This window comes from Pseudomonas sp. Q2-TVG4-2 (genome assembly GCF_013620795.1).
GTDB lineage: Bacteria > Pseudomonadota > Gammaproteobacteria > Pseudomonadales > Pseudomonadaceae > Stutzerimonas.
The window spans coordinates 735015-965023 of the sequence record NZ_LGLW01000001.1; the positions used below are offsets into that span (position 1 = coordinate 735015).

203 protein-coding genes, 2 tRNA genes, 1 other RNA gene and 4 pseudogenes (2 of these 210 cut by a window edge) are annotated in these 230009 nt (G+C 61.1%); 92 read left to right on the top strand and 118 right to left on the bottom strand.

The window, feature by feature from the left end:
* Together mqo and H3028_RS03640 are read right to left on the bottom strand one after the other, a co-directional pair.
* A protein-coding gene (mqo, locus tag H3028_RS03635) for a malate dehydrogenase (quinone) (RefSeq protein WP_258237701.1) crosses the window boundary here: on the bottom strand, positions 1–968 show its 5' portion. Its footprint begins 538 nt before the window's first position; the window shows 968 of its 1506 coding nt (coding positions 1–968); the start codon lies at positions 966–968; the stop codon falls past the left edge of the window.
* A 311-nt stretch (positions 969–1279) separates the two neighbouring features.
* Entirely contained in the window at positions 1280–1567 is a 288-nt protein-coding gene (locus H3028_RS03640; protein WP_181295706.1) for a PA4642 family protein, read from the bottom strand.
* Positions 1568–1760: 193 nt separating this feature from the next.
* Here H3028_RS03640 and dauA point away from each other — a divergent pair, with 193 nt between their 5' ends.
* Positions 1761–3494, top strand: coding sequence for a C4-dicarboxylic acid transporter DauA (gene dauA, locus H3028_RS03645; RefSeq protein WP_181295707.1), 1734 nt, complete (start codon positions 1761–1763; stop codon positions 3492–3494).
* Between the two features lie 67 nt (positions 3495–3561).
* Here the strand turns inward: dauA and H3028_RS03650 are convergent, their stop codons facing one another.
* Entirely contained in the window at positions 3562–4473 is a 912-nt protein-coding gene (locus H3028_RS03650; RefSeq protein WP_181295708.1) for an SDR family oxidoreductase, read from the bottom strand.
* Positions 4474–5214: 741 nt separating this feature from the next.
* On the opposite strand from H3028_RS03650, the gene H3028_RS03655 reads away from it, so the two are divergent.
* The 6 genes from H3028_RS03655 (at position 5215) to H3028_RS03680 (ending at position 10490) form a co-directional block, all read left to right on the top strand.
* The gene (locus H3028_RS03655; protein WP_181295709.1) at positions 5215–5796 is read left to right on the top strand and encodes a TIGR00730 family Rossman fold protein; all 582 of its coding nucleotides are present in this window, start codon (positions 5215–5217) and stop codon (positions 5794–5796) included.
* Positions 5797–6268: 472 nt separating this feature from the next.
* On the top strand, positions 6269–6754 hold the full coding sequence (locus H3028_RS03660) for a DUF2726 domain-containing protein (protein WP_309109516.1): 486 nt from the start codon (positions 6269–6271) through the stop codon (positions 6752–6754).
* A 224-nt stretch (positions 6755–6978) separates the two neighbouring features.
* A complete protein-coding gene (locus H3028_RS03665) occupies positions 6979–7485 on the top strand; it encodes a thioesterase family protein (RefSeq protein ID WP_181295710.1) in 507 nt (168 codons plus the stop codon).
* A gap of 36 nt (positions 7486–7521) precedes the next feature.
* Positions 7522–8544, top strand: coding sequence for a DUF5924 family protein (locus H3028_RS03670; protein ID WP_181295711.1), 1023 nt, complete (start codon positions 7522–7524; stop codon positions 8542–8544).
* A gap of 65 nt (positions 8545–8609) precedes the next feature.
* The gene (locus tag H3028_RS03675; RefSeq protein WP_181295712.1) at positions 8610–9137 is read left to right on the top strand and encodes an MgtC/SapB family protein; all 528 of its coding nucleotides are present in this window, start codon (positions 8610–8612) and stop codon (positions 9135–9137) included.
* 42 nt (positions 9138–9179) lie between these two features.
* Positions 9180–10490 (top strand): sorbosone dehydrogenase family protein, encoded by a 1311-nt coding sequence (locus tag H3028_RS03680; RefSeq protein WP_181295713.1) that lies wholly within the window; start codon positions 9180–9182, stop codon positions 10488–10490.
* Positions 10491–10539: 49 nt separating this feature from the next.
* Here the strand turns inward: H3028_RS03680 and sfsA are convergent, their stop codons facing one another.
* Together sfsA and H3028_RS03690 are read right to left on the bottom strand one after the other, a co-directional pair.
* A complete protein-coding gene (sfsA, locus tag H3028_RS03685; protein WP_181295714.1) occupies positions 10540–11247 on the bottom strand; it encodes a DNA/RNA nuclease SfsA in 708 nt (235 codons plus the stop codon).
* Complete coding sequence (locus H3028_RS03690; protein ID WP_181295715.1) at positions 11247–12419, bottom strand: pyridoxal phosphate-dependent aminotransferase; 1173 nt, start codon at positions 12417–12419, stop codon at positions 11247–11249. Before H3028_RS03690 ends, sfsA begins: the two co-directional genes overlap by 1 nt.
* 193 nt (positions 12420–12612) lie before the next feature.
* Here H3028_RS03690 and dksA point away from each other — a divergent pair, with 193 nt between their 5' ends.
* The 17 genes and pseudogenes from dksA (at position 12613) to H3028_RS03775 (ending at position 32893) form a co-directional block, all read left to right on the top strand.
* Positions 12613–13056, top strand: coding sequence for an RNA polymerase-binding protein DksA (dksA, locus tag H3028_RS03695; RefSeq protein WP_168423492.1), 444 nt, complete (start codon positions 12613–12615; stop codon positions 13054–13056).
* Positions 13057–13150: 94 nt separating this feature from the next.
* Entirely contained in the window at positions 13151–14050 is a 900-nt protein-coding gene (gluQRS, locus tag H3028_RS03700) for a tRNA glutamyl-Q(34) synthetase GluQRS (protein WP_181295716.1), read from the top strand.
* 113 nt (positions 14051–14163) lie between these two features.
* On the top strand, positions 14164–14340 hold the full coding sequence (locus H3028_RS03705; protein WP_003095129.1) for a hypothetical protein: 177 nt from the start codon (positions 14164–14166) through the stop codon (positions 14338–14340).
* Positions 14324–17278 (top strand): sensor histidine kinase, encoded by a 2955-nt coding sequence (locus H3028_RS03710; protein WP_181295717.1) that lies wholly within the window; start codon positions 14324–14326, stop codon positions 17276–17278. The genes H3028_RS03705 and H3028_RS03710 overlap by 17 nt, the downstream gene beginning before the upstream one ends.
* A 209-nt stretch (positions 17279–17487) precedes the next feature.
* Positions 17488–18915, top strand: a complete 1428-nt coding sequence (locus H3028_RS03715; protein WP_181295718.1) for a sigma-54 dependent transcriptional regulator — start codon at positions 17488–17490, stop codon at positions 18913–18915.
* Positions 18916–19573: 658 nt separating this feature from the next.
* On the top strand, positions 19574–20971 hold the full coding sequence (locus H3028_RS03720; RefSeq protein ID WP_181295719.1) for a polynucleotide adenylyltransferase PcnB: 1398 nt from the start codon (positions 19574–19576) through the stop codon (positions 20969–20971).
* 8 nt (positions 20972–20979) lie between these two features.
* Positions 20980–21474 carry a 2-amino-4-hydroxy-6-hydroxymethyldihydropteridine diphosphokinase gene (gene folK / locus H3028_RS03725; protein WP_181295720.1) on the top strand — a complete coding sequence of 165 codons (495 nt, stop codon included), beginning with the start codon at positions 20980–20982 and terminating at the stop codon, positions 21472–21474.
* A gap of 172 nt (positions 21475–21646) precedes the next feature.
* A complete protein-coding gene (panB, locus tag H3028_RS03730) occupies positions 21647–22447 on the top strand; it encodes a 3-methyl-2-oxobutanoate hydroxymethyltransferase (protein WP_168423486.1) in 801 nt (266 codons plus the stop codon).
* On the top strand, positions 22444–23307 hold the full coding sequence (panC, locus tag H3028_RS03735) for a pantoate--beta-alanine ligase (RefSeq protein WP_181295721.1): 864 nt from the start codon (positions 22444–22446) through the stop codon (positions 23305–23307). The genes panB and panC overlap by 4 nt, the downstream gene beginning before the upstream one ends.
* Positions 23308–23405: 98 nt before the next feature.
* The gene (gene panD, locus H3028_RS03740; RefSeq protein ID WP_168423484.1) at positions 23406–23786 is read left to right on the top strand and encodes an aspartate 1-decarboxylase; all 381 of its coding nucleotides are present in this window, start codon (positions 23406–23408) and stop codon (positions 23784–23786) included.
* 368 nt (positions 23787–24154) lie between these two features.
* Positions 24155–25819, top strand: coding sequence for a glucose-6-phosphate isomerase (gene pgi, locus H3028_RS03745; RefSeq protein WP_181295722.1), 1665 nt, complete (start codon positions 24155–24157; stop codon positions 25817–25819).
* A 155-nt stretch (positions 25820–25974) separates the two neighbouring features.
* On the top strand, positions 25975–26850 hold the full coding sequence (locus tag H3028_RS03750; protein WP_181295723.1) for an oxygenase MpaB family protein: 876 nt from the start codon (positions 25975–25977) through the stop codon (positions 26848–26850).
* Between the two features lie 48 nt (positions 26851–26898).
* Positions 26899–28088 (top strand): annotated as a pseudogene (locus tag H3028_RS03755) (acetyl-CoA C-acetyltransferase).
* A 127-nt stretch (positions 28089–28215) separates the two neighbouring features.
* Positions 28216–29232, top strand: coding sequence for a class I SAM-dependent rRNA methyltransferase (locus H3028_RS03760; protein ID WP_181295724.1), 1017 nt, complete (start codon positions 28216–28218; stop codon positions 29230–29232).
* Positions 29233–29317: 85 nt separating this feature from the next.
* Positions 29318–32266, top strand: coding sequence for a DUF748 domain-containing protein (locus tag H3028_RS03765; RefSeq protein ID WP_181295725.1), 2949 nt, complete (start codon positions 29318–29320; stop codon positions 32264–32266).
* A complete protein-coding gene (locus tag H3028_RS03770) occupies positions 32266–32565 on the top strand; it encodes a DUF2845 domain-containing protein (RefSeq protein WP_181295726.1) in 300 nt (99 codons plus the stop codon). Before H3028_RS03765 ends, H3028_RS03770 begins: the two co-directional genes overlap by 1 nt.
* A 19-nt stretch (positions 32566–32584) precedes the next feature.
* Positions 32585–32893: a DUF2845 domain-containing protein gene (locus H3028_RS03775; RefSeq protein ID WP_181295727.1), complete on the top strand. Its 309-nt coding sequence runs from the start codon at positions 32585–32587 to the stop codon at positions 32891–32893.
* Between the two features lie 64 nt (positions 32894–32957).
* Here the strand turns inward: H3028_RS03775 and H3028_RS03780 are convergent, their stop codons facing one another.
* The 16 genes from H3028_RS03780 to rlmE all read right to left on the bottom strand — a co-directional run bounded on the left by H3028_RS03780 (position 32958) and on the right by rlmE (position 48838).
* Positions 32958–33335 carry a BON domain-containing protein gene (locus H3028_RS03780; protein ID WP_181295728.1) on the bottom strand — a complete coding sequence of 126 codons (378 nt, stop codon included), beginning with the start codon at positions 33333–33335 and terminating at the stop codon, positions 32958–32960.
* Between the two features lie 301 nt (positions 33336–33636).
* The gene (pnp, locus tag H3028_RS03785) at positions 33637–35742 is read right to left on the bottom strand and encodes a polyribonucleotide nucleotidyltransferase (RefSeq protein WP_181295729.1); all 2106 of its coding nucleotides are present in this window, start codon (positions 35740–35742) and stop codon (positions 33637–33639) included.
* 205 nt (positions 35743–35947) lie between these two features.
* Positions 35948–36217 carry a 30S ribosomal protein S15 gene (rpsO, locus tag H3028_RS03790; RefSeq protein ID WP_003280896.1) on the bottom strand — a complete coding sequence of 90 codons (270 nt, stop codon included), beginning with the start codon at positions 36215–36217 and terminating at the stop codon, positions 35948–35950.
* Between the two features lie 117 nt (positions 36218–36334).
* The gene (gene truB, locus H3028_RS03795) at positions 36335–37252 is read right to left on the bottom strand and encodes a tRNA pseudouridine(55) synthase TruB (protein ID WP_181295730.1); all 918 of its coding nucleotides are present in this window, start codon (positions 37250–37252) and stop codon (positions 36335–36337) included.
* A 2-nt stretch (positions 37253–37254) separates the two neighbouring features.
* On the bottom strand, positions 37255–37644 hold the full coding sequence (gene rbfA / locus H3028_RS03800) for a 30S ribosome-binding factor RbfA (RefSeq protein ID WP_181295731.1): 390 nt from the start codon (positions 37642–37644) through the stop codon (positions 37255–37257).
* Positions 37645–37759: 115 nt separating this feature from the next.
* Positions 37760–40255 (bottom strand): translation initiation factor IF-2, encoded by a 2496-nt coding sequence (infB, locus tag H3028_RS03805; protein WP_181295732.1) that lies wholly within the window; start codon positions 40253–40255, stop codon positions 37760–37762.
* Positions 40256–40283: 28 nt separating this feature from the next.
* A complete protein-coding gene (gene nusA / locus H3028_RS03810) occupies positions 40284–41765 on the bottom strand; it encodes a transcription termination factor NusA (RefSeq protein WP_181295733.1) in 1482 nt (493 codons plus the stop codon).
* 48 nt (positions 41766–41813) lie between these two features.
* A complete protein-coding gene (gene rimP / locus H3028_RS03815) occupies positions 41814–42272 on the bottom strand; it encodes a ribosome maturation factor RimP (RefSeq protein ID WP_181295734.1) in 459 nt (152 codons plus the stop codon).
* A gap of 128 nt (positions 42273–42400) precedes the next feature.
* Positions 42401–42477: transfer RNA gene (locus tag H3028_RS03820), tRNA-Met, on the bottom strand.
* Between the two features lie 92 nt (positions 42478–42569).
* A tRNA-Leu gene (locus H3028_RS03825) sits at positions 42570–42655 on the bottom strand.
* Positions 42656–42665: 10 nt separating this feature from the next.
* Positions 42666–43049: a preprotein translocase subunit SecG gene (gene secG, locus H3028_RS03830; RefSeq protein WP_181295735.1), complete on the bottom strand. Its 384-nt coding sequence runs from the start codon at positions 43047–43049 to the stop codon at positions 42666–42668.
* Between the two features lie 4 nt (positions 43050–43053).
* The gene (gene tpiA / locus H3028_RS03835) at positions 43054–43809 is read right to left on the bottom strand and encodes a triose-phosphate isomerase (RefSeq protein WP_181295736.1); all 756 of its coding nucleotides are present in this window, start codon (positions 43807–43809) and stop codon (positions 43054–43056) included.
* 66 nt (positions 43810–43875) lie between these two features.
* Positions 43876–45213, bottom strand: coding sequence for a phosphoglucosamine mutase (gene glmM, locus H3028_RS03840; RefSeq protein WP_181295737.1), 1338 nt, complete (start codon positions 45211–45213; stop codon positions 43876–43878).
* 9 nt (positions 45214–45222) lie between these two features.
* Entirely contained in the window at positions 45223–46074 is an 852-nt protein-coding gene (folP, locus tag H3028_RS03845; protein WP_181295738.1) for a dihydropteroate synthase, read from the bottom strand.
* A gap of 18 nt (positions 46075–46092) precedes the next feature.
* Entirely contained in the window at positions 46093–48006 is a 1914-nt protein-coding gene (gene ftsH / locus H3028_RS03850) for an ATP-dependent zinc metalloprotease FtsH (RefSeq protein WP_181295739.1), read from the bottom strand.
* 181 nt (positions 48007–48187) lie between these two features.
* Positions 48188–48838 carry a 23S rRNA (uridine(2552)-2'-O)-methyltransferase RlmE gene (gene rlmE, locus H3028_RS03855; protein WP_181295740.1) on the bottom strand — a complete coding sequence of 217 codons (651 nt, stop codon included), beginning with the start codon at positions 48836–48838 and terminating at the stop codon, positions 48188–48190.
* A gap of 81 nt (positions 48839–48919) precedes the next feature.
* Here rlmE and H3028_RS03860 point away from each other — a divergent pair, with 81 nt between their 5' ends.
* Positions 48920–49231: a YhbY family RNA-binding protein gene (locus H3028_RS03860; protein ID WP_181295741.1), complete on the top strand. Its 312-nt coding sequence runs from the start codon at positions 48920–48922 to the stop codon at positions 49229–49231.
* A 27-nt stretch (positions 49232–49258) separates the two neighbouring features.
* On the opposite strand, the gene H3028_RS03865 is transcribed toward H3028_RS03860, so the two are convergent.
* The 8 genes from H3028_RS03865 to grpE form a co-directional block, all read right to left on the bottom strand.
* Positions 49259–49657 carry a DUF4149 domain-containing protein gene (locus H3028_RS03865; RefSeq protein ID WP_181295742.1) on the bottom strand — a complete coding sequence of 133 codons (399 nt, stop codon included), beginning with the start codon at positions 49655–49657 and terminating at the stop codon, positions 49259–49261.
* A 10-nt stretch (positions 49658–49667) separates the two neighbouring features.
* Positions 49668–50144 (bottom strand): transcription elongation factor GreA, encoded by a 477-nt coding sequence (greA, locus tag H3028_RS03870; RefSeq protein ID WP_181295743.1) that lies wholly within the window; start codon positions 50142–50144, stop codon positions 49668–49670.
* Positions 50141–53362, bottom strand: a complete 3222-nt coding sequence (gene carB, locus H3028_RS03875; protein ID WP_181295744.1) for a carbamoyl-phosphate synthase large subunit — start codon at positions 53360–53362, stop codon at positions 50141–50143. The genes greA and carB overlap by 4 nt, the downstream gene beginning before the upstream one ends.
* Before the next feature lie 30 nt (positions 53363–53392).
* Positions 53393–54541: a glutamine-hydrolyzing carbamoyl-phosphate synthase small subunit gene (carA, locus tag H3028_RS03880; RefSeq protein WP_181295745.1), complete on the bottom strand. Its 1149-nt coding sequence runs from the start codon at positions 54539–54541 to the stop codon at positions 53393–53395.
* 192 nt (positions 54542–54733) lie between these two features.
* Entirely contained in the window at positions 54734–55540 is an 807-nt protein-coding gene (gene dapB / locus H3028_RS03885) for a 4-hydroxy-tetrahydrodipicolinate reductase (RefSeq protein ID WP_181295746.1), read from the bottom strand.
* A gap of 76 nt (positions 55541–55616) precedes the next feature.
* Entirely contained in the window at positions 55617–56744 is a 1128-nt protein-coding gene (dnaJ, locus tag H3028_RS03890; protein WP_181295747.1) for a molecular chaperone DnaJ, read from the bottom strand.
* A 169-nt stretch (positions 56745–56913) separates the two neighbouring features.
* Positions 56914–58827 carry a molecular chaperone DnaK gene (dnaK, locus tag H3028_RS03895; protein ID WP_168423458.1) on the bottom strand — a complete coding sequence of 638 codons (1914 nt, stop codon included), beginning with the start codon at positions 58825–58827 and terminating at the stop codon, positions 56914–56916.
* Between the two features lie 96 nt (positions 58828–58923).
* Positions 58924–59493, bottom strand: coding sequence for a nucleotide exchange factor GrpE (gene grpE, locus H3028_RS03900; protein ID WP_181295748.1), 570 nt, complete (start codon positions 59491–59493; stop codon positions 58924–58926).
* A 218-nt stretch (positions 59494–59711) separates the two neighbouring features.
* Between grpE and recN the strand changes: the two genes are divergently transcribed.
* Positions 59712–61385, top strand: coding sequence for a DNA repair protein RecN (gene recN / locus H3028_RS03905; RefSeq protein WP_181295749.1), 1674 nt, complete (start codon positions 59712–59714; stop codon positions 61383–61385).
* Between the two features lie 54 nt (positions 61386–61439).
* Here the strand turns inward: recN and fur are convergent, their stop codons facing one another.
* On the bottom strand, positions 61440–61847 hold the full coding sequence (fur, locus tag H3028_RS03910; RefSeq protein WP_158189797.1) for a ferric iron uptake transcriptional regulator: 408 nt from the start codon (positions 61845–61847) through the stop codon (positions 61440–61442).
* Between the two features lie 93 nt (positions 61848–61940).
* Here fur and H3028_RS03915 point away from each other — a divergent pair, with 93 nt between their 5' ends.
* On the top strand, positions 61941–62444 hold the full coding sequence (locus tag H3028_RS03915) for an outer membrane protein assembly factor BamE (protein ID WP_181295750.1): 504 nt from the start codon (positions 61941–61943) through the stop codon (positions 62442–62444).
* 39 nt (positions 62445–62483) lie between these two features.
* Here H3028_RS03915 and H3028_RS03920 read toward each other — a convergent pair whose 3' ends face one another.
* Both H3028_RS03920 and H3028_RS03925 read right to left on the bottom strand, forming a co-directional pair.
* Positions 62484–62810, bottom strand: a complete 327-nt coding sequence (locus tag H3028_RS03920; protein WP_181295751.1) for an RnfH family protein — start codon at positions 62808–62810, stop codon at positions 62484–62486.
* Positions 62803–63237, bottom strand: a complete 435-nt coding sequence (locus tag H3028_RS03925; protein WP_181295752.1) for a type II toxin-antitoxin system RatA family toxin — start codon at positions 63235–63237, stop codon at positions 62803–62805. Before H3028_RS03925 ends, H3028_RS03920 begins: the two co-directional genes overlap by 8 nt.
* A gap of 227 nt (positions 63238–63464) precedes the next feature.
* Between H3028_RS03925 and smpB the strand changes: the two genes are divergently transcribed.
* On the top strand, positions 63465–63947 hold the full coding sequence (gene smpB / locus H3028_RS03930) for an SsrA-binding protein SmpB (protein ID WP_019340344.1): 483 nt from the start codon (positions 63465–63467) through the stop codon (positions 63945–63947).
* Positions 63948–64030: 83 nt separating this feature from the next.
* Here smpB and H3028_RS03935 read toward each other — a convergent pair whose 3' ends face one another.
* Positions 64031–64819, bottom strand: coding sequence for a GntR family transcriptional regulator (locus H3028_RS03935; RefSeq protein WP_181295975.1), 789 nt, complete (start codon positions 64817–64819; stop codon positions 64031–64033).
* A gap of 287 nt (positions 64820–65106) precedes the next feature.
* Here H3028_RS03935 and H3028_RS03940 point away from each other — a divergent pair, with 287 nt between their 5' ends.
* The 6 genes from H3028_RS03940 (at position 65107) to H3028_RS03965 (ending at position 73488) form a co-directional block, all read left to right on the top strand.
* Positions 65107–66801 (top strand): L-lactate permease, encoded by a 1695-nt coding sequence (locus tag H3028_RS03940; RefSeq protein WP_181295753.1) that lies wholly within the window; start codon positions 65107–65109, stop codon positions 66799–66801.
* Positions 66802–66976: 175 nt separating this feature from the next.
* Entirely contained in the window at positions 66977–68146 is a 1170-nt protein-coding gene (gene lldD, locus H3028_RS03945) for an FMN-dependent L-lactate dehydrogenase LldD (protein WP_181295754.1), read from the top strand.
* Positions 68147–68200: 54 nt separating this feature from the next.
* On the top strand, positions 68201–71038 hold the full coding sequence (locus tag H3028_RS03950) for an FAD-binding and (Fe-S)-binding domain-containing protein (protein ID WP_181295755.1): 2838 nt from the start codon (positions 68201–68203) through the stop codon (positions 71036–71038).
* A 165-nt stretch (positions 71039–71203) separates the two neighbouring features.
* Entirely contained in the window at positions 71204–71515 is a 312-nt protein-coding gene (locus H3028_RS03955) for a hypothetical protein (protein ID WP_181295756.1), read from the top strand.
* 154 nt (positions 71516–71669) lie between these two features.
* Positions 71670–72048, top strand: a transfer-messenger RNA (tmRNA) gene (gene ssrA, locus H3028_RS03960).
* Between the two features lie 183 nt (positions 72049–72231).
* Positions 72232–73488 carry an integrase domain-containing protein gene (locus tag H3028_RS03965; RefSeq protein ID WP_181295757.1) on the top strand — a complete coding sequence of 419 codons (1257 nt, stop codon included), beginning with the start codon at positions 72232–72234 and terminating at the stop codon, positions 73486–73488.
* A gap of 67 nt (positions 73489–73555) precedes the next feature.
* On the opposite strand, the pseudogene H3028_RS03970 reads toward H3028_RS03965, so the two are convergent.
* From H3028_RS03970 to H3028_RS03990, 5 genes and pseudogenes are all read right to left on the bottom strand, one after another.
* A pseudogene (locus tag H3028_RS03970) lies at positions 73556–73921 on the bottom strand (hypothetical protein); the annotation flags it as partial.
* Positions 73922–73989: 68 nt separating this feature from the next.
* On the bottom strand, positions 73990–74268 hold the full coding sequence (locus tag H3028_RS03975) for a hypothetical protein (protein ID WP_309109524.1): 279 nt from the start codon (positions 74266–74268) through the stop codon (positions 73990–73992).
* 108 nt (positions 74269–74376) lie between these two features.
* On the bottom strand, positions 74377–74766 hold the full coding sequence (locus H3028_RS03980) for a hypothetical protein (protein ID WP_181295759.1): 390 nt from the start codon (positions 74764–74766) through the stop codon (positions 74377–74379).
* Positions 74759–74974, bottom strand: coding sequence for a hypothetical protein (locus H3028_RS03985; protein ID WP_102851765.1), 216 nt, complete (start codon positions 74972–74974; stop codon positions 74759–74761). Before H3028_RS03985 ends, H3028_RS03980 begins: the two co-directional genes overlap by 8 nt.
* Positions 74971–75192 (bottom strand): DNA-binding protein, encoded by a 222-nt coding sequence (locus H3028_RS03990; protein ID WP_239610988.1) that lies wholly within the window; start codon positions 75190–75192, stop codon positions 74971–74973. The genes H3028_RS03985 and H3028_RS03990 overlap by 4 nt, the downstream gene beginning before the upstream one ends.
* 502 nt (positions 75193–75694) lie before the next feature.
* Between H3028_RS03990 and H3028_RS03995 the strand changes: the two genes are divergently transcribed.
* Positions 75695–76981 (top strand): PIN domain-containing protein, encoded by a 1287-nt coding sequence (locus H3028_RS03995; protein ID WP_181295760.1) that lies wholly within the window; start codon positions 75695–75697, stop codon positions 76979–76981.
* A gap of 916 nt (positions 76982–77897) precedes the next feature.
* Here H3028_RS03995 and H3028_RS04000 read toward each other — a convergent pair.
* Positions 77898–78290 (bottom strand): GFA family protein, encoded by a 393-nt coding sequence (locus tag H3028_RS04000; protein WP_181295761.1) that lies wholly within the window; start codon positions 78288–78290, stop codon positions 77898–77900.
* 535 nt (positions 78291–78825) lie between these two features.
* Positions 78826–79083, bottom strand: coding sequence for a hypothetical protein (locus H3028_RS04005; RefSeq protein WP_181295762.1), 258 nt, complete (start codon positions 79081–79083; stop codon positions 78826–78828).
* A 435-nt stretch (positions 79084–79518) separates the two neighbouring features.
* Here H3028_RS04005 and H3028_RS04010 point away from each other — a divergent pair, with 435 nt between their 5' ends.
* On the top strand, positions 79519–79731 hold the full coding sequence (locus H3028_RS04010; RefSeq protein ID WP_181295763.1) for a hypothetical protein: 213 nt from the start codon (positions 79519–79521) through the stop codon (positions 79729–79731).
* Positions 79732–79743: 12 nt separating this feature from the next.
* Here the strand turns inward: H3028_RS04010 and mdtD are convergent, their stop codons facing one another.
* Positions 79744–81156 (bottom strand): multidrug transporter subunit MdtD, encoded by a 1413-nt coding sequence (mdtD, locus tag H3028_RS04015; RefSeq protein ID WP_181295764.1) that lies wholly within the window; start codon positions 81154–81156, stop codon positions 79744–79746.
* Between the two features lie 317 nt (positions 81157–81473).
* Here mdtD and H3028_RS04020 point away from each other — a divergent pair, with 317 nt between their 5' ends.
* From H3028_RS04020 to H3028_RS04035, 4 genes are read left to right on the top strand one after another with little or no spacing between them, the layout of a single operon-like run.
* Positions 81474–82007 carry an iron transporter gene (locus H3028_RS04020; RefSeq protein WP_181295765.1) on the top strand — a complete coding sequence of 178 codons (534 nt, stop codon included), beginning with the start codon at positions 81474–81476 and terminating at the stop codon, positions 82005–82007.
* 13 nt (positions 82008–82020) lie between these two features.
* A complete protein-coding gene (locus tag H3028_RS04025) occupies positions 82021–82353 on the top strand; it encodes a cupredoxin domain-containing protein (protein WP_181295766.1) in 333 nt (110 codons plus the stop codon).
* 21 nt (positions 82354–82374) lie between these two features.
* Entirely contained in the window at positions 82375–83232 is an 858-nt protein-coding gene (locus tag H3028_RS04030) for an FTR1 family protein (protein WP_181295767.1), read from the top strand.
* Positions 83229–84605 carry a 4Fe-4S binding protein gene (locus tag H3028_RS04035; protein ID WP_181295768.1) on the top strand — a complete coding sequence of 459 codons (1377 nt, stop codon included), beginning with the start codon at positions 83229–83231 and terminating at the stop codon, positions 84603–84605. Before H3028_RS04030 ends, H3028_RS04035 begins: the two co-directional genes overlap by 4 nt.
* Before the next feature lie 213 nt (positions 84606–84818).
* Here H3028_RS04035 and H3028_RS04040 read toward each other — a convergent pair whose 3' ends face one another.
* The gene (locus H3028_RS04040) at positions 84819–85028 is read right to left on the bottom strand and encodes a hypothetical protein (protein WP_181295769.1); all 210 of its coding nucleotides are present in this window, start codon (positions 85026–85028) and stop codon (positions 84819–84821) included.
* Between the two features lie 705 nt (positions 85029–85733).
* Between H3028_RS04040 and H3028_RS04045 the strand changes: the two genes are divergently transcribed.
* Entirely contained in the window at positions 85734–86048 is a 315-nt protein-coding gene (locus tag H3028_RS04045) for a c-type cytochrome (protein ID WP_181295770.1), read from the top strand.
* A 370-nt stretch (positions 86049–86418) separates the two neighbouring features.
* Positions 86419–87279, top strand: a complete 861-nt coding sequence (locus H3028_RS04050) for a LysR family transcriptional regulator (RefSeq protein ID WP_181295977.1) — start codon at positions 86419–86421, stop codon at positions 87277–87279.
* Between the two features lie 82 nt (positions 87280–87361).
* Here the strand turns inward: H3028_RS04050 and H3028_RS04055 are convergent, their stop codons facing one another.
* Both H3028_RS04055 and tatA read right to left on the bottom strand, forming a co-directional pair.
* Positions 87362–88501 (bottom strand): HPP family protein, encoded by a 1140-nt coding sequence (locus H3028_RS04055; protein WP_181295771.1) that lies wholly within the window; start codon positions 88499–88501, stop codon positions 87362–87364.
* Positions 88502–88838: 337 nt separating this feature from the next.
* A complete protein-coding gene (gene tatA / locus H3028_RS04060; RefSeq protein WP_375154391.1) occupies positions 88839–89018 on the bottom strand; it encodes a twin-arginine translocase TatA/TatE family subunit in 180 nt (59 codons plus the stop codon).
* Positions 89019–89602: 584 nt separating this feature from the next.
* On the opposite strand from tatA, the gene H3028_RS04065 reads away from it, so the two are divergent.
* Complete coding sequence (locus H3028_RS04065) at positions 89603–90004, top strand: DUF488 domain-containing protein (RefSeq protein WP_181295773.1); 402 nt, start codon at positions 89603–89605, stop codon at positions 90002–90004.
* A gap of 4 nt (positions 90005–90008) precedes the next feature.
* On the opposite strand, the gene H3028_RS04070 is transcribed toward H3028_RS04065, so the two are convergent.
* Positions 90009–90194, bottom strand: a complete 186-nt coding sequence (locus H3028_RS04070; RefSeq protein WP_181295774.1) for a hypothetical protein — start codon at positions 90192–90194, stop codon at positions 90009–90011.
* 31 nt (positions 90195–90225) lie between these two features.
* Between H3028_RS04070 and H3028_RS04075 the strand changes: the two genes are divergently transcribed.
* Complete coding sequence (locus tag H3028_RS04075) at positions 90226–92118, top strand: DUF294 nucleotidyltransferase-like domain-containing protein (RefSeq protein WP_181295775.1); 1893 nt, start codon at positions 90226–90228, stop codon at positions 92116–92118.
* A complete protein-coding gene (locus H3028_RS04080) occupies positions 92115–92837 on the top strand; it encodes a 3'-5' exonuclease (protein WP_181295776.1) in 723 nt (240 codons plus the stop codon). Before H3028_RS04075 ends, H3028_RS04080 begins: the two co-directional genes overlap by 4 nt.
* A gap of 108 nt (positions 92838–92945) precedes the next feature.
* On the opposite strand, the gene H3028_RS04085 is transcribed toward H3028_RS04080, so the two are convergent.
* The gene (locus H3028_RS04085; RefSeq protein WP_181295777.1) at positions 92946–94586 is read right to left on the bottom strand and encodes a BCCT family transporter; all 1641 of its coding nucleotides are present in this window, start codon (positions 94584–94586) and stop codon (positions 92946–92948) included.
* A 403-nt stretch (positions 94587–94989) separates the two neighbouring features.
* Here H3028_RS04085 and H3028_RS21205 point away from each other — a divergent pair.
* Positions 94990–95118: pseudogene (locus H3028_RS21205) on the top strand (DUF488 domain-containing protein); the annotation flags it as partial.
* 6 nt (positions 95119–95124) lie between these two features.
* Here H3028_RS21205 and H3028_RS04090 read toward each other — a convergent pair.
* A complete protein-coding gene (locus H3028_RS04090; protein WP_181295778.1) occupies positions 95125–96123 on the bottom strand; it encodes a TRAP transporter substrate-binding protein in 999 nt (332 codons plus the stop codon).
* A 356-nt stretch (positions 96124–96479) separates the two neighbouring features.
* On the opposite strand from H3028_RS04090, the gene H3028_RS04095 reads away from it, so the two are divergent.
* The 3 genes from H3028_RS04095 (at position 96480) to H3028_RS04105 (ending at position 103339) form a co-directional block, all read left to right on the top strand.
* The gene (locus tag H3028_RS04095; protein ID WP_181295779.1) at positions 96480–97418 is read left to right on the top strand and encodes an NAD(P)/FAD-dependent oxidoreductase; all 939 of its coding nucleotides are present in this window, start codon (positions 96480–96482) and stop codon (positions 97416–97418) included.
* Positions 97419–97638: 220 nt separating this feature from the next.
* Complete coding sequence (locus H3028_RS04100; RefSeq protein WP_181295780.1) at positions 97639–99015, top strand: L-serine ammonia-lyase; 1377 nt, start codon at positions 97639–97641, stop codon at positions 99013–99015.
* Between the two features lie 166 nt (positions 99016–99181).
* Positions 99182–103339, top strand: a complete 4158-nt coding sequence (locus tag H3028_RS04105) for a CheR family methyltransferase (protein WP_181295781.1) — start codon at positions 99182–99184, stop codon at positions 103337–103339.
* Positions 103340–103421: 82 nt separating this feature from the next.
* Here the strand turns inward: H3028_RS04105 and H3028_RS04110 are convergent, their stop codons facing one another.
* The gene (locus H3028_RS04110) at positions 103422–104978 is read right to left on the bottom strand and encodes a sigma-54-dependent transcriptional regulator (RefSeq protein ID WP_181295782.1); all 1557 of its coding nucleotides are present in this window, start codon (positions 104976–104978) and stop codon (positions 103422–103424) included.
* Positions 104979–105244: 266 nt separating this feature from the next.
* Here H3028_RS04110 and phhA point away from each other — a divergent pair, with 266 nt between their 5' ends.
* From phhA to H3028_RS04130, 4 genes are all read left to right on the top strand, one after another.
* Entirely contained in the window at positions 105245–106030 is a 786-nt protein-coding gene (gene phhA, locus H3028_RS04115) for a phenylalanine 4-monooxygenase (protein ID WP_181295783.1), read from the top strand.
* A gap of 162 nt (positions 106031–106192) precedes the next feature.
* Positions 106193–106549: a 4a-hydroxytetrahydrobiopterin dehydratase gene (locus H3028_RS04120; protein WP_045430164.1), complete on the top strand. Its 357-nt coding sequence runs from the start codon at positions 106193–106195 to the stop codon at positions 106547–106549.
* Entirely contained in the window at positions 106546–107742 is a 1197-nt protein-coding gene (locus tag H3028_RS04125) for an amino acid aminotransferase (RefSeq protein WP_181295784.1), read from the top strand. Before H3028_RS04120 ends, H3028_RS04125 begins: the two co-directional genes overlap by 4 nt.
* Before the next feature lie 440 nt (positions 107743–108182).
* On the top strand, positions 108183–109007 hold the full coding sequence (locus tag H3028_RS04130) for an EAL domain-containing protein (RefSeq protein WP_181295785.1): 825 nt from the start codon (positions 108183–108185) through the stop codon (positions 109005–109007).
* A gap of 7 nt (positions 109008–109014) precedes the next feature.
* Here H3028_RS04130 and H3028_RS04135 read toward each other — a convergent pair whose 3' ends face one another.
* The 9 genes and pseudogenes from H3028_RS04135 to H3028_RS04170 all read right to left on the bottom strand — a co-directional run bounded on the left by H3028_RS04135 (position 109015) and on the right by H3028_RS04170 (position 122686).
* On the bottom strand, positions 109015–109698 hold the full coding sequence (locus H3028_RS04135; protein WP_181295786.1) for a type 1 glutamine amidotransferase domain-containing protein: 684 nt from the start codon (positions 109696–109698) through the stop codon (positions 109015–109017).
* A gap of 553 nt (positions 109699–110251) precedes the next feature.
* Positions 110252–111130, bottom strand: coding sequence for a methyl-accepting chemotaxis protein (locus H3028_RS21530; protein ID WP_375154392.1), 879 nt, complete (start codon positions 111128–111130; stop codon positions 110252–110254).
* Positions 111110–112141 (bottom strand): annotated as a pseudogene (locus H3028_RS21535) (cache domain-containing protein); the annotation flags it as partial. The gene H3028_RS21530 and the pseudogene H3028_RS21535, both read right to left, overlap by 21 nt.
* Before the next feature lie 278 nt (positions 112142–112419).
* Complete coding sequence (locus tag H3028_RS04145) at positions 112420–113880, bottom strand: sodium-dependent transporter (RefSeq protein WP_181295788.1); 1461 nt, start codon at positions 113878–113880, stop codon at positions 112420–112422.
* Between the two features lie 82 nt (positions 113881–113962).
* Positions 113963–114643: a maleylacetoacetate isomerase gene (gene maiA, locus H3028_RS04150; protein ID WP_258237678.1), complete on the bottom strand. Its 681-nt coding sequence runs from the start codon at positions 114641–114643 to the stop codon at positions 113963–113965.
* A 205-nt stretch (positions 114644–114848) separates the two neighbouring features.
* The gene (gene hppD, locus H3028_RS04155) at positions 114849–115946 is read right to left on the bottom strand and encodes a 4-hydroxyphenylpyruvate dioxygenase (protein WP_181295789.1); all 1098 of its coding nucleotides are present in this window, start codon (positions 115944–115946) and stop codon (positions 114849–114851) included.
* Positions 115947–116326: 380 nt separating this feature from the next.
* On the bottom strand, positions 116327–117736 hold the full coding sequence (locus H3028_RS04160) for a sodium-dependent transporter (protein ID WP_181295790.1): 1410 nt from the start codon (positions 117734–117736) through the stop codon (positions 116327–116329).
* A 222-nt stretch (positions 117737–117958) separates the two neighbouring features.
* Positions 117959–119053: a Glu/Leu/Phe/Val dehydrogenase gene (locus tag H3028_RS04165; RefSeq protein ID WP_181295791.1), complete on the bottom strand. Its 1095-nt coding sequence runs from the start codon at positions 119051–119053 to the stop codon at positions 117959–117961.
* A gap of 162 nt (positions 119054–119215) precedes the next feature.
* The gene (locus H3028_RS04170) at positions 119216–122686 is read right to left on the bottom strand and encodes an indolepyruvate ferredoxin oxidoreductase family protein (protein WP_181295792.1); all 3471 of its coding nucleotides are present in this window, start codon (positions 122684–122686) and stop codon (positions 119216–119218) included.
* Positions 122687–123067: 381 nt separating this feature from the next.
* Here H3028_RS04170 and H3028_RS04175 point away from each other — a divergent pair, with 381 nt between their 5' ends.
* Positions 123068–123535 carry an Lrp/AsnC family transcriptional regulator gene (locus H3028_RS04175; RefSeq protein ID WP_181295793.1) on the top strand — a complete coding sequence of 156 codons (468 nt, stop codon included), beginning with the start codon at positions 123068–123070 and terminating at the stop codon, positions 123533–123535.
* 11 nt (positions 123536–123546) lie between these two features.
* Here the strand turns inward: H3028_RS04175 and H3028_RS04180 are convergent, their stop codons facing one another.
* The 16 genes from H3028_RS04180 to H3028_RS04255 all read right to left on the bottom strand — a co-directional run bounded on the left by H3028_RS04180 (position 123547) and on the right by H3028_RS04255 (position 137135).
* Positions 123547–124797 (bottom strand): nitrate/nitrite transporter, encoded by a 1251-nt coding sequence (locus H3028_RS04180; protein ID WP_181295794.1) that lies wholly within the window; start codon positions 124795–124797, stop codon positions 123547–123549.
* A 49-nt stretch (positions 124798–124846) separates the two neighbouring features.
* Positions 124847–125593, bottom strand: coding sequence for a phosphonate metabolism protein PhnP (gene phnP, locus H3028_RS04185; protein WP_181295795.1), 747 nt, complete (start codon positions 125591–125593; stop codon positions 124847–124849).
* The gene (gene phnN, locus H3028_RS04190) at positions 125584–126144 is read right to left on the bottom strand and encodes a phosphonate metabolism protein/1,5-bisphosphokinase (PRPP-forming) PhnN (protein WP_181295796.1); all 561 of its coding nucleotides are present in this window, start codon (positions 126142–126144) and stop codon (positions 125584–125586) included. Before phnN ends, phnP begins: the two co-directional genes overlap by 10 nt.
* Positions 126144–127289 (bottom strand): alpha-D-ribose 1-methylphosphonate 5-triphosphate diphosphatase, encoded by a 1146-nt coding sequence (locus H3028_RS04195; RefSeq protein ID WP_181295797.1) that lies wholly within the window; start codon positions 127287–127289, stop codon positions 126144–126146. Before H3028_RS04195 ends, phnN begins: the two co-directional genes overlap by 1 nt.
* The gene (gene phnL / locus H3028_RS04200) at positions 127279–127980 is read right to left on the bottom strand and encodes a phosphonate C-P lyase system protein PhnL (protein ID WP_181295798.1); all 702 of its coding nucleotides are present in this window, start codon (positions 127978–127980) and stop codon (positions 127279–127281) included. Before phnL ends, H3028_RS04195 begins: the two co-directional genes overlap by 11 nt.
* Before the next feature lie 358 nt (positions 127981–128338).
* On the bottom strand, positions 128339–129151 hold the full coding sequence (phnK, locus tag H3028_RS04205; RefSeq protein WP_181295799.1) for a phosphonate C-P lyase system protein PhnK: 813 nt from the start codon (positions 129149–129151) through the stop codon (positions 128339–128341).
* A complete protein-coding gene (locus H3028_RS04210; RefSeq protein ID WP_181295800.1) occupies positions 129148–130032 on the bottom strand; it encodes an alpha-D-ribose 1-methylphosphonate 5-phosphate C-P-lyase PhnJ in 885 nt (294 codons plus the stop codon). The genes phnK and H3028_RS04210 overlap by 4 nt, the downstream gene beginning before the upstream one ends.
* Positions 130029–131135, bottom strand: coding sequence for a carbon-phosphorus lyase complex subunit PhnI (locus tag H3028_RS04215; protein WP_181295801.1), 1107 nt, complete (start codon positions 131133–131135; stop codon positions 130029–130031). Before H3028_RS04215 ends, H3028_RS04210 begins: the two co-directional genes overlap by 4 nt.
* The gene (gene phnH, locus H3028_RS04220) at positions 131135–131734 is read right to left on the bottom strand and encodes a phosphonate C-P lyase system protein PhnH (RefSeq protein WP_181295802.1); all 600 of its coding nucleotides are present in this window, start codon (positions 131732–131734) and stop codon (positions 131135–131137) included. Before phnH ends, H3028_RS04215 begins: the two co-directional genes overlap by 1 nt.
* Entirely contained in the window at positions 131734–132174 is a 441-nt protein-coding gene (gene phnG / locus H3028_RS04225) for a phosphonate C-P lyase system protein PhnG (protein ID WP_375154387.1), read from the bottom strand. Before phnG ends, phnH begins: the two co-directional genes overlap by 1 nt.
* 11 nt (positions 132175–132185) lie before the next feature.
* Positions 132186–132890: a phosphonate metabolism transcriptional regulator PhnF gene (phnF, locus tag H3028_RS04230; RefSeq protein ID WP_181295804.1), complete on the bottom strand. Its 705-nt coding sequence runs from the start codon at positions 132888–132890 to the stop codon at positions 132186–132188.
* 35 nt (positions 132891–132925) lie between these two features.
* Positions 132926–133720: a phosphonate ABC transporter, permease protein PhnE gene (gene phnE, locus H3028_RS04235; RefSeq protein WP_181295805.1), complete on the bottom strand. Its 795-nt coding sequence runs from the start codon at positions 133718–133720 to the stop codon at positions 132926–132928.
* A gap of 54 nt (positions 133721–133774) precedes the next feature.
* On the bottom strand, positions 133775–134785 hold the full coding sequence (phnD, locus tag H3028_RS04240; RefSeq protein WP_181295806.1) for a phosphonate ABC transporter substrate-binding protein: 1011 nt from the start codon (positions 134783–134785) through the stop codon (positions 133775–133777).
* 46 nt (positions 134786–134831) lie between these two features.
* Complete coding sequence (gene phnC / locus H3028_RS04245) at positions 134832–135680, bottom strand: phosphonate ABC transporter ATP-binding protein (RefSeq protein WP_181295807.1); 849 nt, start codon at positions 135678–135680, stop codon at positions 134832–134834.
* 200 nt (positions 135681–135880) lie between these two features.
* Positions 135881–136303, bottom strand: coding sequence for a DUF192 domain-containing protein (locus H3028_RS04250; protein WP_181295808.1), 423 nt, complete (start codon positions 136301–136303; stop codon positions 135881–135883).
* 55 nt (positions 136304–136358) lie between these two features.
* A complete protein-coding gene (locus tag H3028_RS04255; RefSeq protein WP_181295809.1) occupies positions 136359–137135 on the bottom strand; it encodes a DNA-formamidopyrimidine glycosylase family protein in 777 nt (258 codons plus the stop codon).
* A 291-nt stretch (positions 137136–137426) separates the two neighbouring features.
* Here H3028_RS04255 and H3028_RS04260 point away from each other — a divergent pair, with 291 nt between their 5' ends.
* Positions 137427–138620 (top strand): PilT/PilU family type 4a pilus ATPase, encoded by a 1194-nt coding sequence (locus H3028_RS04260; protein ID WP_181295810.1) that lies wholly within the window; start codon positions 137427–137429, stop codon positions 138618–138620.
* A 61-nt stretch (positions 138621–138681) separates the two neighbouring features.
* Here the strand turns inward: H3028_RS04260 and H3028_RS04265 are convergent, their stop codons facing one another.
* The gene (locus H3028_RS04265) at positions 138682–139569 is read right to left on the bottom strand and encodes a pseudouridine synthase (RefSeq protein ID WP_181295811.1); all 888 of its coding nucleotides are present in this window, start codon (positions 139567–139569) and stop codon (positions 138682–138684) included.
* 187 nt (positions 139570–139756) lie between these two features.
* Here H3028_RS04265 and H3028_RS04270 point away from each other — a divergent pair, with 187 nt between their 5' ends.
* The 6 genes from H3028_RS04270 (at position 139757) to H3028_RS04295 (ending at position 146931) form a co-directional block, all read left to right on the top strand.
* On the top strand, positions 139757–140533 hold the full coding sequence (locus tag H3028_RS04270) for a thioredoxin family protein (protein WP_181295812.1): 777 nt from the start codon (positions 139757–139759) through the stop codon (positions 140531–140533).
* 201 nt (positions 140534–140734) lie between these two features.
* A complete protein-coding gene (locus tag H3028_RS04275) occupies positions 140735–142534 on the top strand; it encodes a thiamine pyrophosphate-requiring protein (protein ID WP_181295813.1) in 1800 nt (599 codons plus the stop codon).
* A complete protein-coding gene (locus H3028_RS04280; protein ID WP_181295814.1) occupies positions 142531–143640 on the top strand; it encodes an enolase C-terminal domain-like protein in 1110 nt (369 codons plus the stop codon). The genes H3028_RS04275 and H3028_RS04280 overlap by 4 nt, the downstream gene beginning before the upstream one ends.
* Before the next feature lie 30 nt (positions 143641–143670).
* On the top strand, positions 143671–144645 hold the full coding sequence (locus H3028_RS04285; protein WP_181295815.1) for a hypothetical protein: 975 nt from the start codon (positions 143671–143673) through the stop codon (positions 144643–144645).
* A complete protein-coding gene (locus H3028_RS04290; RefSeq protein ID WP_181295816.1) occupies positions 144642–145283 on the top strand; it encodes a gluconate 2-dehydrogenase subunit 3 family protein in 642 nt (213 codons plus the stop codon). Before H3028_RS04285 ends, H3028_RS04290 begins: the two co-directional genes overlap by 4 nt.
* A gap of 7 nt (positions 145284–145290) precedes the next feature.
* Positions 145291–146931: a GMC family oxidoreductase gene (locus tag H3028_RS04295; protein ID WP_219919817.1), complete on the top strand. Its 1641-nt coding sequence runs from the start codon at positions 145291–145293 to the stop codon at positions 146929–146931.
* A gap of 13 nt (positions 146932–146944) precedes the next feature.
* On the opposite strand, the gene H3028_RS04300 is transcribed toward H3028_RS04295, so the two are convergent.
* Both H3028_RS04300 and H3028_RS04305 read right to left on the bottom strand, forming a co-directional pair.
* Positions 146945–147211, bottom strand: coding sequence for a PepSY domain-containing protein (locus tag H3028_RS04300; protein WP_181295817.1), 267 nt, complete (start codon positions 147209–147211; stop codon positions 146945–146947).
* Between the two features lie 113 nt (positions 147212–147324).
* Positions 147325–147687 carry a copper-binding protein gene (locus H3028_RS04305; protein WP_181295818.1) on the bottom strand — a complete coding sequence of 121 codons (363 nt, stop codon included), beginning with the start codon at positions 147685–147687 and terminating at the stop codon, positions 147325–147327.
* A gap of 160 nt (positions 147688–147847) precedes the next feature.
* Here H3028_RS04305 and H3028_RS04310 point away from each other — a divergent pair, with 160 nt between their 5' ends.
* The 4 genes from H3028_RS04310 to H3028_RS04325 are packed head-to-tail and all read left to right on the top strand — an operon-like array spanning position 147848 to position 150451.
* Complete coding sequence (locus tag H3028_RS04310; RefSeq protein WP_181295819.1) at positions 147848–148156, top strand: PepSY domain-containing protein; 309 nt, start codon at positions 147848–147850, stop codon at positions 148154–148156.
* Entirely contained in the window at positions 148156–148461 is a 306-nt protein-coding gene (locus H3028_RS04315; RefSeq protein WP_181295820.1) for a PepSY domain-containing protein, read from the top strand. Before H3028_RS04310 ends, H3028_RS04315 begins: the two co-directional genes overlap by 1 nt.
* The gene (locus H3028_RS04320; protein ID WP_181295821.1) at positions 148461–149126 is read left to right on the top strand and encodes a response regulator transcription factor; all 666 of its coding nucleotides are present in this window, start codon (positions 148461–148463) and stop codon (positions 149124–149126) included. The genes H3028_RS04315 and H3028_RS04320 overlap by 1 nt, the downstream gene beginning before the upstream one ends.
* Positions 149123–150451 carry a sensor histidine kinase gene (locus H3028_RS04325; RefSeq protein ID WP_181295822.1) on the top strand — a complete coding sequence of 443 codons (1329 nt, stop codon included), beginning with the start codon at positions 149123–149125 and terminating at the stop codon, positions 150449–150451. Before H3028_RS04320 ends, H3028_RS04325 begins: the two co-directional genes overlap by 4 nt.
* Positions 150452–150481: 30 nt before the next feature.
* Here H3028_RS04325 and H3028_RS04330 read toward each other — a convergent pair whose 3' ends face one another.
* Positions 150482–150697: a hypothetical protein gene (locus H3028_RS04330; protein ID WP_181295823.1), complete on the bottom strand. Its 216-nt coding sequence runs from the start codon at positions 150695–150697 to the stop codon at positions 150482–150484.
* A gap of 331 nt (positions 150698–151028) precedes the next feature.
* Here H3028_RS04330 and H3028_RS04335 point away from each other — a divergent pair, with 331 nt between their 5' ends.
* The 3 genes from H3028_RS04335 (at position 151029) to H3028_RS04345 (ending at position 157604) form a co-directional block, all read left to right on the top strand.
* Complete coding sequence (locus tag H3028_RS04335; RefSeq protein ID WP_181295824.1) at positions 151029–151898, top strand: WYL domain-containing protein; 870 nt, start codon at positions 151029–151031, stop codon at positions 151896–151898.
* Positions 151899–152718: 820 nt separating this feature from the next.
* A complete protein-coding gene (locus tag H3028_RS04340) occupies positions 152719–153954 on the top strand; it encodes an exonuclease SbcCD subunit D C-terminal domain-containing protein (RefSeq protein ID WP_181295825.1) in 1236 nt (411 codons plus the stop codon).
* Positions 153951–157604, top strand: a complete 3654-nt coding sequence (locus tag H3028_RS04345) for an AAA family ATPase (RefSeq protein ID WP_181295826.1) — start codon at positions 153951–153953, stop codon at positions 157602–157604. Before H3028_RS04340 ends, H3028_RS04345 begins: the two co-directional genes overlap by 4 nt.
* Positions 157605–157656: 52 nt before the next feature.
* Here H3028_RS04345 and H3028_RS04350 read toward each other — a convergent pair whose 3' ends face one another.
* The gene (locus H3028_RS04350; protein ID WP_181295827.1) at positions 157657–157890 is read right to left on the bottom strand and encodes a cytochrome b/b6 domain-containing protein; all 234 of its coding nucleotides are present in this window, start codon (positions 157888–157890) and stop codon (positions 157657–157659) included.
* A 234-nt stretch (positions 157891–158124) separates the two neighbouring features.
* Here H3028_RS04350 and H3028_RS04355 point away from each other — a divergent pair, with 234 nt between their 5' ends.
* Both H3028_RS04355 and cynS read left to right on the top strand, forming a co-directional pair.
* Positions 158125–158886: a phytanoyl-CoA dioxygenase family protein gene (locus H3028_RS04355; RefSeq protein ID WP_181295828.1), complete on the top strand. Its 762-nt coding sequence runs from the start codon at positions 158125–158127 to the stop codon at positions 158884–158886.
* A gap of 238 nt (positions 158887–159124) precedes the next feature.
* Positions 159125–159574 (top strand): cyanase, encoded by a 450-nt coding sequence (gene cynS, locus H3028_RS04360; RefSeq protein WP_181295829.1) that lies wholly within the window; start codon positions 159125–159127, stop codon positions 159572–159574.
* Here cynS and H3028_RS04365 read toward each other — a convergent pair whose 3' ends face one another.
* The 3 genes from H3028_RS04365 to H3028_RS04375 form a co-directional block, all read right to left on the bottom strand.
* A complete protein-coding gene (locus H3028_RS04365) occupies positions 159575–160126 on the bottom strand; it encodes an ankyrin repeat domain-containing protein (RefSeq protein WP_181295830.1) in 552 nt (183 codons plus the stop codon).
* Between the two features lie 80 nt (positions 160127–160206).
* Positions 160207–161751 (bottom strand): catalase, encoded by a 1545-nt coding sequence (locus tag H3028_RS04370; protein WP_181295831.1) that lies wholly within the window; start codon positions 161749–161751, stop codon positions 160207–160209.
* Between the two features lie 205 nt (positions 161752–161956).
* On the bottom strand, positions 161957–162115 hold the full coding sequence (locus H3028_RS04375; RefSeq protein WP_181295832.1) for a hypothetical protein: 159 nt from the start codon (positions 162113–162115) through the stop codon (positions 161957–161959).
* 364 nt (positions 162116–162479) lie between these two features.
* Here H3028_RS04375 and H3028_RS04380 point away from each other — a divergent pair, with 364 nt between their 5' ends.
* Together H3028_RS04380 and H3028_RS04385 are read left to right on the top strand one after the other, a co-directional pair.
* Positions 162480–162962, top strand: coding sequence for an acyl-CoA thioesterase (locus H3028_RS04380; RefSeq protein ID WP_168423327.1), 483 nt, complete (start codon positions 162480–162482; stop codon positions 162960–162962).
* 179 nt (positions 162963–163141) lie between these two features.
* Positions 163142–163483, top strand: a complete 342-nt coding sequence (locus tag H3028_RS04385; protein ID WP_181295833.1) for a zinc ribbon domain-containing protein YjdM — start codon at positions 163142–163144, stop codon at positions 163481–163483.
* Between the two features lie 178 nt (positions 163484–163661).
* Here the strand turns inward: H3028_RS04385 and speA are convergent, their stop codons facing one another.
* From speA to H3028_RS04430, 9 genes are all read right to left on the bottom strand, one after another.
* The gene (gene speA, locus H3028_RS04390; protein WP_181295834.1) at positions 163662–165575 is read right to left on the bottom strand and encodes an arginine decarboxylase; all 1914 of its coding nucleotides are present in this window, start codon (positions 165573–165575) and stop codon (positions 163662–163664) included.
* 113 nt (positions 165576–165688) lie between these two features.
* Positions 165689–166060, bottom strand: coding sequence for a translation initiation factor Sui1 (locus tag H3028_RS04395; RefSeq protein WP_181295835.1), 372 nt, complete (start codon positions 166058–166060; stop codon positions 165689–165691).
* Between the two features lie 244 nt (positions 166061–166304).
* The gene (gene thiO, locus H3028_RS04400; protein WP_181295836.1) at positions 166305–167393 is read right to left on the bottom strand and encodes a glycine oxidase ThiO; all 1089 of its coding nucleotides are present in this window, start codon (positions 167391–167393) and stop codon (positions 166305–166307) included.
* Between the two features lie 51 nt (positions 167394–167444).
* Positions 167445–167864: a type IV pilin protein gene (locus H3028_RS04405; RefSeq protein ID WP_181295837.1), complete on the bottom strand. Its 420-nt coding sequence runs from the start codon at positions 167862–167864 to the stop codon at positions 167445–167447.
* Entirely contained in the window at positions 167861–171109 is a 3249-nt protein-coding gene (locus H3028_RS04410; protein WP_219919819.1) for a pilus assembly protein, read from the bottom strand. Before H3028_RS04410 ends, H3028_RS04405 begins: the two co-directional genes overlap by 4 nt.
* A 7-nt stretch (positions 171110–171116) precedes the next feature.
* Positions 171117–171605, bottom strand: a complete 489-nt coding sequence (locus H3028_RS04415; protein ID WP_181295838.1) for a PilX N-terminal domain-containing pilus assembly protein — start codon at positions 171603–171605, stop codon at positions 171117–171119.
* Positions 171606–171614: 9 nt separating this feature from the next.
* Positions 171615–172637 carry a PilW family protein gene (locus H3028_RS04420; protein WP_181295839.1) on the bottom strand — a complete coding sequence of 341 codons (1023 nt, stop codon included), beginning with the start codon at positions 172635–172637 and terminating at the stop codon, positions 171615–171617.
* Positions 172634–173071 carry a type IV pilus modification protein PilV gene (gene pilV / locus H3028_RS04425; protein ID WP_181295840.1) on the bottom strand — a complete coding sequence of 146 codons (438 nt, stop codon included), beginning with the start codon at positions 173069–173071 and terminating at the stop codon, positions 172634–172636. The genes H3028_RS04420 and pilV overlap by 4 nt, the downstream gene beginning before the upstream one ends.
* Positions 173071–173568, bottom strand: a complete 498-nt coding sequence (locus tag H3028_RS04430) for a GspH/FimT family pseudopilin (RefSeq protein WP_181295841.1) — start codon at positions 173566–173568, stop codon at positions 173071–173073. The genes pilV and H3028_RS04430 overlap by 1 nt, the downstream gene beginning before the upstream one ends.
* Before the next feature lie 132 nt (positions 173569–173700).
* Between H3028_RS04430 and H3028_RS21540 the strand changes: the two genes are divergently transcribed.
* Entirely contained in the window at positions 173701–174213 is a 513-nt protein-coding gene (locus H3028_RS21540; protein WP_181295842.1) for a GspH/FimT family pseudopilin, read from the top strand.
* Positions 174214–174324: 111 nt separating this feature from the next.
* Here H3028_RS21540 and ispH read toward each other — a convergent pair whose 3' ends face one another.
* The 6 genes from ispH to murJ form a co-directional block, all read right to left on the bottom strand.
* The gene (gene ispH, locus H3028_RS04440; RefSeq protein ID WP_181295843.1) at positions 174325–175269 is read right to left on the bottom strand and encodes a 4-hydroxy-3-methylbut-2-enyl diphosphate reductase; all 945 of its coding nucleotides are present in this window, start codon (positions 175267–175269) and stop codon (positions 174325–174327) included.
* Between the two features lie 170 nt (positions 175270–175439).
* Positions 175440–175892: a peptidylprolyl isomerase gene (locus H3028_RS04445; RefSeq protein ID WP_181295844.1), complete on the bottom strand. Its 453-nt coding sequence runs from the start codon at positions 175890–175892 to the stop codon at positions 175440–175442.
* On the bottom strand, positions 175885–176388 hold the full coding sequence (gene lspA, locus H3028_RS04450) for a signal peptidase II (protein WP_181295845.1): 504 nt from the start codon (positions 176386–176388) through the stop codon (positions 175885–175887). The genes H3028_RS04445 and lspA overlap by 8 nt, the downstream gene beginning before the upstream one ends.
* Before the next feature lie 195 nt (positions 176389–176583).
* On the bottom strand, positions 176584–179415 hold the full coding sequence (gene ileS, locus H3028_RS04455; RefSeq protein WP_181295846.1) for an isoleucine--tRNA ligase: 2832 nt from the start codon (positions 179413–179415) through the stop codon (positions 176584–176586).
* 1 nt (position 179416) lies between these two features.
* The gene (gene ribF, locus H3028_RS04460; RefSeq protein WP_181295847.1) at positions 179417–180367 is read right to left on the bottom strand and encodes a bifunctional riboflavin kinase/FAD synthetase; all 951 of its coding nucleotides are present in this window, start codon (positions 180365–180367) and stop codon (positions 179417–179419) included.
* A gap of 83 nt (positions 180368–180450) precedes the next feature.
* Positions 180451–181998, bottom strand: coding sequence for a murein biosynthesis integral membrane protein MurJ (murJ, locus tag H3028_RS04465; RefSeq protein ID WP_181295848.1), 1548 nt, complete (start codon positions 181996–181998; stop codon positions 180451–180453).
* A 217-nt stretch (positions 181999–182215) separates the two neighbouring features.
* Between murJ and rpsT the strand changes: the two genes are divergently transcribed.
* The gene (gene rpsT, locus H3028_RS04470) at positions 182216–182494 is read left to right on the top strand and encodes a 30S ribosomal protein S20 (RefSeq protein WP_014854146.1); all 279 of its coding nucleotides are present in this window, start codon (positions 182216–182218) and stop codon (positions 182492–182494) included.
* Between the two features lie 109 nt (positions 182495–182603).
* Here the strand turns inward: rpsT and H3028_RS04475 are convergent, their stop codons facing one another.
* From H3028_RS04475 to rplU, 5 genes are all read right to left on the bottom strand, one after another.
* Positions 182604–183059, bottom strand: a complete 456-nt coding sequence (locus H3028_RS04475) for a CreA family protein (protein ID WP_181295849.1) — start codon at positions 183057–183059, stop codon at positions 182604–182606.
* 8 nt (positions 183060–183067) lie between these two features.
* Positions 183068–184186 carry a glutamate 5-kinase gene (proB, locus tag H3028_RS04480; RefSeq protein WP_168423343.1) on the bottom strand — a complete coding sequence of 373 codons (1119 nt, stop codon included), beginning with the start codon at positions 184184–184186 and terminating at the stop codon, positions 183068–183070.
* Between the two features lie 106 nt (positions 184187–184292).
* Positions 184293–185510: an Obg family GTPase CgtA gene (cgtA, locus tag H3028_RS04485; protein WP_181295850.1), complete on the bottom strand. Its 1218-nt coding sequence runs from the start codon at positions 185508–185510 to the stop codon at positions 184293–184295.
* Between the two features lie 163 nt (positions 185511–185673).
* Positions 185674–185931 carry a 50S ribosomal protein L27 gene (gene rpmA / locus H3028_RS04490; RefSeq protein ID WP_025240448.1) on the bottom strand — a complete coding sequence of 86 codons (258 nt, stop codon included), beginning with the start codon at positions 185929–185931 and terminating at the stop codon, positions 185674–185676.
* A gap of 35 nt (positions 185932–185966) precedes the next feature.
* Entirely contained in the window at positions 185967–186278 is a 312-nt protein-coding gene (rplU, locus tag H3028_RS04495; protein WP_021209788.1) for a 50S ribosomal protein L21, read from the bottom strand.
* A gap of 248 nt (positions 186279–186526) precedes the next feature.
* On the opposite strand from rplU, the gene H3028_RS04500 reads away from it, so the two are divergent.
* A complete protein-coding gene (locus tag H3028_RS04500; RefSeq protein ID WP_181295851.1) occupies positions 186527–187495 on the top strand; it encodes a polyprenyl synthetase family protein in 969 nt (322 codons plus the stop codon).
* A 168-nt stretch (positions 187496–187663) separates the two neighbouring features.
* Positions 187664–187891: a hypothetical protein gene (locus H3028_RS04505; protein ID WP_181295852.1), complete on the top strand. Its 228-nt coding sequence runs from the start codon at positions 187664–187666 to the stop codon at positions 187889–187891.
* A 9-nt stretch (positions 187892–187900) separates the two neighbouring features.
* Here the strand turns inward: H3028_RS04505 and H3028_RS04510 are convergent, their stop codons facing one another.
* The 5 genes from H3028_RS04510 to mscL all read right to left on the bottom strand — a co-directional run bounded on the left by H3028_RS04510 (position 187901) and on the right by mscL (position 193123).
* Positions 187901–188518 carry an FKBP-type peptidyl-prolyl cis-trans isomerase gene (locus tag H3028_RS04510; RefSeq protein ID WP_181295853.1) on the bottom strand — a complete coding sequence of 206 codons (618 nt, stop codon included), beginning with the start codon at positions 188516–188518 and terminating at the stop codon, positions 187901–187903.
* 152 nt (positions 188519–188670) lie between these two features.
* The gene (locus tag H3028_RS04515) at positions 188671–189159 is read right to left on the bottom strand and encodes a TIGR00645 family protein (protein WP_181295854.1); all 489 of its coding nucleotides are present in this window, start codon (positions 189157–189159) and stop codon (positions 188671–188673) included.
* 164 nt (positions 189160–189323) lie between these two features.
* Positions 189324–189659, bottom strand: coding sequence for a hypothetical protein (locus H3028_RS04520; RefSeq protein WP_181295855.1), 336 nt, complete (start codon positions 189657–189659; stop codon positions 189324–189326).
* Positions 189660–189833: 174 nt separating this feature from the next.
* Positions 189834–192284, bottom strand: a complete 2451-nt coding sequence (locus H3028_RS04525) for a Lon protease family protein (protein ID WP_181295856.1) — start codon at positions 192282–192284, stop codon at positions 189834–189836.
* Positions 192285–192712: 428 nt separating this feature from the next.
* The gene (gene mscL, locus H3028_RS04530) at positions 192713–193123 is read right to left on the bottom strand and encodes a large-conductance mechanosensitive channel protein MscL (protein ID WP_181295857.1); all 411 of its coding nucleotides are present in this window, start codon (positions 193121–193123) and stop codon (positions 192713–192715) included.
* A 385-nt stretch (positions 193124–193508) separates the two neighbouring features.
* Between mscL and radA the strand changes: the two genes are divergently transcribed.
* The gene (gene radA / locus H3028_RS04535) at positions 193509–194870 is read left to right on the top strand and encodes a DNA repair protein RadA (RefSeq protein ID WP_181295858.1); all 1362 of its coding nucleotides are present in this window, start codon (positions 193509–193511) and stop codon (positions 194868–194870) included.
* A gap of 158 nt (positions 194871–195028) precedes the next feature.
* Here the strand turns inward: radA and H3028_RS04540 are convergent, their stop codons facing one another.
* From H3028_RS04540 to H3028_RS04565, 6 genes are all read right to left on the bottom strand, one after another.
* The gene (locus H3028_RS04540) at positions 195029–195409 is read right to left on the bottom strand and encodes a PilZ domain-containing protein (protein ID WP_181295859.1); all 381 of its coding nucleotides are present in this window, start codon (positions 195407–195409) and stop codon (positions 195029–195031) included.
* A gap of 59 nt (positions 195410–195468) precedes the next feature.
* Positions 195469–195930, bottom strand: coding sequence for an isoprenylcysteine carboxylmethyltransferase family protein (locus tag H3028_RS04545; RefSeq protein ID WP_181295860.1), 462 nt, complete (start codon positions 195928–195930; stop codon positions 195469–195471).
* Positions 195931–196048: 118 nt separating this feature from the next.
* A complete protein-coding gene (locus H3028_RS04550; RefSeq protein WP_181295861.1) occupies positions 196049–196687 on the bottom strand; it encodes a response regulator transcription factor in 639 nt (212 codons plus the stop codon).
* Positions 196688–196724: 37 nt separating this feature from the next.
* The gene (locus tag H3028_RS04555; protein ID WP_181295862.1) at positions 196725–198074 is read right to left on the bottom strand and encodes a cache domain-containing protein; all 1350 of its coding nucleotides are present in this window, start codon (positions 198072–198074) and stop codon (positions 196725–196727) included.
* A gap of 166 nt (positions 198075–198240) precedes the next feature.
* Positions 198241–199494, bottom strand: coding sequence for a serine hydroxymethyltransferase (gene glyA / locus H3028_RS04560; RefSeq protein ID WP_181295863.1), 1254 nt, complete (start codon positions 199492–199494; stop codon positions 198241–198243).
* A gap of 129 nt (positions 199495–199623) precedes the next feature.
* A complete protein-coding gene (locus H3028_RS04565; protein ID WP_181295864.1) occupies positions 199624–202494 on the bottom strand; it encodes an EAL domain-containing protein in 2871 nt (956 codons plus the stop codon).
* Positions 202495–202809: 315 nt separating this feature from the next.
* Between H3028_RS04565 and ettA the strand changes: the two genes are divergently transcribed.
* On the top strand, positions 202810–204477 hold the full coding sequence (gene ettA / locus H3028_RS04570; protein ID WP_181295865.1) for an energy-dependent translational throttle protein EttA: 1668 nt from the start codon (positions 202810–202812) through the stop codon (positions 204475–204477).
* 295 nt (positions 204478–204772) lie between these two features.
* On the opposite strand, the gene H3028_RS04575 is transcribed toward ettA, so the two are convergent.
* Positions 204773–205399: a gluconokinase gene (locus H3028_RS04575; protein ID WP_219919821.1), complete on the bottom strand. Its 627-nt coding sequence runs from the start codon at positions 205397–205399 to the stop codon at positions 204773–204775.
* 156 nt (positions 205400–205555) lie between these two features.
* Positions 205556–206845 (bottom strand): glycine-betaine demethylase subunit GbcA, encoded by a 1290-nt coding sequence (gbcA, locus tag H3028_RS04580; protein WP_181295866.1) that lies wholly within the window; start codon positions 206843–206845, stop codon positions 205556–205558.
* A 398-nt stretch (positions 206846–207243) separates the two neighbouring features.
* Between gbcA and gbcB the strand changes: the two genes are divergently transcribed.
* From gbcB to fdhA, 8 genes are all read left to right on the top strand, one after another.
* Positions 207244–208344, top strand: a complete 1101-nt coding sequence (gene gbcB, locus H3028_RS04585; RefSeq protein ID WP_181295867.1) for a glycine-betaine demethylase subunit GbcB — start codon at positions 207244–207246, stop codon at positions 208342–208344.
* A gap of 558 nt (positions 208345–208902) precedes the next feature.
* Positions 208903–210156, top strand: a complete 1254-nt coding sequence (glyA, locus tag H3028_RS04590; protein WP_181295868.1) for a serine hydroxymethyltransferase — start codon at positions 208903–208905, stop codon at positions 210154–210156.
* A 122-nt stretch (positions 210157–210278) separates the two neighbouring features.
* Positions 210279–211529 carry a sarcosine oxidase subunit beta gene (locus H3028_RS04595; RefSeq protein ID WP_181295869.1) on the top strand — a complete coding sequence of 417 codons (1251 nt, stop codon included), beginning with the start codon at positions 210279–210281 and terminating at the stop codon, positions 211527–211529.
* Between the two features lie 55 nt (positions 211530–211584).
* The gene (locus H3028_RS04600; RefSeq protein ID WP_181295870.1) at positions 211585–211911 is read left to right on the top strand and encodes a sarcosine oxidase subunit delta; all 327 of its coding nucleotides are present in this window, start codon (positions 211585–211587) and stop codon (positions 211909–211911) included.
* Positions 211908–214940, top strand: coding sequence for a sarcosine oxidase subunit alpha (locus H3028_RS04605; protein ID WP_181295871.1), 3033 nt, complete (start codon positions 211908–211910; stop codon positions 214938–214940). Before H3028_RS04600 ends, H3028_RS04605 begins: the two co-directional genes overlap by 4 nt.
* An 84-nt stretch (positions 214941–215024) precedes the next feature.
* A complete protein-coding gene (locus H3028_RS04610; RefSeq protein WP_181295872.1) occupies positions 215025–215654 on the top strand; it encodes a sarcosine oxidase subunit gamma in 630 nt (209 codons plus the stop codon).
* Between the two features lie 108 nt (positions 215655–215762).
* Positions 215763–216620, top strand: a complete 858-nt coding sequence (locus H3028_RS04615) for a formyltetrahydrofolate deformylase (RefSeq protein WP_181295873.1) — start codon at positions 215763–215765, stop codon at positions 216618–216620.
* Positions 216621–216839: 219 nt separating this feature from the next.
* Positions 216840–218039 carry a formaldehyde dehydrogenase, glutathione-independent gene (gene fdhA / locus H3028_RS04620; protein ID WP_181295874.1) on the top strand — a complete coding sequence of 400 codons (1200 nt, stop codon included), beginning with the start codon at positions 216840–216842 and terminating at the stop codon, positions 218037–218039.
* Positions 218040–218395: 356 nt separating this feature from the next.
* Here the strand turns inward: fdhA and H3028_RS04625 are convergent, their stop codons facing one another.
* The 4 genes from H3028_RS04625 to choX all read right to left on the bottom strand — a co-directional run bounded on the left by H3028_RS04625 (position 218396) and on the right by choX (position 221889).
* Positions 218396–218860: a thioesterase family protein gene (locus H3028_RS04625; RefSeq protein ID WP_181295875.1), complete on the bottom strand. Its 465-nt coding sequence runs from the start codon at positions 218858–218860 to the stop codon at positions 218396–218398.
* An 89-nt stretch (positions 218861–218949) separates the two neighbouring features.
* Positions 218950–219915: an L-carnitine dehydrogenase gene (locus H3028_RS04630; RefSeq protein WP_181295876.1), complete on the bottom strand. Its 966-nt coding sequence runs from the start codon at positions 219913–219915 to the stop codon at positions 218950–218952.
* Positions 219916–220018: 103 nt separating this feature from the next.
* Complete coding sequence (locus H3028_RS04635) at positions 220019–220906, bottom strand: 3-keto-5-aminohexanoate cleavage protein (protein WP_181295877.1); 888 nt, start codon at positions 220904–220906, stop codon at positions 220019–220021.
* An 89-nt stretch (positions 220907–220995) separates the two neighbouring features.
* Positions 220996–221889 (bottom strand): choline ABC transporter substrate-binding protein, encoded by an 894-nt coding sequence (gene choX, locus H3028_RS04640; protein WP_375154388.1) that lies wholly within the window; start codon positions 221887–221889, stop codon positions 220996–220998.
* A gap of 529 nt (positions 221890–222418) precedes the next feature.
* Between choX and H3028_RS04645 the strand changes: the two genes are divergently transcribed.
* The 6 genes from H3028_RS04645 to H3028_RS04670 form a co-directional block, all read left to right on the top strand.
* Positions 222419–223372 (top strand): GlxA family transcriptional regulator, encoded by a 954-nt coding sequence (locus tag H3028_RS04645; protein ID WP_181295878.1) that lies wholly within the window; start codon positions 222419–222421, stop codon positions 223370–223372.
* 261 nt (positions 223373–223633) lie between these two features.
* Positions 223634–224611 carry a dipeptidase gene (locus H3028_RS04650; RefSeq protein WP_181295879.1) on the top strand — a complete coding sequence of 326 codons (978 nt, stop codon included), beginning with the start codon at positions 223634–223636 and terminating at the stop codon, positions 224609–224611.
* A gap of 121 nt (positions 224612–224732) precedes the next feature.
* Positions 224733–225263 (top strand): 4-vinyl reductase, encoded by a 531-nt coding sequence (locus tag H3028_RS04655; RefSeq protein WP_181295880.1) that lies wholly within the window; start codon positions 224733–224735, stop codon positions 225261–225263.
* A gap of 153 nt (positions 225264–225416) precedes the next feature.
* Positions 225417–227489: a dimethylglycine demethylation protein DgcA gene (dgcA, locus tag H3028_RS04660; protein ID WP_181295881.1), complete on the top strand. Its 2073-nt coding sequence runs from the start codon at positions 225417–225419 to the stop codon at positions 227487–227489.
* A 164-nt stretch (positions 227490–227653) separates the two neighbouring features.
* Positions 227654–229642, top strand: coding sequence for a dimethylglycine demethylation protein DgcB (dgcB, locus tag H3028_RS04665; RefSeq protein ID WP_181295882.1), 1989 nt, complete (start codon positions 227654–227656; stop codon positions 229640–229642).
* A 130-nt stretch (positions 229643–229772) separates the two neighbouring features.
* Positions 229773–230009, top strand: partial view of an electron transfer flavoprotein subunit alpha/FixB family protein gene (locus tag H3028_RS04670; RefSeq protein ID WP_181295883.1) — the 5' end (the start) only. It continues 987 nt past the right edge of the window; only the first 237 of its 1224 coding nucleotides appear in the window; the start codon lies at positions 229773–229775; its stop codon lies off the right edge, out of view.

The window sequence follows — 230009 nt, forward strand, 5'->3', positions numbered from 1 at the left end:
CCGAACAGGAGCGATTTCTTACCGTCCACGACGCGCGTGTCCAGATGAGGAACGGACATCGGCGGTGCGCCTACGGCGGCCAGACTGTAGACCTTGGCCTGATGCTGCTTGACGATCTCAGGATTATCGCAGCGCAGCCACTGGCCGCTGACAGGGAAACCGCCGTAGCCCTTGCCTTCTTCGATATCCGACATCTGCAGCAGCGGCAAGGCTGCACCGCCCGCGCCGAGGAAGACGAAGCCGGCATCGAGCTCGCGACTGCTGCCGTCACGCGTGTTCTTGATTTCCAAGCGCCAGCCTTTGCCGTTGCGTTCAAGGCCTGTGACCTTCTGGAAATAGGACATCTTCACGCCCGGCTTGGCCTCGAGATACACCAGCAACTGCCGAGTCAGCTCACCGAAGTTGACGTCTGTACCGTTCAACGCGCGGGTAGCGGCGATCGGCTCGTCCACCGGGCGGCCCGGCATCATCAACGGCATCCATTCTTCCATCGTGGCGCGGTCTTCGGTGTAGACCATGTCTTCGAAGGCGTGATGAGTCTTGAGCGCATCGAAGCGGCGCTTGAGATAGTCGATGTTCTTGGCACCGCGAACGAAGCTCAGGTGCGGCACGACGTTAAGGAAATCACGAGGGCTGCCGAAGCCTTCGCGGCCCGTCAGGTAGGCCCAGAACTGCTTGGAAACCTCGAACTGGGTATTGATGGTGACGGCTTTCTTGATGTCGATCGAACCGTCTTTGGTGTCCGGGGTGTAGTTCAGCTCACACAGCCCGGCGTGGCCGGTGCCAGCATTGTTCCAGGGGTTCGAGCTTTCCACGGCCCCGGATTCTTGTAGTTCAACAATCTCCAGCTTGATGTTGGGATCGAGTTCCTTGAGCAGTACCGCCAGAGTCGCACTCATGATGCCGGCTCCCACCAGCACCAAATCCACGGCTTCGCTATCGTGTTGCGTCATTAACGCGTTCTCCAGAATCACAGCATTAAACTGTCACGACCGCAGTACGCAATCGCGTAGAACCACCAGCCAGGCGGCTAGAAACGGAGGAGGTCTCTATACCGCTGCTCGGGCTTGTGCCCGAAGGCAGGCATCTCAGGATGCCGGCCCGCTGTCGGGAGAACGGCTTTTGGCCTTCTCCCTCTCGCTCCGATGTATCCCGGAGCTGGGCGACAGGCCGGGGCTCTACGGGACACGTGCAGCGAGAAAATCGATTGTGGCTATCGGTTGCTCAGCCAGTACATCAGCGATGCGTGCCTCGGCGGCCTTCCTCCGAGGGCAATGAATCAGCCGCGGGCGGCCTTGATCAGCTCGATGTAGGGCTCTGCCTGGCGCTGGTCGGCAATCAGGGCAACGAAATCCTGTCCCTTGGCATCCTTCGCGTTCAGATCGAATCCGGCTTCGACAAAGAATCCGAGAAAACGCTCGAAATCATCGACCCGTAAACCTCGATAGGCCTTGATCAGCTTGTGCAGCGATGGCGGTGTCTCGTCAGCCGGTTCCGGCTCGAGAAACAACTTGATCGATTCATCACTGACTTCTTCGCCGATCACCTTCTTCTTGTCTTTGCGCATGGTTTCTCCGGTCCGACGGGCCTTACGGGGGCGGCAGTTTACTCCGCGAGGCGAGCGCACTCAACGCGCCAGAAGCGCTTGCGACCAAGGTCGTACGCGAAAAACCATAATTTGGCGGCGATAGTGAGCTCGGGGAAAGCTCGCCGCGGGGCCTGTGCTTATACTTGCGCTTCGCATACAAGGAGCGGTCTGCATGAATCTTCCACCGCTGTTCGCCGCCTGGCGTCAAACCCTGCGATCAGGGTACGGGGGCCTCGAACTACGCGGTGATATCGCTGCAGGGATAACAGTTGGAATAATCGCCATTCCACTGGCCATGGCACTGGCAATTGCGGTGGGTGTTGCGCCACAGCATGGCCTGTATACGGTGCTGATCGCCGCGCCGCTGATCGCCCTGACCGGTGGCTCCAGATTCAACGTGTCCGGGCCCACAGCCGCGTTCGTGGTGATTCTGCTACCGATAACCCAGCAGTTCGGCATCGGTGGCCTACTTCTATGCACGATGCTCGCAGGACTGATCCTGATAGCGCTCGGGCTGCTGCGCGCCGGCAAGCTGATCGCCTTCGTGCCTTATCCGGTCACCCTGGGCTTCACCGCAGGGATCGGCATCGTCATCGCGACCCTGCAATTAAAGGATGTGCTCGGACTGACCCTCACCGAGCAACCTCAACATTATGTAGAACAGCTGGGCCTGCTAGTTCACGCATTGCCCAGCGCCCAGCCCGGCGACGCTCTTGTCGCCGCGCTTTGCCTGGCGACGTTGATCGTCTGGCCGCGCCTGGTGCCCAGGGTGCCTGGCCACCTTGTGGCTCTCATCGTCGGCGCGCTGGCCGGAATGGCGCTGGAATCCTCTGGCCTGGCCGTGGCCACGCTGGGCGAGCGCTTCAGCTACAGCGTGGACGGCGTGACGCATCCGGGCATTCCGCCATTTCTGCCGGACTTTGCCTGGCCTTGGTTGTTGTCAGGCCCTGACGGACAGCCGTTGGTGCTGAGCTTCGAGTTGCTCCACCAGCTACTGGCCCCCGCTTGCGCCATCGCCATGCTGGCGGCCATCGAGTCGCTGCTCTGCGCCGTGATCGCCGATGGCATGACCGGTAGCAATCACGATCCGAATGCCGAGCTTCTGGGCCAAGGCATCGGCAACCTGGTCGCTCCTCTGTTCGGTGGCATCACCGCCACCGCGGCCATCGCCCGCAGCGCCACCAACGTGCGCGCTGGCGCCTTCTCACCACTGGCGGCGATCATTCATGCCGGTGTCGTGCTGGTGGCGATCCTGTGGCTGGCGCCGCTGTTCAGTTATCTGCCGATGGCCGCCCTGGCGGCGCTACTGCTTATGGTGGCCTGGAACATGAGCGAAGCGCCACATGTGCTCAAGACACTGCGCATCGCGCCCCGCAGCGATGTGCTGGTTTTGCTGACCTGCCTGACCCTGACGGTGTTGTTCGATATGGTTCTGGCAGTTGGGGTCGGCCTATTGCTGGCTGCTGGGCTGTTCATAAAGCGCATGAGTGAACTGACCGATACCACGAGCCTGCGCTCCGGCCAGAGCCAGCTACTACAGGATCTACCCGAGCACGTCGCTGCCTACGCGATTCGGGGCCCCCTGTTCTTCGGCGCCGCCGAGAAGGCGCTGGGCGTGCTGCGGCGCTTCAATCCTGTGGTGAAGGTCGTCATCGTCGATATCAGTAATGTGCCGATGCTGGACATGACCGCGCTCGCGGCGCTGGAAAACGTTCTGCTGGATTACCGAAAGCAGGGTATCGCGCTGATCCTTTGCGGCAGCAGTGCACAAGTGAGGCTCAAGCTGCGTCGCGCCGGTATTCATCTGCTTGAAGGGCAACTGCATTACGTACGCGATCTTGCCCAGGCGCGGGCAAAAGCCTTGCGCCTCCTGCCAGCAGATGCGGTGGCCGCAGCCGCCGGCTGATGCGCTCCGGCCGGACGAGGGGCGAGGGCCCGGCTCCCGCGCCCTCGGTCTGGCCGGCCAAACGATGTTAGCCGGCGTGCTTCTGCAGGTTGGCCATCATTTCCTTCAGCGCTTCCATATTGTCAGCCGGATGCGCGGCATTTTCGAAATTGCAGATCTGCTGCCAGTTGGCCGCGACGTCTTCGGCCTCGAAGCCTGCCCTTGGGTCGAAACCGGCACCCAGGCTGCGCTCCCAGCGCACCTTGCCCATCCAGCCGCCACCCACTTCGAACAGCCCAGATGTCTCCTGGCATTGCTCGCTCGCCAGATACACCACCAGCGGGCTTACCAGCTCAGGCTTGAGTTGTTCGAAGACCTGCGGAGGGATAAGACCTTCGGTCATCCGCGTGCCGCCGGTAGGCGCGATGGCATTTACCAGGATGTTATTTTTGCGGCCTTCCAGGGCCAAGGTGCGGGTCAGCCCGTAGAGGCCAAGCTTGGCCATGCCGTAGTTGGACTGGCCAAAGTTGCCGTAGATACCGGAGGTGGACGCGGTGAAGATCACCCGGCCATAACCCTGCTCGCGCATGTGCGGCCAGGCCGCGCGGGTAACCTTGTAGGCGCCTTCGACGTGAACCTTGTACACCAGGTCCCAGTCGGCATCGTCCATCTTGTGAAACGTCTTGTCGCGCAGGATGCCGGCGTTGTTCACCACGACGTCGATGCGGCCGAAGGCATCGAGCGCATGCTGCACGATCTTCTCACCGTCGGTAACCGAGTCGTGGTTGGCCACCGCCGTACCGCCGGCCTGGCGAATCTCTTCCACCACCCGATCGGCCGCCGAACTGTTGGCACCTTCGCCCTGAGCGCTACCGCCGAGATCGTTGACTATCACTTTAGCGCCATGACGAGCGAATAGCAGCGCGTGGGCGCGACCGAGTCCGCCACCGGCGCCGGTCACGATTACCACCTTGTCTTCGAAGCGGATGGCTTCACTCATTCGGCATTCCTCCAGCAGATTGTTATTGGATGACGTTGCATGTGCGCGCGAGTGTCGACGAGGCCAACCCGGCTCACAATCAAACGCCCGCGAATGAATGCCCCGGCATAACGCTGCGGGATGATGGCGGGCCACGACCGAAGCAGGCAGTGATCGATGGGAATCCTGCCCCTGCCTGCTGCCGCTGACGCAAAGGTCTGGCTATTTTTCGCCCGACCATCCACAGCCCACGCGCCCCGGGTGTTTCGCACTTATCTCCCCACGTTATCCACAGAACACCCCACAGCTATTCTGGATAACTTAAACCGCTTCACCCCCTGCTCAGCCAAAAATAAATCTCCAAAATCTCTTTATTTCAACGGTTTACTAACTTCGCTCTCGATTTGATCGAGATCGCACAATTGACGCAATGCGGCAGGCGGTGCGCCTTTGAGAAACCCCGCCAGAGGTTATCCACAGAGAGGTGCACAGCGATAGGCGATAACCGAACTGGAACGCTATCGAAGCGATGCCCAGAAACTAAGAGCAGCCTGACGAACAGAGCGACAGCCTTTCGCCCGTCAAGAACAGCGCCGGAGGCCATCATGTCCAGTTTCGATTTTTTTCAGACGTTATTCGCCAACTACGCACTAGCTGTCAGTGGCGGCTGCCGCGAGGGATGCCTTGGATGCTGATTCGACCCCGTGACCTTCACCTGGCGTCGGGGTTAATCTGCTGGCCACTTGAATGACGGAGTGACCGATGTCCCTGCAATCGATCTGCATATTCTGTGGTGCCAGTACGGGTACTAATCCCATTTATCGAGAAGCAGCCATCGCGATGGGCCAGACCCTGGCGGCGAACGGCATCAGGCTGATCTACGGCGGAGGTGCGGTTGGGTTGATGGGCGTGGTGGCCGATGCCGCCATGACCGCCGGTGGCGAAGTGATCGGCATTATTCCGCGGAGTCTGAAAGAGTCGGAAATCGGCCATACAGGCCTGACGCGATTGGAAGTGGTCGACGGCATGCACGCACGCAAAGCACGCATGGCCGAACTCTCCGATGCCTTCATAGCGCTGCCGGGCGGCCTCGGCACCCTGGAAGAATTGTTCGAAGTCTGGACCTGGGGCCAACTGGGCTATCACAGCAAGCCGCTCGGGCTGCTAGATACCAACCAGTTCTATAGCAAGCTGAGCCACTTCTTGGACCATCTCGTCGAGGAGGGCTTTGTGAAGGTGAAGTACCGCGCCATGCTGCAGCGCAGCGACTCCCCTCGGGATCTTCTGCAACTGCTTAACGCTTGGCAGCCCAGCATTCATAGCCGCTGGGAGAATTCCCAGTGACGTGGACAAGCCCCCCGGTGCCGTGGGCGGAAAGCTGTATGAAAATTGAACAACTTTTCGCAACCCGGAGGCCATGGCGCTCTCAATGACTTTACCGGTGGTTATCCACAGCTCTCTCCACAGCAAACGGGGATAAGTGGTTATGAACAATCTAACCTAGCAAAAAAACCGTTGCGGAACAGTCGCTAACGCCTTGTGCGGAGCGTGCCAATGTGCGTACCAGCACCGCTTCTGAGCGTTGATCAAAGCGTGATCAGCCAACGCTAACGCTAGTGCCGCACGGCTCGGGACGGTCAGCCCAGAGGTTATCCACAGATCGTTGCACAGATACCTTGGATAACTCAGTTCTGTTCGGAACGAACTCCCCTGCATCTGTCGGTTCAAACAAATCATGCAAACCTGTCGGGAGCAGCCCTATGCGTATCTTGCCTCCTCCGGAAACCCCACCGCTTCCACATAAGGCAGGCTCCCAGTGACGTCCTTTCTCGGGTTGGTGCTGGTGGCTTTCGTCTGCTTTGCCCTGGTCTTTCTTATCAAGCAGCGGCAGTTCAACCATCCCGCCTTACGGATGCCATATCAGCTGAAGCGTCCATTCTTTCAACCGAGCGAAGGCGAGCTGTTGGCATTGCTGCAGCAAGCGGCCGGTGATGACCATTTGATCCTGAGCAAGGTGCGAGTCGCTGATGTGGTCGAAGTGACAGCGATTCCCCGGCGAGCCCCCTGGTACCAGGCGGTTAACCGGATATCCGCGGCACGCTTCGATTTTCTTCTTTGTGACCGGGCCACGCTGGAGCCTCGTTGCGCCATCGAAATGGAGCAGGCATCTGATGCGAATGCCTTTCTCGATGAGCTTTGCCAAACGATCGGCCTGCCCCTGGTACGCCTGGCCCCGGAAACGGCACGCTCATACGGAGATGTACGCACCGCGATCGATAAGGCCACCGCAACGGCTGCCTGACCGCATCGCGTCGAGCCATTCGGCCGAGCCACTTGATGTGCATAGCAAAGCACCGCCCCCGAAACGACACTCGAAGCAAAAGCCAGCAGCGCTGCAGCTGACCGAAGCGACAGGCTACAAGGGAACAGGACGTCACGGTGCTGCTCGAGTCGATTGATATTGAGCAGCGGCATAACCCTGACTCTGAGCACCGCTGAGGCTTCTCTGGACCAAGGAATCCGATAATGGGTGGTTTGCTGCGCAACGTACTGACTCTGTTTCTGGCGCTGCTGCGCCGCGAGCGTAAGGCGCCCGACCAGACGCTATCCGCTCGCTTTCTGGTGACCCCTCTGGATGTTGGCGTCATCAAGCTCAAGAGTGACCGCTATCTACGTCTGACCGAGGCTGCGCAGATCGACTTTCTCGTGCGCACCGGCCTGTTTGGCACGCTGGTGCGCCGGCGTTATGCCTTCGTCAACGCCTCGGTGCTGATTCGCTTCACCGCTCCGATCAAGCTCTTCAGTTGGTTGACGATTGAATCGCGAGTGCTCTATCACGACGCCCGTGCTACCTACCTCGAGCATGTTTTCCTCAGCGGAGCCGTTCGTTGCGCCTGTGTGCTGGTAAAGATGAAATTCAAACACGGCCGACAGACGATCGCCCCGCCAGCGCTTCTTGGCAGCGCCGGCTGCACAGACAAGCCAGATTATTTGCAGGCTTGGGACGACACCCTCGCGCAAAACTGGCCATGATCCCCAACCAGAGACGATCCTTAACGTGAAATCTACATGCCATTGAAATCCCGCCTTGCCGCGCTGTTCGAACAGGGCTCACGGTTGATTCGCCGCTATCCGGGCACAGTGGCGCTATTTGGCTTCTGCTCGGGTATCGCCAGTTTTGTACTGGTGGAGCGCCATGCCGGTTTGGCGAAGGTGATCGCGGCGACCATGCTGGCCAGCTGGCTCTGGCTGATGCTGGAAAACAGCCTGCGCCGCGGCCTGGAACGCCATTTCGGCTGGAAAGTGCCACGTCCCGTGCTGCGCTACGTCACGCAGATGGTGCATCAGGAAAGCCTGTTCTTCATCATTCCGTTCTTCTTCATTACCACCACCTGGAACAGCGGCCAGGCGGTGTTCACGGTGATATTGGGCGTCGCGGCATTGGTCTCATTGGTCGACCCGCTTTACTACAAGTGGCTGGCACCGCGCCGCTGGGTCTACCTGGCATTCCATGCCCTGACGCTGTTCGCGGTTCTGCTGACTGCGCTACCCATCATCTTTCACCTGTCCACTCCGCAGAGTTACCTCTGTTCGTTGATCATCGCTGTGTTGCTGGCGCTACCCAGCCTCAGGGGGTTGTTCCCCGAATGGAACTGGAAAAGCATGATTGCGGTTCCGCTACTGGCGGCGATCGTCGGTCTTGCCGGCTGGGTGGGCCGCACCTGGGTACCGCCGGCTACGCTCTGGCTCAACGATGTCGCGGTGACCATGAGCATGGACGACGCATCACGAGAGCCCGGCAACCGCCTGCGTCAGCTATCCAGCCGCGAGCTTCACGGCAATGGCCTCTACGCCTTTACCGCGATCAACGCACCGCGGGGGTTGAAGGAGCGCATCTTCCATGTATGGGAGCACAACGGCCGGCGTGTCGATCGTATACCGCTGGACATCAGCGGAGGACGCGATGCGGGCTACCGCGCCTGGACCCATAAGCGCAATTTCCCGAACAAGGCGCAAGGCCGTTGGCGCGTACGGGTCATGACCGAAGCTGGACAAATGATCGGCATGCTGCGTTTCGAGGTCACCGAATGAACCGCCATGCGCGGCATGACTCGAATTCTAGATACACGCGATCGCCGAGCTAGCCGGGGGAAGTCATGGAATGGTGGGAGATACTGGGCCGCACCGTTGCGTCGGAATTTTCCGACATTCCCGATCTAGAACATGGCATTCGCGTATCCATACGGCTGCTCTTGGCCGCAGCGCTCGGCGGTGTGCTGGGCTATGAACGAGAGTACAAGGGCAAGGCGGCCGGGCTGCGAACCCATATGCTGGTGGCCCTGGGTGCGGCGCTGTTCGTGCTGGTACCGCTGGAAGCTGGTATGCCGCTCCAGGACCTGTCGCGAGTGATGCAGGGCATCATTACCGGGATCGGCTTTCTCGGCGCTGGCACTATCCTTAAGGGTAGTTCGCAGCGGGACGTCAAAGGCCTGACCACAGCAGCCGGAATCTGGCTGACCGCCGCCATTGGCGTCGCCACCGGGCTGGGCCATGAGGCCACCGCAGTGCTCACGACGGGCTTCGCACTGGTAATTTTTCTGCTGATGCCGAAACTGGAGCAGCATGCCGCCAGAACTGCCCGACATGACGGCAAACAGGGCCGCGACCGCGAGCAAGGCCCTTGATCCAGCACGTTGCGCCACTCAGCGACACACTAGGAGCCGCCCATGCAACGCCATTACGCCTGTCTGTTGGCCGCCTCCCTGATGCTCATTCTCACCGGCTGCGGCGACACCGCCAATCTGCCGGTGCAGTCGGGCTATGGGCCAGACCCCGCGCTCCCGGAACCTAACAAGTCGCTGATCCCGACGGTCAATATCGCCAAGGCAACGGGCTGGCCGGCGGGAGCGAAGCCACAAGCAGCTCCAGGCTTTCGCGTCGAAGCGTTCGCTCGCAATCTCGACCATCCACGCTGGCTGCATGTACTACCCAACGGCGACGTGCTGGTGGCTGAAAGCGATGCCCCGCCCAAGCCAGAGAGTGGAGGTATTCGCGGTTGGATCATGAAGAAAGTCATGGCACGCGCCGGCTCGGGCGGCGATAGCGCCAACCGCATCACCCTGCTGCGCGACAAGGACGGTGATGGCACACCGGAGCAGCGCACGGTTTTCCTCGAAGGGCTGAACTCACCCTTCGGCATGGCGCTGGTGGGTGATCAGCTCTATGTCGCCAACACCGACGCTCTGGTGCGTTTTACCTACGAAGAAGGCGCCACCCGCATCGAGGGTGCGGGAGAAAAAGTCGTCGGTCTACCGGCCGGCCCGATCAACCATCACTGGACCAAGAATGTGGTCGCCAACCAGGACGGATCGCGTTTGTATGTGACCAGCGGCTCGAATAGCAACATCGCCGAGAATGGCATGGAAGCCGAAAAGAACCGCGCAGCCATCCTCGAAGTCAACCCACAGAACAAGACCCTGCGTCTGTTCGCCTCCGGCTTTCGTAACCCCAACGGGCTGGCCTGGCAGCCGGACAGCGGCGAGCTATGGACGACAGTCAACGAGCGCGACCTGATCGGCAGCGATCTGGTCCCGGACTACATGACTTCGGTGCAGGATGGCGGCTTCTATGGCTGGCCTTACAGTTATTTCGGCCAGCATGTTGACCCGCGGGTGAAGCCACCGCGACCGGATATGGTGGCGAAGGCACTGGTGCCAGATTATGCCCTCGGCGCCCATACCGCCTCGCTGGGCCTGGTGTTCTATGAAGGCTCGCTGTTACCGAAGCGTTACCTCCACGGCGCCTTCATCGGCCAACACGGCTCGTGGAACCGCAAACCCCGCAGTGGCTACAAAGTGGTCTTCGTGCCGTTCAAGCAGGGACGGCCTAGCGGCGAAACCGAGGACATTCTCACGGGCTTCGTCAACGACAGCGAAGAGGCCATGGGCCGGCCGGTGGGCGTCGCGGTCGACATAACCGGCGCAGTACTGGTTGCCGATGATGTTGGCGACACCGTCTGGCGCGTGACCGGAGATTAGCCACAGTACGCGGTTGGCGGACTTGCTGGCCGCATCGACCCGCCCGCCATCACAGGATCACGGGGAGCCTGCGCACCAGCCGAATCTCATCGTGCGAAAGCTCGACACCATACGCCAGCACTTCCACACCCGCCGCCTGCGCTTCACGCAGCGCCGCCGCATAGTGCGGATCGATTTCGCTTGCCGGACGCACCGCCTCAATCTCGGTCAGGTTCACACAGTACAGAAGCACCGCACGGACTCCGTCGCGCGCCAGCGCCGCCAATTCGCGCAAGTGACGTGCGCCACGCGTCGTCACCGCATCCGGAAAGGCCGCCACGGCGGTGCCGCCGAAGCCGAGGGTCACGCTTTTCACCTCGACGAATGCCGGGCCATCGGAGAAATCCAGCCGGAAGTCCACCCGGCTGTTCTCGACGCCATAGGCCACCTCACGCTTGAGCGCAGTGAAGCCGTTCAGCTCCTCGACAACCCCGGCCAGCAGCGCCTCTTCGACCAGACGATTGGCACGGGCGGTGTTGATGCAGGCCAGGCGCCCTTGCGGCGTTTCCACCAACTCCCAGGTGCCCGGCAGCCTGCGCTTGGGATCACTGTTGCGCTGAAACCAAACGCGCGCGCCCTCGCCCATGCAGTTAAGCATCGAGCCGGTATTCGGGCAGTGGATGCACAAATGCTCGCCGGCATCGGTAACGATATCGGCAAGAAAGCGCTTGTAGCGTCGGATCAGCCGACCCTGCTCGAGAGGCGTGGCAAAACGCATCAGCCTTGCCAACTCTGCAGGCCGCGGGCGATGCGCTCTACCGCCTGCTCCAGCTGCGGCAAATCCTGGGTATAGGCGAAACGCACGTGGTGCCCAGCCTGATGGCGACCGAAATCGAGTCCCGGCGTGATGGCCACGAACTCGGTTTCCAGCATGTGCTGGCAGAAGGCATAGGCGTCACCACCGAACGCACTGATATCGGCATAGAGATAAAAAGCGCCCTCGGGTTCGACGACGATGCCGAATCCCAGTTCGCGCAGGGCTGGCAGCAGGAAATCGCGGCGACGGCCGAATTCGGCCCGGCGTGCCTCGAGAATTTGCAGGGTAGCCGGCTCGAAGCAGGCCAGCGCCGCATGTTGAGCCATGGTTGGCGCGCTGATATAGAGGTTCTGCGCCAGTTTTTCCAACTCCGGGACCGCCTCCGGTGGCGCAATCAGCCAGCCAAGACGCCAACCGGTCATGCCGAAGTACTTGGAAAAACTGTTGAGCACAAAGGCCTCGTCATCCACCTCAAGCACGCTGGCGGCGTCGGTGCCGTAAGTCAGTCCGTGGTAGATCTCATCCACTACCAGATGCCCGCCGCGCCCTTTCAATGCAGCGGACAGGTCTGCCAGTTCATTCCGTGTCAGCAAAGTACCGGTGGGATTGGCCGGCGAGGCGACCAGCGCACCCACGCTGTCCTTGTCCCAGTAGCGCTCGACCAGATCGGACGTCAGCTGGTAGCGGACATCGGCCCCCACCGGGACCAGCTGTGCGGCGCCTTCGATCAGGCGAAGGAAATGCCGGTTGCATGGGTAACCGGGGTCCGCCAGCAGCCAGTGCTTGCCTGGGTCGACCAGAAGGCTGCTGGCGAGCAACAGCGCACCAGATCCGCCGGGAGTAATCAGCACGCGTTCGGGGTCAATAGACAGTTGATAGCGCTGAGCGTAAAAATCGGCAATCGCCTCGCGCAGCTGCGGCAGCCCTCGGGCGGCGGTATAGCGTGTGTGGCCCGCCGCCAAGGCAGCCTGGCCGGCCGCGACGATGGGCGCCGCAGTGGTGAAGTCCGGCTCGCCGATTTCTAAGTGAATGACATCACGGCCCAGCGCCTGTAATTCGTTGGCTCGCGCCAGCAGTGCCATGACATGAAAGGGTTCGATTGCACGACTACGCGCGCTATATGACGAGGTCATCTGACCTTCCTGATGAGTACAAAACGTGAATTCTACCGAAGGTCCCTCTGACACCGCAGCCACCGTGATATTCGGGAGTAGCGCACCCCGATACGATCTGGTAAGTTCGCCCGCTTGCAGCCGCAGGGCCGGCACGGGCCGGCAGAGGGATTTCACTATCCTGCGCAATGGACATAGCGAGAGGCGTTCATCCATGCCCATTACCAAAACGACACCGAATAACCAATTGATTCGCGCCTTCGTGCCCTACAAGGAAGCCAAGGGCGAGGAGTACATGAGCGACAACATGCGCGCTCATTTCACCGGCATCCTGAACAAGTGGAAGCTGGAGCTGATGGAAGAAGTCGATCGTACCGTGCATCACATGCAGGACGAAGCGGCCAACTTCCCTGATCCGGCCGACCGCGCCAGCCAGGAAGAAGAGTTCAGCCTGGAACTGCGTGCGCGTGATCGCGAGCGCAAGCTGATCAAGAAGATCGACGAGACGCTGCAGCTGATCGAAGACAACGAATACGGCTGGTGCGACTCCTGCGGCGTAGAGATCGGCATTCGCCGTCTGGAAGCCCGCCCCACCGCCACGCTGTGCATCGATTGCAAGACGCTGGCGGAGATCAAGGAAAAGCAGATCGGTTCCTGATCCCGAACGGGGCGCTTCGGCGCCCCGCTTCATTCCAGACCGCACATCCTCGCCGCATCCCGCCTCGCTGCTGCTTCACCCGAGCCGGCTTCCCATGCCTTCCACCGTTACGCCCTCCTCCTATATCGGCCGCTTCGCCCCTACGCCTAGCGGTTATCTGCATTTTGGTTCGCTGATCGCAGCACTGGCCTCCTACCTTGACGCTCGCGCCGCGGATGGCCGCTGGCTGTTGCGCATGGAAGACCTCGACCCGCCGCGGGAGATGCCCGGCGCGCAGGACGCCATTCTGCGGGCGCTGGAAGCCTATGGTTTCGAGTGGGACGCAAAAATGGTGTGCCAGAGCGAGCGTCTGGGTATCTACAACGCAATGATCGATCGCCTCTGGCAGGGCGGTCATGCCTATGCCTGCGACTGCTCGCGCAAACAGCTGCAACCCTTCGCCGGGCTCTATCCGGGTTTTTGCCGCGATGCCGGCCGGGACGTGAGCGATGCTGCCATACGTCTGCGCGTGCCCGATCGCGAGTATGCATTTACTGACCGTGTGCAGGGCGAGTTCCGCCAGCACTTGGGCCGCGAGGTCGGTGACTTCGTGATCCGCCGTCGCGATGGACTGATTGCCTATCAGTTAGCCGTAGTGCTCGACGATGCCTGGCAGGGCGTGACCGACGTCGTTCGCGGTGCCGATCTGCTCGACTCCACGCCGCGTCAGCTCTACCTGCAAGAGTTGCTCGGTCTCCCACAACCGCGATACCTGCACGTCCCCCTGATCATTCAGCCGGACGGTCACAAGCTGGGCAAGCGTTACCGCTCGCCACCGCTGCAGCCGGATGAGGCCACGCCGCTGTTACTCCGCGCGCTGCGCGCCCTCGGCCAGCCGACGGCGAGCGACCTTGCCGACGCGCTGCCGGGCGAGCTGCTGGCCTGGGCGATCCCACGCTGGGATGCCAGGCGCATCCCGCGCTGTCGCACCCTGGCCGAGGCGCAGTTGCGCTAACGCTGATGCTGCAAGCGTCCTGTGGGCTTACCAGGCTTTGCTTTAACTTGCCGCTTGTGGCTTGCCGCTTGCCGCTGCTTTACCATCCGCCTACTTCCGATACGAGTTCCAGCATGTACATTTACCGACTGGTGCTGCTCCTGGTGGTGGGGATCTACCTGTTTTCCCCAGCGATCATGGACTGGTGGATCGACCCCAACGGCGCCTGGTACCGACCCTATCTGCTGTGGCTGATCCTTATCGTGGTGACCTTCATCCTTCAGAGTCAGCGCGATGCAGACGAGCTTTAGCCTCAGCCACCTGATCCTGATCAGCGTCGCCTATCTGCTGGTGCTGTTCGGGGTGGCCTGGGTCAGCGAGCGCGGGCTGATCCCACGCTGGGTGATTCGCCATCCTCTGACCTACACCCTGTCGCTGGGCGTCTATGCCAGCGCCTGGGCGTTCTATGGCACCGTGGGCCTGGCCTATCAATACGGTTACGGTTTCCTTGCCACCTATCTGGGGGTCTGCGGCGCCTTTCTGCTCGCGCCGGTCCTGCTTTACCCAATCCTGCGCATCACCCGCACCTATCAGTTGGCCTCGCTGGCGGACCTGTTCGCTTTTCGCTTCCGCAGCACCTGGAGCGGTGCGCTGACAACGATCGTCATGCTGATCGGCATGCTGCCGCTGCTGGCCCTGCAGATCCAGGCGGTGGCCGATGCCATCGGCATTCTCACGCTCGAGCCCTTGCAAGAGCGGGTGGCGCTGGGCTATTGCGTGATGATCATGCTATTCACCATTCTCTTCGGTGCCCGGCATATCGCCACGCGGGAAAAGCACGAGGGGCTGGTATTCGCCATCGCGTTCGAGTCGGTGGTCAAGCTGCTGACATTCGGCGCCATCGGCTTATATGCACTCTTTGTGGTGTTCGGCGGCCCGCATCAACTGGAAATCTGGCTGCTGCAGAATCAATCGGCACTGCAGGCGTTGCATACGCCATTGCAAGAAGGCCCCTGGCGGACCCTGCTGCTGGTGTTCTTCGCCTCGGCCATCGTCATGCCGCACATGTACCACATGACCTTCACCGAAAATCTCAACCCACGCGCCCTGGTCAGCGCCAGCTGGGGACTGCCGTTGTATCTGCTGTTGATGAGCCTGGCCGTGCCGCTGATTCTGTGGGCGGGCCTCAAGCTTGGCGTTAGCACCAATCCCGAGTATTTCACTCTTGGCCTTGGCCTCACCGCGCAGAGCGAGACACTGACGCTAGTGGCGTTCATCGGCGGGCTGTCTGCGTCCAGCGGGCTGATAATCGTCAGTACCCTGGCGCTGTCGGGCATGGCCCTCAACCATCTGGTGTTGCCGCTCTATCAGCCTCCTGCCGAAGGCAACATCTATCGCTGGCTGAAATGGACTCGCCGCAGCCTGATCCTAGCGATCATCATGGCCGGTTACGGCTTCTATCTGCTGCTGGGCGCCGAGCAGGACCTGTCCAACCTGGGCATCGTCGCCTTCGTCGCCACCTTGCAGTTCCTGCCCGGCGTGCTTTCGGTGCTCTACTGGCCGACCGCCAACCGCCGCGGTTACATCGTCGGCTTGCTAGCCGGCATCGCCGTCTGGGTGGTTACCATGCTGTTGCCACTGGTGGGCAACCTCAATGGCTTCTATATCCCGCTGTTCAACGTCGTTTATGTGCTCGACGACACCAGCTGGCACCTGGCGGCTATCGCCTCGCTGGCGGTAAACGTGCTGGCGTTCTCCCTGTTCTCGCTGTTTACCGAGACCAGCGCCGAGGAGCAGGCCGCCGCCGAGGCCTGCGCAGTGGAAAACGTGCGGCGTCCGCAACGGCGGGAGCTGATGGCCGCCTCGCCGCAGGAGTTCGCCACCCAGCTGGCCAAGCCACTGGGCGCCAAGACCGCACAACGCGAGGTGGAGCAGGCGCTACGGGATCTCCAGCTACCCTTCGACGAGCATCGTCCTTACGCCTTGCGCCGGCTGCGCGACCGCATCGAGGCGAACCTGTCCGGCCTGATGGGCCCGAGCGTCGCGCAGGATATCGTCGAAAACTTTCTGTCCTACAAAAATGGCGCTGACGGCTATGTCACCGAAGACATTCATTTCATCGAGAGTCGCCTGGAGGACTACCACTCACGCCTGACTGGCCTGGCAGCAGAGCTCGATGCGTTACGTCGCTATCACCGCCAAACGCTGCAGGAGCTGCCAATGGGTGTCTGCTCGCTGGCCAAGGATCAGGAAATCCTGATGTGGAACCGGGCCTTGGAAGAGCTCACCGAGATTCCGGCATTGCAGGTGGTGGGTTCGCGCCTGTCGACCATCGCCGAGCCCTGGAAAAGCCTGCTGACTGACTTTATTCAGCAGAGCGATGAACACCTGCACAAACAGCGATTGCCGCTGGATGGCCACAGCCGTTGCCTGAATCTGCACAAGGCCGCCATCGCCGAACCGCTGGCGCCAGGCAACAGCGGCCTGGTGCTCCTGATTGAAGATCTCACCGAAACCCAACAGCTCGAAGACCGGCTGGTTCATTCCGAGCGTCTGGCCAGCATTGGGCGATTGGCAGCTGGCGTCGCCCATGAAATCGGCAATCCAATCACCGGTATCGCCTGCCTGGCGCAGAATCTGCGCGAGGAGCGCGAAGCCGATAACGAGATCAGCGAGATCAGCAATCAGATCGTCGAACAGACCAAGCGCGTCTCACGCATCGTCCAATCTCTGATGAGCTTCGCTCATGCCGGCAGCAGACAACAGGATCTGTACCCGGTGAGCCTGGCCGAGGTGGCGCAGGATGCGATCGCCCTGCTCTCGCTCAATCGCCGCGGCACCGAGGTGCACTTCTTTAACCTTTGCGACCCCAGTCACTTGGCCGAAGGCGATCCCCAGCGCCTCGCCCAGGTGCTGATCAATCTGCTCTCCAACGCCCGCGACGCATCGGAGCCCGGCGGCGCAATTCGCGTGCGCAGCGAGCTATCCGAACAGACCGTCTACCTCATCATCGAAGACGAAGGCAGTGGCATTCCGCAAACGATTCAGGATCGTCTGTTCGAGCCTTTCTTCACCACCAAGGACCCCGGCGAAGGGACAGGGCTGGGCCTTGCACTGGTCTATTCGATCGTGGAAGAGCATTATGGACAGATCAATATCGACAGCCCGGCAGACCCGGAAACCCAACGCGGCACCCGTTTCCGCATTACCCTGCCGCGGTATGTCGAGGCGAAAGATGCCATTGATTGACGAAGCGATGGGCGCTGTTCCGCTGCTACTGGCCACGCACAACAAAGCGTGCAACGGGCCAGGCCAGGGCTTGCACAAGTCGGCACCGCAGCCCTGCGCTGGCAGACCCACGCCACATCGCGACAGCTTGCACAGCCCACGGAACCAGCGCCGTGCGGCGCCGTTTCCCACCGGCCTGTAGCCGCCTTCAGACCGTCGAGAGAGTACTGATGTCACATATCCTGATCGTCGAAGACGAAACCATCATCCGCTCCGCCTTGCGCCGATTGCTCGAACGCAACCAGTACGAGGTGAGCGAAGCCGGTTCGGTGCAAGAAGCACAGGAGCGCTTCAGCATTTCGGGTTTTGATCTCATCGTCAGCGACCTGCGGTTGCCCGGCGCGCCCGGCACCGAACTGATCAAGCTCGCCGACGGCACGCCAGTGCTGATCATGACGAGCTACGCGAGCCTGCGCTCAGCGGTCGACTCGATGAAAATGGGCGCAGTGGACTACATTGCCAAACCGTTCGACCACGACGAGATGCTGCAGACCGTGGCCCGCATCCTTCACGATCGGCAGCAGGCGGCCACCGCTCCCGCTGCTGCGCCACGCGGCGCCTCGACTCAGACAGGCGCGGCAGGCGAGAGTGGCTCGGGCAACAGCGAGATCGGCATCATCGGACGCTGCGGTCCGATGCAGGATCTGTTCGGCAAGATCCGCAAGGTCGCACCGACCGATTCCAACGTGCTGATCCAGGGTGAATCGGGCACCGGCAAGGAGCTCGTCGCCCGCGCCCTGCATAACCTCTCCCGGCGCGCCAAGGCACCGATGATCTCGGTCAACTGCGCGGCCATTCCGGAAACCCTGATTGAGTCCGAGCTTTTCGGTCACGAGAAAGGCGCATTCACCGGCGCCAATGCCGGACGCGCCGGCCTGGTCGAAGCAGCAGATGGCGGCACCTTGTTTCTCGACGAGATCGGCGAGTTGCCACTGGAAGCACAAGCGCGGCTGTTACGTGTGCTACAGGAAGGTGAAATCCGGCGTGTCGGCTCTACCCAATCGCAAAAAGTTGATGTGCGCCTTATCGCCGCAACCCACCGCGACCTGAAAACGCTGGCCAAGAACGGGCAATTCCGTGAGGACCTCTATTATCGCCTGCACGTAATCGCCCTGAAGCTACCGCCATTGCGCGAGCGCGGTGCCGATGTGCTGGAAATCGCCAAGGCTTTCCTTGCACGGCAAGGCGAACGCATGGGCAGCGAGGACCTGCATTTCTCTCGAGACGCCGAGCAGGCCGTACGGCTTTACACCTGGCCCGGTAACGTGCGCGAGCTGGAAAACGCTATCGAGCGGGCTGCGATCCTCAGCGAGAGCGAGGAAATCAGCGCCGAGCTTCTGGGTATCGACATCGAGCTCGACGACCTCGATGACGATTTCGAAGCGCCTTGCGCCCCGCTGGGCTCCGCAGTATCGACAAGCAACGAGCCGACCGAGGACCTTTCACTGGAGGACTACTTCCAGCACTTCGTCCTTGAACACCAGGATCACATGACCGAGACCGAGCTTGCGCGCAAGCTCGGTATCAGCCGCAAATGCCTGTGGGAGCGTCGCCAGCGTCTGGGTATCCCGCGGCGCAAATCGAGCGCCACCGGGTAGCGGGTTGTTACCCACCCCACCGTCACGTAACAGAAACCGGGTTCATCGGTAACGGGAACCCGGTTTTTTTGAAGTCCAAACAGAGGCGAAAATCACCAACATCTTGTTTTTAAATGACTTTTAAAAACTGGCACGGCAAATGCTTTCTATCTGGCACAACAACAATAACAAGCAGACCCACAATAAGAACAAGACGTACCGGCTCTAGCAAAACAAATACAAGAAGGCAGAGACGTAGCTAACTGATTCTTTTGGAGAGGAACTGCCGAATGGGGTTTTCGCCCCACAACCAGGCTGAGAACAATAAAAACTGCATAAGCAGTGCCTGAACTGGTTGGATCATTGTGATCGATGGCAAGTCAGCGACCAAAGAAATCCGTTTGCTCTTTGCTCCCAATGTAGGAGCAATTTCCGAAAGCGATAGCTGAAGGGAACGGGTGATCAAACAAAAACAACACGCCCGAAATACTAATAACAACAAAGCACGCGACATCATTTTAAAGGGGAGCTTCGGCTCCCCTAGTGCTTTCCGGCTCCGGCCGATGTTTTGACACCTCCCCGCGGTTCGTTCACCATCCCTGCTCCCGGTGCTAGAATCCACGCTCGTTTCGTGGCTATTCCCTACGCCACCTTGTCATTTCGCCACACAGTGCCTCTCATGCTGAAAAAGCTGTTCCAGTCTTTTCGTTCTCCCCTGCGCCGCTTCCCGCATCCCCGTCGCACACCCGAAATACTGTCCAGCCGGCAGCATTCGCTGCACCGCAACGACCTGAGCCGGCATGCCGTCAGTGTCGTCGAGCGACTTCAGCAAGCCGGCTATGAGGCTTACGTCGTTGGCGGTTGCGTCCGCGATCTGCTGCTGGAGCTGGACCCGAAGGACTATGACGTCGCCACCAGCGCGACACCCGAGCAGGTACGCGCCGAGTTTCGCAACGCGCGGGTCATCGGGCGACGCTTCAAGCTGGTCCACGTGCACTTCGGCCGTGAGATCATCGAAGTCGCCACCTTCCGAGCCAACCATCCGGAAGCGGACGACGAAGAAGCCAGTCACCTTGCATCGCGCAACGAAAGCGGGCGGATTCTGCGTGACAACATCTACGGCACTCTCGAAGACGATGCCCAGCGCCGTGACTTCACCATCAACGCCCTGTATTTCGACCCGTCGAGCGAGCGCATTCTCGACCATACTCACGGCGTCCGTGACATTCGCAACCGGCTGATTCGCCTGATAGGCGATCCCGAGCAGCGCTACCAGGAAGACCCGGTGCGCATGCTTCGAGCGGTTCGTTTCGCCGCGAAGCTGGATTTCGAGATCGAACAGCACAGCGCCGAGCCCATTGCCGATCTGGCCGAGCTGCTGAACGAAGTCCCCTCGGCCCGCCTGTTCGACGAGATCATCAAGCTGTTTCTCAGCGGTAAGGCCGAACGCACCTTTGAATTGCTGCTGGAACACGACCTCTTCGCACCGCTGTTTCCGGCCAGCGCCGAAGCCTTGGAAGACAATCCCGAATACACCGGCACATTGATTCGCAACGCCCTGGCCAACACTGATCAGCGCATCGCTCAAGGCAAGCCTGTTACCCCGGCGTTCCTATTCGCCGCTCTGCTCTGGCCGGCCCTGCCGGCGCGCGTCGCCGAGGTGCAGGCCCGAGGATTGCCGCCAATCCCGGCAATGCAGGAAGCCGCCCATGATCTGATCTGGGAGCAATGCCAACGCACTGCCATTCCCAAGCGATTCACCATGCCGATGCGGGAAATCTGGGACATGCAGGAACGCCTGCCGCGCCGCCAGGGCCGCCGCGCCGACCAGTTGCTGGACAATCCGCGCTTCCGTGCCGGTTACGATTTTCTCCTGCTGCGCGAGAGCGCTGGCGAGGAAACCAACGGCCTGGGCGAATGGTGGACCGATTATCAGGATGCCAGCGACAGCGAGCGCCGCAACATGATTCGCGGCCTGAGCAGCAAGGACGACGGCAGCGGCGCGCCGCGCAAACGACGCCGCAGCGGACGCCGCAAGCGCGGCCCGAACGAAAGCGCACCCGCGTCCGCCGAGTAAGCCGGTAAATGGAACGGGTTTACATTGGCTTGGGCAGTAACCTGGCCGAGCCCCGCGAGCAACTACGCGACGCCCTCAAGGCACTGGCGGACATCCCCTCGTCCCGACTCGTCGCTGTATCTTCACTGTATGTCAGCGACCCGCTCGGCCCGCCCGACCAGCCCCGCTACAACAACGCCGTCGCCGTGCTCGAAACCACCCGGGACCCATTGACGCTGCTCGACGCGTTGCAAGCCATCGAGCAGGCCCAGGGTCGCGAACGCAAGACCGAACGCTGGGGGCCGCGAACGCTGGACCTGGACATCTTGCTCTACGGCGATCGGCTAATCGGCGAGCCACGTTTGACGGTCCCGCATTATCACCTGCACGCCAGGCCCTTCGTGCTCTATCCGCTGGCCGAGGTAGCGCCCGATACCTTACAGCTGGCCGATGGGCGCTATCTGAAGGACCTGCTCGCAGCCTGCCCCTTCGAGGGCCTGGAGCGCGTGGGCAAGGCGCTGTAACCATTCGGTAACAGTTGTAACGGCACTGGTAACACTCCCGATTGACTTAGCACGCTGCCATCGTGACTATAAGCGCCCTCTGCCGGCACGCAACGAACCGGGGCACTCGCCCCCATCGCTGACGCTCCGACCGCAACCGTGATCCCTCAGAGGCTCTAGGAGGACGGCATTCATGCCAGACGTAACCCTGACTACCCTGCAAGGCCTCAAGCAGAAAGGCGAAAAGATCGTCATGCTCACCTGCTATGACGCGACCTTCGCCAAGACAGCCTGCGAAGCCGGGGTCGAGATGCTACTGATCGGCGACTCCCTGGGCATGGTCCTGCAAGGACACGACAGCACGCTGCCGGTGACTGTCGAAGAGATGGCCTATCACACCGCGTGCGTCAAACGCGGCAACCGAGGCGCGATGATCCTCGCCGACCTGCCCTTCATGGCCAACGCGACCATTGAGCAGACGCTGGACAACTCCGCGACGCTGATGAAAGCCGGCGCGCATATGATCAAAGTCGAGGGTGCGGCATGGTTGGCCGAGTCCATTCGCCTGCTCGCCGAGCGCGGCATCCCGGTCTGCGCCCACATGGGCCTGACCCCGCAGGCGGTGAACATCTTCGGTGGCTATAAGGTTCAGGGGCGGCAGGAAGCGCAAGCACAGCAGATGATCGAGGATGCCAAGGCCCTCGAAGCCGCGGGGGCAGCGATGCTGTTGCTTGAATGCGTGCCCAGCGAACTGGCCGCTCGCATTACCCAGGCGGTCGCGGTGCCGGTGATCGGCATCGGCGCCGGCAGCGCCACTGATGGCCAGGTTCTGGTGTTGCATGACATGCTCGGGCTGTCGCTCAGCGGACGGGCACCTAAGTTTGTCCGAAACTTCATGCGCGAGCATGGCGATATCCCCACAGCCATCGCCGCCTACGTCCGGGCCGTGAAGACCGCTGAATTTCCCGCAGCCGAACATGGGTTCTCCGCATGAATATGGTCAGAACCATCGCCGACCTGCGCGCCGCGGTGAGCCGTGCGCGTGGCGAAGGCAAACGCATCGGCTTCGTGCCGACCATGGGTAACCTGCACGCCGGCCACATCGCATTGGTGAAGAAGGCCGGCCAGCGAGCCGACTTCGTGGTTGCCAGCATCTTCGTCAACCCGCTGCAGTTCGGCCCTAACGAAGATCTCGCCAGCTATCCGCGTACGCTTACCGCGGACCAGGACAAGCTCTTCGAGGCGGGCTGCCATCTGCTGTTCGCGCCCAGTGTCGAGGAGATGTATCCCCACGGTCAGGCCGTGCAGACCATTGTCCGCGTGCCCGGTGTGTCCGAGGGGCTCTGTGGTGGAAGCCGGCCAGGCCATTTCGATGGTGTCTCGACGGTCGTCAACAAGCTGTTCAACATGGTGCTGCCCGATCTCGCTGTGTTCGGCCAGAAGGATTTTCAGCAGCTGGCGGTGATCCGCACCATGGTTCGCGACCTGAACATGCCGGTGCAGATTGTCGGCGAGCCTATCGTTCGCGCCGAGGACGGCCTGGCATTGTCGTCGCGCAACGGCTACCTCAGCGCGAACGAACGCGCGATTGCCCCGGCCCTGTACCGTATCCTCAGTCAACTGGCAGAGGCTATAAGCGACGGGAATCGCGACTACCCGACGCTGCGGACCCAGGGCCAACAGGCGCTGCAGACCGCCGGCCTGCGCCCCGACTATCTCGAGATCCGCAATGCTGTTGACCTGCAGACCGCCGATGCGGACACCCGAGAGCTGGTGATTCTCGCCGCCGCCTTCCTCGGCAAGACCCGTCTGATCGACAACCTGCTGGTGACCAGCAACCCCGCGTCGTTGTAACCATCGACCATCGGCATACCCTGCCTGCCCCTCGGTCTTGATCACACATGAGGGTTCGGGCACACTCTGCGCCGCTTGCGCCCCCGGAGGACCCCGCCATGCACGCAATCATGCTCAAGGCAAAACTGCACCGCGCCCAGGTGACCCACTCGGTGCTGGATTATGAAGGCTCCTGCGCCATTGACGGCGACTGGCTGGACCTGGCCGGCATCCGTGAATACGAGCAGATCCAGATTTATAACGTCGACAATGGCGAGCGCTTCACCACGTACGCCATCCGTGGCGAAGAAGGCTCGAAGATCATCTCCGTCAATGGCGCAGCCGCCCACAAGGCCGGCGTCGGTCACCGGGTAATCATCTGTGCCTATGCGCACTACAGCGAAGCCGAACTGGCTAACTTCAAGCCACACGTGCTCTACATGGGTGCAGATGGCGATCTCAGCCATACCAGCAATGCCATTCCGGTTCAGGTTGCCTGATTTCGAATGAGTTGTTCCAAAGCCCGCAACGCCACCTGCGCTGCGGGCTTTTTTGCGCCCTGGGGCTTTTCGTGGACAGGTGAATCTGCAATGGTCCTAAGCTGGACTGGCCGCCGTCGGTACCGCACGCAGTAAGTATTCGGAACGCCGGGCGTTTTTCCAAGTCAGACTGTCTCGGCGGTGCAGGATGCGCCACCGCCGCTTCACTGAACCGAAGCGGCACGCGCCCAGTGCATTCAGGATGAATGCCAGCGCGTCAGCATGATCGAATGACTGTCCAGCCGCTGCCGCCCACGCCATGTTTATCCATGGCATGGGGCCGTTCAGATTTGCAGAACAGTCCGCCAAGCAAAGGAAGCCGCACTACCATGAGCTATTACCAGCACCCTCTCGATGCCACCGGCCTGTCGTCCTGGAAGGCCTTGGAAGAACACCGCCTGGCCATGCAGAACTTCAGCATGCGCGAAGCATTCAAGGCCGACCCGACACGCTTCGATGACCTGTCGGTTTCCTGTTGCGGCCTGTTTCTCGACTATTCGAAGAATCTGATTACTCCGGAAACCCGCACGCTGCTGGTCAATCTGGCCCGTGAAGCAGGTGTCGAGCAGGCCGCACACGCCATGTTCGAAGGCCAGCAGATCAACGCATCGGAAAACCGCCCGGTACTGCACACGGCACTGCGCCGGCCGATGGGCGATTCGGTGACAGTCGACGGCCGGAACATCATGCGCGACGTGCACACCGCCCTGGCGCAGATGACCGATATCGTCACCCGCATCCACAACAACCTCTGGCGCGGCTTCAGCGACAAGACCATCACCGACGTGGTGAACATCGGCATTGGGGGCTCGTTTCTCGGCCCGCAGCTGGTATCCGAAGCGCTGTTGCCGTTCACTCAGCATGGCGTTCGCACGCACTACCTGGCGAATATCGACGGCAGCGAGTTCCGCGAAGTGACCGCCAAGCTGAACGTCGAAACCACCCTGTTCATCATCTCCAGCAAGACCTTCGGCACCCTGGAAACCCTGAAAAACGCCCAGGCGGCACGCACCTGGTATTTGGGCAAGGGTGGCACCGAGGAGAAGCTCTATCGCCACTTCATCGCGGTGACCAGCAACAAGCGGGCCGCGGTCGATTTCGGCATCCGTGAGAAAAACATTTTCCCGATGTGGGACTGGGTTGGCGGGCGCTACTCATTGTGGTCGGCGATCGGTCTGCCCATTGCGCTGGCCATCGGCATGTCCAACTTCAAGGACCTGCTGTCTGGTGCCTACAGCATGGACCAGCATTTCCTCAATGAGCCGTTCGAAAGCAACATGCCGGTATTACTGGCGATGCTGGGCGTCTGGTATCACAACTTCTGGGGCGCGCAGAGCTATGCCTTCCTCCCCTACGATCATTACCTGCGCAACTTCGTCAAACACTTGCAACAGATGGACATGGAGTCCAATGGCAAAAGCGTGCGCCAGGACGGTACACCCGTGTCCTGCACCACCGGCCCGGTGATCTGGGGCGGCGTCGGCGCCAACGGCCAGCACGCCTACCATCAGCTGCTGCACCAAGGCACTCCGTTGATTCCAGCCGATTTCATCGTGCCTGTGGTCAGTCATAACCCCGTTGCAGATCACCATGAGTGGCTTTACGCCAACTGCCTGTCGCAAAGCCAGGCGCTGATGCTCGGCAAGACCCGCGAAGAAGCCGAAACCGAACTTCGCGCCAAGGGCATGAGCGAAGCCGAGGTCGAGCGTCTGGCGCCGCACAAGGTGATCCCAGGTAACCGTCCAAGCAACACAGTGGTGATGGAAACCATCAGTCCCGGCCGTCTCGGGGCGCTGATTGCCCTGTACGAGCACAAGGTGTTCGTACAGGGCGTGATCTGGGGGATCAACTCTTTTGATCAGTGGGGCGTGGAGCTGGGCAAAGACCTGGGCAAGGCCGTCTATGGTCAGATGACCAGCTTCGATGCGCCACCGGCCGAAGACGCGTCGACCCAGGGTCTGATTGACTTCTTCCGCGGGCGACACCGCGGCTGATTCTGTCATGCATACCGGGCAGCGCTTCAGCAGCTGTCCGGTTTCCCTTTCCTTGCTGCCTTGTTTCCATGCAACGTCGCAACAGCTGATCGGCTAGGCCGGCAACCCCAGTGCTCGGGTAACATCGCCCTTCCCGTCCAAGCCAAGGCGTCACCATGGAACTCATTCGCCGTCATATCGAATCGCAGGTGCTCAGCCTCACCGGGCTTGCCATCGGCGGTGTCGATTATGAAAACCCGCCGGGTGATCCAGGGCTGTTCGGGCCCGACTCGGTCTGCTGGCGCGTCCACGGCGATTTCACCTCGATGCTGATCGGCGGCATTTCCGCACTGCTGCTCCAGGCGCTTCATCCGCTGGCGCTGGCCGGCGTTTGGGATCACTCGAATTTTCGCGAAGATCTGCTCGGCCGACTGCGCCGCACCGGCCAGTTTATTTCCGCGACGACGTTCGGCAGCCAGACCGATGCCCAGCGACTGATTGAGCGGGTCCGCTCGATTCACCTCAAGGTCACCGGCCACACCGCCGATGGCCGCCCCTACGCCGCCTATGACCCTGACTTGCTGACCTGGGTGCATGTCGCCGAGGTCAGTAGTTTTCTACAGGCGCATTTGCGCTATCTCAACGCGTCACTGTCTGGAGATGACCAGGATCGCTACTACGCAGAAGTTGCGCTGATCGCCGAGTCACTTGGCGCACGCGAGGTGCCGCGCTCAAGGCAGCAGATCGCCGATTACCTGCAAGGAATACGACCCCAGCTGCAGTGCGACGAGCGCTCGCGGGAAGTCATGCGCGTTTTGTTCAGCGCGCCGGCGCCTAGCACCCTCGCCCGCCCGTTCGGCGCACTGATGATGCAGGCCGGTGTGGAGTTGCTGCCCGATTGGGCGAGCACCATGCTAGGGCTGCAGCAGAGCCCCCGCCAGCGCCAGCTGATACAACTCGGCGTCAGGCGCACCGCGCCGGTGTTGCGCTGGGCGGTGCGCAACGGCTCGGTTCACCGCGCGCGTCGACGTATGGGACTGCCCAGCCGCTAGCGTGACCGGCAGGTTCGCAAGTGGAGCCGTTCCGAGCGGTATGCCAACATGGGCGCCCCGCGGGAGCTCGCACCCTTCTCGAGGCTTTTCATCACGCAAGCAGTCGTTATCGTCGCCGCCACCCGTACTGCCGTCGGCAGCTTTCAGGGCGCGCTGGCCAACATTCCTGCCGCTGACCTGGGCGCCGCGGTGATTCGCCGTCTGCTACAGCAATCCGGAATCGAAGCCGCCGAGGTGAATGAAGTCATTCTCGGCCAGGTTCTCACCGCCGGCGCTGGCCAAAACCCCGCACGCCAGGCGGCGATCAACGCTGGGTTGCCCAACGCGGTACCGGCAATGACGCTGAATAAGGTGTGCGGCTCCGGTCTGAAGGCTCTCCACCTTGCCGCCCAGGCGATCCGCTGTGGCGATGCCGAGGTGGTGATCGCTGGCGGCATGGAGAATATGAGCCTGGCGCCCTACGTCATGCCTGCCGCACGTACCGGCCTGCGCATGGGTCACGGCAAGCTGGTCGACAGCATGATCCAGGACGGCCTTTGGGACGCCTTCAACGACTACCATATGGGTATCACAGCAGAAAACCTGGTGGCTAAGTACGGAATTTCCCGTGAAGCGCAGGATGCCTTCGCCGCATCTTCCCAACAGAAGGCGGCTGCCGCTATCGAGGCTGGGCGTTTCCGCGATGAGATCACGCCAATCGAGATTTCGCAGCGCAAGGGCGAGCCGCTGGTGTTCGATACCGATGAACAGCCACGCGCCGGCACCACGGCTGAAAGCCTGGCGAAGCTCAAGCCAGCGTTCAAGAAGGATGGCAGCGTCACCGCAGGCAACGCCTCAAGCCTCAATGACGGTGCCGCCGCGGTGTTGCTGATGAGTGCCGACAAGGCCAAGGCGCTGGGTCTGCCGGTGCTGGCGCGCATCGCCGGCTATGCCAATGCTGGCGGCGATCCGGCGATCATGGGCATCGGCCGGGTATCCGCAACCCGCCATTGCTTGGAAAAAGCTGGCTGGTCACTCGACGAATTAGATCTGATCGAAGCCAACGAGGCCTTCGCCGCGCAGGCGCAGGCGCTGTCGGTCGGTCGGTCGGTCGGTCGGTCGGCAAGGAGCTCGGTTGGGACGCGGAGAAGGTCAACGTAAAGGGTGGCGCCATTGCCATTGGCCATCCAATCGGCGCGTCGGGCTGCCGCATCCTCATCACCCTGCTGCACGAAATGATTCGCCGAGATGCCCACTAAGGGTTGGCCACGCTGTGCACAGGCGGTGGTCAGGGCGTCGCGTTGGCAATCGAGCGCTGATCGCTCCGCCATCCCTGCGTTGGCAATTTCCGATAAACTGCGCGGCCACCTTCCCGAGTCGCCGCGCATGCCTTCTCTCCAACAGGCGCTGCGCGCCGCCTTTCATAACCGCGAAGCACTCCTGGCCGAGCTGCACGCCCAGAGCACCGACTGCTATCGACTCTTTCACGGTAGCCAGGAAGGCATGCCAGGCCTGACGGCCGACCGTTATGGCCCGCTGCTATTAGTGCAAAGTTTCCATCAGCCACTCGAGCGCGACGCACTGCTAGCACTGCATGAGCAGTTGTGCAGCAGTCTCGGCCAGTCCTTGATGCTGGTCTACAACGACCGCTCCCAGGGCAACTCGCGTATTGATCGCGACGATCCGGTATATCGTGCCGATGAAGCGGCGCTGGACGGTCAGGTCGGTCGCGAATGGAGCCTGAACTACCGCGTCCGCGCTCGCCACAGCGGGCAGGATCCGCTGCTGTTTCTGGATCTGCGCAACGCTCGCGGCTGGGTCAAGGCCAACAGTGCCGGAAAGTCAGTGCTCAATCTATTCGCCTATACCTGTGGCGTCGGGCTCTGCGCAGCCGCTGGCGGTGCACGCGAAGTGTGCAACCTGGACTTCGCCGAAAGCAATTTAGCGGTCGGACGGGAAAACGGTGCGCTCAACCCCGAGTTGGCGCCGATGCAGTTCATCCAGTCGGATTATTTCCCGGCGATCCGTCAGCTGGCGGGCTTGCCGATTCCGCAGCGGCGCGGACGCGCACTCCCCGATTACCCGCACCTGGCACCGAAGCAGTTCGACCTGATACTGCTTGATCCACCGGCCTGGTCGAAAAGTGCATTCGGCACGGTCGACCTGCTGCGCGACTACCAGAGCCTGCTCAAGCCCGCCCTGCTCGCCACGGCGGAAAGCGGTGTGCTGGTCTGCTGCAACAACCTGGCGAAGGTTAGCCTGGAGGACTGGCGCGAGCAGGTCCTGCGCTGCGCAACGAAGGCGGGGCGACCGGTACGCGACTGCCAGGTGCTATCGCCGGCCGCAGATTTTCCGTCCATTGATGGGCGGACGCCATTGAAGGTGTTGACGCTGCAATTGTGACGCGGGACAGAACACCGACACCTTAGAGGAACCCGCATGCCGTGCCATACTCCAAGGCAGTTCACCGCCCGGAATGTAGGTCCGCATGCCCAACGGAATGAAGCGCGCGCTCATCGGCCTGATGACCGCATTGGTCTGCTATTGCCTCCTCGGCTTCCTGATACTGCCTGGTATCGCCCAGCAGGTGGTCAATCAGCAACTGATCCAGTACGCCACGGTGCCGGCGCGTCTGGAGCGAATCGAATTCAACCCCTTCAGTCTTGAACTGACACTGTTCAACCTGCGGCTCGGCGAAGCGGATCAACCGCAGCTCGGCTTCGAGCGTCTCTATCTAGACCTGCAATGGAGCAGCCTCTGGCGCCGTGCCTTGCAGATCGAAGACATCGAACTGATTCAGCTTCAAGCCGAAGTGGTATTCGACCAGAACGGCGTGCTCAACCTGACGCAGCTGTTCGACCTGCCTGCGGCTGACGAGCAATCGGACGAGAAGGAGGAAGAGCCTTTCGCGCTGAGCATTGGCCGGCTTCGGCTGGTGGAAGGCTCGGTCCGCTTCGCTGATCGACGCCCCGACGAGCCTATCGATTTCCTCCTCGACTCGCTCAATTTCGAACTGCTGAACTTTGCCACCCGCTCGGACGAGGCAGCCGATGCGGTGCTGGTCGCAACCGGCCCCAGCGGTGCCCGGGTGGACTGGACCGGGCAATTCGACCTGGCCCCGGTCCGCTCATCCGGGCAGCTGAAGATCAGCAATTTGCTACTGAAAGATTTCTGGGCCTACGCGCGTGACGCCGTACCGCTTCGCTTACAAGAAGGCCGACTGAGTTTCGCCAGCGATTATCGGCTCGATTTTGCCGAACGCGCCGAGCTGCAGCTAAGCAACCTGAACGCACAATTGGCGCCCCTCAAGCTCGACACTGCCGAGGGAGAGCCGCTGGTTCGCCTGGAAAACCTGGAGATCAGCGAGTCGTCGCTGGATCTCGCTAAGCAGCGGGTCGTGATCGGCAAGTTACGCAGCCGCGCACTGGAAACCTGGGTGATTCGTGAGCCTGATGGCGCGCTTAACTGGCAAAAGCTGCTGGCACCCTCCGAACCCACCGAGGCCAGCCAGGATTCCCCCACTACACAAACCGCCGCGCAAAACGCGAAGCCTGCCCAATCGCCGGCAGCAAACGGCAACTCCGCCGCAAGCAACGGCGCCTGGCAGGTCCTGCTGCGTGACGCACAGTTACGCGATTACCAGGTGCACCTGAGCGATCAGGTGCCGGAACAGGATGTCACGTTGGAGCTCGCCCCGCTGAATCTGGACGTATCCGATTTCGACAGCCTCGGGACCTCACCTTTCAATCTTGAACTGAAGACGGGGGTCGGTAATCAAGGTATTTTCCAAGCTGCCGGACAACTGCAACTACAACCGACTACGGGCCAGCTGGATATCAGCACCCAAGACATCGACCTGCGCATCGCCCAGGCCTACCTGACCCCTTTCGTTCACCTCGAATTACGCAGCGGAATGCTGGCCAGCCAGCTGGAGCTTGAGCTGACCGGCACCGAGCCCCTGGCGTTCAGAGTCGACGGCGCGGCCGAAATTACCCAGCTGCACACGCTGGACACCATCAAAAATCGCGACTTCATCAGGTGGCAGCGCTTGAAGCTCGGCGGGCTGGAGTACCAGTACCCGCAACAGCTGCAGATCGAGCGCATCGAGCTGACCCAGCCCTATGCACGTTTCATCATCAACCCCGACCTGACCACCAACATAAATGACCTATTGGTAGACAAGTCGCCCCCGGACGACAAGGTTGTCGCGGCTGACGCAACCGACCAGGCCGAACCGATGGCCATCCACATCGGCGGAATCGACATCGATGATGGCTCGGCCAATTTCTCCGACCTCAGTCTGCGTCCACCCTTCATCACGGCGGTGCAGGAGCTCAACGGGCAGATCGGCACGATCGACAATCGCGCGCAGCAACCGGCCACGGTCGACGTCGACGGCAAGGTTGATCGCTACGCACCGGTGAGTATCAAGGGAAACCTTACGCCTTTTGATCCGCTGCAAAGCCTCGATATCGCCACACGCTTCAGACAGGTTGAACTGACCACTCTTTCTCCCTACTCCGCCAAGTTCGCCGGTTACCGTATCCGTAAGGGCCGCCTCGACCTCGATCTGCACTACCGCATCCAGCAAGGCCAGCTGAACGCTGAAAACAAGGTGGTGCTGCAGCAGCTACAGCTCGGCGAGCAGGTGGAAAGCCCCGAGGCCGTCGATCTACCGATTCGGCTCGCCGTCGCGCTGCTCAAGGACAGTCGGGGAACGATTTCGCTCGAGCTGCCGGTGCAAGGTGACCTCAACAATCCCCAGTTCGATGTCATGCCAATCGTCTGGCAGACGCTGCGAAATCTGATAACACGGGCAGTCAAGGCGCCTTTCAAATTTCTCGCAGGCTTGGCCGGTTCTGATCAGGACGACCTCAGCCAGATACTCTTCGCCCCAGGCAGCAGCGAGCTTGATAAGCAGGCGCGCGGCAACCTCGACACGCTCGCCCGTGCGCTACAGGAGCGCCCTGTGCTGCGCCTGGAAATCGAAGGTCAAAGCTCTCCTCAAGCGGACGGGCCACTGCTGGCAGAGCAATGGCTGCAACGTGAATATCAAGAAACCTGGTACAAAGTGCTGCAACGTCGAGGTGACAAGGTGCCTGCCGAAGCAGCGCAGCTGGAAATCGGCGAGGAGGAAAAAGCTGCCATGCTGGAGGGCATTTACCGCAGCCGGCTCGGCCAACAGCCACCGTCTGAGTGGCGCGAGCTCGACGAGCAAGAGCGCAGCGAGAGAATGCGCAACGCGGTGGTGACTAGCCGAGCGGACAGCACTGCATTATTGCGCCGGCTGAGCCGTGCCCGTGCCGCCTCGATCAAAGACTATCTTGTCGACCAGGCAGGTCTCGGAGATTCGCGGATCTACCTGCTGGACACCGGCATTACGCAAACTGAGCAACAAGGCCGGATCCCGACGGCACTGCAACTGGGAGTCGAGTGATGCCAGCCGCCGGTCGCTGCGCCCCGCTGCTCGTACTCATACTCGCGGCCCCTCTGCTGCACGCGGAAACCTTACGCTGCGGTAGTCAGCTGATCAGTACCGGCGACAGGGCTTTCGAAGTTGAGCGCAAGTGCGGTACACCTGTGCGAAGGGATCCGATCGGCTACACCTTAGGCCCTTATGCCAGGCAGGAACTGGTTCTGGAGGAATGGCTCTACGGGCCAAATAACGGTATGTTCAGCATCCTCACCTTCGAAGGCAATCGACTCGTACGCATTGAGTCTCGCCGCGACCGTTGAATGGAAAAAGGACTCCTTCATGCCGTTCGCCCTCCCGCTGTTCCTGCTGAGTCTTGTCGCGTTCGCCTGTAGTGTCCAGGCGTCTTCTACCCATCGCTGCGGCAGCGCGCTGGTCAGCCTCGAAGCGTCTACCGGCGAGGTCCGGCAAAAATGCGGCGAGCCTGCGAGCGCTTCTCTGGTGGGCTACAAGGAAGTCCTCGACGACTATGGCTTTCGTCATGAGGTTCAGGTCGAAGAATGGATCTATGGACCCACCAATGGGATGTACCATTTCCTGCGATTCGAGGGGAACCGCCTACGCCAGATCGATAGCCAGCGCGGTCGCTGAAAAATAAAAACCCCGCTCGAGGCGGGGTTTTCACGTACGCCGCTGTTGCGACGAGAGCGTTCGGTTAATCGGCGGCTTTCAGACCATCTGCCGACACCTCACGTACGCCTTCGATAGCCTTGGCCTTGTTGATCGCGGCCTCACGCTCGGCCTCGGTGGCCACTGTGCCGGACAGCGAAACGACGCCATCCTTGGTTTCGACTTCAATATCCATGCCCGGCGTGGCGTCTTCAGCCAGCAGCGAGGATTTCACCTTGGTGGTGATCCAAGTATCAGACGTAGCGTCGCCGGCGTCTTTCATGGTTTCGTTGGTGGCCAGCATGACGGTATCGGCGTTATCCAGCGCAGGGGTGGCGTCGGCGAAAGCGGCACCTGCCATAGGCAAGCTCAACGCAGCAGCGACGGCAGCAGCAGCGGTAAAAGAGTTCTGGATCATGTTCATAATGGCACTCCTGTTTTTCTTCAGATGCCTGCGGGATGACTCCGACCGCAGATTCACAGGTAACGTCGCAAGCGGCATGCCACTTTCTAGCTATTTGAAACCACTTATGAATCAATCGTTTAAGAATTATGGATAGCTGAAGGCCACTAGCACACTGCATGTTTGCCCTCAGCGAGGCGTGCAACTTGCAATTACGTTGACGCTTGCTTGGTCGGCCTTAGCCATAGCCCAGGGCACTCGCAACGGCACATGAACGAAAAAAGGACCCCGAAGGGTCCTTTTTCTTTTGCTGCTGGTGCGCTTAAGCGCCAGAAGCTTCGGCTGCCGCCACGTCCTTGATGGACAGCTTGATACGGCCGCGATTGTCTACGTCCAGTACCAGCACCTTCACTTCCTGACCTTCCTTGAGGATATCGGTTACCTTCTCCACACGCTGATCGCTCAGCATGGAGATATGCACCAGACCGTCCTTGCCCGGCAGGATGTTGACGAAGGCACCGAAGTCAACGATGCGCTCGACCTTGCCGACGTAGATCTTGCCGATCTCGGCTTCGGCAGTAATACCCAGAACGCGCTGTTTGGCGGCTTCGGCAGCATCCTTGGTTTCGCCGAAGATTTTGATCGAGCCGTCGTCTTCGATATCGATCGACGCCTTGGTTTCTTCGCAGATGCTGCGGATGGTGGCGCCACCCTTGCCGATCACGTCGCGGATCTTGTCCTGATCGATCTTCATCGCGATCATGGTCGGTGCATTGGCCGACAGCTCGGTACGCGACTGAGCGATCACCTGGTTCATCTGGCCGAGGATGTTCTGGCGAGCTTCCAGAGCTTGGCCCAGGGCGATCTCCATGATCTCTTCGGTGATGCCCTGGATCTTGATATCCATCTGCAGGGCAGTCACACCCTTGGCAGTACCGGCCACTTTGAAGTCCATGTCGCCCAGATGATCTTCATCACCAAGGATGTCAGTCAGTACAGCGAACTTGTCACCTTCCTTGACCAGACCCATGGCAATACCGGCTACCGGTGCCTTCATCGGCACACCGGCGTCCATCAGCGCGAGCGAAGCACCGCAGACCGAGGCCATGGAGCTGGAGCCGTTCGACTCGGTGATTTCCGACACCACGCGAATGGTGTAGGGAAATTCGTCAGCGCTCGGCAGCATTGCAGCAACCGAACGACGAGCCAGACGGCCGTGACCGATTTCGCGGCGACCGGTAGCGCCCATGCGGCCACACTCGCCCACCGAGTAAGGCGGGAAGTTGTAGTGCAGCATGAAGGGATCTTTCTTCTCGCCTTCCAGGGTGTCGAGCAGCTGCGCGTCACGGGCAGTGCCGAGAGTGGCAACGACCAGAGCCTGGGTTTCGCCACGGGTGAACAGCGCCGAGCCGTGGGTCTTGTCGAGTACACCGACTTCGATGTTCAGACCACGAACAGTGCGGGTGTCGCGACCGTCGATACGCGGCTTACCATTGACGATGTTCTCGCGAACGGTGCGGTACTCGATTTCGCCGAAGGCCTCTTTGACTTCGCCGGCAGAGGGTTGACCTTCTTCACCCGAGAACTTGGCAACGACCTGATCTTTCAGCTCACCCAGGCGCGCGTAGCGGTCCTGCTTAATGATGATGGTGTACGCCTGCGAGATGGCCTCGCCGAATTCACTACGAATTGCGCTGAGCAGCTGAGTGTTTTCAGCCTTTGGCTGCCAATCCCAGGTCGGCTTGCCCGCTTCGGCTGCCAACTCGGTAACGGCCTGCACCACGGCCTGGAATTCGTCATGAGCGAAGAGCACCGCGCCCAGCATCTGATCTTCAGTCAGCTCTTTGGCTTCCGACTCGACCATCAGTACGGCATCTTTGGTACCGGCAACGACCATGTCCAGGCTGGAGGCCTTGAGCTGCTCATAGGTCGGGTTCAACAGATAGCCGGTTTCCGGGTGGAAAGCGACGCGCGCAGCGCCGATCGGGCCGTTGAACGGAATGCCCGAAATCGCCAGCGCTGCGGAAGTACCAATCATCGCAGCGATGTCCGGATCGGTCTTCTTGCTCGTCGATACGACGGTGCAGATCACCTGGACTTCGTTCTGGAAGCCTTCCGGAAACAGCGGACGGATTGGACGATCGATCAGGCGCGAGGTCAGGGTTTCCTTTTCGGAAGGACGCGCTTCTCGCTTGAAGAAGCCGCCTGGAATCTTGCCGGCAGCGTAGGTTTTTTCCTGATAGTGGACCGAGAGCGGGAAAAAGCCCTTGCTCGGGTCGGCCGTCTTGGCGCCTGTGACGGCAACCAGTACGGTCACGTCGTCATCAACGGTGACCAGCACCGCACCAGTGGCTTGACGGGCAATACGGCCAGTCTCGAGGGTTACGGTCGATTGACCGAACTGAAATTTCTTGATTACCGGGTTCACGGTGGTTCCTTCTCTATGTTGCCTTGGGGAAACTTTTTCGCGCCTCGCGGGCGATGCCTCGCGCGAAGCGTTTCATGCAAATTCTTGGGCAGTGGCGGGCGTCGAACCCGAGCGCTGTCCAAACGTGCTCCGCTGAAAGGCAAAAGCTGGAAGCAGGGATGAGCCCCACTTCCAGCTTCGGCATTCAGCTTCGCACAAGCATCGCTTAGCGACGCAGACCCAGACGACCGATCAGGGTGCTGTAACGAGTGGTGTCCTTGCCCTTCAGGTAATCCAGCAGCTTGCGGCGCTGGTTAACCATACGGATCAGACCACGACGCGAGTGGTGATCCTTGCCGTTGGCCTTGAAGTGACCTTGCAGCTTGTTGATGTTGGCGGTTAGCAGGGCAACCTGCACTTCCGGAGAACCGGTATCGCCTTCAGCTTGCTTGTACTCGTTAACGATCTGGGCTTTTTCTTCAACGCTAAGTGCCATGATGGGCTCCTTCTATGAACAGGCCGGGACATGTCCCGTGTTTTAAAAGAGGCGTGACCGTGCCTGCCAACAGCCATCCTCGTAACGCGGCACGCCTTGAGGCGCGCTGCGTATCGGTCATTCCGACCGAATCAGTCGACGCGGCGCAATGCGCCCATCTTCGCTCACTTCACCGATACCGATGAAGCGACCATTATGATCCTGCACACGCAGCATGCCGAATTTCGGCGCCTCCGGTGCACGTACCGGCTGACCATGCAGCCAATAAAAAGCGCTGTGCTCTGAAAGCTGCAGCAGCGGCCAGTGTTCGAGCCCGCTATCGACCGGCTTGAGGAAGGCGTCCACCGCCTCTGCCCCACCTTCGGCATGGACACGTTCCAGCTCTTCGAGACTGACCGTCTGGGTCAGGTCGAATGGACCGGCCTGAGTTCGCCGCAGTTCGGCCACGTGTGCACCACAACCCAGCGCTTGCCCTATATCCTCAACCAACGTACGGATATAGGTACCTTTGCTGCAAGCGACAGCCAAACGCGCCTTGTCCTCTTCCAGCGAGAGCAGATCCAAGCGGGCAATGGTAACAGAACGCGGCTCGCGCTCCACTACCTCTCCAGCGCGAGCGAGCTTGTACAGTGGCTGGCCGTCACGCTTGAGTGCCGAATACATCGGCGGAACCTGCTGCAGATCGCCACGGAACTGCGGCAGCAGCGCCTCGAGCTGCGCGAGGCTGACATCGACAGGCTTACGCTCGATCACCTCACCCTCGGCATCGGCCGTCGTGGTGGTAACACCGAGCTGGGCGACGGTTTCGTAGCCCTTGTCGGCATCGAGCAAGTATTGGGAGAACTTGGTGGCCTCGCCGAAACACAACGGCAGCACACCGGTAGCCAACGGATCCAGGCTACCGGTGTGCCCGGCCTTCTCGGCATTGAGCAACCACCGAACCTTCTGCAGGGCTGCATTGGAGGTGAACCCACGGGGCTTGTCGAGCAGGATGATGCCGCTGACCGCGCGGCGGATGCGTTTTACCTGGGCCACCCTTATTCTCCAACGTCGTCGCTATGCTTGCGATCTTCAGCCACCGCCCGCTCGATGAGCGACGTCAGTTCGACCCCACGACGCACGCTGGCGTCATAGTTGAAATGCAGTTGTGGCACGGTGCGTAGCTTCATCGCCTTGCCCAGCTGCATTCGCAGGAAGCCACCTGCATCGTTGAGAATCCTGAGGTTGGTCTTGACCGCATCCTCGTCATCATCCTTGCCCATAACGGTGATGAACACCTTGGCATGGGACAGATCGCGACTGACCTCGACGGCGGTGATGGTCACCAAACCCAGGCGCGGGTCCTTCACTTCACGTTGTATGAGCAGCGCCAGTTCGCGCTGCATCTGGTCGCCGATACGCTGGGTACGGCTAAATTCTTTGGCCATAAAATCTGCCTCGAGCAGCAAGCTGCGAGCCTAAAAAATCATCATGCTGCAAAGGCAAACGGCAAGCTTCGGGGGTTACCCGAAAGCTTGCCGCCTTATTGCCCTACAGCTGCTGTTAGAGCGAACGCGCCACTTCGACTTTCTCGAACACTTCGATCTTGTCGCCAGCCTTGACGTCGTTGTAACTCTTCACCGCAATACCGCATTCCATGCCGGCACGTACTTCTGCAACGTCATCTTTGAAGCGACGCAAGGACTCCAGCTCGCCTTCGAAGATCACCACATCGTCACGCAGTACACGGATCGGGCGGTTGCGGTGCACCATACCTTCGGTGACCATGCAACCCGCCACGGCGCCGAACTTCGGCGAACGGAACACATCGCGAACCTCAGCAATGCCGAGGATATTCTCTCGAACATCGCTGCCAAGCATACCGGTCAGGGCCTTCTTGACGTCTTCAATGATGTCGTAGATCACGTTGTAGTAACGCAGATCCAGACCTTCCTGCTCGACAATTTTGCGCGCACCGGCATCGGCACGAACATTAAAGCCGAACAGCACGGCGTTGGACGCCAAGGCCAGGTTGGCGTCGCTCTCGGTAATACCACCGACACCGCCACCGATTACACGCACCTGCACTTCATCATTACCCAGACCGCTGAGCGAACCTTGCAGCGCCTCGAGAGAACCACGGACATCGGATTTGAGCACGATGTTGAGTGTCTTCTTCTCTTCCTGTCCCATGTTCTCGAAGATGTTCTCCAGCTTACCGGCGTGCGCACGGGCCAGCTTCACCTCACGGAACTTGCCCTGACGGAACAAGGCGACTTCGCGCGCCTTCTTCTCGTCGGCCAGCACACTGAGCTCATCGCCCGCATCCGGCGTGCCGTCGAGGCCGAGAATCTCGACCGGGATCGACGGCCCAGCTTCCTTGATCGGCTTGCCGTTCTCGTCAAGCATGGCGCGAATACGGCCATAGTTGGAGCCGACCAGTGCCATGTCGCCCTGGCGCAGCGTACCGTCCTGTACCAGCACGGTAGCAACTGGACCGCGTCCTTTATCCAGACGCGATTCGACGACCACACCGCGACCCGGAGCCGAAGGCGTTGCCGTCAGCTCAAGGATCTCGGCCTGCAGCAGCACCGCTTCGAGCAGATCGTCGACGCCAGTACCCATCTTGGCGGACACCGAGACAAATGGCGTGTCACCGCCCCACTCCTCCGAGGTCACTTCGTGAACAGACAGCTCGCTACGGATCCGATCGAGATCGGCGCCCGGCTTGTCGATCTTGTTCACCGCCACGACCAACGGGACACCCGCAGCCTTGGCGTGCTGAATCGCCTCGATGGTCTGCGGCATTACGCCGTCATCCGCAGCGACCACCAGAATGACGATATCCGTCGCCTGGGCACCGCGGGCTCGCATGGCGGTAAACGCAGCGTGACCTGGGGTGTCGAGGAAGGTGACCATGCCACGATCGGTTTCTACATGATAGGCACCGATGTGCTGGGTGATACCACCCGCCTCACCGGCCGCCACCTTGGCACGACGGATATAGTCGAGCAGCGAAGTCTTGCCATGGTCGACGTGCCCCATCACGGTCACGACCGGTGCACGTGTAATGGCTTCGCCTTCGAATTTCAGCAGCTCGGCCAATTGCTCTTCGAGGGCGTTATCGCTGACCAGCTTGACCTTGTGGCCGAGCTCTTCGGCGATCAGCTGGGCAGTTTCCCGGTCCAGCACCTGGTTGATGGTCACCGGGCTACCCATCTTGAACATGAACTTGATGACTTCAGCCGCCTTGACCGACATTTGTTGCGCTAGATCGCCGACGGTGATGGTTTCACCGATGGCAACTTCGCGAACGATCGGGCCGCTCGGGCTCTGAAAACCATGCGCATTGCGCTTCTTCAGTTTCGACTTGCCACGGCCACCGCGACGGAATCCGTCGGCGTCGTCTTCGCCGCTGCGTACGGTGCGCGACAGGGGAGCTTTCGCCTTCAGCGAAGGACGATGCTGCGCCTGCTTGCGATCACGACGCTCGTCATCATCGCTACGAGCCTTATCGGGGCGACGGGGCTCGTCCTTCTTGCGCTCTTCGACCGGAGCGGCAGGCACAGCTGGAGCGGGCTCATTCGCAACGGCTGCGACCGGCTCCTTGGTCCCGGGCGCCTCGGTCTTGTTGGCTACCGCCTCAGCCTGAAGGCGTGCCTCTTCTTCGGCACGCACGCGCGCTTCTTCGGCAGCTTTCTGCCGAGCCGCTTCTTCCGCCGCACGCTGCTCTTCGAGCTCGCGCTGCTTCTCGGCTTCGATTTCGTCAGGGCTGCGCTTGACGAACGTTTTTTTCTTGCGCACTTCGACGCTGATGGTCTTGCTGCCGCCGACCTTCAGCTTCGTTGTGGTCTTGCGCTGCAAGGTAATCTTGCGCGGCTCGTCCACCTTGGCACCGTGACTGCTCTTGAGGTGCGCCAACAGGGCCTGCTTTTCGTTATCGGTCACTACTTGCTCGGCGCTGGTGTGCGACAGTCCTGCCTCACGCATCTGCTGCAGCAGTCGCTCGACCGGTGTGTCGACCACCTGGGCCAGTTCTTTCACCGTGACTTGCGTCATGCATCTCTCTCCTCAGGCCGCTAATTACTTACTCGAACCAATGGGCTCGGGCGGCCATGATCAGCTTGCCGGCACGTTCTTGATCTATGCCGTCTATGTCGAGCAGGTCGTCAATCGACTGCTCGGCCAGGTCTTCGCGGGTAATAACACCCCGCATTGCCAACTCGACCGCCAGTTCCTTGTCCATGCCTTCCAGCTCGAGCAAATCCTCGGCCGGCTGGGCGTCTGCCAGTTTTTCTTCCGTTGCGATCGCTTTCGTCAGCAGGCGATCCTTGGCGCGGGTTCGCAGCTCGTTGACGATGTCTTCGTCGAAGCCTTCGATGCCGAGCATTTCCTCCATTGGGACGTAGGCGATCTCTTCGAGCGAAGTGAAACCTTCCTCGACCAGTACTTGTGCCAACTCTTCATCGACGTCCAGCTCTTCGATGAAATTGCGCAGGATGTCGCCGGTTTCTTCCTGCTGCTTGTTCTGGATGTCCGCTTCGGTCATCACATTCAGCGTCCAGCCAGTCAACTGGCTGGCAAGGCGCACGTTCTGGCCACCACGACCGATGGCCTGAGCCAGATTGTCTTCGCCGACCGCGATGTCCATGGCATGGGCGTCCTCATCAACAATGATGGCGGCTACTTCAGCCGGCGCCATTGCATTGATGACGAACTGCGCCGGGTTTTCGTCCCAAAGCACGATATCGACACGCTCGCCACCGATCTCTCCGGATACGGCCTGAACGCGCGAGCCACGCATCCCGATGCATGCACCTTGCGGATCGATACGCTTGTCCTTCGAACGAACAGCAATCTTGGCGCGCGAACCCGGATCACGAGAAGCACCCATCACTTCGATCAGCCCTTCGGCGATTTCCGGTACCTCGATGCGGAACAGCTCGATCAGCATCTGTGGCGCGGTGCGCGACAGAATCAGCTGCGGACCGCGATTTTCAGTACGGATCTCCTTGAGCAGTGCACGTACTCTCGCGCCAACACGGAAGGTTTCGCGAGCAATAATGTCTTCGCGAGCCAGCAATGCCTCGGCGTTGTTACCCAAGTCGATGATGACGCTGTCCCGAGTAACCTTTTTCACCGTGCCAGAGATGATCTCACCCAGACGATCGCGATAGGCCTCGACCACCTGTGCACGCTCGGCTTCCCGAACCTTCTGCACGATGACCTGCTTGGCTGTCTGCGCAGCGATACGGCCGAACTCGATCGACTCGATCTTTTCTTCCAGGACGTCACCGACCTTGGCGTCGGCTTCGCTAGCCTGCTTCATGTCGACGGTCAGCTGGTGTGCCGGATCATCGAAGTCCTCTTCCTCGACCACCGTCCAGCGACGGAAGGTCTCGTAGCTACCGTTCTGCCGGTTGATCTCAACCCGCAGGTCCACCTCGTCCTCGAAGCGCTTCTTGGTAGCAGTGGCCAGAGCCAGCTCCAATGCTTCGAAGATCACACCGGCCGGTACACCTTTTTCGTTGGATACCGACTCCACAACCAGCAGTACTTCTTTGCTCATCGTACGCCTCGCCTTTCGCAATCCATTGGGGTCCGCGGGATCCGCGATTCACTCAAAACGGGGAATTATGTTGGTCTTGTCGATCATATCGATCGGCAACAGATACTCGTGATCATCGACCAGTACCACCACATCCTGCTCCTCGATCCCCCGGAGAAGACCCTGGAAATTGCGCCGGCCCTCGAAGGGCGAGCGCAGCTTTATTTTGACTTGTTCGCCCACGTGCGCGGCGTACTGTTCAAGCGTGAACAGCGGCCGATCCATACCAGGCGAGGACACTTCAAGCGTGTAATCGGAGCTGATCGGATCTTCGACGTCGAGAACACCGCTGAGTTGGCGGCTGACCTTTTCACAGTCATCGACAAGAATTCCGTTGGGATGATCGATATAGACCCTCAACAAGGAATGCCGACCCTGTGAAATGAATTCGATACCCCAGCATTGATAGCCGAGCGCCTCGACCACCGGGGCCAACAAGGCCTGCAACTGTTCTAGCTTGCTCGACATCGAAGTCCCTCGTGCATGCCGTAAAAATGAAAAATGGGCGAAACGCCCATCCCTGATGATCGCCTGTAGATGCCGGCGACCTGGCTTGAAGCTAATAAAAAGCCCCTCGACAGGGGCTTTTCATCAACTGGTTGCGGGGGCTGGATTTGAACCAACGACCTTCGGGTTATGAGCCCGACGAGCTACCAGACTGCTCCACCCCGCGTCAAACTGGGCACGAATTATACGACCGCGCCAGAAACAGGTCAACCCAAACCCTGAAAAACAAGAAAGCCCGCATCTGCGGGCCTGCTTGTTTGGTACCGAGGAGGGGACTCGAACCCCTACAGCCTATGGCCACTACCACCTCAAGGTAGCGTGTCTACCAATTCCACCACCTCGGCAAAAACCTTTTTACTGCTGCTCTTGGATTTGAGGCACTTCGTCTGCAGCAGGGGCGGACGGGGCGGACTCCAGAACAGGTACATCTTCTACAACAGGCTTGCTAACCGGAACTTCCAGTACTGCCGGATCCGGCAGACCTGCCCGTGACGCTTGATCAGCCTGCTGCGTCGCGAAGAATGCCAGCCCGAGGCTAGTCACGAAAAAAACGCCGGCAAGTATAGCAGTAAACCGACTAAGAAAGGTAGAGGAACCTTGGCTTCCGAATACAGTTGCAGAAGCACCCGACCCGAAAGACGCACCTGCATCCGCCCCTTTACCTTGCTGCAGCAACACCAGCACAACTACACCAATGGCAACCAGCAGATGCACCACAATCACAACAGTTTGCAACATCTGATCAGTTCCCTGCGGCACGACAGATCGCGCCGAAATCATTCGCTTTCAGAGAGGCACCACCGATAAGCCCCCCATCGATATCCGCCATCCCGAAAAGCTCGGCGGCGTTTTCCGCCTTGACACTACCACCATACAGAACACGCACGCCCCCAGCGATACGCTGATCCTCACGCGCTAGCCGTTCCCGAATGGCCGCATGTACTTCCTGAGCTTGCTGCGGCGTCGCCGTCAACCCGGACCCTATCGCCCAGACCGGCTCATATGCCACAACCGCCCGCTCGAAAGCGGCAATTCCAGCGTCAGCTATTATGCGAGCCAACTGACGCTCTACCACTTCCAGAGTCTGCCCGGACTGACGCTGCTCAAGCGTCTCACCCAAGCACAGCACCGGAGTCATGCCGCACTCCAGTGCCGCTGCGAACTTCCTGCTTACCACCTCGTCACTTTCGCCTAGAATCAGACGGCGCTCGGAGTGGCCGACCAGCACCCACCTGCAACCCGCATCAGCCAGCTGAGCAGCGGATTCTTCACCAGTAAAGGCCCCGAAGCCGGACTCCGCTGCACAGTCCTGGGCGCCCACAGCAATGGACTCGCCTTCAAGACCAGACACAACCTGTGCCAGATGCAAACAGGATGGAAACACCACCACCTCTACCGCAGCAGGAACGCTCTGTGTGCGGAGCGCCTCGATCAGCTCTGCGACGCTGGCCCGGGTACCGTTCATCTTCCAGTTACCAGCTACCAGTGGGCGACGCATGCTTTACCTCGTCGGTCAAAGTGGGCGCAGATGGTACTCAACGAAAACAAACCTGGCAAGCAGCAATCACGCACAAACTTCGGTAACCGCGTTCGCCAGCTCTTCGGCATAACGTTGAACCTGTTTTTCATCATCGCCTTCCACCATTACTCGCACTAAAGGCTCGGTTCCCGACTTGCGCAACAGCACTCGACCACGACCCGCCATTCGCTCGGTAACGCTATCGCAAACTGCTTGAACCTGAGGGTGAGAAATAGGATCTCGATCACCGGCGAAGCGAACATTGATCAGAACTTGCGGGCATTTACTCCACGCCAGCCTCTCCTGCGCCAGACTCTGTCCGCGACGCCTGAGCGCGAGCACGACCTGCAGCGCCGCGATGATGGCGTCCCCGGTAGAAACGTGCTGCGCACAGACAATATGCCCCGAGTTCTCCCCGCCAAGCACCCAGTCACGCTCAAGCATTTCAGCCATCACGTAACGGTCACCCACTTTCGCTCGAATGAAGGGGATGTCGCGCGCCTTCAGTGCCAACTCAAGTCCCAGATTACTCATCAGCGTTCCGACCACGCCACCTGCCAGACGATCACGATCCTGCAGATCGGTCGCGATGATGTACAGCAGCTCGTCACCATCCACCTGAGCACCGGTATGATCGACCATCATGACGCGGTCGCCATCCCCATCGAACGCGATGCCAAGATCAGCCCCTTGGTCCACCACTGCTTTCTGCAACTGCGCCAAATGGGTCGATCCCACCTCGGCATTAATGTTTAGCCCGTCAGGCTGAGCGGCGGTAACTACTACTTCCGCTCCAAGCTCACGGAAAACACTGGGCGCGACCTTGTAGGTGGCGCCGTGGGCGCAATCAAGCACAATCTTCATGCCGGAGAAATCGGTACTGGTCGGCACGCTGCTTTTGCAGAACTCGATGTAACGACCGGCGGCATCGTTGATTCGCGATGCCTTGCCAAGCTGTGCCGACTCCACCACGGTCATCGGAGTATCCAGCAACTCCTCAATCATCAGCTCCACTTCGTCCGGTAGCTTCGTCCCTCGCCCGGAGAAGAACTTAATGCCGTTGTCGTGATGTGGGTTATGCGAAGCACTGATGACGATACCGGCGTCCGCATGGAAGGTACGAGTTAGATAGGCAACAGCTGGGGTCGGCATAGGGCCGAGCAACAACACATCGGCGCCCGCTGCGGAAAGCCCGGCCTGCAATGCAGATTCGAACATGTAGCCGGATATGCGAGTGTCCTTGCCGACCAGAATGCGGCATTTTCCATGCTTGCGAAAAGCCATCCCGGCCGCCCACCCAAGCTTGAGCATGAAGTCTGGAGTGACCGGAAACTGCCCGACATGCCCACGAATGCCGTCGGTACCAAAATATTTTCTACCCATGGAAAATCCCTATTCTGCCGTCTGTACTGCGGCAATCATTCGAACCACGTCAACCGTTTCAGCCACGTCATGCACGCGAAGAATGCAGGCTCCCTTGGCAACGGCCAGCGCAGCAAGGCCAAGACTGCCATACAAGCGATGGGCCACGTCGCGCTCGAGCACCTGCCCGATCATGCTCTTTCGCGAAACCCCGACCAGCAATGGCCGCTCCAATACATGAAGGTGCTCCATATGCTTGAACAGATTGAGGTTATGCGAAAGGGATTTCGCGAAGCCAAACCCCGGATCGAGCACAATACGTTCGACGGGAATGCCGGCTGCCACGCAAACCTGCATACGCTCACGCAGGAAGCTCAATACTTCAGCGGTGACATCGTCGTACCGCGGGTCGTCCTGCATGTTGCCCGGCTCACCTCGCATGTGCATAAGACATACCGGGAGCCCACTGTCGGCCGCCGCGTCCAGCGCACCATCACGGGAAAGAGAACGAACGTCATTGATCAAGCCCGCCCCGAGACGTGCGCTCTCGCGGATTACCGAAGGTGTAGACGTGTCTACCGAGATCACCACGTCAAGCTCACGAGCGATCGCTTCAACCACCGGCGCCACACGCTCCAACTCTTCGATCGGCGAAACGACGTGCGCCCCAGGGCGAGTTGACTCGCCGCCTACATCGATCAATGTTGCGCCGGCGGCCACCATTGCCTCGGCGTGGCGTAGCGCTGCGTCAACACCGATATGCTGGCCACCGTCGGAAAAGGAATCGGGTGTGACGTTGAGAATGCCCATGACGTGAGGGCGTGACAAATCAAGAACCCGGCTGCCACAGGGCAACCGGGTTGGATGAAACATTTCAGTCATCAAAACAGCCTTAGAAGATTAATGCTCGCCAGCGGGACCACCGATCGGCGTCTGCGGCGGGCGACCGCTCTCCGGCTGTAGCGGCGTTCCGGTCGGCCCGGAGCCGTCCTGCCAGTCACGAGGCTCACGCGGGGTCCGCCCGGCCATAATGTCGTCGATCTGATCGGCGTCGATGGTTTCGTACTTCATCAACGTCTCGGCCATCACATCGAGTTTGTCGCGGTGATCCGCAAGGATCTGCTTGGCCGTGCCGTAGCACTGATCAATGATGCTGCGCACTTCCAGGTCGATCAGCTTGGCCGTGTCGCCAGAGACATTAGTATGTTGGCTACCCGCGCTGCGTCCGAGGAACACCTCTCCTTCTTCTTCGGCGTACATCAGCGGACCGAGTTTTTCGGACAATCCCCATTTCGTGACCATGTTACGAGCCAGCTGAGTGGCACGCATGATGTCATTCGACGCCCCCGTAGTGACCCCTTCGAAACCAAGGGTCATTTCTTCGGCGATGCGGCCACCGAACAGAGAGCATATCTGGCTGATCAAGGCACGCTTGGAAAGACTGTAACGATCTTCCTCAGGCAAAAACATAGTAACGCCCAGCGCCCGGCCACGTGGAATGATCGATACCTTGTAGACGGGATCATGCTCCGGCACGACGCGCCCGACGATGGCATGGCCCGCTTCGTGGTAGGCCGTATTGAGACGCTCTTTCTCGGACATGACCATGGACTTGCGCTCGGCGCCCATCATGATCTTGTCCTTGGCCAATTCGAACTCCTTCATTTCCACCACACGCTTGCCGGCGCGCGCAGCAAACAATGAAGCTTCGTTGACCAGGTTAGCTAGATCGGCTCCCGAAAAACCGGGCGTACCACGGGCGATCAGTGCCGGCTCGACAGTGTCACCGAGCGGGACCTTGCGCATGTGAACTTTCAGAATCTGTTCGCGGCCGCGGATGTCCGGCAACCCGACCACCACCTGACGGTCGAACCGACCGGGACGCAGCAGCGCCGGGTCGAGCACGTCTGGCCGGTTGGTTGCAGCGATGACGATGATACCGTCATTCATCTCGAAACCATCCATTTCCACCAGCAATTGGTTGAGGGTCTGCTCGCGCTCATCATGACCACCGCCGAGACCGGCGCCCCGATGACGGCCTACAGCGTCGATCTCGTCAATGAAGATGATGCAGGGGGCGTGCTTCTTGGCCTGCTCGAACATATCACGCACACGACTAGCACCCACACCGACGAACATTTCAACAAAGTCGGAACCGGAAATTGTGAAGAAGGGGACCTTGGCTTCGCCGGCAACTGCCTTGGCAAGCAACGTCTTACCAGTACCCGGCGAGCCCACCATCAGCACACCGCGTGGAATGCGGCCACCGAGGCGCTGAAATTTGCCCGGGTCGCGAAGAAATTCGACCAGCTCGGTAACTTCTTCCTTGGCCTCGTCACAGCCGGCGACGTCAGCGAAGGTAGTCTTGACCTGATCTTCAGAAAGTAGACGAGCCTTGCTCTTGCCGAAGCTCATCGGTCCGCCCTTGCCACCCGCACCGCCCTGCATCTGACGCATGAAGAACATGAACACCGCGATGATGACCAGAATCGGGAAACTGGCGACCAGCAACTGCGTCCAGATGCTCTGCTGCTCTGGCTGCTTACCCTCGATTACGACACTGTTATTGATCAGGTCGCCGATCAATCCGTTGTCCTGAATCGCCGGACGGATCGTCTTGAAGGTTTCACCATCACTGCGCTTGCCTGTGATGACGAATCCATCAACGGTCACGCGCTCTACTTGGCCTTCTTTCACCTGCTCGATGAAATCCGAGTAGTTGAGCGTCTGCGGCTCGGTCGGGCTGGAAAAGTTGTTCATCACCGTCACCAGGACAGCGGCAATGATCAACCACAGAATCAGGTTTTTTGCCATGTCGTTCAATTCACTACCCTCTAGAGCAGGCGCGTTGTCCGGAGCCTGCATGACGGCCGATGGTTCGCTTTCGGCCTAACTTACTACACAACGTTGCTGAACGGGCAGCTTGGTCTGTAACGCTATATGAAACACGCTCGCCCGGGATTCAATCTGCCGTACAGGGCTATTGCCGTTCCAGTTAGGACCGCGGCCCGAGCGCCTCGTTGCCATCACCACGGTAGCCGCGCGCTAAAAGATACTGCTCCCGCGAGCGGTCCCGTGAGGACAAGGGTTTGCGCATCTGTACCTTGTCGAAATTCTGCCGTACCTCTTTCAGGTAGGCATCGAAGCCTTCTCCTTGAAAGATCTTGATCAGAAAGTCGCCACCCGGACGCAGTACCCGCATAGCCAGATCTAGAGCCAGCTCGCAGAGAAACATCGCCCGCGCCTGGTCAGCAACCTTCACTCCACTCATATTGGGGGCCATATCGGAAATCACAAGGTCGACCTGCGTTTCACCGATCGCCTGGAGAATCTCGGCGAACACTTGGTCCTCCGTAAAATCCCCGAGTACGAAGGTCACGTCCGCGATACTGTCCATCGGCAGGATATCGGATGCGATCAGCCGCCCACGATCGCCGATGACTCGACTGGTGACCTGGGACCAACCCCCTGGGGCGGCCCCGAGATCGACTACGGTCATGCCCGGCCGCAGGATGCGATCCTTTTCCTGAATCTCGAGCAGCTTGTAGCTTGCTCGGGACCGATAGCCGTCACGCTGCGCCATCTTCACATAGGGGTCGTCGAAATGTTCTTTCAGCCAACGCGGGCTGGTCTTGGAGCGTGCCAAGCTGATACCTCATCTGTGCGGCTCAGGGCGTGTCAGTTACACTAGCCGCCGTTTTCAAAGTTCTGACGCAAGGGTCGAATTATGCCGCTCACTAACGAGCAGAAGAAACAGTACAAATCCATCGGCCATCATCTGAAGCCGGTCTTGATCGTGTCTGAGAACGGTCTGACCGAAGGTGTCCAAACCGAACTGGAGCGCGCATTGAGCGATCACGAACTGATCAAGGTACAGCTTCGAATCAGCGAACGCGACGATCGGCGTGCCGTGATTGAAGAGCTTTGCAAAATTGGTGGCTGCGAATTAGTCCAGTCCATCGGCAAGATGGCACTGATTTACCGCAAGAACCCAAAGGTAAACAAGCAACTGTCGAACGTGCATCGCTTTCAGGGTTGAGCTATCCACAGCCCCGCCGTATTTCCGCTATCGCTCCCGCCCGGGAGCGACCTGCAGCACCAGAATCAGCCCGCACAACCCCATCACCAAGTAACTGAACGCCAGCCAATAGGGCGATTCGACGACTCCTGCCCGCACCGCGAAATAACTCGCGGCAAGCAGCAGCACCGATAAGAGCAACTGCCCGCGCAAGTCTCGCCACAAACTGCGAACACCGTTGAGCTGGATCAGCACGACCGCCTGGAGCACGACACAGAAAGCTGCAAAGCCCACCAGCAAGGGCCTCAGGCTGCCAGCGATCTCTTCGATCAGAAGCGGTGCCAGGCCAATTTTCGCCAGCGCCGGCAGCATCACGAATTGCAACAGCCAGAGGCCACCGACCCAGAACGTCTGGGCCAGCTGCCAGCTGATCACACCTGCTCGCATTGACCGCTGATCAGATATGACGAACCTCGACGATCTCATATTCGATCAAGCCGCTGGGCGTCTTTACCGCCACCACATCTCCAACTTCCTTGCCCACCAAGGCACGGGCGATGGGGGAGCTGACAGACAATTTGCCGCGTTTGATGTCCGATTCATCGTCTCCGACGATCTGGTACGTCACGGTTTCATCCGTTTCGATGTTGGCAATATCCACCGTCGTGCCGAAGATCACCTTGCCTGTCTGCGGAATGCTGGCCACATCAATGACCTGTGCGTTCTGCAGGCGACCTTCGATGTCACGAATGCGCGCTTCAACCATACCTTGCTGTTCTCGGGCGGCATGGTATTCGGCGTTTTCCTTCAGATCCCCAAGCTCACGCGCCTCGGCAATGGCCTGCGTGATCTGCGGGCGCAGTTCGGTTTTCAAATGCTTGAGTTCGTCCTCCAGGGCGCGTGCGCCCTGGACAGTCATCGGGTATTTAGTCATGCCTTGATTCCTGCATGGAGATCCTGCAAGCGACGCACGGTCTTCTCGGGACCGAACTTCAGCGCCTCACAGATCGCCTGTCCACCCGCGAGGGTCGTGGTACAGCAGATCTTGTGCTGCAGAGCGTTACGACGGATCGAGTAGGAGTCAGCGATGGACTGACGCCCCTCGGTGGTATTGATGATCAGGGTGACTTCGTCATTCTTGATCATGTCGACAACGTGCGGGCGACCCTCGGTCACCTTGTTCACCCGACGCACCGGCAACCCGGCCGCCTCGATGATCTTGGCCGTACCTGCAGTACCGACCACCTCGAAACCGAGCTCGATCAGATCCCGCGCGACCTGGGCCACGTGCGGCTTGTCATCATCGCGGACGCTGATGAAGGCGCAGCCGCTATTGGGCAGAATCTCACTAGCACCCAGCTGCGCCTTGGCGAAAGCCTCGGCGAAGCTGTCGCCAACGCCCATCACCTCACCGGTGGACTTCATCTCGGGGCCGAGAATCGGATCAACGCCGGGAAACTTGGAGAAGGGAAACACCGCTTCCTTGACGCTGTAGAAGTTAGGGATGATTTCTTCGGTCAGCCCCGCTTCTGCAAGCGTTTTGCCCGCCATTACGCGCGCCGCGATCATTGCCAGCGATACGCCAATGCATTTCGACACGAAGGGCACGGTACGCGACGCACGGGGGTTCACTTCAATGACGAAGATATCCTCGCCCTGAACGGCCATCTGCACGTTCATCAGGCCAACGACTCCAAGCTCCAGGGCCATCTTCTTGACCTGGTCGCGGATCTCGTCCTGGATGTGCGCCGGTAGCGAATACGGCGGCAGTGAGCACGCGGAGTCACCAGAATGCACGCCCGCCTGCTCAATGTGCTGCATGATCGCGCCGATCACCACCTGCTCGCCGTCGCACACCGCGTCGATATCGACCTCGATGGCGCAGTTAAGGAAGTGATCGAGCAGTACCGGACTGTCGTTGGAAACCTTGACAGCTTCGCGCATGTAGCGACGCAGCTCTTCTTCCTGGTAGACGATCTCCATGGCACGACCGCCCAGTACGTAGGACGGGCGCACCACCAGCGGATAACCGATGACCTTGGATGCGGCCAACGCTTCCTCTTCGCTACGGGCAGTCGCGTTTGGTGGCTGGCGCAGATTGAGACGTTCGACCATCTGCTGGAAGCGCTCACGGTCCTCGGCACGGTCAATGGCGTCAGGGCTGGTCCCTATGATCGGCACGCCCGCCTCCTCCAGCGCACGAGCCAGTTTAAGCGGGGTCTGACCGCCGTACTGGACGATCACACCCTTGGGCTGTTCGACCCGAACGATTTCCAGCACGTCTTCCAGTGTCACCGGCTCGAAGTACAGGCGATCCGAGGTGTCGTAATCGGTGGATACGGTTTCCGGATTGCAGTTGACCATGATGGTCTCGTAACCGTCGTCGCGCATCGCCAGCGCCGCGTGCACACAGCAGTAGTCGAATTCGATGCCCTGACCGATGCGGTTGGGACCGCCGCCGAGAATCATGATCTTGTCGCGATTCGACGGGTTGGCCTCGCACTCTTCCTCGTAGGTCGAATACATGTAGGCGGTGTCGGTGGCAAACTCCGCGGCGCACGTATCGACCCGCTTGTAGACCGGCAAGACCTTGAGTTTGTGACGATGATTGCGCAAATTCTTCTCGGTGACGCCAAGCAATTTCGCCAGGCGCGCATCGGAGAAGCCCTTACGCTTGAGCTTGTACATCACATCGCGATCGATGCTGGACAGCCCCATGGTCTTGATGCGCTCTTCTTCCTTGATCAGATCTTCGATCTGCACCAGGAACCACTCATCGATCCGTGTGAGGTCGAAAACCTCCTCGACCGACTTGCCGGCGCGGAAGGCGTCGGCCAGGTACCAGATGCGGTCAGCGCCGGGTACGGTGAGTTCGCGCTTGAGTGTGCCCTCGCTTTCGGGGTCGGCCAAATCCAGCTTCGGATCGAAGCCCGAAACGCCGACTTCCAATCCACGCAGCGCTTTCTGCATGGACTCCTGGAAGGTACGGCCGATCGCCATCACCTCACCGACAGATTTCATCTGAGTGGTCAGACGAGCATCGGCCTTAGGGAATTTCTCGAAGGCGAAACGTGGAATCTTGGTAACGACGTAATCGATCGCCGGCTCGAAGGACGCTGGCGTACGTCCACCGGTAATGTCATTGGACAGCTCGTCGAGGGTGTAACCAACGGCCAGCTTGGCGGCGATCTTGGCGATCGGGAAGCCGGTGGCCTTGGAGGCCAGCGCCGACGAACGCGACACCCGCGGGTTCATCTCGATGACTACCATGCGGCCGGTATCCGGACAGATACCGAACTGCACGTTGGATCCGCCGGTTTCCACACCGATCTCACGTAATACCGCCAGCGAGGCGTTACGCAGAATCTGGTATTCCTTGTCAGTCAGGGTCTGGGCTGGGGCGACCGTGATGGAATCACCGGTATGCACGCCCATCGGATCGAAGTTCTCGATGGCGCAGACGATGATGCAGTTGTCCTTCTTGTCGCGGACCACCTCCATCTCGTATTCCTTCCAGCCGATCAACGACTCGTCGATCAACAACTCGCTGGTAGGCGACAGGTCGAGACCACGCGCGCAGATTTCTTCGAATTCTTCACGGTTGTAGGCAATGCCGCCGCCAGTACCGCCCATGGTGAACGAGGGCCGAATGATGCAAGGGAAGCCGACCTTCTCCAGGACGCCATAGGCTTCATCCATATTGTGCGCGATGCCGGAGACCGGGCAGGCCAGACCGATGTTCTTCATCGCCGTATCGAAGCGCGAACGGTCTTCAGCCTTGTCGATGGTATCGGCGTTGGCGCCGATCATCTCGACGCCGAACTTCTCCAGAACGCCGTGCTTTTCCAAATCCAGCGCGCAGTTCAGCGCAGTCTGGCCACCCATGGTCGGCAGCAGCGCGTCGGGGCGCTCCTTCTCGATGATCTTGGCCACAGTGGCCCATTTGATCGGCTCGATATAGGTCGCATCGGCCATGGCCGGGTCGGTCATGATGGTGGCTGGATTGGAGTTCACCAGGATGACGCGGAAGCCTTCCTCACGCAGCGCCTTGCAGGCCTGGGCGCCGGAATAGTCGAACTCGCAGGCTTGCCCGATGACGATGGGGCCGGCGCCGAGGATCAAGATGCTTTTGATGTCTGTACGTTTTGGCATGGTCTCTCTCGAATTCTGTGCTCGGCGGGCTTAGCGGCGCTTGGCCATGGCATCGATGAAGCGGTCGAACAGCGGCGCCACATCATGCGGCCCGGGACTCGCTTCGGGATGCCCCTGGAAGCTGAAGGCGACTTTGTCGGTGCGCTCGATGCCTTGCAAGGTGCCGTCGAACAGCGACTTGTGCGTCGCACGCAGGTTACTCGGCAGGCTGGCCTCGTCTACAGCGAAGCCATGGTTCTGGCTGGTGATCATCACCACGCCAGTGTCCAGATCCTGTACCGGGTGGTTGGCGCCGTGGTGCCCATTAGGCATCTTCACCGTCGTGGCGCCGGAGGCGAGTGCCAGAAGTTGGTGGCCGAGGCAGATGCCGAACACCGGGATATCGGTTTCCAGGATCTCCTGGATCGCCTTAATCGCGTAGTCGCATGGTTCAGGGTCACCCGGGCCGTTGGCCAGAAACACACCGTCCGGCTTCAACGCCAGGGCATCGCTAGCGGTAGCCTGGGCCGGCAGCACGGTAATGCGGCAGCCGCGGGCGACCAACATGCGCAGGATGTTGTACTTAACACCGTAATCGAAAGCCACGACATGGTAGGGCAGCTCGCTGGCCGGGATCTCGGCGTGGCCGTCATCTTTCAGGCACCAAACGCTCGAACGCCACTCGTAGGCCTCTTTGACGCTGACTTCCTTGGCCAGGTCCATGCCCTTTAGCCCAGGAAAGCTGCGCGCCAGTTCCAGCGCTTTTTCTTCCGTCGCGTCATCCCCTGCGAGGATGCAACCATCCTGAGCGCCCTTCTCGCGAAGAATGCGGGTCAATCGACGGGTATCGATGCCAGCGATCGCCACGGTACCGTTGGCTTTGAGGTAGTCGGGCAGCGACTGTTTTTCGCGCCAGCTGCTCGAAGTCAGCGGCAGGTCGCGGATCACCAGGCCGGCAGCCCAGACTTTCCAGGACTCGGCATCTTCCGGCGTGGTGCCGGTATTGCCAACATGCGGATACGTCAGAGTGACGATCTGTTTGGCATAGGAAGGATCGGTGAGGATTTCCTGATAGCCGGTCATGGCGGTGTTGAACACCACCTCACCAACGGTTTGCCCATCGGCGCCGATGGATTCGCCGCGAAAGATACTGCCATCGGCAAGGGCCAAAATGGCTGGCGTAAGGGCTGGCTTAGTCAAGAGACCTCCCAAAGATCAAGGCTGAAGCAGGCGCAGATTGTAAAAAAGCGGGATGACGTGTGAAGGTCATCCCGCTTTTTATTTGAGTCATTTCTGCGCAACTTTTAGTGGACACACTAAAACGGGAAGCTTACAGAAAACGCCCTTTCAGGTCTAGCCGAAATCCATTTCGAACGCCAGGCGACAGCCTTCTCAACGCAGTCCGAGCACGTCTTGCATGTCGTACAAACCCGCCGGCTGGCGCTCAAGCCACAACGCAGCGCGCACTGCCCCTTTAGCGAAAGTCATCCGACTGGACGCCTTGTGGGTGATCTCGACCCGCTCGCCTTCAGCGGCGAACAGCACCGTATGATCGCCTACCACATCGCCGGCGCGGACAGTCGCGAAACCGATGGTATCGCGTGCTCGCGCGCCGGTTTGCCCTTCGCGGCCATACACGGCCACCTTCTGCAGATCGCGACCAAGCGCTTCGGCGACAACTTCACCCATGCGCAACGCCGTACCCGAGGGCGCATCGACCTTGTGCCGGTGATGCGCCTCGATGATCTCGATATCCACCTCGTCGCCCAGCACCCGAGCCGCCATATCGAGCAGCTTCAGACACAAATTCACGCCGACACTGAAATTGGCGGCGAAGACGATCGGGATGTCTTTCGCCGCCGCCGCCAACCTCTCCTTCTCCTCAGCCGAAAAGCCGGTGGTCCCGATCACCATCGCCTTCCCCGCGCGGCGACAGACCTCGAGATTCTTCAGCGTTACCGAGGGATGGGTGAAATCGATCAGCACATCGAACTCTTCCACCACCTTCGCCGCGTCCCCGATCAGCGGAACGCCCAGCCGGCCAATGCCTGCCAGCTCCCCGGCATCAGCCCCGACCAAGGTACTGTCGGGCCGATCGATCGCCGCGGTAAGCCCGGCGGCGCCGCCGGTCTGCTGGACAGCCTCGACCAGCGTTTTCCCCATGCGCCCCGCGGCGCCCATCACTGCTATACGTCGCATAAAAACAGCTCCAAGCTGCAAGGCTCAAGCTGCAGGAGCGCCTTTCCAGGCCTTTCGCCCGCAGCCCGCCACCGAGTTAAAGGTCGCCGAAAAAGCGCTTCATACCCTCGAACCAGCCGCTGGCCTTGGGTGAGTGGGAACTGTCGCTCTGCAACGTCTTGCGGAACTCGTCGAGCAACTCGCGCTGGCGCTTGCCCAGGTTTACCGGCGTCTCCACCGCGACACGACACAGCAAATCACCGGCAGCACCGCCGCGCACCGGTGCGACGCCCTTGCCGCGCAGGCGGAACTGCTTGCCGGTCTGGGTGCCCTCGGGAATTTTCAGTTTGACCCGACCATCCAGCGTTGGAACCTCGAGCTCGCCGCCTAACGCTGCGTCAGCGAAGCTGATCGGCACCTCGCAATACAGATGCTTGCCATCGCGCTGGAAGATCGGATGCTCACGCACGTTGACCACGACATAGAGATCACCAGCCGGGCCGCCCTGGGCACCCGCCTCACCCTCGCCAGTCAGACGGATACGGTCGCCTGTGTCGACGCCCGACGGAACCTTGACCGACAGCGTCTTCTGCTCTTCGACGCGGCCCTGACCATGACAACTGCCACAGGGATCGGAGATCATCTTGCCGCTGCCATGACAGCGCGGGCAGGTCTGCTGTACCGAGAAGAAGCCCTGCTGCATGCGCACCTGACCGATACCGCCACAAGTGGTACAGGTGACCGGGCTGGTGCCCTTCTTCGCGCCCGAACCATCGCAGGTCTTGCACTCGACCAGCGTCGGCACACGGATGGTCACCGTCGTGCCGCGCACAGCCTCCTCCAGATCCAGCTCCAGGGTGTAGCGCAAATCGCTGCCGCGCTGGGCACCGCCACGCGAGCTGCCGCGGGCGCCGGTAAAGAAATCGCTGAATACATCGCCGAAGATGTCGGAGAAGTTGGCGCCGCCATAAGCGCCACCCGCCCCCGCACCCATTTGCGGGTCGACGCCGGCGTGACCGTACTGGTCGTAGGCCTGACGCTTGCTCGCATCGGACAGCACTTCGTAAGCCTCGTTGGCTTCCTTGAACGCATCTTCGGCGGCTTTGTCTCCGGGATTACGGTCCGGATGGTGCTTCATCGCGAGGCGCCGATAAGCTTTTTTCAGCTCCGCCTCGCTAGCGCCGCGCTCGACACCCAGCACTTCGTAATAGTCACGTTTGGCCATAAATTTCCTGAACCTTCAAATTCGTACCCTCCAGACGCGCCGACGCGGGAGCAAGCCCCCGCGCGGCGATCAAGCCCGCCGCGGCATTGCCGTTGCGGGTCGGAGCGAAGGCAGCGACAACGATATGGTCGCTGCTTTCCCCCAAGTCATGGGGGCCATAAGCCGCAGCTTACTTGTTGTCCTTGACCTCTTCGAACTCGGCATCGACCACGTCGTCACCGGACTGCCCGTTGTCGCCAGCCTGCTCACCTTCGCCGCCCTGAGGCTGCTCGGCGTACATCTTCTGCGCCAGCGGAGTGGAAGCCTGGGAAACCGCAGCGATCTTGGCTTCGATCTCAGCCTTGTCGTCGCCCTTGATGGCCACTTCCAGCTCGCCGATAGCCTTCTCGATGCTGGCCTTGTCTTCTTCGGTTGCTTTGTCGCCGGCTTCGGTCAGCATCTTGCGGGTCGCATGGACCAGCTGATCGCCCTGGTTGCGCGCCGTGACAAGCTCTTCGAACTTGCGGTCTTCCTCAGCGTTGGCCTCGGCGTCACGCACCATCTGCTCGATTTCCTCCTCGGACAGGCCGGAGTTGGCCTTGATCACGATGGACTGATGCTTGCCGGTGGCCTTGTCCTTTGCCGATACGTGCAGGATGCCGTTGGCGTCGATGTCGAAGGTCACTTCGATCTGCGGCACGCCACGCGGAGCCGGCGGAATCTCGGCCAGATCGAAACGGCCCAGCGACTTGTTCTGCGCCGCCTGCTTGCGCTCACCCTGCAGCACGTGAATGGTTACCGCGCTCTGGTTGTCATCAGCCGTCGAGAATACCTGCGACTTCTTGGTCGGGATGGTGGTGTTCTTCTCGATCAGCGCGGTCATCACGCCGCCCATGGTTTCGATACCCAGGGTCAGCGGGGATACGTCGAGCAGCAGCACGTCCTTGACGTCACCCGCCAGAACGGCGCCCTGAATGGCAGCACCCATGGCAACGGCTTCGTCCGGGTTGACGTCCTTGCGCGCTTCCTTGCCGAAGAACTCGGCGACCTTCTGCTGCACCAGCGGCATACGAGTCTGACCGCCCACCAGGATCACGTCGTCGATCTTCGACACGTCGATACCGGCGTCCTTCATGGCCATGCGGCACGGTTCGATGGTGCGCTGCACCAGATCCTCGACCAATGCTTCCAGCTTGGCGCGGGAAATCTTCACGTTGAGGTGCTTCGGACCGGTCGAGTCTGCAGTGATGTACGGCAGGTTGACGTCGGTTTGCTGGCTGGAGGACAGCTCGATCTTGGCCTTCTCGGCAGCTTCCTTCAGGCGCTGCATGGCCAGCGGGTCGCCCTTCAGGTTCATGCCGGTTTCTTTCTTGAACTCGTCGACGAGGTAGTCGATGAGGCGAATGTCGAAGTCCTCACCACCGAGGAAGGTGTCACCGTTGGTGGCCAACACTTCGAACTGGTGCTCACCGTCAACTTCGGCGATTTCGATCACCGACACGTCGAAGGTACCGCCACCCAGGTCATAGACGATGACAGTGTGGTCGCCCTTAGCCTTGTCCATGCCATAGGCCAGCGCGGCCGCGGTCGGCTCGTTGATGATGCGTTTGACGTCCAGACCGGCGATACGGCCGGCGTCCTTGGTGGCCTGACGCTGGCTGTCGTTGAAGTAGGCTGGAACGGTGATTACCGCCTCGGTCACTGGCTCGCCGAGGTAGTCTTCGGCGGTCTTCTTCATCTTCTTCAGGATCTCGGCAGAGATCTGCGGCGGCGCCATTTTCTGGCCGCTGACTTCAACCCAGGCGTCGTTGTTGTCCGCCTTGACGATTTTGTAGGGGACCATCTGGATGTCTTTCTGCACGACGTCTTCGTCGAAACGACGACCGATCAGTCGCTTCACGGCGTACAGGGTGTTGTGTGGGTTGGTGACCGCTTGACGCTTGGCGGACTGGCCGACCAGGATTTCGCCATCATTGGCGTATGCAATGATCGACGGGGTGGTGCGGCCGCCTTCGGCGTTCTCGATCACCTTGGCCTTGCCGTTTTCCAGGATGGAGACGCAGGAGTTGGTCGTTCCCAGGTCGATACCGATAATTTTGCCCATATGCTTCTCTCCGAACTTTGATTGGTCCGCGCCTGTTTACCGGCTGCGGGTAACACAAATACGCTTGGCTACCAGATGGGGGTCAGTAGCCGGAATTCAAGCCTTCTCATCAATCGAAGGCGGTGTTTCGGCTGGCGCCTTGCTGACCACCACCATCGCCGGACGCAGCAGACGACCGTTCAGCAGGTAGCCTTTCTGGAACACCTTGAGCACGCTACCCGGCTCGGCGTGGGTGCTTTCTTCCATGGCCATGGCTTGATGATGCTCGGGGTTGAAGGGCTCGCCCTGTGGATCGAGCGGCACCAACTGATGCCGCGCCAGGGTGTCGATGAGCAGCTTGAGCGTCAGTTCGACGCCTTCGCGCATTGGCTTGACGGCCTCGTCATCCGGATTCGATAGCTCGAGCCCGCGCTCCAGGCTGTCAGCGACAGCCAGCAGGTCGCCGGCGAACTTCTCCAGCGCAAACTTGTGTGCTTTCTCAATATCCTGCTCGGCACGGCGTCGAATGTTCTGCAGCTCCGCCGCCACTCTCAAAGACTGATCCTGCGCCGCCGCGAGCTGCTCCTCGAGGGACTGCACACGGGCAGTCAGATCTTCGGTGACCTCAGCTTGGGCGCTCTCATTCTCTTCAGGGATCTGGTTTTCCAGGTTCTGCTCGTCCGCCATGCGGTCCTCCTCATCAACACATCAGCGAGCGGTCGGCCCGCGCTTGTGCGGCTATATGGGGGCGGCAAGTCAAGCTTCAAGGGCGAAAATGACATCAGCTTTCAATCGCGGGCCAACGACCAATTGCACGTTTTGTTTACATACAACCTATTAAGCAACTTGTAGCGCCAAGCGGAAGCACTGTATAAATACCCAGTCAACTGAGTGGGAGCCCTGCCATGCTGGTTCATCTGTCTGTCCACAACTACGCCATCGTCGAGCACCTCGACCTCGAACTGAAGCGAGGCATGAGCGTGATCAGCGGCGAAACCGGCGCCGGCAAATCGATCATGCTCGATGCCCTGGGGCTGACACTTGGCGATCGCGCCGACAGCAGCGTGGTGCGCATTGGCGCGGACAAGGCCGACATCCTCGCCAGCTTCGATCTGGATGACATCCCGGATGCGCGCGCCTGGTTGGCCGAGCGCGACCTGGACAATGAAGGCCCATGCATCCTTCGCCGGGTGATTACCGCAGAAGGCCGCTCTCGTGGCTACATCAATGGAACGCCTTGCCCGCAGGGTGATTTGAAGGCGCTCGGCGAGTTGCTGATCGACATTCACAGCCAGCATGAGCACCAGTCGCTGCTCAAGCTCGACACCCACCGGCGACTGCTCGACGAGTATGGCGGCAGCCAGGACCTGGCCCGCCAGGTGCAACTAGCAGCGCAGCGTTGGCGCCAGACCCGGCAGACGCTGGAACGCCTGAGCAACAGTAGCGATGAACAGCGTGCCCGCCACCAGCTATTGAGTTATCAGCTCGAAGAATTGGAAAGCTTGGCGCTCGGCGAAGGAGAGCTGGAACAACTGGAACATGAGCACAAAAACCTCGCCAACGCGGAGCACCTGCTCGGCGCCTGCCGCCAGGTGGTCGACCTGTGCAGCGAGAGCGATGCGGGGAACGTGCTGTCAGCTCTGACCTCGAGCCTTCAGCGGCTCACCGGCTTTCAGAACCAGCCGGGCGCGCTTGGCGAGGCAGTCAACCTGCTGTCCAGCGCGCAGATCCAGGTGGAAGAAGCCGTCGGCGAGCTGAATCGCTTCCTCGACCATTTCGACTCCGATCCGCAGCGTCAACAGGCGCTGGAAGAGCGCCTCGACAGCATCTATACCCTGGCGCGTAAGCATCGTGTACAACCGCCGGAGCTACCCGCCCTGCAACAGAGCCTGTTCGAAGAGCTGGAAAGCCTGAACGCTGACGATGACGCGCTGGAGCAGCTAGGCGAAGAGCTCGCCGCCTACGCTCAGCACTACCAGGATAAGGCCGAAGAGCTGAGCCGCGCCCGCCAACAAGCGGCCGAATCCCTTGCTGTCGCGGTCGAAGCGGAGATACAGCGATTAGGAATGCCTGGCGGCAAATTCAATGTGGTACTCAGGCCCACACCGACAGGCGACCTTATGCCGCATGGGCTGGAGCAGGTGGAGTTTCTTGTCAGCGCCAACCCAGGGCAGCCACTACGCCCGCTGGCGAAGGTTGCATCTGGAGGCGAGCTGTCACGAATAAGCTTGGCGATCCAGGTCATCACGGCGCAGACCTCACGAACACCGACCCTGGTATTCGACGAAGTGGATGTCGGCATCGGCGGCCCCACCGCCGAAGTGGTTGGTCAGCTGCTGCGCCGCCTCGGCGAGCGTGGCCAGGTACTTACCGTGACCCACCTACCTCAGGTAGCTGCGCAAGGGCATCATCATCTGTTCGTGCACAAGGCTCGCGGCAATGACGAGACCCACACGGCAGTGGCGGCCTTGGAAGGAGGCGAACGCGTCGAAGAAATCGCCCGAATGCTCGGCGGCGTCGATCTGACCGAGCAGGCACTGGCCCACGCCCGGCAAATGATCGGTTCAGCGCAGGCCTGACAGGCATAAAGAAGGCGACCCTCGGGTCGCCTTCTTGTTTCCGGCATCGACAAATCAGTCGGCCTTCTTGCGCACGTAGAGCACCAGGTTATGGTCAACTAGCTCATAACCGTGTCGTTTAACGATCTCTTTCTGCAGCTTTTCGATTTCGGAATCGAAAAACTCGATCACATCGCCGCTGTCAACGCAGACCATGTGGTCGTGATGGCCGCTGTCAGCCAGCTCGAACACCGCATGACCGCCATCGAAGTTGTGCCGGACCACAAGACCGGCCGCCTCGAATTGAGTCAGCACACGGTATACCGTTGCCAGACCGACATCTTCGCCGGCTTCCATCAATGCCTTATAGACATCTTCAGCGCTCATGTGGCGCTGATCGGTGGTATCCAGCATCTGCAGGATTTTGACCCGTGGCAGGGTTACTTTGAGGCCCGCTTTGCGTAGTTCGCTATTTTCAACCATGGTTGGCTTTCTCGTTGCTGCTGTTTCGCAGCCTCCTTCAATACGGGTATGATCCGGGCTTTGCCCAGCCAAGATAGTGGAAGTCACCTACCGATGCAAAACACCAAGCTCATGCTGTCCAGTCTCACACTCGTGGGCCTGTTCGCACTCGCCGGTTGTTCATTCCCCGGGGTTTACAAGGTCGACATTCAACAGGGCAATGTCGTTACGCAGGACATGATAGACCAGTTACGCCCTGGAATGACCCGCTCACAAGTACGGTTTATTATGGGCAACCCGCTGATCACCGATACCTTCCATGCCGATCGCTGGGATTACCTGTACAGCATCCAGCCTGGCGGCAGTCAGCGCCAGCAGGAGCGGGTCAGCCTGATGTTCAATGCCAACGACCAGCTGGCAGGCCTGGCGGGCGACTTCAAGCCTGGCGTCAGCCGCGACGAAGCGATCCTCGGCACTGATCTTCCTGCCAGCGAGGCACCGGTTCGCACCGAGCCAGAAGCCACCAAACCCGGTTCGTTGCTCGAACAGATCCAGCGGGACGTCGATGCCGCCGAGCCGGTTCCAGTCCCCACCCCGGACCGCCTGGAAACAAACTAGGCAAGACAGACAAGCAAAAGCCCGGCATGCCGGGCTTTTTCATTGCTGGACAGCCGATCCACTGGCCTTGCTTTGCGCCGCCTTCGCCGCGCGCTGCTTACGCACCTCCTTTGGATCAGCGATAAGCGGCCGATAGATTTCAACCCTTTCCCCCTCTTCCAGCACGCGCTCGTCCGGCTTGGGCACCGCCTTACCGAAGATGCCAAGCGGTGACGTGGCGAGGTCCAGCCCCGGAAAGAAGCCATCCATGCCCGAGCGCAGCGCAGCCTCGCGCACGGTGGTGCCCTGGGGTACGGTCAGCCGTAGCAGCTTTTGCTTATCGGCCAGCGCGTAAACAACCTCGACTGCAATGACCGGCTTATCCATACAACTGCTTCGCCCTGTCGCAGAACGCATCGACCAACGTATTCGCAGCCTGATTGAATAGCGGACCCAAAGTCGCCCGAACCAGCGGTCCAGCGTAATCGAAGGTAAGGTCGAGGCTGATCTTGCAGGCCTTCTCGCCTAGCGCCTTGAACTCCCAAATGCCATGCAAGTGGCTGAAAGGGCCTTCCTCCAATGTCATCTCGATACGCTTGCCTGCCTGTAACTCGTTGCGTGTAAGGAAGCGTTGACTCATGCCGGCTTTCGCCACTGTCATGCTGGCCTGCATCTGGGTTTCGCTGCTAGACAGGACCTCGGTAGCCGAACACCAGGGCAGAAACTGCGGATAGCTGGCTACGTCATTTACCATGTCGAACAGCGCGTGCGCCGGGTACGGCAGCAGCGCCGAGCGTTGAATATGCGTCGTCATTCAGTCCTTCTACTTCATCATTCGACAATCGGCAAACGCAGCCATAGCCGGCGACGACTCACCGAGAGCAGGGTGATCATGCAGGTTCCGCCGCGGAGCAATTTCCAGGACCAGAACGCACGTAAAGATTACATTGTCGGGGATAAGCGCACCCCTCTCAAGTTTCGCACCGTCGTAGCATGCTGGTTATCGCCAGCCGCAACGCGACTCCCTATAATGCGCAGCCTATGGCCAAACAGAAGAAACAGTCCCCCGGGACCATCGCGCTGAACAAGAAAGCGCTACACGACTACTTCATCGAACAGAAATTCGAGGCCGGTCTCGTTCTGGCCGGCTGGGAAGTCAAAAGCCTGCGTGCCGGCAAGGCGCAACTGGTAGACAGCTACGTCCTGCTCAAGGACGGCGAAGCCTGGCTGATGGGTTGTCACATTACGCCGCTGACCACCGCCAGCACCCACGTGATTGCCGACCCCACGCGCACCCGCAAGCTGCTGCTGAACAAGCGAGAGCTGGGCAAGCTGTTCGGCGCAGTGCAGCAGAAAGGCTATGCCTGCGTGGCGCTGTCGATCTACTGGAAAAAGCACCTGATCAAGTGCGACATCGCCCTGGGCAAGGGCAAGAAGGAATTCGACAAGCGGCACACCGAGAAGGAACGTGACTCCGACCGCGAAATCCAGCGCGCCATGCGCACCAAGGGCAAGGAAGACTGACCTCGCCCCTGCGAGCAGATCGGGAGCACATCAACCGCCCTGCTCGCCATACCGAATTCGCTCTCCTCGCCACCCCCAACCGATCATCCCTCCGCAGGCTTCTCCGTCTTTCCCTGCCGGCGTTGCGCTCGTGCTAGCCGCTGTGCTTCCTGCTGCCCTTCGGCGAGCACTTCCTGCACATAGCTGATGTGACGATGAATCACGTCGCGCGCCTCGTTGGCCCGTCGGGCGGTAATCGCATCGTACAACTCCTGATGTTGCTGCATGAGCATGTTGCGGGTCTCCTTGCGCAAGGCATACATGCCACCAATATTGGTCACCACGTTGCGCTTGAGCAGATCGAACAGACCGCGGATCGTGTGCAGCAACACGGCGTTGTGGCTTGCCTCGGCAATCGCAAGGTGAAAGCGTGCATCGGCGGCGCCCTCCTCGGCCCGGGTTACCGTGCTTTCGCGCAGATAGCAGTCCTGCAACGCTGCGAAGGCTTCCCCGAGCCGCTGTCGGTCGACGTCGGTTGCACGTAGCGCGGCGTAATAAGCGCAACTGCCTTCCAGCGTATGGCGGAATTCAAGCAAATCGCGCTGCGCATCGGCGTTATTTTCCAGAAGATGCAGCAGCGGATCGCTGAACGTCGAACCAAGGGATTCAGCAACGAAGTTGCCTCCTCCATGCCGGCTGACCAGCAACCCCTTCGCCGCGAGCTTCTGAATGGCCTCGCGCAATGAAGGTCGAGAGACGCCGAACTGCTCCGCCAGCACGCGCTCAGCAGGCAGGCGCTCGCCGGCCTTGAGGGTGCCTTCGAGAATCATGGTTTCGATTTGCTCGACGATGTTATCGGCCAGCCGTCGCTGACGCACCATTCCCACTTCCATGACACCCTCACCCTCGATTGGTTTGACCACTTGTACGTAACTCAGCGTATCCATGCACTCGGCGTACGGCAACACGCCGCGTTGCTACCAAAGTCTATAGCTTGCTAATTGACGCAACAGCAAGCGAACTCTTACGCTGGCCGAGCTCTTTTTGAAATTGGTATTACCAATTTACAAGTTGTTAGAGCTCCCAACAAGAAGAGGACTACCAATGCGGTCTCCAGATTCCCACTCATCGCAGGTCCAGCCGGGCCCCCATTCGCACTTTATGACTATGGGAGCCTGACATGTCTAACGGACTGCTCGCCCTGTTTGCCTTTACCCCTATCCTGCTCGCCGCCGTGCTGTTGATTGGACTGCGCTGGCCTGCCAGTCGCGCCATGCCGGTTGTATTCCTGTTCACCGCCGCCATTGGCCTGTTTATCTGGGACATGAGTTTCACCCGGATAATCGCCTCAACCCTGCAGGGCCTGGTGATAACCATTGGCTTGTTGTGGATCATCTTCGGCGCCATTTTGTTGCTGAATACCCTCAAGCACTCCGGTGGGATCACCGCCATCCGTGCCGGCTTCACGACCATCAGCCCTGATCGTCGCATCCAGGCCATCATCATCGCCTGGCTGTTCGGCTGCTTCATCGAGGGTGCGTCCGGTTTCGGCACACCTGCCGCCATCGCTGCGCCCTTGCTGGTTGCCGTCGGTTTCCCGGCCATGGCTGCGGTATTGATGGGCATGCTGGTACAGAGCACACCGGTATCGTTCGGGGCGGTCGGCACACCTATCGTGGTCGGCGTGAACAGTGGCCTGGACACCGCCACTCTGGGCGCGCAGCTGATAGCGCAGGGATCGAGCTGGGAGCTGTTCCTGCAACAGATCACCAGCAGCGTGGCGATCACCCACGCCATCGTCGGCACCGTGATGCCGCTGATCATGGCGATGATGCTGACGCGGTTCTTCGGTAAGGAAAAAAGCTGGAAAGCCGGCCTCGAAGTCCTGCCCTTTGCGATCTTTGCGGGCCTGGCTTTCACGCTGCCCTATGTCGCCACCGGCGTCCTGCTTGGTCCAGAATTCCCATCGCTGCTGGGCGGCCTGATCGGCCTGGCCATCGTCACCACCGCCGCTCGCTTTAATTTCCTGGTGCCGAAGACGCCTTGGGACTTTGCCGATGCGAAAGACTGGCCAGCCGAGTGGATTGGTACCATCGAGATGAAGCTCGACGACCTCGCCGCGCGTCCAATGAGCGCCTTCCGTGCCTGGCTGCCCTACGTGCTGGTGGGTGCGATCCTCGTGATCAGCCGGATCTTCCCGCCGGTCACCGCTGCCCTGAAATCGGTCTCCATCGCCTTCGCCAACATCCTCGGCGAGGCAGGTATCAGCGCCAGCATCGAGCCGCTCTACCTGCCGGGTGGCATTCTGGTCGCCGTCGTGCTGATCACATTCTTCATGCATGGCATGCGTGCGGCCGAACTCAAAGCTGCGGTGAAGGAATCCAGCAGCGTGCTGCTCAGCGCCGGCTTCGTGCTGCTGTTCACCGTGCCGATGGTGCGCATCCTGATTAACTCAGGCGTCAACGCCGGTGATCTGCCGAGCATGCCGATCGCCATGGCGCGCTATGTCGCGGACAGCGTCGGTGGCATTTATCCACTGCTGGCACCTTCGGTGGGTGCGCTAGGTGCCTTCCTGGCTGGATCGAATACGGTCAGCAACATGATGTTCAGCCAGTTCCAGTTCGGTGTGGCGCAGTCGCTGGGCATCTCCGGCGCCATGATCGTCGCCACCCAGGCGGTTGGCGCCGCTGCCGGCAACATGGTTGCAATTCACAACGTGGTTGCTGCCTCTGCCACTGTCGGCTTGCTGGGCCGCGAAGGCGTCACCCTGCGCAAGACCGTTTGGCCTACGCTGTACTACGTGCTGTTCACCGGCGTGATCGGCATGGTGGCGATCTACCTGCTGGGGGTGACGGACCCACTGGTCGGCGTCTGATGATGCGGGACCTTGCCCCGACGAATTCGGGGCAAGGACATACTGAAACCCGACCAGCCTCACCGTGCATCGCGCACCAAGCGGTCTGATCGGGCAAGCCAGATCGATAACGGTGCCCTCATCATTTATGGGAAGCATCACGAGACTTACCTCGTTTTAACCGGTGAGAACAACGATGATCATCTCTGCCTCCACGGATTACCGCACAGCCGCCAAACGCAAGCTGCCGCCGTTCCTGTTCCATTATGTCGATGGCGGCGCTTATGCCGAATACACGCTGCGGCGCAACGTCGACGACCTGGCCAGCATCGCCCTGCGCCAACGGGTGCTACGCAACATGTCCGAACTCAGTTTGGAAACCCAGTTGTTCGGCGAAACCCTGTCGATGCCGGTTGCGCTGGCTCCGGTCGGTCTGACCGGCATGCTCGCCCGTCGTGGTGAAGTCCAGGCCGCTCGCGCCGCCGATAAGAAGGGCATCCCCTTCACCCTGTCCACCGTATCGGTTTGCCCGATCGAAGAAGTCGCGCCGGCGATCAAGCGGCCGATGTGGTTCCAGCTCTACGTGCTGAAGGACCGCGGCTTTATGAAAAACGCCCTGGAGCGTGCCAAGGCAGCCGGCGTCACCACCCTGGTGTTCACCGTGGACATGCCGACCCCGGGCGCCCGCTACCGGGACGCCCACTCAGGCATGAGCGGCCCGAATGCCAACATGCGCCGCATGCTGCAGGCCATGACCCACCCGCTCTGGGCATGGGACGTGGGCCTACACGGCAAGCCGCACGATCTGGGCAATATCTCCACCTACCGCGGGCACCCCACTGGTCTCGAGGACTACATCGGCTGGCTGGCGGCCAACTTCGATCCATCGATCTCATGGAAGGACCTGGAGTGGATCCGTGAATTCTGGGACGGCCCGATGGTGATCAAGGGCATCCTCGACGCCGAGGACGCCCGCGACGCGGTGACATTTGGCGCCGACGGCATCATCGTCTCCAACCACGGCGGCCGTCAGCTCGATGGCGTGCTGTCCAGCGCCCGCGCCATGCCGGCCATCGCCGATGCGGTCAAGGGTGACCTGAAGATTCTCGCCGACTCTGGCATCCGCAGCGGCTTGGACGTGGTCCGCATGATTGCGCTGGGCGCCGACACCGTCATGCTCGGTCGCGCCTTCGCTTATGCGCTGGCAGCGGATGGCGAAGCCGGCGTAACCAACCTGCTCAACTTGATTGATAAGGAGATGCGCGTGGCGATGGTGTTGACCGGCGCCAAATCCATCAGCGAGATCACCACCGATTCGCTGGTTCGCGAACTGGGTCAATACCAGACCACCAAACACGTCGAATAAGCCTCACGAGGCCGCGCGTCCCGGCGCGGCCGCTTCATCCCCGGAGCCACGTATATGAACGCGCCTGCCGCCCTGCCGAACGACTTCCTCGCTGCCGTCGAACGGTTGATACCGGTAGAGCGGCGCTTCGACGATCCCCTGTCCACGCTGGCTTTCGGCACCGATGCCAGCTTTTACCGTTTGATTCCCAAGCTGGTGGTGCGCGTCGAGTCCGAAGCAGAAGTGGTGGGATTATTGCAACTGGCCCACGCCCAGCGCGTGCCGGTGACCTTTCGTGCCGCCGGCACCAGCCTTTCCGGCCAGGCTATCTCCGACTCGGTGCTGATCGTCCTCGGCGATCACTGGAACGGCCGTGAGATTCGCAACGGCGGCGAACAGATCCGCCTGCAACCTGGCGTCATCGGCGCCCACGCCAACGCGGCGCTGGCCCCATTCCAGCGCAAGATCGGCCCGGATCCAGCCTCGATCAACGCGGCCAAGATCGGCGGCATCGTCGCCAACAATTCCAGCGGCATGTGCTGTGGCACGGCACAAAATAGCTACAAGACTCTCGCCGGTCTGCGCTTGGTGTTGGCCGACGGCACCGTGCTCGACAGCGAGGATGCGGCCAGCGTCGATGCGTTCCGTCAGAGTCACGGCACGTTGCTCGATCAGCTCGCCGAACTGGGCCGCACGACGCGCGCCAACACCGAGCTGGCAGCGAAGATTCGCCACAAGTACCGCCTGAAGAACACCACCGGCTTCTCGCTCAATGCGCTGGTCGATTACGACGAGCCGCTCGACATCCTCAACCACCTGATGGTGGGCTCCGAAGGCACCCTCGGCTTCATCAGCGCGGTGACCTACGACACCGTGCCGGATCATCCGCACAAGGCCAGCGCGCTGGTCGTCTTCCCCGATGTCGAGACCTGCTGCCTGGCCGTGCCGGTTCTCAAGCAGCAACCGGTGTCGGCTGTGGAGCTGCTGGACCGGCGCAGCATGCGCTCGGTGGAAAACATGAAGGGCTTGCCGGAGTGGGTTAAGGAGCTGTCATCGACCGCCTGCGCACTACTGATTGAATCGCGCGCCGCCACGCAAGGCCTACTGCACGAGCAGCTCGGGCTGATCATGGCGTCGATCGCGCATTTCCCGGTGGATAAGCAGGTCGACTTCAGCGAAGACCCGATCATCTACAACCAGCTCTGGCGCATCCGCAAGGACACCTTCCCCGCCGTCGGTGCGGTGCGCCAGACCGGCACCACGGTGATCATCGAGGACGTGACCTTTCCCATTGAGCGTCTTGCCGATGGGGTCAATCGGCTAATCCAGCTGTTCGAGGAACACGCCTACAACGAAGCGATCCTGTTCGGCCACGCGCTGGAGGGCAACCTGCACTTCGTCTTCACCCAGGGCTTCGATGATCCAGCGCAGGTCGCCCGCTACGAAGCCTTCATGCAGGATGTTACGCAACTGGTGGCTGTGGAATTCGGCGGTGCGCTGAAGGCCGAACACGGCACCGGCCGCAACATGGCGCCCTTCGTCGAGCTGGAGTGGGGCGCGGACGCCTACCAGCTGATGTGGCAGATCAAGCGCCTGCTCGACCCCACCGGCATCCTCAACCCGGACGTGGTGCTCAGCGAGGATCCGCAGATTCACTTGAAGCACCTCAAGCCGATGCCGGCCGCCGACGAGATCGTCGACAAGTGCATCGAATGCGGCTTCTGTGAGCCGGTCTGCCCGTCCAACGGACTGACCCTAACGCCCCGCCAACGCATCGTTGTCTGGCGCGATATCCAGGCGAAGCAACGTGCCGGCATCGATACCGCCGAGCTTGAACAGCTTTACCACTACCACGGCGTCGAGACCTGCGCCGCCACCGGCCTCTGCGCCCAGCGCTGCCCGGTGGGCATCAATACCGGCGATCTGGTGCGCAAGCTGCGCGGCAAGGAAGCGCACAAGGCCGGCACCGCCAACTGGCTGGCCGAGCATTTCAGCACCGCCGTGCAAGGCACACGTTTCATGCTACACGTCGCCAACGGCGCGCACCTGATGATGGGCACGCGCCTGCTGAGCAAGACCTCGGCGGCCTTCAGCAAAGCCAGCAAGGGACGCGTACCGCAGTGGACGCCGGCCATGCCGCAACCGCTGCAACGCCTGCATTTGCCCAAGCCGTCGGGGCAGGACGAACGCCCACGGGTGGTCTATCTCGCCGCATGCGTCTCCCGTGCCATGGGACCGGCCGCACGCGATCAGGAGCAGGAACCACTACTCGACACCACCCGCATCCTGCTGGAAAAAGCGGGCTACCAGGTGGTCTTTCCGGACAACCTGAACAACCTATGCTGCGGCCAACCGTTCGCCTCCAAAGGCTATGCCGAACAGGCCGAGCGCAAGCGGCAGGAAACCCTTGATGCGCTGCTCAAGGCCAGCCGTGGCGGGCTCGACCCCATCTACTGCGACACCAGCCCCTGCACCCTGCGGCTGGTTCAGGACCTGGCCGATGACCGCTTGCAGGTGTTCGATCCGGTCAGGTTTATCCGCACCTTCCTGCTTGACCGCCTGGATTTCGAACCTCAGCAGGCGCCGATCGCCGTGCATGTCACCTGCAGTACCCAGCACCTCGGTGAAGCGCAGGCACTGATCGACATCGCCCGGCGCTGCGCCACGCAGGTGGTGATCCCGGAAGGCATCCATTGCTGCGGCTTCGCCGGCGACAAAGGCTTCGCCACCCCAGAGCTCAATGCGCACTCGCTGCGCGGCCTGAAAGATGCCGTGCGGACGTGCAAAGAAGGCGTCTCCACCAGCCGCACCTGCGAAATCGGCCTGTCGCAGCACGGTGGTATCGACTATCACGGGTTGGTTTACCTGGTGAACCGAAACAGCCGAGCCAGGGCCGCGCCCGCCCCTGCGTGACCACGCACGGCGAGGGTGCCGATCAGAAAAGATGAAACGCTCGAGCGCAGCCGCAGTCCGAAGTTATGAGCCCAGCGTTAGAACGGGGCTCGACTCGCCTCGGCGCCGCCGCGCAACAGCAGAATCAGGCAGGCCCGCCGGGAAGTTAACTCCCTGGAGGATCTCATGAAAAAATTTGCCCTACTTGCCGCAGCAGCTCTGATTGCCAGTCCCGCTGCGTTTGCCGCCGACAAAGACCTCTGCCAGATCAACATGCAAGAAATTGAAGACAACCTGGCCACTGGACAGGCAATCACGCTCGGCGAGCCCGCTAGCAGCCAAGTCGAGGATCTGGTCAAGCAGGCCCGTCAGGCTCAGCAGGCCGGCGATACCGAAGCCTGCATAGTGCATACGACCAAAGCCCTGCAAGAGCTTGAAGGTCCTGGCAGCTCCGGCAGCTCCGGTACCAGCGGCACCGGCTCAGGCGCCAGCAACTAAGACCGCCCAGGCAAGGCCGCCAGCGGTTGGCCTTGCCAATGCCAGCCATTCTTTGAATCCCGACGAAATGCCCCAAAATCAGGGAACCAAGCATTCGACGTCGCCAAGCATCTGGCGTACACTGCGCAGCACATGAAGCTGCACTACGCTTCATGGGGCCGATTAGGATTCGACGCCGGTAACAAAGCTCTAGGTGCATGCCGAGTTGGTAACAGAACTCGTAAATCCACTGTTGCAAACTTATAGTTGCCAACGACGACAACTACGAAGGGTACGCGCTAGCCGCCTAACCTTCATCTGGTCGCTTCGGCGCCAGCGGTCACTAGGGGATGCCTGTAAACCCGAAATGACTGTCAGATAGAACAGGATCGCCGCCAAGTTCGCTGCAGACGTAACGGCTAAAACTCATGCAGCTCGCTCCAAGCACCCTGCCAATCGGGCGGCGCGGAGTTAACTTAATAGATTTGGCTACGCATGTAGTACCGACAGTGGAGAGCTGGCGGACGGGGGTTCAAATCCCCCCGGCTCCACCAAATACACATCTAAGGGCGTCCACGGACGTCCTTTTTTGTGCCTAAAATTCAGTAAATACGGGGCTTCCAGCGCCACCGGCATCCAAGGGTGTCCGTCAGCATCTATATGTTCATGTATTCCAGGTGGTATTCCAAGCGTTCAGCTGGTAATTTTTGGAATACACAAACAGCATTGGAATACACATGGGCGCCCAAGCCACGCGGCTTTCAGACCTTAAAGTGAAGGCCGCCAAGCCTAAGGAAAAGGACTACACGCTGACTGATGGCAACGGCCTTCAGTTGCGAGTGAGAATTAATGGCTCACGGCTATGGAATTTCAACTACATCCATCCGGTGACGAAAAAACGGATCAACATGGGGCTTGGCACCTTTCCCGAGGTGAGCCTGGCACAAGCGCGCAAACGAACCGTAGAAGCGAGAGAGCTTGTCGCGCAGGGGTTAGATCCGAAGGAAATGCGCGATGCTGATCGGCTGGCGAGGAAAGCAGCCACAGAGCACACATTTAAGAACGTCGCGGCCGCATGGTTCGAGCTCAAAAAGGATTCAGTAACTTCAGCCTATGCCGAAGATATCTGGCGCTCGCTCACGCTTCACGTTTTCCCGGACCTGGGCGCCACTCCCATCTCCGCTATAACCGCACCGAAGGTCATAAACCTGCTCAGGCCTCTTGAGACCAAAGGTAGCCTGGAGACCGTTAAACGCCTGACGCAGCGGCTCAACGAAATCATGACCTACGGGGTCAACTCGGGCCTGATTCACGCGAACCCACTCAGTGGCATTCGCTCGGTTTTCAAGAAACCGAAAAAGAAGAACATGGCGGCACTTGCTCCCGATGAGCTGAAAGAGCTCATGGTGGCAATTGCCAATGCCAGCATAAAAAGAACGACACGTTGTCTTATCGAATGGCAACTCAACACCATGACTCGCCCGGCAGAGGCTGCTACCGCACGCTGGGCCGACATCGACTTCGAAAAGCGTATCTGGACGATCCCTGCTGAGCGCATGAAGAAACGCCGTACGCACATTATCCCGCTTACGGAGCAAGCGTTGGCACTGCTGGAGGTAATCAAACCCTACAGCGGACACCGTGAATACGTGTTCCCTGCAGACCGGAACCCTCGCACCCACTGCAACAGCCAGACCGCCAACATGGCGCTGAAACGAATGGGCTTCGAAGGCCGCTTGGTCAGCCACGGCATGCGCTCAATGGCCAGCACTATTCTCAACGAACATGGCTGGGATCCTGAGCTGATTGAGGTAGCACTTGCCCATGTCGATAAGGACGAGGTTCGCAGTGCTTACAACCGAGCGGACTACATCGACCGGAGACGCCCGATGATGACTTGGTGGAGCGAGCACATCCAGGAAGCAGCAACCGGCAATCTGTCAGTGTCAGCAATGACAGAGAATCGGGACAGAAAAGTCGTTTCGATACGCTGATTAAAGAGCCGATCGACGATCACAACAGGCAGAAATCGGCCAAAGACAGCCGGTTAAGCGTTTAGGAAGACACTTCGATTTTCAGGTGTGGGCCTATCTGCTCCAGCTTGGCGTTGAAGTTCTTTATGAGCAGGATGAACCCGAGGTCAGCATTCTGAAGCTTGTACTGGTAGCCTGAGTCCCTGCCAACACGACCGGCATGCCAAATCTCTCCGGCAAACTCGACCATTGCCCCAGGCTTCTCGAACAACGCCATGAGTTCAGGGCGGATCAGCCCACGGTACAGCTGACGGACCGTATCCACGCCGCAACGCAGCAGACGGACCTTGGACAGATCCACGAATGCCGCCGTACCCGGATCGACGAACAAGCGTCCATTGCGATCTTCCTGGGCAAGCATATCGAGGCGGAGAAAATCTTTTGGTTTGGACATTTCGTTTACTTCCTAATGCTGATTAATGCGGTAGTTAATCTGTATTTATCTGACGTGCTACAGGGACGTCAGCGCGGCGGCGCGCGCTGGCTGCGCACGCTCACGCGCCTCGTCCCTCGGCACGTGTGAGAGTGCTCGGCCAGCGCGCAGCAAGGGCTATCGATACGGGTCACCGGGTCGGTGAATAACGCGGTCGGATCTTCAGGACAGGTTTGTTCCTGGATGAAGGTCATCAGGGGACCATCAGGCGGCGGCATGCTGGCCCAGGCGAGGTAGAGCGCGAGGCTGGCCAGCGCGAGCAGGTGGGGAAGTTTGAGATCGGCGCGGCGCGCGAGGACGAAGAACACCAAGGGCGCCGCCCTTGTCATCCCGCTCTTGCCGCCGAGGGCTAGGGAGCGTGGGGTGGAGAAGCTACCCCACACTCCCAGCGATAGGCTTTTCATGGTCGTGCAGGGTCAAGGGTGCGCTGCGCCCGTGCTTCCGTTCGACGGGACGGTGAAGCTGTCCCGACGAGCCGGGAGCGCGGCCCCTGACCTCCCAGCATTAGGGAGGGCGATACGGTCCAGTACGTTGCCGGAACCGTGCCGGTCGCGGTGCCGCATCACCCTGATGGTAAGAATGTCCACGAAGGGAATTTCGCTCGGCGTGCGCCCGTCGTCGACGAAGCTCACCGCCATGAAATAGGGGTAATCCCAGACGCCTTCCTTCGCCAGCACCACACCGACGATGTGCACGCAGCACCAGTAGGGTGGCTCGTCTTCGTCCATATGCAGCTCCATCAGCACGGACTCGCCGATGTAGGCCATGGCGGCTTGGGTATCCAGGGTGATGCCGGGCTTACGCATGGCTGTAGTCTCCTTCCTTGAACTCCTTTTTGCCTTTCTTCAGGTCGGCCCGCAGGCGCGCCAGGTTGACCATGCGAAAGTCCGCGAGGCGCATCGTCGGGATGGTGCCGGTGGCGGCCCAGTCAGCGGCCTCTTCGACGGATACCCCGCTCATTTCGGCGAAGGTCTTGAGGCTGCACAGGTCGAGGCTGTCGTCTGTTTTGCTCATAGCGTCCACTCCTGTTCGAGAAGCTGTTGCTGAAGCAGGGCCACGTTGACCATCGTGCGCTTGCCCACCTTCTTCGAAGGCAGATAGCCACGATCCAACCAGGTGCGCACCACGATGGGTTCGTCGCCCATGCCGATCCACTCGGCGAACTTCGGCCACGGCATCAGGGGCGGGGCGCCGTGCAGCTTCTGGGAGTCGATCCCTTCTGGTGGTAGCATTCGTGATCTCCGCTTTGTTCTGCTATATCCGGCATTAGATGCATTACAAATAGTGCAAGGCACGAACAAGAATATAGGCTAGCCTTCACATAGAAACCACCACTATGTGCAAGCTTTTTAGACGTTTTCGGAATGATAAGAGAGAGATTGATATCTGTTTGGGACAACCAAGGACTCTCGGCTCCTAAGCTCGAAAAGCTGACGGGTATCGACCGAAGCAGCTGGTATCACCTGCGAAACGGCAAGAGACGTGCAAACGAAGAAGACATAGAGGCCATCGTAAAGATGTTTCCTCAATACGCTTTTTGGATTGCAAGCGGGCAGATCGCCCCGGAAATCGGCCAGACCAGCCCCGACTACGACGAAGCCAACCGAAACTTGAGCCAACCCAGCGCGGGATAGCAATCACACGGAAAGTAGCTAGGCGATGGTATGCCCGAGCGCGTGGAGGTTGGGTTTAGTCGAAACTATATAAAAGCTTATCGGAAAAAGGACGTTCGGTATGAAAGATAAATTCCCAGGCCACTTTTCGAATCCGGCAGCTGATCACAGTCTCTGGGATCGCTGCATCTTTGTTTTCGACACAAACATTCTACTAAATTTATATAGATATTCTGACGAGACTCGCGCGCTTTTTATTAAGACTCTTCGACTTCTCCAAGAGCGCATTTGGATACCTTATCGAGTTGCAGATGAGTATCTTGAAAACAGACTAAACGTTATCTACGAGCAGCAAGAAGAATATGAGAAAGCAATAGCTGAGATAAACAAGCTAAAAGGGAAGCTGGAAAACTCTAGGCAGCACCCTTTCGTATCAGCCAAGACCATGAAGGGCGTAGCGGCAAGTTTAGAGAAGGCAATAGAAGAACTTAGCAATAATAAAGATGTGCACACTAGAAGAATTACCTCCGACGAAATCAAGGATGAAATCGCTGATATCTTTGAAGATCGGGTGGGTAACCTTTCAAGCGACGCGGAGCTCGAAGATATTATCAAAGAGGGTACTGCCCGGTATGAGCAGAAAATCCCTCCTGGATATTCAGATATTAAGAAACAAGGCGGCGACTCTTCACTAACTTCCAGATGCAGGCCATATGGCGACTTGATCATATGGAAAGAAATAATAGGAAAAGCGAAGGAAGTGGACACCCCGATAATATTCGTTACAGATGATGGGAAGGAGGATTGGTGGCTTCGTTTCAAAGGTAAAACAATAGGCCCTCGACCAGAGCTGATAAAGGAATTTCAGAGCGAAGTTAACCAACTTTTTCACATGTATCTGCCGGAAAGATTTTTATCGCTTGCCACTGAAAAAGAACAAGAAAAGCCGTCAAAAGAAGTCCTTGAAGAAATCCGAGACGTACGACAAAAAGAACTGGATATATCGTCAGAGAATAGAAAAACGAAACGGCAGATTAGCACCTTCAAAAGTCGTAGCTTCAGTCTTGATAATATCTTTCTTAGGCGTAATCAAGAAGACAACATAGTTACACCATGGCATGAGCAAGAGCTTAGCTACAGAGCGGAGCTAGAAGAGTTGCATGTGCGTACAAGTGAGCTCAGCAGCAGACGTGATGGTGCTAGAGACCTTGTTAGTTACTACGCTCAGATGAAAAGCCTTAGAGGTCTATCGCCAGAGGAGGAGTCTGAACATGCGAAGCTGACCACCAGTTTGGATTTACTCAGCGCGCAGCTTGACGACTTGAGAATGAGGCGCAGATATATTTTGGAGAAAATGCATCAGCTACAGAATATGAGCGTAGGCCTAGACGAATGGAACGACGCTTAGACGACGAGTAGCTCGTGGTTTAGCGACGTAACCAGCAGCCGCCACCTTCTGTGCCTCAGAGCTAAACCGCCGTGTCGACAAAGTGTCGAATTCACTGCTGATTAACGCAGCACAATGCGGACGCAACGACTGTGCGAGGCCCGTATTGCGGAGCTTAGCAGGACAACGCGGAGCAAAAATTGGGGTTCAAATCCCCCCGGCCCACCAAATGCAAATTCCCACATGTTCCCACATGATCGGAAACACCCTGAAAAGCCCGCCCCGCGCGGGCTTTCTTGTTTCTATACGTTCCCCTGCAGATACACACAGGATGCATCTCCGTGTTTCCTCTGCTGTACGTCGACTGTCAGGGCTGATTGGCAAGCCCGGCAGCATCTCTCGAGAGCAAAAGTGCCTGCTGGCATACAGTACGATTTGGTATGGCCATGCCGCTAAGCGACATGCGGCACGCACCAATCACGGCGAATCACCTCAAACGCAAAAGGGCCATTTAGCTCAATCGGAGGTGATCCATGAGTATCGATCCGCTCGACCGACCCCATAACCAGCAGCCCGTCCCAGGGCAGGATCAGAATCCCAGCCATAGCCCTGAGCCCGATTTCGTCACGGATAACCCAGACGTGCAGAAACGACCTAGCAACGATAGCGGACCATCCGGTCGGCCGGTTACTGGGCCACCAGAACAGAGCGTCAACGATCCGAACGAACCAGGACGAGGAAATCCACTGCCCTGAGGCGCCAGATGGGCAATCGAACAGCGCTACGACACGAATCGTTCAGCCCCGGCTGGCGCGCGTCTCGATGCCAAGCCTGTTCGCATCCGGCGGACATCGGTCGCGCTATACCCACGAGCTGTCTGCAACTGCCAAACGCCAAGTGTTGCGTCGGCTGCTTCTATACCATCGGCCTGCCTCACCTAGTCCTCAGAGCGCCCCGTGGGATCACGGTCATGCTCGTAGCGTCTCGTGAGCGGAAACGGTGGTAACCAGGATTCGCGACGGACGACCCAGCTTTCATAGCTTGGCATCAGTTGGTCAGGCGCATCCAGGGATCCCAGGTTCACTTCGATTTCGTCGGCGGTGCGTGCGAAGACGGACGAACCGCAGCGGGGGCAGAAGAAGCGTCCGGCGTAGTCGCGTGTTTCGCCGCTGATCGTCACTGCGTCTTGAGAGAACACCGCCGCCGCGTAAAAAAGGGCTCCATGATGCTTGCGGCAATCGATACAGTGGCAAAGGCCGACTCGGTATGGGCGGCCCGTCGCCACGATTTGAACGTTGCCGCAAAGGCAACCGCCAGTGAATTGCTCCATGCTGCGTCTCCTCGCGAACGAGCATTATGGGTAGATGAATATAGCCATTAACGGCTTCAACGAGCGCAAGGTCTAATTGTCGCAACGGCCCAATGATTATCGGGTCGTTATGCTCGGAGCTGATGTGAAGCAAAACCGCGCACTGACTGATCACCCCGGCTTAGCCAAACTCGCGTAAAAAACGCACATTAGCGAACCGCCGGAGTGCCTTTTCGCCCCCGTCAACTAGCGGTCGTTTGGCTCAGCACTACGCATTATGACGGTCTCGGGGCACGCTTCACGCTAGCCGGAGAAAACGAAACCGCCGGCTGACACAGCTTCGGCCCGCCGCAACAGCACAGCCTTCGGCGCGCGCTAGATGCCCTTACTCAGCATCTGACCATTCACAATCTCGCCGTATAAGTTGATGCCGTCGTTTGCGTGGTACGCGCCAGGGATTCGCGCGCCATCGTGTTCAGCGCGGAGGGCGAGGCGTCACTGCTGGCCACCTTCTCCTCGACGCGTCGGCCGTGAGCGCCGACCGAACCCGCCCGAGTCACCTCAACTGCCCCAACTGTCGCTTGAGCTGTTCGACCTGACCCTTTTCCGCACGCAGGCCGGCGGTCAGCTCGGCTTTTTCCTGCTCGAGTCGCTGGACTACCTCGCCGAGGCTTTGTAGCAGATCACGCAACACGCTCAGTTCCGCCTTATGCTGTTGGGTGTGTAGCCACTGCACCCAGAGCAGTATCGTCAGCACCAGCACCGCACACAGGGCGATCCCCGTTGCCAGCCAGGACACACTCATCGCGCTCATCATCAATTCCTTCTGCTCTGACACCGGTCGACCCCGGCAGCAGCGAACCTTATGTCGGGTTAAGCGACAGGTCTACAATGTTTACCTGAACAGGTAAACAAATACAGCGGATAAACCATGCAGGAAGAGAGCCTGCGAACGCGCCGGAGAATCCGCCGCTGGCATGTCTACACGCGACGCTCCAGTTTGCCAGGCGCTACGCGGACAGGCGAGCCGAGCAATATGTCGTGATTAGCGACAGATGGAATCGAATATCGGTCGGCCCCCATGTGGACTCAGCCGCGCGCTACGCGACCGCATTGCCAGTGAACCGTTCAGCGGAACACAACGGGAAGGCGATGAGCGGGCACTGAAATCGAGGCGCCAGCTGTCAGAATGACATCACCGCTGCAGAGGCGCAGCGACTCTTCTGAATCGAGCACGAGCCTGCTAATCATGTCTTCCGAAAAACTCTACACCATTGTCCTGGAACACAGCCTGGAGGTACTCCTCGAGGCCGCCACGATGGAGCAGGTCGAAGCGTTCTGGGATGCGTATGACACCCGCTACTTCGGCTTACGCATGGAAGAGGAAAACAGCCACCACGCGCGGGTCATCGTGACGGACGAGATTCCCGAGGAAGAAGAAGCCGATCTCTGCATCGGCTGATTCTGCTGCCGGTTACTCTTCGTCGATGATCCGGGCGGCCATGGCCTGCTTGCTGTCCAGCTGAAAGAACAGCGTTGCGGCCAGCATCGACATTGCGCCAATGCACAGGAAGGTCAGGTGAAACGCCCGCAACACGGCCTCGCCGTCTGCACCCGGAACGGTAAAACCACCCAGTAACGCACCCGCCGAAGCCACCCCGAGACTCATCGACAACTGCACAACCACCGATAGCAGGCCGTTGCCGCTGCTGGCGTTCTGGTTGCTGAGCCCGACCAGGGTCACGGTGTTCATCGCGGTGAATTGCATCGAATTGACCATCCCGATCAGGCCCAGTTGCAGCAGCAGGAGCATCGTCGAGGTATTCCCATTGATCGTTGCCAGGCTGCCGATCAGGCTTCCCAGCAACAGGGTGTTGCCGACCAGGATGCGTCGATAGCCGAGGCGATCTATCAGCGGCTTGGCCAGGGGCTTGATAAGCATGGCGCCGAGCGCCAACGGGATCATCGTCATGCCCGCTTGCGCAGGCGAATAGCCCAGCGCCACCTGTAGCAGCAGCGGCAGCAGGAAAGGCAACGCCCCACTCCCCAGGCGGGCAAACAGGTTGCCGAAAATGCCGACGGCGAAACTGCGGGTATGGAACAGCGACGGGCTGAACAGCGGCTTGTCGACATGGCCAGCGCGCAGCCAGTACGCCGCCAGGCAAGCACTGCCGATCACCATCAACAGCAGGACACGTGCATGTGGCATGTGCATCTCGCCGAGCCCTTCGAGCGCGATGGTGATCAGCACCATCGCGCTGCCGAACAGCAGAAAACCAATGGTATCGAAGCGTATCCGCTCGGCGCTTTTCAGGTCGGGCATGAAGCGAAACGCGGCGATACAGCCGATCAGCCCGACTGGCAGATTGATCAGGAAGATCCAGTGCCAGGACGCATATTCCACCAACCACCCACCGAGCGTCGGACCGATCAGCGGACCGACCATGCCTGGTAGCGCGATAAAGGTCATCACCCGTACGAACTCGCTGCGCGGATAGGCGCGCAGCACCACCAGACGCCCGACCGGCAACATCAGCGCGCCACCGATGGCCTGCACCACCCGCGAAATCACCAGCTGATTGAAGCTCACGCTCATTGCGCAGAGCAGCGAGCCGAGCGTGAACAGCAGGATGGCGGAAAAAAAGATCCGCCGAGAGCCGAAGCGGTCCGCCAACCAACCAGACGCCGGGATCAGCAGCGCCACCGTGAGCATGTAGGCGATCACCACGCCTTGCATGCGCAGCGGATCCTCGGCGAGATCGCGCGCCATGGCCGGTAAGGCGGTGTTGAGAATGGTGCCGTCGAGGGTCTGCATGAAGAACGCGATGGCGACCAGCCAGGGCAGCACGCGGGCGGTTCGGGCGTCCAGCACAGCGGTTTGAGGCATAGGCTCCCCTGACTCGAAAAATGCACATGGTAGGCCGCACCCCGGCGAACACACAGACAATTTTTACCGGTGGGGTATCCCGTTGGCCTTTGCCGGGCGATGTGAGGAAGGTGCTTGCAGAGGGTGTGACAACTCAACGCAGCGGAGGCTGCTATCGCTCGCTACCCGCGCGCTTGAGCGTTCCGGAAGAAGTCAGCGACACGGCCTTGCGCTATACGTAACAAAGTATTTCGGTCAGAATTGACGCGAATCATTATCGTTAAACATCGCAGGTGCAAGCCTCACCGCTCACTCTCATATGCCCTTCCGGAGGCTTCATGCGCATTCCCGCTACCCTCGCCATCACCTCGTTGTTGCTCGCTCCCCTCGCTCAGGCAAAGGAATATCCCATCGGTGAACCGCAGCAGTGCGGTGGTATGGAAGTGGGTGCGGTGTACCTGCAGCCAGTCGAAATGGAACCGGCCGGCATAATGCGTGCCACCGCCAACTCCGATGTCCATCTGGAAGCCGATATCGCCGCCACCGAGGATAACCGCAACGGCTGGCAGGAAGGCAGCTTCGTCCCCTACCTGAACATCCGCTATGCGCTGAGCAAGAAGGGGTTGGAAGAGAAGATCGAAGGCACCTTGCATCCGATGGTCGCCAACGATGGCCCGCACTACGGGGATAACGTCAAGCTGATGGGTCCGGGCAAATACACGCTGACGTTCACCGTGTCGCCGCCAGGTGGTGAGCACGCCATGTTCGGTCGTCACGTTGACAAGGAAACTGGCGTTGCCCCGTGGTTTGAGCGCTGCGAGCTGAACTACGAGTTCACCTATGCCGGCATCGGCAAGAAGGGCGGTTACTGAGCAGGAGGCCAGCATGCAACGCATCCTGTTTTCGACCCTCGCCTTGCTTGCTGCCGCTTTCGCCGGCGGCGCGCAGGCCGGGTTACCCACCTACGAGCTGACCATCCGCGACGGCCATTTCGAGCCGGCGATGATCGAGGTGCCGGCTCGTCAGCGCTTCAAGATCGTCGTGATCAACGCCGGCAGCGGCCCGACCGAATTCGAGAGCACGCCCCTGCGGGTGGAAAAGGTGCTCTCGCCCGGCGTCACCTCATTCGTCGTCATTCACCCGCTCAAACCGGGCCGCTACCCCTTCTTCGACGAGTTCCACCTGGATCTCCCGGAAGGGGAAATCATCGCCAAGTAGTACATACACAGGAGAAGCGACATGGGCCAATCAATGCTCATCGTCTGGCGCGAGAGCGTCGAGGCGCTGCTGGTCATCGGCATCCTCCATGCGTGGCTGAGCCAGCAACCGGACAACCGCCACGCCCTGCGCATGCTTTGGAGCGGCGTGGTCGCCGGCCTGGGCCTGGCGTCGCTGCTAGCCTGGGGCATTCTCAGCGCCGGTGATTGGCTGGCCGGCCCGGCCGGGGAGTGGTTCCAGTGCGCCATGCTGATGATCGCCGCCTTGCTGATCCTGCAGATGGTCGGCTGGATGCACCATCACGGGCGCGACCTCAAACGCAACCTGGTGGACAGCGCCGCGGCCAGCCTCAGCCAGGGCAGCGGCGTCGGCCTGCTGGTTCTGGCGATGCTCGCCGTGGCACGTGAAGGCAGCGAAACGGTGGTGTTTCTCTACGGCATCGGTCACCAGCAGCAAGGTGCTGACCTGATCGGCTTCGTCATCGGTGGCGTGCTCGGTTTCGTCCTCGCGCTGCTCAGCTACACGGCGCTGCAGGCCGGCAGCCGGCTGTTCTCCTGGAAGCGATTCTTCGAAGTCAGCGAGGCGCTGCTGCTGTTGCTCGGTGCTGCGCTGTTGATGGCCGGGCTCGACCGGTTCAGCGGCCAGCTGATGGGCATGGAGGTGCCGGAAGTCTTTTATACAATCTTCGGCGATCCGCTGTGGGATACCTCTACCCTGCTCGATGACGGCGGCACACTGGGTAGCACCATCGCCGGGCTGACCGGTTACCGCGCCATGCCGTCGCTGGCGGCGGTGATACTCATGGCGCTGTACTGGCTGGCGGTCTGGGGCTGGTTGCGACCGGAGCCGGGGGCCCGCCTGGAGGCTCGCACCGTATGATCTCCAACGCTCCCCGGCTGGCACGCATAGGCGACCTGCTGCGCCAGCACGCCAACACCATCCGCCTGGTCCAGTGGCTGGTGGTGGGCTTCTATCTGGTCCTGCTGCTGGTTCCGGCGGTGCTTTCGCTCCCGCCGTCCGAGGCGCGCATGCTCGACAACATCACGGTGTTCGCCCAGTTCCTGTTCTGGGGGCTGTGGTGGCCCTTTGTGCTGCTGTCGATGGTGCTGTTCGGTCGACTCTGGTGCGGCGTGCTTTGTCCCGAAGGTTCGCTCAGCGAATGGATCAGCTGGCGCGGGCTTAACAAGCGCACCCCGCAATGGATTCGCTGGAGCGGCTGGCCAACCATCGCCTTCGTGCTGACCACCGTCTACGGCCAGCTGATCAGCGTTTATGACTATGGCCGCGCCGCCGCACTGATTCTCGGCGGCTCGACCGTCGCCGCGATGCTCGTCGGCTTTCTATATGGTCGGGGCAAACGCGTCTGGTGCCGGCACCTGTGCCCGGTCACCGGCGTGTTCGGCCTGCTCGCGCGCCTGGCGCCGATGCACTACAAGGTCGACGAAGAACGCTGGCAGGCCAATCAGGGACCGAAACTGGCGACCCCCAACTGCGCCCCGCTGATCGACATCCGCCGCATGCAGGGCAATAGCGAGTGCCACGCCTGCGGTCGTTGCAGCGGTCAGCGTGGCGCCGTTGCCCTCGCCGCGCGTTCGCCGAACCAGGAGATCCTCATCGTCGGCAACCAGCCGCAACAGGGACATTGGGACAGCACGCTGCTGCTCTTCGGCATGATCGGCCTGGCCATGGGCGCCTTTCAGTGGACGGTCAGCCCCTGGTTCATCACGCTCAAGCAGACGGCCGCCGAGTGGCTGGTCAAGCGCGATATTTTCTGGCCGCTCGAGGCCAACGCGCCCTGGTGGCTGCTGACCCATTACCCGCAGGCCAACGATGCATTCACCTGGCTCGATGGCGCGGCGATTCTCACCTACATCGGCGGCTACTCGCTCATCATCGGCGGCGCGCTGTGGCTGCTGCTGCGCAGCGCTGTACGGCTGATGAACCGCGGCGACAGCGTGTTTCAGCACCTGGCTCTGACGCTGACGCCCTTGGGCGGAGCTGGATTGTTTCTCGGCCTCTCTGCCACCACCATCAAACTGTTGCGCTACGAAGGCTTCATTCTTGCCTGGGCCCAACCGACACGCGCCCTGCTGTTGGCCGGTGCGACTGGCTGGACGCTCTACCTTGCCTGGCGGGTCATCAGCCGTCACGGCGCCAATGGGCTGCGTCGGCTGACCGCCTTCGCCTGCGTGACCTTGGGCATCGCGGTCGTGGCCTATGGCTGGTATCTGCAGTTCTGGGGATGGAGCTGATTGGTCAGTTTGTAATGGCAGGCTGTAGCCATCCTCAACAATGCGACGGCCCTGCTCACTAACGGCAGCGCTTATGTCAAGGGACGAAGCTGGACGCTGTTTTCGTCACGGCACCCGTCAGGGCCCAAACCGGGCAGACGCACCTGACCGCGGGCGCGAGCTTGCCCGCGAAGCGCTTGAGGCCGGCTTCACAGCTTCGCCCTCATGCTGTGGCTATATCCCCTCGTCGCCTTCGAACTCCTCGGTGGCTCGCGCCACCATTTGCCGCCAAGCACCGGACTCTTCTGCCAACATACGCATCGCCTTGAGGCTGGCTACAAAGGCCTGCTGGTAGTGCTGCGGGTTATTCTCACTGGCTGCACGCTCGGCATGGCCAAGGGCCTCAGTCAGCAGCGCGTCGAACTGGTCATGGTCCAGAGCCATGGAAATCTCCTCGGTCGGTAATGTCTGGAGCTTAGACCACCAGGTGGTCGAGACGACTCGCGCCAATTAGCGGCGCAGCGGCGGATTCCTTATCAACCGAGGGGTGAGCGCATCCCACAGCTTGCCCTTCCATGACGAGGCTGACGCCCATTGTAATCGTGCACCAGCAAGGGGCCGCCAGGATGCTCATCGAACAGCTCGAACAAAGTCGCGGTCATCGACTCTAAGCAGCGGCGGTCGCCGCGCTAGTGAATGCTGGCGAGAGCCACACCTGGCCGTGGCGCAGATTCTTCCATCCACCCACGATCCAATCTGAACAACCAGCCACTCGGGCCACGACGATCACTCGTCTCGATGCCAAGGTCAGCCAATCGGACACCGTGTTCGATTCAATATCTGGCCAAAGCTACCGGGTACTGCCGACCGGCGGCTGAGCGGGCATAAAGGAGGGCTCCAAGCGCGTCGTACCGCCGGAGCACAACCAGGCCGGCCGATGGCGACGTCTGGTTCTCGGTAATGGAACGGCCAGGGAGGGGAATCGGCCACCATCGTGTCAATAACAAAAGCTAACGCTGAAAAGGTAATAAACGACAAAAGATTGATTACCCCAACCGTTGAATTTACCGTCTACAACGCTCAGCACGAGAAGTGTACTGAGCGCAATCGGGGAACATAGATTCTCCACTTAGCCTTGAGGAAGTACTCATGAAGAAAGTCCTATTATCCCTGCTCGCCCTCGGCGGCGCATTGGTTCTGCAGCCGGCGGTGGCTCAGGACGGTGAAGCGCTGTTCAAGAGCAAGCCTTGCGCTGCCTGCCACAGCGTCGATGCCAAGTTAGTTGGCCCAGCGCTAAAGGAAGTCGCCGCCAAGTACGCCGGTCAGGAAGGCGCAGCAGAAAAGCTTGCGGGCAGCATCAAGAACGGTGCTCAGGGTAACTGGGGCCCAATCCCGATGCCGCCAAACCCCGTTACTGACGAAGAAGCCAAAACCCTCGCCGAGTGGGTGCTGAGCCTCAAGTAAAACACTCTGGAGGACGCCATAATCTTGCCCTGGCATGCTGGATTGAGTCTGGGCTCGCCCTGGCGCCCCTCCTAGCTGCTCCTGCTGCCCTGCCCGCGCCCATTGCCGAGCGCCAGCCTCAGCTCGTGCGCCTGCAGGATTGCGCATCCTGCCACGGCCTGCGTACGACTGGCGCCTCAGTTAGGTATTGGCGCCGGACGCCATTGCCGGCAACCCCACGCAGCCTGACCGCCACGCTCGCGGACGGTTGGCCCGGCACTGCCATTCTTGCCCAAGATGCCTTGCTCTGCGAAGCGCTTGTCGTTGCTATCAGCGCCCCATGCCCCGTTCGCTACAATCGCCATCCTCACCGACGACTCAAGGCCCGCATATGGATATCGATCTCGCCCGCACCTTTCTCGAGATTATCCGCAGCGGCAGTTTTATCGCCACTGCCGAGCGGCTGCATGTCACCCAGACGGCTGTGACCGCTCGAGTCCGCAGTCTGGAAACGCAGCTCGGCTGCCGGCTGTTCGTACGCAACCGCGCCGGCGCGCGGCTAACCGGCGACGGTGAACGCTTCGTTGCCTATGCCACGCAGCTGGTGCAGACCTGGGAAACCGCACGGCGAGATCTGCCGTTGCCACGCGGTCACGACAAGCTGCTGTCGCTCGGTGCCGAGGTAAGCCTATGCAACCCGCTGATGCTCGCCTGGGTGCAGCGCTTGCGGCAAGTGATGCCCGAGCACGCGTTTCGCAGTGAGGTGGCCAGCGGCGACGAACTTCAGAAGCAGCTCGACCTCGGCGCGCTGGACGCCGCGCTGGTGCATCAGCCTGAATACTGGCCGGGCCTGCAGGTCGAGCAACTGCTCGAAGAAAAGCTGATCCAGGTCGTACAGACCGTCAACCCGGAGCCCTACATATATGTTGACTGGGGGCCGGCGTTTCGTCGACAGCACGACCTCGCCCTGCCCGGCCACATCCGTGCGGAGTTGTCGTTCAGTCTGGGCCCGCTGGCGTTGCAGTATCTGGTGCAGTACGGCGGCCGCGGCTACTTCCGTACGCGAGTGGTGCAGCGCTATCTGGATGAAGGCATCCTCAAGCGAGTCGAGCAGGCGCCGGAGTTCAGCTACCCGATCTACCTGGTCTATTCGCGCGCGGCGCAGTCGCCAGCCCTGTTCAAAGCCATTGAGCAGCTACGCGACGTCGCCGAGGATGATTACGACTGGTCGCGCTGGACGTACGAGATCTGAGCCCACCGGCACTCCAGCCGCTTCATCCAGCTCGCCCGGGCTCTGCTTGTTTTGCTGGGTTTAGTGGTCAGGCACTACCGGCTCAGTCAGGCAGGTGCTTGAGCCAGTTCCGATAGAGCGCCGCGATCAGGTCGGTCTGGGTAATCATGCCCACCAGGCGCTGCTGATCGTCCACCACCGGCAAGCAATGCAGGCCACGATCGGAAAGCATGAACACCAGATCGACCATGTGGGTTTCTTCAGTCACTGAAACCACAGGCGTACTCATGATCGCGCGCAGGTGGACGCCGCGAAGAAACTTCAGCTGCCCGAAGTTGATGCGCGCCGGCGCTGGACGGAAGTGCTTGAGCAGGTCAACGAGGGTCACGATACCCACCAGCTGGTGGGTGTCGGGTTGGAGCACCGGCAGAGAATGCAGGCGATGTTCGCGCAGGCTCTGCCAGGCCCGCTGAATAGTGCAATCCGGCGTGCTCCAGTAAAGATCGCGGGACATGATATCGCTCGCGGTGATTTCCCCCATGCTTCGCCGCAGCGCGTGCTTCTCGGTCTGTTTGATCAGCAGGGCGAGGTCGTCACGGGTGACATCCACGTACTCGCCGAAATCCGCCAGCGCCCGCTCGACGTCGTCTTCGCTGAAACTCATGCGCTCGCTGGGGAGGGGATCGTGCGTGTGATGAGTGTTGCCCTTCTGCGGGCGCGGCTTCGGATAGGCATGCCCGCTGAGGTTGTTGTAAATCAGCGCAATCGCCACCAGCAGCAGCGAATTGAACGCCACCGGATAGAGCAATTGAAAGCCGTAGGCATGCAGTTCCGGACTGCCCACCACCGCCACCAGCGCCAGCGCCGCACCCGGCGGGTGCAGGCAGCGCAGGCCGAACAGACAGACGATTGCCAAGGCGCCGGCCAAACCAGCGGCCGTTGCCACCGGCAGATCACTGATGCCCAGCGCAACGCCAATCGCGGTCGCCAGCAGATTTCCGGCCATCACCGACCACGGCTGGGCAAAGGGACTCGACGGGGCGACGAACAACAACACTGCCGATGCAGCCGCCGGCGCCGCCAGAGGCAAGGTGATCGAAACGCCAAAGACCCAGGCGCTGAGGGGAATGACCATTAGCAGTGCCAGCCCGATGCCAGCCGCGGCGCGCAGCCATTCAGCGGGACGCGCCGACAACGGCGCGGGCACAAAGGATCGGCACCAGTCGAGAAGGCGTTCTTGCATGGTTCCTGCTTGTGTTGGGGCTGATTCGATAGCGCTAGGTGCCCGCAATATACTCCGGGCGCCGCGTCAGCAGCGTAGAGGGCGGTCCGGCGCACTGAATAAGAGCACCGGCCAAAATCGCGCGCACATTGTCGGTGCAGCCACGAGGCACTGCCAATGAATAGTATTGATTGCTAAGGGCAATATTTTTGCTGCTAGCTGAGAACAGACTCCTGCGTTCTTGTCGGCGCGCCTATCTGCAGCACTCTCCACCCCGGAGGGTTGAGTGCACCGTCCGGGTTTTCACACGAGAGCGTAGGAAGCATCAAATCAACCGCCCCGCTCGCCGCTTTAGCCGCTATTTGAGTTCCTGCTTTACCGTTTCGCTCGGCGCAGCACCTTCACCACCGTTCATCGACTTGCGAAAGCCATTGATCGCGCCGCCCAGGTCGGTGCCGAGGCCGCGCAGGCGCTTGGTGCCGAACAGCATGACTACGATTAGCAGAACGATCAGGAGTTGCCAGATGCTGATACCCATCATTTTTTTGTTACCTCATCGAGTTGTAGCTTCGCCGTCCAGTGACCGGCATGAGCCTGTTGGTGACCCGGCATGCCTCGATGCAGGCCGGACGTATGAAAGCACCGACTGATCGAAGCCTCGAAGCGCAGCACCAGCCGCCGTGCTCGACAGCAGACCGCTGTCACTGCTTATGCGGCGAAAAGCGCCAGCATCGCGCCATCGCGTTCTTGTTCGAGTCCCATCACCCATTAGGCGCTGGTAGCATCGATCATGCTCTTTTCGTCGTTACAGTTTCGTTCTCACGTGAAATACGCCAGACGACTGCGGAGCACGCCGTAAGCGAAACGCCCTCGACAACAGCCACAGCCAGAGCACGGCGACATGAACTGGCCAATTCGCTGTGCAGCAACGGCACGCCCATGGCGCCGCCGCCTTCAAAGCGATATAGGTCGTCCCCTACTGCCTTGCTAAGCCCGCTACCGGCGCATATAAACCATGCCATTGGCCAGCGGCAAAGATAATTTAACCATCACTCGCCCACGTATACGCGCTGCTGAGCAGCCATTGCTTTCATCGTTTCCAACCCGTACGGAGCCTGCCGAGTGATTTATTGCAAACGCGCCTATGAACCCTGCGAAGCCAGCGATGGATATCGCGTGCTGGTCGATCGCCTCTGGCCGCGAAACATTCGCAAGGAAGCCCTGGCGCTGGATGAGTGGTGCAAGGATCTGGCGCCGTCGACCGAGCTGCGCCGAGCCTTCAAAGCAGACGAAAAGGCTTTCAAGGACTTTCGAGACGACTATCGCCGGGAGCTGGCAGGCCACCCGGAGCACTGGTGGCCGTTGCTGGAAATCGCCGCGCGCGGCCCGCTTACGCTGGTCTATGGCGCTCGCGATGAGCTCCAGAACAACGCGCGGGTACTGGCCGAATGGCTGGAGGAAGAGCTGGAGCGACGGGGTGCGCCGAGCTCGCCGACCTGCTATGCCGGCGAGCGAATGGCGTGAGGCTTCAGTTCTCGCGAATGAGGCGCAGCGCGGCGCGGATCACCTCGGCGCCGACCTCCGCCTCATGGAGATGCCACACCGGCATCATGCTTACGCCACTGCCCAAGCGAGCCTGAGCGACGCCAGCGAGCGACACGCGGCTGCCTGCCAGCGACTCGCGTCGACGGCGGGCGCCGCGGCTATGGTTCAATGCATCAACAAACGTGCGCCTGGGGACCCGAATGCAGGTCGAGCTGCTCGAGATACGCGACCACCTGAGTCGCTTCGCCCCCTTCGACGGGCTGCCGGACGATACCCTCGACGAGATCGCCCGGCAGGTCGAGGTCGGCTATTTCAAGGCCGGTAGCGATATCCTCCGCTACGGCGAACCGATCGAGGAACTGCACTACATCCGCAGCGGCGCGGTGGAGATCTACCGGCGCAACGGCGAACTGTACAACCGCCTGTCCGAGGGTGAGGTATTTGGCCAGTTCGGCCTGCTACGCGGACACAAGGTGCGTCTGCCGGCACGGGCGATCGAAGACAGCCTGATCTACTTCATCCCTGGCCAACTGTTCGAGCAGCTGTGCGAGGCCAATGACGCCTTCGCCGACTTCGTCGAGGCCGAGGGCCAGTCGCGCCTGAAGGTGGAAGAACCTCAGGGCAAGGCCAGCGAGCTGATGAAGATCAAGGTGCGCAAGCTGGTCACCCGACGCACCGTGAGCGTGCCGCTAGGCACCAGCGTGCAGGAGGCGGCACAGGTGATGACCGAACATGGCGTCTCTTCGCTGGTAATCTTCGGCCCGCCGGCGACCGCCGCCGAGTCGCCCAGCACTCAGATAATGGCCGGCATCACCACCGATCGCGACCTACGCATCCGGGTAATGGCCGAAGGTCTGCCGCTGGATACCCCGGTCGACGAGGTGATGTCGCCCAACCCGATCACCATCCAGGCCGACGACTCGGTATTCGAAGCGATGCTGTGCATGCTGCGCCACAACATCCATCACCTGCCGGTGATGCATCGTCAGCGCCCGGTCGGGGTGATCAACCTGTCGGACATCATCAAGTATGAATCGCAAAGCAGCCTGTACCTGGTAAACAGCATTTTCAATAAGCAATCGGTGGCCGAGTTGCAGGCTTTGCTGCCGGACCTGCGCGCCACCTTCCTGCGCATGGTCAACGAAGAAGCCACCGCACACATGATCGGCAGCGCCATGTCGGGGATCGGCCGCAGCCTGACTCATCGCCTGCTGGAGCTGGCCGAGCAGCGGCTGGGGCCGCCCCCGGTACCCTACTGCTACATGGTTTTGGGATCGATGGCGCGCGACGAGCAGCTGATCGTCACCGACCAGGACAACGCTCTGGTGCTCGACAACCGCTTCGATCCGCGAATCCACGACGAATACTTCCTCCAGCTGGCGAGTTTCGTCAGCGACGGCCTGGCGGCTTGTGGCTATAGCTACTGCAAGGGCGGGATCATGGCGAGCAACCCGAAATGGCGCCAGCCGTTGCGGGTCTGGAGAAGCTATTTCACCCAATGGATCGAGAAACCCAACCCGGAAACCCTGCTCAACAGCAACATCTTCTTTGACCTCGACAGCGCCTACGGCGAGGCCGGGCTGGTGGAAAACCTCAAGGACCTGATCGCGCAGAAAGCCAGCGGCAACCCGCTGTTTCTCGCCTACCTGGCGCGAAACGCGCTCAACCGCACGCCGCCGCTGGGCTTCTTCCGCACCTTCGTGATGGAGAAGGATGGCCAGCAGAACAACATCATCAACCTCAAGGGGCGCGGCACCGCGCCACTGACCGACCTGATCCGGGTGCACGCGCTGGCTGTCGGCTCCAAGGCCCAGAACTCGTTGGAACGCCTGGATGCCATCGCCGCCACCAAGTTACTGACCGAAGACGCCATCACCCAGCTGCGCAATGCCCTGGAGTTCCTCTCGATCGTGCGCATCCGCCATCAGGCCATGGACCTGCTAGAAGGACGCGAACCGGACAACTACATAGAACCGGAAAAGATCTCCGCCAACGAGCGGCACAACCTAAAGTCGGCTTTCCAGGTCTTGAGCAATGCGCAGCAGTTCCTGCGCTTCCGCTACCCCGGCCAACACCCAAACCGACCGCTATGAGGCGTAACGGACCCTCGGCAGCCCCTGACTGGCCAGGCCTATTCACCGAGCTGGCGCAGACGGCCCGTGATCCACGCCTGGCGCGCTTTTATCAAGCCGGCACGGTGAGCGCCGACACGCCGCTAGAGCAGGCGCCCTTGCTGGCACTGGACGTCGAGACGACCGGCCTGGATAGCCATCGCGACTCGATCGTCAGCCTCGGCCTGGTGCCCTTCGACCTGCGCCGCATCCGCTGCCGTGAGGCCAGCTACTGGGTCGTCAAACCGGTATGCGAACTGAGCAGCCAGTCGGTCACCTTCCACCACATCACCCACTCGGATGTCTGCGACGCACCGAGACTGGCCAACGTGCTCGACGAACTGCTCACCGTCATGGCCGGCAAGATCGTGGTGGTGCACTACCGCAACATCGAACGGGGCTTTCTCGACCAGGCAGTGCGCCACCTGCTCGGTGAAGGGCTGCAATTCCCGGTGATCGACACCATGCAGCTGGAAGCGTGCCTGCACCCGCGCCGGCGCCGATCGGACTGGCTGCGCCAGCTACTCGGCAAGCAGCCGCCGGTATCGATCCGCCTGGCCGATAGCCGTCTGCGCTATGGCTTGCCGCTCTACCAGGCCCACCATGCCCTGACCGATGCCCTGGCCACCGCCGAGCTGCTGCAGGCGCAGACGGCCAGGCACTATCCGCCGACGACGGCGGTGGGCGATCTCTGGAACTGAAAAGGCGCGACCGCTAACGGTCGCGCCTTCGACATCATGCTCACTGTCTGGGTAAAGGGCGATCAGGGCGCAGCCGCAATCGGATGCGCCGCAAATGCCTAAGCCAGGCTAGCGTGGCTCACTCATCAAGCCTTTGACGATAGACACGCAGCCCACCAGCAGAACGATGGTAAACGGCAGGCCGGTGGACACCGCCATGGCCTGCAGAGCGGCCAGGCCACCGCCGAGCAGCAGGGCGACGGCCACCACGCCTTCAAGGACCGCCCAGAAGGCCCGCTGCGGCACCGGTGCGTTGATCTTGCCGCCAGCGGTGATGGTGTCGATCACCAGGGAACCCGAGTCCGACGAGGTGACGAAGAACACCACCACCAATACGATTCCGATAAAGGAACTGATCTGGGTCAGCGGCAGCTCGCCGAGCATGGCAAACAGTTTCAATTCCAACGCCGCATCCTGCACCCCGGTGAAGCCATCGGTGGCCAACTGCCCCAAGGCTGTGCCGCCGAACGCGGTCATCCACAGTACCGAGACCAGCGACGGCACCAGCAACACCGAGATTAAGAATTCACGTACGGTGCGGCCGCGGCTGACCCGGGCGATGAACATACCGACGAACGGCGACCAGCTGATCCACCAGGCCCAATAGAACGCGGTCCAGCCCTGGCTGAAGTTGGCGTCGGCGCGGCCGACCGGGTTGGACAGCGCCGGCAGGTGTACCAGGTAGCTGCCCAGGTTACTGAAGAAGCCGGTGACGATCGCCAGGGTCGGCCCGGCGACGATGATGAACAGCAGCAACAGCAGGGCCAGCACCATGTTGATTTCCGACAGGCGCTTGACCCCCTTGTCCAACCCGGCCAGTACCGACATCAGGGCGATCAGGGTGATACCGGTAACCAGGAGCACCTTGCTGGTGTCGGTATTGGGCATACCGAACAGGAACTCGAGGCCGGCCGCCGCCTGCTGGGCACCCAGGCCCAGCGAGGTGGCCAGACCGAACAGGGTGGCGAATACCGCCAGGATATCGATCACATGGCCCGGCCAACCCCATACCCGCTCACCGAGCAGTGGGTAGAAGATCGAGCGGATGCTCAGCGGCAACCCCTTGTTGAAGGAGAACAGCGCCAGCGCCAAGGCCACAATGGCGTAGATCGCCCAGGGATGCAGACCCCAGTGGAAGATGGTGGCGGCCATGCTCAGGCTGGCGGCCGCCTGGGCATCGCCCGCAGCGGCGCCCAGCGGAGCCCAGTCGGTGCGTACACCGTTTTCCACAGTGGTTCCGCCCATGGCCGTGGAGAAATGCGACATGGGTTCGGCCACGCCGTAGAACATCAGGCCGATGCCCATGCCGGCGGCAAACAGCATGGAAAACCAGCCCGTATAGGAGTAATCCGGGGTCGCCTCCTTGCCGCCCAGGCGCACCCTGCCCAGCGGAGAAAGGATCAGCCCCAGGCACAGCAGGACGAAAATATTCGCCGAACCGAGGAAGAACCAGGCCAGGTTGCCGGTCAGCCAGTCGCGCACGGCGGTGAATAGTGGCTCGACCTCTTTTTGCAAGACGAGCGTCAGGATCACGAACACGACAATGGTCAGCGCAGAAATGCTGAACACCTTGCTGTGGATATCCAGAAACCTGCTCTTGATATTGTCCTGACCGATGACGTAGTCGGTGTCGATCAGATTGGCCGCTCCGGTCGGCGCGGGGATACTCTCCACGGACGCTGCCGTGTCTTGTCCGAGATTAGTTGCCACCTGCCGTTCTCCTTATTCTTGGTTGGCACGTCAACACACACGTACAAAGGGCTCTGCTCGATAATGCTAACAGCCAGGGTCCGATGCTTAACGGCCAAGACCGGCATCGACAATCTCAGAACCGTCATTTGCGAGTAGGGGGCTTGCCGTCGCTGGTCAGTTGATGTAGCGCCGCTCCGGCGCCGTGGCCGGTACAGGCGGCCCTCACCGGATAGGAACCAGCACGCCGCTGATGTCGGCATCGCCGACCTGCCCGCTGCCGGTCACGCCCTCGCTGCAGGCAACAAACACACGCTTCCGCGCCTGGTGCGCAGGCGCTGTGCTACGAACAACCCGGTGCTATCGATCGGTGGCGAGGCCTTCGCCGCGAAGACCGCGGCGTAGAAATGTTTTTCTCGACAGGCTCAGTATCATCCATCCCGCTCGCGACGAGCAGCAGAACAACGCGCGAGTACTGGCCGAATGGCAGGAGGAACAGCTGGAGCGACGGAGTGCGCCGAGCTCGCCGACCTGTTATGCCGGCGAGCTGTGAGACGGATCAGTGCTTGCGATTGACCGTCAGCGCGGCGCGGATCACATCGACGCCGATCTCCGCTTCATAGGATTTCCACACCGGCATCATCTTCTCGCGCCAGGCCTGGCGCTGCTCGGGCGTAAGCGTGACCAGCTTGCTGCTGCCACTGGCGAAAATCCGGTCGCGATCGCGCTGATTCAGCGCCGCGGCTTCGCGGTTTACTGCCTGGGTCACTTCCAGAACGATACCTTCGAGCTCTGAACGCACCGCAAATGGCATGCTCATCCAGAACTTCGAGTTGGTCACCAGCATATAGTTGAGCACGCCGTGGTTGCTCTCGGTGATGAACGGCTGAACGGTGTGCATCTGCTGGCTGACAATGTTCGACCAGGGATTTTCCGCGCCTTGGACGACGCCCGCCTTGAGTGACTTGTAAACATCGGCGAAGGGCAGCACCACCGGCTTTGCGCCAACCGCATTGAACTGCGCTTCCAGCACGGCCGATGGCTGAATACGGAATGCCAGCCCGGCGGCGTCCTCAGGCAAGCGCAGCGCCTGCGTAGCGGAAAGCTGCTTCAGGCCGTTGTTCCAATAGGCCAGACCATAGATACCCGAATCGGCCATGGAGCGCAGCAGGTCACGGCTCGTCTCGCGCTTCTGAAAGCGCTGAACGGCGGCCTGATCGTCGAACAGGAACGGCAGATCGAACACTTGCAGCTTCTTGGTGTACTTGCCGAACTTGGACAGCGACGGCGCCAGCATCTGGACCTCATTACTAAGCAACGCCTGCATCTCGTCGGCATCGCCGACCAACGTCGAGTTCGGGTAGACCTCGACCTTTACCTTGCCGGCCAGGCGCTCGTGTACCAGCGTCTGGAACAACAAGGCACCCTTGCCCTTGGGCGTGTCATCGGCCACCACGTGGGCGAACTTGATGACGAAGGGCTCTCCTTCGGCTGCTACAGCCGGGGTACTCAACCAACACAGGACTGCGATTAGCGCAGCAACACAAGACTTGAACATCTGCCCCCCACGGGAAAAGCTCGAATCGGGCGCTTCGTGAGCACCGTTCGGGTGGTTTATCGATTGCGATAGGTCTCGACTCGCGCGGCTGCGCGGCGGATCCATGTCGAACTTGGATGGCCCGCTCATCACGGCGACGGAGCGCCGGCGGCTGGCCTTTATTGGAATGCGGTATTGTAAAACACCGATGCTAGAGCGGTATCGCACGAAAGCGAGAGTCTTGGTCATAGGCGCACCTGATACAAGCGCGAGAAAGTCCAACCAGCTCTCAAAACAGCACATTGCATTGATCGGGCAAACAGAACTTCCCGCCATCGGCCGCTTCTACAGGCAACCACAAGCCGACGGGCAACGCCATGAACCAACACTCACCACAACCTACCCTGATCGACTGCCTGATCGTAGGTGGCGGCCCGGGCGGGCTGACCGCTGCGCTCTACCTGGCCCGCTTTCGCCGCAGCTGCCTGGTGGTAGACGCCGGCTCCAGCCGAGCTTCATGGATTCCACGTTCCCACAACTATCCAGGGTTCCCCCCGGGGATCAACGGCAACGATCTCCTCGTACGCCTGCGCGAGCAAGCCAGCGGCTACGGCGCCAGACTCGAGCACGGCCGGGTCGAGCACATCGAGCCGCATGCGGACGGGTTCAGCGTGCGCTACGGCGATCGAACCTGCGTCACCCGGCGAATCATCCTCGCCACCGGCATCGAGGACACACTGCCGGATATGCCGGAGGTCGAGCAGGCGATCGCTGAAGGCAAGGTGCGGTTGTGCGCTATCTGCGACGGCTATGAAGTCGATGGCGACAACGTCGCGGTCTATGGCGAGGCGGAAAACGCCATCAGCCACGCAGTGTTCCTGCGCACCTTCAGCGACCGCGTCACGGTGGTGGTACACGGCGAGCAGGATGCCTGTGATCAAGCCATCGCGCTGGCCGAACACTATGACATCCGCCTGATCAGCGACCGCGTTGAAGCGCTGCACCCCTGCGAAACGGGTATCGAGTTGATCACCCACAGCGGCGACACCCATCACTTCGATATCATCTACCCCAGCCTCGGCGCACGCTTTCGCTCGGAACTGGTTCTGCAGCTGGGCGCGGAGTGCGATGAATGTGGCGGTGTGCGGGTCGACGATCACCTGCAGACGTCGGTACGCGGACTCTATGCCATCGGCGACGTGACCATGGGTCTGAAACAGATCAGCGTCGCCATCGGTCAGGCCGCACAGGCGGCCACTGGGGTACACAACAGCCTGGAAGCCAACCCATGGGGCGGCTCGGCGGCGACTCGCTGAGCGCCGCTCTGCTCGGTCATATTCAGCGCGTGGGCGTGCCTTTTTTACTCGCCATGACGAAGCGCCGCCCGGTGGAGGGCAGCCCCGGCATCTGCCGAACCTGCTGACCGGTCCCGCCCCGAAAAACGCGGTAAGCGGCATGGCGAACATTCATTTACGGCGTTCAGAAATTTTCCGGCGGTCTAGGATGAATACAAAGCCTATTCACCTGGAGCACCGCATGTCACTCAGCGTTTTCGACCTGTTCAAGATCGGCATCGGACCGTCCAGTTCGCACACCGTGGGGCCGATGCGCGCGGCGTTGCGCTTCGCCGAAGGGCTAAAGCGTGACGATCTGCTGGGCGCCAGCGAGCATCTGAGAGTCGAGCTGTACGGCTCCCTCGGCGCCACTGGCAAGGGCCACGGCAGTGACAAGGCGGTGCTGCTCGGGCTCGAAGGCGACCTGCCCGAGGAGGTTGATACCGACACCATCCCACAGCGCATGGCAGCGATGCGTGAATCTCGCGAGCTGCGCCTGCTGGGTGAAAAAAGCATTCGCTTCGATACGAGCAGCGACCTGCAGTTCATCCGCAAACCGCTGGCCTTCCACCCCAACGGCATGATCTTCCGCGCCTTCGATGCGGCCGGGCTTCAACTGCGCAGCCGCGAGTACTACTCGGTGGGTGGCGGGTTCGTCGTCGACCAACAGGCCGCCGGCAACGATCGCATCGTCGAAGACAGCACGCCACTGCCCTACCCCTTTCACAGCGCCGCCGAACTGCTGGCGCTCTGCGGCGAACACGGGCTCTCCATCAGTGAGCTGATGCTGGCCAACGAGGCCGCCTGGCGCCCGGAAGCCGATACCCGCGCCGGCCTGCTGAAAATCTGGCGGGTGATGCAGGATTGCGTCAAGGCCGGCTGCCGCACCGAAGGCGTGATGCCCGGCGGCCTGAAGGTCCAGCGGCGCGCCGCCGGCCTGTACCGGCAACTCAGCGAACATCCAGAAGCCAATCTGAGCGACTCGCTCAACGTGCTGGACTGGGTCAACCTGTACGCATTGGCCGTCAACGAGGAAAATGCCGTCGGCGGTCGGGTGGTGACCGCGCCCACCAATGGCGCAGCGGGCATCATCCCGGCACTGCTGCATTACTACGCACGTTTCATCCGTGGCGCCAACGAGGACGGCGTGGTGCGCTTTCTACTCACCGCGGCGGCGATCGGCATCCTGTACAAGGAAAACGCGTCCATCTCCGGAGCGGAGGTAGGTTGTCAGGGCGAGGTCGGCGTGGCCTGCTCGATGGGTGCGGGGGCGTTGTGCGAAGTACTCGGTGGTACGGTAAGACAGGTCGAGAACGCCGCGGAAATCGGCATGGAACACAACCTCGGACTGACTTGCGATCCGGTTGGCGGGCTGGTGCAGGTGCCGTGCATCGAGCGCAACGCCATGGGCGCGGTCAAAGCCATCAACGCGGCGCGTATGGCACTGCGCGGCGACGGCAGCCATTTCATCTCGCTGGATAAGGTCATCCGCACCATGCGCCAGACCGGCGCCGACATGAAGAGCAAGTACAAGGAAACCGCCCGTGGCGGGCTGGCGGTCAACATCATCGAGTGCTGAAAGGGTCATGCTCATCGATTCACGCACATAGCGGCAATCGACACCCTCACGCTTTATCATCCTCTGCATGTCAGACGCCGGAGGAAGGAATTCGCACAACGGGTCTGCTGTCTTCTTCAAATGCCGCCAGAACACGAAAACGCCGGATCACCACGCCGAGGAACCGATGAATAGCCCCGAGCCTTCCACGCCGAAGAACACCCGCTTGGCCCGGAGCACGCTGGATTATCCCGTGGTTGGCATTGGCGCCTCGGCTGGTGGCCTGAAAGCGCTGATCACGTTTTTCGAGCAGATGCCCAGCGACTGCGGCATGGCTTTCGTGGTCATCATGCACCTGTCGCCCAAGCACGAAAGCAATGCGGACAAGATCCTCCAGAACGCCACCCGGATGCGCGTGCTGCAAGTCAACCAACCGGTGCCCATCGAGCAAAACCACGTCTATGTGATACCGCCGGCGATGGATCTGTCGATGAATGATGGCTATCTGCGCCTGGTGACACCCACCCGCGAACGCGGGCCGCAGGTGGCCATCGATCTGTTCTTCCGCGCACTGGCCGATGTCCACCATAGCCACGCGGTAGGCATTGTGCTTTCCGGCAGCGGTGCAGATGGCTCGGTCGGGCTTTCGCGCATCAAGGAACAGGGCGGCATCACCCTGGCGCAGCGCCCGGAAGATGCCGAGTATGATTCGATGCCGCTCAGCGCCATCGAAACCGGCATGGTCGATATCGTACTGCCGGTGGCGGAAATGCCGCAGCGGCTGGTGGAGCTGGCGCTCAATATGAAAGCACTGCTAGCACATCAGCAACCGATACCCTCGCCCGGCGAGACCGAGCAGGCGGGTGAAACCCAAGGCAAGCTTGAGCACACCCAGTCCAAACCCAACGAACGGGCACTGCAGGCGATACTCGCGTCGCTTCGCACCCGCACCGGCCATGACTTCCGGCACTACAAGCTCGCTACGGTATTGCGCCGCATCGAGCGGCGAATGCAGGTCAATGCCCTGCGCGACATGCCCAGCTACGCCAGATACCTGCAGGATCGTCCCGAGGAAACCCCGGCACTGCTGGCGGACATGCTGATCGGCGTGACCAATTTTTTCCGCGACCGAGAAGCGTTCGAGGCGCTGGAACGCGACATCATTCCGGCGCTGTTCGAGCGGAAGGCAGACTCCGAGGACAAGTCCCTGCGAATCTGGTCTGCGGCGTGCTCGTCTGGAGAGGAGGCCTATTCGCTGGCCATGCTCTTCTCAGATCAAGCCCACATCAGCGGGCCCAGCGCCGAGGTTCATCTGCAAGTGTTCGCCACCGACATTGATGATCGCTCCCTGGAGACCGCCCGCACCGGCGTCTATCCCGAAGCTATCGTGACCGACGTTGCGCCCGCCCGCCTGCGTCAGTACTTCATCAAGGAACAGAACCACTACCGCATGCAGAAGGAGTTGCGCGAACGCATCCTGTTCGCTCGTCACAACATTCTTCGAGACCCGCCGTTTTCCCGGCTTGATTTGATCTCGTGTCGCAACCTGATGATCTACCTCGACCGGGACATTCAGGTCGAGGTGTTGCGCATGTTCCATTTTGCGCTCAACGCCGGCGGGTACCTGTTTCTCGGCAGTTCCGAAACGGCGGACGCCTGCAGCCAGCTGTTCGAGCCGGTGGACAAGAAAAACCGCATCTACCGGGCCAAGAACGTCGCCTCCAATCTTCGCCGCGCGCCGGCAGGCCCATTCCAGCCTATCACCGCCACCCCGCTGAACGTGGCACCGCGCAACGAACCGCCCAGGCGCAACCGGAAATTCTCTTTTGCCGATGTGCATCAGCGGGCGCTCGAGCAATACGCCCCGCCCAGCGTGATCGTCAATCACGAGGCCGAGATCGTGCATATGTCCGACCGAGCCGGGAATTTCCTGCGCTATGTCGGCGGCGAGCCCTCGCTGAACCTGACCACGCTGGTCCATCCGCAACTCCGCCTCGAGCTGCGCACGGCGCTCTACCAAGCCACCCATACCGGTAAAAGCATCGAGGCGCGGCGGGTGCGGCTGGAGCGCGACGGCCGGCACTATTACGTGAACATGGTGGTGCGACCGTTCCGCGATAACGAAGCCGGTGGCCAGTACATGCTGGTGATCTTCGATGAAGTCGAAGACACCATGGATAGCAACACACTGACAAACGCCGATACCAAGGACAGCGTACTCACCCAGCTGGAAGCCGAACTGCAGCAGACCAAGGAACAGCTGCAGGTGACGATGGAGCACTCGGAAACTTCCACCGAGGAACTCCGCGCCTCGAACGAGGAGCTGCAGGCGATCAACGAAGAGCTGCGCTCGGCCACGGAGGAACTGGAAACCAGCAAGGAAGAGCTGCAATCGATCAACGAAGAGCTCACGACGGTCAACTACGAACTCAAAACCAAGGTCGACGAAACCAGCAAGATCAACGACGACCTGCAGAATCTGATCTCCTCGACCGACATCGCCACACTGTTCGTCGATCGCAGGATGCGCATCAAGTGGTTCACCCCTCGAGTGCGCGACATCTTCAACGTGATCGGCAACGACGCCGGACGCTCGCTGCTGGACATCACCCATCGCCTCGATTATCCGCAATTGCACAAGGACGCCATCGAGGCGTTCGAAGCGCTCCACCTGGTCGAGCGCGAGATCAGCAACCGCGACGGGAATCGCTGGTACCTGGCGCGGGTTCTGCCTTACCGGACCCTGGATGATCGTATCCAGGGAGCGGTCCTGACCTTCATCGACATCACCGACCGCCGCCGCGCCGAAGAGAGGGTGCGTGCCGGCGAGGCCCATTTGAAGCTACTGGCGCAGAGCACCAAGGGCTATGCCATCATCACCCTGGACTGCGACGGCATCATCACCACCTGGAACGTCGGCGCCGAACACATCTTTGGCTACACCGAGCAAGAAGCGATCGGTCAGTGCATCGACATGATCTACACCGCGGCGGACCGTCTAACCGGGGTGCCGGAAGCCGAGCGTAAACGCGCATTGGAGCAGGGGCAGGCCGCCGACGAACGATGGCATATACGCCGGGATGGCACGCAGTGCTTCTTCAGTGGCCTGGTCAATCCGCTGGTGGACCAGGCCGGAAAGGTGACAGGTTTCGCCAAGATTGCCCGCGACGTGACTGAGGATCGCCAGCGTAGCAACGATCAGCAAAGCGAACTGGAGATTACCCAGGCGGCCAATCAGCAGAAAGATCAATTCTTTGCGGTGCTCTCTCATGAGCTCAAGCACCCGCTCAACCTCATCCAGCTCAACACGGATCTGATCTCACGCTCCCAGGCGGCCAAAAGTGCACCAGGCCTGAGCAAGGCCACCCAGGCGATCCAGAATGCGGTGCGCAGCCAGTCGCGGATCATCGACGATCTGATGGACGTCTCTCGCATCCGTACCGGCAAGCTCAAACTCAACTTCGCCACGCTGCAGTACCAGGATGTGCTCAAGGGCATCGAAGCAGTATTCAGTCCACTGGCCCAGGTCGAAGGCGTTACTTTCGAGACTTTCAAGCCGGAACAGCCGATCTTTGTCCACGCCGATGCCACGCGGCTCGAACAGATCATCTGGAACCTGCTGAACAATGCCTGGAAGTTCACCAAGGGCGGCGAGCGCATCTGCATGCAACTGGAGCGCGATGGTGATCAGGCCCGGCTGGACGTGATCGATACCGGCGAAGGGATTTCTGCAGATTTCCTGCCTAAGGTTTTCGACATGTTCGGCCAAGCCGAAATGCAGCACGCCCAGCGCTCCAAGCATGGCCTGGGGATCGGCCTCGCCCTGGTCAAGCAGCTGGTGGAGGCACACGGTGGCCGTATCGATGCGTTCTCCGAAGGGCTTCGCCGGGGCGCACGCTTCAGTGTCTGGCTGCCGATGCACTTGCAGACCGAACTGGAGCTCAGCGAGATGGCCAACGCCAGCGAGGCCGGCGGACTGGCGGGCATCCGCATTCTGCTGGTGGACGACTCACCGGACATCCTCGACACCATGTGCGAACTGCTGGAAAGCGAAGGCGCCAACGTGGCGACCGCGAACGGCGGCGCGCAGGGCATCCAGCAGGCCGAGACCACTCGCTTCGACGTGATCGTCTCCGACATCGGCATGCCGGTCATCGACGGCCACAAAATGATGAGCGAGATACGCCGCGGCACCACCAACGCCGAGACCCCGAGCATCGCCCTGACCGGTTACGGGACCCTGCGCGACGTGGAGATGGCCAAGGCCGCAGGCTTTACCCTGCATTTGCGCAAGCCAATTGATCTGCAGGCGCTGATCGACGCCGTGACCCAGGCGGTGCATTAGATGCAACACGCCACGGCTCACTCTTCGTAGGAGCGAGCTTGCTCGCGATCCGGGGCGTTTATTGCCCCGCAATTTTGCAGCCTCAACCCTCCCTGCCAATCCCATACTCACGCAGCTTGTTGGCAATGGTGGTGTGTGAAACGCCCAGGCGCTTGCCCAGCAGGCGGCTGCTCGGGTGACGCTGGTAAAGCGCCTCCAGCACCGCCTTCTCGAAGCGCCCGACGATGCCATTCAGATCGCCCTCCAGGGAGAACTCGCCCAGTGGCTTTGGCGTACCGTAGTCCGGCAAGCGTATGTGTTCCGGTTTGATCACCCCGGCCTCGCACAGCGAAACTGCCTGAAACAGGGTGTTCTCCAGCTGCCGCACATTGCCCGGCCAGTGGTAGGCGGCCAGCCGTTCCAGCGCCTGCGCTGACAGGCTCGGCAGGGCGCAACCGATCTGCCGGCTGGCCTGATCGAGAAAGTGCAGCGCCAATGGCTCCAGCCCGTCCAGACACTCGCGAAGTGGCGGAATATGCAGCGACAGCACGTTGAGGCGGTGATAAAGATCCTGGCGGAATTCGCCCTTGGCACAGAGCTCGGACAGGTCCAGCTGAGTCGCGCAGATCACCCGCACGTCCAGGTAGACCTCCTCGTCGCTGCCGACCCGACGGAAGCAACCGTCCTGGAGAAAGCGCACCAGTTTTGCCTGCAAGCGCGTGCTCATCTCGCCCACGCCATCGAGAAACAGCGTGCCACCCGAGGTCAGCTCCAACAGGCCGAGCTTGCCTTCGGGACGTGCGCCTTCGAAGGCACCCGGGCCATAGCCGAACAGCTCGGTCTCGGCCATGGATTCCGGCAGGCCGGCGCAGTTCAGCGCCATGAACGGCGACTGCCCGCGTGGACTGGACAGATGACAGGCACGTGCCAGCAGCTCCTTGCCAGTACCGGTCTCGCCTTCGATCAACAACGGCGCGTCCAGCGGGGCCATGCGCCGGGCTTCACGAACCACGGCGGCCATCACCTTCGAACTCTGGAAAATGCTGTCGAAGCCGCGCAGTTCCTGCTTGCGCACATTGTAAATGCGCTCGCCGACGCGGTCGGCACGATGCAACGTGAGGACTGCGCCGGCCAGCGCCTCACGGTCGTCGTGCTCCGATTGCAGCGGGGCGATGTCCGCGAGAAACACGTCACCCTTGATGGTCACCCGCAGGCCGTTGATCCGCGCCTTGTTCGCCCGCACCAGCTCCGGCAGGTCGAAATCCTCGGCGTAGCGCGACAGGCTCATGCCCGGCACCTCATCCACCCGCACGCCGAGCAGCTGCGCCGCCGCGCGGTTGGCGGCAACGATGGCGCCGGCCATGTCGATGGACAGCACCGGAAATTCCAGCGCGCCGAGCAGCGCATTGAGTTCCAGCGAGTGACGCTCGCTGGGCATCAACCCGACCTTGCGCACCTCGAACACGCCTTGCAACGCCTCGATCTTCGGCCGCAGCGCCTGCAGCTGCAGGTTCATCAGGTTGGGGCAATGCAGGTAGACCGCATTGCCGTGCTCGCCGCCGACTTCGCCGCGCGCGACGTTGATGCCGTAATCCACCAGCAGCTCGAGCATGTCCCGAAGGATGCCGATGCGGTTCTGACAAAGAATCTTGATACGCATGCAAGGGTGCCTTTGGGCTTGTTGTTATGACCGGCGACGGACTTTCTGCGGATCGCCGTTGATTTTCGTCAAGATTATTTGACAGGCATGACGGCGAGCAAGGCGATTTTCATGCAATCTCGCCACATCGTAATTATTTCGTTACGGATAACCGGAGCGAACTGCCGCAGCTCGGCCGCGCACGGCTCGTCATAGGGGGCTCAACGCGATCAGATGAGGCATCCATAACAACAAGACTTACGCGGCCATCCCGCTCAGGAGGTCAGATGAAAGCTACGAAATACGTCGCCCGCGAATCGGATGCGCAAGGCCAGATTCACTACCCGGACGCCGAACATGCTGTCTGGCAGACCCTCATCGAGCGCCAGCTGAAGCTGCTCGACGGCCGCGCCTGCCAGGAGTACCTGGATGGCATCGAACAGCTCGCCCTGCCCCGTGATCGCATTCCTCAACTGGACGAGGTCAACCGTGTGCTGCAAGTCACCACCGGCTGGCAAGTGGCACGGGTACCCGCGTTGATTCCCTTCCAGACCTTTTTTGAACTGCTGGCGAGCAAACGCTTTCCGGTGGCCACCTTCATCCGCACCCCGGAAGAGCTGGACTACCTGCAGGAGCCGGACATCTTCCATGAGATCTTCGGCCACTGCCCGTTGCTGACCAACCCCTGGTTCGCCGAATTCACCCACACCTATGGCCAGCTTGGCCTTAAAGCGAGCAAGGAAGAACGCGTCTATCTGGCGCGGCTGTACTGGATGACCATCGAGTTCGGCCTTGTGGATACACCCGCCGGCCGGCGTATCTATGGCGGTGGCATCCTCTCCTCGCCGAAGGAAACGCTCTACAGCCTCTCTGATGAGCCCGAGCACCAAGCATTCGATGTGGTCGAAGCAATGCGTACGCCGTATCGCATCGACATCCTGCAGCCGGTCTATTTCATCCTGCCGGAGCTCAAGCGGCTGTTCGATGTGGCCCACGAAGACATCATGGCGCACGTGCGCCACGCCATGCAGCTGGGCCTGCACCAGCCGAAGTTTCCGCCAAAAGCGGCGTAGGGTGGATGACGCCGGAGGCTCATCCACGCGTTTACCGCTTCGGACGGCATCGCCGCTCGGCATCGTGATGGCCCAAACCGACGCGTGGAAAACGCTTCGCGGTTTTCCACCCTACGCTGCTCACGAACCATGCTTTTTAACCAACCGATCAAGGACCAAACCATGACTGCTCTCACCCAAGCCCACTGCGAAGCCTGCCGCGCCGACGCTCCCAAGGTTTCCGATGACGAACTGGCCGAACTGATCAAGCAGATCCCGGACTGGAACATCGAGACCCGCGATGGCCACATGGAGTTGGAGAAAGTTTTCCTGTTCAAGAACTTCCGCCACGCCCTGGCCTTCACCAATGCCGTTGGCGAAATTGCCGAAGCTGAAGGTCACCATCCAGGTCTGCTCACCGAGTGGGGCAAGGTCACCGTCACCTGGTGGAGCCACTCGATCAAGGGCCTGCATCGCAACGATTTCATCATGGCCGCGCGCACCGACGAGGTCGCCAAAACCGCTGAGGGCCGCAAGTGAAGCATTTCCGCGATGTGGCTCGGGTCCCCGGCGATCCGATTCTGGGCTTGCTCGACGCCTACCGCGCCGACCCGAACCCAGCCAAGCTTGATCTGGGCGTCGGCGTCTACAAGGACGCCCTAGGCCTGACGCCTATCCCCAAGGCGGTCAAACTGGCCGAGCAACGGCTGATCGACAGCGAAAAGACCAAGAGCTACATCGGTGGCCATGGTGATCCTCTATTCGGCGAGCAACTGCTGCGCCTGGTCCTTGGCGAAAGCTCGCCCGCCTTGATCGAAAACCGTGCCGGCTGCACCCAGACACCCGGCGGCACCGGTGCGCTGCGGCTGGCTGGTGACTTCATCGCAAAGTGCCTGCCGGGTCGCAGTCTCTGGCTCAGCGACCCGACCTGGCCGATCCACGAAACCCTGTTCGCCGCAGCTCGACTCACTGTCGAGCACTACCCCTACGTGAACGCGCAGAACCAGCTGGACGTGCCGGCGATGCTCGCCGCACTGGAGCACATTCCGGCCGGCGACGTGGTCTTGCTGCACGCCTGCTGCCACAACCCTACCGGCTATGACCTGGGCCAGGACGACTGGCGCCAGGTGCTGGAAATCGTCCGCAAGCGTGAGCTGCTGCCATTGTTCGACTTCGCCTATCAGGGCTTCGGTGACGGATTGGACGAGGACGCCTGGGCCGTGAGGCTATTTGTCGAAGCGCTGCCAGAAGTGCTGATCACCAGCTCCTGCTCGAAGAACTTCGGGCTCTATCGCGAGCGCACCGGTGCACTGATCGCGATCACCGCCGACGAGCAGTCGCTGATCGACGTACGCAGCCAGTTCGCCTCGGTGGCGCGAAACCTCTGGTCAACGCCCCCCGCCCACGGCGCCGCGGTGGTGGCAACGATCCTGGCCAACAGCGAACTGAGCCAACTCTGGCAACAGGAGGTCGCGGCCAAGCGCGAGCGCATCGCCGGGTTGCGCCAGGGACTGGTCGAAGCCCTCGCACCGCACGGACTGGCCGAGCGTTTCGCGCATATCGCCCGCCAGCGCGGCATGTTCTCCTACACCGGCCTGACTGCCGAGCAGGTGTTGCGTCTGCGCGCCGAGGACGCCGTGTATCTGGTGGAAAGCGGGCGCGCCAATATCGCCGGCCTGGATGCCGAACGTCTGGATCAACTCGCAGCGGCGATCGCACGTGTAGTGGTCTGAGCAGAGCTCGAAGATCGGGGCGGCCACAGCCTACCTGCCGCACCGGGTGATAGGAGGGCCATGCATCGACAGTGGACATCGCTGACGTTTCGACCAGGCGCTTGCAGTCGAGGCGCTCTCCACCAGCTTTCCCGTCACCTGCGCCCCAACGGAGGCCATACCGTGCCACCGCACCTGAGAACAAAGTCCGGCGCAGGCAAGCGTTGCTCATCATGTGACGCTGCCAGCCGGGTAGAACAGCGTGGCGTTTGAGAGCGTATGCGGAACTCAAACTGGAACAATCAATCATAGCAACTAGCCATTACAGCGCTAGATTTCTCACCTACTATGACGCCTGATGAGCTGTTCCGCAGTGACTGGCCGGTCCGGTGATGAACGGGCGTCAGCGCCAGCCGGGGCGGCCGCTATCTTCCAGCAACAGGTTTCGAACGAGCTCGCCCATGATCCACAGCAACACTGTCGATAATCCTGCTCCCCATGAGTACGCCTGCCATTCGGCCGGTGAACATGGAGGATGCCCTAGCTGTGCCAGCGGCGAGCGCCTCGGTTTTAGCTTCAGCTACGCCTATCAGCCGATCATCGACATCGAGGCGCGCCAGATTTTCGCTCACGAAGCGCTGGTGCGCGGTACCGGTGGCGAGCCGGCACCCAGTGTGCTGTCGCAGGTGACCGGGGATAACCGTTTCCGTTTCGACCAGGCCTGTCGGGTCAAGGCGATCAAAATGGCCGCCAAACTCGAGATGCAAAGCAGGCTGTCGATCAACTTCATGCCCAACGCCATCTACCGGCCAGAGCTGTGCATTCGCTCGACACTGGAAGCGGCTCGCGCCCATGGTTTTCCGGTCGAGCGGATCATCTTCGAGACCGTCGAGGGCGAGCGCGTTAGCGATGCCAAGTGGCTGGCCGAGGTACTGCGCGAGTACCAGCGCATCGGCTTCCTCACCGCCATAGACGACTTCGGTGCCGGCTTCGCCGGTCTCAACCTGCTCGCCGATTTCCAGCCGGACATCATCAAGCTGGATATGGAACTGATCCGTGGCATCGACCAGAGCTGCGCGCGTCAGGCCATCGTCAGGGCGACGGTTGCGATGTGTCAGGAACTGGGCATCAAGGTGATTGGCGAAGGCGTGGAAACCTGGGATGAGTACAGTGCCCTGCACGACCTGGGGATCAGCCTGATGCAGGGCTACCTGTTCAGCAAGCCACTGTTCGAAGCCTGCGCTCAGGCCGATTCCCTGACCTGGCCGAGCGGCCGGCCAAGCTGAAGGGTCATCAGCCGGTCTTCACCAGTTTGAGCAGTTCTCGTGCGCCCTCTTCGGACGATGCGGGATTTTGCCCGGTGACCAGCAGGCCATCGACCAGCACGTAGGACGACCAGTCCGGACCCTTGCTGTACTCACCGCCAAGCTCCTTGAGTTTGTCTTCCAGCAGAAAGGGCACCACCTTGGTGAGCTGCACGGCTTCCTCCTCGGTGTTGGTGAAACCAGTCACTCGCTTGCCCTTGACCAGATATTCCCCATCCTCGCCACGGACCCCGACCAGAGCCGCCGGCGCGTGACAGACCGCAGCCACCGGTTTGCCCGCTTTGATGAAGGACTCGATCAACGCAATCGATGTCGGGCTGGCGGAGAGGTCCCACATCGGGCCGTGACCACCGGGATAGAACACCGCATCGAAATCCTGCGCAGATACATCTCCCAGCTTGCGAGTGCTGGCCAGCAATGATCTGGCTTCAGTATCGTCGTTGAATCGCCGGGTCATCTCGGTCTGCGCATCCGGTTCGTCGCTCTTCGGATCGAGTGGTGGCTGCCCACCCTTCGGCGAGGCCAGGACGATCTCGGCGCCGGCGTCCTTGAATACGTAGTAAGGCGCAGCGAATTCCTCCAGCCAGAAGCCGGTCGGCTTGCCGGTGTCACCGAGTGTGTCGTGAGATGTCAGCACGATGAGAACTTTCATGGAATCTCCTGTTATCTGGGGCCCTTCGATCGCGGGCCGTGGTTCATCTCGACCATGGGTGAATGGAATCGATCGATTGGCGTGGCCCGTGTACCTTCTTCGTGCTGCGTGGCGAGTTGTAGGGCGGAAAACTGCGAAGCATTTTCCACCGAGACCGACACGGGACCGGAAGCTACCTGCGCCCGTGAAAATCGGTGGGTAAGCTTCGCGTTACCACCCTACGGCAGGGCCGTACAACCGCTTCGTTGCACGACCCATCAGGCACCACCGAATCGGCCCTTTCTGGAGGCCGAGCGCAGGTGGCGAGGAAGGGGTTGAGCGGCACGGATGCCGCGAGAGCCCCCTGGAACGTCACCGGCGAAGCCGGGGCCGGATGCAGGGGCAAGCGTTTTTGCTTACTTTTTTGGGGCCGGCCATCCGACGTTTGAAAAAAGCGAGTCGCCCAGCAGGGCGAAACCAATGCCTCAGCCAACCCCGACAATAGGCCAGCCTAAAAAAGCCCACCAGCGCCCACAAAAAAGGGCGCCGAAGCGCCCCTATGACACCGAACCAATCAGATCCGGAAGCTACCCACCAGCTGCTTCAGCCGCGCAGCCTGCTGATCGAGGTCGCCACAGGCGCGCAGGGTCAACTGCAGGTTTTCCACACCTTGCTGGTTGAGGGTGTTGATCTCGGTGATGTCCATGTTCAGCGACTCGATCACCGAAGTCTGTTCTTCCGTGGCGGTGGCCACCGATTGGTTCATCGCATCGATCTCGCCAATGCTCTGAGTCACGCTACTGAGGCGCTCGCCGGCACGGTTGGCGATGCCCACGCTGGCTTCACTCTGGCGCTGGCTTTCGGTCATGGTGGCGACCGAATTACGCGCGCCGACTTGCAGCTTCTCGATCATGCCGTGGATTTCCTGTGCCGAGGCCTGGGTGCGATGCGCCAGGCTGCGCACCTCGTCGGCGACCACCGCAAACCCGCGCCCGGCTTCCCCGGCGCGTGCTGCTTCGATGGCAGCGTTGAGCGCCAGCAGATTGGTCTGCTCGGAGATGCCCTTGATCACGTCGAGGATCTGGCCGATGCCGACGGTCTGGCTGTTAAGGGCCTCAATCTGTGCACAGGACGCGCTGATGTTGCTCGACAGTTGCTTCATCGCCTCGATGTTCTGCTCCACCACCGTGCGTCCATCTTCGGCCTGATGGCTGGCACCGCTGGCCTGCTGCGAGGCATCAGCCGCGTTGCGGGCGATCTCCTGGGCAGCCGCGCCAAGCTGATTGATCGCCGCCGCCACGCTGTTGGTTCGGCTGGCCTGTTCATCTGAGTTTTGCATGGACGAATTGGAAGCCGTCAGCACACGTTTGGCGACCTCATTGACCTGTTCGGTGGCCGATGACACATCCCGGATCGAGCCGTGGATACGCTCGACGAACCGGTTGAACGCCATGGCCAGAACACCGAATTCATCGTTCGACTCGACTTTGAGCCGGCGCGTGAGGTCGCCCTCGCCCGCAGCGATGTTTTCCATCGCTTGACCCATGTCAGTCAGCGGGCGCATCAGCACGCGGATCAGCATGCCCAGCAGCAGCATAATGAAAACCACGGCAATGACGGTGGCGAGTACCGCCGTGGTACGGAAGCTGGACAACGCGGCATAGGCTTTGTCCTTATCCACCGAGACACCAACATACCAGCTCACCGAAGGCAACCCGCCCACAGGGCTGAAGCTGACAATACGGGTCTCGCCGTCGCGCTTTGCTTCGCTGACACCACGGCTCAGCGCCGGGGTATTTTCCGGATAGAGATCGCGCAGCGACTTCATCACCTGGGTCTTGTCCGGATGCACCAGGACTTTGCCATCATCACTGACCAGGAAGGCATAGCCCATGCCGTCGAAATCTAGCGTATTGATGATGTCCACCAGTGCCTTAAGGCCCAGGTCGCCACCAACCACGCCAATTGTCCGATTCGAACTTTTCGCCGGTGTTGCAACGGTGACGACCAACTGGCCGGTCGCCGCATCGACATAGGGTTCGGTCAGAGTCGTGCCGCCAGCCGCCACCGCATCCTTGTACCAGGGCCGGGTGCGTGGGTCGTAGTCGGCTGGCATGTCGTCCTCAGGACGCATGGTGAACTGACCATCCTGATCGCCGAGATAAACGAAGTTGAACGTCGAGGTCAGTGCTCGCTGCTCGAGGAGCTGGATCACTCGCTCGTTCGAGCTGTCGTTGGCGATCGTCTGCGCAGCGCCTTCTACCAGCAAGATGCGGCCGGAGAGCCAGTTCTGGATGTTGTGAGCCGTAATTTCGCCCATTTCCTCCAGGTAGCTTTCCAGGTTGTCGCGGATGGCGTTGCGCTGCAGATAATCGTTGTAGAGCGTGAACAAAGTGAAGGTCGCGATCACTACGAGTGACGCGGCCAGGAGAATCTTGTGGCTGAATTTGAGACGGCTAGGCATGGGGCAAGTCCGGATCGGATCTGATCGAATCGGCAATCCCTGGCCTGGGTGAGCATCGTTGCGTTACACCCGTGGTGTCGGCTGGAGCCAACGGATCTTTAACCCAGAGGCGTCGTCGGAATTGGCCAGAGCCCCCGTAAGCCGTGCGTTTCAGCGGTTCCGGCGCGGTATCTGACACATCCCGTATCACTTCGCTGACTGGCCTTTCGCCACAAACAAAAACGGCACACCCGTTGCCGAATGTGCCGTTCTGCTACCCACCAGATCGGTGGGCGAACTTATCGCCCGGCCAGCGCCGGCATGACGCGTGGACGCAGACCCTCGCCGAGGATGGTCAGCGCACCGATGGCGCCGGCAATCCAGTACCAGCGCGCCAGTGGGTCGAAGCCCAGCCAGCCGAGGGCATGCAGGAAGACCATGGTGATCAGCACCGGGCAGACATAGCGCACCATGAACAGCCACAGCGCGTAACCCAGCGGTGGCAGATCCAGCTCATCACGCATGATCTCGCTGCGCAGCACGTAGCCGGCGAAGATCACGATGAAAATTCCGCCCAGCGGCATCATCCAACGCGAGGTCAGGTAGTCCAGCCAATCGAAGAAGTTCTTGCCCATCGGCGTCCAACCGGCCATCAGGTTGAACGAGAGCATCGCCAGCAGGCTGATCACCAGCAGTACGGTGCCTGCACCCATGGCGGCCTTGAGACGGCTGATGCCATGTTTTTCGTTGAGGTAGGCCACGGTGGCCTCGATCATCGAAATCGCCGACGTCAGCGCCGCAATCGACACCATGGCAAAGAACAGCGTGCCGAACAGCGTACCGAAGGGCATCTGCTGGAAGGCCAGCGGCAGGCTCATGAAGATCAGACCGGGGCCGGCGGTCGGGTCCATGCCGTTGGCAAAGATGATCGGGAAGATCGCCAGGCCCGCCAGCAGCGCCACGCAGGTATCGGCGATGGCGACCATGAAGGTGGTCCGTGCGATGGATTGACCGTCAGGGATGTAGGAGCCGTAGGTGAGGATGGCGCCGGACGCCAGACTCAGGGTGAAGAAAGCATGGCCGAGCGCGGCCAGCAGCGCTTCACCGGTGAGTTTGGAGGTATCGAAGCTGAACAGGAAGGCGAACCCTTGATCGAAGCCGCCGCTGGTAAAGGCATAGCCGACCAGGATCAGCAGCATCACCGCCAGGCCCGGCATCATCCAGCGCACCGCACTTTCGATGCCCTGCTGCACGCCCTTGGCCACGATCCATAGCGTCAGCAACGCCACCAGTACACTCCAACCGCCAAGCTGCCAGGGATTGGCGTTGTGCGCCTCGAACACCTGCGCCAGCCCATCCACGGAACTGGCCGCGAGCGAGCCGTCGAGCATCTTGACGGTATAGGCAAACGCCCAGCCGGCCACCACTACATAGAAACAGAGAATCAGGAAGCCGGCCGCCATGGCCATGCCGCCGACGCCCTTCCACAACGGACTGCTGCCGTTCTCGCGCACTGCACGGCCTATGGCGTCGATGGGGCTGCCACGGCCGCGGCGGCCGATGGCGATCTCGGTCATCATTACCGGAATGCCGATGGCCAGGATGCACGCCAGGTACATCAGCACGAAAGCGCCACCGCCGTATTCGCCGGTAATGTAGGGAAATTTCCAGATATTGCCGAGGCCGACGGCCGAACCGGTCGCAGCGAGAATGAAGCCCCAGCGGGAGAGCCAAAGGTTCTTGGGTTTTTCACGGGTCATGCGTCACCTGTTTGTTGTTATCTGTGACGGAATCGAACCCGCCGCGCTCGTGGCGCGACGGAGTGGCAAGGCGGATCAACCTTTATTGAGCGTCGGGCTGCACCTCCGGAGCTGCTTTGGCAAAAGCTTCGAGGGTTTCGCACTGCTCGGTCATCTGCAAAATGCGTGGATACGCACTGAGGTCACAGGAAAAACGGCGCGCATTGTATACCTGTGGAACCAGGCACGCCTCCAGATAACCCGGCCGCCTGCCGAGTGACAGCTTGCCGTCGAACGCGGCCAGCCCCTGCTCGACACCGGCGAGGCCCGTGGAGATCCAGTGACGGATCCACTGCTGCTTGGTCTCATCCTCGACGCCCAGCGTGCCGCTAAGGTATTGCAGCACCCGCAGATTGTTCAGCGGATGCAAGTCACAGGCGATGTGCAATGCCAGCGAACGCACTCGCGCACGATCGGCTGGATCGTCCGGCAGCAAGGCCGGGAGCGGGAAGACCTCTTCCAGGTATTCGATGATCGCCAGCGACTGGCTGATGCGCTCGTGGCCATCGACCAGAAGCGGCACCAGCTCCTGAGGGTTGAGCGTCTTGTAGTCGGCCGAATGCTGCTGACCGCCATCCTTGACCAGATGTACCGGCAAATTCTCGAACGCCAATCCCTTGAGGTTCAACGCGATGCGCACCCGGTAGGCAGCGCTGGAACGCCAGTAACCGTAGAGCTTCAGCGTGGGTGGCGAATCGTTCGTCATGGTTGTTTCACTGCTCATAACGCTCCCAGTACTTGCTTTCTTCTGGCGGGCAAATTCCCGTAATCATTCGACCAACCCCGCAGACGGTAGCCATAGAGGATCTCCTCGGATGTCTTCCCTCCCTTTTCCTGCGTGGTTGAGCAAGGGATGCAACCGTTTCGATATCGATGGGCTGAAGCGGAACGCCGCCCGCCCCTACGGTCGGCGGCCTCGTTCCAAGCTTTTACTCCCCACCGATCACGCCGCGGCGAAGCTGGTCTTCCTCGATGGATTCGAACAGGGCCTTGAAGTTGCCTTCACCGAAACCCTGATTACCCTTGCGCTGGATGATTTCAAAGAAGATTGGACCAATCACCGTGTTGGTGAATATCTGCAGCAGGATGCCGTCATCGCCCGACGTACCGGCGCCCGGCGCGCCATCGATCAGCAGGTTCAGCTCGCGCAGCACCTCGGTGGGCTCGCCATGCCCGGCGACGCGCGTGTCGACCTTCTCGTAATAAGTGTCCGGCGTGCGCATGAAATCCACGCCGTTGGCACGTAGCTGGCGCACGGTGGCGTAGATGTCATCGGTGGACAGTGCGATGTGCTGGATGCCCTCGCCGTGGTATTCGCGGATGAATTCCTCGACCTGCGACTTATCGTCCGCCGATTCGTTGATCGGGATGCGGATCTTGCCGCAGGGCGCGGTCATCGCGCGGGAGAATAGGCCGGTGAGCTTGCCCTCGATATCGAAGTAGCGAATCTCGCGGAAGTTGGCGATGCGCTCGTAAAAGCCGGACCAGACGTCCATCTGGCCGCGCATGACGTTGTGGGTCAGGTGATCGATGCACATCAGGCCAACCGCATTGTCATTCGGCGTACGGCCCTCGATGAACTCGAAGTCGACGTCGTAGATGCTCTTGTCGCCGTAGCGGTCGACGAGATACAGCAACGAGCCGCCGATGCCCTCGACGCAGGGAATATTCAGCTCACCGAAGTTGGCGTGGCTGCCGACCAGCTTGGCACCCTGGGACTCGACATAGGCGGCGGCCTGGGCGGCATTCTTCACCCGAAACGCCATGGCGCAGGCGCTGGGGCCATGCTTTTCGGCGAATGCATGCACGTGCCCGGTGGGGCTGCCGTTGAGCACGATGTTGATGTCGTTTTGCTGGAACAGCCAGACCTCCTTGGAGCGGTGCCTGGCGGTCTCGGTGAAACCCATCTGGTTAAACAGCTGACGCAGCTGCTCGATGCCTTCGGCGTTCGGCGCGGTGAACTCGACGAATTCGAAGCCGTCGGTGCCAATGGGGTTGTGCTGTTCGATCTTGGTCACGGCGTTCATCTCGCCTCCTGATTCTTGTTATAGGTGCCGCTGCACGGGCTTGGCTGGGCCCATCACAAACTACCCAGAGGGGCCGCACAAGCCCGCTACAGCGCTCGTCCGCCCTATCACACCTCGCCTGCTGGCAGCTTTTCGTTACAGCCCTGCGGAACGCCCCGATAGCCACACCGCAGCCGTTCAGGCGTAACGAAAAGCTGACAATCGGCCGAGCAGCCGTCGCACTTTCCGTAAATCCGAGGGATGAACTGGTGGCTGAAGCCCACCCTACGCACCAGATCAACTCGCTCAGGTTGGAGCACCGGTTCGGTAGGGTGGGTTTTAGCCCGCCGAGGTTTATACAAGGTGCTCTGTGTCCGTTCGAGCCAGGATCGTCAAACCTGCTAGATGAGCCCGCTCAGGTTCAAAAACACCAGCACGATCGCCAGCGGAGTGCCGAACCGCAGCAGCACCCACCAGGCGCGGAACAGCCCGCCCTGATCTATGCCGATGGCGTCACGCACCGTCTGCTCCTTCAACACCCAGCCGGTGAACAGCACCGTGCCCAGTCCGCCCAGCGGCATCAGCCAGTTGGTGGTCAGGTAGTCGAGGCTGTCGAAGAAGGTCTTGCCGAACAGCATGTAATCGGACCAGTAGTTGAACGAGAACACGCTGCCCAAGCTCAGCAGCCAGAGCAATCCACCGCTGATCAGCACCGCCTTGAGGCGGCTCATGCCGAAGCGCTCGGTCATCCAAGCGATGCTCGGTTCGCTCAGGGATATGGCCGAGGTCAATGCCGCGATCACCAGCATGACGAAGAACAGCCCACCAACCAGTTGGCCCAACGGCATCTGGCCGAACGCGATCGGTAGCGTGACGAAGATCAGGCCCGGTCCGGCGCCTGGCTCAAGGCCGTTGCCGAACACCAGTGGAAAGATCGCCAACCCGGCCAGCAACGCCACGACGGTATCGGCCAGTGCCACGAGCACCGACGTCTTGGCGATGGAGGTGCCTTCCGGTAGATAAGAGCCGTACACCATCATCGCGCCGGCCCCCAGACTGAGCGTGAAGAAGGCATGCCCCAAGGCCACCAGCACACTGGTCGCGGTCAGTTTGGAGAAGTCAGGGACGAAGAGGAACTGCACCGCCTGCACGAACTCGCCCGTCACCGCGGCGTAGCCGACCAGTCCCAGCAACAGCACGAACAGCCCGGGCATGAGGAAACGCAGCGAGCGCTCCAACCCACCGCGCACACCGAGACCGACAATCAGCATGGTCGCTGCCAGCACCAAGCTGCCGCAGACGATTAGTCGCAAAGGGCTGGCCAGCAAGGCACCGAATATCTCGCCGCTGGCTTCGCCACTTACACCACCGAACGCGCCGCTGAGAGTGGTCGGCACGTAGGCCAGGGCCCACCCAGCCACCACCAGGTAGAAGCTCAGGACAAGAAAACCGGTCAGCCCACCCAACCAGCCGGCAAGGCGCCAGCGTGAGCTGGCTCCAGCCTCGCGGGCCAGGCGCACGACTGCACCATCGGGATTCTGCCGACCGCGCCGACCAATCATCACTTCAGCCATGAGCAGCGGAATGCCGATCAGCAGAATGCAGCCGAGATAGACCAGCACAAAGGCGCCGCCGCCGTTCTCGCCAGTGATGTAAGGGAATTTCCAGATATTGCCCAGGCCTACCGCCGAGCCGGTAGCGGCCAGGAAGAACACCCAGCGCGAGGACCAGAGGCCACGCGCCGCGCTTTGCTGAGTACGAACGGAGGCGCCACCGAGCGTGCCGGCGACGAGGCTGCTTTTGTCAGTCATTGCGGATTCCTGCTTGTTGTTTTTGTCAGGGTGCTTTTGTTACGGGTGTACAGCGGAAACACCGATGGGCGAGTGACGACCACATGGCTGGCGAGCACAGACTGCGGGGCGGGACGATCCACGCTTCGCTGGGTCTGTCAGGCCTGATCAAGGTTTCCGCATGGCTCGGCAGTAAAGCCTGGGCTGCCGAAAAAAACGGGGCGGCACAGGGCCGCCCGAAGGTCACGCGTGTAAGCGTTGCTCGCTCGGCTGCTCGGCCGGTTCACCGCCCCGCAGCCGCTCGAGGGCCAGGCGGTCTGCGATGATCGAGGTCGGCTCGCCAGTGGCTGCCGCACGGTCGAAGATCTCGCGCAGCGTGTCGCCGATGCCTTTGACATGCGCATCGATCCTCGCGGCGCTGCCACCGACGCGCTGGTAGTAAACGTCGATAATGCCGCCAGCGTTGATGGCGTAATCCGGCGCGTAGAGGTGATTGCGTCGCTGCAGCTCGACGCCGATCTCAGGGCTCGCCAGCTGGTTGTTGGCCGCCCCGGCGATCACTGGCGCACTTAGGGTCTGCAGGGTCTCGGCATTGAGAATGCCGCCCATGGCGCAGGGTGCGAACACATCCACATCGAGGCCATAGATATCGTGCGGCCGCACCGCGTGGGCACCGAGCTCGTCCATTGCCTGTTGCACGTTCGCATCGAAGATGTCGCACACCCACAACTCGGCACCGGCCGCCTTGAGATGTCGAGCCAGTCCCATGCCCACATGGCCGACGCCCTGAATCGCCACTTTCAGCCCCTGCAGATCATCACGTCCAAGGCGCTGGCGGACCGCTTCGCGCAGCCCGACGAACACACCGAGCGCCGTGGACGGCGACGGGTCGCCGCTGGCGATGCTGCCATCGAGCGTGGTGCGCGGCGTGGCGCCGATGACATGGCGGGTGCGTTGGGCGAAGGCCTGCATCTCCGGCTCGCCGGTGCCAGAATCCGCCGCGGTGATGTAGCGCCCACCAAGGCTATCGACGAAATCGCCCATGGCATGCAGCAGCGCCTGGCTCTTGCCGGTGTGCGGATCACCGATGATCACCGCCTTGCCGCCACCGAGCTTGAGGCCAGCCAGCGAGGATTTCAGCGTCATGCCACGTGACAAACGCAGCACGTCACGCAGCGCCTCGTCGTCGCTGGCGTAGGGGAACATCCGGCAACCGCCCAGCGCCGGGCCTAGCGCGGTGTCATGGATGGCGATGATGGCTTTGAGGCCCGATGCCTTGTCATGGCAGAAGACCACCTGTTCGTGGTTATCGAAATCGGGATGGGTGAAGACGGACATGGGTTACCTCATTCGTTGTTGTCTGATTGGCACCATTAGCGTGGCGCGCTTGTTCGGGCTGTTCGCGACCAAGGTCGCTCCTACGAAAGGCCAGACACATGCCGTACCTGTAGGAGCGAGGGCGACGCCGAGTCCTTGTTCGCGAAGCGCTGTCGAGACGTCTTACGCCGCGGGCTCAAACAACCGCACGGTCTGCACTTCGTCGCCGCGGTTGAGCTGCTCCTTGAGCAACTTTTCCTGCTGGCGTGCTTTGGCAATCGAGCGCTCCTTCACGGGGCCATAGCCACGGATCTGCTCTGGTAGCGCGGCGATGGCCACGGCGGTGCGGTAGTTGGTCGGCTTCAGCTGGGCCAGGAGTGCGTCCAGGTTGCGCTCGTACTCGCTGATCAGCTCACGCTCGACACGACGGTCATGGCCGTAACCGAACACATCCAGCGGCGTCCCGCGCAGGAAGCGCAGCTTGGCCAGCACACCGAAGGCGTTCAGCACCCAGGGGCCAAGCTCGCGCTTGCGCGGCTCGCCGGTGGCGCTGTCGCGCTTGGCCAGCCAGGCCGGTGCCAGGTGGAACTGCAGCTTGTAGTCACCTTCGAACTGCGCTTCGAGCTGCTGACGGAACTCCGGCTCGCTGTACAGCCGCGCCACTTCGTACTCGTCCTTGTAAGCCAGCAGCTTGAAGTAGTAGCGCGCTACGGCCTTGGAAAGCGCCAGGTCATCGGCGGTATCCACCTCACGCACACGCTCGACCATTGCCCGATAGCGCTTGGCGTAGGCCGCGTTCTGGTACTGCGTAAGGAAGTCCACCCGCCAGTCGACGATCTCTTCCAGGGTCTGGCAGATCGGCTCGGCCAGCTCGGCCGGACGCGCCAGCTTTTCTACCGTGTCGCGTTCGAGCACCGCTCGGCGGCCCCAGCGGAACGCCTGCAGGTTCAGCTCAACGGATACGGCATTGATGGTGATGGCCTTCTCGATGGCTTCGGCAGACAGCGGCAACAGCCCCTGCTGATAAGCGAAGCCGAGCAGGAAGAGGTTGGTGGCGATGCTGTCGCCCATCAAACGAGTGGCCAGACGAGTGGCATCGACGAAGTGGGTCTTCTCCGCGCCCACCGCATCGACCAGCGCCTCACGCATGGCCTTGCCCGGTACCTGGGCGTCGGGGTTGCGGGTGAACTCGGCGGTTGCCGATTCGTGACTGTTGATCACAGCGTGGCTGATCTGATCGTTGAGGCGAGTCAGCGAATCGTCACCGGCCGCGACCACCAGATCGCAACCCAGCAGCAGATCGGTTTCGCCTGCCGCGATGCGCACGGCATAGATATCGTCCTGCTTGGCGGCGATACGCACGTGGGTGACCACCGGGCCGAACTTCTGCGCCAGACCGGCCTGATCAAGCACCGTGCAGCCCTTGCGTTCCAAGTGCGCGGCCATGCCCAGCAGTGCACCGAGCGTAGTGACGCCGCTGCCACCGACGCCCGGGATCAGCACGTTCCAGGGGCGTTCCAGGGTGGGGTGCTGCGGCTCCGGTAACTGCGCCGGATCGAGGCTGGCACCCACCGCTTCCGGCTTGCGCAGCCCACCACCATGCACGGTGACGAAGCTCGGGCAGAAGCCTTCAACGCAGGAAAAATCCTTGTTGCAGGCGTTCTGGTCGATCTCGCGCTTGCGCCCCAGCTCGGTTTCCAGCGGCATCACGGCAAGGCAGTTGGATTTCTCGCCGCAGTCGCCGCAGCCTTCGCACACGGCGGGGTTGATGAAAGCGCGCTTGGCCGGATCTTCAAGCTTGCCGCGCTTGCGCCGACGACGCTTCTCGGTGGCGCAGGTCTGGTCATAGATGATCACCGAGACACCCTTGAACTCGCGCAACTCGCGCTGCACGGCGTCCAGATCACGGCGATGATGGAAGCTGGTGATCGGTGCGAAGGTGTTGCGGGTTGGGTATTTGTCCGGCTCGTCGCTGACCAGGGCGATGCGTTTGACGCCTTCATCGGCGATCTGCCGGCTGAGCTGATCGACGCGCAGTTCGCCGTCGATGGGCTGCCCGCCGGTCATGGCCACGGCATCGTTGTAGAGAATCTTGAAGGTGATGTTCACCCCTGCAGCCACCGCGGCACGCACGGCCAGGCTACCGGAGTGGAAATAGGTGCCGTCGCCGAGGTTTTGGAACATGTGCGGCGTTTCGGTGAACGGTGCCTGACCGATCCAGTTGACGCCCTCGCCGCCCATCTGGGTAAAGGTCTCGGTGCGTCGATCCATCCATTGCACCATGTAGTGACAACCGATGCCGGCGGCGGCGCGGCTGCCTTCGGGCACTTTGGTCGAGGTGTTATGTGGGCAGCCGGAGCAGTAATGCGGGGTGCGCACGGTGTCGTAGTTGCGTGCGGCCAGCGCCTTCTCCTTGGCGGAGAGGAAGGCCAGCCGCGCCTGGATGCTGTCGCTGGTGTAGATCGGCGCGAGGCGCTTGGCGATCACGCGGGCGATCATCGCCGGGGTCAGTTCGCTGAGGTTCGGCAGCAGCGAGGTGCCGTGCTCGTCGAACTCGCCGACCACACGCGGACGCTTGTCCAGCGGCCAGTTGTAAAGCTGTCCGGTGAGCTGGTCTTCAAGGATGCTGCGCTTTTCCTCGACCACCAGAATCTCGTCCAGACCCTGGGCAAATTCATGCACCGAGACCGGCTCCAGCGGCCAGCTCATGCCGACCTTGAGTACGCGCAGGCCGACCTGCGCGCACAAGGCTTCGTCCAGACCGAGATCATCCAGCGCCTGGCGCACGTCGAGGTAGCTCTTGCCGGTAGTGATGATACCCAGCCGTGGATTCGGCGAATCGAGCATCACCTGATTGAGGTTGTTGGCGCGGGCAAAGGCGCGCGCGGCGTAGATCTTGTACAGGTTGAGGCGTTTTTCCTGCGCCAGCGGCGGGTCCGGCCAGCGGATGTGCACGCCGTCTTCGGGCAGTTCGAAATCATCCGGGATGCGCGTCTGTACCCGCAGCGGATCGACTTCCACGACCGCAGAGGAATCGACGTTTTCGGCGATGGTCTTGAGCGCCACCCAGCAACCGGAATAGCGCGACAGCTCCCAGCCGATGATGCCGTAGTCAAGGATTTCCTGAACGTTGGCGGGGTTGAGCACCGGAATCGAGGCGGCGATGAACGCGTGCTCGCTCTGGTGCGGCAGGGTCGAGGATTTGCAGCCGTGGTCGTCGCCGGCCAGCAGCAGCACGCCGCCATGGGGCGAGACGCCGGCGGCGTTGCCGTGCTTGAAGACGTCACCGGAACGGTCGACGCCCGGCCCCTTGCCGTACCACATGGCGAACACGCCGTCGTACTTGGCACCGGGGAACAGGTTGGTCTGCTGACTGCCCCAGACCGCTGTCGCCGCCAGTTCCTCGTTGAGGCCCGGCTGGAAGTGAATGGCGTTCTGCTTGAGGAAATCGCGCGCTTCCCAGAGGCTCTTGTCCAGGCCGCCCAGCGGCGAGCCGCGGTAGCCGGAGATGAAGCAACCGGTGTTCAGGTTCTGAGCCTGGTCACGCTGATGCTGCAGCATGGGCAGGCGGGTCAGCGCCTGGGTGCCGGTGAGGTACAGATGTCCGGTTGCGAGCCGGTACTTGTCATCCAGGCGGATCTCGGCCAGTGACATGTGGCGCTCCTGTTTGTTTTTATCGGAGTCTGGACAACTTCTTACGTCGTCCGCCTAGCGAAACGCTGAAAAACTACCTGCGTTGCCAATACAGCGTTGGCTGTCGCTTCGAAATGCTCATTTACAACTCGTAAACTCCGCTTTCTCAGCGATAGCCGCCTTGTCTTGGCTGCCTCGGTAACGTTTTTCAACGCTCCGCAACGGCCATGGGCAGCTGCACGGTAAGCCGTCCCACGCCAGCGACCGGCAGGGGATCACCCCACCGTTGCGCGTTGAATAAGAGTCTGGCCGTGACGGAGAGAGATTTTCTTTCTACTTTTGCGGTGTAAGCGCCATTGAGCGCATGATCCATTCGCTAACAACAACAAAATAGGACCAATCATGCAGACCCCGCTAAGTAGCGTTGATCGCAAGATTTTGCTGCTGCTGCAACACAACGCCGACCTCTCCGCTGCGGAGGTCGCGGAAAAGGTCGAGCTGTCGCAATCGCCCTGCTGGCGCCGTATCCATCGCATGCAAGAAGAAGGGCTGATCGAACGCAAGGTCGCCCTGCTCAACCCGAAGAAGCTCGGGCTGAACATGACCGTGTTCGTCAACATCAAACTCTCCGCCCATGGACGCAGCAATCTCGATGAGTTCGAACGCGCGGTGGTCGGCTATCCGGAAGTGCTCGAATGCCACACCATGGCGGGCGAGTCGGATTACCTGCTCAAAGTGGTGGCCAAGGACATTGACAGCTATGAACGGTTTCTTCGCGACCAGCTGTTGCAGCGCCCTCATGTGCAGGAAGCGCATTCACATATCGCGATGAGTGAGGTGAAGCGCACCACCGAGCTGCCGTTGGATTAGCGTGGCGAAGATCAGGCCTGTTGAGGCTGCGGCCGTATGTCGAAACGATGGCTTGCCCAGCGCAGCGCCAGCGGTCCGAGCAACAGCAGGAGCCCCATCAGAGCGAAGGCCGCCCACCATCCCAGTAGCTGATCGTCGCCCAGCGCGTCGAGCACCATGCCAAACAGCAAGGGCCCGAGGAACGCACCGGTAAATCCGGTGCAGGAATACAGCGCCATGGCGGCGCCGCGGTAGCTGGCAGGTGCCACGGCTACCAACCCGGAGGTGAGCGCGGCCGAGTCGGCGGTCACCGTGAGGCTGTAGCAGAGAATCAGCATCAGCAGCGCCCAGAACGGCAACACAGCGCCGAGTCCGATCAGGCCGGCCAGTACGGCGGAAAGCAGCATTACCGACATCAGCCAGCGCTGCCGACCGAAGCGAATCGCCATCTCGTTGCCGAGGATACTGGCCGGCATGCCGATCAGTGTCGCCAGCATCGCTATCCAGGTCCCGCTCAGCCAGGGCGCCTGCCCCTGCCAGTCACCGGTAAACACGATGAACGCCACCAGCCAGGCGCGAAAGGCGAACAGTTCCAGGTTGTGCATAGCGTAAGCCAGGCAATAGGCGATGACAGGGCGTTCCATCAGCGGCGCCAAATCCAGCCAGCGCCGCGGCGCATGCTGGGCGACCGGTTTAGATGGCAACCCGCGCCACACCATCACCCAGGCCAGCAGCGCGCAGCCGCCACTGAGCAGTGCCGGCAGTTGCCAGCCGCCGAGCTTGGCCAGTTCACCGGCGAGCAGGAAGGACAACGCCGTGCCGAGCCCGAAGCTCGCCGTGTAGAAGGCAATGGCGCGCGACTGTGCCGGCCCCTCGATGCGCTCAGACAAGGCCTTCAGCCCAGGCATGTAAGTGCCGGCCAGGCCAATGCCGGCCAGCATGCGCCAGAGCAGCGCCGACCAGAAGTCATCGGCCAGCACAAAGCCAACGCTGGCGAATGCGGTCAGTAGCATCGCCCAAAGGTAGATCAGCCGCGCATCGTAACGATCGGTCAGCCCGGTCAGGACCGGCACCGCCAGCATGTAACCAAGAAAGAATCCGCCGCCGATCCAGCCCGCTTCGGTGTTGTCCAGCGCCCAGAGCAGCTGGAACTCAGGCAGCAACGCGGCGAACAGCGCAAAACCCGCCATGCCCAGGGTTTCCGCGAGGCACATCACCAAGGTGAGACGGCGAGCAGTCGGGCTCGCTTCGGAAGTGGGTGATGAGACATCGGTCGGGTTCATTCGGCATCCATCGTCGCGGCGATTCCGGTAATGGAACGCACCCAGCTCCTCACAGGGACTGGCCATCCCAGGCCAGGCTGATCCCAGCCGGCAGCGCGGCGGGGTTGTCTAGTAACCAGGCGTCCAGATTGTGGCCAATATGGGTCAGCAGAGCATGGGCCGGCTTAAGCTCGGCGATCACCGCCAGCGCCTGGGTCAGATCGTTGTGGTTCTGCGGTGACGCCTGCGGCGGGCTCGAGCAGTCCAGCACCAGCAGGTCCAGCGATTGTTGGCGCAGCACGCTCAAACTGGCGTCGGGCACGCCCAGGGTGTCTGTGAGATAGGCGATGCGCCGCCCCATCCCTTCGAACAAGTAGCCCAGGGTCGGCTTGGAGTGATTGAGCGGCAGCGCGGTCACGCTCAGCTCGCCCAACTCGCGACGTTCCAGCGCGGCAAACGGCTCCGAAAAATCCAGAATCCCGGGATGCTTGTAAAGATCGGCCAGGCCTTCAGGGTCACTTGGGCCATGCACCGGTATGCGCAACCCGAGCCCCCAGCGCAGATGCAGCAGGCCTTGGGCGTGATCGGCGTGGTAATGGGTCTGCAGGATTCCGCTGAGGCTGCCGGGCGCGAAACGCTCGGTGAGGTCGGTCAGGCCGCTGTCGATCAACCAGCGCTGCGAGCCGCACTCGATCAGCGCGCAGCAGGGGCCGCGGCGCCTGGCCGGGTCGAGCCGGGCTCGCTGGCAGGCTGCACACTCGCAGTTGTACACCGGCACCTGACGAGCATTGCCGCTGCCGAGTATGGTCAGGCGCATGCGCGGGCCTGATCGATCAACTGCAACAAGCGCTGCACGGTCTGCTCCAGCGCCCCGGAATTATCCAGCAGCTGCGCCTCATCTTGCTCTGCTGCCGATTGAAACTGCTGGTTGCGCACCAGGCGTGCCTCGATCTCCTCGGGCGACTCACGCCCCCGCGCCAGCAGTCGCTCACGCAGCACCGGCAACGCCACCGTGAGCAACACCGGCTGCAACTGCGGATAACGCCGATGCGCCTCGCTCAGATAGCCCCGCGATCCATTGACCAGCACATCCTCGCCCGCCGCCAGCCAGTCATCGATCTGCCGGGAAATGCCGTAATGCAGGCCGTTGGCTTGCCAGTCCAGGGCGAAAGCGCCGTTGCGGCGCAGTCGCTCGAACTCGGCCTCGGTCACTGCCAGGGCATCCTCGCCCACCGCCTCGGCAGAACGGGTGATAACGCGCCGGGCGATCCTGCACCCGCGCGCCTGCAGCGGCTCGCGGGCGGCCAGCAGCAGGCTGTCCTTGCCGGCACCGGATGGGCCCATCAGATAGATCAGTCGCCCCTTCATCAAAACACCCTTCTGCCTTGTCGCCATACCTGTCGGACCACCGGCATGCCATGCCTGTCACTTGCTTGCAGCAGATCGGCGCGCAAACCGGGGCGAATCTGCCCGCGGTCGTCGAGACCCGCCGCCTGAGCCGGCGCCAGACTGACCGTGGCGATCGCTTTGGGCAAATCATAGGCATTGCCCAGCGCCGCGAGCTGAAACGCGGCCTGCAACAGGCTGGCCGGATAGTAATCGCTGGAGAGGATGTCCAGCGCACCGCGACGGGCCAGATCAGCCGCGGCAATATTGCCCGAATGCGATCCGCCACGAACGATGTTCGGTGCGCCCATCAGCACCTTGAGCCCACGCGCATGGCTGGCCTCGGCCGCCTCGAAGGTGGTCGGGAATTCAGCGATCGCCATGCCGAAACCGGCCGATTCCTCGACATGCGCGAGGGTGGCGTCATCGTGGCTGGCCAGCGCCAATCCGCGGGCCTGACAGATCTCGACGACGGCGCGGCGCTGGCGGTCGCTGTGCTGTCTGGAATTGGCGATCTGCTGGTCGCTGAACGCATCCATCTCCGCCTCGCTGAGGTGGTACTTGCCCATGTAGTACTCGCGGTACTTTTCCGTCTGAGCGAACTGGCGCTGGCCCGGCGAATGATCCATCACCGATACCAGCTGCACCAGCGGCTGTTCCACCAGATCGCGGAACAGGCTTAGCGCATCCGGATGGCAGACTTCGCAGCGCAGGTGCAGCCGATGCTCAGCACGGGTGTCTCCGCTGGCCTCGGCATGGGCAATGGCGTCGAGCATGGCCGGCAACTGCTGCATGCGCTTGCCGCGCGGATTGATGTCACCGATGGACAATGCATCGAACACCGTAGTGATCCCAGCGGCGACGATCTGCGCATCGTGGGTCAGCACCGCGGAGGCCGAAGGCCAATCGACACCAGGGCGCGGCGTCATGTGCTTTTCCAGATTGTCGGTGTGCAACTCGACCAGGCCGGGCATCATGTAGTCGCCGCCCAGATCCTGAGCCTGGGGCAGCCGGCTGTTGCCTTCGTCGAACTCGGCGATCAGCCCATCGCGGATCACCAGCGTGCCGTCGATCACCCGATCGGCAGTGACTACCCGGGCGTTGCTCAGAATCAGTTCAGCAGGCATGGCGATGCTCCTCGGCAGTCATGTCCAGGTAGCGGTCGGCGACCGCTTCACGTATCGCACGGTCATGGAAGATGCCGATCAGCGCGGCCCCCGCGGCCTTGGCCTCACTGATCAGCTCCAGCACCACCCGGCAGTTCGCCTCGTCCAGCGATGCGGTGGGCTCGTCCAGCAGCAGCACCGGCCACTGCACCATGAAGCCGCGCGCCAGGTTCACGCGCTGCTGCTCACCGCCGGAAAAGGTGCCGGGCGCCAATTGCCAGAGCCGCTCGGGAATGTTCAGCCGGGTCAACAGGCTTTGCGCACGGGCCCGCGCCTGTTCCCGGTCCCAGCCGCGCGCCAGTGCCGGCGCCATCACCACCTCCAGACACGGCACCCGTGGAATCACCCGCAGGAACTGGCTGACATAGCCGAGGCTTTCGCGGCGCACCGCCAGCAGCTGCCGCGGCTCGGCGCCGACCAGCTCCAGCGGCTCACCGCGATGGCGCAGGCGGATGCTGCCGGTAGCCAGGTAGTTGCCGTAAAGGCAACGCAACAGCGTCGATTTGCCGGCACCGGAGCGTCCGTGCAGTACCAGGCACTCGCCCGGCGCGACAGCAAAGCTGACCGCTCGCAGCACATCGAGGGTCACCCCGTGCTGCTGATGAAGGGTGAAGGATTTGCGGAGGTCGCGGACCTCGATCGGGCTGTTCATGGATTGCCTCGCAAAGAAAGGAAGGAGTGAATGCCGGCCCTAGGTGCCTGATTCGCGAGCAAGGACTCTGCGCCCCCGTCGCTCTTACAAGTGCAGAAACCTCCTCGCACATGCCGCCTGCCCCGCCCCCTTTGTAGGAGCCAGCTTGCTGGCGAAGCTTTTCGCGGCCGCCCTGTAGTCCCACTCATGACTGCTACACCGACGAGACCGGCAGCCTGGATCGCGAGCAAGCTCGCTCCTACAAGAGCGGAAACCTCCTCACGTTTGCGGCTTACATCGGCCCCCTGTAGGAGCCAGCTTGCTGGCGAAGCTTTTCGCGGCGAACCGGCTGCCATGTGCGGCTTGCTTGCAAGCCCCCTCATGGCTGCAACACCGACGACACCAGCAGCTGCGAATAGGGATGCTGGGGGTCATCGAGGATCTGATCGGTGAGGCCGGTTTCCACCACGCGCGAGCGGCGCATGACCATCAGCCGATCCGCCAGCAGCCGCGCCACAGCCAGGTCATGGGTAACGATCACCACGGCCAGATCTAGCTCGTGCACCAGCCCGCGCAGCAGGTCGAGCAGGCGCGCCTGCACCGAGACATCGAGGCCGCCGGTGGGCTCGTCCATGAATACCAGGCGCGGGCCGGACACCAGATTGCGGGCGATTTGCAGGCGCTGCTGCATGCCGCCGGAGAAGGTTCGCGGCAGATCGTCAATGCGCGCCGGATCGATCTCTACCTGGCTCAACCAGTCCAGCCCGGCCTGGCGTAGCTGGCCGTAGTGGCGCTGCCCTTGGGCCATCAACCGCTCGCCGATATTCGCCCCGGCCGAGACGCCCATGCGCAGGCCGTCGCGGGGGCTCTGCTCGACGAAGCCCCACTCGGTGCGCAGCAAGTTGCGACGTTCCGCCTCGCTGGCGGCGTAGAGGTCGAGCCAGGCGCCGTCGCGACCGCGATAGCTCACCGAGCCCCGGTCGGGCGGGCAGCGTCCGGAGAGCAGGCTGAGCAGCGTGGATTTTCCGGAGCCGGACTCACCGACGATGCCTAGCACTTCACCGGGATAGAGATCGAAGTCGACGCCCTGGCAACCGGTATCCGGCCCGTACAGGCGCGTCAGCCCACGGACCGACAGCAAGGGCTGATCGAGGCGGCTGACGGGTTGTTGCAGATCGAGCGCGGCGTTCATTCGGCGGCCTCCTGGGCGTCGCGGCGTTGCGTGCAGTAATCGGTGTCAGAGCAGACGAAGCGCTTGGTGCCGGCGTCGTCGACAATGAGTTCGTCGAGGTAGGAGTGATCGCAGCCGCAGAAGGCGCAGCACTGCTCCCAGGCCTGAATGGCGAAGGGGTGATCTTCGAAATCCAGGCTGCGCACGTCGGTGTAGGGCGGCAGGGCATAGAGGCGCTTCTCGCGGCCAGCGCCGAACAGCATCAGCGCCGGGCTCATGTTCAGTTTCGGATTGTCGAATTTGGGAATCGGTGACGGATCCATCACGTAGCGGCCGTCCACCGTCACCGGGTAGGCATAACTGGTGGCGATATGGCCGAAGGTGGCGATGTCTTCGTAGAGCTTGACGTGCATGACCCCGTAGTCGGCCAGCGCATGCATGGTCCGCGTCTCGCTTTCCGACGGTTCGATGAACCGCAGCGGCTCGGGAATCGGCACCTGATAGACCATGATCTGGTCGTTGCGCAGCGGCGTTTCCGGAATCCGGTGGCGGGTCTGGATCACCGTCGCTTCGGGCGTCCGGGTGGTGGTGGCGATGCCGGCGGTACGGGCAAAAAAGCGCCGAATCGACACCGCGTTGGTGGTGTCGTCGGCGCCCTGGTCGATCACCTTGAGCACGTCCTCGGCTCCGAGAATGGCAGCGGTCAGCTGCATGCCGCCGGTTCCCCAGCCATAGGGCAGCGGCATCTCGCGGCCGCCGAAGGGCACCTGGTATCCGGGGATCGCCACGGCCTTGAGCAGCCCGCGGCGGATCATGCGTTTGGTCTGCTCGTCGAGGTAGGCGAAGTTGTAACCCTGCTCCGTCGCAGCAGTCTGGGAACGGTCGTTGGCGGTGGCGATCATGCGCGGCGCTCCTCGGCGTTGGGCTCGACCGTGGCGGTCTCTTCGACCGGCGCGCGACGCAGCTTGCGAATCAGCTCCAGTTCAGATTGGAAGTCGACGTAATGCGGCAACTTGAGGTGGGAGACGAAGCCACCGGCCTCAACGTTGTCGCAGTGCATCAGCACGAACTCTTCCTGCTGCGCCGGGCCCTGCACCGTCTCGCCATACTCGGCGCCACGTAGCGCGCGGTCCACCAGGGCCATGCCCATGGCCTTGCGCTCGGCGTAACCGAAGGCCAGCCCGTAGCCGCGGGTGAACTGCGGGTCGATGCCCTGCCCGCCGATGAACTGGTTGACCATTTCGCACTCGGTCACTTCGATATCGCCCAGCGGCACGGCGAAGCCCAGCTCGGGCGGCTCCATCCAGACCTCGACCTGGCCGATGCGGATCTCTCCGGCGAAGGGGTGGTTACGGCCATAGCCGCGCTGGGTCGAGTAGCCCAGCGCCAGCAGAAAGCCCTCATCACCACGAGCCAGCGCCTGCAGCCGTTGGGCACGGTCGCTGGGAAACTCCAGGGGTTCGCGGGTGATATCCGGCACGGCGTGGTCATCGCCGCGCTCCGGTTTCATCAGGCCTTCCTGGGCGAGCAGGTCGAGCACGCGCGGACAGGCCGCCAGCTCGGCGTGAGGATCAGTTTCCGGGCCGGGATGTTCGCCTTCGGCCAGCAGGCTGAAGTCCAGCAGGCGGTGGCTGTAATCGAAGGTCGGGCCGAGCAGCTGACCGCCGGGCAGATCCTTGAAGGTCGCCGAAATCCGCCGCGTTGGGCGCATCTGCGCGGTCTCCAGCGGGACGCTGGCACCAAAGCGCGGCAGCGTGGTGCGATAGGCGCGCAGCAGGAAGATCGCTTCGAGCAGATCGCCAGCCGCCTGCTTGATCGCCAGCGCAGCCAGTTCCTCGTCGAACAGCGAACCTTCGGCCATGACCCGCGCCACCGCCAATGGCAGTTGCTGACGGATCTGGCTGACGCTCAATTCGGGCAAAGCGGTGTCGCCGCGGCGCTTCTTCGCCAGCAGCCGGTGAGCATTGTCGATGGCCTGTTCGCCACCCTTGACGGCTACGTACATCAGGCGACCTCCTCTATCGATGGTGCAATGCGAGTGCTGCGGGGCAAGCCGATCAGGGCCTGGCCGGAAGCGAAGAAAAGGTCCAACCCGCGCGGAAAATCATTGCGAGCGGCCCGCTGCTGCCAGAGCGCCGCTGGCACCGGCAGGCTTACTTCGCGCTGGCCGAGGATGCCGGGGCCGCTCCAGCTCAACGCTGCGCCACCGACGAGGGCATCGAGCTGGATCAGCAGCGTGCAGGACTGGTCGGGAAAACGTTCGCTGCCGGTGCAGAAACCGGACAGGTCTGCCAGCTCCTGGGCGCCTAGCAGCGCGAAATCAGCCGCTTCGCGGTCGGCCACGATCGGGCAACCGCAATGGAAGGCCAGGTTGGCGCGTACCGTCGGCGTGTCGAATGCGGGCGCCAGCCACAGCCGCGTATCGCCGTCGAGCAAGCTCAGGCACAGCGCGTAGCTCGCCGGCGCCAGCGATTCAAGGGCGTGCATCGGAATCAGCGGCTGTATCAGGCCGGGCTCGGCAAGCGACTTGAGCGCTGTGCGAAACACTCGCTGGCTGTCGAGCACCTGATCGTTAAACGCCGCGTGCAACAGATCTGCGCTCATCAGTCCTCTCCTCTTACCAGGGTGAAGAACTCCACTTTGCTACTGGCCGTCTCGGCATCCTGCGCCGCACGACGTGCCGCCTGGTCCGCTGCCAGCGGATCGATCAGGTGCTGCTGCCAGCGCGCCTGGTCGCGGCCCTGCAGATGCGCATCGGCCAGCGCGGCCAGCTCGGCATGACGCTTGTTGCGCCCAGCCACATAGCTGTAACCGGTGCAGCCGTTCCCCAGGCGCACCACGCAACGGGTCACGCTCATCTCGCCGAGATTGAACGCGGCGCCGGTAGCGCCCATGCGGCCACGGACCAGGGTCATGCCGATTTCCGGTGCGCGTACGAGTTGGTAATCGATGTCCTTGAGCTCGGCCTCGTAGCGCGCCAGCTCATCGCCGGCACGGGCAAGTACGCCCATCCAGCGCTGGCGAGTGGCTATTTCTGGGGTCATTCGCGTCTCCATCAGGTGGCGACCTGGTACTGGAAGCGGTCGGCGCGGCTGGTCGACAACGACAGCTCTACCGGCCGTCCGGCCAGGTCGTGGGAAAGGGTGAGCACGGTCAGCAGCGGCGCGTGGCGCGGCATCAACAGCTGATCGGCCTCGTCGGGCGTGGGCAGTCGTGCGCCGATCAGGCTGAAGGCCCGGCGCAGCGGCATTTCGCGTTCGGCCAGGTACTGGCGCAGCGAACCGCCGTTGTAATCGCCCAGCAGCGCCTGGCGGCTGGCACAGAAACGGTGGCGGATCAGGCTCACCGGTTGTTCATCGAGCAGGCGCAGGGTGTGCAGCTCCAGCAACGCCGCGTCCTCTCGCAGCTTCAGGTAGCCGGCCTCTTCAGCGGTGGCAGGACGTAGCTGTCGCTGCAACAGCCGCGCCTGTACACCGTGGCCCTGCGCCGACAGCGATTCGCTGTAGGCGCTGCCGGCGGCGAGCGGATAGATCAGCGGTCGCGCCAGCACTCGCGTGCTTCTGCCCTGTTGGCGCAGCACACGACCTTCGCTGACCAACTCATCGATGGCCCGACGCAGCGTGTGCCGATTGACCGCAAACCGGGTCGCCAGCTGGACCTCGCCGGGCAGCTGGTCGCCGGGCTGCAGATGGCGCAGTTCGTCACGCAACTGAGCGGCCAGTTGCAGGTAGCGCGGTTGAGGTTGTCTAGACAGGTGCATGGCTAAAAAAAGACGCGCGGGGCGTCCGTCTCCGGTCAGATGAAGAGTTTGCGCAAGCGCTGTGAAAGGATGTCGATCACGCTCACCACCGCCACGATGACGATCAGCAGGGCGCAGGTTTGGCCGAACTGGAAGCCGCGAATGGCCTCCCAGAGGATCACGCCGATACCACCGGCACCGACCATGCCCACCACCGTTGCGGAGCGCACATTGGATTCGAAGCGATACAGCGCGTAGGAAATCCACAACGGCAGCACCTGCGGGATGACTCCGAAGATGACCTCCTGCAGAGCACTGGCACCAGTGGCACGCACCCCTTCCACGGGACCTGGCTCGATGGCTTCCACCGCTTCAGCGAAGAGTTTGGCCAGCACGCCGGTGGTGCCGACGAACAGCGCCAGCACGCCGGCGAAAGGCCCCAGGCCGACCGCAACGACGAAGAGCATGGCGAAGACCATCTCGTTGATCGAACGACAGGCGTCCATCACCCGCCGGACCGGCTGGTACACCCACCACGGCACGATGTTCTCGGCGCAGAGAATGCCCAACGGGATCGCGCAGAGAATCGCCAGCACCGTGCCCCAGAGGGCGATCTGCACGGTAACGATCATCTCCGTCAGATACAGCTCCCAGTTGCTGAAGTCAGGCGGGAAGAAGTCGGCGGCGAAGGTCGCCATGTTGCCGGCGTCGCGGATCAGCGCCAGCGGATTCATTTCGGCACCCTGCCAGGACCAGCCCAGCAGCGCGAGAAAAAGCCCCCAGCCGATCAGCTTGAACCAGGAGCGTTTCTGCGGTGCGACAACGGGAGTAGGTGCGGTCAGAGAAGTCATGGAGGCTCCGGCAATCGAGAAAGCTGGCCGCCGCTTGGGCGGCGGCCAGTGGGATCAGCCTGCCGTGGCGGCTGCGGTTTTCTGCTGGAGCTCGGCCATGCGCTGCTCGAGCGCGGCGAGCTGAGCGTCCAGTTCCTTCAACTGAGCCTGCTTGTCGCTTTCGTCGAGCTTGCTGTTGTTGGCGATTTCACTGCGTTTTTTGAACAGATCGAGCTGGCGGATCGGCAGCAGTTGATCGTCATCGGAGGCGCGGAACTTGCCCCACTGCAGGCCCGCCAACACTTCTGCCTCACCGGGCTTGTCGCCGTAGGTCATGAAGAACTCGCGAATGCCGGCCTTGGTCGCCTCCGGCAGGTTCTTGCGCCAGACCATCGGGTCGGCTGGGATCAGCGGCGAGGTCCAGATCACCTTGAGCTGGGCGGCCTTCTTCGGTGCGGTCAGTTCCAGGCGCTCCATGCCCTCGTTGTTGAAGGTGCCGACATCGACCTGCTTGTTGGCTACCGACAGGGCATTCACTTCGTGGCTGCCGTTGAGCGAGCGCTTGAAGATCTTGTTGGCGTCCACCTTGTTCTTGGCGAAGACGTAATAGCCCGGCACCAGATAGCCGGAAGTGGAGTTCGGATCGCCGTTGGCGAAGGTCAGCTTGCCGGCGTCCTTGAGCATATCTTCGACGGAGTTGATAGAGCTGTCCTTGTGCGCCACCAGCAGGCTGTAATAACCCTGCGCACCGTTGGCGGCGACGGTCTGGGCGAAGATCTCGCCGCCGGCGCGGTCCACGGCTTCCATCGCCGACTTGTTGCCGTACCAGGCCAGGTCGACCTTGTCGAAGCGCATGCCCTGAATGATGCCGGCATAGTCGGGGGCGAAGAAGGCGTTGATCTTCATCCCGGTGCGCTCGCTCATCGCGGCGAGGAAGGGATCCCAGACGGCTCGCAGGTTCTGCGAGGATTCGGTGGAGATGATGCCGAAATTCAGTTCCTTGCCATCATCCGCATGGGCGCCGCCCAGCAATGAGCCGGTCAGCAGGGCGGAGGCGGCCAGGACGCGGCCAATACGATTGAACATGGAAAAGCTCCTGTCATTGGATGACGTTGGGGTTGGCAATTGGTGTTCAGGCCTTGGCCAGGCTGAGCGGGCGAAGCTGTACGGGCGCCACTGCGGCAGGCGAGCGCGTCTGATCGGAAAACAGCAGACTGGCGTCGAGATCGGCGCCATAGAGATCGTTAAGAAGCCGCGCATCGAGGTCGGCACAGGCACCGTCGTAGTGAATACGGCCGTCCTTGAGCGCCACGGCTCGATGGCAATAGCGCAGGGCGTAGTCGACCTGATGCAATGTCACCACCACCGTCTTGCCGTCGCGGCGGTTGATGTCGGCGAGTATTTCCATGACCTTGCGAGCGGACTCGGGGTCGAGCGAGGCGATCGGCTCGTCCGCGAGGATCACTTCGGCCTGCTGGGTCAGCGCACGGGCGATGGCCACCCGCTGCTGCTGACCGCCGGAAAGCGTCGATGCGCGCTGCTCGGCACGGTTGGCCAGCCCCACGCGCTCGAGCGCCGCCAACGCCTGCTGCTTCTGCTCAGCGCTGAACATGCCCAGCGAGCCGCGCCAGCGCGGCATGCGCCCAAGAAAGCCCAGCAGCACGTTGTCCAGCACACTGAGGCGGCTGACCAGATTGAACTGCTGGAAGATGTAACCGATGTCTGCCCGCAGGCGGCGCACGTCGCCATTCAAACGCCCCGCCGACTGCACCTCTCGGCCAAGCACCTGGATGTTGCCGCCGGCGCTGCGATCGCAGCAGGCCAATCCGGCAATGTGCCGCAGCAATGTGGACTTGCCGGAACCCGAGGCTCCAATCAGCGCCACCATCTCGCCCGGCTGCACGGACAGCGCCAGGTCATGCAGGGCACGTTTGCCTGCGAAGGTCTTGTTCAGACTGTCGACACGGATAACCGCATTCATGGACCGCCTCCCTCATCGAGAACGACGGCAGCCCCTGGCGGCCGTCTGATGAGGCATGACCTTAGGCACGGCCAGTGTCACTTGGGTGAAGCGTTCATGACGGTTTGGTGACTTGTCTGGACAGGCGGAGCGGGTTCGACGGGCGCGAATCAAAGCGCGCCTTCTAGCCCGCCGACTGGCGTCTGTCAGCGTTCCGTGAACTATTTCGGGATGCCCTTCACCTGATCGCCAGTGCCCAGCTGGTGTTGACGAAACCAGCCCTGGTTCGCCTCCAACGCATAACGCGCCGGCTCGCGCGAACAGCGGATCGCCGTGCTCAAAGGCTCCAGGTCGATGACATCGACGATGCGCCCCTGCTCGTCCATGAAAGCAGCCGACAGCGGCAGCGGCGTATTCTTCATCCACAGGCAATGGCGGCGAACATCATCGAAGCGAAACAGCATGCCGCGGTCCGCCGCCAGCTCGGTACGCTGCATCAGCCCGCGGGCCCGCTCATCCGGCGAGCGGGCGTACTCCGCCTGCAAATGCGCATCGCCGACCTGCAGGTCGAGCAGCGACTCCGCGGCAGCAGCCGAGGAAAGGCAGCTCAGGCCCATGAGAAAGAACAGCAAAGCAGTGCGCATCGAACGCCTCTAGAGCTAGAAAGAAGCCACCGCAGCATAACCAAAGTAGTCACCTCTAGTCCTCGGTCACTGGCGCCTCGATTGCCACATGCTCGCTGTCGCCATAGCGCCTCTGGCAGCGCTCGCAGTAGAAGCTGCGGCGTTTACTGCGGCCCAGCGACTTGGCTTTGACGAAGGGGATCTTGCAACGTGGACAGGTGGTCTTGGTATGCGCGAGCCAATGGGCCTTGAGCGTGCCTTCGCGCTTCCATTGGAGAAATTCGAAACTGTAGCTGCGGACCTCTCGCACCAGCTCGCGCAGTTTGGTTGCCGGCAGATCGCCGATCAGCGACAGCGGATGAATCCGTGTACGGAACAACACCTCGCTCTTGATGATATTGCCGGAGCCGGAAAACAGCGTCTGGTCCAGCAGCGCATCGCATGCCAGCAGGCGTGGCCGCGCGCGTAGCTTCTTCAGCGTCGCGCGACCGTCCCAGGCCTCGCTCATGACATCCGCGCTCCAATCGTAGGCCTCGTCCAGCGGGCCTTCGATGAACTGCACCGAGCAACCGTAGAAATTCAGCTCCCCGTTGGCGAAACCCAGCCTAAGACGAGGAGCGGATTCCTTGCGCTCATTGATCCGATAACTGCCGAACAGCAGCAGATGGATGCGCAGGGAGACGTCCTCCAGTTCGATGAGAAAGTGCTTGCCCCAGCTGCGAAGCGAACGCACCGACTGGCCTACCAGCCGCGTCTGGTCTAGCTTGGCGCTGCCCTCCGCTCGCTCGACGGTCTGGCCGGTGAAGCCGGCGACTTCTTCTCGAAGAATAACGATGGACGGACCTTCGGGCATGGCGATATCGCTTCGGCTGGGGATATCGATATCGACTGGTTCCGGTCGCGAAGGTGCGGCCCGGAGGACAGAAGCGGCTTCGAAGGGCGCGAAAAAAGGAGCGCGCTGTAACCAGCACCACGGTTATCCGCCCACGCGAAGCATCGAAACGGGATCGATCCACCCTGCTGCTCAGGCGCGTTTAACGTTGTGCCAGCCGCCGCTCGGCCATAAAGTGACCGCCACCATGGCGTCTGCGGCCAGTTTCTGTGCCTCGTGCCTGGCAAAAATGACTTCGTCTGGATGTAGCCGATGGATATCAAACCCTTACTGAAAACCCTGGCCGCCCAGGATGGCTCCGATCTGTTCCTTTCCACCGGGGCGCCTCCCTGCGCCAAGTTCAACGGTGTGCTCAAGGCGCTGTCATCCGAGCCGCTGAAGCCCGGCGACATCGCCACGATCGCCGATGGCGTGATGGATGCCGAGCAGCGTGCCGAGTTCGAGCGCGAGCTGGAGATGAACCTGGCGATGTCGATACCCGGTGTCGGGCGCTTTCGTATCAATATCTTCAAGCAGCGCAACGAAGTCTCTATCGTCGCGCGCAATATCAAACTGGATATTCCCAACTTCGATGACCTCAAGCTGCCCAAGGTGCTGCTCGACGTCATCATGGAAAAGCGCGGCCTGGTGCTGTTCGTCGGCGGTACCGGCTCGGGCAAGTCCACCTCGTTGGCGGCCCTGATCGATCACCGCAATCGCAACAGCGGCGGGCACATCATTACCATCGAAGACCCCGTGGAATATGTGCATCGGCACAAGAAATCCATCATCAACCAGCGCGAAGTCGGCGTGGATACCCGCAGCTTCCAAGCCGCCTTGAAAAACACCCTGCGCCAGGCGCCGGACGTAATTCTGATTGGCGAGATCCGCGACCGAGAAACCATGGAGCATGCCCTGGCGTTTGCTGACACAGGCCACCTCGCAATTTCCACGCTGCATGCCAACAACGCCAACCAGGCGCTGGATCGCATCATCAACTTCTTCCCCGAGGAGCGCCGTCCGCAGCTGCTCAACGACCTGGGCAACAACCTCAAGGCTTTCATCTCTCAGCGACTGGTGAAAACGCTGGACGGTAAGCGCCGAGCCGCGGTGGAGGTGATGCTCGGCACGCCGACGGTTCGCGATCTGATCAAGCGCAACGAGTTCAGCGAACTCAAGGAGATCATGGAAAAGTCGAAGAATCTGGGCATGCAGACCTTCGACCAGGCACTCATCGATCTGGTCAACGAAGGCGTGCTGAGCGAAGAAGAAGCAACCAAGAATGCCGACTCGGCGAACAACGTACGACTCAAGCTCAAGCTGCACCGCGACGGCGGCGTCGCAGCCAGCCCGAGCAACACGCCGGCCTCGCCACAGGCAGCTGGCGAAGCCAAGACCGCGAACTGGGGGATGGAGCTAAAGCTGGAAGAGCTCGATGACCCAAACGAGGAGAACGACAAGCCCTGACGGCCCCGAGCACCCAGGCCAAACAAGGACCGGCCATCTACCGCGCAGATGGCCGGTGACCTTACCAATCCAGGTGCAAGCGGCTCTCGAAACGGCGCCGCTCGCGCGTCAGCGGATCGCGAAATTCCAATGCCTGCGCCAGCAGCTTCAACGGCCTGGAGTAGTCATCCTGATCGCGTCGTGCGCGCTCGATCAGCTCCGGATAGAAAGGATCGTTGCAAATGCCAGCCCCCAGCGTAGCCATCTGCAGGCGCAGCTGGTGTTTGCGACCAGTGACCGGATAGAGCGCGTAGCGCCAAAGCTCGCCGCGATGCTCAAGCACCTCGATACGCGTCTCGCTGTTGGGCTCGCCCTCGCCTTCCTTCATCAGGAAGAACGGCTCACCCTCGACCATGTGCAGTCGCTGCTGACGCGGAAACGCCAGTTCGGGCAGCGCCGGGCAGATCGCCTCGTAGCGCTTGTCGATCTTCCGCTCGCGGAACAGTGCCTGATAACGGCCGCGGCTTTCACGATTGGTGGAGAACAGCACCAGCCCAGCCGTTAGCCGGTCGATACGATGGATCGGCACCAGATCTGGATTGCCCACACGCTTGCTCAGCCGCGCCAATAGCGTTTCATTGACGTACTCGCCGGCCGGCATCACCGGTAGGAAGTGCGGTTTGTCGGCCACCAGCAGATGCTCGTCGATATGCAACACCTGTTCCTTGAAGGGAACAGGCTTCTCGTCCGGCACTTCACGAAAGTAGTGAACCTTCAACCCGACCTGATAGGGATGCGCGACGGTCAACGGCTGCCCATCCGCGCCCATGACGCGGCCACGGGCGAAGCGATCGGTCCAGGTCGCGCGGTCGATCGCCGGGAAATGCGCGCACAGGCAATCGAGCACCGTTGCCCAATCGCCTTGGGGTAAATGCAGGGTGCTGCGGGCATTGGGAGCAGGAGCGGACATGACTAAGGTATGCGAGCGGAAACGGCCGATGATGATAACCGACTGCGCCGTGGCAGCTCCGACAGTAGCACCTCGAATTACGGCAATTTTCACCACGGCCTGTCGATTTGCATCGATGCCAGTCGACCATCCGAGCGCGCATCGAACTCATCGATGCGCCATCGCTCGTTCCGCAACGGAGGTCACGATGAACAACCATCCGATCGTTTCCCGTCAGCAGTGGCTGGCCGCCCATACCGAACATCTGCTCAAGGAAAAGCAGGTCACCCGTCAACGCGAGGCCCTTGCCGCGGCCCGTCGCGAATTGCCCTGGATGCTCGTGGAAACGGATTACCGGTTCCAGGACGCACAAGGGACAGTGGGCCTTGAGGAGCTGTTCGATGGACGCAGCCAGCTGATCATCAAACATTTCATGTTCGGCGCCGACTGGCAGGAAGGCTGTGTCGGCTGCTCCTTCGAGATGGACCACCTGCAGGGCGCCCTGGTGCACCTGGCCAACCACGACGTCAGCGTCGTGGCTGTGTCGCGCGGCCCTTTCGAAGCGATCGAGGCCTTTCGCCGACGTATGGGCTGGCAGATTCGCTGGGTGTCGTCTGCCGGCAGTGATTTCAATCGCGACTTCCACGTCTCGTTCGATCCCGAGGATATCGTCGAAGGCAAGGTGTTCTACAACTTCACCTGGGAGCCGTTCGTCTGTGAAGAGCTGTCGGGTTTCAGCGTGTTCTATCGCGACGAGGACGGGCGCATCTTTCACACGTTCTCGGCATATGGGCGCGGCGCGGAGGAGTTACTGGGCAGCTATGTGCTGCTCGATATGACACCCAACGGGCGCAACGAAAACGAACGGCACAACCTGACCGATTGGGTCCGCCATCATGACCGTTACGGCAGCGGAGGCAGCGTGGGCCCCGATGGGCGCGCCGTTCCAGCTGCCCAAGAATCGGCTTCAGACTGTTGCCATTGAGCCGGAGCGCGCGTTGGTCACACCCGTGAATTTCCCTGAAACCCTCGCGGCCTTGTCCGGTCCAGATTAGGACAGCAGGCATTCCGGGGCTGCGAAGGCCGCTTCCATTGCGCGTGAGAGTTGCGTTGCGTGCGAACGCCTCCGGTGTACCAGCCCTCCCTTTGTCTGAACGGTTCATCCTCCAGACCAAGCGAGGTTTCCATGGCAATGACAGTGGGTGACTACCTAATCGAACGCCTCTACCAATGGGGCGTTCGCCGCATCTATGGCTATCCTGGCGACGGCATCAACGGCGTGTTCGGCGCCCTCAATCGTTCGGATGAAAAGATTCGCTTCATCCAGGCACGCCATGAGGAGATGGCTGCTTTCATGGCTTCTGCCGATGCCAAGTTCAACGGCGGCCTCGGCGTCTGCATCGCCACCTCTGGCCCTGGGGCGGCACACCTGATAACCGGCCTGTACGACGCGCGCCTGGACCATATGCCGGTGTTAGCCATCACCGGACAGAAATCGCGCACCGCACTAGGGAGTCATTACCAGCAGGAAATCGATTTGGTCTCGCTGTTCAAGGATGTTTCCGGCGCGTTTGTCGAGCAGGCCAGCGCACCGGCCCAGGTCAGGCATCTGATCGACCGGGCCATTCGTACCGCGGTGGGCGAGCGCAAGGTAGCGACCATCATTCTACCCAGTGATCTGCAGGACGCCGAATACAGCGAGCCACCACGCGCCCATGGCGCGGTGCATTCAGGCATCGGTTACACGCGGCCGAAAATGGTGCCCTACGAGGCTGACCTGCAGCGCGCCGCAGACGTGCTCAATGCCGGCAAGAAGGTCGCCATCCTGGTCGGTGCCGGGGCGCTGAACGCCACCGATGAGGTCATCGCGGTTGCCGAAAAACTCGGGGCCGGGGTGGCCAAGGCGCTGTTGGGCAAAGCGGCGGTACCGGACGATCTGCCCTGGGTGACCGGCTCCATTGGTTTGCTCGGCACCGAGCCGAGCTACAAGCTGATGACGGAATGCGACACTCTGCTGATGATCGGTTCGGGCTTCCCCTACTCCGAGTTCCTGCCCGAAGAAGGCCAGGCGCGAGGCGTACAGATCGACCTCAAGGCAGACATGCTGAGCATTCGCTACCCCATGGAAGTCAGCCTGCAAGGCGACTCCGCCGAAACACTCCGAGCGCTGCTGCCGCTGCTCACCGAGAAGACCGAACGCAACTGGCGCAGCGACATCGAAGGCTGGCGGATGGAATGGGAACAGACCCTTGAAAAGCGTGCCATGACCCAGGCGGACCCCGTCAACCCTCAGCGCGTCGCGTACGAACTGTCGCCGCGCCTGCCCGACTATTCGATCATCACCAGTGACTCGGGCTCCTGCGCCAACTGGTACGCGCGGGACGTGAAGATCCGCCGCGGCATGATGTGCTCGCTGTCTGGGGGGCTGGCCTCGATGGGTGCAGCGGTGCCCTACGCCATCGCCGCCAAGTTCTCGCACCCTGATCGGCCGGTCGTTGCGATGGTTGGCGACGGCGCGATGCAGATGAACAACCTGGCCGAACTGATCACTGTCGCCAAGTACTGGAAGGAGTGGCAGAACCCGCAATGGATCTGCTGCGTATTCAACAACGAGGACCTCAACCAGGTGACCTGGGAGCAGCGGGTAATGGAAGGCGATCCTAAGTTCGAGGCGTCGCAGAACATCCCCAATGTGCCCTATCACCGCTTCGCCGAGTCGATCGGTCTGAAAGGCATCTATGTCGACCGGGAAGATCGTGTTGCTGCCGCATGGGATGAAGCCTTCGCCTCTGACAAACCCGTGTTGATCGAATTCAAGACCGACCCGAACGTGCCGCCGCTGCCACCGCACATCACGCTGGAACAGGCGAAGAAATACGCCTCGGTGTTGCTGCATGGCGACCCGGATCAGGGCGGGATCATCAAGCAATCGGCCAAGCAGGTGCTCAGCAAGGTGATGCCCGGGCATGACAAGGATAAAGAATGACCGCTCGGCCGGACGCGGCCATTCGCGCGCTACGGGTCGGGGCCTACCGCGTTCCGACCGACGCGCCCGAGGCCGACGGTACCTTTCGGTGGGACGCGACCACGCTGGTGCTGGTTGAGCTGGATGCGGCCGGCGAGACCGGCATGGGATATACCTATGCCGACGCCTCGTTGGTGCGGCTAATCGACGACCATCTGCGCCCATTGGTTGTAGGTGCCGACCCGATGGCCATAGCCGGCATCGCCGAGCAGCTCTGGGCCAGCGTGCGCAATCTGGGGCGTTCAGGCCTGGCCGCCTGTGCAATTTCGGCAGTCGACGGTGCGCTGTGGGATCTCAAGGCGAAGTGCCTTGGCGTGCCGCTGGCGCAGCTGCTGGGCACGCGGCGGACTGCAGTACCGGTGTACGGCAGCGGCGGGTTCACGAGTTATGCCGACGACAGGTTGCGCGACCAGCTTGGGCGCTGGGTAGAAGAGGACGGCTGCCGCTGGGTGAAGATGAAAATCGGCGCCGATGCCGATCATGACGGCCAGCGCGTGGCCGCGGCTCGGGATGCGGTCGGTGACGCCGGGCTGTTCATCGACGCCAACGGTGCGCATAGCAGCCGCAGCGCCATCGCTTTCGCCGCGCGCATCGCCGAGTACCGTGTCGGCTGGTTTGAGGAGCCGGTCAGTTCGGATGATTTGAACGGGCTGAGCGCGGTGCGTGAGGCTGTCGGCGCACAGGGACTGGCGGTGGATATCGCCGCTGGGGAATACGCATATACGCCGGACGATTTCCGCCGGCTGCTCCAGTGTGGCGCCGTCGATGTGTTGCAGGCTGACGCGACTCGGTGCGGCGGCATCAGCGGTTTTCTGCAGGCAGCAGCCTTGAGCGATGCCTTTCATATCGATGTTTCTGCGCATTGCGCCCCTGCCTTGCATCGACACGTGGCTTGCGCGGTGCCGCGACTTCGACATATCGAATGGTTTCACGACCACGTGCGCCTGGAGTCACGGTTGTTCGACGGGGCTCCTGAAATCGATCGGGGCGTGATCACCCCAGACTGGAGTCGGCCTGGTCATGGCTTGCAGTTCAAGCATGCCGATGCGCGGCAGTACCAGATATGACGCTCGCCCAACCTGCGCAAGAGAGGCTTCATGGTTTCAGGCACTCAACTCAAGCTGATCGCCGCTGGCGCAACCACGGCGTTGGCTGCGGCCTCACTGGTCTGGCAAAAGCATGAACGACGCGGTCGCGGGCTGCTCTTCCGCCCCGCGGACGACAGCCTCGTCGCGGCGGCACGCACGCTCAATCGTGGCGCCGGGTTGCTGGCCCTTGCAGTCGGTATGGACAGCGCCGCTGAGCATTACCGCGGCGACTTTCAGAACCGGGCCATGTACACGCCACTGGCGGTATCGGCGCTGTCATTGCTCGCAAGCAGTCAGGGGCAGCAGGACCCGGACCCAGCCTCCAGCCGACTGCGCAACGGGATCTACCTGGGCACGGTGTTAACCGGTCTGGCCGGGACGGGCTTCCATCTCTACAACGTCACCAAGCGGCCCGGCGGCTTCTGCTGGAGCAACCTGTTCTATGCTGCCCCCCTTGGCGCGCCGTCGGCGCTGGTGCTTTCCGGCGTACTTGGTTATTACGCCGAACGGTTGCGCGCCGAAACGGATGACGCGATACCGCAAGTGTTCGGCCTACCGGCAGGCAAGGCGGTCGCGCTGATGGCGGCCGCCGGGTTGCTCGGCACCACGACCGAGGCCGGGCTGCTGCATTTTCGCGGCTCGTTCCAGAACCCCGCCATGTACTTGCCTGTCACTGCGCCTCCGATCGCCGCAGGGCTGCTGGTCGCCACGGCGCTTGCCGGGCCACAACATCCGCGTCTGCGCTGGTGGTCGCGTTTGACCCTGCGTTTCACCACGTTCATGGGCCTCGCCGGAGCGGGCTTCCATACCCTGGGCATCGCCCGCAACTTCGGCGGCTGGCGCAACTGGCGGCAGAATCTGCAGGCCGGCCCGCCGCTCCCCGCTCCGCCGAGTTTCACCGGCCTGGCGCTGGCGGGCCTCGCCGCACACACCTTGCTCGATGAAGAGCGCGACCTGTCGGAATACCGATGGTGGGACAAATGAATCAGCGCTATCCCGGCTATGACGTACAGAGCAAACGCCAGGGTCCCTCCTGGAACGAGCCGACTCGCCGGGCGATCGATACCCGGGTTTCGGTACCCGATCAGCCGCGCTTTTTTGACTCCACGCAATGGCTTGTGCTCAGGGCGGTTTGCGCGCGAATCGTGCCGCAGCCGAGCAATAGACCGCCGGTGCCATTAGCGGCGCTGGTCGATTCGAAGGCCTTCCAGCGGCACGGCGAGGGCTATCGGGATGCGCGCCTGCCACCGTTGCCGCAAGCCTGGCGCAGCGGGTTAGCCGCGCTGAACGCCGAGGCGCAAACGCTACACAGCAAAGCTTTCGCGCAGCTCAGCGACCACGAGCAGGATGCGCTATTGGCAGCCATGCAGAAGGGCCAGCTGCACCATCCGGCGTGGGGCACGATGCCGCCCAAGGTGTTCTTCAGCGAGCGGGTGGTGCATGACATCACCGCCGCGTATTACAGCCATCCGACAGCCTGGAACGAAATCGGCTTCGGCGGGCCCGCCAGTCCGCGCGGCTATGTGCGGCTGGAGGCCAACGCCCGTGATGCCTGGGAACCGGCCGAGGCCAAACCCGACGACGAAGGCAAAGCCAGGGAGCTCAATCACCGTGTCAGATGAGTTGTTTTTGCGAGCACTGCAAACCACCCGCGGTCGCGACGGGCGCGCCCCCGATGTATTCAAGGTCGGCCGTTGGATACCCATGCGCGAGTACCCACAGAACGAGCCCGTGGACTTCGCCATTGTCGGTACCGGGGCGGGTGGCGGCACCCTTGCCTGCAAGCTCGCCGAAGCCGGATTTTCGGTGGTGGCCTTCGATGCAGGCGCCTGGTGGAGACCGCTTGAGGAATTTGCCTCGGATGAAGGACACCAGCAGAAACTCTTCTGGACGGACGAACGCCTGTGCGACGGGGCGAACCCGCTCAAGCTCGGGAGCAACAATAGCGGCATGGCGGTGGGCGGCAGCACGGTGCACTTCGCCATGGTCTCGTTGCGGTTTCGCCCGGAATGGTTCAAGGCGCGTAGCCTGCTTGGCTATGGCTGCGACTGGCCGATCGACTGGCAGGAAATGTGGCGTTATTACACCGAGGTCGAACAGACGCTGAAAATCGCCGGACCGGTTCGCTACCCCTGGGGCCCGAAGCGTCCCCGCTATCCCTATCGCCAGCATGAGGTGAACGCTTCCGGGCTGGCGCTGGCCCAGGCCTGCGAATCGCTCGGCGTGGATTGGTCGCCTACCCCCTTGGCGACACTCTCTGCACCGCGCGGCGACGCACCGCCCTGCGTTTACCGGGGTTTCTGCGTCACAGGGTGCTCCACCAACGCCAAGCAGAGCGTACTGAACACCTGGATACCCCGCGCGGTGAAGGCTGGCGCGGAAATAAGAGATCTGGCGATGGTCGGTCGCGTCGAGACGGGCCCGGACGGCTTGGCTACCGGACTGCACTTTCATCGGGAAGGCCGGTGGCAGTTCCAGCGCGCCAAGCATGTGGTCATCGCTGGCTATGCCATCGAAACCCCCAGACTGCTGCTCAATTCAGCCAATGATCGATACCCGGACGGGCTCGCCAACAGTTCCGGGCTGGTCGGCAAGAACCTCATGGTGCATAGCAATCAAGCGGTATGGGGCACGCTGGAAGACGAGATTCGCTGGTACAAGGGCCCGCCGTCGCTGGCGGTGTGCGAGCACTGGAATTACGAAGACCGCGGCAAGGACTTCTTCGGTGGTTATGCATTCATGAGCCAAGGTCCGCTACCGGGCGCCTGGGCCGCGACCCAGACCGGCAACCACGGTCTCTGGGGGCAGGCGCTGGTGGACGAAATGCAGCACTACAACCATCAGGTGGGCCTGAAGATCGTTGGCGAAACCCTGCCGCAAGCACACAACCGGGTCACGTTGGCCGATGAAACCGATCAGTACGGCCTGCCGATCGCGCGCGTCAGCTGGAGCTATAGCGACAATGATTGGCGGTTGATCGAGCATGCGCTGGACTTCACGCGCCGCGGTCTCGAGGGAATCGATGCGAAAAACATCTGGGCCGAAGCCGAGGGTACTGCCCATCTTGCCGGAACCGCGCGGATGGGCAGCGATCCGGCCAGCAGCGTGGTCGATGGTGACTGCCGCAGCTGGGATATCCGTAATCTGTGGATCTGCGACGGGTCGGTGATGCCCACCATTGGCGGCGCCAATCCGTCCCTGACCATCCAGGCGATCGCCTGCCGCACCGGCGACCGCATCCGTGAACTGGCGCGCCGGGGGGAACTGTAGCGGACCGCTGCGATCAGTCCTGTTCCTCGTGGGTCACTTCGCCGGTTTTGCCGTCCAGCTTGAAGTCCCAGACCTTGCCATCGGCCTTCATCCCCTCGCCTTCCCAGGAATCGCCCTCAGCGTCGATGGAGTGGAGCGTGGTAAAGCCAGCGGACTTGGCCTTTTCCACCGCCTGCTCCAGGGTGATCCAGTCGGCACCCGGCTTGTCCGCCAGCGCGACTCCGCTGGCTATTCCGAAAACGGCGATGGCAAGGGCGGCGGTCAGGTGTTTCTGGTTCATGGCGAGATCCTTTGTTTCATGATCGGGATGAGCTGCGATGTGCTCTTGTAAATGCGAGCCCGACGGCCGGCCGGGGTTCACCGATACGTCTGGAATGGGGCCGGCGGTCTGTTTCAGCGCTTTTCAATGGAGACGAGGGCCGCTTCGTCGCCTTCGCTCTGAAAGCCGATCCGGACCTCATCACCCACCGCCAGGCCCTCGAGCTGTTCGCGCCGGGCCTGGAACTCCATGGTCGATGCCGGCCATTTCAACGCGGGTACGGGTCCGTGAGCGATGGTTACAACGCCTCGTTCGCGATCCAGGGCCTCGATGGTGCCGCTGGCGCGCATGACCGGCTCGGACACCATTTCGGTGGCGGGCCCGGCGTCGACATCCGGCGACCCCGCCGGAGCCGTCGGCTTGAGCAGATCCTGTGCCAGCACGGTCGGAGCGAGCAGCAGCAGGCTTGATAGCGTGACGCAATGGAGTGGTTTCATGGCAGGCCTCCCGGAACAGGTGGACGTACGCTGCATTGGACAATGCAGCTGCTGCTATTGCTGCCCCTGGGCGCGGTTGAACGACACAGTCTCGTTCAGCTTCGTGTAAGCCACAGCTCGTAACCTGTGAACCGTCGAAACCCACACAGGAAACGAAACCATGAAGAACCTGACGACGCTTATCACCGCTGCCGCCCTCGCCCTGGGCACGAACCTGGCGATGGCCCGCGATCTCGGCCCGGACGAAGCACTCAAACTGCGCGACGCCGGCACCATCCAATCCTTCGAGAAGCTCAACGAAGCGGCAATAGCCAAACACCCTGGCGCCACTGTCGAAGAAACCGAGCTGGAGGAGGAGTACGGCCGTCACATCTATCAGGTTGAATTGCGCGACGACAAAGGTGTGCAATGGGACATTGAGCTCGATGCCAAAACCGGCGAAGTGCTCAAGGACCATCAGGACGATTAATGCGACCCGCCACCCTTCTCACCATTCCGCTCGTTCTGCTGCTCGCCGCCACCCCGGTGGCGAGCCGTGACCTGGATCAGGATGAAGCCCTGCGGCTGCGTCGCGATGGGTTGATCCTGCCATTGGAAAAGGTTTTGCAGCACGCCATGGTGCGTTATCCCGGTGCCCGGCTGTTGGAAGCCGAATTGGAAGAGGAGGATGGCCTCTACGTCTACGAAATCGAATTGCTGACCGCCGACGGCGTCGCCCGCGAGCTGGAACTGGACGCGCAAGATGGCGCGCTGCTCAAGGACGAGGTGGACTGATGCGCCTGCTACTGGTCGAAGATAGCGTACCGCTGGCCGACGAATTGCTGGCCGGTCTGGCGCACCAGGGCTACGCCACTGATTGGCTGGCCGATGGCCGCGACGCCGACTACCAGGGCACCAGCGAGCCCTACGACCTGATCATTCTCGACCTCGGCTTGCCCGGCAAGCCGGGGCTGGAGGTGCTGCGCGATTGGCGCGCGCGCGGCCTGGCGACGCCGGTGCTGATCCTTACCGCCCGCGATTCCTGGGCCGAGCGCATCGACGGACTGAAAGCCGGTGCCGACGATTATCTGACCAAACCCTTCCACCCTGAAGAACTGCTGCTGCGCATCCAGGCACTGCTCCGCCGTGCCCATGGCATGGCCAACCAGCCGCTCCTGCACGCCGCCGGCCTGGCGCTGGACGAGGCACGCCAGAGCTGCCGCAAGGATGGTCAGGATATCGAGCTGACCGCCGGAGAATTTCGCCTGCTGCGCTACTTCATGCTGCATCCCGGCCAGCTATTGTCGAAGACTCAGCTGGCCGAACATCTTTATGACGGCGAAACCGAGCGCGATTCCAATGTCATTGAAGTCCACGTCAACCGCCTGCGCGGCAAGCTCGGTCGCGAGCTGATCGAAACGCGGCGCGGTCAGGGCTACCGCTTCGGCGGCGCCTCTTGAAATCCATTCAGCGCAGCCTCAGCCTCGGGCTGATTGCAGGCCTGCTGCTGGTCGGCCTGCTATTGGTGCAGACCAGCCTGTGGCTGTTCGAAGCCGGCCTGCGGCGCAACCTGGCCATCGACCTGCGGGAGGAAACCGAGGGGTTGCTGATCGCCGTGGTGCAGGGCTCGGACGGCTTCAAGCTAGACTCGAGTCGGCTTAACCCTCGGTACCAGCGGCCGTTTGCCGGCCACTATTTCCGTATCGACCTGCCGACGCAGAGCTGGCGGTCGCGCTCGCTATGGGATGCCGAACCGGCTTGGCCTACCGACAATGGGCTGGCCGATGAGCTGCTGGACGGCCCGCAGGATCAGCGGCTGCTGAGCTATCGCGCCGAATATCGCCGCGACGGCCAGGCCATCGTCATCAACGTGGCGCGCGATTACACGCCGATCCTCAAAAGCTTCGCTCAGGTTCGCCTCGGCGGCCTGGCGCTGGTTGGTCTGGCACTGCTGGTGTTTCTGCTGTTGCAACGCTATGCGGTCAAGCTCGCCATGCGCCCGCTGGAGCGCGCCCGCCAGCAGATCGCCCAGTTGCAGCAGGGCCAGCGCCAGCAACTGGACATCCAGGCGCCGGTCGAACTGCAACCATTGGTAGAACAAATCAACCACTTGCTGGCGCATACCGACGACACGCTCAAGCGCTCGCGGCACGCCCTGGGCAATCTGGGTCATGCGCTGAAAACGCCACTGGCGGTGCTCGCCAGCCTTGTTCGCCACGAAGAGCTGGCTGCTCATCCGCAACTGCAAGCGAATCTTCGTGAACAGCTGGAGCAGATCCAGCAGCGCGTCTCCCGCGAACTGGGACGCGCCCGCCTGGCTGGCGACGTATTGCCGGGTGCCTATTTCGACTGCGCCGAGGAGCTCGCCCCGCTATTCGAAACCCTGAACATGATCCACCGCCGCGACCTTCATCTGCATTGGCAAGCGCATGAAGGTTGTCGCCTGTCCTGGGACCGTGAAGACATGCTCGAGCTGCTCGGCAATCTGCTGGATAACGCCTGCAAGTTCGCCCGGTCTGAAGTGCTGCTGACCATCACGCAGTCGCCGGACGGCTATCTCATACGGGTAGAAGATGACGGACCGGGCATCCCGACCGAACGTCGCGACGCGGTTCTGGAGCGCGGCATACGCCTCGACGAGCGTGCCGAAGGGCACGGCTTGGGGCTTGGCATCGTGCGGGATATTCTGGCCGCCTGGAGCGGTCGGCTGACACTGGAACAAAGTGCGTTGGGCGGATTACGCGCAAGCATCTACTTGCCGATGCACAAGCGCAGGACGCAATAGTCAGGTCAAGAAAGCGGAAGGCTCGGGAGGTTATTGCGTGCGCGCCAGCTCTTTGCGCATGTCTTCGAGCATCGTTTCCACTAACAGGCCATTCTGCACCTGGCGGCCGGACACCATGCGAATGGCCTCGGTGCCGTTGATCGGATAGCCGACACGAACGACCAGGTATCCGTCGTCCTGCGGCTCTACGCAGGTTTTGTAATCAGCCGGGAAATTATCGGCAAGGTGACGGGACAGGGTTTTCATGAGTGCCTCGAGCGCTAAGTCTGGAACAAAGACCCAGCAATAAGCCTGGAGATTCCAAGCCACTCATCGGATGACCGCCTATCGACAAAAAACTGTAACGGTAAGCCCGTCCAGCCTCACTTCCCCTCGCTTCGCCCGTAGGCCAACCAGGCCAGAACGCCCATGCCGGCAAAAGCAGTTGCAGAGAAAAGCAGCGCATTCAGTAACAGGCTCATCATGTTGTCATCCTCGCTCGGCTCGCTTGAAGTACGTACCGAATATATGTAGCTTCGCGCGACACGTCGAGCCACCTGATAGTCGCATGTAAAGTTTTCCGGCAGATGAGGCGAATATGAAAAGGAAGCAATCGATCAGTCAGATCCGCTGGGATCTGGCGCTGCGTTACCGCCTGATCGAAACGGTGGCCTGGTGGGAAGGCCGCCTGACCACGGGCCACCTGATGCAGAGCTTCGGCATCAGCCGGCAGCAAGCCTCGAAGGACATCAATACCTATCTCAACGAGCATGCGCCGAATAACCTTACATATGACCGTCATCTGAAAGGCTACAAGCCGAGCAAACAGTTCGAACCACTGTTCATTGATGGCAGCGCCAGCGCCTACCTGCACCTGCTCGACCAGAACCGCGATCGCGCTCCGCATATCGAAGGTTTGGCGTTGGCCTATGCGCACACCGAAGTACTGCACATGCCCGACCGCAGCATCCGCCCGGAAGTGCTGCGGCCGATCCTGCGCGCCTGTCGCGAGGGGCTGCGGCTGGAAACCGAGTACGTCTCCCTCGCCCATCCCGAGGTGGAGATCCGCGTGATGGCGCCGCATACGCTGGTATTCACCGGCACCCGCTGGCATGTACGTGCCTACTGCGAGAAGAACCGCGGCTACCGTGACTTCGTCCTCAGCCGTTTCCGCGGTGAGCCGGACCTGATGGACGAGAGCGTCAACACGCAGGACACCGACGAAGCCTGGAACACACCGGTCGCGGTAATCATCGAGCCCGACACGCGCCTGACGCCGGAGCAGAAAGCCATCATCGAGATCGACTACGGAATGGATGATGGTGCGCTGCGCATCGCGACCCGTGGAGCGCTGGTGCAGTACGTGCTGCAGCGCTATCAGATCGATCCGAACACCGTGCAGGCCAATGCGGCGGCGCAGCAGATTCAGGTGAGGAATCTGCAAGCGCTGAAGGCGTGGTTGTACTGATGACTACGCCGCGCCGCAACGCCGCTTTTCGTAGGAGCGAGCTTGCCCGCGAAATGGTGCTGGCGGCACGTACATTTTTATATGGCGCCGCGCTTTCCTCAGCCCAACCCACAGGTTGCGCCTTGCACGGCGCGTCACTTTTTCTTGAATGGCCAAGAAAAAGTAACCAAAAAGAAGGCCACCCCAACATCCGGACTAGGCGTCCCCGGTTTGCTTCACAAAATTCCCATTCTCTGGCGCTGCTCCGGGGGTCGTCGCGAAGGGACATCCTTGTCCCATCACTCCTCGCTCGGCATCCATGCCTCGCGCGCCCCTACGCACCGCCTACGCTCGGCCTCCTGAAGGGGATCTCGGACCGAGTTGTCTGCAAGTTTCTAAACGGTGATAGCCGCACAGCGCTTCGCTCGTTTGTTGACCAACAAACTATCAGGCGACGCCGAACGCCCCTTTCAGAAGGCCGAATGGAATCCGCGTGGAGGGGAGCGAGCGGCATGGATGCCGCGAGAGGCGTAAAGGGCCAGGGATGGCCCTTGTACGCCGGCCCCCGGAGCACGGATGGAATGAGGGAAGTTGAGCGCAGCGAAACCCGGATGCAGGGGCAAGCGTTTTTGCTTACTTTTTTCGCGTTTGAAAAAAGTGAGTCGCCCAGCAGGGCGAAACCAATGCCTCAGCCGACCCTGCAAATAGGCCGTACCCCACCAATCCCGAGCCAAAAAGCTTCGCGAGCAAGCTCGCTCCTACAAGATCCACGCATGAGCTCTTCGCTCACATTTCCGCATTCAGTCGCGCCAGGCGACTCCAACGAAAAAAGCCCCCGCCCATGCGCCTGATCCACACTTCCGACTGGCACCTCGGCCAGACCCTCCACGGCCAGGACCGCGACTACGAACACGCGCAGTTCCTCGCCTGGCTGCTCGACCAGCTGACCCAGCATCAGCCAGACGCCCTGCTGATCGCAGGCGACATCTTCGACACCGTCAACCCGCCCCTCAAGGCCCAGGAACGCCTCTACGACTTCATCGTCAGCGCCCACGAGCAGCTACCGCAACTGGACATCGTGATGATCGCCGGCAACCACGATTCCGGCGGACGAATCGAATTGCCCGGGCCGCTGATGAAACGCCTCAACGCCCACGCCATCGGCCGCATCAGTTGGCTGGCGGACCACCAGCTCGATCACGGCCGGCTGCTGGTACCGCTGCACGACGCCAAGGGTCAGATTGAAGGCTGGTGCCTCGCCCTGCCCTTCCTGCGCCCGGCGGAAGTCACCGGCGGCGAGGCGGGCGAGGATTACATGGCCGGTATCCGCCACGTCCACCAGCACCTGATCGCCGCCGCCGAAGCCCAACGTCAGCCCGGCCAGGCGCTGATCGCCATGAGCCACGCACACATGGCGGGCGGCGCGGTCTCCGAAGATTCGGAGCGCAACATCGTCATCGGCAACGCCGAGGCGCTGCCGGCCAGCCTGTTTTCCGAGCCCATCGCCTACGTCGCCCTCGGCCATTTGCATAAGCCGCAGAAAGTTGCCGGCCAGGAGCGCATCCGCTACAGCGGCTCGCCGCTGCCGCTGTCGTTTGGCGAGATCAACTATCCCCATCAGGTGCTGCTGGTGAGCTTCGATGGCGATCGGCTGGGCAACATCGAAAGCCTGCCCGTGCCACGCGCCGTGGAGATGATCCGCATCGGTCGCGCGCCGCTGGCCGATGTGATCAGCCAGCTCGAAGCCCTGCCGCCGGTAGGCCTGTTTGCCGAAAACCTGCCCTGGCTGGAAGTGCGCGTACAGCTCGACGAACCGCTGCCGGACCTGCGCCAGCGCATCGAAACGGCCATCAACGGCAAGGCCTGCCGACTGGTGCGCATCGCCAGCGAGTATGCTGGCAAGCGCGGCGAGGCGGATTCGGAAGTCCTGCTCGGCCTCGATCAGATCACCCCGCAAGAGCTGTTCGCCCGCGCCTGGGAAGAACAGTTCGGCAACCCGCCCGATGAGCAGGCGCTGGACGACTTCGCCAGCCTGCTGCAAGACGTCGAATTCGCCAGTGAAGGAGACGTGAAGTGAAGATTCTCGCCATCCGCCTCAAAAACCTCGCCTCGCTGGCCGGCGAGCAGGTCATCGACTTCAGCCGCGAACCCCTGGCCAGCGCAGGCCTTTTCGCCATCACAGGCCCGACTGGCGCGGGCAAGAGCACCATCCTCGACGCGTTGTGCCTCGCCCTGTTCGGCAGCACGCCGCGGCTCGACGGTGCCTCGCTGCTGAGCAAGGTGCCCGACGGGAGTGATGAGATCGGCAGTGGCGACGAACGCAACCTACTGCGCCGTGGCTGCGGCAGTGGCTATGCCGAAGTGGACTTCGTCGGTGTTGATGGCCACCGCTACCGCGCCCGCTGGGAGGTCAAACGCGCCCGCGAGAAAATCGATGGCCGCCTGCAAGCCAGCAACCAGAGCCTGCTCGATTTGGACCTCGATCAACTGCTGGCCAGCGGCAAAAAGCGTGAATTCAAGGAGCTGCTTGAGCAAAAGCTCGGGCTGACGCTGCCGCAGTTCACCCGTGCCGTCATGCTGGCGCAGAGCGAGTTTTCCGCCTTCCTCAAGGCCGACGACAACGACCGCGGCACTCTGCTGGAAAAGCTCACCGACACGGGTCTATACAGCCGCCTCGGCCAGGCCGCTTTCGAAGCCGCCAAACGCGCCCGCGAAGCACTGACTGCCCTGCAACAGCAGGCCGGCGGTGTGCAACCCCTGGAGCCCGACGCGCGCCAGGCGCTGGAAGCCCAGCACCAGACGCAACAGGTCGAACTCAAAGCGCTACAGCAGCAGCTCGATATCCTGAAACAGCAGAGCCAATGGCTGCAGGACCTGGCCCGCTTGCAGGGTGAACGCGACAACGCCGGGCAGCAGCTTGCCGACGCCGAAACCGAATATGAAAATCTGGCCGACGCCCGCCGTGTCCTCGGGCTGTTCGAACTCTTGGCGCCGCAACGGCATCGCTTCCTTCTCGAGCAGGAGCTGGCGCCGCTGCTGGCCAAGGTCGAGGAAAACCTGATTCGCCATGGCCGTGAACACGGTGCGGTGCAGCGTCGGCTCGACGAGCTGGAACAGCTCTGTCACGCATCGACCGAGGCATTGAAATTCGCCGAACAGGAACTCCGGACCGCCGAACCCCGCCTCGCCCAGGCGCGCCGTGATGAAGAGCGCTTGAGCCATCTGACTAATGACTTGAGTGATGTACGCCGGCAAGCCGAACAGGCTGAAGCCGCGAGCAAGGCCGGCGAGCAGACCCTCGCTCAGCTGCGCGAGCAGCAGGACCAGGCCGCCACCCAACTGGCAGCGCTGACCGAAGGGCTTGCTCGCAGCGCCGAGCTGCAGCCGTTGTGCGCGGCCTGGAATGGCTATCGGCCCCGACTGCAGCAGGCCGTGCAGATTGCGGCTCGTCTGCAACAGGGCCGTCAGGAACTTCCAGCCCTGGAGACAGCGGCCAAGACCCGCGAGGCCGCACAGGTGCAGGCACGGCAGGCGCTCGATGAACTGCAGGCGGGCATTGGCGGGGAGACGAGCCTGGCTGAACAGCTCGCGAAATTCAGCGCGCACCTCGAAGCCTTACACGACGCCGAGAACAACCTCAAAAATCTGCTCGGCCTCTGGTCCCGCCAGCAGCAACTGGCAAATCAGCAACAGGCGTTGCTCGACGAGAAAAGCCGCCAAAAGTCGGACGTCGACGCCCTTACGCAAGCCGGCAAGCTCGCCCGCAGCGAACGCGACGACGCGGAAAAGGCGCTCAAGGTGGTGCAGGCACTGCTGGATCGCCAGCGTCTTGCCCGCAGCGCCAATGTCGAAGCCTTGCGTGCGGCGCTGGTCCTGGGCGAGCCGTGCAGCGTCTGCGGCAGCCTCGAGCATCCCTGGCATGACGGCAAGGCCCTGCTCGCCGCCCTCGATCAGGGGGACGAGCACGAAGTCGAACAGGCCCAGCTGCACCTGAAAAACCATGATGAGAAGCTCCAGACGCTGCGCGACCAGCACATCGCACTGACGACAGGCATCAAACAGAACGGACAGCGGCAGGCAGAAATTGCCGATGAGCTGGCGACGCTGGAACCGCACTTGGCCGCCCTGCCCCTCTATGCCGAGCTGCTGAAAGAGTCGGAAACGGAGCGTCAGTCCTGGTTCGATACGAGACTCGCCACGCTCAAAGCCGAGATCACCACGGCCAACGCCCGCCAGCGTGAACTGCTGGCGCTGCAGCAGCGCCGCGAAACCCTACAGAACGCCTGGCAGAGCGCGCGCGATACCTGCGTGCAGGCGGCCCAGGCGCTCACCAGCCAGCGCGATGCCATCGCACGCGACGAGGAACGACTGGCCGAAGAGCTGGCTGAATTCGCCAATCTGCTGCCCGCCGCGCTGCTCGCCCGTTGGCGCGAGGCACCTGCCGAGGCGTTCATGCAGCTCGACAGCCAGGTCGAGGCGCGGCGTCAGCAGCTCGACCAACAAAACGAGGTAGCCGAGGAGCAACAGCGGCGCCAGACCGCACTGGAGCGCGAGCAGCTGCAGCAACAGCATCGTCTCGACCAGCACAAGGCCTGCGTCGCCCGCCTTACGGAACTCGAAGCCCGCGAGCTGGCCTGTCGTCAGAGCCTGCGCGGAAGCCTGGGCGAGCAACCCAGCGCTCAGGCCTGGCAGCAGCAACTGGAGAACGCGATCCAGGCCGCTCGCCAGCAACAAGGCGACGTCGACCGGCAACTGAACGAGGCGCGCGTCGAGCTGACCCGACTCGCCAGCGAACAGCAGAGCTGCAGCCAGCGTCGCGACGAGCTGCTGGCCGAACGCAAAAGTCTCGGCGAAGAGCTCGCCGCCTGGCGCGCCGACCATCCCGACCTGGACGATGCGACCCTGACGCAACTGCTACACCTTGACGACGCCTTGCTCACCGAAGCCCGCGAACGCCTGCGCGACAACACCGAACAGCTCGCCCGCAGCCGCGAACGGCTGGACGGTTGCACGCAGCGGCTGGCCTCGCATCAAGCTGGGCAACCCGATGCGCCGGATGGCGAAACCCTGAAACGCCAATACGCGGTGCAGGAAGATCTTTTCAACGCGGCCGAACAACGCTGCGCCGAAACCCGAGCGGCGTTGCTCGACGATGATCGCCGCCGCAACCAGAGCCAGACATTGCTGGAGCAGATCGCCGAAGCCACCACCGAAAGCCAGCGCTGGGGCCGTATCGCCGCCCTGATCGGCTCGAGTGACGGCGGTGCCTTCCGCAAGATCGCCCAGGCCTACAACCTCGACCTGCTGGTTCAGCATGCCAATGTGCAGCTGCGTCAGCTGGCCAAACGTTACAGGCTCAAGCGCGGAGGCAGCCCGTTGGGGTTGCTTGTGATGGATACGGAGATGGGCGACGAGCTGCGCTCGGTGCATTCGCTGTCGGGTGGCGAAACCTTCCTCGTCTCACTGGCCTTGGCCCTGGGCCTGGCATCGATGGCTTCGAGCAAGCTGAAGATCGAGTCACTGTTCATCGACGAAGGCTTCGGCAGCCTCGATCCGGAGTCGCTGCAGATCGCCATGGATGCGCTGGATTCGCTGCAGGCCCAAGGGCGCAAGGTCGCAGTGATTTCACACGTGGCGGAGATGCACGAGCGCATCCCGGTGCAAATCCAGGTACAGCGGCAGGGCAACGGTCAGAGCGGGCTGCGGATCATCGGTGGGGCGGGTTGAGCGGCCCGCTATTGCGAAGCCGCTTATCTGGGGTTAGCGGTGCGGGTCAGCCTCAGCGCACCAGCGGCAACATGCCCTTGAGCACGTCGTCACGACGCACGTAGTGATGCCAGAGGACAATGGCGGCATGGCCCAGGATCATCGCGAAAAGCACGTACTGGTCGGCGATATGAACGTCTTTCGGGATGCCGCGAACATCCGAGGAGAACGGTAGCGGCTCGATTTCCACCAGCCAGAACGGTGCGTTGAAAATCGTCGGCGATTCTCGCTCATACGACGCCGGCATTCCACGCCAGTGCGGTTTCCGATGAACGCCGTATTCATTGCCGACGAATAAAAGCGAAACCGGCAAACGTCGCTTGTGGCGGCGCCGCCAGATTCCGCACGAGGAGAGATGAAACGGGCCCACCGCTTGTGGCCGTGCGCCTGCTGCAACGACGGATCGTCGCAAGCGGCGGCAGCATACGAACCCAGGCTTTCAGCCAGCTGTCGACTGCCAAAGCACATCGAGTCTGCCGCCATGCCACGAACCCGCCACGCTGTCGACCTATTGCGCGCCATGCATGGGCACGGCTTCGTGCTGCTGCACGGCGTACTGGCCCCTCAGCAGATCGAAGCCGTACGCACCGCCATTGATCGTCTCGAGCCGATCCATTGGGATTATCAGGGCCTGGTCGACGATCATTACAAATGCGTATTCAACCGCGATCCGTTCTGGCTGCCCTTCCTCGATTTGCCGGGCGTCATCGAACTCGCCGAAGCCTGCCTGGGCGACGACTGTCATGTAATCGGACAGACCGCCTGGCGCAGCCATCCGGGATTTATCGGCGGGGAGCTGCATGCAGATTATCTGGCGATGGAATTGCCGGAGCGCTGTCTGTCCGACCCAGGCTTCGAGTTGCCGATGCAAGTCTGCACCGCGCATATCTATCTCGACCGGATCGATGCCGACCTGTGCCCTACCCGGGTGATACCCGGCAGCCACCGGGCCGGCCGCAAACCACGCCCAGGTGAGACCCATTGGCAGGGCCGCGAACCACAGCCGGTGCTCTGCGAAGCCGGTGACGTGCTGCTGTTTCGCAGTGACCTCTGGCACGGCGGTAGCCGTAATCGCACGGCCGATCGCAGCCGCTATCTTCTGCAGGTGCACTACGGGCGGCGCATGGTCGCGCAGAAGTTCTCGCCCTATCTGCAGTGGCGTTTCAACCCTGAGGTAGTTGAAGCCGCCACACCAAGGCAGCGTCGTCTGCTTGGTGAACACGAAGCGTCGGAATACGATTGAGCCGAAATGACACGGCCGGCGCCAGCCCCCGGTGGGGATCGCGGTTCAAGCCGCCCCCCACAAACGCCTCGCAACTCCTTCGCGTACTAACGTGGGATGGGTCGAGCAAGCGATGGTCTTCGACCAGTCCTTCCGATCAGTAGCGGCTTCATCCAGCCGACTGGCACATCCTCTGCATTGAAGTGAGCGACCAGCCGTACCACGCGGCTCGCTCACTCCACTCGAAGAGGAACCGCAATTGATTTCCTGCCGTAACCAGGTTACCCAGATGATCGTTTCCACCAAGGTGCGCAAAAACCTCAGATGGCGCGACATAGCCGAATCCATTGGCATGTCCAAGGAATGGACGACCGCCGGCTGCCTTGGTCAGATGGCCTTCGACAAGACCCAGGCGGAAACCCTCGGCAAGCTATTCGAGCTGCCGGACGAAGCCATCGCCTGGCTGCAGATCGTGCCCTACAAAGGGTCACTGCCGACTGCGGTGCCCACCGACCCGCTCATCTACCGCTGGTATGAGCTGGTCAATGTCTACGGCAGCACCATCAAGGAGCTGATCCACGAAGAATTCGGCGACGGCATCATGAGCGCCATCGATTTCTCCATGGACATCCAGCGCCAACCGGATCCAAAAGGCGATCGGGTCAACGTGGTCTTGTCCGGCAAATTCTTGCCTTACAAGAGTTACTGATCAGCGGGTACGAATTTCCCCGCGCGCCAAGCTCTCGACCCTGTTGCCCAGCGGATCGCTCGCATCGAGGTCGGCTCCGCGCTCGCGTAACGCTTGGAGCACGGCTTGTCGCTGGAACAGCGCGGCATACATGGCCGGGGTCTGGCCGGCATTATTGCGCTGGTCCGGGTCGCATTCGGTAGCCAGCAGGCGCTTGGCGATGCGTAGCTCACCCTTGAAGATCGCGCCCATGAGTGCGGTATTGCCGCGTTTGTCTTCGGCGCAGGCATCGGCGCCGGCGGCAATCAACCGCTCCACCGTATCCAGGTGACCGTTGTAGGCCGCCAGGATCAAGGCGGTGTAGCCCCTATTGTCAGCGGCGTTCAGGTCGTATCCAATCTGGATGAACTCGTCGAGGACTTCGTTATCGCCGAAGCGTGCGGCATTGAACAAATAGTCGCGCAGCTGGGCATGGACCTGCTCGGCGTCATTGCCCAAGAACGGGGCGGGTTCCGAAGCGGCTGAAACGTGCCCAGCGAGCAGCAAGGCGGCCAGCAGAAACAGGCTTTTCATGTTCTGTTCCTCAAAAAAGGCGACCCGAGCGATGCGCCCGGGTCGGAGGCCGGCGTCGTGGTGCCGACCCGTTGTTACATTCAGTCCTGCAGTCTGGCGGCCAGCGTCTTTACCCGATCAAGATCGGATCTGGCAGCCTTGGTCAGCCCTTCGCCGTATCCGGCGTCAGCCTTGTAGAAATACGACAGCAGGTGATAGCGCGCCTCTTGGTCGGTCTTGGCGAGCTCGCCGCCCAGCGTGTTGATCAGATCACGCTGCTCCTTCTCGCTGAACGAGCGATACAGCTCGCCGGTCTGCTTGAAGTTCTGCTCACGGAAGATAGCTGCCTGCTGAGTAGTACCGGAGAGCGGCAGCTGGCTGTACAGCCCACGCCCGCTTTCCTCGCGGTTCATCCGGCGGCTCGGCTGGTAATTGACACTGCCGGTCGTGTGGCCAACATTCAATTGACCATCCTGGTTGCCATTGCTCACGTCAGTACGCGCCTTATTGATTGGTAGACTCAGGGCGTTGGCACCGATGCGGTACATCTGGGTATCGGCATAGGCGAACAGGCGGCCTTGCAGCAGGCGATCCTCAGACGGCTCGATACCGGGTACCAGGTTCGACGGGGCCATGGCGACCTGTTCGGTTTCCTGGAACACGTTGCCTGGGTTCCGGTTCAGCACCATGGTGCCGATCTTCGTTGACGGGACCAGCTCTTCCGGCCAGATCTTGGTGGCGTCCAGCGGATCGAACGCGAACGTGGCAAGCGCTTCGGGCTCCAGCACCTGCAGATAAAGATCCCACTTCGGATAGTCGCCCTGGTCGATGGCACTGATGAGGTCGCGGGTCATGTGGCTGTAGTCACGCCCCTGGATCTCCTGAACCTGCTTGGGATCGAGATTTTTCACGCCTTGCTGACTCTTCCAGCCGAACTTCACGTAGCGGTATTCGCCCTCATCATTGACGAACTTGTAGGCGTGCACGCTGCTGCCGTCCATGTAGCGGTAGCTGGCCGGCGTTCCGTAGTTGGAATAGAGCATCGTCAGCGTGCGCGTGGATTCAGGATGGTGGGAGAGAAAATCCATGCGACGGCTGTCGTCGTCCAGGTTGGTGCGCGGGTCGGTCTTGAACGCGTGCACCATATCGGGGAACTTGATGGCATCGCGGATGAAGAAGGTCGGGAAGTTGTTGCCGACCAGATCCCAGTTACCTTCTTCGGTATAAAACTTGGTGGCGAAACCGCGAGGATCGCGTAGCGTTTCTGGCGAATGACTGTTGTTGGTCACCGCGGAGAAGCGCACGAACACTGGCGTGGTGGCGCCTTTCTCGAAGACCTTTGCGATGGTCAGGTCGGAAATATCGGCCGTGGCGGTGAACTCACCATGAGCACCGGTGCCACGGGCATGCACCACACGCTCCGGTACCCGCTCGCGGTCGAAGCGCTGCAGTTTCTGCAGCAGCTGCACGTCTTGCAGCAAGATCGGGCCATTGGCCCCGGCAGTCTGGGAATTCTGGTTGTTGCCGACCGGCGCGCCGTTGTCGCGAGTCAGCGGAGCGGCATGGACCGACAAGCTCAGCAGGCTGGCACAAAGCACGCCCAGGAGCATGCGGGCAGGCAAAGCGCCTGACAGGTAACGATTCATCTAGTCGTCCTCTTCTCATTTTGATTGCGTCTGGAACGCGAGGAGCAGACTAGTGGCCGGCATCGCCCAGCCGAAATTGAATAAGCGAAGCGGCGCGATAGACAGATTCTGGTTGTTTCATAGCGGCGGACGGTTCACGCGCGCTACCCGCATGCGGCGCGGGTCGTCGCTGCTGCCTCTTGTCAGCGGGAACCTTCAGGCGAGGTCAGCGCGCTCGTAACAATGCGCGCTCCTGACCGGCCGCATAGGCATGCTCGCGCCGCTCGGCATCGCCCATCAGATAGCTGAAGCGTTCCATTGCCTCCTCGCTGACGTGGGTGAATGGCACGATGCAGCTGAGCAGAATAGGGATGAATAGGCGCATGGCGAGTCCGGCACTGGTTGAAATTGAAGCGCTTGGGTAGCCGGGACTATAGGGACAAAAGCGTTAGCGACACTGGCGTAAGTCAATGAAGACTCAAACGGCCCGCCGGGTCGGACAGGACCGGGAGTCCGTCCACAATTTTTCAGCGTTCACGCATTGCGGATGGCTGGAGCGGCCTGGTTGACCGCGACGCGATTGACGCGCACGTCGCGTCAGCGGGTTAAATTGCTGGTGAATATAAGCTGCGCGTTATTGCCACATTGACCCTGTGAAAAAAAACTGAAGGCAAGCCACGCCGAGCGCACACAGCCGCTTCGTATTCGACTAAAGTAGCGGCCCTTTTTGCCAGCACGAGCCGCGCACAATGCTAGATGGACACGCCGAACTGACCATGACCGTACTGATGACCCCGGACAAGGCCAACTTTTCCGGCAACGTACATGGCGGCACGCTGCTGAAGTACCTCGACGAAGTCGCCTATGCCTGCGCCAGCCGTTACGCCGGGCAATACGTCGTCACCCTGTCTGTCGATCAGGTGAATTTCCGTCAGCCGATCCACGTGGGTGAGCTGGTGACATTCCTCGCCTCGGTCAACTACACCGGCAACACCTCGATGGAAATCGGCATTAAAGTCGTGACCGAGGACATCCGCCAGAAGACTGTGCGCCATACCAATAGCTGCTTTTTCACCATGGTGGCGGTCGGTGAAGATGGTCGCCCGGCCACCGTGCCCGTGCTAAAACCCCAGACCCCGGACCAGAAGCGACGCTTCGCCCAGGCTCAGCATCGCCGGCAGATCCGCCGTGAGCTGGAAGAGCGCTATCGGGCTATCAAGGACGACTACTGAGTCATGGCAACCAGCCGCCCCGCAAACCTATTACGGGGCGGTATCGTGGCGCACTCATCCAGCCACAGGCCGCCCGGCGCTATCACTGACCGGGGCCATGCGGAACCGAGCAGAACCGCAATGCTGGATGACCCTATACAATCCACGGCTTTTCGCTGTAGCCAAACCGAGGACCTGCCGTGAGCGCTCTGCCACCCTGCCCCCAATGCGATTCCGAATACACCTACGAAGACAGCATGACGCTGGTCTGCCCGGAATGCGCGCACGAGTGGTCCTCGACCGAGCCGCAAACTGCGAGCGAGGACGGCAAGATAAGCAAGGATTCGGTTGGCAACAGACTGCAGGACGGCGACACCATCACCGTGATCAAGGACCTCAAGGTCAAAGGCTCTTCGCTGGTGGTGAAAGTCGGCACCAAGGTCAAGAACATCCGCCTGGTCGACGGCGACCATGATATCGACTGCAAGATCGATGGAATCGGCGCGATGAAGCTGAAGTCGGAATTTGTTAGAAAGGCTTAATTGCGAATCGCCTGGTTCAGCGTAGTCGCGGTAGTCGCGAGATCGTTGCTGTCTTGTAGAAGCGAGCTTGCTCGCGAATTGGCCATAAAAAGCATGCCAGCAAGCTGGCTCCTACAAAAAAGCGGGACCGTTCGTCCGCACACTGAGCGTGCGGACGAACATCACCTTCTAGCCACCCTCAAGGCGTCAGATACGAAGACCGCGTCAGACCCAGACGTAGCGCATCGATATACTGAGTGCGCTCCTTGGCGCTGAGCCGAGCACTGGAAACCTTGTCGCGGTAATAGGTCATCAGCTCCTCCGGCGACAGGTGTACGTAGCGCAACATGTCCTCAATCGTGTCGTGGGTCTCGATGCCAGCGTGATAGAAACTGCCATCCTCGCGCTGATAGACGTTCACCGAGTCGGTATCGCCGAACAGGTTGTGCATGTCGCCAAGGATCTCCTGGTAGGCGCCAACCAAGAACACGCCCAGGAAATACTCCTCGCCCGCCTGGATTTCGTGCACCGGCATGCTGTTTTCAATGCTCTGCTCGTCGACGTAGTGTTTGATCTTGCCATCGGAGTCGCAGGTCAGATCCTGTAGCACGGCGCGGCGCACCGGCTCTTCGGTCAGCCGCTGCAAGGGCACGATCGGCAGGATCTGGTCGATTGCCCAGGTGTCCGGAAGGCTCTGGAAGACAGAGAAATTGCAGATGTACTTGTCCGCCAGCTTATCGTTGAGCTCGTCGAGCACGGCGCGGTGCGAGCGCTGGCGCGCCTTGAGCTGGTTGTACAGCCGACGGCAGATAGCGAAGTAACTTTGTTCGGCCAGCGCCTTCTGCGCCAGGGATAGCTTGCCCGACGCGTACTGCGCGGCGGCCTCGCTCATGTAATGGGTCGCCCGCCAGTAAGTCTCGGTGACCATCTCCGGATCGGTCGGCCCGAGCAGATCAGCCAGGGCCTGGACGATCTCGGGCAGCTCGTCATAATTTTCGATCGTCGGTGCCTCGTCATTGTGACGTTCGAAATCGGTGACCTGCATCACCAGTACCGCATGATGTGCAGTCATGGCCCGACCGCTCTCGGAGAAAATATGCGGGTGAGGCAGCTCCTGCCGATCACAGAACTCCTTGAGCATGCCAACCACGGTGCCGGCGTATTCGTCGATGTCGTAATTAATCGAACTGGCGTTGCGCGAGTGGGTGCCGTCGTAGTCGACCCCAAGCCCGCCACCCACGTCGATATGATCGACTGGCAACCCGAGCGCGCGCAGCTCGGCGTAGTAACGGATGGCTTCGCGAAAACCCTCACGGTAGTCGGCCAGGTTCGCAATCTGCGAGCCCATGTGAAAGTGCAGCAAGCGCACGCCCTGGTCGACGCCAGCCGCGCGGAAGCGGTCGATGACGGTAAGCAGCTGGGCTGCGGACAAACCGAACTTACTCTTCTCTCCGCCAGTGTCGGCCCACTTGCTCGACGCCAGCGACGACAGCCGTACACGCAAGCCGACCTGCGGCAGAATTTTCAGCTCGGCCGCCTCTTCGATCACCATGCCGACTTCAGACATCTTTTCGATCACGATGAACACGTTATGACCGAGCTTCTGCCCCATCAGCGCCAGGCGGATGAATTCGCGATCCTTGTAGCCGTTGCAGACAATGGTGCCGCCCTTCGGCGCCAACGCGAGCACCGCCATCAGCTCCGGCTTGGAGCCGGCCTCCAGGCCGATGGCGACGTTCTGCGTGGCGATGATGTTTTCAACCACTGCCTCCTGCTGATTGACCTTGATCGGGTACAGAGCGGTGTATTGGCTCTGGTATTCGAGGCGCTCGATGTTAGCGTCGAAGGCGCCGGTCAGCCGACGCACCCGGTCCTGCAGAATGCCAGGGAACCGCACCAGCAACGGCAAAGTCAGCCCGGCCTCACGCAACTGCTCGATCAGCCCGGTGAATTCGACTGATTCCCCAGCGGGCCCTTGGGGGCGCACTTCGACATGGCCATCGTCATTGATCGAAAAATAACCGGCGCCCCAGTGGCGAATGCCGTAAACGCTCCGGCTGTCCGCTGCGGTCCATTGGCTGCCGTCGTCTTTACGTGTGCGTCGAACAGGCATTCAAGCCTCCTGAAAAATTGGGTAGGGGTCTGCCGAGCGTAGAACACGGCAGAAGGCTATCTCGATTGGACAGCCGGTACGCAAGAAAGCGCAAAATCGGAGACGTAACAGGCTCAACCGCCAGATTTTTTCGCCTTGAATCCACGCTTGATCAGCTCGTCGAGCAGCAGCTGAACATGATCGCCCTGGATCTCGATAATGCCGTCTTTGAGCGCGCCGCCAGTACCACAACGACGCTTGAGCCCGCTGGCAAGCTCCTTGAGCTCAGCTTCGGCCAGCGGCACGCCGGTTATGGTCGTCACAGTCTTGCCACCGCGGCCCTTGCTCTCCCGACGGACCCGAGCGATGCCGTCTCCTTCCGGAATAGCCGACTGTTTGCAAACACAGGCGTCCAGTGGCTGGCTGCAATCGGGGCAGTGCCGTCCCGCATCCGTGGAGAACACCAGCCCGCCAAGGCCTGAAAAGGAAGTGGTTTTCTTGGCCACACGAACCTCTTGAGCGAAGAAATCGGCGCGACTAGACCGAGCGCCACAAAGCCAGGCAATTTAACAGCAAAAACGACTCATACGTAGAGCCAGACGCCATACTCTCTGACGAATACCGGCAACGCCGCCTTGGCGGTAAGGCTTCGGCTCTACGCACTGAGTTTCGCCGAGATGGGCTCGTCTGCAATGAATAGCGCCCAGCTACGAATATTGCTCAGCTGCTCCGCAACCCATACGGCCGACGTCAGAGCCGCCCGGCAGGCGCGTACGGTTCCGGGTCGATGCAGGGCGCGTTGCCAGTCATCAGATCGGCCAGTAACTGGCACGAGGCAGGCGCAAGCACCAGGCCGTTCCGGAAGTGTCCGCAATTGAGCCAGAGCCCGTCATGGCCGGGTACCGGGCCGATATACGGAATGCCCTCAGGCGATGCGGGCCGCAGCCCTGCCCAATGCTTGATCACTTCGGCGTCGGCCAGCCCTGGCAGCAAGTCGAGGGCAGTCGCCTTTAGGCTTTCCAGCGCATCATTGGTAGGCGTCTTGTCGAAACCGACATCTTCCAGCGTACTGCCCACGAGAATATGACCATCACGTCGTGGGATCGCATAGCGCCGCTTGGCCAGCACCATGCTCGGCAGAAAATCTTCGGCACACTTGAAGAGAATCATCTGGCCCTTCATGGGCTTCACCGGCAGCTCGAACCCCAGCGTGGCCAGCAAGTTGCCGCTCCAGGCGCCCGCGGCGACGACAACCCGCTCGGCACGCATCTCGCCCTTTGTCGTCTGCACACCGACAACCCGCTGTCCATCGCGAACGAAGCCGGTTACGGGGCAGTGCTCGACGACCCGAACGTTGGGCAGCTTGATCAGTGCCGCACGCAACGCCTGCAGCAAGCGAGGGTTGCGCACGTTGGCCACACCAGGCATGAACACCGCGCGAGAAAAGCCTTCACCGAGGGCCGGCACAGCGGCATGCACCTCTTCTATCCCCACCCGGTGCAACGGTCGACGTTCACGCTCGGCCCAGGTCAGCGCCTCGCCTTCATCATCCAGATCCAGCCAGTAAAGCCCCGTCTCGTAAACCTCCGGATCGATACCGGTTTGCTCTCGCAAGCGCTCCCCCAACCGCGGATAGAAATCCTGCGACCAATGCGCCAACGCCGTAACCGCCGGACTGTAACGCCACGGGTACAACGGCGAAACGATCCCACCGCCGGCCCAGGAGGCTTCGGTGCCCGTTTCGCCTGATTCGAGCAGGACGACTTCCTGGCCCGATCTCGCCAGTAAATAAGCCGATAGCAGCCCGATGACACCGCCACCAACAATCCCGTTTCGCATGATTTCTCCCAGAAAAAAAGGGCCATAGGCCCTTTTCTCCACGTTAAGCTATTACCAGCACTCCGCTACTGTCTTTCCACCTGCACTATCGTTCAGCCCACGTACACCGGCATGGGTCAATTCATAGTTGCCGCACGGATCACTAGCCATCGATCCGGTACGCGTGGCTCGCAGGGTATAGGTACTGGCAGTTGCGGCCTGAGAGGCGAGCACATAGGTCGCAGCTCCGCTGGCTGGCACATTCGCTTGAAATACGGTTGCCAAGGCTCCGCCCGCATCCAGATAAGTATTGTTTGCCGAGTAATGGCGCTCCAGTGCCTGAGCGGCATCTAGCAAAGCCGCTTTGACCTCCGCTCGTTTACTTTTTCTCACCGACTCGATGTAGCTAGGATACGCGACTGCAGCAAGAATCCCGACGATCGTCACCACGATCATCAGCTCGATTAAGGTAAAGCCCCTTTCACGCTTCATTTCAACTGCCTCCAAGACATACGGCCAGGACGCGAGCCGCTTCCAGACATATCAAACTGCTCGATGCTGCCGCCCGTGCCGGAAACGTAACCGGAATCGCCTCCATCACCGAACAGGTTTTCAGGGGCATCTACAGTGCCATCGCCTAGCTTAAAGCCACTAGGAGCGCAACTTGTGCTACCGCAGCTAACAACATCTTTGGTGTCGAAATACTTGTCGTTATTAACGTCGAACAGGCTTTCATTGAGGCGCCCCCCGCTCAGCGCGTCCATACCAAGCACCCAACTCTCACCACCTGACAGGCAGGGGTCGCTGCGAGGTATGAACGTTGTAAATAGCGCCCTGTCCTTGGAAAGGGACGGCGTGGCTATGACACGCTCCCCATCCAACACACCGCCCTCAAGGCGCAAGTTAACATACCAGCCATGATGAAGATCCCAATCAATAGGCTCTTGACTCAACACTCGATACTCACGATCGTTAGCAACGGCTTCGTTCAAAAAGGTTTGTTGCAGTAGTTTCGACTTGGCAACGGTGTTGCTCGTGCCGGATAAGTCCCGGTCCCATATTCCGTACATCGTCTGCAACTCGGTATTTACCTTGTCCGCCGCAACTAAGTACTGTCCCGTCCCAAAAATCACCAAACGGCCCAAAGTAGGGTGAAGCATGACCCGCACCTTCGCCGTAATCGGCTGTCGTGCACCGGAATTGCGAGCTTTGAATAGCAGGCTGCTGGACCACTGACTGGTTTTGCTGGAGCTCAAATCAAACTTCCAGAGGTTCCCCAAAACATCACCGGCATAAACATGCGTCACCCTGCGATTGGAGTCGAAAAACGCAGTAGCAGTAGACAGTCCGTTCGGCGCAGTACTCCCGTCTGGATCAGTCACCGTAAGCTTGTTTATGAGCCCCCCCGTTGCCGAATCAACAACGTAGAGAGCAGCTTTCCCCGCGTTACTCGCGTATCCGTTGCCAAAAATTGACACATAGCGGTCTTCGCTCCCCACCAGTACTCTCGAGACCGTAGGCTCACCGAATTGATAACCAAGGTCATTCCAGTTGTTAGTCGGTTCGTTAGTATCCGGGGCGGTGCGCTCCCACAACACATCGGAACCTTCAAAGTTTCGATCGGTCATGTCTAGGGCAAAAATCCCTCGACCACCATAGCCGAGCGTACCGACCATATAAGTTTTCCAGCTACTTTTGTAGTAGACGTCGCCTAGACCAAAAGAGCCATCGACGTAAAAATGATGATTGTAGTCCGGCTCGGTGAGGGCAATAAGCCCCGGCGTTGCGCCTGGACTAATCGCACGAGTCTTAAATAGACTGACCGGAACGTAAGCGAACTCTTCGCCTCCCGAGTTCGCATTGAATCCATGCAACATCCCATCGTTCGCACCGACTACTACAAGCGGCGTTAGGCCCTCTTTCGATTCGACATAAGCCATGTAACTGTCGGCAGGCTCGCCCACATCGTCGGCGTCGTTTGGGACGTTATAACCGTTATTTTGTTGTCCTATAAATAGCGGGTCGGAATTGACGATATCGCCAAGTACAGAGCTCCGGTTACGAAGGCGCTGCCCTTCATAGGGGGCCTCAAGTACTGCGCCATCATTACCTCCTCTTAGCCAAGTCAAGCGCTTCTGAGCGTTCGCATTATCAGTTTCATCCGCCTTCATCAGACTTGCACGCTGAATACTGTTCAGATTATCCCAGACCAGCGCCTGCCCACGGATACCCGTGAAGCCCGCATCGTCATTGTAAGTAAATATTTTTCGAGCCGATGGTGAAGGAATTTTACCCGCATCAGATGTTCGCCAAGCGACGTCACCAACTGTGCCATCTAAACTTACACGATAGGCAAGAACCTCTCCAGTCCAGTCCGCGCTATTATATCTCGCCTGATATATGAGAGACCCTTCCTGAATACGCTTCGTATTTGCTGAAACTGCTGAAGCTGAACTCATCTGCCGGCGAATCGATTGTAGTGCAGAGTTAAGCGCATTATTCAACTGGCTTGAATCATTCGCAATGTAATAAGCGCCATGACCATACTCCGCAGCATCCTCCAGCATTTGGTTATCGACAGCGAAACCTACGGTGTAGGTAAGTAAATTCTGCTTCGGGTATGCACTATCATTGAAGCTCTTTCCTGCCAGGTCGCTGCCAGTCTTCACCAAATCAATATCGTAGCCAAACTTTGCTATATCATCGAGATAGAGCGTGTCCCCCTCCCCCGTGCCAGACAAGTTCTTTCCATCAGAATAGGGCTGTCCGAACGCCTCATTTTTCCCATCCCAGTCAGGGAGATTGTAACTACCCGCCACATCCGGACTATTGCCATCAGGATCATTCTCAGGAAACGAAGAATCATGGGTCGGCAAGCCATCAGTCAGTACCACTCCAAAGTTTTTTTGGCATCGGTATTGCACTGGACTAGTATAGTCGCCACTACCCGCTCCCTGATGGCGGCTAATCCCACGGTAATAACGGGTAACTTCGTAATAGGTTTCGGCTAGAGGAGTGTTAGCTATAGGCTGCAGCGCGCCGATTTCCGAAACCAGATCGCTATAGTTCTGATCAGCCTGTTCCTGTGTTACACCTTTCGCAGCGGAAAGATCGAGAATATCTCGTAGAATACTCCCGCCAGGCCCCGAGTTCCCTGATGTAGCTCCATTGAATGCCGATAATCCAATACGCATACCACGATTGGCTGTGATGATATTTTCTGCTGCATTACGAGCAACCTCCATTCTGTACTCATTAGGCAGGACTGCTCGCAGATCGTTACCACTGGCACCAGCCGCAGTATATGTATAGTAAATATAAGAAAGATATTTCGACGTATACCGCGTTCTCTGGCTCCCCGCGGGATCGGGTAGCATATAACAACGGCGAACCGCACCAGATCCATTGGTGTTGTACAGTGCCTTAAACCCGCTCGCGCAGTCCCGCTGAGTTATAGTAGACAGGGAAATATTCCCATCTTCAACACCACCTCCCCAATAAAAACCCCCTCCGGATTGATATATATAGTACACCGGCGCAAGAGTGTTAGTTTCCACCCCAAGCGGAGCAATTGCGTTATACATGCTTCCGGAGTTATCCACTAAAAGCATAACGTTAGGTGGCACAGAGCCTGAAATAGAAAGCGGCTGATTGGGAAACGGACCAACAGCATAAACGGGCGCCGCCAAGTAAAGGACTAGAGCAGCACCCATCATTGAAGCCTTATACTTTTCCATAAACACCTCAACGACTGACCGTGGACTGCAGGAGAACTACGGTATCGGTAGTTCCACCAACCGCTCGCGCTGTAACACGATATGAATTGATAACTGAAACTTCGACATCGTCATTTGGGGTATACGCTCGAGTGGTTAGCCATTCGAGCGTATATCTTGGCGCACTTCGCACACCGGCGTAACTATCGGTTATACCCTGCGACCGTGCATCCCAGGGATAAGAATCGGCCATAGGCCGTATACCGTCATAATCCGCCCCTAACAATCCATTGGTACCAGCGTTCGAAAATACTATACCGGCTTGGCGCAAGTGATCCTCCCCTACACGTAATGCCGCCTCAGCCGCCTGGAACGCCAAATTACGGTCACGCTCGTTGCCCGCCATTCGCTCTTGCAAAGTGGAGTCCTGGATAGACGCGACACCGATCATGGTCAATATCAGCAGAAACACCAGACTAATAATAAGAGCGGAACCAGCCTGTTCTTGCTTATTCATTGCCGCACCTCAACGAAGACGATTACGTATGGCTACAACGGATCCGAACGATTGCCGCAAATGTCCATCCGCGGCAATCGCAGCGCCATTGAAGCTGAACACTTGCGAACCAGCGCCGGCTTTCGGCGCTACGTTATCGTCAGCGCTTTGCAGCAAGAAGCGAAAGCGGACGCTAACCACGTCAGACCAATCACTCACATGGTCAGCGGTGTGATACACATCAGCCACGGGACGGCTACCGGTGCTGATTCCATACTCGACCTGGAAGTCTTGAACGCCTTCGACAACTTCAGCAGCACTGGCACTAGCATCATCTCGATATGCGAAACGTCTCTGCATCCACAAAGCTCTAATGGCTGCTCCGCTTGGTGAAACCCTACCGGTATCTCTTACAAAGAAGGTTATTTGCTCGAAAGCCATCACCTCGGCATCCGAGCCATACGCCTTACTTAGGCGATTGCTTGTATTAAGGTTGTTGGCATGCGCAACTGTAGTCTTCCCGCTCGATTGAGAAACACTGGTGGCTCTAAATATGTCAGCCGAGGTGCAATCAGCAATGAATAAGGTATCTTCAGCCTTCAAACCCAGCTCATTGTCCTCCACTTGAATATTGGCATTATCAACCGCCATATTTCCCGTCAACTGCAACCCTAAATTCGACGCCTTACGGACAACTAATACGTCTGTTCCCGGACTAGCACCCCAAACGTTCGCCGAATCTACGTCATTCTCCCCACTCATGATTTGCCCCAAGGGATTACTCGCATCCAACGGTGGCGGAGAAGCGATTACATTAATACTGATATCTTCTAGATTGCCACACCCCATATAACCCGCCATCCGGCCTTCGGCGGCAAGCAAGCCTACTGCAAACCGACCGTTTTCCTGAAGCCGTGACATCGCATCTTGCATTCTGTAGGTAGTCTTGCTAGCTAAAAACATCTGCAGAACCGCTGCGCCGATAATCAAACTTAACGCCAAAGCCACCAGCAGCTCTACCAGGCTTAATCCCTTGCTATAGCGCGTCCTCACGAGCAATCCCTCTCACAAAGCCTGGTTGCGAAAACGAACTGCTGTGCTTCTTCGCCGTCTGTTTTTGACTCATCCCACTGCACAGTCACAGAGTAAATGTTGCCATTTCGGCTGATGCTGCCATTGCCTGCGGGCAAGTGGTCAGCGAGAGCACCCTTCCATTCGTTTAAGTCAGTATCCGCAATGCTACTTCCAACCGGTGCAGAGTCAGATAAATTAATGGAATACGCACCTGACAAGGCCGCCGGCGCGTTCGCGCGCATCCGATCAGCAATATCGTAAGCAAGAAACGTAGCCTGAGAACGAAAGGCCGCGGTCTGGTTATATTTCATTGCATTTAACTGAAGGCCAACCATACCCAATATCCCCACTCCAAGGACCAGCATCGAGACAAGCACTTCAATTAGACCAAAACCCTGCATCCGTCGATCCATCACGGGCACTCCTTCGGCAAAACGGTAGCTCTTCCAGCCAGATTAATGGTGATTGTTCTTTCATAACGACAAGCCAGCTCAGGCATGGAGTAATTAAAGTTAATCACCGTACCGACTGCCACCCCATCAAGCCGCCCTTGTCCATTTAAAATCAAGCCTGTCGTGGCGGAGGTTAGGGTTGATCCACCTGTCAATGCAGGAAAAACCCGGATAAGTTCCGCACCGTCAAGTACTGCGTTACTGTTAGAGTCAGCCCAGACACGCCACCCTTCGTGCCAGTTTCCGTTGTTTAACGATGTCACACGCACCTGACCTCCTCGCTTGATGGCTTCACTGCGCGCTAGGTTGATTGCATTGAGCAATAATCCAGACTGCGTTTGGGCGCGACTCTGCCGCATGAGATCACCAAAACCAGGCACCGCGATGCTCAAAATTATCGCCAATACGGCAACCGTGACCATTAATTCGATTAACGTGAACCCGGAACTTCGCGACATGCAAAACCTTCCCATTTCAGACTCGATAACAGTATTCTCTCTGTGCGGAGCGGGTCACTCCGATGCGGATGGCCGGAAGCAAAAGCCGGACGACCGGTACACCGCACTTACTCAGCTAAAAGGCAGGAAGCCATGCTTACATCAAAGGGACTCAGTCTCGTAGAGTTGCTTGTCACAATTTCGATAATAAGCGTCATTCTTTCGGTCGCCATGCCTAGCGCAAGCAGATTAAGAGAGCAGCAGCACTTAGCTTCGGTTCTCTCTGACCTGCGAGGCGGCTTGGCGCTAACAAGGCAGGAAGCCATACGTACAGGCAGTAGCGTATCGATAGCGCCCTCAGCCAATCACTGGCAAAACGGATGGAGAATATTCCGCGACACCGACCATGATGGCATTTGGGACGTAGGAGAACATTTGCTACGGGAGGTTCCGGCGCTTCCCGACACCCTTTCACTAAGCAGCAATACTCCGTTGCGGCACTATATCCGTTATACGCCGAGCGGCAGAGCCACGCTGGTTAACGGCGGTTATCAGATGGGTACCCTTTCGCTTTGCGAGAACACGAGCAAAAAGGGATACCAACTTCGATTAAACAACGCTGGTCGCTTCTCAGTGAACCCTGTCAATGGATGCGAAAGTTTTTAGGATGTATGCCGAGCGGGCGCAACCCGCCCCGCCCTATGCAAACCCTTGGCGAATTTGGCGAGTAAAAACATCTACGAGCGCAACTCAGCGTGTCACGTAAAGCTACGGCAGTTATACCGCCTTCAACCGCAGCTCCTTCGGCATTGAAAACGTCACGTTCTCCGGCCGCCCATCGAGCTCATCCATCCCCGTAGCCCCCCACTCGCGGAGCTGATCGATTACCCCGCGCACCAGCACCTCGGGAGCTGAAGCGCCGGCGGTGATGCCTATTCGCTCGATGCTCTCAAACCACTCTCGCTTGAGGTCTTCGGCGCCATCGATCAGGTAGGCTGGCGTATCCATGCGCTCGGCCAGTTCGCGTAGGCGGTTGGAGTTCGAGCTGTTGGGGCTCCCGACTACTAGCACTACATCGCACTCACCGGCCAGTTGCTTTACCGCATCCTGACGGTTCTGGGTGGCGTAGCAGATATCGTCCTTACGAGGGCCACCAATGCTGGGAAATCTCCGGCGTAGGGCGTCGATGACTCGGCTGGTGTCATCCATCGAAAGAGTGGTCTGAGTAACGAAGGCCAGCGATTCGGGATTACGTACCTGCAGCTTGGCGACGTCTTCCTCATCTTCCACCAGATAAATCGAGCCGCCGTTGGCGGTATCGTATTGGCCCATGGTGCCTTCGACCTCCGGATGACCTTCGTGGCCGATGAGGATGCATTCGCGTCCTTCTCGGCTGTACTTGGTCACTTCCAGATGAACCTTGGTCACTAGCGGGCAAGTGGCGTCGAAGACTTTGAGACCGCGCTTGTCGGCTTCCATCCGCACCGCCTGGGACACGCCGTGAGCACTGAATATCACAATGAAGCCATCCGGCACCTGGTCCAGCTCATCAACAAAAATGGCGCCCCGCTCGCGCAAGTCTTCCACCACAAACTTGTTATGGACCACCTCGTGACGCACATAAATCGGTGGCCCGAACACCTCCAGGGCGCGGTTGACGATCTCGATGGCGCGATCAACACCGGCACAGAAGCCACGCGGATTGGCGAGTTTGATTTGCATATGAATTCTCGACGCTCTTAGCGGGTAAGTTGTGAAGTGTACCGACTGCCTATAGCGATGAAGCGCAGTGGGTCAGCAGTGAGCACACGCACAATGAGGCGACATAATCGCCAGCAAGAACTAGGCGTCCCCCCTGGTTCCTACAACAGCGGCTGCACGCGATCTAACGGTCAGACCGGCTTGACCTCGAATATCTCTACCTCGAATATCTCTACCTCGAAGGTCAGTGCCTTGCCTGCCAGCGGATGATTGAAGTCAACGGTAACCTGACGATCATCAAAGCTTTTGACGACCCCTGGCAGCTCCGTCTTGGCAGCATCGTTGAAAATGACCAGCAGCCCTTCGGATAGCTCCATGCCTTCGAACTGACTGCGCGGCATGACTTGCACATTCTGCGGATTGTGCTGGCCGAAGCCCTGCTCCGGCGCGATCTGGAAGGTGCGCTTGTCGCCGGCTTGGAGTCCGAACAGCTGCTGTTCGAATCCAGGCAGCAGATTCCCATCACCGACCTTGAACGTGGCCGGTTGCTTGTCGAAGGTCGTGTCGACCTGCTCGCCGTTTTCCAGGCTGAGCGCAAAGTGCAGGGTAACCTGCATGTCTGGCCCGATGCGTTGTTCAGTCATTTACCGTTTCTCCCGTTTTACTGCTACGGAACATATCCAGCGCCAGCATCACGGCACCAATGGTGATGGCGCTGTCGGCAATATTGAATGCCGGGAAATACCAGCGGTTCTGCCAATGCACCAGAATAAAGTCGACGACATGGCCGAGCATCACACGATCATAGAGATTACCAAGCGCGCCACCCAGAACCAGTGCCAAGGCAACGGCGAGCCAGGTCTCATAAGGCTTCAAGCGTTTCATCCAGACCACCAGCACGGCGCTGACACCAATGGCGATCAGAGCGAACAGCCATCGTTGCCAGCCGGAATGATCGGCCAGAAAGCTGAAGGCCGCGCCTGTGTTGTAGGCCAAGGTCCAGGCGAAGTAGTCGGGTATCACGTCAACCTTCTGGTACAGGCTGAAATTGGCTTCGAAGTAATGCTTGGTGGCCTGATCCAGCGCAATGACCAAGATGCTGAGCCATAACCACGACAGCTTACCGAGACGGGCGGTCATGCTGCTTTCCTCGAAATAGCACAGCGGGTCTTCCCCGCCACGGAACTGGTATGGCGCCATAGGGTGGGCTGAACGACCCTCCGCTTCAGCCCACCGGCAGTCCCGCCGTGGCGCCAGCGGCGGGCTGAAGCCCACCCTACGGCGATCATCGAGCCGTGATCGCCAGCAAGCTGGCTCCTACAATCATGCTCTCGGTCACGCATAGTGACGGACCTCGCCTGCGCCTTCGATGTTCTCAACGCAGCGGCCACAAATTTCCGGGTGCACCGCGTGAGTACCGACATCGGGCAGGTGATGCCAGCATCGGCCGCATTTAGCGTGGCCGGTCTTGCTGATCTGCAGCTTGAGGCCAGAAAGCTCGCTCTGTACGGCCTCAGCCGGTGCTGCGGTGAGAGGCGCTACCGCCACCGCCGAGGTGATCAGCACAAAACGCAACTCGCTGCCCAACTTGGCCAGATCGGCCACCAGTGCGTCTTCGGCGTAGAGCACCACTTCGGCTTGCAGGTTACCGCCGATGGTCTTGGCGGCGCGCTGGGTTTCCAGCTCCTTGTTCACGGCAGCTTTGACCGCCATGACCTTGTCCCAGAATCCGCGACCCAGTTCCACACCGGCAGGTAGTTCGGCAAGACCTTCATACCAGGTATTGAACATCACCGATTCATTGCGCTTGCCTGGCAGGTACTGCCAGATCTCGTCGGCTGTGAAGGACAGGATCGGCGCGATCCAGCGCACCAGTGCCTCGGCAATGTGGTACAGCGCGGTCTGGCAGGATCGGCGCGGCAGGCTGTCGGCACCGGTGGTGTACTGACGATCCTTGATGATGTCGAGATAAAAGCCGCCTAGCTCCTGCACGCAGAAGTTGTGTACTTTTTGGTAAACGTTCCAGAACTTGTAGGTGCCATAGGCTTCTTCGATTTCCCGCTGCAACAACAGTGCGCGGTCGATGGCCCAGCGGTCGAGCGCGATCAGCTGGTCGGCCGGGACCTGATGCCGCGCCGGGTCGAAACCGTCGAGGTTGCTCAGCAGGAAACGTGCGGTGTTTCGGATGCGCCGGTAGGAATCTGCGCTGCGCTGCAGAATCACCTTGGAAACCGCCATCTCCCCGGAATAGTCAGTAGAAGCCACCCACAGGCGCAGGATATCGGCGCCCAAACTGTCGGTGACTTCCTGTGGCGCGACGACGTTGCCCAGTGACTTGGACATCTTGCGGCCGTTCTCGTCGACCACGAAGCCATGCGTCAGCAGCCCCTTGTAGGGCGCGTGGCCGTCGATCGCCGAACCAGTCAGCAACGAGGAATGGAACCATCCACGATGCTGGTCGGAGCCTTCCAGATAGAGGTCCGCACGCGGGCCCTGGTCGTGCCCCATCGGGTGCGAGCCACGCATGACGTGCCAGTGAGTGGTACCGGAATCGAACCAGACGTCCAGCGTGTCACTGATCTTCTCGTATTGCGCCGCTTCGTCGCCCAGCAGCTCGGCTGCATCCAGCTTCGACCAGGCCTCAATGCCGCCCTGTTCCACACGCTGCGCCACGGCTTCCATCAGTTCGACGGTGCGCGGATGCAGCTCGCCGCTTTCCTTGTGCAGGAAGAACGGGATCGGTACACCCCAGGTACGTTGGCGCGAAATGCACCAGTCAGGACGTCCGGCGATCATGCCGTGCAGTCGTGCCTGGCCCCATGCCGGAACAAATTCGGTCTGCTCGATGGCATCCAGCGCGCGGCGACGCAACGAGCTGCCGTCGTGCGCCACCTTGTCCATGCCGACGAACCACTGCGCCGTGGCGCGGTAAATCAACGGCGTCTTGTGTCGCCAGCAGTGCATGTAGCTGTGTTGGATCGACTCGTGTTTCAGCAGCGCGCCGACTTCCCGCAGCTTCTCTACGATCGCAGGATTGGCTTTCCAGATGAACTGGCCGCCAAAGAACGGCAGGTCCGACACGTAAACGCCGTGGCTCTGCACCGGACTGAGAATGTCGTCGTTCTCCATGCCGTAATGCTTGCAGGAGCGGAAGTCGTCTTCACCGTACGCGGGCGCAGAGTGAACGATGCCGGTGCCAGCGCCGGTTTCCACGTACTCAGCCAGATAGACCGGCGCGAAACGCTCGTAGAACGGGTGACGGAAGCGGATGAGCTCCAGCGCCTTACCCTCGCAGCGGGCGATGATCTTGCCCTGCAGCTCGTAGCGCTGCAGGCAAGACTCGACCAGCTCTTCGGCGAGTACCAGCAGCTTGTCGCCAGTGTCGACCAACGCATAGACGAAGTCAGGGTGTACGTTGAGCGCCTGGTTGGCCGGAATGGTCCAGGGGGTGGTGGTCCAGATGACGATGCTGGCCGGCTTGGCCAGCGCAGCGACACCGAAGGCCGCGGCCAGCTTGCCCGCGTCTTCGACCTGGAAGGCGACATCAATGGCATCGGATTTCTTGTCCTGATATTCGACCTCCGCCTCGGCCAATGCCGAACCGCAATCGAAACACCAGTTCACCGGCTTCAGGCCTTTGAAGACGAAACCACCTTCGACCATCTTCGCCAGCGCGCGGATCTCACCGGCCTCGTTGGCAAAATCCATGGTGCGGTAAGGATTGTCCCACTCGCCAAGCACGCCGAGGCGGATGAAGTCAGCCTTCTGCCCCTCAATCTGCTCCGCGGCATAGGAACGGCAGCGCTCGCGCGTCAGGTCAGCCGGCTGATTCTTGCCGTAGGTGATCTCGACCTTGTGTTCGATCGGCAGGCCATGGCAGTCCCAGCCCGGCACATAGGGCGCATCGAAACCGGCCAAGGTTTTGGAACGGACGATAAAGTCCTTGATGACCTTGTTCACCGCATGACCGATGTGAATGCTGCCGTTAGCGTACGGCGGGCCATCGTGCAGGACGAACTTAGGACGACCTTCGCCGATCTGCCGCAGCTTCCCGTAGAGGTCAATACTGTTCCAGCGCTGCAGGGTCTCCGGCTCGCGCTGTGGCAGACCGGCCTTCATCGGAAATGCCGTGGATGGCAGATTGAGGGTCGCTTTGTAATCGGTCATTTCAGTCCTGACTCGTGGTAAAGGGTGAAGCTCGCCAGTATTCGCGAGCCGCGGCGATATCTGCTTCGATCGCCGTCTTGAGTGCCTCCAGCGAGGCGAAGCGCTGCTCGTCACGCAGCTTGCTATGGAAAGTCACGCGCAGCAGACGGCCATAGAGGTCGCCCTGATAGCTGAGCAGATGCACTTCCAGATGCGGCTGCCCGTCACTTTCCACCGACGGCCGCATGCCGATGTTGGCCACTGCCGGCTGAGTGATGCCGTCAACTTCCGTGCTCACCATGAACACCCCGCTGAGCGGCGTGCTCTTGCGCTTGAGCTGGATATTGGCAGTCGGCGCGCCAAGCTGACGCCCTAACGCCTGCCCATGCATGACCCGCCCGGTAATGCTGAACGCTCGGCCGAGCAGCTTGTGCGCCAGCGTCAGATCGCCATCGGCAAGTACCTGTCGCAGTCGCGTGCTGCTAACGCGCTCACCGTCGACCTCGATAGTGGTGGCGGCCTCGACCGAGAAGCCTTCCACAGCGCCCGCTTTCAACAGAAAGTTGAAATCGCCGGCACGGTCACAACCGAAACGGAAGTCATCACCGACCTCCAGATGCCGCACGCCAAGCCCTTCAACCAGCGTCGCGTGGACGAACTCAGCGGCGCTCAACTCGCGTAAACGGCGGTTGAAGGCCAGGCAGAGCACCAGATCGACGCCCTGCTCATCCAGCAACCGAAGTTTCTCGCGCAGCCGGGTCAACCGCGCGGGCGCCTTGTCCGGCGCGAAGTATTCTCGCGGCTGCGGCTCGAAGATCACCACGCAGCTAGGCAGGCCGAGCTCGGCGGCACGCTCGCGCAGGCGCGCCAGGATGGCTTGATGCCCCCGGTGAACCCCGTCGAAATTGCCGATGGTGGCGACGCAACCCCGATGCCGGGGTCGCAGGTTATGAAGACCTCGAACCAGCTGCATACCGCACTTCTTGCTTGAAAAGTCGTCGATTATACGCATGAGCCGGCAGCCGCGGACAGGTTTGCCACCCGCCTACCTGCGGATCAATGACGTAGATGCCGCGGCCGCAAGCCGAGCAATACCAGCCCTGCCGCAAAAGCGCCCAGTCCCGCCACCACGAGCAGTCCTAGCTGCAGCGCGCGCTGCTGCCAGCTCCAGGCGAACCATTCGACCGACGGCGCGTTGAGCCACCAGACCATCGCCACCATGGCGGTACAGCCGCCGACCAGGCGCAGCAGAAACAACCCCCAGCCCGGCGCGAACTGAAACACGCCGATCCGATACAGCCCCCAGAACAGCAGCCCGGCATTGAGCATCGACGACAACGACGTGGCCAGCGCAAGCCCAACGTGCTGGAGCGGCCAGATGAGCATCAAGTTCAGCGCCATGTTGGCAATCATGCAGATGATGGCGACGCGCACCGGCGTCTTCAAATCCTGGCGCGCGAAGAAACCCGGCGCCAGCACCTTGATCAGCATGAACGCCAGCACACCCAGCGAGTAAGCCTCAAGCGCATTGGCCGATTGCACCACGGCCTCCTCGCTCATCGCGCCGTAGAAGAACAGGCTGGCAATCAGCGGCTCGGCCAGGATACCCAGCGCAAGCGCGGCGGGAATCCCCACCAGTAACACCATTCGCAGCGCCCAATTGAGGGTATTGGAAAAGGCCTTAGGGTCCTCGCCAGCGTGCTGGCGCGACAGGCTCGGAAGGATCACCGTGCCGATGGCGATACCGAAGGCGCCGAGCGGCAACTCCGAAAGCCGATCCGCGTAATAGAGCCACGACACGCTACCGGTCTGCAAAAAGGAAGCGAGCACCGTGTCGAGCAGCAGATTGATCTGGCTGACCGACACCCCGAACAACGCTGGGACCATCAGCAGCATGATACGCCGCACCCCTTCATCACCGAACTTCACCCGAGGCCGCGGCAACAGCCCCAGCTTGGCAACATAAGGAAGCTGGAAGGCCAGCTGAGCGAAGCCGGCAATGAACACACCCCAGGCCAGCGCCATGATTGGCTGATCGAAATAGGGCGTAAGGAACACCGCCGAGGTGATCATGGATACATTCAGCAGTACCGGGGTGAAGCCCGGCACCGCGAAATGTCCATAGGTGTTGAGCACGCCGGAAGTGAATGCCGTGAGGGAAATCAGCAGCAGATACGGAAAAGTGATGCGCAGCAGCTCTCCTGCCAGCTGCATCTTGGCCGGCTCATCATGAAAACCCGGCGCAAACACCATTACCACATAAGGTGAGGCCAGCACCCCGATGGCGGTAATACCGGTCAGGATCAACCCGAGCATGCCGGCCGTGCGATCGACCAGCAGCTTGACCTCGGTCAGCGTCCGCTTGGTGCGGTACTCAGATAGCACCGGAACGAAAGCCTGGGCGAAAGCACCTTCGGCAAACAGACGACGCAGGAAGTTGGGAATCTTGAACGCAATGAAGAAGGCGTCGGCGGCGGCACCCGAACCGAAGTAGCTGGCCACCACCATATCGCGTACCATGCCCAGCACCCGGGACAGCAGTGTCATCACACTGACTACCGCACTGGACCGCAGCAAGCCGCCTTTGCCGGATGTATCGGACATTTGTCTTCCTAGAGTTGCAGCAGGATGATTCCGGCCAGGCACTGGCCATCGAGTCGATGGCCAGTTACGACAGTGAAAGAGGTCGCGAGTTTAGCGGCAGCCCATCTGTCCGGCCAGTGTCTCGGAGGAATCACTCGGGCTTGACAAGGGCTCGATGCATCGGCATGATTCGCGGCCTTATTTGCTTTGTAATCCCACGTTTTCGAGGAGTTCGACGGTGGCCAACAGCCCTTCCGCCAAAAAACGCGCAATTCAGGCTGAGAAGCGTCGCAGCCACAACGCCAGCCTGCGCTCCATGGTTCGCACCTACATCAAGAATGTGGTCAAAGCCATTGATGCAAAAGATCTGGAAAAAGCTCGTACTGCTTACACTGCAGCCGTGCCTGTAATCGACCGCATGGCCGACAAAGGCATCATTCACAAGAACAAAGCAGCCCGGCATAAAAGCCGCCTGAACGGCCATATCAAGGCCCTCGGCGAAGCTGCTGCAGCTTAAACTGCACGCTCTTGAAAAAAACCGGCCTAGCGCCGGTTTTTTTGTGCCTTGCATTTCGGCCAGCGAACGCTCTTCGATGCAAGCAGCATCGACAGAAATAAACTGATCGCTACTGAACCCAGGGAAGAACTGGAATGGCGGTCACCGCATTTTGCGGACTGCCCTCGATTACGCGATCACTGTAAACCAGGTAAACAAGCGTACTGCGCGCCTCATCAAAAAAGCGCACCACCTGCATGGTCTTGAATACCAGCGAAGTCCGCTCCCTGAAGACCACCTCGCCATCCTCGAGATTGTCATTCATATGAATCGGCCCGACCTGGCGACAAGCAATCGACGCTTCGGCGCGATCCTCTGCCAACCCGAGCCCACCCTTGATCCCGCCGGTCTTGGCCCTCGATAGATAACAGGTCACACCCTCGACCTTGGGATCATCAAAGGCCTCCACCACGATCTTGTGGTTCGGCCCAAGCCACTTGAAGACCGTATCGACCTCACCCACTTCCCGCGCCATACCGACCGCCGGCCAGACCAGCAGCGCGATCAATGCGTTTGCCAATCGCATCGGGTACCTCACAACAGGATCATGTTGTCGCGATGGATAAGCTCGGGCTCGTCGACGTAACCGAGCAATTTCTCGATTTCGTCGGAGGAATGACCAAGGATTTTCTGAGTCTCAGCAACACTGTAGTTAACCAGACCGCGAGCAACCTCCTCCCCTTCTGGCCCCACGCAGACCACCATCTCGCCACGGCGAAAACCACCTTGGGCGGCCTTGACGCCAACCGGTAACAAACTGCGATTGCTTTGCTTCAGCGCATGCACCGCCCCGGCATCCAGCGTGACCGAGCCCCGCGTTTGCAGATGGCCGGCGAGCCACTGTTTGCGCGCAGCGTGACGACTGCGCTCCGGCGCCAGCAGGGTGCCCAGCCGCTCACCGGCCTTCAGCCGCGCCAGAACCTGATCGATGCGCCCGCCAATGATTACCGTATGGGCCCCCGAGCGCGCCGCCAGGCGCGCCGCGCGCAACTTGGTCTGCATGCCACCGCGCCCCAGCGCACCGCCCGTAGCGCCCGCTACCGCGTCCAACGCAGGGTCGTCGGCGCGAGCTTCGCGGATGAGATTGGCGTCGGGGTTATTTCGTGGATCCGCGTCAAACATCCCGTCGCGATCCGTGAGGATCACCAGCAAATCAGCTTCGACCAGGTTCGCCACCAGCGCCGCAAGGGTATCGTTGTCGCCGAAGCGGATCTCATCAGTGACGACGGTGTCGTTTTCATTGATAACCGGAACCACACCGAGGTCGATTAGCGTGCGCAGCGTGCTCCGCGCGTTGAGATAACGCTTGCGGTCCGACAGATCATCGTGGGTCACCAGAACCTGAGCGGTCTGCTGATCGCAGCGCCCAAAACTGGCCTCCCAAGCACGAATGAGGCCCATCTGCCCCACCGCAGCAGCAGCCTGCAACTCGTGAACGGCCTTGGGCCGTGCCGTCCAACCGAGGCGGCTCATGCCGGCCGCAACCGCACCGGACGAGACCAGCACCAACTCGACCCCGACCTGCCGCAGCGCCACCATCTGATCAACCCAGACCGCCATTGCCGCCTGATCGAGGCCGCGGCCGTCAGCCGTCAGCAAAGCACTGCCGATTTTCACCACCCAGCGCCGCGCGCCGCTCACCTTGTCCCGCATCGATCCCGCCTTCTATCCCATATCCGGCCAAACCAGGTCGACGAGCAGCAGACGAGCCAGCCCAACGACCACCCACCTACAGCTACGCAACTACGCGAACAAGCCCCTAGCGAACGTAGAAGATTTCCGCGCCGCCTTCATCATCGTCATCATCATCGAAGTCGTCTTCATCCGCATCGACCGCCGCCTTGACGCCAGCGCGACGCAACGCACGCTGATCATCGAGCTCCTGCAGACGCGCACGGGCCTCATCTTCGATCTGCTGATCCAGTTCGGCAAGCGCCTCGGCATAAGCCGGCTCCTCGCTGATACGCAGCGTACGCTCATCCAGATAGCGCATGATTGCCTGACTCAGCTCCTCGGTACCCTCACGCTCCAGCGCAGAGATAACGAATACGGGACCGATCCACTCAAGGCGCTCTACCACGTGGCGCACGCGCTCGTCACGGTCCTCCTCGAGCAACTGATCGGCCTTGTTCAGCACCAGCCAACGATCGCGCTGAGCCAGTGCTGGGCTGAATTTTTCCAGTTCGTTGAGAATGATTTCCGCTGCATCAGCAGGATCAGTCTCATCGAGCGGCGCCATGTCGACCAGGTGCAGCAACAGTCGCGTACGCGCCAGATGCTTGAGAAAGCGTATCCCCAGGCCGGCACCATCGGATGCGCCCTCGATCAAACCTGGAATGTCGGCAACCACGAAGCTCTTGTAGCGCCCGACACTGACCACACCAAGGTTCGGTACCAGCGTCGTGAACGGATAGTCGGCAACCTTCGGCTTGGCGGCCGATACCGAGCGAATAAAGGTGCTCTTACCGGCATTCGGCAACCCCAGCAGACCGACGTCAGCCAGCACCTTCAATTCGAGCTTCAAGTCGCGAGCATCGCCCGGCTTGCCCGGCGTGGTCTGCCGCGGCGCGCGATTGGTGCTCGATTTGAAGCGGGTATTACCCAGGCCGTGCCAGCCGCCCTGAGCAACCAATAACCGCTGCCCCGCCTTGGTCAGGTCGCCAATTACGTCCTGGGTGGCAGCGTCAATCACCGTCGTGCCGACCGGCACCGGCAGGATCAGATCCTCACCCTTGGCACCGGTACACTCGGTACTGCCGCCTTTTTGGCCATTCGGCGCATTGAAGCGGCGTGTATAGCGATAATCGACAAGTGTGTTGAGGTTCTCGTCGGCCTCCAGATAAACGGAGCCACCGTCACCACCGTCGCCGCCGTTGGGGCCACCTTTCTCAATGAACTTCTCACGACGGAAGCTCATCATGCCGTTACCGCCGTCGCCGGCCTTTACAAAAATCGATACTTCATCGACGAATTTCATGGGAACGCCTCCCGCCGCAAGGACGGGCTAGAAAACAGGAACATAAGGGTCTTGCGAAACCCAGCGAAAACTAGAGCAAAGCAGTGTTTTGCAAGAGCCCTACAGAGAATACAGAAACAAAAAAGCCCCGTCGCATGACAGGGCTTTTCCAGCAACGTCGCAATCAGGCCGCGACGACGCTCACGTAGCGACGGCCAAAAGCGCCTTTCACTTCGAATTTGATCACGCCTTCCACTTTCGCGAACAGGGTGTGATCCTTGCCCATACCAACGCCGTAACCAGCGTGGAACTGGGTACCGCGCTGACGCACGATGATGTTACCGGCCTTGATGACTTGACCGCCGTACATCTTCACGCCAAGACGTTTGGCTTCTGAGTCGCGACCGTTGCGGGTAGAGCCGCCAGCTTTTTTGTGTGCCATGAGTTCAATACTCCTATAGGGGGATTCAGGCCCGATTAGCCCTGAATACCGGTGATTTTGACCTCAGTGAACCACTGACGGTGGCCCTGACGCTTCATGTGGTGCTTACGACGGCGGAATTTGATGATGCTGACCTTGTCATGACGACCTTGGGCGATCACTTCAGCAGTAACCTTGGCACCATCGACCACCGGAGCGCCGATTTTGACATCGTCGCCGTTGCCGATCAGCAGAACGCGGTCAAAGGTGACTGCTTCGCCAGTGGCAACTTCGAGTTTTTCAATCTTGAGGTATTCGCCTTCGGCGACCTTGTATTGCTTGCCGCCGGTAACGATAACTGCGTACATCTGTGTATCTCCGTTGATCCTGCTCACCCAGCGCTTAAGTGAAATAGTTAGTGGCTGGCATGGCTGCTCGGGGCCGGAAAGGACGCCCTTGCAATTGCGTAAGGCAGGGAAATGCCCAGGGGGAAAGTTCAGGGTCCGCGATTGTACGCATCCACCAGAGTCGGCGCAATAGCCGCCAGGCCTTGCCTTGACAGTGCCTGACCCGCCCCATAGCATGCCGCGCAATCTCCGAGGAGTACTCGTCGCCGATGCAACCCCAGGCCTTTTACCAAGTAGTAGCTGAAGATTTTGCCGCCGTTGACGGCATCATCCGCAATCAGCTGACTTCCCGCGTACCGCTGGTGGAAAAAATCGGGGACTACATTACCTCGGCCGGCGGCAAACGCCTGCGCCCCTTGTTGGTATTGCTCAGCGGCAATGCGCTGGGACTCAAGGGAGAGCAACTGCGCCTGCTGGCAGCCATCATCGAATTTCTGCACACCTCGACGTTGCTGCATGACGATGTAGTCGACATGTCGGGCATGCGTCGCGGCCGCTCAACAGCGAACGCCCTGTGGGGCAACGCGCCCAGCGTGCTGGTCGGCGACTTCCTTTATGCACGCTCGTTCGAAATGATGGTCGACCTGGGCTCGATGCCGGTCATGCGCATCATTTCCCAGGCCACCCGAGTGATCGCCGAAGGCGAAGTACTACAGTTGTCCAAGGTGCGCGACGCCAGCACCACCGAAGAAATCTACATGGAAGTGATCCGCGGCAAGACAGCCATGCTCTTTGAAGCCTCAACGCACAGTGCCGCCACCCTGGCCGGCGCCAGCGACGAGCAGCGCGAGGCGCTGCGGACCTTCGGCGATTACCTGGGCATCGCATTCCAACTGGTCGATGACCTGCTCGATTACCAGGGCGATGCCGAAACCTTGGGCAAGAACGTAGGAGATGACCTTGCCGAAGGCAAGCCAACGCTGCCACTGATCTACACCATGCGCGAAGGCACAGCGGAACAAGCCGCGCTGGTGCGTCAGGCCATCCAGAAAGGTGGCATCGAAGATCTAGAAAGCATCCGCAGCGCCGTGGAAGCATCCGGCGCGCTGGAATACACCGCCCGCCTGGCTCGCGAATATGCCGATCGCGCCATCGCTTGCCTCGAGCTCATCCCGGCCAACCATTATCGCGACGCCCTAGTGGAACTCAGCCGCTTCGCTGTTGCTCGCACTCACTGAGCCAGCCTCACCGAAGGGTGCGACTGCGCGCTCTTCAGCCCTAACCCTCCCCGCCTCAGCCTCCCACTAACACCGGCTCGGCCACCACTGATCGACGCTGAGGATTTTTGCGCTTGCATGTTCGCAAATAACAATTATTCTCATTAAAGAGATCAACTGGAGGCGAGCATGACTTATCTGATCGATGCCTGGCTGGACCGTCCGCAACCTTATCTGCGGATACTCAACCGCAACACCGGAGCGGTTTGCATTTCGTTGGAGGGCGAGGCCCTGGATGAGCTTCGCGACCAGGGCGATCTAGACTTGCAGGAGCTGAGCACCAGCGAACCCTGTGTGCTCAAGGAACAGGTACGTAACCTGTTCCTATTCTCCTATGCCCGGGCATTGCGCCCGTAGCGATCGCTCTTACAGAACGGCCAGCAGCTCGATGTCGAACACCAGCACACTGTGCGGTGGGATGCTACCAACGCCCTGCGCGCCATAGGCCAGTTCGCTCGGCACATAGAGACGCCATTTGCTGCCCACGCCCATCAGTTGCAAGGCCTCGGTCCAGCCGGCAATCACACCGCCAACCGGGAACTCGGCCGGCTGGCCGCGCTGATAGGAGCTGTCGAACACGGCACCGTCGATCAGCGTGCCGTGATAATGGGTACGCACCTGATCTTCGGCGGCCGGCTTGACGCCTTCGCCCGCGGTCAACACCTCGTACTGCAGACCTGACGCCAAGGTAGTAACTCCCTCGCGCTTGGCATTCTCGGCCAGGAAAGCCTTGCCTTCACCCGCGGCGGCTTCAGCCTTGCGCTGCGCTTCAGCCTGCATGCGCTCGCGGATGACGGCGAAGCTGGCATTCAAGTCTTCCGGGCTGACCTGGCTGGCTGTACCGGTAAAGGCATCACGAATACCAGCGATCACAGCATCCAGGCTGATGCCTGGCGGTGGGTTCTCGCGCAGCTGATCACCCAGCTGGCGGCCGATACCATAGCTTACGCGCGTTTCGTCGGTGGATAGGTTGAGGTCGGTCATGCCTGCGCTCCGGGGAAAAAAAGGGCCGACAGCCTAGCACAGGCAAGCCTCGATCACTGATCCATCGTCCAGTGGCGCTGTGACACCGCGACGGTCCACTCGCAGAACGAGGGCAGAACGAGGGCAGCTCAGCGGCACTACCGACGGCAGTGTCAGTGCTTGGTGAGCTTATCCAGGTAGCCCATGGCAAAAGCGGAGAAGACGAACGTCAGGTGAATGATCACATACCACATCAGCTGCTCACTCTCGAGCTGCTGAGCATCCATGAACATGCGCAGCAGATGGATCGACGAAATCGCCACGATCGAGGCCGCAACCTTCATCTTCAACGAGCCGGAGTCCATTTTGCCCAGCCAGTCGAGCTTTTCCTTGCCTTCGTCGACATCGAGCTGCGAGACGAAGTTCTCGTAGCCGGAAAGCATCACCATCACCAACAAACCACCCACCAGCGCCATGTCGATCAACGACAGCAACTTGAGGATCAGATCGCCTTCGCTCAACGAAAGCACCGCTGGGAGAATGTGCCAGATCTCCTGGAAGAATTTGATCGCCAGCGCCAGCAGGGCGAACGCCAGGCCGAAGTAGATAGGTGCCAGCAACCAGCGCGCGGCGTACATGGCGTTTTCGATGAGGCGTTCCATCTGTTCTCACTATGAGCGGATACCGGCAAGCGAGTATACGCAGCACCGCGGAGTCTTCAAGAAGGCTCCTGTGGCAGCATGTTTTCCTTGTGGATAAGAAAACGGAGAGTGACGCCACATCTGCCGAATCGGCTCATGCGCTGAACGCGGAACGAGCCCCGCTATCAGGTTTTGGATTGCCAGCCACTGAGATAACGGGCCTGGTTGGCGTTGATCTTGCGCAACTCCGCCTGCATGTGCAATTGCCAGATCGAGGGGGAGTCGGATTCGCGATAACCCTGTCCGTACAGGTTAGTGGCAATCGCCTTCAGCACCGATTCGGCCTCGCGAGGGCCGTGGAATGGGCCCTGCGCCTTGATCGCAGTCGGTTGGCCCGCATCGATACCGGCCGCACAGAGCAACGTCCACAAGCCATTGCCACCAGCCAGCGGCCGAATGACGCATTCGATACGGGTAACCAGGCCCAGACACTGGCGGTTCAGACAGAGCGTGTGAGACATGACGGCGATCCTCGCGCTAGGTTGCGCACCGTCATCCTGGATGAATGGGCGGGCCAACCTGTTTATCCCCAAAAGTTGTGGATAACCATGTGGACAGAGAGTGGGAACCCTCTTCCATTGCAGACCTGCCGCCGCCCGTATCGTTCCGTCCAGTTATTGCTCAATCAGAAGCCGCTAGCCCTGCTCTGCTCCCTTCGCCTGCGCCGCCGCCAGTACCTCCTCGGGAGAGGCTGCATCACTCCGATGATCATCCTCAAGTTCGATTTCAGCGATATCGCGCAAACGCTCCACCACCCGGGCGTTGACACTGCCTTTGGGAAACTGTCCATCCTTGTCTGCAGCCCCTACCGCCTCGCCCACCAGCAGCGACAACGCCTCATCTACATGACGGACCGCGTAGATGTGGAACCGCTCCTGGCGCACGGCGTCCAGCACGCGCTCGTCGAGCATCAGCGTGGTGACGTTAGCGAACGGAATGATCGCGCCCTGCTCTCCGGTCAGGCCGCGAGCTTCGCAGAGGCGGAAGAACCCTTCGATCTTCTCGTTGACACCGCCTACCGCCTGCACCTCACCGAACTGGTTGATCGAACCGGTGATGGCGAAACACTGCTTCAACGGCGTGCGCGAAATGGCGGAGATCAGGGCACAGCACTCGCCCAGCGAGGCACTGTCACCATCGACATAGCCGTAGGATTGCTCCAACGCGATGCTGGCAGAAATTTCCAACGGGAATTCCTGGGCGTAGCGACTGCCGAGAAAACCGGTCAGGATCATCACTCCTTTGGAGTGAATCGGTTGGCCGAGGTTGACTTCACGTTCGATGTCGACAATCCCCGAACCACCCGGATAGACGGTGGCGGAAATACGCGCAGGCATGCCGAAGGCTGAATCACCGACTTCAAGGACGGTTAGACCGTTGCACTTGCCGATCGCCGCGCCTTCGCTATCGATAAGAATAACCCCGGCGAGGATATCTTCGAGGATGCGCGCCGAGACGCGCCCGGTGCGGGTAGCCTTGGCCTTCAGGGCCCGTTCGATATGGCCGACGTCGGTCACTTCATCCTTGGCCAGCTGGCGGATGAAATCGGCTTCGCTGACCAGCTGGAACAGATCGCCGATGCGCGCCGACAGGCGCCCTTGATGCTCGGCCAGCCGCGCACTGTAAGTCGCCAGACGCGCCACAGCAGCCGCCGTCAGAGGCGCCATGCCCTCTTCCGAGGTGCGGGTTTTCATCAGCTGGGCAAACTGCTCGAGGCTGTCTTCGGCCAGCGGAATCTCTTCATCGAAGTCCACCAGCACGCGGAACATCTCCTGGAAGTCCGGATCGAGATCCTGCAGCGTGTAGTACAGCTGCCGGGAGCCGATGATCACCACCTTGACGTTGAGCGGAATGACTTCCGGGTTCAAGGTCACGGTGGCCAGACGCCCTAGCTCTGCCAGCGGCGATTCCATCTTCAGCCTGCGCGACTGCAGGGCACGCTTGAGTGCTTCCCAGACGAAGGGCTCGCTGAGCATCTTCTCCGCCTCGAGCATCAGGAAGCCACCATTGGCGCGATGCAGCGCGCCGGGACGCAACTGGCGGTAGCTGGTGTAGAGCGCGCCCTGATCGGTGCTGTATTCGATGCGGCCGAACAGGTTGTCGTAGGTCGGATGCGGCTCGAATACCACCGGCGCACCGCCATCCAGCGGATGCCCCACCACCAGGCTCGGGCTGTACTGCTCTTCCAGCAGCTGGCGGGTCTGGGCGTCTGGGCGATTCTCGTCAACCAGCTGCTCAACCACGGTCTTCAGAAGATTGACCTGCACGGCCTGCAGATAAGATTCGATGCCGGCATTCTCTCCATACTTCTCCGACAGCGGAGCCAGCAACGGCTGCAGGGCCTGACTGATGGTTTCGTCATTGAGCTGTCGCAGCTGATTGCTCGATTCGCGCTTCCACTGCGGCAGGCTGGCGAGCCCTTCGTTCAGATGCACTTCCAGCGCGGAAATATCTTCGTGGTAACGCTCGCGATCCGCCTCCGGCAGCTGCGCGAATTCAGCCTCGTCCATCGATTTGCCATCCTTCATCGGCGTAAAGGCGATGTTCGTGCTGTCGCGGTAGAGCGCAATTTCCTTTTCCAGCGCGAGCTTCTCGATGACATCCAGCGCCTTGTCGTAGCGCTGATTGAAGGCGCGGTCGATAGCGCTCTTCTTTTGCTGGAAGCTCGGATGCTCGAATACCGCGGGAAAGGTCGCCATCAAGTTGTCGATCAGCTTCCCGATGTCAGCAATAAACTCAACGGCGCCACCCTGCGGCAATTCCACCACACGAGGCTCACGCGGCTCGTCGAAATTATTCACGTAAAGCCAATCCGACGGCGTATCCAGGCGCTTGCCTTCGGCCTTGAGGTAACGCCGCACGAACGAGAAGCGCCCCGTGCCCGGCTCTCCCATCACGTAGACGTTGTAGCCGGGACGCGGCATTGCCACACCGAATTGCAGCGCCTCGACAGCTCGCTCCTGGCCGAGCACGCCAAGAAAAGGTTCCAGCTCATCGGTTGTCTTGAAGTCGAACTGGCTGGGTTCGAAGGGACGGGTCAGCGCTTCGGGCGCCAGGCGCAGGCCTGCAGCGACAGTTTCGGGCATTGGTAATCCTTGCTGGGGTGACCTGATGGCCACAATTGATGCCGCCATTCTGGCGATGCCTCTATCAGCCTGCAAGGCTCGGCAAGGCCACGAGTCGCGGTTGGCCGGCTGTCAAGGACCGGCTTCCGGTCCAGCGATCTGAGCGATTGCCGGTTTGCCTGCCAGGCTTGATCAGCGCCGATGTTTCACCAAGGCTGCTACTGCCGATGAGCGGCACGGGTCCAGGCCCCGTTCAAAACCGATTCCGGCCAAGATTACCGAAGTACACAGCCACCAGCTGGCTGCCGAAGGCCGTCGGCGCCCGACAGTACACCCAACTCCGAAATCAAAGCTGCTGCGAGCACATTGCTGAACAGATCCAAGCGGCTGATTGCGGCCCGATCAGAAGCAAGCGTCTGAATAGACCCTAATCTCGAATCGCGCCCGGCTCAGGACCGATTCTGCGCCCGCAGCGCATCGCGAATCTCGGTGAGCAATACTTCTTCTTTGCTCGGGGCTGGCGGTGCGGAAGGCGCCTCGGCCTCCTTGCGCTTGAGGCTGTTGATGCCCTTCACGGCGAGGAAGATGGCAAAGGCCACGATGACGAAGTCGAACACAGTTTGCAGGAAGCTGCCATAGCTCAAGGTCACTGCCGGCGTATCGCCGACCGCCTGCTTGAGCACGACCGCCAGATCCGAGAAATCCACCCCGCCGATCAACAAGCCCAACGGCGGCGTCACGACGTCGGCGACAAATGACGAGACGATCTTGGTGAACGCCGCGCCAATGATGATGCCAACGGCCATGTCAATCACATTGCCCCTGACTGCAAACGCTTTGAATTCGTTGATCATGCCCATCTGACATTTCCTTCGATCGTTTAAAAGTGCGGTCAGAAACGACGCCGTAGCGCTTCGACTGGTGCAGCATAGTTTGCGTTCAGGCCCCAGGCCAGACCCTTTCAGGGCAAGCTGGAATCGCTATCGGCGTCGGGCAGAGCGTGTGGCGCTCAAGAACGATATCGTCCGTGACCTCAAGCGCGCCGGGCAGCACACTGAACACGCAGCACCAAATGACCGCCAACTCAGACGCTAGCTGTCAGCACGTGCAGAAACAACACATGGCGCATGGGGCTGACTCCTGTTCGGTTTGTTTACAGGCTGGCGGCTTATGTGGCGCTTGTGGCTGATGTGGATCAAGCCAGCCGCTATCATGCGACTCCATTCGTCAGACGCGGAGTTTCCCATGGCCAAGGCCAAGCGCATGTATGGCTGCACCGAATGCGGTTCGACCTTCCCCAAGTGGGCCGGCCAATGCGGCGATTGCGGCGCCTGGAATACGCTGGTGGAAACCATCATCGACGGCGCCGCGCCACCGAGCGGTCGCGCTGGCTGGGCCGGTGACAAGGCGAACATCAAGACCCTGGCCGAAGTCAGCGTCGAGGAAGTCCCGCGCTTCTCCACCGCGTCCGGCGAGCTGGATCGCGTGCTCGGCGGCGGGCTGGTGGATGGCTCGGTGGTGCTGATCGGCGGCGATCCGGGGATCGGTAAATCGACGATCCTGCTGCAGACGTTGTGCAACATTGCCCGACAATTCCCAGCGCTCTACGTCACTGGCGAGGAATCCCAGCAGCAGGTGGCCATGCGCGCGCGGCGGCTGGATCTTCCGCAAGACAAGCTCAAGGTGATGACCGAAACCTGCATCGAATCGATCATTGCCACCGCTCGCCTGGAAAAGCCCAAGGTGATGGTCATCGACTCTATCCAGACCATCTTCACCGAGCAGTTGCAGTCGGCGCCCGGCGGCGTCGCCCAGGTCCGTGAAAGCGCGGCGCTGCTGGTGCGCTTCGCCAAGCAGAGCGGCACGGCGATCTTTCTCGTCGGCCATGTCACCAAGGAAGGCGCGCTGGCCGGCCCACGCGTGCTGGAACACATGGTCGACACCGTGCTGTATTTCGAAGGCGAGTCAGACGGCCGCCTGCGGCTGCTGCGCGCGGTAAAGAACCGTTTCGGCGCGGTCAACGAACTGGGCGTGTTCGGCATGACCGACAAGGGCCTGAAAGAAGTCACCAACCCCTCGGCGATCTTCCTCACCCGTGCGCAGGAAGCGGTGCCTGGCAGCGTGGTCATGGCCACCTGGGAAGGCACCCGGCCGATGCTGGTGGAGGTGCAGGCGCTGGTCGACACCAGCCATATGGCCAATCCACGACGCGTCACCCTGGGTTTAGACCAGAACCGCCTGGCCATGCTGCTGGCGGTGCTGCATCGCCACGGCGGCATTCCTACCTATGACCAGGACGTGTTCATCAACGTGGTGGGTGGCGTGAAAGTGTTGGAAACAGCGTCCGACCTGGCATTGATGGCCGCGGTGATTTCCAGCCTGCGCAATCGACCGCTGGATACCGATCTGCTGGTATTTGGCGAAGTGGGCCTGTCCGGTGAGATTCGGCCAGTGCCGAGCGGCCAGGAACGACTGAAGGAAGCAGCCAAGCACGGTTTCAAGCGCGCCATCGTGCCCAAGGGCAATGCGCCGAAGGAGGCGCCCGCCGGGTTGCAGATCATCGCCGTGACCCGACTCGAACAGGCGCTGGACGCGCTGTTCGAATAAGACGACAGGCTACGCGGGACGGCTATGGGGTGGATGGCGCCTCATTCATCCAGCCGGCCACGTTCTGACACACCGGCAGGCTTCAGCTACGCGGCCACCTGTCCTGCCGTTTGCCTCAACCCGCCCAACCTGGCCTGTGTTGACGTGACGAGCGCTTATCAGCTTGCCTCGTCTCCCTCCCCCAGCGCCGCCAGTTCGCGCTCGAGCAAGGCTTCGTCGCCCAGGTTGAGTTCGACCAGCCGCCGCAGATGGCTGATGGAGTCGACGTCGATATGCCGACACACCAGGCCGATCAGCTCGCCCTCTCGATGGACCATCTCTGCCGCCATGCGCACCTCGGCATCATCTGCGAGCCGTATCCGTGCTTCGAACGGCTGGGCGGGGTCAGCATCCCAATTCGCCGGACGATGCACCAGCAAGCCCTTCAGCGACAGGTCATGCAACTCGACAGGCCAGCGACGCGCGCCCTGCGCCAGCTCGGTTTCGGCATCAAAAGCAAAGCGCTGGAAACGCCGGCGGTCGCTGCTTGTTTCGTTCATCAGAACCACTCCAGGGAATTCTCGTTTTAACTATAGATCAGGCGTTAGCCCAGACATGCTCAGAGCCAGCGCCGTACGCGCCGCCGGTAGCTCCGGTACTCATCGCCGAACAATCGGGTCAACATGTGCTCCTCGTGGATGATCACGGTGCGCTGCACGCAGTAGATCAGCAAGGGCAGCAGCAGCCATGGCCAGAGGCTGCCCAGCAACAGCCCGATACCGCAATAGATCAGCGTATCGGCAAGATAGATCGGGTTGCGTGAGAAGCGAAACGGGCCGGTCTGCAGCAAACTGCTCGGTTTACCGTAGGGATTGATAGTGGTGCGATGGCCAAACATCGCCAGCGCCGCCCAGAGCATCAGCACGATGCCGACCGCAATCGAAACCCAGCCGGCATAATGCAACAGTTCGTGCTCCGGCAGATCGAGCGGCACCCACTGTGCCAGCCCCCAGGCGCTAGCCACGAAAACCAGGTAGATCAGCGGCGGCGGCAGGATCACGCCGGAAGGTTTGACAGACATTGGCATGATCCGCAGGCGATTCGATTGAGGCCATCCTACAGAAGCCAGGGACAATGCGTCTGCCCAGTCAAATGTCAGCGGCCAAACGGTTATACGACGGAGCGGCGCAGAGAATCCGCTAGTGCTGGCCCGGCGACCAGCCATGCATCATGGCGTGTTTCATCAGGTCCGCGGGCCGATCGATATCGAGCTTGCGGCGAATGCTCAGCCGATGGGTTTCGACCGTGCGCACGCTGATTTGGAGCGCGCGCGCCATGGTCTTGTTGTTGTGACCTTGGGCCAGCATCAACAACACCTCTCGCTCACGTGGGGTCAGCTCACGTTCCTCGGCGCCGCGGCTGGCCAGCTTCTCGGCGATCCCTTCGCTGTAGTAGGTGCCGCCAGCGGCAATGGCTTCGATGGCGACGATGATTTCCCGCGACGGCGCATCCTTGAGCACGTAGCCGCGCGCGCCGACCTTCGCCGAGGTGTTCACGTATTCCTGATTGTCGTACATGCTCAGGATGAGCACGCGAATATCAGGAAACTGCTCGCGCAGGGACTGGGTCAGCTCAAGCCCGTTAACGTCTTTCAGACCAATATCCATCAGCACCACGTCCGCAGGCACCCGGCGCAGCAGCTCGATCGCCTCGGCACCACAGCCGGCTTCTCCCACGACGTCTAGCTCAGGTAGAGCCATAAGCAGCGCACGAATACCATCACGCACCAGCGCGTGATCATCGATGAGTACCACCTTGATGGGATCTTTCGGTTCCATAAGCGAGCCTCTTCTTATTCATCTGTCCCACCCGGACTCAACCGACCTGGGCGGGTAAGGTCACGTCCAGCACCGTGCAGCCGGGAGCCGAGGCCAGGCTAAAACGCCCGCCGAAGTGCTCGACTCGCTCGCGAATATTACGCAGACCGATGCCACCCTTGATGTTGTCGAGCCGACGTGGATTGAAACCGATGCCATCGTCGAGAACGCGCAACCGGACCGCCGCGTCGTCGCCATTCAACGTGATGTGCACCGAACGAGCCGCGGCATGCCGCTCGATATTGGTCAGGGCTTCCTGCAATACGCGAAACAATGCCACGGCGACGGCATCGTCCGGTGTCTCGCCGTCGAGGTCCTCGCTGTATAGCATTTTCAGCCCACTTCGCTGTTCGAACTCCGCCACGAGCTGGCCGATTGCGGCAGGAAGGCCAAGTGTATCCAGCAGCGAGGGATGCAGGTCGTGGGAGATTCGCCGGACTTCCCCGATTGCGCCCGCCAGCCGCTCGACACCGGTATTCAGAGTGGTCAGCGCGTTAGCGTTGCCGCTGGCGAGCTCGTGGCTGGCCAGTTCGAACTGGAACTTGATCGACACCAGCAGCTGGCTGATGCCGTCATGCAACTCTCGGGACACCCGCGAGCGCTCCTCTTCCTGCAAGCTGACGATACGCTGGGTCAGCGCCTGCAGCTTGCGATCCGCCAGTCGACGCTCGCTGACGTTCAGTGTCAGGCCACTGGCGAAGACCAGCAGCACCGCGACGAGGGCCACGCCGGCGATCGCCAGCATGGTGGTGTGGATACCGCCGGATACCTCTTCGCGGACCTTCAGAATCGCCTGATCGACATCCTCGAGATAGAGCCCGGTGCCAAGCATCCAGCCCCAGCGGTCGAGCATCACCACATACGCGAGTTTCGCCGCGAACTGCCCGGACGAGGGTTTCTGCCAGGTATAGCGCTGAAAGCCCTCGCCGCTTTTTGCACTCTGCATCAGTGCCTGGATCACCGGCAGCCCGTTCGGATCGGTCATATTCCACAAGTCCTGCCCCACCAGTTCAGGCTGCCGCGGGTGCATCAGGTTGCGCCCGTTCCGGTCATATACAAAGAAGTAGCCATCGCTGCCAAAGCTGAATCGACTCAATGCTGCGAGCACCTTCTGCTTGGTCTCTTCGTCGTCCAGACCGCTGCCATAAAGCGGCGCAATGATGCTGGTGGCCATCTCTACGTAGTGCTTCAGCTCGGCCTGCTTGCTGGCCAGAATGCTGGCCTCGATCAGCTGTGCCTGCTGCTCGCCAAGCCGCTGGTTCTGCACGATCACCAGCGCACAGACAACCGCCACCGCCAGCAGCAATGGCAGGATACTGAGTGCGGCGATTTTGTGTCTGAGCTGCATCGAGCCTCTTCGGAATGACATGCCCACAAGCGGGGCGTTTGCGAACTTAACCCAGGCGACTTGGCGCGCCCAGTACCTCCACTGCTCTTGCCAACCTAAATCATCAAACTTGGGCAGAAACGAAAAAGCCCGGCAATGGCCGGGCTTTCGCTGCTATTAGGCAATATTACTTCCCGTAAACCGGGAACTTGGCGCAGACGGCTTCCACCTTGGCGCGCACAGCCTCGATCACCGACTCATCACCCATCTTATCGAGGATGTCGCAGATCCAGCCCGCCAGGTCACGGCACTCGGATTCGCCGAAGCCGCGGGTGGTGACGGCCGGGGTGCCGATACGCAAACCGGAGGTGACGAACGGGGAACGCGGGTCGTTCGGCACGCTGTTCTTGTTCACAGTGATGTGCGCATTGCCAAGGGCCGCGTCGGCATCCTTACCGGTGATGTCCTGCTTGATCAGGCTGAGCAGGAACAGATGGTTCTGGGTCCCACCGGACACCACATCGAAGCCGCGCTGGATGAACACCTCGGCCATTGCCTGAGCGTTCTTCACCACCTGCTGCTGGTAGGCCTTGAACTCAGGCTGCAGCGCTTCCTTGAAGCACACCGCCTTGGCCGCGATGACGTGCTCCAGCGGGCCACCCTGGGCACCTGGAAACACGGCAGAGTTCAGCTTCTTTTCGATGTCGGCGTTGGCACGGGCCAGGATCAGGCCACCACGAGGACCGCGCAGGGTCTTGTGGGTGGTGGTGGTCACCACGTCGGCAAACGGCACCGGGTTCGGGTAGACTCCGGCGGCAACCAGGCCGGCCACGTGAGCCATGTCGACGAACAGGTAGGCGCCAACCTTGTCGGCGATTTCGCGGAAGCGGGCGAAATCCAGTTTCTGCGAATAGGCGGAGAAGCCGGCAACGATCATCTTCGGCTTATGCTCAACGGCCAGACGCTCGACTTCGTCATAGTCGATCAGGCCCTGGGAGTTGATGCCGTACTGGACGGCGTTGTACAGCTTGCCTGAAGAAGAGACGCTGGCGCCGTGGGTCAGGTGACCACCGTGGGCCAGGCTCATGCCGAGGATGGTGTCGCCGGCATTGAGCAGGGCCAGATAGACAGCGCTGTTAGCTTGCGAACCGGCGTGCGGCTGGACGTTGGCGTAATCGGCACCGAACAGCTCCTTGGCGCGATCGATGGCCAGCTGTTCGACCACATCGACATGCTCGCAGCCACCGTAGTAACGCTTGCCCGGGTAGCCTTCAGCGTACTTGTTGGTGAGTACCGAACCCTGGGCTTCCATTACCGCCGGGCTGGTGTAGTTCTCCGAGGCGATCAACTCGATGTGGTCTTCCTGGCGCTTGGCTTCCTGCTCCATGGCAGCGAAGAGATCGGCGTCGAAACGGGCGAGGGTCAAATCACGGCTGAACATGGCAGTCCTCTGAGAATCAGCTGGCGGTAAAAAGAGAGGCGCGGATTCTACCTCATCCGCCCGAGTGCGGGTATGAGACGTGATCATGTGCAACATGAAACGGCGCCAGCGCAGCGACAGACTACAAGCCTAGCCAAGCAACGCCTGCAACTGGCTGGCATGAACCGGCCGGCCGAGGAAGAAGCCCTGCACCTCATCGCAGCCATGCTCGCGCAGGAAGTCCAACTGTGCCTGATTTTCCACTCCTTCGGCGATCACCGACAGATTGAGGCTGTGCGCCATCGCAATGATCGCCCGGGCGATCTGCCCGTCCTGCTCGCCCGCCGGCAAGCCATCGACGAAGCTATGATCGATCTTCAGCACGTCAATGGGGAACGCTTTCAGGTAATTCAGCGAGGAGTAACCGGTGCCAAAATCATCGATGGCGATCGAAGGACCGAGTCGCTTAAGCAACTCGAGGGTGCGCATCGCCTCAGCCACATCCTGCATCAGAATGCTCTCCGTCAGCTCCAACTCCAGACAGCTCGGAGGGATGCCGCTGGACGTCAAGATCGCCGCGATGCGCTGACCAAGTCGACCATCGGCGAATTGCCGCGCGGAGAGATTCACCGACACCTTCGGCACGGCCAGTCCCTGCGCCTGCCAGGCGGCGATCTGTCGGCAGGCTTCGCCGAGCACCCAGTCGCCCACCTCGACCACCAGCCCCAGCTCTTCCAGCGCCGGAATGAAGTCGCCCGGCGGCACCAGGCCACGGGCCGGATGCTGCCAGCGCAGCAACACTTCGACACCGGTCAGGGTGCGGCCATCGGCGAGGAACTGCGGCTGGTAATGCAGCACGAACTGCTGCTCATCAAGGGCATGGCGCAGGTCGCTCTCCAGCTCCAGGCGCTCCAGTGCACTGGCGTTCATTTCAGCCTGGTAGAACTGGAAGTTGTTTTTGCCGCGCTCCTTGGCGTAATACATCGCCGTGTCGGCGTTTTTCATCAGCTGGCTGAGGTCATCGCCATCCTGCGGGCTCAGAGCGATGCCGATACTGGCGGTGACGAAAAACTCACGGCCGGAGAGTGTGAACGGCTCGGTCAGGCTGACCAGGATGCGTTCGGCGACGTGGATGGCGCGGCTCAGGGCCTCATCGCGATCGCCGCTGGGGTGCAGCAGAAAGGTGAACTCGTCGCCGCCCATGCGAGCCACCGTATCGCCTTCCCCGACACAGGACGCCAGACGCATGGCGACATCTTTAAGCATCCGATCGCCGGCCGCATGACCGAGCGAGTCGTTGATCGGCTTGAAGCGATCCAGATCGAGGAACATCAGCACTACCCAGCCACCGCGCCGGGCGGCCACCTGCAAGCTACTGTGCAGGCGATCCTGGAACAACGTTCGGTTGGGTAGCTGGGTCAGGCTGTCGTAGTAAGCCAGCCGATGAATGCGTTTCTCGCTGGCTTTGCGCTCGCTCATGTCACTGAAAAAGCAGACATAGCTGACCAGATCGTTCTCGGCGTCGCGCACCGCGGTAATCCCGACCCAACAGGGATAGGTATCGCCATCCTTGCGCTTGAGCCAGAGTTCGCCTTCCCAGGTACCAGCCTGGAGGATCTGGTCGCGCACAAAGGTCATCTGGTTGGCCTGCTGACGATCAGCGCTCAGCGCGGTTGGCAACCTGCCCACTATCTCCTCGCAGCCATAGCCGGTGATGCGCTGGAACGCGGCGTTGACCTGGACGATTCGGCCAGCCGGATCGGTCACCACGATGGCGGCGGTGGAATGATCGAATACCGTCGCCGCGCGGCGCAGCTCCTTTTCCGCTTGGCGCTGCTGGCTGACATCGCGACCGATGCACAGCGCGCCGTCGAAGCGGTTGTTCTCATTCTTGATCAGCATGATGCGCAGTTCGATCGCCACCGCCCGGCCATCGGCGGCAACACAATCGAAGTGCAGCGTCTGCCCCTGCAGGCGCTGGCCGAGCTCGGCCAGCGCTGCCGGGTTGGCTGTGGCCTTGCGCACCTGACGCATCAGGTCGTAAAAGCGTGCGGCCTGGCGCGGCTTCGTCACGACCTGATCGAGACCATGACGCGTGACCCATTCAGGGCCGTAACCCAGCATGGTCTGCACTGAAGGGCTGATGTAATTGATGCGTGCCGAGCTGTCGGTGGTAAAGATCAGGTCCTGTAGGCTATCGGCAAGCAAGCGGTAGCGGCGCTCGCTGTTGCGTAGCGAATGGCTGTACTCCATGTTCGCGGTTACGTCACGAGCCACGCCGATCAGGCGCTTGATCCGGCCCCGATCATCGCGTGACAACAGCTGCTCTCGGATGCTGAACCAGCGCCAGCTACCGTCGCGGTGGCGCCAGCGTAGCAGCGCCTCCTGCCCTGTGACCTCCCTCATCGACCCACGCAGCGCCATCAGACGCCAGATATATTCCTGGTCATCCGGATGGCTGATGCGCTGCCAGAACGCGTTGCTGTCCCCGCCACGTTCCTCTTCGCTGTAGCCCAGACGCGACGCCAGATTGCTGTTGCTGAACAGCAATTTTCCGCTCTGAATGTCCTGCACATAAAGCGTGTCGGGTACGGCTCGCAGCACATCCGACCAGAAGCGCTCGCGTTCGGCCAATGCAGTCTGCGCCGACTGTTCAACGGTCATGTCGCGCATGACCCAGACGAACCCGGAGGGCTGCGCAGCGCCATCGAGGCGCAGCGCCCGGCGGGTCACCGAAAAAATTCGGGTTTCTCCATCCTGCAGCAGTCTCACAGGCTCCAGGTAGATATCGGCATCTGCGTTGCTGGCATCGAAGGCCTGCGGATCGAGCGTAGGCAGCAGTTCCTGCAACCGATAGCGTGACATCTCTCGATTGCTCAGCCCGAACATTCTCCCGGCCTGGCTATTGATATACCGCAGCCGGCCGGAAAAACCAGTGATGAGAATGCGCTCTTCGACCGCATCCAGGGCCGCAATAGAGAAGCGCAGTGCCTGCAGCCGACGAGCAAAAAATCGCAGCATAGGGAAGCCGACACATAGCCGGGCTACGAGCCGGCCAAGCGTGGCGAGCCCTCCCGAACGGGGCACAAGCGACTGAGAGGAATCGATGTCTGCCAAGCGGATCGGACCTTTGTGGCGAGGCAAGAATAGCCAACAGCAGATGCGTGAATAGCGGCAAGAATGCCTGGCGTGAAGGCAAAATGCTATCACCCATAAGCATGACCCTTGGTTTGCCCTGCCTGGAGCATTCCGGTAGCTTTGGCGGACTGTTTGGCCCGTCCGCTGCGACGGGATTCCCACCCTTTCCTTTTTCCTTTGTCGCGGGCATTCGTCTCCATGGCTCAATACGTCTACACCATGCACCGGCTGAGCAAAGTCGTTCCGCCGAAGCGTGAAATTCTCAAGAACATTTCCCTGTCATTCTTTCCCGGCGCCAAGATCGGGGTGCTCGGCCTCAACGGCGCGGGCAAATCGACGCTGTTGCGGATCATGGCCGGCGTCGACAAGGAATTCGACGGCGAAGCCCGGGCGATGCCCGATCTGAATGTAGGCTATCTGCCACAGGAACCGGAACTCGATCCGAGCAAGACCGTTCGGGAAGTCGTCGAAGAAGCCGTCAGCAGCATCAAGGACGCCCAAGCGCGCCTCGATGAGGTCTACGCCGCCTACGCCGAGCCGGATGCCGACTTCGACAAGCTGGCCGCCGAACAGGCCAAACTCGAGGCCATCCTCCAGGCCAGCGACGGCCACAACCTTGAGCGCCAGCTGGAAGTCGCCGCTGACGCCCTGCGCCTGCCGCCGTGGGATGCGAAGGTCGAGCACCTGTCCGGTGGTGAAAAGCGCCGCGTCGCGCTCTGCCGTCTGCTGCTGTCAGCACCGGACATGCTGCTGCTGGACGAACCGACCAACCACCTGGACGCCGACTCGGTTGCGTGGCTGGAGCATTTCCTCCACGACTTCAACGGCACCGTCGTGGCGATCACTCACGACCGCTACTTCCTCGACAACGTCGCCGGCTGGATTCTCGAACTCGACCGCGGCGCGGGTATCCCTTACGAGGGCAACTACTCCGGTTGGCTGGAGGCGAAGTCCAACCGCCTGGCGCAGGAATCCAAGCAGCAGTCGGCCCATGAAAAGGCCATGAAGGAAGAACTGGAGTGGGTGCGCAAAGGCGCCAAGGCCCGCCAGTCCAAGTCGAAGGCACGCCTGCAACGCTTCGAGGAATTGCAGTCGCAGGAATTCCAGAAGCGCAGCGAAACCAACGAGATCTATATCCCGGCCGGCGCACGGTTGGGCGACAAGGTCATCGACTTCAATAACGTAACCAAGGGTTACGGCGACCGCGTCCTCATCGACAACCTCTCGTTCAGCATGCCCAAGGGCGCCATCGTTGGCGTGATTGGCGGCAACGGCGCGGGCAAGTCGACCCTGTTCCGCATGATCATGGGCAAGGAGCAGCCGGATTCGGGCAGCATCGAGATCGGCGATACCGTGCAGGTGGCCTGCGTCGATCAGAGCCGCGAGGACCTGGACGGCAGCAAGACCGTGTGGGAAGCGGTGTCCGACGGCTCGGACATGATCCGCATCGGCAACTACGAGGTCCCGTCGCGCACCTACGTGGGGCGCTTCAACTTCAAGGGCGGCGACCAGCAGAAATTCGTCAAGGACCTTTCCGGCGGTGAGCGCGGCCGCCTGCACCTGGCCCTGACGCTGAAGGAAGGCGCCAACGTACTGCTGCTCGACGAACCCTCCAACGACCTCGACGTGGAAACCCTGCGCTCATTGGAAGAAGCGCTGCTGGATTTCCCCGGTGCCGCCATCGTGATCTCCCACGACCGCTGGTTCCTCGACCGCGTCGCCACCCACATCCTCTCTTATGAGGACAACGGCGATATCGTGTTCTTCGAAGGCAACTACACCGAGTACGAAGCCGATCGCAAGAAGCGCCTGGGGGATGCCGCAGCCCAGCCGCACCGGGTCAAATACAAGAAGCTAGCGCAATAGCAGAACCAAAAACGGCGCCGCACGGCGCCGTCAGGTCACCGACGAACCCCGCCCCTGTGGCGGGGTTTCGTTTTCAAGGAAGGTCGTTTCGTTGGCAGACACGGCTTGCTGATCGTCCTCAGCGTGAGAGCGCAGCCGTTGGGATGCTCCGCGTCCGCCCGGCAATCCGGACGCAGCGCGTCACGCCTGAGCAACACCAGCGACACGGGGCCGCTTTCTTTACGTAAGAAGGCCCACCCCGGCGCTGTGGTTCTGCCTGTTCACCGATCACGCCGTGGTCACCGGAAGGATGCGGCTAGCGCTGTTCGGGTCCTGCTGATCCGCTTCCTGGTGCCAAGGCCTGAACGATCTGCTCGACAATCTCGTCCGGCGTGTTGCGAATATCGACGGTCAGCGCCTCGTCCTCCGTTGGCGGCTCGAGGTTGGCCAGTTGATCGCCCAGCAGCGAAGACGCGAAAAAATGTCCACGGCGGTTGCCAACGCGCTCGGCCAGCACTTCACGGGGGCCGTGCAGAAACACCAGCCTCACGTCCCGGATGCCGCCACGCAGCAATTCGCGATATCGCCGTTTGAGCGCCGAGCAGGCGAACACATGATGCCCGCCCTGACGCGCCTGATTGGCAATCGCTTCGTGCATCGCCTGGAGCCAGGGCTCACGATCGGCATCGGTAAGCGCGATTCCGGCGGCCATCTTCGCCTTGTTGGCAGGTCCGTGATATTCATCAGCATCTGAAAATCCGCACCCCAGACGGCTGGCCAGCTGCTCGCCAATTGTCGTTTTGCCGCTTCCGGACACGCCCATGATGACGACGATCACTTGCACCTCTTCGTTGCAGCCATTCGGGATCGGAGGATGACGCGCGCGTTCGAATACCGCGCCATCACCTGGCGCGGGTGGCCCGCGCTTCCCCACTTCGGTCATATGGGCGTATCGAAGTTCCTCGTCCCGAGGTTTCACAACGTGTCGCGGCGCCTGATCCGATCGGCATCGACAGGAGACCGGTGGCTGTACCCGTGCTGTTGAAAAGGCAGGCGACGCACCCACGCCTGGTGCAGGTGCGCCGAATACCTTATCGGATCATTGGTTGATCTGCCTGAGGTAGGGCGCTGGCGCGGCGCCGAGATTGTGCAGCATGCGCTCGCTGTACCAATCGATGAATTTGACCACGCCGAACTCGTAGGTCTTCGAATAAGGTCCAGGCTGATAGGCGGTAGAATTGATTCCGCGCTGGTTCTCTTCAGCGAGGCGGCGGTCCTGGTCGTTGGTGGCGTCCCAGACCTTGCGCAGGTTTTCCACCGAGTAGTCGACGCCCTCCACCGCGTCCTTGTGCACCAACCATTTGGTGGTGACCCGGGTTTCCTGAGCGCTTACCGGCCACACGGTGAAGACGATGATGTGATCGCCCATGCAGTGGTTCCAGGAATGCGGCAGATGCAGGATGCGCATCGAGCCGAGCTCGGGATTCTTGATCCGCCCCATCAACTTCTTCGAGCCCAGTTGACCGTCCATGGTCATCGACACGGTGCCCTTGAGCAGCGGCATCCGCACGATGCGGTTACGCAGCCCGAAGCTGGCATGGGCGTAGGGAATCTGCTCGGCGTCCCAGGCGGCGGCCGATGCGGCAACATGATCCTTGAATTCCTTGCTGGCGCGCGGATCGGTGACGTCGTCCCATTCCAGCAATGACTTGAGCAGCTCCGGGTGTGCACCATTGCAGTGGTAACACTCACGATTGTTTTCCAGCACCAGCTTCCAGTTGGCCTTCTCCACCAGGGTGCTCTGCACCGCCACCTTGGTGTTCTCCATGTCGTACGGTTCCATGTAGTGCGTCAGGGTGGCCAGGAAATCGTCGATTGCTGGCGGGTTCTCAGCAAGGGAAATGAAGATGTAGCCGCCCGCCGTCTTGCACTGCACGGGCTTTAGACCGTACTGGTTCATGTCGAAGTCGGCGCCCATTTCGGTACCGGCGAACAACAAACGGCCGTCCAGCTCGTAAGTCCATTGGTGATAGGGGCAAACCAGCTTGGCAACCTTGCCCTTGTCGCTGGTGCACAACCGCGAGCCACGATGGCGGCAAACGTTGTGAAAGGCATGCACCACGCCCTCGGCGCCACGGATAACCAGAATCGGGTTGTCGCCGAGCTGCAACGTCAGGAAATTGCCCTTGGCAGGGATCTCGCAAGTCATGCCTGCGATCAGCCACTCCTTATGAAAAATCTCCTGCATATCCAGCTGGAACAGACGCTCATCACTGTAGAACGGCTGCGGAAGGGAAAACGTAGGCTCGCGGGTCTGCAGCATCTCGGCCGTCGCCTTGCGGGCAGGTTCGAGCGGATCGCCCAGACTCAGGGTAAAAGTGGCATCCATCGGTTACTCCTCAAACCGGCCGCGCCCCGGTAGGCGGTTTCGGCTGGCGACAAAAGTGGCTGTACGGCGACGCAAGGCGGTGAGCCAGATGATTTCCATGCCGCTGGAGGCAAAGCGACTCCGGCTCGATCACCTTCCCTGCTCGGCTGCGACCGAGTTTGTCGTGGCGCAGGAGAAAAACCTTATCCATGGGCGACAGAGGCACATCCGTTTCCGACGCCAGAACGCGGCTATGAGCTGGCTGGTCGCGATAAGCATGCCGATGTCGCGGATAGGTAAGTGGGCACCAGGAGCGTTGCGCACAATTCTGCGCCATAAGGGGCCATGCATAATTATAGTCGCGGCCCTGCAGACGGGCCTGGAAGGGCCGTAGTAGCCAGCGCGCAATCGAGGTGAGCATGTCCAGCAATTTCCTCAATCCGGTCAATACCCAGACATGGACCAACGGCCGCCATCTGGTGCGCTGCGTAAAGGTGATCCAGGAAACCTGGGATGTGCGCACCTTCTGCTTCATGTCCGATCAGCCGATCATGTTCTTTTTCAAGCCAGGCCAGTTCGTCACCCTGGAACTGGAGATCGAAGGGCAGCAGGTGATGCGCTCGTACACCATCGCCAGCTCGCCCTCGGTGCCCTACAGCTTTTCGGTGACGATCAAGCGCATCCCCGGCGGCAAGGTCTCCAACTGGCTGCACGACAACCTCACCGAAGGCGACCAGCTGCCGGTACACGGCCCGGTCGGGCTGTTCAACGCCATCGACTTCCCCACGGATAAGGTCCTGTTTCTTTCCGGTGGCGTTGGCATCACACCGGTGATGTCGATGGCGCGTTGGTTCTTCGATACCAACGCCAATGTCGATATGGCCTTCGTACACAGCGCGCGCTCGCCGAAGGACATCATCTTCCACCGCGAGCTGGAACACATGGCCTCGCGGGTCAACAACTTCAGCCTGCATATCATCTGTGAGCGCCATGGCATGGGCGAAGCCTGGGCCGGTTACCGCGGCTACCTCAACCAGCGCATGCTGGAGCTGATTGCCCCGGATTTTGCCGAGCGGGAGATCTTCTGCTGCGGGCCGACTCCGTATATGAACGCGATCAAGCGACTGCTAACCGTCAATGGCTTCGACATGCAGCGCTATCACGAAGAATCCTTCGGCGCGACCCCGGCAGACATACGCGAAGACGCTCAAGAACTGGCCGAGCTGGCCGCCGGCGCACCCGATGTGCCGCTCGCAGACCTCAATCAGGTGGAATTCACCGCGACCGGCAAGAGCATCCGTGTCGGCCCAGGAGACACCGTCCACTCGGCTGCCGCGCAGCTCGGCCTGCATATTCCCAAGGCTTGCGGCATGGGCATCTGCGGCACTTGCAAGGTAATGAAGACCGCTGGCGAAGTGGCCATGGAGCACAACGGCGGCATCACTGATGAAGACGTTGCGGAAGGCTACATCCTGTCGTGCTGCAGCGTACCCAAGGGCGACGTGGTCATCGATTATTGAATCGCCCAATCCCCACATGCCCGGCTGCCCTAGCCAGCCGGGCACGCTTCCGATCCGCCTTGTGGCAGCCGTCGACCCGCCAGCCGTGGGCCTCAGCCGCAAACAACGGCCTTGCGGCGCCGTTCGTGACTGAGACGTGAAGCCTCATCTACGTTCGGCGTATGCGGATTCATTGAGGACAGGCCTGTTCTCAATCGCTGATTGAACGCCTGCTTTGCGAGCAAGCTCGCTCCTACGAAAGCCATGCCAGTTTGGACCCGTGGAGTGGCTTCAGCTGAGAAGCGGCGTCACGACCAACTCCCGGCTGAAGCCGTTCCCAACGTCGAATTATGCGATTCACGCGGAGGGGGAACGCCTACCCGCTGGCGCGCCCCTGGCGGGTCTGAGTGAGGCGTCCGCACGCCGATTCCGATAACGACGAAGCATGTCGCAAACGAACTCTCACGAGGCGCAGGCAGGCATCTTCCCGGCAAGGCCCGGCCATACCATCGCATCCAGACAGACAGACCAAGGCCTTCACCGAGGCGAGTGGCGCATCCGCGCCTTTAGGAGATCGAGATGTTCAGCAAACAAGACCAAATCCAAGGCTACGACGATGAACTCCTGGCTGCGATGAATGCCGAGGAGGCTCGTCAGGAGCACCACATCGAGCTGATCGCCTCGGAGAACTACACCAGCCAGCGCGTGATGCAGGCCCAGGGCAGCGGACTGACCAACAAGTACGCCGAAGGCTATCCGGGCAAGCGCTACTACGGCGGCTGCGAGCACGTCGACAAAGTGGAACAGCTGGCCATCGACCGCGCCAAGCAGCTGTTTGGAGCCGACTACGCCAACGTCCAGCCGCACTCCGGCTCCTCGGCAAACAGCGCGGTGTACCTGGCGCTGCTGCAACCTGGCGATACCATTCTCGGCATGAGCCTGGCCCATGGCGGCCACCTCACCCATGGCGCCAAGGTCAGCTCGTCCGGCAAGCTGTACAACGCGGTGCAATACGGTATCGATACCGACACCGGCCTGATCAACTACGACGAGGTCGAGCGCCTGGCGGTCGAATGCAAGCCGAAGATGATCGTCGCCGGCTTCTCGGCCTACTCGAAAACTCTGGATTTCCCGCGCTTCCGTGCCATCGCCGACAAGGTAGGCGCGCTGTTGTTCGTCGACATGGCTCATGTTGCGGGGCTGGTGGCGGCAGGCCTGTATCCCAACCCGATTCCCTTTGCCGACGTGGTCACCACCACCACCCACAAGACCCTGCGCGGTCCGCGTGGCGGCCTGATCCTGGCCAAGGCCAATCCCGAGATCGAAAAGAAGCTCAACGCCGCGGTGTTCCCCGGTGCCCAAGGCGGCCCGTTGATGCATGTGATCGCCGGCAAGGCAGTGTGCTTCAAGGAGGCGCTGGAACCTGGCTTCAAGGAATACCAGCAGCAGGTGATCAACAACGCCCAGGCCATGGCCAAGGTGTTTATCGAGCGCGGCTTCGATGTGGTCTCCGGCGGCACCGACAACCACCTGTTCTTGGTCAGCCTGATCAAGCAGGGCATTACCGGCAAGGATGCCGACGCCGCCCTCGGGCGCGCCGGCATCACCGTCAACAAAAACGCCGTGCCCAACGATCCGCAGTCGCCCTTCGTCACCTCCGGGCTGCGCATCGGCACGCCGGCCATTACCACGCGTGGTTTCAAGGAAGCCCAGAGCATCGAGCTCGCTGGCTGGATCTGCGACATCCTCGACCACCTAGGCGATGACGACGTGGAGGCGCAGGTGGCCCGACAGGCCGCCGGATTGTGCGCTGATTATCCGGTGTACCGCTGATTCGTAGGGTGGAAGACGCTGTTTCCTTCCACCGCAAACCGGTGGATCGATAACCGGCGATCCACTTTGCGAGTCGCATTGCGTCACCGCTTCGAGGCGGTCGTTTTTCAGGAGCATTCTACATGCAACGTTATTCCGGCTTCGGCCTGCTCAAGCACTCCTTCAGCCATCATGAAAACTGGCAGCGCATGTGGCGCAATCCCACGCCCAAACCGGTGTACGACGTGGTCATCGTCGGCGCCGGCGGCCATGGCTTGGCCACTGCTTATTACCTGGCGAAAGAGTTCGGCGTGAAAAACGTCGCGGTGATCGAGAAGGGCTGGCTGGGTGGCGGGAACACCGCGCGCAACACCACCATCGTGCGTTCCAACTATCTGTGGGACGAATCGGCGCAGCTCTACGAGCATGCAATGAAACTGTGGGAAGGCCTGTCCCAGGACATCAACTACAACGTCATGTTCTCCCAGCGCGGTGTGTTCAACCTCGGTCACACCCTGCAGGATATGCGCGACATCGAGCGTCGGGTCAGCGCCAACCGCCTCAACGGTGTCGACGGTGAAGTGGTCGACGCCAAGCAGGTGGCGGAGATGATCCCCTACCTGGACTGCTCGAAGAACACCCGCTATCCGATTCTCGGCGCCTCGCTACAGCGCCGCGGCGGCGTCGCCCGTCACGACGCAGTGGCCTGGGGCTATGCCCGCGCCGCCGATGCCATGGGCGTCGACCTGATCCAGCAAACCGAAGTGACCGGCTTCCGCAAGGAAAACGGCGTTTGCATCGGCGTGGAGACCAATAAAGGCTTCATCGGCGGCAAGCGTGTTGGCGTGGTCACGGCCGGTAATTCCGGGCATATGGCCAAGCTCGCCGGCTTTCGCCTGCCGCTCGAGTCCCACCCGCTGCAGGCCCTGGTATCCGAGCCGATCAAGCCGATCATCGACACCGTGATTATGTCCAACGCGGTGCATGGCTACATCAGCCAGTCGGACAAGGGCGACCTGGTCATCGGCGCCGGCATCGACGGCTACAACGGCTACGGCCAGCGCGGCTCCTACCCCACCATCGAACATACCCTGCAGGCCATCGTTGAGATGTTCCCGGTGCTCTCGCGGGTGCGCATGAACCGCCAGTGGGGCGGGATCGTCGACACCACCCCGGACGCCTGCCCGATCATCGCCAAGACTCCGGTGAAGAACCTGTTCTTCAACTGCGGCTGGGGTACCGGAGGCTTCAAGGCTACCCCGGGTTCGGGTCATGTGTTCGCCGCCAGCCTGGCCAAGGGCGAGATGCACCCGTTGGCCAAGGCGTTCTCCATCGAGCGTTTCCACAACGGCGCCTTGATCGACGAACACGGGGCGGCCGGGGTCGCGCACTGATTTTGGCCCCCTCTCCCGGCGGGAGAGGGAGGATGGTTTTCTGGAGGTACCGAGCATGCTGCATATCTTCTGCCCTCACTGTGGCGAACTGCGTTCCGAAGAAGAGTTCCACGCCGGCGGCCAGGCGCACATCCCGCGCCCGCTCGACCCGAACGCCTGCACCGACGAGGAGTGGGGCGATTACCTGTTCTTCCGCGACAACCCGCGCGGCATCCACCATGAGCTGTGGATTCACGCGGCGGGCTGCCGCCAGTACTTCAACGTCACCCGTCATACGGTGAGCTACGAAATTCTCGAAACCTACAAGATCGGCGAGCGGCCCAATGTGACTGAGGCTCCGCTCGCTGCGAAGAAGGCTGTCGACCAAGGAGTAACGGCATGAGCCAGGTCAATCGTCTTTCCCAGGGCGGTCGTATCGACCGCAGCCAGCCCCTGACCTTCAGCTTCAACGGCGAAACCTATCAGGGCTTCGCCGGTGACACCCTGGCCGCCGCGCTGCTGGCCAACGGTGTCGATGTGGTCGGCCGCAGCTTCAAGTACTCGCGACCACGCGGCATAGTCGCCGCCGGCGCCGAGGAACCCAATGCCGTGCTGCAGATCGGCGGCAGCGAAGCCACACAGATCCCCAACGTGCGCGCTACCCAGCAAGCGCTTTACGCCGGCCTGACCGCCAACAGCGTGAACGGCTGGCCGAGCGTCAACACCGACCTGATGGGCATTCTCGGCAAAGTCGGCGGTGGCATGATGCCGCCCGGCTTCTACTACAAAACCTTCATGTACCCGCAGAATCTGTGGCTGACTTACGAGAAGTACATTCGTAAGGCCGCAGGCCTGGGCCGCGCGCCCAAGGAAAACGACCCGGACAGCTACGACTACCTGAACCAGCACTGCGACGTATTGGTGGTCGGCGCTGGCCCGGCCGGCCTGGCCGCGGCCCTGGCTGCCGGACGCAGTGGCGCACGGGTAATTTTGGCCGACGAACAGGAAGAGTTCGGCGGCAGCCTGCTCGCCACCCGCGAGACCCTCGACGGCAAGCCCGCCGCCGACTGGGCCACCAAGGTCATCGCCGAGCTGGAGAACATGCCGGAAGTGACCCTGTTGCCGCGCGCTACCGTGAACGGCTACCACGACCACAACTTTCTCACCATCCACCAGCGCCTGACCGACCATCTCGGTGAAGTAGCGCCCATGGGGCCACTCGGTCAAAGACTCGTACGCCAGCGCATGCACCGCGTACGCGCCAAGCGCGTGGTACTGGCCACCGGCGCCCACGAGCGCCCACTGGTCTATTCGAACAACGACGTGCCGGGCAACATGCTCGCCGATGCGGTATCCACCTATGTGCGCCGCTACGGCGTGGCGCCAGGTCGTCAGCTGGTGTTGTCGACCAATAACGATTACGCCTACCGTGTGGTACTCGACTGGCTCGACGCGGGCCATCAGGTGGTCGCGGTCGCCGATGCGCGCAGCAATCCACGCGGTGCCTGGGTCGAGGAAGCGCGTCGGCGCGGCGTGCGCGTTCTCTCCGGCAGCGCAGTGGTCGAAGCGCGCGGCAGCAAGCGGGTCACGGGTGCACGCATCTGCGCCATCGATCTTGCCAGCCATAAAGTCACCAGCTCCGGCGAAGTGATCGACTGCGACCTGATCGTCAGCTCCGGCGGCTACAGCCCGGTGGTCCACCTGGCCTCGCACCTTGGTGGCCGTCCGACCTGGCGTGACGACATTCTCGCCTTCGTCCCCGGCGAAGGCTTCCAAAAGCGCCTCTGCGCCGGCGCGGTGAATGGCGTGTTCGCCCTCGGCGACACCCTCGCCGACGGCTTCGAGGCCGGCGCCATGGCCGCCGCGGAGACTGGCTTCAAGGCGGTCTCCGGCACCCTGCCGAAGGTAGAGCAACGCATCGAGGAAGCTACCGTCGCGCTGTTCGAAGTGCCCCACGACAAACCCACGGCGCGTGCACCCAAGCAGTTCGTCGACCTGCAAAACGACGTCACTGCCGCCGGCATCAAGCTGGCCACGCATGAAGGCTTCGAGTCGGTCGAGCACGTCAAGCGCTATACCGCGCTGGGCTTCGGCACCGATCAGGGCAAGATGGGCAATATCAACGGTCTGGCCATCGCCGCCCATTCGATGGGTATCAGCATCGCGCAGATGGGCACCACCATGTTCCGCCCGAACTACACCCCGGTGACCTTCGGCGCCCTCGCCGGCCGTCACTGCGGTGAGCTGTTCGAGGCCAAGCGCTACACCGCCATGCACAAGTGGCACCTGGAGAACGGCGCCGAGTTCGAGGACGTCGGCCAGTGGAAGCGTCCCTGGTACTTTCCCAAGCAGGGTGAAGACCTGCACGCCGCCGTGGCCCGCGAGTGCCTGGCCGTGCGCAACGCGGTGGGCATCCTCGACGCCTCGACCCTAGGCAAGATCGATATCCAGGGTCCGGATGCACGCGAATTCCTCAACCGCGTCTATACAAACGCCTGGACCAAGCTCGACGTGGGCAAGGCGCGCTACGGGCTGATGTGCAAGGAAGACGGCATGGTCTTCGACGACGGCGTAACAGCCTGTCTGGCCGACAACCACTTCCTGATGACCACCACCACTGGCGGTGCCGCGCGGGTGATGGAATGGCTGGAGATCTACCATCAGACCGAGTGGCCGGATCTGAAGGTGTACTTCACCTCGGTTACCGACCACTGGGCAACCATGACCCTGTCCGGTCCCAACAGCCGCAAACTACTGGCTGAGCTCACCGATATCGATCTGAGTAAGGAAGCCTTCCCGTTCATGGCTTGGAAGGAAGGTCAGGTCGGCGGCGTGCCGGCTCGGGTGTTCCGTATCTCCTTCACCGGTGAGCTGAGCTACGAAGTCAACGTCCAGGCTGACTATGCCTTGGGCGTCTGGGAAAAAATCATCGAAGCCGGCAAGAAGCACGGCCTGACGCCTTACGGCACCGAGACCATGCACGTACTGCGCGCCGAGAAGGGCTTCATCATCGTTGGCCAGGACACAGACGGCTCGGTCACCCCGGACGACCTGAACATGGGCTGGTGCGTCGGTCGCACCAAACCCTTCTCCTGGATCGGCTGGCGCGGCATGAACCGCGAGGACTGCCTTCGCGAAAACCGCAAGCAGCTGGTCGGCCTCAAGCCGCTGGATCCGACCAAGGTGCTGCCGGAAGGCGCGCAGCTTGTGTTCGACCCGAACCAGACGATTCCGATGACCATGGTCGGTCACGTCACCTCCAGCTACGCGAGTGCGGCGATGGGTTACGGTTTCGCCATGGCGCTGGTCAAGGGCGGCCTCAAGCGCATCGGCGAACGGGTATTCGCGCCGCTGGTGGATGGCAGCGTCGTAGAGGCCGAAATTGTCAGCTCGGTGTTCTACGACCCTAAGGGCGAGCGGCAGAACGTTTGAGGCGAGCGTGAGGCTGGCGCGTGCCCCTCACGCTCGACCGACCCAGAATTCAACGGCGCCTTTGCGGCGCCAGGCAGGTGAACCATGACCGCAGTGAACGTCTACAAACAACGCCCGGACAATCTCGAGGGGCAATCGCCGCTGCACCACGCCGGTCTCGCCGAGCTGGTCGGCAAAGGTCGCGGCGGCGCCGGCATACGCCTGCGCGAAAAGAAGCTGCGCGGTCACCTGACCCTGCGCGGCGACGCCGAGGATCCGGCCTTCGCCAAGGGTGTACACGAGGCCCTCGGGCTTGAATTACCCGTCGCGCTGACGCTGGTAGCCGAAGGCGAAACCTCCCTGCAGTGGACGGGCCCGGATGAATGGTTGCTGGTCGTCCCGCAGGGCGAGGAATTCGCCACTGAACGGCGGCTGCGCGACGCCTTGGCGGGGCAGCACATCCAGGTGGTCAATGTCAGCGGCGGGCAGATCCTGCTCGAACTCAGCGGGGAAAAGGTCCGCGAGCTGCTGATGAAGTCGACCTCCTACGACGTGCATCCGAGCAACTTCCCGGTGGGCAAGGCGGTGGGCACCCATTTCGCCAAGAGCCAGCTGGTGATCCGCCACACCGCCGAAGATGTTTGGGAGCTGGTAGTGCGGCGCAGCTTTGCCGACTACATCTGGCTATGGCTGCAGGACGCCAGTGCCGAGTACGGGCTGGCAATCGAGGCGTGAACGTAGGGTGGACGACGCCTTTTTCGTCCACCGTGGTACAGCAAAGGTGGATGGGTGAAGCGTCAGCCACGCGCCCCACCCTACGCCCGCTCAGACTGGGAGATAAACATGAGCCGCACGCCCGATACCTGGATTCTCACCGCACACAGCCCGAGCCTGCTTGGCACGGTCGACGTGGTGACACGCTATCTGTTCGAGCAGAGTTGTTACGTCACCGAGCACCACAGCTTCGATGATCGCCTGGTCAGCCGTTTCTTTATCCGGGTCGAATTTCGCGCACCCGCCGGCTTCGACGAGGGGAGTTTCCGGGCCGGGTTGATCGACCGTGCCGCGCCGTTCGACATGCATACCGAGCTGACACCCCCAGGCTACCGGCCCAAGGTAGTGATCATGGTTTCCAAGTCCGATCACTGCTTGAACGACCTGCTCTATCGTCAGCGCATCGGCCAGTTGCCGATGGATATCGCCGCCGTGGTCTCCAATCACCCGGACCTCGAGCCCTTGGCGCGCTGGCATGCCATCCCCTACTACCATTTTCCGCTCGATCCTCAGGACAAGCCGGCGCAAGAGCGCAAGGTGCTACAGGTGATCGAGGACAGCGGCGCGGAACTGGTGATCCTGGCGCGCTACATGCAGGTTCTCTCACCCGAGCTGTGCCGCACCCTGGACGGCCGAGCCATCAACATTCACCACTCGCTGCTGCCCGGGTTCAAGGGCGCGAAACCCTACCACCAGGCGTACCAGAAGGGCGTCAAGCTGGTCGGCGCCACCGCGCACTTCATCAACAACGACCTCGACGAAGGCCCGATCATTGCCCAGGGCGTCGAGCCAGTGGACCACACCCACTACCCCGAGGACCTGATCGCCAAGGGCCGTGACATCGAATGCCTGACTCTGGCCAAGGCGGTCGGCTATTTCCTCGAACGACGCGTGTTCCTTCACGCCAACCGAACGGTGGTGTTGTAACCCCGATAGCACTTCGCATTTTTAGGAGCCAGCCTGCTGCAATCAAGCCACCAGAGGATCGCCAGCAAGCTGGCTCCAGAAGCACGGCATACGCCCTAACCATAAAAGCGGCTTGGCAATGCGTTCGGCAAGCCAGCCAGGCGGCAACTGACAGCTCCACTACAAGCCCGCGCGGCCTCCGCCGCGCCTTGTATTCACAAAAACAAAGGAGAAAGGCAGATGGCTGATAATCGTGGCGTCGTTTACCTCGGCGCAGGCAAGGTCGAAGTGCAGAGCATCGACTATCCCAAGATGCAGGACCCGCGTGGGCGCAAGATCGAGCATGGCGTGATTCTGCGCGTCGTTTCCACAAACATCTGCGGCTCGGACCAGCACATGGTTCGCGGACGCACCACCGCCCAGACCGGCCTGGTACTCGGCCACGAAATCACCGGCGAGGTGATCGAGAAAGGCAGCGACGTCGAAAACCTGCAACTCGGTGATCTGGTCTCGGTACCGTTCAACGTCGCCTGTGGCCGTTGCCGCAGCTGTAAGGAAATGCACACCGGCGTTTGCTTGACCGTCAACCCGGCGCGCCCCGGCGGTGCATACGGTTACGTCGACATGGGAGACTGGACCGGCGGCCAGGCCGAGTACGTGCTAGTGCCTTACGCCGACTTCAATCTGCTCAAACTGCCGGACCGCGACAAGGCGATGGAGAAGATCCGCGACCTGACCTGCCTTTCCGACATCCTACCCACCGGTTACCACGGTGCGGTCACCGCCGGGGTCGGCCCCGGCAGCACAGTTTATATCGCTGGCGCCGGTCCAGTCGGTCTCGCGGCGGCCGCCTCGGCGCGTCTGCTCGGTGCCGCGGTAGTGATCGTCGGCGACGTCAATCCCGTGCGTCTGGCCCATGCCAAGGCCCAGGGTTTCGAGATCGCCGACCTGTCCCAGGACACCCCACTGCACGAACAGGTGGCCGCCCTGCTGGGTGAGCCGGAAGTTGACTGTGCCGTCGATTGCGTGGGCTTCGAGGCTCGCGGCCATGGTCACAGCGGCGTGCAGCACGAGGCGCCGGCTACCGTGCTCAACTCACTGATGGGCGTGGTACGGGTCGCCGGCAAGATCGGTATCCCTGGCCTCTACGTTACCGAAGATCCCGGTGCGGTGGATGCCGCGGCGAAGATGGGCAGCCTGAGCATCCGCTTCGGCCTGGGCTGGGCCAAATCCCATAGTTTCCACACTGGCCAGACCCCGGTAATGAAGTACAACCGCGCCCTGATGCAGGCGATCATGTGGGATCGGATCAACATCGCCGAAGTGGTCGGCGTACAGGTGATCAGCCTGGACGAGGCACCCAAGGGTTACGGCGAGTTCGATGCCGGCGTGCCGAAGAAATTCGTCATCGACCCGCACCGGATGTTCAGCGCCGCCTGAACGGGAATGTGAGCTACATCATTGCGTGTGGCGGTGGCAAACTCACCTAGCCTCCGGATGCCAATGTTGGAGCTTTCCGACTCCCCTTCGAGTTGAAGACGAACCCGCCGCTCTGGCGGGTTTCGTTTTTTCAAAAGCTGCTTTGTGCGCTCCGCCTTGTGACCCGTCCATGGTTCATCGACAGGCCTAAGTCAGCATTCGCCGCGGGTCGCGCCTCCCACGACAAGTGGCCCGGCTTAGGCTTGGCAGGGTGTTTTTGATTTTGTAGGAGGCCCACCCTTGGGGCGAAGCTTTGGCTTTGGCTTTTTTTGTCAGCGGTCCGAGAGAAGCCTTCCGGCTCCAGACTAATGCCAGGCTCAACCCGGCAGCCCTATGGCCCGTCCGACATGGATGGGCCTGGGTAGACCACCCTGCGTCTCCTGTAACGCCTGCACCTGGGCCAGCACCGCGTCATCGAAGGGTACCGAGCGTCCAGCGTGGCGATCGATGTTCATCAACATTTGCTCATTGGCCGCCAGCAGCTGTTCATCTCCGGGCCGATAAAGGCCGTGGTAGACATGCAGGCGCTTGCGATCGTGGGCCACCAACTGGGTGCGCACCTCGACCTCGGCACCGAGCTTGACCTCGGCCAGATAGTTCAGGTGGCACTCAAGGGTGTACAGCGTATGACCGCTGCGCTCGCGCCCGGCCTGATCGAGGCCGATATGTTCCATCAGTGCATCGGTGGCGTAGCTGAAGATCAGCAGGTAAAAGGCGTCACGCAGATGACCGTTGTAATCGACCCACTCGGGCAGGATGGTGGTGCGATAGGTGCTGAGCATGCTGATGTGTGTCCTTTGGCAAAGCCAGGCTGGTCGAGACCATCGTGAGTTATCGAGTTGGCGAATGCTCGACCGTTGAGCTGGCATGTTCATTCATTGAAAGCGAAACCATGCTGCGCCTTGGTCGTCTTGATAGCACCGAGCACGGCCAGCAGGCAGTCGTCGCGGAAGCGCTCGAGCTCGGCAATGCTGCGTTGACCCTGCTGCTCGCCAGTGCCCTCGACCACGCTGTCGATCAGCGACTCGGTTAGCTCAGGGGCTTTCAGGTAGCTCCATGGCAACTCCAAGGCCGGACCGAACTGTGTCATGAAGTGGCGCATGCCCGCATCGCCACCGGCCAGAGTGTAGGTCAGAAAACTGCCCATGAACGACCAGCGCAAGCCGGCACCGAAACGAATCGCATCGTCGATCTCGCCAGTGGTGGCCACCCCATCGTTGACCAGATGCAGCGCCTCGCGCCACAGCGCTTCGAGGAGGCGGTCAGCGACGAAGCCCGGCACCTCCTTGCGCACATGCAAGGGGCGCATGCCCAACGCCTGATAGATCTGGATAGCCGCCTGAATGGCCTCCGGTGCGGTCCGCTCGCCGCCGACCACCTCCACCAAAGGCAATAGATAGACCGGGTTGAAGGGATGCCCGACCAGGCAACGCTCGGGGCACACCGCGTCGACGAAGAACTCACTGGGCAGCAACCCCGAGGTGCTCGATCCGATGATGACGTCCGGGCGCGCGGCGGCACTGATTTGGGCGTGCAGCTCGCATTTGAGCGCCAAGCGTTCAGGGGCGCTTTCCTGGATGAAGTCTGCGTCCCTCACGCAGACCTCGACGGTCTCAGCGAAACGCAGGCGCTGTTGCGACGCACTGGGCGCCAGCCCCTGTTTTTGCAGGGCCGGCCAGGCATTGGCGATGCGCTGTCGCAGCGCCGCTTCGGCGCCGGGCGCCGGGTCCCAGGCGACCACATCGAGGCCACAAGCCAGGGCGCGCGCGACCCAGCCGGCGCCGATCACGCCAGTGCCGAGGACGGCGAAGGTTTTGATGTCGGTGATGAAGGCCATGGATGCTCCTAGCCCCAGCGCAGCCGGGACGTGCAATTCGATCTGGCCCGGATCGCATCCGGGCCGAGTATGGGTGTTAGCGGGCATAAGTGCGCTCGGCAACCTACCAGCGGGATCTGAGATTCATCTTCGCCCTGCCCTCGGCCGGGGTCAGGGCACGGCCTCCGAGGCGCTCGATGATCTCGACGGCACGCTCGACCAGTTGGCCATTGCTGGCATGCACGCCACGGTCCAGCCAGATGTTGTCCTCCAGCCCCACTCGCACGTTGCCGCCAAGCAACATGGCCTGCGCGACCATCGGCATCTGCATGCGGCCGATGCCGAAACCGGCCCAGGTAGCACCGGCCGGCAGATTGTCCGCCATGGCCTTCATGGTTGTGGTGTCGGCCGGCGCCCCCCATGGGATGCCCAGGCACAATTGGAACAGTGGGTCTTCGAGCAGGCCTTCCTTGAGCATTTGCTTGGCGAACCACAGATGGCCAGTGTCGAAGATCTCCAGCTCAGCCTTCACGCCCAGTTCGGTGATGCGCTTGGCGCCGGCGCGCAGTTGCGCCGGCGTCGAGACATAGATGAAGTCGCCGTCGCCGAAATTCAGGGTGCCGCAATCCAGGGTGCAGATCTCCGGCAACAGCTCCTCGACGTGCTTGAGCCGCTCCAGCGGGCCGACCAGGTCGGTGCCGACGCCGAACTCCAGAGGCTGCTCGCCGCGGCCGATTTCCAGGTCTCCGCCCATACCGGCGGTGAGGTTGATGATCACGTCGGTGTCGCTCTCGCGGATGCGCTCTACCACCTCCCGGTACAAAGCCACGTCGCGGCTTGGCTTACCGGTCCGGGGGTCGCGCACATGACAGTGGGCGACTGTGGCGCCAGCCTTGGCCGCCTCGATGGCGGCGCTGGCGATCTCCTTGGGAGACACGGGGATCGAGGGATGCTTGCCGACGGTGTCGCCGGCGCCGGTAACGGCGCACGTGACGATGACTTCATAGTTCATGGGGTTGTCCTTTGTTCGGGGCAATCGGAAACCATGCGCGGCGAACCGCGCACAGGTTGTGTTCTGGTTGCAGGGGTGCGAGCGGAGCGTTATTCGGCCTTGGCAACCACGCTCTGGGCGCCTTGTTTGCCGTCGAAGCTGGTGACCCCGTCCAGCCAGCTACTGACCACGGCCGGGTTGGCCTTGAGCCAGGCGCGAGCGACAGAAGCCGGAGCCTCGCGTGCCATGATCGGCTCCATCAGCTCAGCTTCCTGCGCGCTGGTGAAGCGCAGGCCGGTGAGCAACCGGTGAGCATTCGGACAGCGCGCGGCGAAGTCTGGCGCCGTAACGGTGGACACGCTCGCCGCGCCATCATTGGGGCCAAAGGCATCCTGGCTGCCGGTCAGGTAGGTAATGGGCATCTGGATATTCATCGGGTGCGGCTTCCAGCCGAAAAACAACACTGGCTGGCGATCTTTCACCGCACGAGTGACCGCAGTGAGCATCGCCGCCTCGCTGGATTCGATCAGCTTGAACTCGCCAAGGCCGAACTGGTTGCTGTCGATCAATTGCTGGATCACCGTATTGGCGCCAGAGCCGGATTCGATGCCGTAGATCTTGCCGTCCAGCTGGTCCTTGAATCGAGCGATGTCGGCGAAGCTTCGCAGGCCCGCCTCGGCGGTATAGGTGGGTACCGCGAGGATAGCGACCGCGTCGTTCAGCGAGGGCTCGGCAGCGACCTTGACCGCGCCGTTGGCGAGGAAGGGTTGGATATTTTCATCCATGATCGGCTTCCAATAGCCGAGGAACGCGTCGATCTGCTTGCGCTGGATCCCCGCGAAAATCATTTGCTGCGAGGCTTGGGTTTGTGTGCTTTGGTATCCCAGACGATCCAGCAGTTCGGCGGCGACAGCGGTGGTGGCGACCACATCGGTCCAGCCCACTGCGCCGAGACGGACCTTCTGGCAACTGGCGTCGTCGGCGGCCAGGACCGGTGAAGCCAACAGGGTGAGCAAACAACAGGTGGCAAGGGTCTGTTCCCGTTTCGTTCGCGGCCGCGCCGGCGCCTGTTTTTTCGCGAGACAAGGCACGAGAAGCGAGGTTTGGTTGTTCCAAATGAGCGACGAGAAACGCAGTATCGCGGAAAAACAGGCCCGGCCCTTCGGGTTGCGCGGCAAATGGCGCCAGGCGGCGTTGCGGGACTTGACAAGGGAACAACCATTGCCTGCGCCCCGCGCCTTGCCTGGCGACATTTGGCACAGCAACGCGGCTTGCGACGAAACGGGAACAGACCCTAACGCATTGAGATCTTTCATTGATACTCCCAGCCTTACGGTTAACGTCATTGTTCTGATGGAGCCAGGCGACTCCCTCCGCAATCGGGCCTGTTCGGCGCCGATGGGGTCAGATTACGCAGCGCGCCGGGGCCCAGAGCGAACCTTAGCGACCATCTGTTGAACGGAAACGACCTGTTTGCTTGCTGCGATGGCTTAGCCGCCTTTTAGTGGGAAAATCCGTACGAGGAACGCACGCATGCCCCAGACCTTCTGCTTCTTGCTGCTGCCCGGCTTCTCGATGATGGGTCTGATGTCCGCCATCGAGCCGCTGCGCGTGGCCAATCGCTTGCGCGGCGAGCTATACCGGTGGCATCTGCTCAGCCTCGACGCTGGCCCGGTTACCGGCAGCAACGGTATGTCCTTGAACGTTGACGCCGCCCTGCAGCCGCTCGGTGCCGACGATACGCTGCTGGTGGTCGCCGGCTTCGAGCCGCTGGCCCGGTTCGATGCGCGGCTGGCGCGCTGGTTGCACCAGGCCGACCGCACGGCCACAGCGCTGGGAGGCATCGACACCGGCAGCTTCGTACTGGCCGAAGCCGGCCTGTTCGACACGCAACGCCTGACCCTGCACTGGGAAGCCATCGATGCCTTTGCGGAACGCTATCCGCGCCTGACCGTTACCCAGGAGCTCTTCGAAATCGACGGCCGGCGCATAACCAGTGCCGGTGGCACCGCAACACTCGACCTGATGCTCACACTGATCGGTCGCGATCATGGTGAAGCCCTGGCTGTGGCGGTTTCCGAGCAGTTCGTGCTCGGTCGCATCCGCTCGCGACAAGACCACCAGCGGATGCAGATCGCCAATCGCTATGGCATACACAACAAAAAGCTGACGCGGGTCATCGCCGAGATGGAGCGCTGCTGCGAACAGCCGCTCAGCTCCCAGGCACTGGCCGAACTGGTCCAGGTCACGCCTCGCCAGTTGGAGCGGCTGTTCCGCCAGCATCTGCACGAAACCCCATCGGGCTTTTACCTCGCTCTGCGCCTGGACAAGGCCCGCCAACTGTTACGTCAGAGCGACCTGAGCGTGCTGGAGGTGGGCCTGGCCAGCGGCTTCGAATCCCCGTCGTATTTCTCCCGCTGCTACCGGGCCCGCTTCGCCAGAAGCCCGAATCAGGATCGCCACGAGCACCCGGCAATTCCTGCTTAGCGTCGCCGACGAACATGCGCGCCGCAATCCTGCCTTGCGCCCTCCTTCGCCGGTCACTGCGCTAGCAACAGGCGCACCACCAGAATTACCCGGCCGTTGCTCGTTGAGCCCGCCAATCGGCGCTATATCACCCAGAGAACCGGTCCTGACGTTTTAAGCAATACCCCGGTCGTTTTTGCATCGGGACGACATCCCCCCCAGGGATAAGCTGCCGCAAAGCGTCGACAAAAGATTCGATGCGCCGTACTGGGGAGTGACCTGATGAGCCCAACCGAACTGCACGCCGACAGCATCGTCATTGATGGTCTGATTATCGCCAAATGGAACCGCGAACTCTTCGAAGACATGCGCAAGGGTGGCCTGACCGCTGCCAATTGCACCGTTTCGGTGTGGGAAGGCTTCCAGGGCACCATGAACAACATCGCCGCCAGCCAGAAGCTGATTCGTGAATGCAGCGACCTGGTGATGCAGGTGCGCACGACCGCCGACATCCGCAAGGCGAAGGAGCTGGGCAAAACCGGCATTCTGTTCGGCTTCCAGAATGCCCATGCGTTCGAGGACCAAATCGGCTACGTCGAAGTCTTCAAGCAGCTCGGCGTGGGCATCGTGCAGCTGTGCTACAACACCCAGAACCTGGTCGGCACCGGCTGCTACGAGCGCGACGGCGGCCTGTCCGGCTTCGGCCATGAAATCGTCGCTGAGATGAACCGCGTCGGCGTGATGTGCGACCTCTCCCACGTCGGCAGCAAAACCAGCGAAGAAGTCATCCTGGCGTCCAACAAGCCGGTCTGCTACTCGCACTGCCTGCCGTCCGGCCTCAAGGAACATCCGCGCAACAAGTCAGACGAAGAACTGAAATTCATCGCCGACCACGGTGGCTTCGTCGGCGTGACCATGTTTGCGCCGTTCCTCGCCAAGGGCATCGACTCGACCGTTGACGATTATGCCGAGGCCATCGAATACGTGATGAACATCGTCGGCGAGGATGCCATCGGCATCGGCACCGACTTCACCCAGGGTCACGGCCAGGATTTCTTCGAGTGGCTGACCCACGACAAGGGCTACGCCCGCCGCCTGACCAGCTTCGGCAAGATCGTTAACCCGCTGGGTATCCGTACGGTCGGCGAATTCCCCAACCTCACCGAAACCCTGCTCAAGCGCGGAATGCCCGAGCGCACGGTGCGCAAGGTGATGGGCGAGAACTGGGTGCGCGTTCTCTCCGAAGTCTGGGGCGAATAAACGACCGTAGGGTGGATGACGCTTTTTTCATCCACCAATTCACCTTTGCGGTGGATGGATAAAGCGCCAGCTAGGCGCCCCCATCCACCCTACACCTGACTTGAATTCGGAGTTGATCCACATGTCCACACACGCCCCTGAAATGCCCATCCAGGTCGACGACGAAACCGGCGTCTGGACCACCGACGCGCTGCCGATGCTCTACGTGCCCCGGCATTTCTTCGTCAACAACCACATCGGCATCGAGGAAGTACTCGGCGCCGAAGCCTATGCCGAGATTCTCTACAAGGCCGGCTACAAATCAGCCTGGCACTGGTGTGAGAAGGAAGCCGAATGCCACGGCCTGGTCGGTATTGAAGTGTTCGAGCACTACATGAAGCGCCTGTCCCAGCGCGGCTGGGGCCTGTTCAGGATCGAGGAGATCGACATCGAGGCGGGCACCGCCAAGGTACGCCTCGATCATTCGGCCTTCGTCTACGTCTACGGCCAGTGCGGACGCCCGGTGGATTACATGTTCACCGGCTGGTTCGCCGGCGCCATGGACCAGATCCTCCAAGCCAAGGGCAGCAGCATCCGTACCGTCGCCGAACAGGTCTATGGCGCATCGCAGGAAGGCCATGACCACGGCTTGTTCCGCGTCAAACCACTCTAAAACAACGTCAACCGTGATCGAAAACGTAGCGAGCGAAGGGTAGGCAAGGCGGAGGCTGGAGCGAAAAGCGGAGTTTACTGCTGTAAATGAGCATTTTCGCTCCAGCCTCCAACGCCGCATAACCGAGCGCAGTAGTTTTCAGAGGATGCCGCCATGGCTTTCGAAGCAATGTTCCAACCCATTCAGCTCGGCAAGCTGACCATCCGTAACCGCGTGATCAGCACCGCGCATGCCGAGGTCTACGCGACCGACGGCGGCATGACCACCGAGCGCTACGTGAAGTACTACGAGGAGAAGGCCAAGGGCGGCATCGGTCTGGCCATCTGCGGCGGCTCCTCGGTGGTCGCGATCGACAGCCCCCAGCAGTGGTGGAGCTCGGTCAACCTGGCCACCGATCGGATCATTCCGCACTTCCAGAATCTGGCCGACGCCATGCACAAGCATGGCGCCAAGATCATGATCCAGATTACCCACATGGGCCGCCGCTCCCGCTGGGACGGCTATCACTGGCCGACCCTGATGTCACCGTCCGGTGTCCGTGAGCCCGTGCACCGGGCCACTTGCAAGACCATCGAGCCGGAAGAGATCTGGCGGGTGATCGGCAACTATGCCCAGGCCGCGCGCCGCGCCAAAGAAGGCGGGCTGGACGGCGTTGAGCTGTCCGCCGTGCACCAGCACCTGATCGACCAGTTCTGGTCGCCACGGGTAAACAAGCGTACCGACGAATGGGGTGGCACCTTCGAGGGCCGCATGAAATTCGGCCTGGAAGTGCTCAAGGCCGTGCGCGCCGAGGTGGGTGACGACTTCTGCGTTGGCATGCGCATCACCGGCGACGAGTTCCACCCTGACGGCCTCACCCATGAGGACATGAAAGAGATCGCCAAGTACTACGATGCCACCGGCATGGTCGACTTCTTCGGCGTGATCGGCTCGGGCTGCGATACGCACAACACCCTGGCCAACGTGATCCCGAACATGAGCTACCCACCAGAGCCGTTCCTGCATTTGGCTGCCGGCATCAAGGAGGTAGTCAAGGTTCCGGTGCTTCACGCACAGAACATCAAGGACCCCAACCAAGCCTCGCGCATCCTCGAAGGCGGCTACGTGGACATGGTCGGCATGACGCGCGCGCATATCGCCGACCCCCATCTGATTGCCAAGATCAAGATGGGCCAGGTGGACCAGATCAAGCAGTGCGTCGGCGCCAACTACTGCATCGACCGCCAGTACCAAGGCCTGGATGTGCTGTGCATCCAGAACGCCGCTACCAGCCGGGAATACATGGGGCTGCCGCACATCATCGAGAAAACCAACGGTGCCAAGCGCAAGGTGGTGATCGTCGGCGGCGGTCCGGCCGGCATGGAGGCGGCACGCGTTGCCGCCGAGCGTGGCCATGACGTCACGCTGTTCGAGAAGAAAGACAGCCTCGGCGGACAGATCAGTCTTGCCGCCAAGGCCCCGCAGCGGGACCAGATGGCCGGCATCACCCGCTGGTTCCAACTGGAACTGGCACGCTTGAACATCGATCTGCGCCTGGGCACCGGTGCTGACGTCGCGACCATCCTTGATCTGCGCCCGGACATCGTGGTGCTGGCCAACGGCGGCCACCCGTTCATTGAGCAGAACGAGCACTGGGGTGCGGACGAAGGATTGGTGGTCAGCAGCTGGGACATCCTCGACGGCACGGTCGCACCGGGCAACAACGTGCTGGTCTACGACACCATCTGCGAGTTCACCGGCATGTCGGTGGCCGACTTCATTGCCGAGAAAGGTGCCAAGGTCGAGATCGTCACCGACGACATCAAACCCGGTGTGGCCGTTGGGGGGACCAGCTTCCCTACTTACTACCGCAGCCTTTACCCGAAGGAAGTGATCATGACCGGCGACATGGTGCTGGAAAAGGTCTATCGCGAGGGTGACAAGCTGGTGGCGGTACTGGAGAACGAATACACCGGTGCCAAAGAAGAGCGGGTTGTCGATCAGGTGGTGGTTGAGAACGGTGTACGGCCGGACGAAACACTCTACTACGCCCTCAAGCAAGGCTCGCTCAACAAGGGGCAGATCGATGTCGACGCGCTGTTTGCCATTCAACCGCAGCCCTGCCTAGGCAGCCTTGATGGCAAGACTGCCGGTGGCTATGTGCTGTTCCGCATCGGCGACTGCGTGGCTCAGCGCAACACCCATGCGGCGATATATGACGCGCTGCGGATCTGCAAGGACTTCTGACCTTCCAGCCCAGGCCCTGTAGGAGCGAGCGGGACGGTTGTCCTTGCTCGCGATGGCTGACGGAGCACGTCGTCGGCACCGCCATCGCGAGCAAGCTCGCTCCCACGCGCCGGCCTCGGCCAGTTGGCGCTTTTTGAGTTTCGATGCGTTCGCTAGGAGCCATCATGCTAGACACCCTACTCCCCATCCTGCTGTTCGCCGCCCTCGGGCTAGCGGTACTCGGCGCCGGCAAGCGCTTCGCCATGTGGCGTCGCGGGCGTCCCTCGAAGGTCGATTGGCTGGGCGGCCTGATGGCCATGCCGCGTCGCTATCTGGTCGATCTGCACCACGTGGTCGAGCGCGACAAGTACATGTCCAAGACGCACGTCGCCACCGCTGGCGGCTTCGTACTGGCCGCGATACTGGCGATCGTCGTGCATGGCTTCGGTTTGCAGAACCGGATCCTCGGTTTCGCCCTGTTGGGTGCCTGTGTGCTGATGTTCGTCGGGGCGCTGTTCGTCGCCAAACGCCGCCGCAACCCGCCAGCGCGGCTGTCGAAAGGCCCCTGGATGCGCCTGCCGAAAAGCCTGCTGATGTTCTCGTTCAGCTTTTTCATCGCCACCCTGCCGGTGGCCGGCATCCTGCCCGAGGGCTTCGGTGGCTGGATACTCGCGGCCGTCTTGGCTGTCGGCGTGGCCTGGGGCGTGTCCGAGATGTTTTTCGGCATGACCTGGGGCGGGCCGATGAAGCACGCCTTCGCCGGTGCGCTGCATCTGGCCTGGCATCGCCGTCCGGAGCGATTCCGCAACCCCCACAATGCCAGCGCGGCGCGCTCCAGCGGCTTGAAAGCCCTTGATCTGGATGATCCGGACGCACCGCTGGGTGTGGAAAAACCCAAGGATTTCACCTGGAACCAGCTGCTCGGCTTCGATGCCTGCGTGCAGTGCGGCCGCTGCGAGGCGGCCTGCCCGGCTTTCGCGGCCGGCCAGCCGCTGAATCCTAAAAAGCTGATTCAGGATATGGTCATCGGCCTCGCGGGCGGCAGCGACAAGGGCTATTTCGGCAGCCCCTATCCGGGTATTCCCGTCGGCGAGCACGGCGGCAACCCGCACCAACCCATCGTCTTTGCCGAGGGCAAGGGGCTGGTCGAGGCGGAAACCCTGTGGTCCTGCACTACCTGCCGTGCATGCGTCGAGGAATGCCCGATGATGATCGAGCACGTCGATGCCATCGTCGACATGCGCCGTCATCTCACCCTTGAGAAAGGCGCCACGCCTAACAAGGGTGCCGAGGTACTGGACAATCTGATCGCCACCGACAACCCCGGCGGCTTCGCCCCAGGCGGGCGACTCAACTGGGCAGCTGACCTTAACCTGCCATTGATGAGCGAAAAGAAGCAGGCCGACGTGCTGTTCTGGGTCGGTGATGGCGCCTTCGACATGCGCAACCAACGCACCCTGCGCGCCTTCGTCAAAGTCTTGAAAGCTGCCGAGGTGGACTTCGCAGTGCTCGGCCTGGAGGAGCGCGACAGCGGCGATGTGGCGCGCAGACTCGGTGACGAGGCGACCTTCCAACAGCTGGCAAAGCGCAATATCGCCACCCTGGACCAGTACCGTTTCCAGACCATCGTCACCTGCGATCCGCACAGCTTCCACGTCCTGAAGAACGAGTACGGCGAACTGGGAGGCCACTACGAAGTGCTGCACCACAGCACCTACATCGCCACCCTCATCGCCCGTGACCAACTGAATCTTGGCAAGCACCAAAGCGCCAGCGTGACTTACCACGATCCTTGTTACCTGGGCCGCTATAACGGCGAGTACCAGGCGCCGCGTGCCGTGCTCAAGGCCATCGGCATCGAGGTGAAGGAGATGGCCCGCTCCGGCTTCCGTTCGCGCTGCTGCGGCGGTGGCGGTGGCGCGCCGATCACCGATATCCCAGGCAAGCAGCGCATTCCCGACATGCGCATGGAAGACATCAAGGAGACCGGGGCTGAGCTGGTGGCCGTCGGCTGCCCACAGTGCACCGCCATGCTCGAAGGCGTGGTCGAACCGCGCCCACAGATCAAGGACATCGCCGAGCTGGTGGCCGAGGTGCTGATCGAAAGTGCGCAAGCCCCAGCAAGCTCGCCACCAGCGGTGAAGCGTGAAAAAGCCGTGGAGATGCATTCATGAGCAGGCGCCATTTTTTGCGATACCAACCTGCAGCAGCGAGCTTGCTCGCGAAACGCCCGGACTTCTGCACTGACCCGTTCGCGAGCACGCTCGCGCCTAGGGAAAGCGCCCCGAACCAGGAGGCCCTGTCATGAACATCATCCGTCGCGATCCCCGCGCCGAGTGGATCGCCCGCAACCGCCTGCATCCGCTGCACACAGCGATGCAGACCAAAGGCGATACGAGCTGGATGGGTCCCAACGGCGTCATTCGCAAGAATCCCCACGCCGTCGGTTTTATCGGCCCCAACGGAATCAAGCGCATTGACCGCAGCGGTGCCCAGCAAGGCGGCAACAACAAGGGCGCCGTGTCCAGGGAAGCGCTGCAA

Excerpts from the sequence above, each read along its gene's own strand:
- H3028_RS03640 (WP_181295706.1), bottom strand. The coding sequence starts at position 1,567 with ATGCGCAAAGACAAGAAGAAGGTGATCGGCGAAGAAGTCAGTGATGAA.
- dauA (WP_181295707.1), top strand. The coding sequence starts at position 1,761 with ATGAATCTTCCACCGCTGTTCGCCGCCTGGCGTCAAACCCTGCGATCA.
- H3028_RS03650 (WP_181295708.1), bottom strand. The coding sequence starts at position 4,473 with ATGAGTGAAGCCATCCGCTTCGAAGACAAGGTGGTAATCGTGACCGGC.
- H3028_RS03655 (WP_181295709.1), top strand. The coding sequence starts at position 5,215 with ATGTCCCTGCAATCGATCTGCATATTCTGTGGTGCCAGTACGGGTACT.
- H3028_RS03665 (WP_181295710.1), top strand. The coding sequence starts at position 6,979 with ATGGGTGGTTTGCTGCGCAACGTACTGACTCTGTTTCTGGCGCTGCTG.
- H3028_RS03670 (WP_181295711.1), top strand. The coding sequence starts at position 7,522 with ATGCCATTGAAATCCCGCCTTGCCGCGCTGTTCGAACAGGGCTCACGG.
- H3028_RS03675 (WP_181295712.1), top strand. The coding sequence starts at position 8,610 with ATGGAATGGTGGGAGATACTGGGCCGCACCGTTGCGTCGGAATTTTCC.
- H3028_RS03680 (WP_181295713.1), top strand. The coding sequence starts at position 9,180 with ATGCAACGCCATTACGCCTGTCTGTTGGCCGCCTCCCTGATGCTCATT.
- sfsA (WP_181295714.1), bottom strand. The coding sequence starts at position 11,247 with ATGCGTTTTGCCACGCCTCTCGAGCAGGGTCGGCTGATCCGACGCTAC.
- H3028_RS03690 (WP_181295715.1), bottom strand. The coding sequence starts at position 12,419 with ATGACCTCGTCATATAGCGCGCGTAGTCGTGCAATCGAACCCTTTCAT.
- dksA (WP_168423492.1), top strand. The coding sequence starts at position 12,613 with ATGCCCATTACCAAAACGACACCGAATAACCAATTGATTCGCGCCTTC.
- gluQRS (WP_181295716.1), top strand. The coding sequence starts at position 13,151 with ATGCCTTCCACCGTTACGCCCTCCTCCTATATCGGCCGCTTCGCCCCT.
- H3028_RS03705 (WP_003095129.1), top strand. The coding sequence starts at position 14,164 with ATGTACATTTACCGACTGGTGCTGCTCCTGGTGGTGGGGATCTACCTG.
- H3028_RS03710 (WP_181295717.1), top strand. The coding sequence starts at position 14,324 with ATGCAGACGAGCTTTAGCCTCAGCCACCTGATCCTGATCAGCGTCGCC.
- H3028_RS03715 (WP_181295718.1), top strand. The coding sequence starts at position 17,488 with ATGTCACATATCCTGATCGTCGAAGACGAAACCATCATCCGCTCCGCC.
- H3028_RS03720 (WP_181295719.1), top strand. The coding sequence starts at position 19,574 with ATGCTGAAAAAGCTGTTCCAGTCTTTTCGTTCTCCCCTGCGCCGCTTC.
- folK (WP_181295720.1), top strand. The coding sequence starts at position 20,980 with ATGGAACGGGTTTACATTGGCTTGGGCAGTAACCTGGCCGAGCCCCGC.
- panB (WP_168423486.1), top strand. The coding sequence starts at position 21,647 with ATGCCAGACGTAACCCTGACTACCCTGCAAGGCCTCAAGCAGAAAGGC.
- panC (WP_181295721.1), top strand. The coding sequence starts at position 22,444 with ATGAATATGGTCAGAACCATCGCCGACCTGCGCGCCGCGGTGAGCCGT.
- panD (WP_168423484.1), top strand. The coding sequence starts at position 23,406 with ATGCACGCAATCATGCTCAAGGCAAAACTGCACCGCGCCCAGGTGACC.
- pgi (WP_181295722.1), top strand. The coding sequence starts at position 24,155 with ATGAGCTATTACCAGCACCCTCTCGATGCCACCGGCCTGTCGTCCTGG.
- H3028_RS03750 (WP_181295723.1), top strand. The coding sequence starts at position 25,975 with ATGGAACTCATTCGCCGTCATATCGAATCGCAGGTGCTCAGCCTCACC.
- H3028_RS03760 (WP_181295724.1), top strand. The coding sequence starts at position 28,216 with ATGCCTTCTCTCCAACAGGCGCTGCGCGCCGCCTTTCATAACCGCGAA.
- H3028_RS03765 (WP_181295725.1), top strand. The coding sequence starts at position 29,318 with ATGCCCAACGGAATGAAGCGCGCGCTCATCGGCCTGATGACCGCATTG.
- H3028_RS03770 (WP_181295726.1), top strand. The coding sequence starts at position 32,266 with ATGCCAGCCGCCGGTCGCTGCGCCCCGCTGCTCGTACTCATACTCGCG.
- H3028_RS03775 (WP_181295727.1), top strand. The coding sequence starts at position 32,585 with ATGCCGTTCGCCCTCCCGCTGTTCCTGCTGAGTCTTGTCGCGTTCGCC.
- H3028_RS03780 (WP_181295728.1), bottom strand. The coding sequence starts at position 33,335 with ATGAACATGATCCAGAACTCTTTTACCGCTGCTGCTGCCGTCGCTGCT.
- rpsO (WP_003280896.1), bottom strand. The coding sequence starts at position 36,217 with ATGGCACTTAGCGTTGAAGAAAAAGCCCAGATCGTTAACGAGTACAAG.
- rbfA (WP_181295731.1), bottom strand. The coding sequence starts at position 37,644 with ATGGCCAAAGAATTTAGCCGTACCCAGCGTATCGGCGACCAGATGCAG.
- infB (WP_181295732.1), bottom strand. The coding sequence starts at position 40,255 with ATGACGCAAGTCACGGTGAAAGAACTGGCCCAGGTGGTCGACACACCG.
- nusA (WP_181295733.1), bottom strand. The coding sequence starts at position 41,765 with ATGAGCAAAGAAGTACTGCTGGTTGTGGAGTCGGTATCCAACGAAAAA.
- rimP (WP_181295734.1), bottom strand. The coding sequence starts at position 42,272 with ATGTCGAGCAAGCTAGAACAGTTGCAGGCCTTGTTGGCCCCGGTGGTC.
- secG (WP_181295735.1), bottom strand. The coding sequence starts at position 43,049 with ATGTTGCAAACTGTTGTGATTGTGGTGCATCTGCTGGTTGCCATTGGT.
- tpiA (WP_181295736.1), bottom strand. The coding sequence starts at position 43,809 with ATGCGTCGCCCACTGGTAGCTGGTAACTGGAAGATGAACGGTACCCGG.
- glmM (WP_181295737.1), bottom strand. The coding sequence starts at position 45,213 with ATGGGTAGAAAATATTTTGGTACCGACGGCATTCGTGGGCATGTCGGG.
- folP (WP_181295738.1), bottom strand. The coding sequence starts at position 46,074 with ATGACTGAAATGTTTCATCCAACCCGGTTGCCCTGTGGCAGCCGGGTT.
- ftsH (WP_181295739.1), bottom strand. The coding sequence starts at position 48,006 with ATGGCAAAAAACCTGATTCTGTGGTTGATCATTGCCGCTGTCCTGGTG.
- H3028_RS03860 (WP_181295741.1), top strand. The coding sequence starts at position 48,920 with ATGCCGCTCACTAACGAGCAGAAGAAACAGTACAAATCCATCGGCCAT.
- H3028_RS03865 (WP_181295742.1), bottom strand. The coding sequence starts at position 49,657 with ATGCGAGCAGGTGTGATCAGCTGGCAGCTGGCCCAGACGTTCTGGGTC.
- greA (WP_181295743.1), bottom strand. The coding sequence starts at position 50,144 with ATGACTAAATACCCGATGACTGTCCAGGGCGCACGCGCCCTGGAGGAC.
- carB (WP_181295744.1), bottom strand. The coding sequence starts at position 53,362 with ATGCCAAAACGTACAGACATCAAAAGCATCTTGATCCTCGGCGCCGGC.
- dapB (WP_181295746.1), bottom strand. The coding sequence starts at position 55,540 with ATGCGACGTATAGCAGTGATGGGCGCCGCGGGGCGCATGGGGAAAACG.
- dnaJ (WP_181295747.1), bottom strand. The coding sequence starts at position 56,744 with ATGGCCAAACGTGACTATTACGAAGTGCTGGGTGTCGAGCGCGGCGCT.
- dnaK (WP_168423458.1), bottom strand. The coding sequence starts at position 58,827 with ATGGGCAAAATTATCGGTATCGACCTGGGAACGACCAACTCCTGCGTC.
- grpE (WP_181295748.1), bottom strand. The coding sequence starts at position 59,493 with ATGGCGGACGAGCAGAACCTGGAAAACCAGATCCCTGAAGAGAATGAG.
- recN (WP_181295749.1), top strand. The coding sequence starts at position 59,712 with ATGCTGGTTCATCTGTCTGTCCACAACTACGCCATCGTCGAGCACCTC.
- fur (WP_158189797.1), bottom strand. The coding sequence starts at position 61,847 with ATGGTTGAAAATAGCGAACTACGCAAAGCGGGCCTCAAAGTAACCCTG.
- H3028_RS03915 (WP_181295750.1), top strand. The coding sequence starts at position 61,941 with ATGCAAAACACCAAGCTCATGCTGTCCAGTCTCACACTCGTGGGCCTG.
- H3028_RS03920 (WP_181295751.1), bottom strand. The coding sequence starts at position 62,810 with ATGGATAAGCCGGTCATTGCAGTCGAGGTTGTTTACGCGCTGGCCGAT.
- H3028_RS03925 (WP_181295752.1), bottom strand. The coding sequence starts at position 63,237 with ATGACGACGCATATTCAACGCTCGGCGCTGCTGCCGTACCCGGCGCAC.
- smpB (WP_019340344.1), top strand. The coding sequence starts at position 63,465 with ATGGCCAAACAGAAGAAACAGTCCCCCGGGACCATCGCGCTGAACAAG.
- H3028_RS03935 (WP_181295975.1), bottom strand. The coding sequence starts at position 64,819 with ATGGAAGTGGGAATGGTGCGTCAGCGACGGCTGGCCGATAACATCGTC.
- H3028_RS03940 (WP_181295753.1), top strand. The coding sequence starts at position 65,107 with ATGTCTAACGGACTGCTCGCCCTGTTTGCCTTTACCCCTATCCTGCTC.
- lldD (WP_181295754.1), top strand. The coding sequence starts at position 66,977 with ATGATCATCTCTGCCTCCACGGATTACCGCACAGCCGCCAAACGCAAG.
- H3028_RS03950 (WP_181295755.1), top strand. The coding sequence starts at position 68,201 with ATGAACGCGCCTGCCGCCCTGCCGAACGACTTCCTCGCTGCCGTCGAA.
- H3028_RS03955 (WP_181295756.1), top strand. The coding sequence starts at position 71,204 with ATGAAAAAATTTGCCCTACTTGCCGCAGCAGCTCTGATTGCCAGTCCC.
- H3028_RS03965 (WP_181295757.1), top strand. The coding sequence starts at position 72,232 with ATGGGCGCCCAAGCCACGCGGCTTTCAGACCTTAAAGTGAAGGCCGCC.
- H3028_RS03980 (WP_181295759.1), bottom strand. The coding sequence starts at position 74,766 with ATGCGTAAGCCCGGCATCACCCTGGATACCCAAGCCGCCATGGCCTAC.
- H3028_RS03985 (WP_102851765.1), bottom strand. The coding sequence starts at position 74,974 with ATGAGCAAAACAGACGACAGCCTCGACCTGTGCAGCCTCAAGACCTTC.
- H3028_RS03990 (WP_239610988.1), bottom strand. The coding sequence starts at position 75,192 with ATGCTACCACCAGAAGGGATCGACTCCCAGAAGCTGCACGGCGCCCCG.
- H3028_RS03995 (WP_181295760.1), top strand. The coding sequence starts at position 75,695 with ATGAAAGATAAATTCCCAGGCCACTTTTCGAATCCGGCAGCTGATCAC.
- H3028_RS04000 (WP_181295761.1), bottom strand. The coding sequence starts at position 78,290 with ATGGAGCAATTCACTGGCGGTTGCCTTTGCGGCAACGTTCAAATCGTG.
- H3028_RS04005 (WP_181295762.1), bottom strand. The coding sequence starts at position 79,083 with ATGAGCGCGATGAGTGTGTCCTGGCTGGCAACGGGGATCGCCCTGTGT.
- H3028_RS04010 (WP_181295763.1), top strand. The coding sequence starts at position 79,519 with ATGTCTTCCGAAAAACTCTACACCATTGTCCTGGAACACAGCCTGGAG.
- mdtD (WP_181295764.1), bottom strand. The coding sequence starts at position 81,156 with ATGCCTCAAACCGCTGTGCTGGACGCCCGAACCGCCCGCGTGCTGCCC.
- H3028_RS04020 (WP_181295765.1), top strand. The coding sequence starts at position 81,474 with ATGCGCATTCCCGCTACCCTCGCCATCACCTCGTTGTTGCTCGCTCCC.
- H3028_RS04025 (WP_181295766.1), top strand. The coding sequence starts at position 82,021 with ATGCAACGCATCCTGTTTTCGACCCTCGCCTTGCTTGCTGCCGCTTTC.
- H3028_RS04030 (WP_181295767.1), top strand. The coding sequence starts at position 82,375 with ATGGGCCAATCAATGCTCATCGTCTGGCGCGAGAGCGTCGAGGCGCTG.
- H3028_RS04035 (WP_181295768.1), top strand. The coding sequence starts at position 83,229 with ATGATCTCCAACGCTCCCCGGCTGGCACGCATAGGCGACCTGCTGCGC.
- H3028_RS04040 (WP_181295769.1), bottom strand. The coding sequence starts at position 85,028 with ATGGCTCTGGACCATGACCAGTTCGACGCGCTGCTGACTGAGGCCCTT.
- H3028_RS04045 (WP_181295770.1), top strand. The coding sequence starts at position 85,734 with ATGAAGAAAGTCCTATTATCCCTGCTCGCCCTCGGCGGCGCATTGGTT.
- H3028_RS04050 (WP_181295977.1), top strand. The coding sequence starts at position 86,419 with ATGGATATCGATCTCGCCCGCACCTTTCTCGAGATTATCCGCAGCGGC.
- H3028_RS04055 (WP_181295771.1), bottom strand. The coding sequence starts at position 88,501 with ATGCAAGAACGCCTTCTCGACTGGTGCCGATCCTTTGTGCCCGCGCCG.
- tatA (WP_375154391.1), bottom strand. The coding sequence starts at position 89,018 with ATGGGTATCAGCATCTGGCAACTCCTGATCGTTCTGCTAATCGTAGTC.
- H3028_RS04075 (WP_181295775.1), top strand. The coding sequence starts at position 90,226 with ATGCAGGTCGAGCTGCTCGAGATACGCGACCACCTGAGTCGCTTCGCC.
- H3028_RS04080 (WP_181295776.1), top strand. The coding sequence starts at position 92,115 with ATGAGGCGTAACGGACCCTCGGCAGCCCCTGACTGGCCAGGCCTATTC.
- H3028_RS04090 (WP_181295778.1), bottom strand. The coding sequence starts at position 96,123 with ATGTTCAAGTCTTGTGTTGCTGCGCTAATCGCAGTCCTGTGTTGGTTG.
- H3028_RS04095 (WP_181295779.1), top strand. The coding sequence starts at position 96,480 with ATGAACCAACACTCACCACAACCTACCCTGATCGACTGCCTGATCGTA.
- H3028_RS04100 (WP_181295780.1), top strand. The coding sequence starts at position 97,639 with ATGTCACTCAGCGTTTTCGACCTGTTCAAGATCGGCATCGGACCGTCC.
- H3028_RS04105 (WP_181295781.1), top strand. The coding sequence starts at position 99,182 with ATGAATAGCCCCGAGCCTTCCACGCCGAAGAACACCCGCTTGGCCCGG.
- H3028_RS04110 (WP_181295782.1), bottom strand. The coding sequence starts at position 104,978 with ATGCGTATCAAGATTCTTTGTCAGAACCGCATCGGCATCCTTCGGGAC.
- phhA (WP_181295783.1), top strand. The coding sequence starts at position 105,245 with ATGAAAGCTACGAAATACGTCGCCCGCGAATCGGATGCGCAAGGCCAG.
- H3028_RS04120 (WP_045430164.1), top strand. The coding sequence starts at position 106,193 with ATGACTGCTCTCACCCAAGCCCACTGCGAAGCCTGCCGCGCCGACGCT.
- H3028_RS04130 (WP_181295785.1), top strand. The coding sequence starts at position 108,183 with ATGATCCACAGCAACACTGTCGATAATCCTGCTCCCCATGAGTACGCC.
- H3028_RS04135 (WP_181295786.1), bottom strand. The coding sequence starts at position 109,698 with ATGAAAGTTCTCATCGTGCTGACATCTCACGACACACTCGGTGACACC.
- H3028_RS21530 (WP_375154392.1), bottom strand. The coding sequence starts at position 111,130 with ATGGCGTTCAACCGGTTCGTCGAGCGTATCCACGGCTCGATCCGGGAT.
- H3028_RS04145 (WP_181295788.1), bottom strand. The coding sequence starts at position 113,880 with ATGACCCGTGAAAAACCCAAGAACCTTTGGCTCTCCCGCTGGGGCTTC.
- maiA (WP_258237678.1), bottom strand. The coding sequence starts at position 114,643 with ATGAGCAGTGAAACAACCATGACGAACGATTCGCCACCCACGCTGAAG.
- hppD (WP_181295789.1), bottom strand. The coding sequence starts at position 115,946 with ATGAACGCCGTGACCAAGATCGAACAGCACAACCCCATTGGCACCGAC.
- H3028_RS04160 (WP_181295790.1), bottom strand. The coding sequence starts at position 117,736 with ATGACTGACAAAAGCAGCCTCGTCGCCGGCACGCTCGGTGGCGCCTCC.
- H3028_RS04165 (WP_181295791.1), bottom strand. The coding sequence starts at position 119,053 with ATGTCCGTCTTCACCCATCCCGATTTCGATAACCACGAACAGGTGGTC.
- H3028_RS04170 (WP_181295792.1), bottom strand. The coding sequence starts at position 122,686 with ATGTCACTGGCCGAGATCCGCCTGGATGACAAGTACCGGCTCGCAACC.
- H3028_RS04175 (WP_181295793.1), top strand. The coding sequence starts at position 123,068 with ATGCAGACCCCGCTAAGTAGCGTTGATCGCAAGATTTTGCTGCTGCTG.
- H3028_RS04180 (WP_181295794.1), bottom strand. The coding sequence starts at position 124,797 with ATGAACCCGACCGATGTCTCATCACCCACTTCCGAAGCGAGCCCGACT.
- phnP (WP_181295795.1), bottom strand. The coding sequence starts at position 125,593 with ATGCGCCTGACCATACTCGGCAGCGGCAATGCTCGTCAGGTGCCGGTG.
- phnN (WP_181295796.1), bottom strand. The coding sequence starts at position 126,144 with ATGAAGGGGCGACTGATCTATCTGATGGGCCCATCCGGTGCCGGCAAG.
- H3028_RS04195 (WP_181295797.1), bottom strand. The coding sequence starts at position 127,289 with ATGCCTGCTGAACTGATTCTGAGCAACGCCCGGGTAGTCACTGCCGAT.
- phnL (WP_181295798.1), bottom strand. The coding sequence starts at position 127,980 with ATGAACAGCCCGATCGAGGTCCGCGACCTCCGCAAATCCTTCACCCTT.
- phnK (WP_181295799.1), bottom strand. The coding sequence starts at position 129,151 with ATGAACGCCGCGCTCGATCTGCAACAACCCGTCAGCCGCCTCGATCAG.
- H3028_RS04210 (WP_181295800.1), bottom strand. The coding sequence starts at position 130,032 with ATGATCGCCACCGCCAACGACCGTTCCCAGACTGCTGCGACGGAGCAG.
- H3028_RS04215 (WP_181295801.1), bottom strand. The coding sequence starts at position 131,135 with ATGTACGTAGCCGTCAAGGGTGGCGAACAGGCCATCGACAATGCTCAC.
- phnH (WP_181295802.1), bottom strand. The coding sequence starts at position 131,734 with ATGAGCGCAGATCTGTTGCACGCGGCGTTTAACGATCAGGTGCTCGAC.
- phnG (WP_375154387.1), bottom strand. The coding sequence starts at position 132,174 with ATGACCCCAGAAATAGCCACTCGCCAGCGCTGGATGGGCGTACTTGCC.
- phnF (WP_181295804.1), bottom strand. The coding sequence starts at position 132,890 with ATGCACCTGTCTAGACAACCTCAACCGCGCTACCTGCAACTGGCCGCT.
- phnE (WP_181295805.1), bottom strand. The coding sequence starts at position 133,720 with ATGACTTCTCTGACCGCACCTACTCCCGTTGTCGCACCGCAGAAACGC.
- phnD (WP_181295806.1), bottom strand. The coding sequence starts at position 134,785 with ATGTTCAATCGTATTGGCCGCGTCCTGGCCGCCTCCGCCCTGCTGACC.
- phnC (WP_181295807.1), bottom strand. The coding sequence starts at position 135,680 with ATGAATGCGGTTATCCGTGTCGACAGTCTGAACAAGACCTTCGCAGGC.
- H3028_RS04250 (WP_181295808.1), bottom strand. The coding sequence starts at position 136,303 with ATGCGCACTGCTTTGCTGTTCTTTCTCATGGGCCTGAGCTGCCTTTCC.
- H3028_RS04255 (WP_181295809.1), bottom strand. The coding sequence starts at position 137,135 with ATGCCCGAAGGTCCGTCCATCGTTATTCTTCGAGAAGAAGTCGCCGGC.
- H3028_RS04260 (WP_181295810.1), top strand. The coding sequence starts at position 137,427 with ATGGATATCAAACCCTTACTGAAAACCCTGGCCGCCCAGGATGGCTCC.
- H3028_RS04265 (WP_181295811.1), bottom strand. The coding sequence starts at position 139,569 with ATGTCCGCTCCTGCTCCCAATGCCCGCAGCACCCTGCATTTACCCCAA.
- H3028_RS04270 (WP_181295812.1), top strand. The coding sequence starts at position 139,757 with ATGAACAACCATCCGATCGTTTCCCGTCAGCAGTGGCTGGCCGCCCAT.
- H3028_RS04275 (WP_181295813.1), top strand. The coding sequence starts at position 140,735 with ATGGCAATGACAGTGGGTGACTACCTAATCGAACGCCTCTACCAATGG.
- H3028_RS04280 (WP_181295814.1), top strand. The coding sequence starts at position 142,531 with ATGACCGCTCGGCCGGACGCGGCCATTCGCGCGCTACGGGTCGGGGCC.
- H3028_RS04285 (WP_181295815.1), top strand. The coding sequence starts at position 143,671 with ATGGTTTCAGGCACTCAACTCAAGCTGATCGCCGCTGGCGCAACCACG.
- H3028_RS04290 (WP_181295816.1), top strand. The coding sequence starts at position 144,642 with ATGAATCAGCGCTATCCCGGCTATGACGTACAGAGCAAACGCCAGGGT.
- H3028_RS04300 (WP_181295817.1), bottom strand. The coding sequence starts at position 147,211 with ATGAACCAGAAACACCTGACCGCCGCCCTTGCCATCGCCGTTTTCGGA.
- H3028_RS04305 (WP_181295818.1), bottom strand. The coding sequence starts at position 147,687 with ATGAAACCACTCCATTGCGTCACGCTATCAAGCCTGCTGCTGCTCGCT.
- H3028_RS04310 (WP_181295819.1), top strand. The coding sequence starts at position 147,848 with ATGAAGAACCTGACGACGCTTATCACCGCTGCCGCCCTCGCCCTGGGC.
- H3028_RS04315 (WP_181295820.1), top strand. The coding sequence starts at position 148,156 with ATGCGACCCGCCACCCTTCTCACCATTCCGCTCGTTCTGCTGCTCGCC.
- H3028_RS04320 (WP_181295821.1), top strand. The coding sequence starts at position 148,461 with ATGCGCCTGCTACTGGTCGAAGATAGCGTACCGCTGGCCGACGAATTG.
- H3028_RS04330 (WP_181295823.1), bottom strand. The coding sequence starts at position 150,697 with ATGAAAACCCTGTCCCGTCACCTTGCCGATAATTTCCCGGCTGATTAC.
- H3028_RS04335 (WP_181295824.1), top strand. The coding sequence starts at position 151,029 with ATGAAAAGGAAGCAATCGATCAGTCAGATCCGCTGGGATCTGGCGCTG.
- H3028_RS04340 (WP_181295825.1), top strand. The coding sequence starts at position 152,719 with ATGCGCCTGATCCACACTTCCGACTGGCACCTCGGCCAGACCCTCCAC.
- H3028_RS04350 (WP_181295827.1), bottom strand. The coding sequence starts at position 157,890 with ATGCCGGCGTCGTATGAGCGAGAATCGCCGACGATTTTCAACGCACCG.
- H3028_RS04355 (WP_181295828.1), top strand. The coding sequence starts at position 158,125 with ATGCCACGAACCCGCCACGCTGTCGACCTATTGCGCGCCATGCATGGG.
- H3028_RS04365 (WP_181295830.1), bottom strand. The coding sequence starts at position 160,126 with ATGAAAAGCCTGTTTCTGCTGGCCGCCTTGCTGCTCGCTGGGCACGTT.
- H3028_RS04370 (WP_181295831.1), bottom strand. The coding sequence starts at position 161,751 with ATGAATCGTTACCTGTCAGGCGCTTTGCCTGCCCGCATGCTCCTGGGC.
- H3028_RS04375 (WP_181295832.1), bottom strand. The coding sequence starts at position 162,115 with ATGCGCCTATTCATCCCTATTCTGCTCAGCTGCATCGTGCCATTCACC.
- H3028_RS04380 (WP_168423327.1), top strand. The coding sequence starts at position 162,480 with ATGCTAGATGGACACGCCGAACTGACCATGACCGTACTGATGACCCCG.
- speA (WP_181295834.1), bottom strand. The coding sequence starts at position 165,575 with ATGCCTGTTCGACGCACACGTAAAGACGACGGCAGCCAATGGACCGCA.
- thiO (WP_181295836.1), bottom strand. The coding sequence starts at position 167,393 with ATGCGAAACGGGATTGTTGGTGGCGGTGTCATCGGGCTGCTATCGGCT.
- H3028_RS04405 (WP_181295837.1), bottom strand. The coding sequence starts at position 167,864 with ATGAAGCGTGAAAGGGGCTTTACCTTAATCGAGCTGATGATCGTGGTG.
- H3028_RS04410 (WP_219919819.1), bottom strand. The coding sequence starts at position 171,109 with ATGGAAAAGTATAAGGCTTCAATGATGGGTGCTGCTCTAGTCCTTTAC.
- H3028_RS04415 (WP_181295838.1), bottom strand. The coding sequence starts at position 171,605 with ATGAATAAGCAAGAACAGGCTGGTTCCGCTCTTATTATTAGTCTGGTG.
- pilV (WP_181295840.1), bottom strand. The coding sequence starts at position 173,071 with ATGGATCGACGGATGCAGGGTTTTGGTCTAATTGAAGTGCTTGTCTCG.
- H3028_RS04430 (WP_181295841.1), bottom strand. The coding sequence starts at position 173,568 with ATGTCGCGAAGTTCCGGGTTCACGTTAATCGAATTAATGGTCACGGTT.
- H3028_RS21540 (WP_181295842.1), top strand. The coding sequence starts at position 173,701 with ATGCTTACATCAAAGGGACTCAGTCTCGTAGAGTTGCTTGTCACAATT.
- ispH (WP_181295843.1), bottom strand. The coding sequence starts at position 175,269 with ATGCAAATCAAACTCGCCAATCCGCGTGGCTTCTGTGCCGGTGTTGAT.
- H3028_RS04445 (WP_181295844.1), bottom strand. The coding sequence starts at position 175,892 with ATGACTGAACAACGCATCGGGCCAGACATGCAGGTTACCCTGCACTTT.
- lspA (WP_181295845.1), bottom strand. The coding sequence starts at position 176,388 with ATGACCGCCCGTCTCGGTAAGCTGTCGTGGTTATGGCTCAGCATCTTG.
- ileS (WP_181295846.1), bottom strand. The coding sequence starts at position 179,415 with ATGACCGATTACAAAGCGACCCTCAATCTGCCATCCACGGCATTTCCG.
- ribF (WP_181295847.1), bottom strand. The coding sequence starts at position 180,367 with ATGCAGCTGGTTCGAGGTCTTCATAACCTGCGACCCCGGCATCGGGGT.
- murJ (WP_181295848.1), bottom strand. The coding sequence starts at position 181,998 with ATGTCCGATACATCCGGCAAAGGCGGCTTGCTGCGGTCCAGTGCGGTA.
- H3028_RS04475 (WP_181295849.1), bottom strand. The coding sequence starts at position 183,059 with ATGCGATTGGCAAACGCATTGATCGCGCTGCTGGTCTGGCCGGCGGTC.
- proB (WP_168423343.1), bottom strand. The coding sequence starts at position 184,186 with ATGCGGGACAAGGTGAGCGGCGCGCGGCGCTGGGTGGTGAAAATCGGC.
- cgtA (WP_181295850.1), bottom strand. The coding sequence starts at position 185,510 with ATGAAATTCGTCGATGAAGTATCGATTTTTGTAAAGGCCGGCGACGGC.
- rpmA (WP_025240448.1), bottom strand. The coding sequence starts at position 185,931 with ATGGCACACAAAAAAGCTGGCGGCTCTACCCGCAACGGTCGCGACTCA.
- rplU (WP_021209788.1), bottom strand. The coding sequence starts at position 186,278 with ATGTACGCAGTTATCGTTACCGGCGGCAAGCAATACAAGGTCGCCGAA.
- H3028_RS04500 (WP_181295851.1), top strand. The coding sequence starts at position 186,527 with ATGCAACCCCAGGCCTTTTACCAAGTAGTAGCTGAAGATTTTGCCGCC.
- H3028_RS04505 (WP_181295852.1), top strand. The coding sequence starts at position 187,664 with ATGACTTATCTGATCGATGCCTGGCTGGACCGTCCGCAACCTTATCTG.
- H3028_RS04510 (WP_181295853.1), bottom strand. The coding sequence starts at position 188,518 with ATGACCGACCTCAACCTATCCACCGACGAAACGCGCGTAAGCTATGGT.
- H3028_RS04515 (WP_181295854.1), bottom strand. The coding sequence starts at position 189,159 with ATGGAACGCCTCATCGAAAACGCCATGTACGCCGCGCGCTGGTTGCTG.
- H3028_RS04520 (WP_181295855.1), bottom strand. The coding sequence starts at position 189,659 with ATGTCTCACACGCTCTGTCTGAACCGCCAGTGTCTGGGCCTGGTTACC.
- H3028_RS04525 (WP_181295856.1), bottom strand. The coding sequence starts at position 192,284 with ATGCCCGAAACTGTCGCTGCAGGCCTGCGCCTGGCGCCCGAAGCGCTG.
- mscL (WP_181295857.1), bottom strand. The coding sequence starts at position 193,123 with ATGGGCATGATCAACGAATTCAAAGCGTTTGCAGTCAGGGGCAATGTG.
- radA (WP_181295858.1), top strand. The coding sequence starts at position 193,509 with ATGGCCAAGGCCAAGCGCATGTATGGCTGCACCGAATGCGGTTCGACC.
- H3028_RS04540 (WP_181295859.1), bottom strand. The coding sequence starts at position 195,409 with ATGAACGAAACAAGCAGCGACCGCCGGCGTTTCCAGCGCTTTGCTTTT.
- H3028_RS04545 (WP_181295860.1), bottom strand. The coding sequence starts at position 195,930 with ATGTCTGTCAAACCTTCCGGCGTGATCCTGCCGCCGCCGCTGATCTAC.
- H3028_RS04550 (WP_181295861.1), bottom strand. The coding sequence starts at position 196,687 with ATGGAACCGAAAGATCCCATCAAGGTGGTACTCATCGATGATCACGCG.
- H3028_RS04555 (WP_181295862.1), bottom strand. The coding sequence starts at position 198,074 with ATGCAGCTCAGACACAAAATCGCCGCACTCAGTATCCTGCCATTGCTG.
- glyA (WP_181295863.1), bottom strand. The coding sequence starts at position 199,494 with ATGTTCAGCCGTGATTTGACCCTCGCCCGTTTCGACGCCGATCTCTTC.
- H3028_RS04565 (WP_181295864.1), bottom strand. The coding sequence starts at position 202,494 with ATGCTGCGATTTTTTGCTCGTCGGCTGCAGGCACTGCGCTTCTCTATT.
- ettA (WP_181295865.1), top strand. The coding sequence starts at position 202,810 with ATGGCTCAATACGTCTACACCATGCACCGGCTGAGCAAAGTCGTTCCG.
- H3028_RS04575 (WP_219919821.1), bottom strand. The coding sequence starts at position 205,399 with ATGACCGAAGTGGGGAAGCGCGGGCCACCCGCGCCAGGTGATGGCGCG.
- gbcA (WP_181295866.1), bottom strand. The coding sequence starts at position 206,845 with ATGGATGCCACTTTTACCCTGAGTCTGGGCGATCCGCTCGAACCTGCC.
- gbcB (WP_181295867.1), top strand. The coding sequence starts at position 207,244 with ATGTCCAGCAATTTCCTCAATCCGGTCAATACCCAGACATGGACCAAC.
- glyA (WP_181295868.1), top strand. The coding sequence starts at position 208,903 with ATGTTCAGCAAACAAGACCAAATCCAAGGCTACGACGATGAACTCCTG.
- H3028_RS04595 (WP_181295869.1), top strand. The coding sequence starts at position 210,279 with ATGCAACGTTATTCCGGCTTCGGCCTGCTCAAGCACTCCTTCAGCCAT.
- H3028_RS04600 (WP_181295870.1), top strand. The coding sequence starts at position 211,585 with ATGCTGCATATCTTCTGCCCTCACTGTGGCGAACTGCGTTCCGAAGAA.
- H3028_RS04605 (WP_181295871.1), top strand. The coding sequence starts at position 211,908 with ATGAGCCAGGTCAATCGTCTTTCCCAGGGCGGTCGTATCGACCGCAGC.
- H3028_RS04610 (WP_181295872.1), top strand. The coding sequence starts at position 215,025 with ATGACCGCAGTGAACGTCTACAAACAACGCCCGGACAATCTCGAGGGG.
- H3028_RS04615 (WP_181295873.1), top strand. The coding sequence starts at position 215,763 with ATGAGCCGCACGCCCGATACCTGGATTCTCACCGCACACAGCCCGAGC.
- fdhA (WP_181295874.1), top strand. The coding sequence starts at position 216,840 with ATGGCTGATAATCGTGGCGTCGTTTACCTCGGCGCAGGCAAGGTCGAA.
- H3028_RS04625 (WP_181295875.1), bottom strand. The coding sequence starts at position 218,860 with ATGCTCAGCACCTATCGCACCACCATCCTGCCCGAGTGGGTCGATTAC.
- H3028_RS04630 (WP_181295876.1), bottom strand. The coding sequence starts at position 219,915 with ATGGCCTTCATCACCGACATCAAAACCTTCGCCGTCCTCGGCACTGGC.
- H3028_RS04635 (WP_181295877.1), bottom strand. The coding sequence starts at position 220,906 with ATGAACTATGAAGTCATCGTCACGTGCGCCGTTACCGGCGCCGGCGAC.
- H3028_RS04645 (WP_181295878.1), top strand. The coding sequence starts at position 222,419 with ATGCCCCAGACCTTCTGCTTCTTGCTGCTGCCCGGCTTCTCGATGATG.
- H3028_RS04650 (WP_181295879.1), top strand. The coding sequence starts at position 223,634 with ATGAGCCCAACCGAACTGCACGCCGACAGCATCGTCATTGATGGTCTG.
- H3028_RS04655 (WP_181295880.1), top strand. The coding sequence starts at position 224,733 with ATGTCCACACACGCCCCTGAAATGCCCATCCAGGTCGACGACGAAACC.
- dgcA (WP_181295881.1), top strand. The coding sequence starts at position 225,417 with ATGGCTTTCGAAGCAATGTTCCAACCCATTCAGCTCGGCAAGCTGACC.
- dgcB (WP_181295882.1), top strand. The coding sequence starts at position 227,654 with ATGCTAGACACCCTACTCCCCATCCTGCTGTTCGCCGCCCTCGGGCTA.